The sequence below is a fragment of the Alkalimonas delamerensis genome (assembly GCF_030717955.1).
GTDB classification, from domain to species: domain Bacteria; phylum Pseudomonadota; class Gammaproteobacteria; order Enterobacterales; family Alteromonadaceae; genus Alkalimonas; species Alkalimonas delamerensis.
In genome coordinates, this window is the sequence record NZ_JAUZVY010000003.1 from 1 (window position 1) to 224,694 (window position 224,694).

At 54.8% G+C, this 224,694-nt stretch carries 223 protein-coding genes, 1 other RNA gene and 2 pseudogenes (1 of these 226 only partly in view); 137 read left to right on the forward strand and 89 right to left on the reverse strand.

Annotated features, from left to right (window positions below; translation table 11 throughout):
• Positions 1 to 41 precede the first annotated feature (41 nt).
• Positions 42 to 971 carry a 1-aminocyclopropane-1-carboxylate deaminase/D-cysteine desulfhydrase gene (locus tag Q3O59_RS08245; RefSeq protein WP_305945130.1) on the reverse strand — a complete coding sequence of 310 codons (930 nt, stop codon included), beginning with the start codon at positions 969 to 971 and terminating at the stop codon, positions 42 to 44.
• A gap of 86 nt (positions 972 to 1,057) precedes the next feature.
• Here Q3O59_RS08245 and Q3O59_RS08250 point away from each other — a divergent pair, with 86 nt between their 5' ends.
• The 27 genes from Q3O59_RS08250 to Q3O59_RS08380 all read left to right on the forward strand — a co-directional run bounded on the left by Q3O59_RS08250 (position 1,058) and on the right by Q3O59_RS08380 (position 29,625).
• Positions 1,058 to 2,008 (forward strand): hypothetical protein, encoded by a 951-nt coding sequence (locus Q3O59_RS08250; RefSeq protein WP_305945131.1) that lies wholly within the window; start codon positions 1,058 to 1,060, stop codon positions 2,006 to 2,008.
• The gene (locus tag Q3O59_RS08255) at positions 1,995 to 2,591 is read left to right on the forward strand and encodes a PilN domain-containing protein (protein WP_305945132.1); all 597 of its coding nucleotides are present in this window, start codon (positions 1,995 to 1,997) and stop codon (positions 2,589 to 2,591) included. The genes Q3O59_RS08250 and Q3O59_RS08255 overlap by 14 nt, the downstream gene beginning before the upstream one ends.
• Entirely contained in the window at positions 2,588 to 3,226 is a 639-nt protein-coding gene (locus Q3O59_RS08260; RefSeq protein ID WP_305945133.1) for a hypothetical protein, read from the forward strand. The genes Q3O59_RS08255 and Q3O59_RS08260 overlap by 4 nt, the downstream gene beginning before the upstream one ends.
• Positions 3,204 to 3,515: an MSHA biogenesis protein MshK gene (locus Q3O59_RS08265; RefSeq protein ID WP_305945134.1), complete on the forward strand. Its 312-nt coding sequence runs from the start codon at positions 3,204 to 3,206 to the stop codon at positions 3,513 to 3,515. The genes Q3O59_RS08260 and Q3O59_RS08265 overlap by 23 nt, the downstream gene beginning before the upstream one ends.
• The gene (gene mshL, locus Q3O59_RS08270; RefSeq protein ID WP_305945135.1) at positions 3,505 to 5,172 is read left to right on the forward strand and encodes a pilus (MSHA type) biogenesis protein MshL; all 1,668 of its coding nucleotides are present in this window, start codon (positions 3,505 to 3,507) and stop codon (positions 5,170 to 5,172) included. Before Q3O59_RS08265 ends, mshL begins: the two co-directional genes overlap by 11 nt.
• 8 nt (positions 5,173 to 5,180) lie before the next feature.
• The gene (locus Q3O59_RS08275) at positions 5,181 to 6,071 is read left to right on the forward strand and encodes an ExeA family protein (RefSeq protein ID WP_305945136.1); all 891 of its coding nucleotides are present in this window, start codon (positions 5,181 to 5,183) and stop codon (positions 6,069 to 6,071) included.
• The gene (locus Q3O59_RS08280; protein WP_305945137.1) at positions 6,071 to 7,171 is read left to right on the forward strand and encodes a tetratricopeptide repeat protein; all 1,101 of its coding nucleotides are present in this window, start codon (positions 6,071 to 6,073) and stop codon (positions 7,169 to 7,171) included. The genes Q3O59_RS08275 and Q3O59_RS08280 overlap by 1 nt, the downstream gene beginning before the upstream one ends.
• Positions 7,172 to 7,174: 3 nt before the next feature.
• A complete protein-coding gene (locus Q3O59_RS08285; protein ID WP_305945138.1) occupies positions 7,175 to 8,908 on the forward strand; it encodes a GspE/PulE family protein in 1,734 nt (577 codons plus the stop codon).
• Positions 8,901 to 10,124 (forward strand): type II secretion system F family protein, encoded by a 1,224-nt coding sequence (locus Q3O59_RS08290; RefSeq protein ID WP_305945139.1) that lies wholly within the window; start codon positions 8,901 to 8,903, stop codon positions 10,122 to 10,124. The genes Q3O59_RS08285 and Q3O59_RS08290 overlap by 8 nt, the downstream gene beginning before the upstream one ends.
• A gap of 70 nt (positions 10,125 to 10,194) precedes the next feature.
• The gene (locus Q3O59_RS08295) at positions 10,195 to 10,722 is read left to right on the forward strand and encodes a type II secretion system protein (RefSeq protein WP_305945140.1); all 528 of its coding nucleotides are present in this window, start codon (positions 10,195 to 10,197) and stop codon (positions 10,720 to 10,722) included.
• A 16-nt stretch (positions 10,723 to 10,738) separates the two neighbouring features.
• The gene (locus tag Q3O59_RS08300; RefSeq protein ID WP_305945141.1) at positions 10,739 to 11,227 is read left to right on the forward strand and encodes a prepilin-type N-terminal cleavage/methylation domain-containing protein; all 489 of its coding nucleotides are present in this window, start codon (positions 10,739 to 10,741) and stop codon (positions 11,225 to 11,227) included.
• Between the two features lie 13 nt (positions 11,228 to 11,240).
• Positions 11,241 to 11,699, forward strand: coding sequence for a prepilin-type N-terminal cleavage/methylation domain-containing protein (locus tag Q3O59_RS08305; RefSeq protein WP_305945142.1), 459 nt, complete (start codon positions 11,241 to 11,243; stop codon positions 11,697 to 11,699).
• Complete coding sequence (locus tag Q3O59_RS08310) at positions 11,693 to 12,235, forward strand: type IV pilus modification PilV family protein (protein WP_305945143.1); 543 nt, start codon at positions 11,693 to 11,695, stop codon at positions 12,233 to 12,235. Before Q3O59_RS08305 ends, Q3O59_RS08310 begins: the two co-directional genes overlap by 7 nt.
• Positions 12,235 to 13,008, forward strand: a complete 774-nt coding sequence (locus tag Q3O59_RS08315; RefSeq protein WP_305945144.1) for a PulJ/GspJ family protein — start codon at positions 12,235 to 12,237, stop codon at positions 13,006 to 13,008. Before Q3O59_RS08310 ends, Q3O59_RS08315 begins: the two co-directional genes overlap by 1 nt.
• A complete protein-coding gene (locus Q3O59_RS08320) occupies positions 12,998 to 13,447 on the forward strand; it encodes a type II secretory pathway component (RefSeq protein WP_305945145.1) in 450 nt (149 codons plus the stop codon). The genes Q3O59_RS08315 and Q3O59_RS08320 overlap by 11 nt, the downstream gene beginning before the upstream one ends.
• A 2-nt stretch (positions 13,448 to 13,449) precedes the next feature.
• Complete coding sequence (locus Q3O59_RS08325; protein WP_440132270.1) at positions 13,450 to 16,770, forward strand: DUF6701 domain-containing protein; 3,321 nt, start codon at positions 13,450 to 13,452, stop codon at positions 16,768 to 16,770.
• A 206-nt stretch (positions 16,771 to 16,976) separates the two neighbouring features.
• On the forward strand, positions 16,977 to 18,020 hold the full coding sequence (locus tag Q3O59_RS08330; protein WP_091345165.1) for a rod shape-determining protein: 1,044 nt from the start codon (positions 16,977 to 16,979) through the stop codon (positions 18,018 to 18,020).
• A 42-nt stretch (positions 18,021 to 18,062) separates the two neighbouring features.
• A complete protein-coding gene (gene mreC, locus Q3O59_RS08335) occupies positions 18,063 to 18,911 on the forward strand; it encodes a rod shape-determining protein MreC (RefSeq protein WP_305945147.1) in 849 nt (282 codons plus the stop codon).
• Entirely contained in the window at positions 18,911 to 19,393 is a 483-nt protein-coding gene (mreD, locus tag Q3O59_RS08340; RefSeq protein ID WP_228589496.1) for a rod shape-determining protein MreD, read from the forward strand. The genes mreC and mreD overlap by 1 nt, the downstream gene beginning before the upstream one ends.
• 7 nt (positions 19,394 to 19,400) lie before the next feature.
• Complete coding sequence (locus tag Q3O59_RS08345; protein ID WP_305945148.1) at positions 19,401 to 19,973, forward strand: Maf family protein; 573 nt, start codon at positions 19,401 to 19,403, stop codon at positions 19,971 to 19,973.
• Entirely contained in the window at positions 19,970 to 21,433 is a 1,464-nt protein-coding gene (gene rng, locus Q3O59_RS08350) for a ribonuclease G (protein WP_305945149.1), read from the forward strand. Before Q3O59_RS08345 ends, rng begins: the two co-directional genes overlap by 4 nt.
• A gap of 32 nt (positions 21,434 to 21,465) precedes the next feature.
• On the forward strand, positions 21,466 to 25,284 hold the full coding sequence (locus Q3O59_RS08355) for a YhdP family protein (RefSeq protein ID WP_305945150.1): 3,819 nt from the start codon (positions 21,466 to 21,468) through the stop codon (positions 25,282 to 25,284).
• The gene (locus tag Q3O59_RS08360; RefSeq protein WP_305945151.1) at positions 25,262 to 26,110 is read left to right on the forward strand and encodes a carbon-nitrogen hydrolase family protein; all 849 of its coding nucleotides are present in this window, start codon (positions 25,262 to 25,264) and stop codon (positions 26,108 to 26,110) included. Before Q3O59_RS08355 ends, Q3O59_RS08360 begins: the two co-directional genes overlap by 23 nt.
• Positions 26,107 to 27,546, forward strand: coding sequence for a metalloprotease TldD (gene tldD / locus Q3O59_RS08365; protein ID WP_305945152.1), 1,440 nt, complete (start codon positions 26,107 to 26,109; stop codon positions 27,544 to 27,546). The genes Q3O59_RS08360 and tldD overlap by 4 nt, the downstream gene beginning before the upstream one ends.
• A gap of 384 nt (positions 27,547 to 27,930) precedes the next feature.
• A complete protein-coding gene (locus tag Q3O59_RS08370; RefSeq protein ID WP_305945153.1) occupies positions 27,931 to 28,926 on the forward strand; it encodes a branched-chain amino acid aminotransferase in 996 nt (331 codons plus the stop codon).
• Positions 28,927 to 29,084: 158 nt separating this feature from the next.
• Positions 29,085 to 29,369, forward strand: coding sequence for a type II toxin-antitoxin system RelB/DinJ family antitoxin (locus Q3O59_RS08375; protein WP_305945154.1), 285 nt, complete (start codon positions 29,085 to 29,087; stop codon positions 29,367 to 29,369).
• Positions 29,356 to 29,625 (forward strand): type II toxin-antitoxin system RelE/ParE family toxin, encoded by a 270-nt coding sequence (locus Q3O59_RS08380; protein WP_369812372.1) that lies wholly within the window; start codon positions 29,356 to 29,358, stop codon positions 29,623 to 29,625. The genes Q3O59_RS08375 and Q3O59_RS08380 overlap by 14 nt, the downstream gene beginning before the upstream one ends.
• A gap of 9 nt (positions 29,626 to 29,634) precedes the next feature.
• Here Q3O59_RS08380 and Q3O59_RS08385 read toward each other — a convergent pair whose 3' ends face one another.
• Positions 29,635 to 30,654 carry a hypothetical protein gene (locus tag Q3O59_RS08385; protein WP_305945155.1) on the reverse strand — a complete coding sequence of 340 codons (1,020 nt, stop codon included), beginning with the start codon at positions 30,652 to 30,654 and terminating at the stop codon, positions 29,635 to 29,637.
• Positions 30,654 to 31,499, reverse strand: coding sequence for a hypothetical protein (locus tag Q3O59_RS08390; RefSeq protein ID WP_305945156.1), 846 nt, complete (start codon positions 31,497 to 31,499; stop codon positions 30,654 to 30,656). The genes Q3O59_RS08385 and Q3O59_RS08390 overlap by 1 nt, the downstream gene beginning before the upstream one ends.
• 139 nt (positions 31,500 to 31,638) lie before the next feature.
• Here Q3O59_RS08390 and Q3O59_RS08395 point away from each other — a divergent pair, with 139 nt between their 5' ends.
• The 3 genes from Q3O59_RS08395 (at position 31,639) to Q3O59_RS08405 (ending at position 35,792) form a co-directional block, all read left to right on the forward strand.
• Positions 31,639 to 32,697: a hypothetical protein gene (locus Q3O59_RS08395; RefSeq protein ID WP_305945157.1), complete on the forward strand. Its 1,059-nt coding sequence runs from the start codon at positions 31,639 to 31,641 to the stop codon at positions 32,695 to 32,697.
• A 30-nt stretch (positions 32,698 to 32,727) separates the two neighbouring features.
• Entirely contained in the window at positions 32,728 to 33,744 is a 1,017-nt protein-coding gene (locus Q3O59_RS08400; protein WP_305945158.1) for a hypothetical protein, read from the forward strand.
• 101 nt (positions 33,745 to 33,845) lie between these two features.
• A complete protein-coding gene (locus tag Q3O59_RS08405) occupies positions 33,846 to 35,792 on the forward strand; it encodes a HEAT repeat domain-containing protein (protein ID WP_305945159.1) in 1,947 nt (648 codons plus the stop codon).
• Positions 35,793 to 36,091: 299 nt separating this feature from the next.
• Here the strand turns inward: Q3O59_RS08405 and Q3O59_RS08410 are convergent, their stop codons facing one another.
• The 3 genes from Q3O59_RS08410 to yjgA all read right to left on the reverse strand — a co-directional run bounded on the left by Q3O59_RS08410 (position 36,092) and on the right by yjgA (position 38,985).
• Positions 36,092 to 37,693, reverse strand: a complete 1,602-nt coding sequence (locus tag Q3O59_RS08410) for a PH domain-containing protein (RefSeq protein ID WP_305945160.1) — start codon at positions 37,691 to 37,693, stop codon at positions 36,092 to 36,094.
• Entirely contained in the window at positions 37,686 to 38,243 is a 558-nt protein-coding gene (locus tag Q3O59_RS08415; protein ID WP_305945161.1) for a PH domain-containing protein, read from the reverse strand. The genes Q3O59_RS08410 and Q3O59_RS08415 overlap by 8 nt, the downstream gene beginning before the upstream one ends.
• Positions 38,244 to 38,463: 220 nt before the next feature.
• Positions 38,464 to 38,985 (reverse strand): ribosome biogenesis factor YjgA, encoded by a 522-nt coding sequence (gene yjgA, locus Q3O59_RS08420; RefSeq protein WP_305945162.1) that lies wholly within the window; start codon positions 38,983 to 38,985, stop codon positions 38,464 to 38,466.
• A 106-nt stretch (positions 38,986 to 39,091) separates the two neighbouring features.
• Here yjgA and pmbA point away from each other — a divergent pair, with 106 nt between their 5' ends.
• Entirely contained in the window at positions 39,092 to 40,450 is a 1,359-nt protein-coding gene (gene pmbA, locus Q3O59_RS08425) for a metalloprotease PmbA (protein ID WP_305945163.1), read from the forward strand.
• Between the two features lie 55 nt (positions 40,451 to 40,505).
• Here the strand turns inward: pmbA and Q3O59_RS08430 are convergent, their stop codons facing one another.
• From Q3O59_RS08430 to Q3O59_RS08440, 3 genes are all read right to left on the reverse strand, one after another.
• On the reverse strand, positions 40,506 to 40,646 hold the full coding sequence (locus tag Q3O59_RS08430; RefSeq protein ID WP_305945164.1) for a DUF3149 domain-containing protein: 141 nt from the start codon (positions 40,644 to 40,646) through the stop codon (positions 40,506 to 40,508).
• Between the two features lie 95 nt (positions 40,647 to 40,741).
• Positions 40,742 to 41,194 (reverse strand): TIGR02444 family protein, encoded by a 453-nt coding sequence (locus Q3O59_RS08435; RefSeq protein WP_305945165.1) that lies wholly within the window; start codon positions 41,192 to 41,194, stop codon positions 40,742 to 40,744.
• Positions 41,187 to 43,088 (reverse strand): ATP-binding cassette domain-containing protein, encoded by a 1,902-nt coding sequence (locus tag Q3O59_RS08440; protein ID WP_305945166.1) that lies wholly within the window; start codon positions 43,086 to 43,088, stop codon positions 41,187 to 41,189. The genes Q3O59_RS08435 and Q3O59_RS08440 overlap by 8 nt, the downstream gene beginning before the upstream one ends.
• A gap of 110 nt (positions 43,089 to 43,198) precedes the next feature.
• Between Q3O59_RS08440 and Q3O59_RS08445 the strand changes: the two genes are divergently transcribed.
• Positions 43,199 to 43,405 (forward strand): YheV family putative zinc ribbon protein, encoded by a 207-nt coding sequence (locus Q3O59_RS08445; protein ID WP_305945167.1) that lies wholly within the window; start codon positions 43,199 to 43,201, stop codon positions 43,403 to 43,405.
• An 18-nt stretch (positions 43,406 to 43,423) separates the two neighbouring features.
• Here Q3O59_RS08445 and Q3O59_RS08450 read toward each other — a convergent pair whose 3' ends face one another.
• Together Q3O59_RS08450 and Q3O59_RS08455 are read right to left on the reverse strand one after the other, a co-directional pair.
• Positions 43,424 to 43,651, reverse strand: coding sequence for a SlyX family protein (locus tag Q3O59_RS08450; RefSeq protein WP_305945168.1), 228 nt, complete (start codon positions 43,649 to 43,651; stop codon positions 43,424 to 43,426).
• Between the two features lie 46 nt (positions 43,652 to 43,697).
• Complete coding sequence (locus Q3O59_RS08455) at positions 43,698 to 44,696, reverse strand: WD40 repeat domain-containing protein (RefSeq protein ID WP_305945169.1); 999 nt, start codon at positions 44,694 to 44,696, stop codon at positions 43,698 to 43,700.
• 80 nt (positions 44,697 to 44,776) lie between these two features.
• Between Q3O59_RS08455 and fkpA the strand changes: the two genes are divergently transcribed.
• Positions 44,777 to 45,514: an FKBP-type peptidyl-prolyl cis-trans isomerase gene (gene fkpA, locus Q3O59_RS08460; RefSeq protein WP_305945170.1), complete on the forward strand. Its 738-nt coding sequence runs from the start codon at positions 44,777 to 44,779 to the stop codon at positions 45,512 to 45,514.
• Positions 45,515 to 45,562: 48 nt separating this feature from the next.
• Here the strand turns inward: fkpA and rsd are convergent, their stop codons facing one another.
• Complete coding sequence (gene rsd, locus Q3O59_RS08465) at positions 45,563 to 46,048, reverse strand: sigma D regulator (protein WP_305945171.1); 486 nt, start codon at positions 46,046 to 46,048, stop codon at positions 45,563 to 45,565.
• 188 nt (positions 46,049 to 46,236) lie between these two features.
• Here rsd and nudC point away from each other — a divergent pair, with 188 nt between their 5' ends.
• Positions 46,237 to 47,052, forward strand: a complete 816-nt coding sequence (nudC, locus tag Q3O59_RS08470) for an NAD(+) diphosphatase (RefSeq protein ID WP_305945172.1) — start codon at positions 46,237 to 46,239, stop codon at positions 47,050 to 47,052.
• Between the two features lie 248 nt (positions 47,053 to 47,300).
• On the forward strand, positions 47,301 to 48,374 hold the full coding sequence (hemE, locus tag Q3O59_RS08475; RefSeq protein WP_305945173.1) for a uroporphyrinogen decarboxylase: 1,074 nt from the start codon (positions 47,301 to 47,303) through the stop codon (positions 48,372 to 48,374).
• A gap of 65 nt (positions 48,375 to 48,439) precedes the next feature.
• Here the strand turns inward: hemE and sthA are convergent, their stop codons facing one another.
• Entirely contained in the window at positions 48,440 to 49,873 is a 1,434-nt protein-coding gene (gene sthA / locus Q3O59_RS08480) for a Si-specific NAD(P)(+) transhydrogenase (RefSeq protein WP_305945174.1), read from the reverse strand.
• A 155-nt stretch (positions 49,874 to 50,028) separates the two neighbouring features.
• Here sthA and Q3O59_RS08485 point away from each other — a divergent pair, with 155 nt between their 5' ends.
• Both Q3O59_RS08485 and Q3O59_RS08490 read left to right on the forward strand, forming a co-directional pair.
• Complete coding sequence (locus Q3O59_RS08485; RefSeq protein ID WP_305945175.1) at positions 50,029 to 50,922, forward strand: DUF3667 domain-containing protein; 894 nt, start codon at positions 50,029 to 50,031, stop codon at positions 50,920 to 50,922.
• Between the two features lie 55 nt (positions 50,923 to 50,977).
• Positions 50,978 to 51,379, forward strand: a complete 402-nt coding sequence (locus tag Q3O59_RS08490; protein ID WP_305945176.1) for an ACT domain-containing protein — start codon at positions 50,978 to 50,980, stop codon at positions 51,377 to 51,379.
• A 50-nt stretch (positions 51,380 to 51,429) separates the two neighbouring features.
• On the opposite strand, the gene Q3O59_RS08495 is transcribed toward Q3O59_RS08490, so the two are convergent.
• The 7 genes from Q3O59_RS08495 to leuA form a co-directional block, all read right to left on the reverse strand.
• Positions 51,430 to 51,909: an energy transducer TonB gene (locus tag Q3O59_RS08495; RefSeq protein ID WP_305945177.1), complete on the reverse strand. Its 480-nt coding sequence runs from the start codon at positions 51,907 to 51,909 to the stop codon at positions 51,430 to 51,432.
• Positions 51,909 to 52,184, reverse strand: coding sequence for a hypothetical protein (locus Q3O59_RS08500; protein ID WP_305945178.1), 276 nt, complete (start codon positions 52,182 to 52,184; stop codon positions 51,909 to 51,911). The genes Q3O59_RS08495 and Q3O59_RS08500 overlap by 1 nt, the downstream gene beginning before the upstream one ends.
• 2 nt (positions 52,185 to 52,186) lie before the next feature.
• The gene (locus Q3O59_RS08505) at positions 52,187 to 52,507 is read right to left on the reverse strand and encodes a heavy metal-binding domain-containing protein (RefSeq protein WP_305945179.1); all 321 of its coding nucleotides are present in this window, start codon (positions 52,505 to 52,507) and stop codon (positions 52,187 to 52,189) included.
• A gap of 129 nt (positions 52,508 to 52,636) precedes the next feature.
• Positions 52,637 to 53,251: a 3-isopropylmalate dehydratase small subunit gene (gene leuD / locus Q3O59_RS08510; RefSeq protein ID WP_305945180.1), complete on the reverse strand. Its 615-nt coding sequence runs from the start codon at positions 53,249 to 53,251 to the stop codon at positions 52,637 to 52,639.
• On the reverse strand, positions 53,248 to 54,654 hold the full coding sequence (gene leuC, locus Q3O59_RS08515) for a 3-isopropylmalate dehydratase large subunit (protein WP_305945181.1): 1,407 nt from the start codon (positions 54,652 to 54,654) through the stop codon (positions 53,248 to 53,250). The genes leuD and leuC overlap by 4 nt, the downstream gene beginning before the upstream one ends.
• A gap of 2 nt (positions 54,655 to 54,656) precedes the next feature.
• Entirely contained in the window at positions 54,657 to 55,730 is a 1,074-nt protein-coding gene (leuB, locus tag Q3O59_RS08520; protein ID WP_305945182.1) for a 3-isopropylmalate dehydrogenase, read from the reverse strand.
• Positions 55,727 to 57,301 (reverse strand): 2-isopropylmalate synthase, encoded by a 1,575-nt coding sequence (gene leuA, locus Q3O59_RS08525; protein ID WP_305945183.1) that lies wholly within the window; start codon positions 57,299 to 57,301, stop codon positions 55,727 to 55,729. The genes leuB and leuA overlap by 4 nt, the downstream gene beginning before the upstream one ends.
• Positions 57,302 to 57,870: 569 nt before the next feature.
• On the opposite strand from leuA, the gene Q3O59_RS08530 reads away from it, so the two are divergent.
• From Q3O59_RS08530 to Q3O59_RS08550, 5 genes are all read left to right on the forward strand, one after another.
• On the forward strand, positions 57,871 to 58,053 hold the full coding sequence (locus Q3O59_RS08530; RefSeq protein WP_305945184.1) for a hypothetical protein: 183 nt from the start codon (positions 57,871 to 57,873) through the stop codon (positions 58,051 to 58,053).
• A gap of 137 nt (positions 58,054 to 58,190) precedes the next feature.
• A complete protein-coding gene (locus tag Q3O59_RS08535; RefSeq protein ID WP_305945185.1) occupies positions 58,191 to 59,609 on the forward strand; it encodes a sensor histidine kinase in 1,419 nt (472 codons plus the stop codon).
• The gene (locus Q3O59_RS08540; protein ID WP_305945186.1) at positions 59,606 to 60,190 is read left to right on the forward strand and encodes a hypothetical protein; all 585 of its coding nucleotides are present in this window, start codon (positions 59,606 to 59,608) and stop codon (positions 60,188 to 60,190) included. The genes Q3O59_RS08535 and Q3O59_RS08540 overlap by 4 nt, the downstream gene beginning before the upstream one ends.
• A complete protein-coding gene (locus tag Q3O59_RS08545) occupies positions 60,171 to 61,532 on the forward strand; it encodes a sigma 54-interacting transcriptional regulator (protein WP_369812373.1) in 1,362 nt (453 codons plus the stop codon). Before Q3O59_RS08540 ends, Q3O59_RS08545 begins: the two co-directional genes overlap by 20 nt.
• A gap of 84 nt (positions 61,533 to 61,616) precedes the next feature.
• On the forward strand, positions 61,617 to 61,955 hold the full coding sequence (locus Q3O59_RS08550) for a DUF2288 domain-containing protein (protein ID WP_305945188.1): 339 nt from the start codon (positions 61,617 to 61,619) through the stop codon (positions 61,953 to 61,955).
• Positions 61,956 to 62,048: 93 nt separating this feature from the next.
• Here Q3O59_RS08550 and Q3O59_RS08555 read toward each other — a convergent pair whose 3' ends face one another.
• The gene (locus Q3O59_RS08555; protein ID WP_305945189.1) at positions 62,049 to 62,294 is read right to left on the reverse strand and encodes a type II toxin-antitoxin system CcdA family antitoxin; all 246 of its coding nucleotides are present in this window, start codon (positions 62,292 to 62,294) and stop codon (positions 62,049 to 62,051) included.
• Positions 62,295 to 62,423: 129 nt separating this feature from the next.
• Between Q3O59_RS08555 and Q3O59_RS08560 the strand changes: the two genes are divergently transcribed.
• Both Q3O59_RS08560 and Q3O59_RS08565 read left to right on the forward strand, forming a co-directional pair.
• Positions 62,424 to 62,990: an acyl-CoA thioesterase gene (locus Q3O59_RS08560; RefSeq protein WP_305945470.1), complete on the forward strand. Its 567-nt coding sequence runs from the start codon at positions 62,424 to 62,426 to the stop codon at positions 62,988 to 62,990.
• A gap of 237 nt (positions 62,991 to 63,227) precedes the next feature.
• Positions 63,228 to 64,559 carry a PIN-like domain-containing protein gene (locus tag Q3O59_RS08565; RefSeq protein WP_305945190.1) on the forward strand — a complete coding sequence of 444 codons (1,332 nt, stop codon included), beginning with the start codon at positions 63,228 to 63,230 and terminating at the stop codon, positions 64,557 to 64,559.
• Positions 64,560 to 64,684: 125 nt separating this feature from the next.
• On the opposite strand, the gene Q3O59_RS08570 is transcribed toward Q3O59_RS08565, so the two are convergent.
• The 3 genes from Q3O59_RS08570 to Q3O59_RS08580 form a co-directional block, all read right to left on the reverse strand.
• Entirely contained in the window at positions 64,685 to 64,924 is a 240-nt protein-coding gene (locus Q3O59_RS08570; protein ID WP_305945191.1) for a type II toxin-antitoxin system ParD family antitoxin, read from the reverse strand.
• A 250-nt stretch (positions 64,925 to 65,174) separates the two neighbouring features.
• Positions 65,175 to 65,474, reverse strand: coding sequence for a type II toxin-antitoxin system RelE/ParE family toxin (locus Q3O59_RS08575; protein WP_305945192.1), 300 nt, complete (start codon positions 65,472 to 65,474; stop codon positions 65,175 to 65,177).
• Positions 65,474 to 65,713: a type II toxin-antitoxin system ParD family antitoxin gene (locus Q3O59_RS08580; protein WP_305945193.1), complete on the reverse strand. Its 240-nt coding sequence runs from the start codon at positions 65,711 to 65,713 to the stop codon at positions 65,474 to 65,476. Before Q3O59_RS08580 ends, Q3O59_RS08575 begins: the two co-directional genes overlap by 1 nt.
• Before the next feature lie 291 nt (positions 65,714 to 66,004).
• Between Q3O59_RS08580 and Q3O59_RS08585 the strand changes: the two genes are divergently transcribed.
• Together Q3O59_RS08585 and Q3O59_RS08590 are read left to right on the forward strand one after the other, a co-directional pair.
• On the forward strand, positions 66,005 to 66,286 hold the full coding sequence (locus Q3O59_RS08585) for a type II toxin-antitoxin system Phd/YefM family antitoxin (RefSeq protein WP_305945194.1): 282 nt from the start codon (positions 66,005 to 66,007) through the stop codon (positions 66,284 to 66,286).
• The gene (locus Q3O59_RS08590; protein ID WP_305945195.1) at positions 66,283 to 66,582 is read left to right on the forward strand and encodes a type II toxin-antitoxin system RelE/ParE family toxin; all 300 of its coding nucleotides are present in this window, start codon (positions 66,283 to 66,285) and stop codon (positions 66,580 to 66,582) included. Before Q3O59_RS08585 ends, Q3O59_RS08590 begins: the two co-directional genes overlap by 4 nt.
• A gap of 255 nt (positions 66,583 to 66,837) precedes the next feature.
• Here the strand turns inward: Q3O59_RS08590 and Q3O59_RS08600 are convergent, their stop codons facing one another.
• Complete coding sequence (locus tag Q3O59_RS08600; protein ID WP_305945196.1) at positions 66,838 to 67,875, reverse strand: histone deacetylase family protein; 1,038 nt, start codon at positions 67,873 to 67,875, stop codon at positions 66,838 to 66,840.
• A gap of 185 nt (positions 67,876 to 68,060) precedes the next feature.
• Here Q3O59_RS08600 and Q3O59_RS08605 point away from each other — a divergent pair, with 185 nt between their 5' ends.
• The 4 genes and pseudogenes from Q3O59_RS08605 to Q3O59_RS08620 all read left to right on the forward strand — a co-directional run.
• Complete coding sequence (locus Q3O59_RS08605; protein WP_305945197.1) at positions 68,061 to 68,852, forward strand: class I SAM-dependent methyltransferase; 792 nt, start codon at positions 68,061 to 68,063, stop codon at positions 68,850 to 68,852.
• Between the two features lie 176 nt (positions 68,853 to 69,028).
• A complete protein-coding gene (locus tag Q3O59_RS08610; RefSeq protein WP_305945198.1) occupies positions 69,029 to 69,412 on the forward strand; it encodes a hypothetical protein in 384 nt (127 codons plus the stop codon).
• A gap of 642 nt (positions 69,413 to 70,054) precedes the next feature.
• Positions 70,055 to 70,747 (forward strand): PA4824 family protein, encoded by a 693-nt coding sequence (locus tag Q3O59_RS08615; RefSeq protein ID WP_305945199.1) that lies wholly within the window; start codon positions 70,055 to 70,057, stop codon positions 70,745 to 70,747.
• Between the two features lie 284 nt (positions 70,748 to 71,031).
• Positions 71,032 to 71,949: pseudogene (locus tag Q3O59_RS08620) on the forward strand (magnesium transporter); the annotation flags it as partial.
• A gap of 44 nt (positions 71,950 to 71,993) precedes the next feature.
• Here Q3O59_RS08620 and Q3O59_RS08625 read toward each other — a convergent pair.
• On the reverse strand, positions 71,994 to 72,392 hold the full coding sequence (locus Q3O59_RS08625) for an acyl-CoA thioesterase (protein WP_305945201.1): 399 nt from the start codon (positions 72,390 to 72,392) through the stop codon (positions 71,994 to 71,996).
• Between the two features lie 14 nt (positions 72,393 to 72,406).
• On the opposite strand from Q3O59_RS08625, the gene Q3O59_RS08630 reads away from it, so the two are divergent.
• Positions 72,407 to 73,108 carry a 2OG-Fe(II) oxygenase gene (locus Q3O59_RS08630; protein ID WP_305945202.1) on the forward strand — a complete coding sequence of 234 codons (702 nt, stop codon included), beginning with the start codon at positions 72,407 to 72,409 and terminating at the stop codon, positions 73,106 to 73,108.
• Positions 73,109 to 73,292: 184 nt separating this feature from the next.
• Positions 73,293 to 75,386 carry a TonB-dependent receptor family protein gene (locus Q3O59_RS08635; RefSeq protein WP_305945203.1) on the forward strand — a complete coding sequence of 698 codons (2,094 nt, stop codon included), beginning with the start codon at positions 73,293 to 73,295 and terminating at the stop codon, positions 75,384 to 75,386.
• Positions 75,387 to 75,444: 58 nt separating this feature from the next.
• Here the strand turns inward: Q3O59_RS08635 and Q3O59_RS08640 are convergent, their stop codons facing one another.
• The 5 genes and pseudogenes from Q3O59_RS08640 to Q3O59_RS08660 form a co-directional block, all read right to left on the reverse strand.
• Positions 75,445 to 75,915 carry a GNAT family N-acetyltransferase gene (locus tag Q3O59_RS08640; protein ID WP_305945204.1) on the reverse strand — a complete coding sequence of 157 codons (471 nt, stop codon included), beginning with the start codon at positions 75,913 to 75,915 and terminating at the stop codon, positions 75,445 to 75,447.
• 90 nt (positions 75,916 to 76,005) lie between these two features.
• Positions 76,006 to 76,752, reverse strand: a complete 747-nt coding sequence (locus Q3O59_RS08645; protein ID WP_305945205.1) for a 3'-5' exonuclease — start codon at positions 76,750 to 76,752, stop codon at positions 76,006 to 76,008.
• A 1-nt stretch (position 76,753) separates the two neighbouring features.
• Positions 76,754 to 78,607, reverse strand: a pseudogene (locus Q3O59_RS08650) (DUF294 nucleotidyltransferase-like domain-containing protein).
• A 78-nt stretch (positions 78,608 to 78,685) separates the two neighbouring features.
• Positions 78,686 to 80,323 carry a BCCT family transporter gene (locus Q3O59_RS08655; RefSeq protein ID WP_305945206.1) on the reverse strand — a complete coding sequence of 546 codons (1,638 nt, stop codon included), beginning with the start codon at positions 80,321 to 80,323 and terminating at the stop codon, positions 78,686 to 78,688.
• Positions 80,324 to 80,398: 75 nt separating this feature from the next.
• The gene (locus tag Q3O59_RS08660; RefSeq protein WP_305945207.1) at positions 80,399 to 81,712 is read right to left on the reverse strand and encodes a porin; all 1,314 of its coding nucleotides are present in this window, start codon (positions 81,710 to 81,712) and stop codon (positions 80,399 to 80,401) included.
• 112 nt (positions 81,713 to 81,824) lie between these two features.
• Between Q3O59_RS08660 and Q3O59_RS08665 the strand changes: the two genes are divergently transcribed.
• A complete protein-coding gene (locus Q3O59_RS08665) occupies positions 81,825 to 83,948 on the forward strand; it encodes a methyl-accepting chemotaxis protein (RefSeq protein ID WP_305945208.1) in 2,124 nt (707 codons plus the stop codon).
• A 37-nt stretch (positions 83,949 to 83,985) separates the two neighbouring features.
• Here the strand turns inward: Q3O59_RS08665 and cysM are convergent, their stop codons facing one another.
• Complete coding sequence (gene cysM, locus Q3O59_RS08670) at positions 83,986 to 84,873, reverse strand: cysteine synthase CysM (protein ID WP_305945471.1); 888 nt, start codon at positions 84,871 to 84,873, stop codon at positions 83,986 to 83,988.
• A gap of 34 nt (positions 84,874 to 84,907) precedes the next feature.
• A complete protein-coding gene (locus tag Q3O59_RS08675) occupies positions 84,908 to 85,666 on the reverse strand; it encodes a TrmH family RNA methyltransferase (RefSeq protein ID WP_305945209.1) in 759 nt (252 codons plus the stop codon).
• 204 nt (positions 85,667 to 85,870) lie between these two features.
• Here Q3O59_RS08675 and Q3O59_RS08680 point away from each other — a divergent pair, with 204 nt between their 5' ends.
• Positions 85,871 to 86,248, forward strand: a complete 378-nt coding sequence (locus tag Q3O59_RS08680; RefSeq protein WP_305945210.1) for an HPF/RaiA family ribosome-associated protein — start codon at positions 85,871 to 85,873, stop codon at positions 86,246 to 86,248.
• Positions 86,249 to 86,300: 52 nt separating this feature from the next.
• On the opposite strand, the gene Q3O59_RS08685 is transcribed toward Q3O59_RS08680, so the two are convergent.
• The 3 genes from Q3O59_RS08685 to Q3O59_RS08695 form a co-directional block, all read right to left on the reverse strand.
• Positions 86,301 to 87,953 (reverse strand): amidohydrolase, encoded by a 1,653-nt coding sequence (locus Q3O59_RS08685; RefSeq protein ID WP_305945211.1) that lies wholly within the window; start codon positions 87,951 to 87,953, stop codon positions 86,301 to 86,303.
• An 83-nt stretch (positions 87,954 to 88,036) separates the two neighbouring features.
• Positions 88,037 to 89,218 carry a PA0049 C-terminal domain-containing protein gene (locus tag Q3O59_RS08690; protein ID WP_305945212.1) on the reverse strand — a complete coding sequence of 394 codons (1,182 nt, stop codon included), beginning with the start codon at positions 89,216 to 89,218 and terminating at the stop codon, positions 88,037 to 88,039.
• A 92-nt stretch (positions 89,219 to 89,310) separates the two neighbouring features.
• On the reverse strand, positions 89,311 to 90,702 hold the full coding sequence (locus tag Q3O59_RS08695) for a class II fumarate hydratase (RefSeq protein ID WP_305945213.1): 1,392 nt from the start codon (positions 90,700 to 90,702) through the stop codon (positions 89,311 to 89,313).
• A gap of 209 nt (positions 90,703 to 90,911) precedes the next feature.
• Between Q3O59_RS08695 and Q3O59_RS08700 the strand changes: the two genes are divergently transcribed.
• Both Q3O59_RS08700 and Q3O59_RS08705 read left to right on the forward strand, forming a co-directional pair.
• Positions 90,912 to 92,246 carry a peptidoglycan DD-metalloendopeptidase family protein gene (locus Q3O59_RS08700; RefSeq protein WP_305945214.1) on the forward strand — a complete coding sequence of 445 codons (1,335 nt, stop codon included), beginning with the start codon at positions 90,912 to 90,914 and terminating at the stop codon, positions 92,244 to 92,246.
• 42 nt (positions 92,247 to 92,288) lie between these two features.
• On the forward strand, positions 92,289 to 92,711 hold the full coding sequence (locus Q3O59_RS08705) for a YqaA family protein (RefSeq protein WP_305945472.1): 423 nt from the start codon (positions 92,289 to 92,291) through the stop codon (positions 92,709 to 92,711).
• On the opposite strand, the gene Q3O59_RS08710 is transcribed toward Q3O59_RS08705, so the two are convergent.
• The 4 genes from Q3O59_RS08710 to Q3O59_RS08725 all read right to left on the reverse strand — a co-directional run bounded on the left by Q3O59_RS08710 (position 92,708) and on the right by Q3O59_RS08725 (position 96,541).
• The gene (locus Q3O59_RS08710) at positions 92,708 to 93,391 is read right to left on the reverse strand and encodes a hypothetical protein (protein ID WP_305945215.1); all 684 of its coding nucleotides are present in this window, start codon (positions 93,389 to 93,391) and stop codon (positions 92,708 to 92,710) included. The genes Q3O59_RS08705 and Q3O59_RS08710 overlap by 4 nt on opposite strands.
• 106 nt (positions 93,392 to 93,497) lie before the next feature.
• On the reverse strand, positions 93,498 to 94,088 hold the full coding sequence (locus tag Q3O59_RS08715) for a carboxymuconolactone decarboxylase family protein (RefSeq protein WP_305945216.1): 591 nt from the start codon (positions 94,086 to 94,088) through the stop codon (positions 93,498 to 93,500).
• Positions 94,089 to 94,243: 155 nt separating this feature from the next.
• Positions 94,244 to 95,020: a hypothetical protein gene (locus Q3O59_RS08720; RefSeq protein WP_305945217.1), complete on the reverse strand. Its 777-nt coding sequence runs from the start codon at positions 95,018 to 95,020 to the stop codon at positions 94,244 to 94,246.
• Positions 95,021 to 95,032: 12 nt separating this feature from the next.
• Positions 95,033 to 96,541 carry a S10 family peptidase gene (locus Q3O59_RS08725; protein WP_305945218.1) on the reverse strand — a complete coding sequence of 503 codons (1,509 nt, stop codon included), beginning with the start codon at positions 96,539 to 96,541 and terminating at the stop codon, positions 95,033 to 95,035.
• Positions 96,542 to 96,771: 230 nt separating this feature from the next.
• On the opposite strand from Q3O59_RS08725, the gene bfr (Q3O59_RS08730) reads away from it, so the two are divergent.
• The 3 genes from bfr (Q3O59_RS08730) to Q3O59_RS08740 all read left to right on the forward strand — a co-directional run bounded on the left by bfr (Q3O59_RS08730) (position 96,772) and on the right by Q3O59_RS08740 (position 98,785).
• Entirely contained in the window at positions 96,772 to 97,245 is a 474-nt protein-coding gene (gene bfr, locus Q3O59_RS08730; protein WP_305945219.1) for a bacterioferritin, read from the forward strand.
• A complete protein-coding gene (bfr, locus tag Q3O59_RS08735) occupies positions 97,245 to 97,712 on the forward strand; it encodes a bacterioferritin (protein ID WP_305945220.1) in 468 nt (155 codons plus the stop codon). The genes bfr (Q3O59_RS08730) and bfr (Q3O59_RS08735) overlap by 1 nt, the downstream gene beginning before the upstream one ends.
• Before the next feature lie 185 nt (positions 97,713 to 97,897).
• Entirely contained in the window at positions 97,898 to 98,785 is an 888-nt protein-coding gene (locus tag Q3O59_RS08740) for a ZIP family metal transporter (RefSeq protein ID WP_305945221.1), read from the forward strand.
• Between the two features lie 2 nt (positions 98,786 to 98,787).
• Here Q3O59_RS08740 and Q3O59_RS08745 read toward each other — a convergent pair whose 3' ends face one another.
• Entirely contained in the window at positions 98,788 to 101,145 is a 2,358-nt protein-coding gene (locus tag Q3O59_RS08745) for an ATP-binding protein (protein ID WP_305945222.1), read from the reverse strand.
• 94 nt (positions 101,146 to 101,239) lie between these two features.
• Positions 101,240 to 102,301: a linear amide C-N hydrolase gene (locus Q3O59_RS08750; protein WP_305945223.1), complete on the reverse strand. Its 1,062-nt coding sequence runs from the start codon at positions 102,299 to 102,301 to the stop codon at positions 101,240 to 101,242.
• 206 nt (positions 102,302 to 102,507) lie between these two features.
• Here Q3O59_RS08750 and Q3O59_RS08755 point away from each other — a divergent pair, with 206 nt between their 5' ends.
• The 7 genes from Q3O59_RS08755 to Q3O59_RS08785 all read left to right on the forward strand — a co-directional run bounded on the left by Q3O59_RS08755 (position 102,508) and on the right by Q3O59_RS08785 (position 109,501).
• Positions 102,508 to 104,592, forward strand: coding sequence for a TonB-dependent receptor (locus Q3O59_RS08755; RefSeq protein ID WP_305945224.1), 2,085 nt, complete (start codon positions 102,508 to 102,510; stop codon positions 104,590 to 104,592).
• 24 nt (positions 104,593 to 104,616) lie between these two features.
• Positions 104,617 to 106,053, forward strand: a complete 1,437-nt coding sequence (locus Q3O59_RS08760) for a PepSY domain-containing protein (RefSeq protein WP_305945225.1) — start codon at positions 104,617 to 104,619, stop codon at positions 106,051 to 106,053.
• Between the two features lie 74 nt (positions 106,054 to 106,127).
• Positions 106,128 to 106,382, forward strand: coding sequence for a type II toxin-antitoxin system Phd/YefM family antitoxin (locus Q3O59_RS08765; RefSeq protein WP_305945226.1), 255 nt, complete (start codon positions 106,128 to 106,130; stop codon positions 106,380 to 106,382).
• The gene (locus Q3O59_RS08770) at positions 106,379 to 106,726 is read left to right on the forward strand and encodes a type II toxin-antitoxin system RelE/ParE family toxin (RefSeq protein ID WP_305945227.1); all 348 of its coding nucleotides are present in this window, start codon (positions 106,379 to 106,381) and stop codon (positions 106,724 to 106,726) included. The genes Q3O59_RS08765 and Q3O59_RS08770 overlap by 4 nt, the downstream gene beginning before the upstream one ends.
• A gap of 216 nt (positions 106,727 to 106,942) precedes the next feature.
• Positions 106,943 to 108,247 (forward strand): sensor histidine kinase, encoded by a 1,305-nt coding sequence (locus Q3O59_RS08775; protein ID WP_305945228.1) that lies wholly within the window; start codon positions 106,943 to 106,945, stop codon positions 108,245 to 108,247.
• A complete protein-coding gene (locus Q3O59_RS08780) occupies positions 108,240 to 108,800 on the forward strand; it encodes a response regulator transcription factor (protein WP_305945229.1) in 561 nt (186 codons plus the stop codon). The genes Q3O59_RS08775 and Q3O59_RS08780 overlap by 8 nt, the downstream gene beginning before the upstream one ends.
• A gap of 140 nt (positions 108,801 to 108,940) precedes the next feature.
• Entirely contained in the window at positions 108,941 to 109,501 is a 561-nt protein-coding gene (locus Q3O59_RS08785; RefSeq protein WP_305945230.1) for a metal-independent carbonic anhydrase family protein, read from the forward strand.
• 128 nt (positions 109,502 to 109,629) lie between these two features.
• On the opposite strand, the gene Q3O59_RS08790 is transcribed toward Q3O59_RS08785, so the two are convergent.
• Positions 109,630 to 110,304 (reverse strand): response regulator transcription factor, encoded by a 675-nt coding sequence (locus Q3O59_RS08790; protein WP_305945231.1) that lies wholly within the window; start codon positions 110,302 to 110,304, stop codon positions 109,630 to 109,632.
• Complete coding sequence (locus tag Q3O59_RS08795) at positions 110,285 to 111,892, reverse strand: sensor histidine kinase (RefSeq protein ID WP_305945232.1); 1,608 nt, start codon at positions 111,890 to 111,892, stop codon at positions 110,285 to 110,287. Before Q3O59_RS08795 ends, Q3O59_RS08790 begins: the two co-directional genes overlap by 20 nt.
• 174 nt (positions 111,893 to 112,066) lie before the next feature.
• Here Q3O59_RS08795 and Q3O59_RS08800 point away from each other — a divergent pair, with 174 nt between their 5' ends.
• Positions 112,067 to 112,750 (forward strand): substrate-binding periplasmic protein, encoded by a 684-nt coding sequence (locus Q3O59_RS08800; protein ID WP_305945233.1) that lies wholly within the window; start codon positions 112,067 to 112,069, stop codon positions 112,748 to 112,750.
• Between the two features lie 29 nt (positions 112,751 to 112,779).
• Here Q3O59_RS08800 and Q3O59_RS08805 read toward each other — a convergent pair whose 3' ends face one another.
• Entirely contained in the window at positions 112,780 to 114,330 is a 1,551-nt protein-coding gene (locus tag Q3O59_RS08805; protein ID WP_305945234.1) for an AbgT family transporter, read from the reverse strand.
• A gap of 174 nt (positions 114,331 to 114,504) precedes the next feature.
• Positions 114,505 to 115,410, reverse strand: a complete 906-nt coding sequence (folE2, locus tag Q3O59_RS08810) for a GTP cyclohydrolase FolE2 (protein ID WP_305945235.1) — start codon at positions 115,408 to 115,410, stop codon at positions 114,505 to 114,507.
• 182 nt (positions 115,411 to 115,592) lie between these two features.
• Here folE2 and Q3O59_RS08815 point away from each other — a divergent pair, with 182 nt between their 5' ends.
• Both Q3O59_RS08815 and Q3O59_RS08820 read left to right on the forward strand, forming a co-directional pair.
• The gene (locus Q3O59_RS08815) at positions 115,593 to 117,614 is read left to right on the forward strand and encodes a TonB-dependent receptor (protein ID WP_305945236.1); all 2,022 of its coding nucleotides are present in this window, start codon (positions 115,593 to 115,595) and stop codon (positions 117,612 to 117,614) included.
• A 61-nt stretch (positions 117,615 to 117,675) separates the two neighbouring features.
• A complete protein-coding gene (locus tag Q3O59_RS08820; protein WP_305945237.1) occupies positions 117,676 to 118,353 on the forward strand; it encodes a DUF599 domain-containing protein in 678 nt (225 codons plus the stop codon).
• Between the two features lie 40 nt (positions 118,354 to 118,393).
• Here Q3O59_RS08820 and dolP read toward each other — a convergent pair whose 3' ends face one another.
• Genes dolP through Q3O59_RS08840 form a run of 4 tightly spaced genes read right to left on the reverse strand, consistent with a single transcriptional unit; the run spans position 118,394 to position 121,773 of the window.
• A complete protein-coding gene (gene dolP / locus Q3O59_RS08825) occupies positions 118,394 to 118,960 on the reverse strand; it encodes a division/outer membrane stress-associated lipid-binding lipoprotein (RefSeq protein ID WP_305945238.1) in 567 nt (188 codons plus the stop codon).
• Entirely contained in the window at positions 118,957 to 119,544 is a 588-nt protein-coding gene (locus tag Q3O59_RS08830) for an SIS domain-containing protein (RefSeq protein WP_305945239.1), read from the reverse strand. Before Q3O59_RS08830 ends, dolP begins: the two co-directional genes overlap by 4 nt.
• A 38-nt stretch (positions 119,545 to 119,582) precedes the next feature.
• Positions 119,583 to 119,933: a YraN family protein gene (locus Q3O59_RS08835; RefSeq protein ID WP_305945240.1), complete on the reverse strand. Its 351-nt coding sequence runs from the start codon at positions 119,931 to 119,933 to the stop codon at positions 119,583 to 119,585.
• Between the two features lies 1 nt (position 119,934).
• Positions 119,935 to 121,773, reverse strand: a complete 1,839-nt coding sequence (locus Q3O59_RS08840; protein ID WP_305945241.1) for a penicillin-binding protein activator — start codon at positions 121,771 to 121,773, stop codon at positions 119,935 to 119,937.
• Positions 121,774 to 121,852: 79 nt separating this feature from the next.
• Here Q3O59_RS08840 and rsmI point away from each other — a divergent pair, with 79 nt between their 5' ends.
• From rsmI to lpxC, 21 genes are all read left to right on the forward strand, one after another.
• On the forward strand, positions 121,853 to 122,698 hold the full coding sequence (gene rsmI / locus Q3O59_RS08845) for a 16S rRNA (cytidine(1402)-2'-O)-methyltransferase (protein ID WP_305945242.1): 846 nt from the start codon (positions 121,853 to 121,855) through the stop codon (positions 122,696 to 122,698).
• A gap of 134 nt (positions 122,699 to 122,832) precedes the next feature.
• Positions 122,833 to 123,102 (forward strand): type II toxin-antitoxin system Phd/YefM family antitoxin, encoded by a 270-nt coding sequence (locus Q3O59_RS08850; RefSeq protein ID WP_305945243.1) that lies wholly within the window; start codon positions 122,833 to 122,835, stop codon positions 123,100 to 123,102.
• The gene (locus tag Q3O59_RS08855) at positions 123,103 to 123,402 is read left to right on the forward strand and encodes a type II toxin-antitoxin system RelE/ParE family toxin (protein WP_305945244.1); all 300 of its coding nucleotides are present in this window, start codon (positions 123,103 to 123,105) and stop codon (positions 123,400 to 123,402) included.
• A 181-nt stretch (positions 123,403 to 123,583) separates the two neighbouring features.
• Positions 123,584 to 123,841: a type II toxin-antitoxin system ParD family antitoxin gene (locus Q3O59_RS08860; protein ID WP_305945245.1), complete on the forward strand. Its 258-nt coding sequence runs from the start codon at positions 123,584 to 123,586 to the stop codon at positions 123,839 to 123,841.
• Positions 123,842 to 123,913: 72 nt separating this feature from the next.
• An RNA gene (gene rnpB, locus Q3O59_RS08865) (RNase P RNA component class A) lies at positions 123,914 to 124,280 on the forward strand.
• 231 nt (positions 124,281 to 124,511) lie between these two features.
• Positions 124,512 to 124,976: a division/cell wall cluster transcriptional repressor MraZ gene (gene mraZ, locus Q3O59_RS08870; RefSeq protein WP_305945246.1), complete on the forward strand. Its 465-nt coding sequence runs from the start codon at positions 124,512 to 124,514 to the stop codon at positions 124,974 to 124,976.
• On the forward strand, positions 124,977 to 125,924 hold the full coding sequence (rsmH, locus tag Q3O59_RS08875) for a 16S rRNA (cytosine(1402)-N(4))-methyltransferase RsmH (RefSeq protein WP_305945247.1): 948 nt from the start codon (positions 124,977 to 124,979) through the stop codon (positions 125,922 to 125,924).
• Positions 125,921 to 126,229, forward strand: coding sequence for a cell division protein FtsL (ftsL, locus tag Q3O59_RS08880; RefSeq protein WP_305945248.1), 309 nt, complete (start codon positions 125,921 to 125,923; stop codon positions 126,227 to 126,229). Before rsmH ends, ftsL begins: the two co-directional genes overlap by 4 nt.
• Entirely contained in the window at positions 126,226 to 127,977 is a 1,752-nt protein-coding gene (locus Q3O59_RS08885) for a penicillin-binding transpeptidase domain-containing protein (RefSeq protein WP_305945249.1), read from the forward strand. Before ftsL ends, Q3O59_RS08885 begins: the two co-directional genes overlap by 4 nt.
• Entirely contained in the window at positions 127,967 to 129,433 is a 1,467-nt protein-coding gene (locus Q3O59_RS08890) for a UDP-N-acetylmuramoyl-L-alanyl-D-glutamate--2,6-diaminopimelate ligase (protein WP_305945250.1), read from the forward strand. The genes Q3O59_RS08885 and Q3O59_RS08890 overlap by 11 nt, the downstream gene beginning before the upstream one ends.
• On the forward strand, positions 129,430 to 130,803 hold the full coding sequence (locus Q3O59_RS08895; protein ID WP_305945251.1) for a UDP-N-acetylmuramoyl-tripeptide--D-alanyl-D-alanine ligase: 1,374 nt from the start codon (positions 129,430 to 129,432) through the stop codon (positions 130,801 to 130,803). The genes Q3O59_RS08890 and Q3O59_RS08895 overlap by 4 nt, the downstream gene beginning before the upstream one ends.
• Complete coding sequence (gene mraY, locus Q3O59_RS08900) at positions 130,797 to 131,879, forward strand: phospho-N-acetylmuramoyl-pentapeptide-transferase (RefSeq protein WP_228591831.1); 1,083 nt, start codon at positions 130,797 to 130,799, stop codon at positions 131,877 to 131,879. The genes Q3O59_RS08895 and mraY overlap by 7 nt, the downstream gene beginning before the upstream one ends.
• A gap of 6 nt (positions 131,880 to 131,885) precedes the next feature.
• Positions 131,886 to 133,226, forward strand: a complete 1,341-nt coding sequence (gene murD / locus Q3O59_RS08905; RefSeq protein WP_305945252.1) for a UDP-N-acetylmuramoyl-L-alanine--D-glutamate ligase — start codon at positions 131,886 to 131,888, stop codon at positions 133,224 to 133,226.
• Entirely contained in the window at positions 133,223 to 134,416 is a 1,194-nt protein-coding gene (gene ftsW, locus Q3O59_RS08910; protein WP_369812374.1) for a cell division protein FtsW, read from the forward strand. Before murD ends, ftsW begins: the two co-directional genes overlap by 4 nt.
• Positions 134,413 to 135,510, forward strand: a complete 1,098-nt coding sequence (gene murG / locus Q3O59_RS08915; protein ID WP_305945253.1) for an undecaprenyldiphospho-muramoylpentapeptide beta-N-acetylglucosaminyltransferase — start codon at positions 134,413 to 134,415, stop codon at positions 135,508 to 135,510. Before ftsW ends, murG begins: the two co-directional genes overlap by 4 nt.
• Positions 135,507 to 136,961, forward strand: a complete 1,455-nt coding sequence (gene murC / locus Q3O59_RS08920) for a UDP-N-acetylmuramate--L-alanine ligase (protein ID WP_305945254.1) — start codon at positions 135,507 to 135,509, stop codon at positions 136,959 to 136,961. The genes murG and murC overlap by 4 nt, the downstream gene beginning before the upstream one ends.
• Positions 136,958 to 137,878: a D-alanine--D-alanine ligase gene (locus Q3O59_RS08925; protein ID WP_305945255.1), complete on the forward strand. Its 921-nt coding sequence runs from the start codon at positions 136,958 to 136,960 to the stop codon at positions 137,876 to 137,878. The genes murC and Q3O59_RS08925 overlap by 4 nt, the downstream gene beginning before the upstream one ends.
• Positions 137,875 to 138,624 (forward strand): cell division protein FtsQ/DivIB, encoded by a 750-nt coding sequence (locus Q3O59_RS08930; protein WP_305945256.1) that lies wholly within the window; start codon positions 137,875 to 137,877, stop codon positions 138,622 to 138,624. The genes Q3O59_RS08925 and Q3O59_RS08930 overlap by 4 nt, the downstream gene beginning before the upstream one ends.
• Positions 138,621 to 139,856: a cell division protein FtsA gene (gene ftsA, locus Q3O59_RS08935; RefSeq protein ID WP_228591202.1), complete on the forward strand. Its 1,236-nt coding sequence runs from the start codon at positions 138,621 to 138,623 to the stop codon at positions 139,854 to 139,856. The genes Q3O59_RS08930 and ftsA overlap by 4 nt, the downstream gene beginning before the upstream one ends.
• A gap of 114 nt (positions 139,857 to 139,970) precedes the next feature.
• Positions 139,971 to 141,131 carry a cell division protein FtsZ gene (gene ftsZ / locus Q3O59_RS08940; protein WP_305945257.1) on the forward strand — a complete coding sequence of 387 codons (1,161 nt, stop codon included), beginning with the start codon at positions 139,971 to 139,973 and terminating at the stop codon, positions 141,129 to 141,131.
• 141 nt (positions 141,132 to 141,272) lie between these two features.
• Positions 141,273 to 142,184 carry a UDP-3-O-acyl-N-acetylglucosamine deacetylase gene (gene lpxC, locus Q3O59_RS08945; protein WP_305945258.1) on the forward strand — a complete coding sequence of 304 codons (912 nt, stop codon included), beginning with the start codon at positions 141,273 to 141,275 and terminating at the stop codon, positions 142,182 to 142,184.
• A 42-nt stretch (positions 142,185 to 142,226) separates the two neighbouring features.
• Here lpxC and Q3O59_RS08950 read toward each other — a convergent pair whose 3' ends face one another.
• On the reverse strand, positions 142,227 to 142,676 hold the full coding sequence (locus tag Q3O59_RS08950; RefSeq protein WP_305945259.1) for a DciA family protein: 450 nt from the start codon (positions 142,674 to 142,676) through the stop codon (positions 142,227 to 142,229).
• 238 nt (positions 142,677 to 142,914) lie between these two features.
• Between Q3O59_RS08950 and secA the strand changes: the two genes are divergently transcribed.
• Positions 142,915 to 145,626 (forward strand): preprotein translocase subunit SecA, encoded by a 2,712-nt coding sequence (secA, locus tag Q3O59_RS08955; RefSeq protein WP_305945260.1) that lies wholly within the window; start codon positions 142,915 to 142,917, stop codon positions 145,624 to 145,626.
• Positions 145,626 to 146,051 carry an 8-oxo-dGTP diphosphatase MutT gene (mutT, locus tag Q3O59_RS08960; RefSeq protein ID WP_305945261.1) on the forward strand — a complete coding sequence of 142 codons (426 nt, stop codon included), beginning with the start codon at positions 145,626 to 145,628 and terminating at the stop codon, positions 146,049 to 146,051. Before secA ends, mutT begins: the two co-directional genes overlap by 1 nt.
• Here the strand turns inward: mutT and yacG are convergent.
• The 7 genes from yacG to Q3O59_RS08995 all read right to left on the reverse strand — a co-directional run bounded on the left by yacG (position 146,041) and on the right by Q3O59_RS08995 (position 153,189).
• Positions 146,041 to 146,277 (reverse strand): DNA gyrase inhibitor YacG, encoded by a 237-nt coding sequence (gene yacG, locus Q3O59_RS08965; RefSeq protein ID WP_305945262.1) that lies wholly within the window; start codon positions 146,275 to 146,277, stop codon positions 146,041 to 146,043. The two genes, mutT and yacG, sit on opposite strands and share 11 nt — an antisense overlap.
• Before the next feature lie 34 nt (positions 146,278 to 146,311).
• Positions 146,312 to 147,070 (reverse strand): cell division protein ZapD, encoded by a 759-nt coding sequence (gene zapD / locus Q3O59_RS08970; protein WP_305945263.1) that lies wholly within the window; start codon positions 147,068 to 147,070, stop codon positions 146,312 to 146,314.
• Positions 147,063 to 147,716: a dephospho-CoA kinase gene (coaE, locus tag Q3O59_RS08975; RefSeq protein ID WP_305945264.1), complete on the reverse strand. Its 654-nt coding sequence runs from the start codon at positions 147,714 to 147,716 to the stop codon at positions 147,063 to 147,065. The genes zapD and coaE overlap by 8 nt, the downstream gene beginning before the upstream one ends.
• A complete protein-coding gene (locus Q3O59_RS08980; protein WP_305945265.1) occupies positions 147,716 to 148,591 on the reverse strand; it encodes a prepilin peptidase in 876 nt (291 codons plus the stop codon). The genes coaE and Q3O59_RS08980 overlap by 1 nt, the downstream gene beginning before the upstream one ends.
• Positions 148,592 to 148,593: 2 nt before the next feature.
• Complete coding sequence (locus Q3O59_RS08985) at positions 148,594 to 149,826, reverse strand: type II secretion system F family protein (protein WP_305945266.1); 1,233 nt, start codon at positions 149,824 to 149,826, stop codon at positions 148,594 to 148,596.
• A 128-nt stretch (positions 149,827 to 149,954) separates the two neighbouring features.
• A complete protein-coding gene (pilB, locus tag Q3O59_RS08990; RefSeq protein WP_305945267.1) occupies positions 149,955 to 151,649 on the reverse strand; it encodes a type IV-A pilus assembly ATPase PilB in 1,695 nt (564 codons plus the stop codon).
• 268 nt (positions 151,650 to 151,917) lie between these two features.
• Positions 151,918 to 153,189 carry an O-acetylhomoserine aminocarboxypropyltransferase/cysteine synthase family protein gene (locus Q3O59_RS08995; protein ID WP_305945268.1) on the reverse strand — a complete coding sequence of 424 codons (1,272 nt, stop codon included), beginning with the start codon at positions 153,187 to 153,189 and terminating at the stop codon, positions 151,918 to 151,920.
• A 285-nt stretch (positions 153,190 to 153,474) separates the two neighbouring features.
• Here Q3O59_RS08995 and Q3O59_RS09000 point away from each other — a divergent pair, with 285 nt between their 5' ends.
• Entirely contained in the window at positions 153,475 to 154,278 is an 804-nt protein-coding gene (locus tag Q3O59_RS09000; protein ID WP_305945269.1) for a hypothetical protein, read from the forward strand.
• Between the two features lie 67 nt (positions 154,279 to 154,345).
• Here Q3O59_RS09000 and Q3O59_RS09005 read toward each other — a convergent pair whose 3' ends face one another.
• Together Q3O59_RS09005 and Q3O59_RS09010 are read right to left on the reverse strand one after the other, a co-directional pair.
• Complete coding sequence (locus Q3O59_RS09005; protein ID WP_305945270.1) at positions 154,346 to 154,735, reverse strand: pilin; 390 nt, start codon at positions 154,733 to 154,735, stop codon at positions 154,346 to 154,348.
• Between the two features lie 410 nt (positions 154,736 to 155,145).
• Positions 155,146 to 155,322 (reverse strand): hypothetical protein, encoded by a 177-nt coding sequence (locus Q3O59_RS09010; protein WP_305945271.1) that lies wholly within the window; start codon positions 155,320 to 155,322, stop codon positions 155,146 to 155,148.
• Between the two features lie 50 nt (positions 155,323 to 155,372).
• Here Q3O59_RS09010 and Q3O59_RS09015 point away from each other — a divergent pair, with 50 nt between their 5' ends.
• The 3 genes from Q3O59_RS09015 (at position 155,373) to Q3O59_RS09030 (ending at position 156,732) form a co-directional block, all read left to right on the forward strand.
• Entirely contained in the window at positions 155,373 to 155,630 is a 258-nt protein-coding gene (locus Q3O59_RS09015; protein WP_305945474.1) for an AbrB/MazE/SpoVT family DNA-binding domain-containing protein, read from the forward strand.
• The gene (locus Q3O59_RS09020; protein ID WP_305945272.1) at positions 155,627 to 155,953 is read left to right on the forward strand and encodes a type II toxin-antitoxin system PemK/MazF family toxin; all 327 of its coding nucleotides are present in this window, start codon (positions 155,627 to 155,629) and stop codon (positions 155,951 to 155,953) included. The genes Q3O59_RS09015 and Q3O59_RS09020 overlap by 4 nt, the downstream gene beginning before the upstream one ends.
• A 539-nt stretch (positions 155,954 to 156,492) precedes the next feature.
• On the forward strand, positions 156,493 to 156,732 hold the full coding sequence (locus tag Q3O59_RS09030) for a YlcI/YnfO family protein (RefSeq protein ID WP_305945274.1): 240 nt from the start codon (positions 156,493 to 156,495) through the stop codon (positions 156,730 to 156,732).
• Between the two features lie 129 nt (positions 156,733 to 156,861).
• Here the strand turns inward: Q3O59_RS09030 and Q3O59_RS09035 are convergent, their stop codons facing one another.
• From Q3O59_RS09035 to Q3O59_RS09075, 9 genes are all read right to left on the reverse strand, one after another.
• A complete protein-coding gene (locus Q3O59_RS09035; protein WP_305945275.1) occupies positions 156,862 to 158,133 on the reverse strand; it encodes a HipA domain-containing protein in 1,272 nt (423 codons plus the stop codon).
• A complete protein-coding gene (locus Q3O59_RS09040) occupies positions 158,133 to 158,414 on the reverse strand; it encodes a helix-turn-helix domain-containing protein (RefSeq protein WP_305945276.1) in 282 nt (93 codons plus the stop codon). Before Q3O59_RS09040 ends, Q3O59_RS09035 begins: the two co-directional genes overlap by 1 nt.
• A gap of 350 nt (positions 158,415 to 158,764) precedes the next feature.
• Positions 158,765 to 159,187 (reverse strand): type VII toxin-antitoxin system HepT family RNase toxin, encoded by a 423-nt coding sequence (gene hepT / locus Q3O59_RS09045; protein ID WP_305945277.1) that lies wholly within the window; start codon positions 159,185 to 159,187, stop codon positions 158,765 to 158,767.
• Complete coding sequence (mntA, locus tag Q3O59_RS09050) at positions 159,180 to 159,581, reverse strand: type VII toxin-antitoxin system MntA family adenylyltransferase antitoxin (RefSeq protein ID WP_305945278.1); 402 nt, start codon at positions 159,579 to 159,581, stop codon at positions 159,180 to 159,182. The genes hepT and mntA overlap by 8 nt, the downstream gene beginning before the upstream one ends.
• Before the next feature lie 70 nt (positions 159,582 to 159,651).
• Positions 159,652 to 160,314: a DUF1294 domain-containing protein gene (locus tag Q3O59_RS09055; RefSeq protein ID WP_305945279.1), complete on the reverse strand. Its 663-nt coding sequence runs from the start codon at positions 160,312 to 160,314 to the stop codon at positions 159,652 to 159,654.
• Positions 160,315 to 160,374: 60 nt separating this feature from the next.
• Positions 160,375 to 160,692, reverse strand: coding sequence for a type II toxin-antitoxin system RelE/ParE family toxin (locus tag Q3O59_RS09060; protein ID WP_305945280.1), 318 nt, complete (start codon positions 160,690 to 160,692; stop codon positions 160,375 to 160,377).
• Positions 160,689 to 160,937, reverse strand: a complete 249-nt coding sequence (locus Q3O59_RS09065; RefSeq protein WP_305945281.1) for a type II toxin-antitoxin system Phd/YefM family antitoxin — start codon at positions 160,935 to 160,937, stop codon at positions 160,689 to 160,691. The genes Q3O59_RS09060 and Q3O59_RS09065 overlap by 4 nt, the downstream gene beginning before the upstream one ends.
• A gap of 26 nt (positions 160,938 to 160,963) precedes the next feature.
• Positions 160,964 to 161,848, reverse strand: a complete 885-nt coding sequence (gene nadC, locus Q3O59_RS09070) for a carboxylating nicotinate-nucleotide diphosphorylase (protein WP_305945475.1) — start codon at positions 161,846 to 161,848, stop codon at positions 160,964 to 160,966.
• Between the two features lie 10 nt (positions 161,849 to 161,858).
• Positions 161,859 to 162,386, reverse strand: coding sequence for a retropepsin-like aspartic protease family protein (locus Q3O59_RS09075; protein ID WP_305945282.1), 528 nt, complete (start codon positions 162,384 to 162,386; stop codon positions 161,859 to 161,861).
• A 68-nt stretch (positions 162,387 to 162,454) separates the two neighbouring features.
• Between Q3O59_RS09075 and ampD the strand changes: the two genes are divergently transcribed.
• The 6 genes from ampD to lpdA all read left to right on the forward strand — a co-directional run bounded on the left by ampD (position 162,455) and on the right by lpdA (position 171,183).
• Positions 162,455 to 163,012, forward strand: coding sequence for a 1,6-anhydro-N-acetylmuramyl-L-alanine amidase AmpD (ampD, locus tag Q3O59_RS09080; RefSeq protein WP_305945283.1), 558 nt, complete (start codon positions 162,455 to 162,457; stop codon positions 163,010 to 163,012).
• Entirely contained in the window at positions 163,009 to 163,881 is an 873-nt protein-coding gene (gene ampE, locus Q3O59_RS09085; protein WP_305945284.1) for a regulatory signaling modulator protein AmpE, read from the forward strand. Before ampD ends, ampE begins: the two co-directional genes overlap by 4 nt.
• A gap of 330 nt (positions 163,882 to 164,211) precedes the next feature.
• The gene (gene pdhR / locus Q3O59_RS09090) at positions 164,212 to 164,916 is read left to right on the forward strand and encodes a pyruvate dehydrogenase complex transcriptional repressor PdhR (protein WP_369812382.1); all 705 of its coding nucleotides are present in this window, start codon (positions 164,212 to 164,214) and stop codon (positions 164,914 to 164,916) included.
• A gap of 43 nt (positions 164,917 to 164,959) precedes the next feature.
• Positions 164,960 to 167,626 carry a pyruvate dehydrogenase (acetyl-transferring), homodimeric type gene (gene aceE / locus Q3O59_RS09095; RefSeq protein WP_305945286.1) on the forward strand — a complete coding sequence of 889 codons (2,667 nt, stop codon included), beginning with the start codon at positions 164,960 to 164,962 and terminating at the stop codon, positions 167,624 to 167,626.
• Between the two features lie 11 nt (positions 167,627 to 167,637).
• Positions 167,638 to 169,275, forward strand: a complete 1,638-nt coding sequence (gene aceF / locus Q3O59_RS09100) for a pyruvate dehydrogenase complex dihydrolipoyllysine-residue acetyltransferase (protein WP_305945287.1) — start codon at positions 167,638 to 167,640, stop codon at positions 169,273 to 169,275.
• A gap of 495 nt (positions 169,276 to 169,770) precedes the next feature.
• Positions 169,771 to 171,183, forward strand: coding sequence for a dihydrolipoyl dehydrogenase (gene lpdA / locus Q3O59_RS09105; protein ID WP_305945288.1), 1,413 nt, complete (start codon positions 169,771 to 169,773; stop codon positions 171,181 to 171,183).
• A 167-nt stretch (positions 171,184 to 171,350) separates the two neighbouring features.
• Here the strand turns inward: lpdA and Q3O59_RS09110 are convergent, their stop codons facing one another.
• On the reverse strand, positions 171,351 to 171,662 hold the full coding sequence (locus tag Q3O59_RS09110) for a nucleotidyltransferase family protein (RefSeq protein WP_305945289.1): 312 nt from the start codon (positions 171,660 to 171,662) through the stop codon (positions 171,351 to 171,353).
• Positions 171,655 to 172,065 carry a nucleotidyltransferase substrate binding protein gene (locus Q3O59_RS09115; RefSeq protein WP_305945290.1) on the reverse strand — a complete coding sequence of 137 codons (411 nt, stop codon included), beginning with the start codon at positions 172,063 to 172,065 and terminating at the stop codon, positions 171,655 to 171,657. Before Q3O59_RS09115 ends, Q3O59_RS09110 begins: the two co-directional genes overlap by 8 nt.
• Positions 172,066 to 172,260: 195 nt before the next feature.
• On the opposite strand from Q3O59_RS09115, the gene Q3O59_RS09120 reads away from it, so the two are divergent.
• Entirely contained in the window at positions 172,261 to 172,650 is a 390-nt protein-coding gene (locus Q3O59_RS09120) for an acyl-CoA thioesterase (RefSeq protein ID WP_305945291.1), read from the forward strand.
• Between the two features lie 35 nt (positions 172,651 to 172,685).
• Here the strand turns inward: Q3O59_RS09120 and Q3O59_RS09125 are convergent, their stop codons facing one another.
• Entirely contained in the window at positions 172,686 to 173,177 is a 492-nt protein-coding gene (locus tag Q3O59_RS09125) for an aldolase/citrate lyase/malate synthase family protein (RefSeq protein WP_305945292.1), read from the reverse strand.
• Between the two features lie 159 nt (positions 173,178 to 173,336).
• Between Q3O59_RS09125 and Q3O59_RS09130 the strand changes: the two genes are divergently transcribed.
• From Q3O59_RS09130 to Q3O59_RS09150, 5 genes are all read left to right on the forward strand, one after another.
• A complete protein-coding gene (locus Q3O59_RS09130) occupies positions 173,337 to 174,851 on the forward strand; it encodes a DUF3612 domain-containing protein (RefSeq protein WP_305945293.1) in 1,515 nt (504 codons plus the stop codon).
• Positions 174,852 to 174,894: 43 nt separating this feature from the next.
• Entirely contained in the window at positions 174,895 to 175,305 is a 411-nt protein-coding gene (locus Q3O59_RS09135; protein WP_305945294.1) for a YacL family protein, read from the forward strand.
• A 263-nt stretch (positions 175,306 to 175,568) separates the two neighbouring features.
• Complete coding sequence (gene glnK, locus Q3O59_RS09140) at positions 175,569 to 175,907, forward strand: P-II family nitrogen regulator (protein WP_228589876.1); 339 nt, start codon at positions 175,569 to 175,571, stop codon at positions 175,905 to 175,907.
• Between the two features lie 11 nt (positions 175,908 to 175,918).
• On the forward strand, positions 175,919 to 177,190 hold the full coding sequence (locus Q3O59_RS09145; protein ID WP_228589874.1) for an ammonium transporter: 1,272 nt from the start codon (positions 175,919 to 175,921) through the stop codon (positions 177,188 to 177,190).
• Positions 177,191 to 178,109: 919 nt separating this feature from the next.
• Positions 178,110 to 179,042 (forward strand): Dyp-type peroxidase, encoded by a 933-nt coding sequence (locus tag Q3O59_RS09150; RefSeq protein ID WP_305945295.1) that lies wholly within the window; start codon positions 178,110 to 178,112, stop codon positions 179,040 to 179,042.
• 12 nt (positions 179,043 to 179,054) lie between these two features.
• Here the strand turns inward: Q3O59_RS09150 and argR are convergent, their stop codons facing one another.
• Positions 179,055 to 179,522, reverse strand: a complete 468-nt coding sequence (gene argR / locus Q3O59_RS09155; protein WP_091343761.1) for a transcriptional regulator ArgR — start codon at positions 179,520 to 179,522, stop codon at positions 179,055 to 179,057.
• Between the two features lie 144 nt (positions 179,523 to 179,666).
• Between argR and mdh the strand changes: the two genes are divergently transcribed.
• Positions 179,667 to 180,605, forward strand: coding sequence for a malate dehydrogenase (gene mdh, locus Q3O59_RS09160; protein ID WP_305945296.1), 939 nt, complete (start codon positions 179,667 to 179,669; stop codon positions 180,603 to 180,605).
• Positions 180,606 to 180,658: 53 nt separating this feature from the next.
• Here the strand turns inward: mdh and Q3O59_RS09165 are convergent, their stop codons facing one another.
• The 4 genes from Q3O59_RS09165 to ygfZ all read right to left on the reverse strand — a co-directional run bounded on the left by Q3O59_RS09165 (position 180,659) and on the right by ygfZ (position 183,595).
• Positions 180,659 to 181,048, reverse strand: coding sequence for a bactofilin family protein (locus tag Q3O59_RS09165; RefSeq protein ID WP_369812383.1), 390 nt, complete (start codon positions 181,046 to 181,048; stop codon positions 180,659 to 180,661).
• Positions 181,009 to 181,959, reverse strand: coding sequence for a M23 family metallopeptidase (locus tag Q3O59_RS09170; RefSeq protein WP_228589866.1), 951 nt, complete (start codon positions 181,957 to 181,959; stop codon positions 181,009 to 181,011). Before Q3O59_RS09170 ends, Q3O59_RS09165 begins: the two co-directional genes overlap by 40 nt.
• A 140-nt stretch (positions 181,960 to 182,099) precedes the next feature.
• Complete coding sequence (locus tag Q3O59_RS09175) at positions 182,100 to 182,585, reverse strand: FKBP-type peptidyl-prolyl cis-trans isomerase (RefSeq protein WP_305945297.1); 486 nt, start codon at positions 182,583 to 182,585, stop codon at positions 182,100 to 182,102.
• Positions 182,586 to 182,596: 11 nt separating this feature from the next.
• Positions 182,597 to 183,595, reverse strand: a complete 999-nt coding sequence (gene ygfZ, locus Q3O59_RS09180; protein WP_305945298.1) for a tRNA-modifying protein YgfZ — start codon at positions 183,593 to 183,595, stop codon at positions 182,597 to 182,599.
• A gap of 312 nt (positions 183,596 to 183,907) precedes the next feature.
• Here ygfZ and Q3O59_RS09185 point away from each other — a divergent pair, with 312 nt between their 5' ends.
• Both Q3O59_RS09185 and Q3O59_RS09190 read left to right on the forward strand, forming a co-directional pair.
• Entirely contained in the window at positions 183,908 to 184,159 is a 252-nt protein-coding gene (locus Q3O59_RS09185; protein WP_305945299.1) for an FAD assembly factor SdhE, read from the forward strand.
• Complete coding sequence (locus tag Q3O59_RS09190; RefSeq protein WP_305945300.1) at positions 184,146 to 184,592, forward strand: protein YgfX; 447 nt, start codon at positions 184,146 to 184,148, stop codon at positions 184,590 to 184,592. Before Q3O59_RS09185 ends, Q3O59_RS09190 begins: the two co-directional genes overlap by 14 nt.
• Here the strand turns inward: Q3O59_RS09190 and nadB are convergent, their stop codons facing one another.
• Entirely contained in the window at positions 184,593 to 186,194 is a 1,602-nt protein-coding gene (gene nadB / locus Q3O59_RS09195; RefSeq protein WP_305945301.1) for an L-aspartate oxidase, read from the reverse strand.
• A 180-nt stretch (positions 186,195 to 186,374) separates the two neighbouring features.
• Here nadB and rpoE point away from each other — a divergent pair, with 180 nt between their 5' ends.
• From rpoE to acpS, 11 genes are all read left to right on the forward strand, one after another.
• A complete protein-coding gene (gene rpoE / locus Q3O59_RS09200; RefSeq protein ID WP_305945302.1) occupies positions 186,375 to 186,950 on the forward strand; it encodes an RNA polymerase sigma factor RpoE in 576 nt (191 codons plus the stop codon).
• A gap of 25 nt (positions 186,951 to 186,975) precedes the next feature.
• Complete coding sequence (locus tag Q3O59_RS09205; RefSeq protein WP_305945303.1) at positions 186,976 to 187,671, forward strand: sigma-E factor negative regulatory protein; 696 nt, start codon at positions 186,976 to 186,978, stop codon at positions 187,669 to 187,671.
• Entirely contained in the window at positions 187,671 to 188,615 is a 945-nt protein-coding gene (locus tag Q3O59_RS09210; RefSeq protein WP_305945304.1) for a MucB/RseB C-terminal domain-containing protein, read from the forward strand. Before Q3O59_RS09205 ends, Q3O59_RS09210 begins: the two co-directional genes overlap by 1 nt.
• Positions 188,608 to 189,084: a SoxR reducing system RseC family protein gene (locus tag Q3O59_RS09215; RefSeq protein WP_305945305.1), complete on the forward strand. Its 477-nt coding sequence runs from the start codon at positions 188,608 to 188,610 to the stop codon at positions 189,082 to 189,084. The genes Q3O59_RS09210 and Q3O59_RS09215 overlap by 8 nt, the downstream gene beginning before the upstream one ends.
• A 137-nt stretch (positions 189,085 to 189,221) precedes the next feature.
• Positions 189,222 to 191,021 (forward strand): translation elongation factor 4, encoded by a 1,800-nt coding sequence (gene lepA, locus Q3O59_RS09220; protein ID WP_228589845.1) that lies wholly within the window; start codon positions 189,222 to 189,224, stop codon positions 191,019 to 191,021.
• Between the two features lie 11 nt (positions 191,022 to 191,032).
• On the forward strand, positions 191,033 to 191,956 hold the full coding sequence (gene lepB, locus Q3O59_RS09225; RefSeq protein WP_305945306.1) for a signal peptidase I: 924 nt from the start codon (positions 191,033 to 191,035) through the stop codon (positions 191,954 to 191,956).
• On the forward strand, positions 191,957 to 192,640 hold the full coding sequence (gene rnc, locus Q3O59_RS09230) for a ribonuclease III (protein WP_305945307.1): 684 nt from the start codon (positions 191,957 to 191,959) through the stop codon (positions 192,638 to 192,640).
• Positions 192,630 to 193,541, forward strand: coding sequence for a GTPase Era (gene era, locus Q3O59_RS09235; protein ID WP_305945308.1), 912 nt, complete (start codon positions 192,630 to 192,632; stop codon positions 193,539 to 193,541). Before rnc ends, era begins: the two co-directional genes overlap by 11 nt.
• Positions 193,528 to 194,268 (forward strand): DNA repair protein RecO, encoded by a 741-nt coding sequence (gene recO, locus Q3O59_RS09240; RefSeq protein WP_305945309.1) that lies wholly within the window; start codon positions 193,528 to 193,530, stop codon positions 194,266 to 194,268. The genes era and recO overlap by 14 nt, the downstream gene beginning before the upstream one ends.
• 11 nt (positions 194,269 to 194,279) lie before the next feature.
• Positions 194,280 to 195,008 carry a pyridoxine 5'-phosphate synthase gene (gene pdxJ / locus Q3O59_RS09245; protein WP_228589835.1) on the forward strand — a complete coding sequence of 243 codons (729 nt, stop codon included), beginning with the start codon at positions 194,280 to 194,282 and terminating at the stop codon, positions 195,006 to 195,008.
• On the forward strand, positions 195,008 to 195,385 hold the full coding sequence (gene acpS, locus Q3O59_RS09250; RefSeq protein ID WP_305945310.1) for a holo-ACP synthase: 378 nt from the start codon (positions 195,008 to 195,010) through the stop codon (positions 195,383 to 195,385). Before pdxJ ends, acpS begins: the two co-directional genes overlap by 1 nt.
• Here acpS and barA read toward each other — a convergent pair.
• Entirely contained in the window at positions 195,382 to 198,156 is a 2,775-nt protein-coding gene (gene barA, locus Q3O59_RS09255) for a two-component sensor histidine kinase BarA (protein WP_305945311.1), read from the reverse strand. The genes acpS and barA overlap by 4 nt on opposite strands.
• An 82-nt stretch (positions 198,157 to 198,238) precedes the next feature.
• Here barA and rlmD point away from each other — a divergent pair, with 82 nt between their 5' ends.
• The 6 genes from rlmD (at position 198,239) to Q3O59_RS09285 (ending at position 206,890) form a co-directional block, all read left to right on the forward strand.
• Entirely contained in the window at positions 198,239 to 199,564 is a 1,326-nt protein-coding gene (gene rlmD / locus Q3O59_RS09260; RefSeq protein WP_305945312.1) for a 23S rRNA (uracil(1939)-C(5))-methyltransferase RlmD, read from the forward strand.
• Between the two features lie 183 nt (positions 199,565 to 199,747).
• The gene (gene relA / locus Q3O59_RS09265; protein ID WP_305945313.1) at positions 199,748 to 201,943 is read left to right on the forward strand and encodes a GTP diphosphokinase; all 2,196 of its coding nucleotides are present in this window, start codon (positions 199,748 to 199,750) and stop codon (positions 201,941 to 201,943) included.
• Between the two features lie 8 nt (positions 201,944 to 201,951).
• A complete protein-coding gene (mazG, locus tag Q3O59_RS09270) occupies positions 201,952 to 202,743 on the forward strand; it encodes a nucleoside triphosphate pyrophosphohydrolase (RefSeq protein ID WP_305945314.1) in 792 nt (263 codons plus the stop codon).
• Positions 202,744 to 202,972: 229 nt separating this feature from the next.
• Complete coding sequence (gene pyrG, locus Q3O59_RS09275; protein WP_305945315.1) at positions 202,973 to 204,610, forward strand: CTP synthase; 1,638 nt, start codon at positions 202,973 to 202,975, stop codon at positions 204,608 to 204,610.
• 59 nt (positions 204,611 to 204,669) lie between these two features.
• Positions 204,670 to 205,962 carry a phosphopyruvate hydratase gene (gene eno / locus Q3O59_RS09280; protein ID WP_305945316.1) on the forward strand — a complete coding sequence of 431 codons (1,293 nt, stop codon included), beginning with the start codon at positions 204,670 to 204,672 and terminating at the stop codon, positions 205,960 to 205,962.
• Between the two features lie 121 nt (positions 205,963 to 206,083).
• Complete coding sequence (locus tag Q3O59_RS09285) at positions 206,084 to 206,890, forward strand: CPBP family intramembrane glutamic endopeptidase (protein ID WP_305945317.1); 807 nt, start codon at positions 206,084 to 206,086, stop codon at positions 206,888 to 206,890.
• Positions 206,891 to 206,941: 51 nt separating this feature from the next.
• Here Q3O59_RS09285 and Q3O59_RS09290 read toward each other — a convergent pair whose 3' ends face one another.
• Positions 206,942 to 208,402 (reverse strand): protein adenylyltransferase SelO, encoded by a 1,461-nt coding sequence (locus tag Q3O59_RS09290; RefSeq protein WP_369812375.1) that lies wholly within the window; start codon positions 208,400 to 208,402, stop codon positions 206,942 to 206,944.
• A 188-nt stretch (positions 208,403 to 208,590) separates the two neighbouring features.
• On the opposite strand from Q3O59_RS09290, the gene Q3O59_RS09295 reads away from it, so the two are divergent.
• The 3 genes from Q3O59_RS09295 to Q3O59_RS09305 all read left to right on the forward strand — a co-directional run bounded on the left by Q3O59_RS09295 (position 208,591) and on the right by Q3O59_RS09305 (position 211,859).
• Positions 208,591 to 208,884 carry a high-potential iron-sulfur protein gene (locus tag Q3O59_RS09295; protein ID WP_305945318.1) on the forward strand — a complete coding sequence of 98 codons (294 nt, stop codon included), beginning with the start codon at positions 208,591 to 208,593 and terminating at the stop codon, positions 208,882 to 208,884.
• Between the two features lie 109 nt (positions 208,885 to 208,993).
• Complete coding sequence (locus tag Q3O59_RS09300) at positions 208,994 to 210,223, forward strand: adenosine deaminase family protein (RefSeq protein ID WP_305945319.1); 1,230 nt, start codon at positions 208,994 to 208,996, stop codon at positions 210,221 to 210,223.
• Positions 210,224 to 210,233: 10 nt separating this feature from the next.
• Entirely contained in the window at positions 210,234 to 211,859 is a 1,626-nt protein-coding gene (locus tag Q3O59_RS09305; RefSeq protein ID WP_305945320.1) for an L-lactate permease, read from the forward strand.
• A 13-nt stretch (positions 211,860 to 211,872) separates the two neighbouring features.
• Here the strand turns inward: Q3O59_RS09305 and Q3O59_RS09310 are convergent, their stop codons facing one another.
• The 5 genes from Q3O59_RS09310 to Q3O59_RS09330 form a co-directional block, all read right to left on the reverse strand.
• The gene (locus Q3O59_RS09310) at positions 211,873 to 212,355 is read right to left on the reverse strand and encodes a DUF6436 domain-containing protein (protein WP_305945321.1); all 483 of its coding nucleotides are present in this window, start codon (positions 212,353 to 212,355) and stop codon (positions 211,873 to 211,875) included.
• Positions 212,356 to 212,380: 25 nt separating this feature from the next.
• Positions 212,381 to 213,862 carry a methyl-accepting chemotaxis protein gene (locus Q3O59_RS09315; protein WP_305945322.1) on the reverse strand — a complete coding sequence of 494 codons (1,482 nt, stop codon included), beginning with the start codon at positions 213,860 to 213,862 and terminating at the stop codon, positions 212,381 to 212,383.
• A gap of 85 nt (positions 213,863 to 213,947) precedes the next feature.
• The gene (gene umuC, locus Q3O59_RS09320; RefSeq protein WP_305945323.1) at positions 213,948 to 215,234 is read right to left on the reverse strand and encodes a translesion error-prone DNA polymerase V subunit UmuC; all 1,287 of its coding nucleotides are present in this window, start codon (positions 215,232 to 215,234) and stop codon (positions 213,948 to 213,950) included.
• Positions 215,235 to 215,237: 3 nt separating this feature from the next.
• Entirely contained in the window at positions 215,238 to 215,693 is a 456-nt protein-coding gene (gene umuD, locus Q3O59_RS09325; RefSeq protein ID WP_305945324.1) for a translesion error-prone DNA polymerase V autoproteolytic subunit, read from the reverse strand.
• Positions 215,694 to 215,850: 157 nt separating this feature from the next.
• The gene (locus Q3O59_RS09330; protein ID WP_305945325.1) at positions 215,851 to 216,960 is read right to left on the reverse strand and encodes an OprO/OprP family phosphate-selective porin; all 1,110 of its coding nucleotides are present in this window, start codon (positions 216,958 to 216,960) and stop codon (positions 215,851 to 215,853) included.
• A gap of 254 nt (positions 216,961 to 217,214) precedes the next feature.
• Between Q3O59_RS09330 and phnD the strand changes: the two genes are divergently transcribed.
• From phnD to Q3O59_RS09355, 5 genes are all read left to right on the forward strand, one after another.
• The gene (phnD, locus tag Q3O59_RS09335) at positions 217,215 to 218,081 is read left to right on the forward strand and encodes a phosphate/phosphite/phosphonate ABC transporter substrate-binding protein (RefSeq protein ID WP_305945326.1); all 867 of its coding nucleotides are present in this window, start codon (positions 217,215 to 217,217) and stop codon (positions 218,079 to 218,081) included.
• 64 nt (positions 218,082 to 218,145) lie between these two features.
• Positions 218,146 to 218,955, forward strand: a complete 810-nt coding sequence (gene phnC / locus Q3O59_RS09340) for a phosphonate ABC transporter ATP-binding protein (RefSeq protein WP_305945327.1) — start codon at positions 218,146 to 218,148, stop codon at positions 218,953 to 218,955.
• Positions 218,956 to 218,986: 31 nt separating this feature from the next.
• Positions 218,987 to 219,793 (forward strand): phosphonate ABC transporter, permease protein PhnE, encoded by an 807-nt coding sequence (gene phnE / locus Q3O59_RS09345; RefSeq protein WP_305945328.1) that lies wholly within the window; start codon positions 218,987 to 218,989, stop codon positions 219,791 to 219,793.
• 468 nt (positions 219,794 to 220,261) lie between these two features.
• Entirely contained in the window at positions 220,262 to 220,555 is a 294-nt protein-coding gene (locus tag Q3O59_RS09350; protein ID WP_305945329.1) for a hypothetical protein, read from the forward strand.
• A gap of 1 nt (position 220,556) precedes the next feature.
• Positions 220,557 to 220,880: a type II toxin-antitoxin system RelE/ParE family toxin gene (locus tag Q3O59_RS09355; RefSeq protein ID WP_305945330.1), complete on the forward strand. Its 324-nt coding sequence runs from the start codon at positions 220,557 to 220,559 to the stop codon at positions 220,878 to 220,880.
• Here Q3O59_RS09355 and arsJ read toward each other — a convergent pair.
• Genes arsJ through Q3O59_RS09375 form a run of 4 tightly spaced genes read right to left on the reverse strand, consistent with a single transcriptional unit; the run spans position 220,877 to position 223,930 of the window.
• Complete coding sequence (arsJ, locus tag Q3O59_RS09360; RefSeq protein ID WP_305945331.1) at positions 220,877 to 222,100, reverse strand: organoarsenical effux MFS transporter ArsJ; 1,224 nt, start codon at positions 222,098 to 222,100, stop codon at positions 220,877 to 220,879. The two genes, Q3O59_RS09355 and arsJ, sit on opposite strands and share 4 nt — an antisense overlap.
• Positions 222,101 to 222,104: 4 nt before the next feature.
• Entirely contained in the window at positions 222,105 to 223,133 is a 1,029-nt protein-coding gene (locus Q3O59_RS09365) for an ArsJ-associated glyceraldehyde-3-phosphate dehydrogenase (protein ID WP_305945332.1), read from the reverse strand.
• 19 nt (positions 223,134 to 223,152) lie between these two features.
• Positions 223,153 to 223,509, reverse strand: coding sequence for a metalloregulator ArsR/SmtB family transcription factor (locus Q3O59_RS09370; RefSeq protein WP_305945333.1), 357 nt, complete (start codon positions 223,507 to 223,509; stop codon positions 223,153 to 223,155).
• 10 nt (positions 223,510 to 223,519) lie between these two features.
• Positions 223,520 to 223,930 carry an arsenate reductase ArsC gene (locus Q3O59_RS09375; RefSeq protein ID WP_305945334.1) on the reverse strand — a complete coding sequence of 137 codons (411 nt, stop codon included), beginning with the start codon at positions 223,928 to 223,930 and terminating at the stop codon, positions 223,520 to 223,522.
• Positions 223,931 to 224,082: 152 nt separating this feature from the next.
• Here Q3O59_RS09375 and Q3O59_RS09380 point away from each other — a divergent pair, with 152 nt between their 5' ends.
• Positions 224,083 to 224,694, forward strand: the beginning of a protein-coding gene (locus Q3O59_RS09380) for a methyl-accepting chemotaxis protein (protein WP_305945335.1). It continues 1,017 nt past the right edge of the window; 612 of the gene's 1,629 nt are visible here — the first part of the coding sequence; its start codon is at positions 224,083 to 224,085; its stop codon lies beyond the right edge, outside the window.

Below are 224,694 nucleotides of genomic sequence, written 5' to 3' on the forward strand. Positions count from 1 at the left end.
TACCGGTAGGCCTTTTTGCGTTGCAGCGCCTGGCGAAGGTTTCAGCCTGGAGTCACAAGGACTTGATAGTCAGCTTCAGAGAGTAACCCTCTATAGCGTAACCCTGCCAATCCTTGCAAGCCACCGGTATGGAAAAAACTAATGTTACTGCCTTTCGGAAATACGCCCTGAGCGATCAACTGGTACAAAGCTGACATGGCTTTGCCGGTGTAAATCGGTTCAAGTGTGATCTGGTGCCGTTGTTTGAATTCCAGACAAAATTGCAGCAGTTCGGCATCAAAGCGACCATACCCTTTGCCGGTATAACCTGTGATCAGTTGCCAGTTGCTTGCCTGTGGGCACCACTGTCTTATCTTATCCGGCAAGCTTAAGTCGTTCACGACGTCGATACCCAGCACCTGAGTATCGGGGTTGCCAACAGCGAGCCCTGCCAGGGTGCCGCCACTGCCGGTCGCTGCCACAATATACTGGCTATTGCCGTGCGGGGTTTTGGTTAAATCCAGCTCAGCAACACCTTGCACGCCCAATTTTGAGCTACCACCTTCCGGCACTATCAAAAAGTCAGGGTAGTGCTGCTGTAACTGTTTCAACCAGTCAGATTCGTTACGCATGCGATATTCAGCGCGACTGATGGGCACAAGTTGCATGCCTGAAGCTTGGCAGTGTTGCAGGGTTGGGTTGTGGGTATCCAACCGATCAGTTCGAACGAGGCCGATGGATGCGATGCCTTGTTGCTGGCAGGCTATGGCAGTCGCGGCCAGGTGATTGGAAAAAGCTCCGCCAAAGGTCAGCAGCCCTGCTTTTTTGCAATGCAAGGCCTGTGCGATGTGATACTTTAACTTCAGTGCTTTGTTACCCGACAGTGCCGCCGAGCTTTGGCCTGGTTGGAATAACCATAGTTGCAGTTGATGCTGATCAAGTAAAGCATCTTGAATTTGTTGCCAATTATTTGCTGGCTTTTTCGTTATCATGCTAAGCTGAACCAAAGCGTTCCTTACTATTACAACAACAAATAAGTTGCTCAGTATAGCGACTAAACAATCAGGTAAGAGCATTTATGTGGGCATCGCTACAACAAGCTTTTAAAAAGCAGCCAGTGCAGCGGGCGGTAGCTGCTCTGCATTGGCAGCCTGACAAGTGTCGGGCGCTGGTGTTGACCAATGCAAAGGGTAGCCTTGAGTGCACTTTCCAGGTCACTGTGCCTGTCAGCGAAAACTTCACTTCAGTGGTACAGCAACTGGTGGCCCAAATGCCAGCTGCTCAGGATGTTGTTCTGGTGCTCTCTCCGGAGTACTACCAGTTGGTGCAAGTCGATAAACCTCAGATCCCAGAAGCAGAGCTTAAAGCCGCATTACGTTGGCAGCTTAAAGAGTTGGTCAGCATTGAGCCGGATGACATGCAGCTGGACTACATGGACTTGCCCAACGCTCATCAACAACAAGCGCCGCGAATACAGGCTATTGCCTGCAGCAAAGGTTTTTTACAGCAGTTGATGGCTGCTTTGCACCGGGCAAAGCTTCCTGTGAGGACGATAGTACCAGAGGAGTGGGCGTTACGCAGTCTGCTGCCCCCTCAGGCACCATCTACCCTGATATTATCGCATCGAGCTGGTCAGGAGCTGGCCATGATGATTGTGCGAGGCAGCCAGGTTTGTTTCTCGCGCCGTATTCGCGGCTTGGCGCAATTGGAGCAGCTTAGCCTGGATGTTTTGCAGCAAGGTTATCTGGATACACTGGGCCTGGAGGTACAACGCTCGGTGGATTATTTTGAGGGCCAGCTGAAGCAAGCACCGGTAAAGCAGTTGTTGTTGGCGTTGGATACGGAGCTGCAGGACGAGATTGCCAGCTTCTTTCGTCAGTTGGGCTTTGCCCAGGTTGAGACTTTGGATTTAACCAGCTGGCTGACTGATGGCAACCCGACACAGCAAGCCGAGTTTGCGCTTCCTTTGGCGGCAGCGATGGAGCAGCTTTCGGCAACGCAACAGCAGGAGGCCGGTGTTGAAAACTAGCATCAACCTGTTTGACCCGACGCTACTGCCTTTGCCAGAGCAATGGAGTTTACGCTTATTGCTGCAGTGGCTGTTGTTGTTTGCTGTGGCTTTCTTGCTGATCTTTGGCGTGCTTAGTTACCAACAGCAGCAGGTCCAAACACAACTGGGGCAGCAGCAACAAAAGCTGCAACAGCAGCTGCAACAACAAGAGCAGTTTCAACAGTTATTGCAGCAGCGAGCCCCGGATCCAGATTTGCTAAAACAGCAAGAGCGCTTGCAAGCCCGCATTCAGCGGGCACAGCGACTGAATGAGCTGGTGCAGCAGCATCAGCAGCCACAGGTCCTGTTCTCTGATGTTTTGACGCATTTGCAAGGCATTGATGCGCCCGAGTTGTGGCTCAAAGAGTTTCGCCTGCAGCAAGGACAGAGCAGTTTCCATGGTTACTCGACCCGCTCGGCCGAGGTGCCTGCCTGGTTAGCCAGGTTATCGGCTCTTCCTTATTTTCAGGGGCAGCGCTTTCAGGGACTGCAAATAAAGCAGCACCCGGACGTGGATGTGTTGCAGTTTCAGGTTGAGGCAAAGCCAGGGAGTATGCCATGAAGTGGGAGCTTTGGCAGAGCAAGTTTCAACAGCTGCAATTGCGCGAGCGCCGGTTGGTGTTCTTTGCCAGCCTGGGACTGTTTGGATGGCTTTGTGTAGTCCTGGTGTTGGAACCAGCCTGGATAAAGCATCAGCAACAACGCCAGCAGCTTGCCAGTGTCTCGACTCAGTTGCAGCAAACTGAGCAGGGGATTGTGCAGTTGCAAGATGAATTGTCGCGCAATATCAATCAGGAAGTGCAACAGCGATTAACACGGCTGGAAGGAAGAGCGCTGGAGCTGGAACAACAACTGGCTGCCCGCACGGCGCATTTTGTCGGTGCGGATCGGGTATTGCCCATGCTGCAGTCGCTTTTAATGGGCGATGCCAGAGTCCGTTTGTTGTCACTGCAAAGTATGCCACCCTCTGTTGTTGCCTACGATGCAGATCAGCAGCCTTTGTTGTACCAGCACAAAATCCGTTTAGTGATGCAGGGCGATTACAGTGCCTTACGTCAATTACTCACGACGCTGGAACAGCTGCCCTGGCAGCTGGGTTGGCATAGTCTGCAGTATCGGGTCACTGAGCACCCGTTGGCAGAACTTGCTTTGGATATTGTCACGGTAGGTGATCATGCAGATTTTATTCAGTTGTAGCCTGGCGTTGCTGCTGAGCGTTGCCGCACAGGCCGATCCAACCCGGCCGGCAGTAGTGGTAGGCGATGTGGCTTCGGTGCGGCAGGAAACGGGCCAGCCAGTGTTGCAGCTGATTCGGTGGCGGGACGAAGGAGCCGTCAGCATGATCAATGGCAGCCTGCTGAAGGTTGGCGACAGCATTGATGGCTATCGGGTGCATCACATTGCCAGGGACCACGTGGTGCTTGAACGGGCAGGCGAGCAACTTCACTTATTTTTATTCCAAAAGATGACGAACAATGACGACTAAACTCCATCTATCCCGTGTTACCTTCAGTTGCGCTCTGGCCTTGATGTTAGCCGGTTGTCAGGGCATGCAGGCGGGGCACCAGGCGCAACAAGCCAAAGCCGAGCTGGAGCGTGCAGCCGCCGAGCCGCTGCCGGCGACTACGGAAGTCCGCCCCGAGGTGCCTGCTTCTGTCACACAGGACTTGTTCAGTCTGGGCAGTCGGGAGCCTACCGCCCCTGTCGAGGTGGAGCCGCGCTTTAATGTTGCGGCCAGTCAGGTGGAGCTGGCGGAGTTTTTTGCCTCTTTGGTGGTCGATACCGATTACAGCATTGCAGTGCATCCTGATGTGCAAGGCCGAATCAGCCTGAATTTGCGGCAGGTCACCCTGGCTGAGACGCTGGCTGTGGTTGAAGATCTGTATGGCTTTGATATTCGTCGCCATGGCCGGGTCTATCAGGTGATGCCCGCTGGCCTTCGAACGGAAACCATCCCTGTGAATTACCTGATGCTTAAGCGCAGCGGTTTTTCGGCCATCTCGGTCAACTCGGGCGGGGTCTCTCAGGATATGCGCAGCGGCAATCAGCAATCCGGACGGATGGGGCAGCAGCGGGGCGCCCAACTGCAGGACCCGATGCTGGGCGGCCAGTTTGGTATGCAGCAGCAATTTAGCGGCAGCAACATTCACAGTGAAAGTGAAACCGATTTCTGGAAAGACCTGCAAGGCGCTCTGCAACAAATGCTGGGCTCTGGTCCTGAGCGCATGGTGGTGGTGAGTCCTCAGGCGGGCTTGGTGACGGTGCGTGGCATGCCCGATGAAATTGCCGCTATACGGACCTTTTTGGGCACCGCCGAACAGCATCTGCAGCGACAGGTGATTCTGGAAGCGCGCATCATCGAAGTCACCTTAAGTGATGAATACCAGCAGGGGATCAACTGGAGCAATGCGCTGGCGTCGGTGCGCTCAACCGACTTTAACTTTACCACCTCGGGCGTGACACCCGGCAACTCAACCAGCGCTGCTTTAGGGGGCGTGACGGCCATTTCATTTAGCAATGCCGATTTTTCCGGGGTGATTAACCTGCTGGAAACCCAGGGCAGTGCTCAGGTGCTGTCGAGTCCCCGGGTGACCGCCATCAACAACCAGAAAGCGGTGATTAAGGTGGGGCAGGACGAATACTACGTCACCAATATCAGCAGCGATACCACTGCCACTGTGGGCGGCACCATCAGTACGCCTTCGATTGAGTTGCAGCCGTTCTTTTCCGGTATTGCGCTGGATGTCACGCCGCAGATTGATCAACATGGTCAGGTGATTTTGCATGTGCATCCCTCGGTGACGGAGACGGCCGAGCAAATCAAAACCATTCGACTTAGCAATGAAGATGTGGTGCTGCCACTGGCACGCAGCAATATTCGCGAGTCGGATACCATTATCCGGGCGCGCAGTGGTGAAATCGTGGTGATAGGCGGACTGATGCAGTCGGTCAGTACCGACATGGTCTCAAGAACGCCAGTGCTGGGGTCGATTCCTTTGTTGGGGCAGCTCTTTACCAGCAAAAATACCCTGGAACAGAAAAAGGAGCTGGTGATCCTACTGCGGCCGGTGGTGGTAGAGCCAGAGCAGTGGCAGCCCCATATCCGGCAATCGTCTGACAGTCTGAATCGCTGGTACCCATAGGGGGAGCCGTGTACCTGCATCATTTTGGCTTGCAGCAACCGCCATTCAGCCTGACGCCGAATACACTGTTCTACGTTGGGTTGACACCGCACCAGCAGGCTTTTGACGTGTTGCAGACGGCTTTGTCTGCTGGTGAAGGCTTTATTAAAATTATTGGCGAGGTTGGGACCGGCAAAACCCTACTCTGTCGTAAGCTGTTGCAAAGCGCACCAGCCCAGTGGTGCCTCGCCTATGTACCAGACCCGTCACTGACACCTCAGGAGTTGCGTTGGGCATTGGCGTCAGAGCTGGGGTTGCAGTATTCGGGGAATATTGACCAACAGCAGCTGCATCAGCTGCTGCAACGCCATTTGATGCTGATTGCCGCCCGCGGTCAGCAAGTGATTCTGGTGATTGATGAGGCCCAGGCCTTGCCAGATGACACCCTGGAGGCGCTGCGCTTGTTGACCAATCTTGAAACTGAGCAGCGGAAGTTGCTGCAAGTGGTGCTGTTTGCTCAGCCTGAGTTGGATGCCAAGCTGGCAAAACCACAGTTTCGCCAGTTGCGGCAACGCATTGGTTTTTCCTATCGGTTGCGTCCGATGACTCCGGCAGAGGTGACCGCTTATCTGCAGCAACGGTTGCGGGTTGCCGGCAATCCAGAGCTGTCCTTTAGCCCGATGGCCCGGTACCAACTGGCACGCAGCAGCCGGGGTATTCCGCGTTTGGTGAATATGCTGGCCCATAAAGCCCTGATGCTGTGTTATGGCCAGGGCAAGCAACGCGTCAGCTGGTGGCATGTTGGGGCCGCTGCCAGGGATACCGATGATGTGCAGTTCAGCAGAGCACATAGCTGGTGGCCAGCTGCACTGGCACTCTTGCTGCTCTCCGTCGCTTTGTTCTGGCAGTGGGGGCAGTGATGAGCGTTATCAATCAAATGCTGAGGGATCTTGACCAACGGCAAAAAGGTGCCGAGGCCCAGCCTCAGGCGTCGCCCGCTGTCGTGGCGCCGCAGCGCTCTGTTGGTATCTGGCTGCTGCTAAGCTTGCTGGTGGGTGGCTTGCTGCTCTGGTGGTGGCTTGCCAGCATAACGGAGCATTCTTTGTCTGACCGGTCTGCCAGCTCAGAAACCAGCCAAAGCGTCGAGCTGGTAAAGCCCGTTGCTGCGCTGACCACCGTTGAAATGGATACTGCAATTAGCGTTCTGGATGCTGAGGCCTTGTTGCCCAGTGGGGCGACCGAGCTTGAACATCCAGAGTCTGTCGTCAGCGTGCAGATGGAAGCGTCAGCAGCAGAAGCAGTGACAACCGCAAGCCTCAATTCAGAGCCCGCAAGCACCGAGCCCGAAAGTACAGAGCCAGCTAAAGCAGCAGAGAGCGCAGCGTCTCAAAAACAAACACCGCCAACCGAGCCGGTCGCTCAGCTGAGCGTCGAGCGGGTTGAGTTGAGTGAGGCTGCGCAGCAACAACAGCTGCGTCAGCAGGCGATCCGGGCACAGAATGCCGGGCAATGGCAGGAAGCACGCCGGCACTGGCAGCAGCTGCAGCTGGTGGCCCCTCAGCAGCCAGAGGCCTATCTGGCGTTGGCACGAATGGCGCAGCAAAGCGGGCATGAGGCCGGGGTGCAGTATTGGTTGCAGCTTGGGCTGGAGCAAGGCGCGTCGCAGCAAGCGCTGATACCAGAGTTGGCTGCCAGCTTTGCTCGCCAGCAACTTTGGCCTCAAGTGTTGCAAAGTCTGGCGGTGCTGTCTGCCTCTGAGTTGCAGCGCTCGGAGCTGGCATTGCGAGCCGCAGCCTGGCAGCAACTGGGTGAGCACCCGGCTGCTTTGGCGGCATTTGAGCAACTGGCGGCCGCGGAGCCAGAGCAGGGCCGTTGGTGGCTGGGGATGGCCATCAGTTCCGATGCACTCGGCCGACGGCCTCAAGCTTTGGCACAATTTCAACGCAGCCTGCAGTTGGCCGATGATCTCACGCCAGCCAGCAGGGACTACATCCGGCAACGGTTACAGGAGCTGAATTAGCCGATGGCAAAACCTAAACTGAAAATGCGGCTTGGTGATTTGTTGGTGCATGAAAACATGATCACCAGTGAACAGCTGGATAAAGCGCTGGCCGAGCAGCGTTTAACCGGGCGTAAGCTTGGCGCAACCTTGATTGACCTGAACTTGTTGCAAGAAGATGAGTTGCTGCACTTTCTGGCGCAGCAATTGGATTTGCCATTTTTAGACTTAAGTCAGCAGCGGCTGGATCCGAAAGTGGCCCAACTGCTGCCGGAGGTGCATGCCCGTCGCAGCAGAGCTTTGGTACTGGAAGCGGATGAGCAGCAGGTACTGCTAGGTATGAGTGATCCGGCCGATCTGTCGATGCTGGATCACCTGGCCCCAATGTTGGCTCCACGACAAATTCGCATCGCCGTGGTGCGGGAAAGTCAGTTGATGGAAGCTTTCAACAACCTGTACCGTCGAACCAAAGAAATTGAGAGCTTTGCCACCCAGCTGAAAGAAGAATACGCCGAAACCGGTGATTTTGATCTGAATGCACTGAATTTGGATACCGAGTCCGATACCACCATCGTGAAGCTGCTGCAGTCGGTGTTTGAGGATGCTGTTCAGGTGCGAGCTTCGGACATTCACATTGAGCCGGATGAAAAACTGATCCGTATCCGGCAACGGGTCGATGGCGTGTTGCAAGAAAGCACGCTGAACGAGGTTAGTATCGCCTCGGCCCTGGTGTTGCGCCTGAAGCTGATGGCGAATCTGGATATTTCGGAAAAGCGCTTACCGCAGGATGGTCGTTTTCAGATCCAGGTCAAAGGCCACAAAATCGATGTGCGCTTGTCCACCATGCCGGTGCAGTACGGTGAGTCGGTGGTGATGCGTTTGCTGGACCAAACCGCAGGCTTGCTAACGCTCGAGCAAACCGGCATGCCGCCGGACTTTATCCGCAAGCTGCGGCAGTTGATCAAAAGCCCCCATGGCATGATTCTGGTCACAGGGCCGACCGGCTCGGGTAAAACCACCACCTTGTATGGGCTGCTGAGTGAATTGAACCAGGAAGGCAGCAAAATTATCACGGTGGAAGATCCGGTCGAGTACCGCATTCCCCGCATCAATCAGGTGCAGGTCAATTACAAGATTGGGCTGGGATTTAGTGAGGTACTGCGCACCACCCTGCGGCAAGATCCGGATATCATCATGGTGGGGGAGATGCGTGATCAGGAAACGGCTGAAATGGGGTTACGTGGCGCCCTGACAGGTCACCTGGTGCTGTCGACCCTGCATACCAACGACGCCGTCACCAGTACCTTGCGCTTGGTGGATATGGGCGCAGCCCCTTATCTGGTGGCAAGCTCCTTGCGCGCTATTTTGGCGCAGCGGCTGGTGCGGCGAATTTGTGACAACTGCAAAGAGCCTTATCAGCCGGATGAACTGGAACAAAACTGGCTACGTCACAGCAAAGCCGACCCAGCCGCGCACTACTGGCATGGCAAAGGTTGTCAGTCCTGTCACCATACCGGCTTTAAAGGGCGAATCGGCGTCTTTGAGCTTCTTATTCTGACCAAGCCATTGGCCGATGCGCTGCGCCGGGGCGACAACGAAGCCTTTGTTTCTTTGGCTTACCACAGCGAGCATTTCCGCAGTTTGGGGCAAATGGCCCTGGGCTATGCCCAACAAGGCATGACGACCCTGGATGAAGTCATCCGGGTCTCGGAGTATTTAGAGACGGAGCCATCGGTACGGAGCTTGGAGCATGGCTGAGTTTCGTTTTCAGGCCCGGGACCAGCAAGGCCAGGCGGTGGCCGGCAAGCTGGAAGCCAGCAGTGAGGCCGGTGTGGCGGATATGCTGCGGCAGCGCCAGCTGATCCCGGTGCTCATTGAAGCTATGCCGGACCAGCCTTCATCCGGGCTGACCCTGCCACAGTGGCAGCGAGGCATCGGCCTGACGGAACAAATCATGTTTTGTCGACAGATGTATGCTTTGATGAAAGCCGGGATCCCGATGATTCGGGCCATCGAAGGGCTGGCGGCCAGCACCAGCTCCAGTCGGTTGCAGCAGGTGCTGCATCAGCTGGCCGATGAGCTGGAAAAAGGCCGGACCCTGTCGGTGGCGATGTCATCGCACCCGAAAGTTTTCAGCCGCCTGGTGGTCAGCATTGTGCACGTTGGCGAAAACACCGGCCGCTTGGATCAGGCTTTTTTGCAGTTGTCAGAGTACCTGGAGCAAGAGCAGGAAACCCGCAAGCAGATTAAGCAGGCCACCCGTTACCCTACGTTTGTGCTGATTGCGCTGGCCGTGGCGCTGGTGATTTTAAATTTGCTGGTGATCCCACAGTTTGCCTCGATGTTCGCACGCTTTAATGCCGAACTGCCCTGGTCGACTCAGGTGTTGCTGGCTACCTCGTCGTTTTTTCAGCGTTTTGGCTGGTTATTGCTGGTACTGCTCATTGGTGGCTTTTTGGGTTTGCGTTACAGCATCGAAACCGAAACCGGCCGGGTGCGATGGGGGCATTTTAAGCTTCGTATTCCGTTGGTGGGCGATATAATCAACCGGGCAACGCTTGGACGTTATGCCCGCAGCTTTGGTCTGATGTTGCAGTCGGGTGTGCCGATGACCACGGCTCTAAGCCTGGTCGCCGAGGCGGTCGATAACGCCTACCTGGGTGATAAAATTCGCGAGATGCGCCGCAAAATTGAGCGCGGTGAGAGTCTTTACCGAGTCAGCGCCCAAAGCCAGATGTTCACACCTTTGGTAATGCAAATGGTGGCCGTGGGGGAAGAAACCGGTCAGGTGGATGAGATGTTGGCCGAGGTCGCCAGTTTCTATGAGCGGGAAGTGGCGTACGATTTGAAAACACTAACGGCCCGCATTGAGCCCATTTTGATCACCATTGTGGCGGTGATGGTGTTGATTTTAGCGCTGGGGATTTTTACGCCGATGTGGGATATGCTCAGCGCCTATCGTGGCAGCAACTAGTGTTGTCGAAAAAGCGTGTATTTTTAATAAGTCGCTCTATACTAAAACAAAGCAACTCAGGAGACTGACGATGAAAAAGCAAGCGGGTTTTACCCTGATCGAACTGGTAATCGTGGTGATTATCCTTGGTTTATTGGCAGCTACTGCTTTGCCTCGGTTTTTGAATATTACCGAGCAAGCAGAAGATGCAGCGATTGATGGTGTCGCCGGCGGTTTTGCTTCCGCTGTTGGCTTGGTGCGGGCGCAATGGGAGGTCGAAGGGCGGCCTGCTGGCTCTGTGTCCTATGATGGCGTACCTGTTTCTGTTGGTTCCAACGGTTACCCAAATGGCGGTGGTGCAGTAACAGCAGCAAATTGTGCGACGATCATTGAGGAGATTTTACAAGCGGCTCCTCTGACAACTATTACTGACACCCAGGCTGCCCGCCGTCAGGCGAGTATTTTTGTACGGACGGATGGAGCCGCGACGGTATGCCGTTATTATCAAACTCAATCCATTCGAGATGTTGCGGATGGCGGTGTTGCTGACTCCACAGCACAAGGCAACCTGTTCCAATATGAACCTGCCACTGGCTTGGTTCGTGTCTTTAAGAACTGATAAAAAAGAGAGCATTATGGTTAATAGTAAAGGTTTTACGCTGGTTGAGCTGATCATTGTGATTGTGATTTTAGGTATTCTAGCCGTGACAGCAGCACCTCGTTTTTTAGATTTTGGTGGTGATGCCAGGGCCTCAACTTTGCAAGGTGTGCGAGGTGCTTTAGAGTCTTCAAGTGCGCTTGTTTATGGCAAGTCAATCATTGCTGGTGTCCAATCTGCTCCTTTAGCTTGCTTTGCCAATGGAAATGTAAGCGCCTTACCTGTAGGGGAGAGTGAATGCCCTGGTAGTGCAACAAATATTGAATTTGGCTACCCTGCTGCCAATGAAGACTCATTGCGAGCGGTCGCTGAACTTAGTACCGAAGAGTGGTCTATAACTGGAGCAAATCCTGCCATCATTAAGGCTGCCAGTTTCACCCCTTCCAGTGGTGAGTGTCGGGTAACCTATCAACCTGCGACAGCGACAACTAAACCTTCAATTGTTGTCAGCAGCGGCGGCTGCTAGCTGGGAGTTTGCAGTGTGTCGGCAGCCCGCCATCCAGCAAGGCTTTACCTTGGTAGAGCTGGTTGTAGTGATGGTGCTGCTGGGGATTCTCAGTGTCACCATCCTGCCCCGCTTTTTTAGCGGGGCAGGCACATCCGAATACCAATACCGTGATCAGGCATTGGCCGTGCTGCGACGGGTGCAGATTGAAGCCATGCAGTGCACCGATGTCAGCTTCTGTGGCAACAGCAGCCTGCAACTTGGCAGCACTTCTTTAGGTACCAGCGCCGATTGCCGCAACGATGCCAGTCACCTCTGCATTGCCAGCCGGGATGCGGTGACCCTGGCAGCAAACTTCAGTCAACTTAAGTTTGATGCGCTGGGACGGCCGCTGGGCTGTGATGGCGCAACACCTGCTTGCACTTTGCAGATTAACGGCTCTAGCCAGCTGCAAATCTGCATCGAGCACGAGGGGTATATCCGGCCATGTTAGTGACGAAGCAGCGAGGCGTGACCCTGCTGGAGCTGGTGATTGGTATTACTGTGCTGGCGGTGGCCCTGACACTCATTACTGCCGTGTTGTCACCGCTATTTGTTCGTAGCACCGATCCCTGGCATCAGGTGCGGGCTGCGGAACTGGGACACAGTTTGATGAATGAAATTCTGGCCCGGTCTTTTGATGAACAGAGCGACCGAAGTGGTGGTTTTTTGCGCTGCGATGAAATCGCACTGGGTGCAGCGCCTTGTACTGCCGAGGCCAACTTTGGCCCCGATGCCGGGGAGACACGGCTAAGTTTTAATGACGTGGATGATTTTCATGGCTTTGGCGCCGAAGGGGCCGATATTCTGACCAACATTCTGGACGATGCGCTAAGCGAAGCCTACCGCAACTACAGTGCTGCGGTGACGGTGCGCTATGCCGGAGCTGATTTTGGCTTGGCGCAGCGTCAGCTGAAACGCATCGAACTGGTGATTACCACGCCGACCAACAGCAGCATCGCTTTTAGCGCTTACAAGGGAAACTGGTGATGGCAAGCCGAGGTTTTACCCTGATTGAACTGGTCACCAGCCTGGTGTTGCTGAGCATTCTGGCCATTTCGGTGACCAGCTACATTGGCTTTGCCGCCCGGATGGTGGTGGATGTCAGCGAGCGTGAGCAGCTGCTGGGTCAAAGCCGTTTTGCCATTGAGCGATTAAGCCGTGAGTTGCGAGGCGCGGTTCCCAACAGCATCCGCATTGACGCCAGTGGCCAATGCCTGGAATTTACCCCTTTTATCGCCAGTGGTCGCTATCTGGAAGCGCCGGTAAGCCCGGACAGCGCCGCTGCGATGCAACTGGCCACTGCAGTCGGTTTTGCTGCGGCGAGCGGTAATGAGCGCTTGGTGATCTACCCGCGGGTGCCGGACGATCTGTACGATGCCAGCCGGCCACACAATGTGACCCTTGATGGCCTGGACGTGAGTGGGGCTGTGGCGACGGCCAGTTTTGGCAGTGCCCACAGCTTTACCCAGCACTCGCCAGAGCGACGATTTTATCTGTTGGCTCCACCGGTTAGCTATTGCGTGCAAGGCGGGCAGCTCAGGCGTTACAGCGACTATGGCTTTTTCCTTCAGCAGCCAACCACGGAGCTGATCGGTGGCGCCTTGATGGCCGAAGGGTTAAATCCTGTTGGGGCAAGCTTTACCTACGATGCGCCCGTGCTCAGTCGCAATGCTGTGGTGCATATTGTGCTGAACTTTGGCGCTGCCATCAGCGAGGACCTGTTTTTTAACCATGAGGTGCATCTGCCCAATGTCCCTTAAAACCAAGCAACAGCAAGGCAGCGCCCTGGTGGTGGCTATTTTTGTCATCGTGGTCCTGTTGGGCCTGATGCTGGCGTTAAGCCGGGTATTGCTAAGCAGCAGTGAGGCTGTGGTGTATGAGGTACTGGGAACCCGGGCGATGTTGGCCGCGCATAGTGGCTTGGAACTGGCCGCCACCGAGCTGTTTCCGCTGGAGCAGTCCGCGGCCAGCTGTGCGGCGGTCACTGCTACAATCCCCTTTAGTGGCGCTGGTTTAAGTGGCTGTCGGGCCAGGATCAGCTGCAATGCCAGCAGCGCAGAGGACTCCGAGGTTGGCACCATCCAACTGTTCCTGCTGCAAAGCACCGGCGAGTGCCGCAGTCAGGCCGACTGGTCACAACCTTGCTTGCCCGGTGAGCTTTGCGCCAGCCGCACTGTGCAAATGGAGGTTGGGCTGTGAAGATGCTGCGATGGGAATTCTGTATCGGTTGGTTATTCCTGTGTATTCTGAGCTTGCCTTTAGAGGCAGTGCAATGCGATCAAATATGGACACAAGCAATCCGAAGTAACAGCGCTACGCCATCAGTTATCAACTATCCTGCTCCAAACCCCAACTTTCCGGAGCCATTGCAGGCAGTAGATTATTACTATTCAAACAGCGCCAACTGGCTCATTAGCGCCGATACTGTTCGAACCACTACAACCCCAACAACACGATTATTTCTCAATGGCAACCTGACAATAGGTAGTAATTCACGATTGAACGAAGAAGGCCCAGCAGAGAACTTTATCCTGGTGGTTAGTGGTAGCCTTACAATACAAGCCGGAACTCGTATCAACGGTTTTATTTTGGCTGGCGGAGCCATCACTTTGAGTGAAGATGTGCAAATTCGTGGTGCTGTAACTGCAAAAGGAGCCACTGCAAATTTCGGTGCAAATGTGGAATTTGATGCAGAGGCATTGAGCCGGGTTCGAGGTGGAGGCTTGTGTGCGGCTACTTTAGGCTGTTTCAATGATAATTTTTCAGGTGGCGTTTTATCTGATGACTGGGTCACCTCACGCAGCAGTGGCAGTTTTACCCCTTCTATCGTGAATGGACGCTTACGGATGACTCAAGCCGTAGGCAACCAATCAACGGCAGCAACTTATCAACGGTTATTTCCTGCTGAAGATAATTTAGTGGTGATTGAGTTTGACTACCTGGCTTATGGTGGTACCGGTGCGGATGGGCTGGCGATTGTGTTATCGGATGCCAATGTGACACCGCAACCAGGCAGCTTTGGTGGCCCACTGGGCTATGGCAGTCGGGCCAATCAGAATATACCCGGCTTTGCCGGAGGCTGGTTGGGAATAGGGCTGGATGAGTTTGGTAACTTCTCAACCGAGGGGGGCCCCGGTGGGCCAGGCCGGCGTCAACAGTCGGTTGTCATTAGGGGGTCTGGTTCTGGTACGTCCGGTTATCGTTATTTACGAGGCACCTGCAATAATGGTGCGACCAACCCTGCTGGCGGCTGCCTGAACCCAAGAGTAGATGGCAATCAGTCAAACCCGCACCGCTATCGCATCACCATAGATTCGCGAGCCATCGGCCGGGCCATGGTCTCGGTAGAGCGGGATCATGGCACTGGTTTTCTTAGCCTGATCGCTCCATTTGATGCGCTGGCTCAGCCTGGTCAGGCCAACGTGCCTGAAAACTTCTTACTATCACTCACTGGTTCTACTGGTGGCTCAACCAACATCCATGAGCTGGATAATGTCAGCATCTGTGCCTTGCGCTCAATGCCGGTAGGTGTGCAAATCGATCATTTTGAGTTTGATCACAGCGGCCAGGCGTTGACCTGTCAGCCGGAGACTTTGACGGTAAGAGCCTGCTTAAATGCCGATTGCAGTGAGCTTTTTACCGATCCGGTGACCGCCACGCTAAGCCCTCAGCCAGTGCCCGGTGGCGAGTGGCTTGGAGGCAATGTGATCAATTTTAGTGGTGGCAGCACTACGGTCGAGTTGCGCCGCAGTACCGTGGGATCCGTCACGGTCGGCGTCAGTGGCTCTGTGCCAGGAACCCGTCCGCTGAGCACCACTTTGTGCCGGGCGGGCGCGGGTCCAAAAAATACCGCCAGCTGTACCTTGAATTTTGCCCGCAGTGGTTTTGTGCTTGAGGTACCGGATGGTATCGCCAATCAGCCGGAGACAGGCGTACGGCTGCGCGCGGTGCGTGAAAGTGACCCGGGACAGGCCTGTGTGCCAGCTTTTGCCAATGTGAGTCGGTCGGTACGGTTTTGGTCGGACTACATTACGCCGGATGCGGTGGAAAGGCCGGTCTCCTGGCCAGTTGAAGTCAATGAGCAGCCGATCAGCCTGAACAGTGCCGCACCATCCATTCAGGCCTTGGATTTTGATGGCAATGGCGAAGCGGTACTCAGCGTCAATTACGCCGATGCGGGGCGGGTGCAATTGAATGCCCGCTATCAGGGCTCAGCAGCAACTGGCGATGCAGGCCTGATGCTGCAAGGCGCAACCCAGTTTAGTAAGCGCCCCTATGCCTTGTGTCTGCAAACAGCAGCCAACTGCGCTGCTGGCGATGCCAGTTGTCCGGCTTTTGTCCGGGCTGGTGAAGCCTTTGCGCTGAATATCAGTGCCCATGGCTGGCAGGACGGTGTCTCGGACCACTGCAGTTTGCCATTGACCCCCAACTTTGCATTAAGCAGCATTGTGTTGGAGCATCAGTTGCTGGCGCCCGCAGCAGGCGAGCCTGGGCTGCTGCAACCCTTGAGCTATTCGCATCAGCAGGCTGCCAATGCCAGCGCTTCAGTCGACACCCGACTTTCCGAAGTGGGTGTCTTCCTGCTGACGGCCCGGCCGATGCCGCTTTCTTATCTTGGCATGACGGTTCCAGCCGCATCCAGCTCACCGGTCGGCCGGGTGACACCGGATCATTTTGCGCTGGGCTATGCCGATATTGAGCCGGGGTGCTCAGGCTTTAGTTACATGGGGCAGCCAATGCGCTGGTCGCTGGCGCTTCAGGCACGGGCAGAGTCCGGCCAGATCACCCAGAATTATCGGGATGCTTTTGTCCAGCTGCCTGACTGGCAGCTGGTGGCCGAAAATGCTAACGATGGGCAGGCGCTGTCGTCTAGGATAAGCGCTACCGGCGGCAGCTGGAGTTGGTCAGCGGGGGTTGCAGAATGGCTGGAGCAACCAGTAACTTTTCAACGTGCTACTGAGCCCGATGGTCCCTTTGAGCAGTTGCAGTTTGGTTTGCGCTATCAGGATGCCGATGGCATTGGCCTGACAGGACTCGATATGAACCCGACAGCCACAGGGGATTGCAATCAGGATGGAAGCTGTACTGCGATTCAGCTGGCCGGGCTGCAGCGGCAGCGTTACGGTCGCCTGGTGCTGGAGAATGCTTTTGGCCCGGAAGATAGCCCTTTGCCCCTGACCGCGCGAACCCAATATTGGGATGGGCAGCGCTTCCGGCAATCGGCGCAGGATCAGTGCACCTGGCTTGAGGTGGCTACGGCCTCTGTCGAAACTGGCAGCGGTTTGCCGGAGCTGGTGCTCGAAGGGCCGGGGGGCCTTATGCAAAATGGCCGCAATCAAGTCGATAGCCTTTGGTTGCCAGCCCCGTTGGAGCCGGGGTTCTGGCAATGGCAACTGGCAACGGACGACTGGCTGCAATTCAACTGGCAAGGGCAAGGGGACCAAGACCCACAAGCTGAAGCTGTCTTCGGTCGCTATCGCGGCAATCCGCGGCGAATTTTCTGGCGTGAACCTTTGCCTTAAGTGGCAGTCCAAGCCCCGATTGAGCTGAATTCTGCCTTTCTCACAGGAATTCAGCAAAAATGCTGGATAAAGCTGTTTTCTTGCGGCATTGTTACATAGAATAACCACAGAATTTTTGTCTATCTGAACCCCGGTTGCTGTCCAGGTCTGTACCGACGTTATGGCTGCAATCCGGGCTCGACTGAGCATAAGGATCAATCAGTTCCATGTTTAATAAACTGCGCGGTATTTTCTCCAACGACCTCTCCATCGATCTGGGTACAGCCAACACACTGATTTACGTTAAAGATCAGGGCATCGTGCTGAATGAGCCCTCGGTTGTGGCTATCCGGCAAGAGCGGGCGGGTGGCCCGAAAAGTGTGGCCGCGGTGGGTCATGCCGCCAAGCGGATGCTGGGCCGGACCCCGGGCAACATCAAAGCCATTCGGCCGATGAAAGACGGCGTGATTGCCGACTTTTATGTCACCGAAAAAATGCTGCAGCATTTTATCAAGCAAGCGCACAGCAACAGCTTCCTGCGGCCGAGTCCGCGGGTCTTGGTTTGTGTCCCTTGTGGCTCCACCCAGGTCGAGCGTCGCGCCATTCGTGAGTCGGCACAGGGGGCTGGTGCCCGTGAAGTCTATTTGATCGATGAGCCGATGGCCGCTGCCATTGGCGCTGGCATGCCGGTTTCGGAAGCAACCGGCTCCATGGTGGTGGATATTGGTGGTGGTACTACCGAAGTAGCCATTATTTCATTGAATGGCGTGGTTTACTCATCGTCGGTGCGCATTGGCGGTGATAAATTTGACGATGCCATCATCAATTACATTCGTCGCAACTACGGTATTTTGATTGGTGAAGCCACGGCCGAGCGTATCAAAACTGAAATTGGTTCTGCCTACCCAAGTGACGATGTGCTTGAAATCGAAGTGCGCGGTCGCAACCTGGCCGAAGGGGTACCGCGCAGCTTTACCATGACCAGCAATGAGATCTTAGAAGCGCTGCAAGAGCCGTTGGCGGGCATCGTCAGCTCGGTGATGGTGGCGCTGGAGCAATCACCGCCCGAGCTGGCGTCCGATATTTCCGAGCGTGGCATGGTCCTGACCGGTGGTGGTGCTTTGCTACGCGACTTAGACCGCTTGTTGATGGAAGAAACCGGCATCCCAGTGGTGGTTGCAGATGAGCCCCTGACCTGCGTAGCACGTGGCGGCGGTAAAGCGCTGGAGATGATTGATATGCATGGTGGTGATGTATTCAGCTATGAGTAAACCACAGCAGCCCCGGCTGCATTGTGGTCACAAGGCTGCCTGATGAACCCTATTTTTGAACGCGGCCCATCGCTGAGGCTGCGGTTGTTTATTGTCACGCTGTTAAGCCTTGGCTTAATGGTGGTCGATCGCTACACCGACAGTTCAACGCAATTGCGCAGTTACCTGACCACGGCAGTCAGTCCGCTGATATATATTGCCAGCTTACCGCAGGTGGTGCTCACCGGCGCCTCGGAACAGTTCATGTCGCATCAGCGGCTGTTGGCCGAAAATGAACAGCTGCGCGAGCGTTTGCTCAGACAAAGTGGCACCTTGCAGCGGCTTGAGTTTTTGCAGCAGGAAAACAACAAGCTACGCGAATTGCTTGGCTCGGCACCAGTGACTGAAGGACAGCGCCTGGTGGCGGAGGTAATGGCGGTGTACAGCCATCCGTTCAGTCACCAAATCGTGTTGAACCGGGGCAGCAACGATGGTGTCACCGAGTTTCAACCGCTGATCGACGATCTGGGCGTGCTGGGACAGGTGGTCAGCGTCGGCCCCACCAGCAGTCGGGCCTTGTTGATTACCGATACCACCCATGCCATGTCGCTGCGGATTGAGCGCACTGGGGTCAGTGTCATTGCCGAAGGCTTAGGCCAGTGGGATCGCATTCGTCTGGTGCATCTGCCACACAGCATCGATATTCAGCAAGGCGATCGCCTGGTGACTTCGGGGCTGGATGGCCGCTTTCCTGAAGGCTACCCGGTGGCCCGGGTCAGTCGCATTCAACGGGATTTAAGTCAGCCTTTCTTGCAAGTTCAGGCAGAACCTTTTGCCCAGCTTGATCGGATCCGCTACGTGCTGTTGCTGTGGCCGCAGCAAGACGCTTCAAACGAAGGAGGCAGCGACTGATGCAACAAACAAAAGGCATCGGTGTGATTTACCTTTCTTTGGTGCTGGCTTTGGTGCTGATGGTGATGCCGATGCCTGCCATGGTCAAACTATTCCGGCCCGATTGGGCCTTGCTGGTGCTGTTGTATTGGGTTCTGGCCCTGCCTTTCCGTGCCAATATCGGCACCGCCTTTGTGATTGGTTTTCTGGTCGATGTGCTGGTCGGGACCGTGCTGGGGGTGAATGCACTGGCTTATTCGGTGGTTGCTTTTGTGATGGCAGCCAATCACCAAAAGATCCGCAACTTTTCCGTATTGCAGCAATCCTTACTAATAGGCTTGCTGTTGGCTTTTTATCACCTGATGATCTTCTGGCTCAGCCATTTTTTGACCGGGGTGTATTTTTTACCAGACTATCTTTGGCCTGTGCTGACAGGTACTTTGGTTTGGCCCTGGTTGTTTTGGTTGCTGCGCCGGGTGCGACGACAATTTAAAGTACGGTAACACCAGCATGAAAACAACGATAGGTCTGGCCTCCGCCTCGCCACGACGCAAAGAACTGCTCACAGTGCTGCAACAGCCTTTCGAATTGGTCAAAGTGGACGTGGATGAAAGCTTGCTGCCGGCAGAATCGCCACTTGTTTACGTCGCGCGGCTGGCAAAGTGCAAAGCCGAGGCTGGTTTTGCCGCGGTGAGCGGGCGGATGCCTGTGCTTGGTGCCGACACCATCGTCGTGGTCGACCATGAGGTGCTGGGCAAGCCCCGGGATGAAGCAGACTTTGGCTGGATGATGCGACAACTGTCAGGCCGGGTGCATCAGGTCCATACCGCGGTTGCCATTGCTAGTGCGGGTTCTGTGTTGCAGCAGCTGGTCAGCAGCAAGGTGCACTTTGCCGATTTGACTGAGGCGATGATAGCGGCCTACTGGCAAACAGGCGAGCCGGCCGATAAAGCCGGTGGCTACGGCATTCAGGGCATCGGTGGCCGTTATGTCCGTTACCTTGAAGGCAGCTACAGTGCCGTGGTCGGTTTGCCCTTGTACGAAACCGATCAACTGCTGCAGCAATTGGAGGCCAGCTTATGAGTTCAGAGCTGCTGATCAATGTCACCCCCAGTGAAACCCGGGTCGCTTTGATTGAAAATGGTGTGCTGCAGGAAGTTCATATTGAGCGCCAGGCCAAGCGCGGCATTGTTGGCAATATCTATGTGGGCAAAGTCAGTCGGGTGTTGCCCGGCATGCAAGCCGCTTTTGTCGACATCGGCCTCGACAAAGCGGCTTTTTTGCATGCCTCCGATATTGTCCAGCCACAGGTGGCTGATGATACCGGTCAGGCGGCAATGCCGCGCGATATTCGTGGCCTGGTGCGGGAGGGGCAGCTGTTGCTGGTGCAGGTGGTGAAAGATCCACTCGGCACCAAGGGGGCCCGCCTGACCACCGATATCACCTTGCCTTCGCGTTATCTGGTCTTTATGCCCGATGCCAATCATGTGGGGGTATCGCAGCGCATTGAAAGTGAGACCGAGCGCAGCCGCCTCAAAGCCGTAGTTGCCGAGTTTGTTGACGAGCAAAGCGGTTACATCATTCGAACGGCGGCCGAAGGGGCTGGTGAAGAAGAATTAAAACAAGATGCCCGTTTTTTGAAAAAGCTCTGGGCCAAGATCAGCAAACGCAAACAAAAAACCCGCAAAGAAGGCCGGGTGTATGAAGACTTGAATTTGTCGTACCGGATTTTGCGGGATTTTATCGGCACTGATTTAGAGCGTATTCGCATTGATTCGAAACTCACCTATCAGGAGCTGCTGGCCTTTACCGATGAGTTTATTCCGCAGATGACATCGCTGCTGGAATACTATCCCGGCGAGCGGCCGATTTTTGACATGTTTGATGTGGAAAATGAAATCCAGCGGGCATTAGAGCGCAAAGTGATGCTGAAAAGCGGTGGCTACCTGATCATCGACCAAACCGAAGCCATGACCACCGTGGATGTAAATACCGGCGCCTTTGTGGGTCACCGCAATCTGGAAGACACCATTTTTAACACCAACATTGAAGCCACCCAGGCCATTGCCCGTCAGCTGCGGCTGCGCAACCTGGGGGGCATTATTATCCTCGACTTTATCGACATGCAGAATGAGGAACATCAGCGTCGGGTGCTGCACAGTCTGGAGCTGGCGCTCAGCCGGGATCGGGCCAAAACCAACATCCATGGCTTCTCTGCTCTGGGGTTGGTTGAGATGACCCGCAAAAGAACACGCGAAAGTCTGGAACATATCCTCTGTTCTGATTGTCCAGTATGTAAGGGGCGTGGCAGTTTAAAGACGGTAGAAACCGTTTGCTTTGAAGTGCTGCGTGAAATCGTGCGGGTGAACAGGGCCTATGATGCCGATGAGTTTGTGGTGTATGCCTCGCCGGAAGTGAAGGATGCTCTGACCAACGATGAGTTTCATAACCTGGCTGAAGTGCAGGTCTTTATTGGTAAGCAAATTAGCGTGCAGCTAGAGCCTTTATACAACCAGGAACAATTTGATGTGGTGATGATTTAGTGCAGAAATTCGGCAGGCTGTGTTTATTTTGTTTGCACAAGCTCTGGCTGTTGTTTGCCATCAGTCTGGTCTTGCTGGCGGTGCTGGTTTCTTTCCTGCGCTACAGCTTGCCTTATGCCGATCAATACCGCAACCAGATAGAGCGCCTGCTCTCCAGTCAATATGGCACCGAAGTGCAGATTGGCGAGCTCAGTGCCAGCTGGCAGGGGGGAGGCCCTGCCCTGCTGCTGCATGATCTGGCCTTTGCCAGTGAGCAAGACGATTTGGGTTTTTCCGTCGCCAAAGCCAGCATTCATCTGCATTTTTGGCGCAGCTTGCGCAGCCTGCAGTTACGCTCCAGCCATGTCGAGTTATCCGGCGTCGAGTTGCACCTGGCCGCTGAGCGACTGGTCGGTACCGCTGGCAATGGTCAGCAGGAGCCGCTGACCGATGCGCTGGAGCAATTGTTTTTCCGCCAGTTGCAACAATTTACCATCCGGGACAGCCGGGTTCGGTTGGAGCTGGCACACAGCGACCCTCTGGTGCTGGCCATACGGCAGCTGAACTGGCGTAACCGGGATCAGCGTCACCAGGGGCAGGGCATGATGGCCGTCGAAGGGGTGACCGGCAACAGCCTGTCTTTTGCATTGGACCTGTACGGTGGTCGGCTGGACGGACTTTTTGGTCAACTCTATTTGCAAAGCGCGCAACTGGATATTCAGCCCTGGCTGCGGCAGTTTTTGCCAGAATTGGCCGAGCTCGACTACGCCCATGTCAACTTGCAAGCCTGGGGCCGCGTTGATCGGGGGGCCATTCAGCGCATTCAGGTCGATTTGGCCGACAACACCCTGGGGTGGCAGCTGGGCAGCCAGCAGCACTGGTTAAAGCTCAGCAAAGGGCAGCTGATGTGGCAACCGACGGCGCAGGGCTGGTACCTGCAATCCTCGGATATCGCATTGAGTGGCCCGGAGGCCGACTTTGCCGGCATTCAGCTGCAACTCAGCCGTCGTGATGAAAGCCTGTATGGTCAACTGCAAGCCCTGGAGCTGGCCGCCTTGCAGCCGCTGATGCAGTTGATTGCGCAGCAGCGGTCAGAGCTGAGTATGCTGGCCAAATTGCAGCCCAGTGGTCGGGTCGAGCAGCTGGCCTGGGCGATCCAGCCGGATGACTGGCAGTTGCAGTTGGACGTGCAGCAGCTTAGCAACCAACCTTATGGCGATATACCCGGTGTTCAGCAGTTGCAGGGGCAGCTGCAGGCGGCTGCGGGCTTTGCCGAACTTAGCCTGCAAGGTGCGGACAATGCCGTGCTGTGGCAAGGGGCTTTCAGTCAGCCGATGGCCTACCAAAGGTTGCAGGCCGAATTGCAGCTTCGTTATCTTGATCATTTCTGGCAATTGCAGCTGCCGCGTTTTCAACTGCATGGGGAGGCCGTTCAGGCCGATGCGCAGCTGGTACTGAATTTTCACGATGAACCCGAACTGATGCTGCTGGCTACCGCCGATGGCGTTGCCGTCCGTGATGCGATGCATTTCTACCCCCGTCATTACATGCCTGAGGGCATCATTCAGTACTTGTCGCAGTCGCTGCTCGGTGGTGAGTTGCAGCAGGCGGCGACCTTGTGGCATGGCCCGCTCAGCCGCTTTCCATTTCGCGATGGCGATGGGATCTTTCAATCAAGCGGGCTGGTGACACAAGGTCGGATGCGTTTTCAGCCGGACTGGCCTGAACTCACCGGCATTGAAGCGCAGCTTTGGTTTGAAAACAGCAGGATGTCGATTGACAGTCAGCAGGGCCAGCTGCTTGGGCTTAGCATCGACGATCAGGTACGGGTCTGGATAGAGGATTTATTTGTCGCCGAGACCCTGTGGATTGACATTGCCACCAGCGCCGAGGCGGAAGCTGTGCAGGCGTTGATGGCGCAGTCCCCTTTGGCTGGCTCTGTCGGTGAGGCGCTGGCCTATGTTGGATTAACAGGGCAGGTCAAAGGCGAAGTGCAGCTGGCGGTCAGTCTGACTGAGCCCGAGGTCCACGCCAGTGGGGATGTCTGGTTTCACAACAATCAGGCCCGGCTGCAGGCGCCCAGCCTTGGCATTGAGCAAATTCAGGGGCAGTTGCGCTTTGACAACGACAAGATTGAAGCCAGCAACCTAAGCGGACAATGGCAGCAATTGCCTTTTGAGTTGCAGTTGCAAGGCCAGCAGCAGGAAGCAGCATACCAGCTGGCTCTGCAACTGGCCGGAAAGCAGCAGGCCAGCCGCTTGCTGTCGCAGCTGCCGTTAACCCTGCCAGAACTCGCAACGGGCGAGCTGGATTGGCAGCTTAGCCTGGATGTGCAGTTGCCGGGACAAGGCTTTGCTTATCAGGCACAGTTGCAGGCTGACCTGTCCGATACCGCCTTGCAATTGCCGGCACCCTACTTCAAAACGGCTGGTGAGGAAGCGGCGTTGGAAGTCTGGGTTCAGGGGCAGCCTGAATACAGCATTATCCGCGCGGCTTATTCCGAACCCCTGTTTGCTCAGGCGCGCTTGCAACACGACAGCGGGACCCTGGACCAGGTGTTGCTGCGCTTAGGTGCCGGGCACTATGGCGTCCTTGAGCCCGGCCTGGTGGTGGAAGTCGAGTTGGCACAAACCGAGCTCGCGCCCTGGTTCGAATTGTTGCTGCCGCCGCTGACCGCAGCGCAGCAGCAAAGTAGCGGTTTTTGGCCGGAGTTAAGCCGGGTCCGTGGCCGGGTGGGTGCTTTGCAGCTGACGGAGCAACTGGCACTGCATCAAACCTTGTTCGAGTTGTCACCGGCTGATGATCACTGGGCCTTGCAGTTGAATGGCAGTGAGGTTGCCAGCCAGTGGCGTTTTTACCATGACTGGCAGCAGCAAGGCATTGCTATCGATATGGATTACCTGCGGCTGGCGGCACAGCCGTCGCAACAGAGCGACAAGCCCACGCCAGCAGCAACGCCTGAGCCGATGAATTGGCTGCGCTCCTTGCCGCCCATTCGGCTGCAGTGCAAGGACTGCCGCTACGACAGCTATGCTTTTGGTCAGGTCCAGGCCGAGCTGGCCAATACCGAGCAAGGTTTGGAACTCAAACAGTTGCAGGCCGAATACAAGCGCAACCGGTTAACATTAAGCGGCCTGTGGCAACCGGATGCAGGTCTGGGCCGCAGTCAGTTTCAGGGGCAATTGACCAGCCCCAATATCGGCGCCCTGCTGACCGAGTATGAACTCAGCTCAGCCATCAGTGGCAGCCGGGCAGACCTTGCCTTTGACCTGCACTGGCAAGGCAGCCCGCTGCAATTTGAGCTGGCAAGCCTGGGCGGTACAGCCAGCTGGCAACTGGGAGAAGGCTCCCTGGCGGAAGTCAGTGACAAGGGCGCGCGCTTGTTCTCGATATTCAGCCTGAACTCGCTGGTACGCAAATTGCGGCTGGATTTTCGCGATGTGTTTGCCAAAGGCTTTTTTTACAACCGGATGCAAGGGGACATCAGCTTGCATCAGGGGGTGGCGCAAACCAGCAACAGCACCATCGACGGAGTGGCCGGCAACCTCAGCATGCAGGGCTACGCCGATTTGGTGAATCGCAAGCTGGACTATCAGATGACGCTGGTGCCTAAAGTCACCTCCAGTCTGCCGGTGATCATTGCCTGGATGGTGAATCCGGTCTCGGGGCTGGCGGCATTGGCGCTGGATGAAATGTTTACCTCGGCCGAAGTCATCTCACGGGTCAACTTTACCGTGACCGGCAGTTTTGATGAGCCGGTGGTGACGGAAGTGAACCGTCACAGCACCGAGGTGCCGGTGCCGGTTCGGGTGGCGCAGCCCGGCACAGAAGATGAGCCCGAGTCACTGAATGGTCAACCGCATGGTGGCTGACTGGCAGCTGTCTGCGCTGCAGTGGTGCAGCACCCCGGATCCTGCTGACAACCTGGCCAGGCTGCGGACGCTGCTGGGGACCTTGCCGCAGCATTCTCAGCATTTGGTGGTGTTGCCGGAGTGCGCTTTGATCTTTGGCGGCCCGGAAGGCTGGCAACAGCGCTTTAGCGAGCCGCTGGGGCAGGGACCCTTGCAAGCGGAGCTGGCCGCGCTGGCCCGGCAATTTCAGCTGTACCTATTGCTGGGATCCTTTCCAACCCAAAGTGCCGATCCTTCCCGCTTTGCTGCCAGCAGCTTGTTGTTTGCGCCTGATGGCCGCTTGCTGGCCGATTATCAGAAACTGCACCTGTTTGATGTTGAGGTGGCCGACCGCACCGGCAGCTACCGCGAATCGGATAGCACCCAGGCCGGTGAAAAAGTAGTGCTGGCCGATTGTGGGGGGCTGAAGCTCGGGCTGAGCATATGCTATGATGTGCGCTTTCCAGCCATGATGCAGCAGCTGGCTGCTCTGGGCATGCAGGTGCTGGCGGTGCCGTCGGCCTTCACCCGGGTTACCGGCGCGGCGCACTGGCACGCTTTACTTAAAGCCAGGGCCATTGAGACCCAATGCTTTGTGGTGGCCCCCAATCAAACCGGGGTTCATGCCAATGGCCGGGAAACCTATGGCCACAGCCTGATTCTCGATCCTTACGGCCGGGTGCTGGCCGATGCTGGCACGGAACCGGGGCTGATATCGGCCCGTATAGATTTAAAGCTGCTGACAGAGGTGCGCCAAGCCATGCCGCTGCAGCAACACAACCGTTTTAACTGTGAGTTGATACCATGAACCGAGTCGAACAAAACCTGCTGGCAGCTCACGAGCTAAGTGAGCAGCAACTGCAACAGAATTTAGGCTACTTGCTGCAGCATCAGTTGGACTATGCCGATCTGTATTTTCAATCCAGTGTGCACGAGTCCTGGGTGCTGGAAGATGGCTTGGTCAAAGATGGCTCTTTCAACATTGAGCAAGGCGTTGGCGTGCGGGCCATCAGCGGTGAAAAAACCGGTTTTGCTTATGCCGATACCATCAGTCAGGAAGCGCTGCAGCGCACCGCCGCGGCGGCTCGTGGCATTGCCGCCCAAGGCCAGCAAGGCAGCGTTAAAGCCTTCAGTCGGCGCGAACAGAGCGCCATTTACCTGCCATGCGAACCCTTGCAAAGTTTAACCAATACCGAAAAAGTGGCGCTGTTGCATCAGATCGAAGCCTTTATCCGCACGCTGGACAATCGGGTGAAACAGGTGATGGTTAGCTTAACCGGGGTCTATGAAGAAGTGTTGGTCGCTGCCAGTGATGGCACTTTCGCCACCGATATCCGGCCGTTGATCCGGTTGAATTGCTCGGTGTTGCTGCAGCAGGGAGAGCGGCGCGAACGCGGCAGTGCCGGTGGTGGTGGCCGCAGCAATTACGATTACTTCACCGCCGAGCTGGATGGCAGCCCACGCTGGCAGCAGTATGCCCGCGAAGCGGTGCGGATGGCTCAAGTGAATTTAACCGCCATCGATGCCCCGGCTGGCACCATGCCGGTGGTGCTGGGCGCTGGTTGGCCTGGCGTGCTGCTGCACGAAGCGGTTGGCCATGGCCTGGAGGGGGATTTTAACCGCAAGGGTTCCTCGACCTTCAGTGGCCGCATAGGGGAGCAGGTGGCGTCCAAACACTGCACCATCGTTGATGACGGCACCCTGGCGCATCGCCGTGGCTCGCTCAACGTAGACGACGAAGGCACACCGTCGCAGTACAATGTGCTGATTGAAAACGGTATTCTCAAAGGCTACATGCAGGACAAGCACAATGCCATGCTAATGAACACAGCACCAACAGGCAATGGCCGGCGTGAGACTTTTGCCCATCTGCCGATGCCACGGATGACCAACACCTACATGCTGGCTGGTGAACACGCACCGGAAGACATTATCGCCAGCGTGAAAAAAGGTATCTATGCGCCGAATTTTGGTGGTGGTCAGGTCGACATTACCTCCGGCAAGTTTGTGTTTTCGGCATCGGAAGCTTATCTGATTGAAAATGGCAAGATCACCGCGCCGATTAAAGGCGCAACCCTGATTGGCAATGGCCCGGCAGCGATGCAGCAGGTGTCGATGGTGGGCAACGATCTGGCGCTGGATACCGGTGTTGGCGTCTGCGGCAAGCAGGGCCAAAGCGTGCCAGTCGGCGTGGGCCAGCCCACCCTGAAGCTGGATGCGATGACGGTCGGTGGCACCCAGTAAAGTCAATGCGTGCAAGTGCTCTTTCCAGTTAATTATGACCGGTTCAGCGAGTGCCAGGGCTTTCAAGGCAAGACAGCTCGTTGAAGGCATAGTGGTGCTCTGTCGAAACGAGCTAACGCCGCATTGGAAGTCCTGGCGCTCGCCCGTAGGGTCGGTTTAAAACACCCTCAGACGTTGTTGCTTGTTTTTGATTTAGCACCACTAAACCTGCAAACAAACGCCTAGCCTGAGGGTGTTTTAATTCCGACTGAATCCGTCATAATTAACTGGAAAGAGCACTAGTGCGATTAGTTTGCCAGAAACCCCGTGACTGAGTAAACTTTACCCCTTGTTTAAGCCCGCCAGCAGAGCGGGCCTTGACCCGAACCCTGACAGGAAGTAGTTATGGCAGCATTTGGTACCCTTTTTATGCCAGAAATGGCAGTGGCCCGTTTCAGCGATGGCGGCTGGAGCCAGCCGGAAGTTGTTTCATCCAACAGCATCAGCCTGCATCCGGGCGCGCATGTGCTGCACTACGCCAGCACTTGCTTTGAAGGTTTAAAAGCCTTCCGCCATGACGATGGTTCCATTCATTTATTCCGGATGGACCGCAATGTGGCCCGTATGCAGCAAAGCAGCGAGCTGTTGTCCTTGCCGGCCTTTGAAGCGCCGATGCTGGAGCAGATGATCACCGACATCGTTCAGCGTTTTGCTGCCGAAGTGCCGGCCCCGCCGGGGTCCATGTACATCCGCCCTACCCACATCGGCACCGAAGCTGCCATCGGCAAAGCGGCGGCGCCAACCGCATCCTCGCTGTTGTATGTGTTGCTGTCGCCGGTCGGTGATTACTTCGCCGGTGGTGCCAAGCCACTGCGCTTGTTGCTGGAAGAAAATGGCGCCCGCTGTGCGGCCCATATGGGCATGGTCAAAAGCGGGGGCAACTACGCCAGTGCGCTGCAACCGATTTTAAAAGCCCGCGCCAGCGTGCAGGCCGATCAGGTGCTGTTCTGCCCGGGCGGCGATGTGCAGGAAACCGGCGCGGCCAACTTCCTGCTGATTGACGGCAATGAAATCATTACTAAGGCGCTGGATACCAGCTTCCTGCACGGCGTCACCCGCGACTCCATCTTAACACTGGCACGCGATCTGGGCATGACAGTATCGGAGCGTGAGTTGACGGTAGAAGAGCTGCTGGAGCGCGCTGCCAAGCCAGGCGCCGAAGCCGCACTGTCGGGCACCGCAGCGGTGTTGACGCCGGTAGGCACCTTAATCCGCGGCAATAAAGAGCATGCGGTCGGCAACGGCGAAGCAGGCCCGGTCACCATGAAGCTGCGCCAGGCACTGAATGCCATTCAGTGGGGCAAAGCCGAAGACAAACACGGCTGGCTACGCAAAGTCTAAGCCATGCTGCAATACTCCCCAAAGGCCCTTGAATGGGCCTTTGTTGTTTCCGCGCATTCAGCGGCCCAAAAACAAAGGCACTAAAGAGTACTTTTGTGCATTATTCACGCAGCGTGTTACAATGTTAGACATTGCAACACATTATGGGGTGGGGTCGTATGAAAAGCGAAATGCTCAGTACGCGCATTGATCATGACACCAAAGTCGCGTTTACTACAATTTGTGATGAAGTTGGTTTAAGCCCATCGCAAGCACTTAAGCTCTTTGCGCGTGCCGTTATTAACCACGGAGGCATCCCCTTTGAGCTGAAGGTGCCTCAGCCGAATGCAACGACTGCTGCTGCTATTCATGAACTTGCAGAAGGGAAAGGCAACCGCAGTCAATCCATTGAGCAGATGCTCAATGAGTTGACCGAGGGCAAAGTTCGCAATGCTCAGTCTTGAATACTCTACTCAATTCAAAAAAGACTTTAAAAAAATTGCCAAAATGCCTATCCCTGACATAGTGGAAGTGGGCAACATCATCTCAAAACTGCAACGGGGTGAAACTCTAGCTGCCAAAAATGTCGATCATCCACTCACGGGCAATTGGCTGGGGTTTCGTGATTGCCACATTAAACCCGATCTGGTGTTAATCTACAGAATAACCAATGAGACTTTGCAACTTGCACGCATTGGTTCCCACAGCGACCTTTTCTAGCTGCTATTGCTAAGTGCCTTCATGCTGCTCCTGTCGCTGCAGACCGAAAGCATGCAGCACCTGTAGCAGCGCCGGCAGCCAGCTGTGCTGCAGCTGTGCTAGCTCCTCTTCAGACAACAGCAGGGAAGTGGAGCTCCAGCGTAGGGTAAAGGGGCTGATTTTGGCTTGCTGCACCCTTCCTGCGGTATCCAGTAACAGAGCCTGCAGCACAAAATCGTGTTGGTAATCTCCATTGGCATCGGCTTTCAGCCAGTGATCAAAATCGGCGACACTTAACTGCAGCATCAGCCAATGGCTGACGCCCAGTTCATCCGAAAGTGCACCCAGTAAACGGCGTGTGGGTTTGATATCAAGGTTAAAACGATCTTCGCGCTCGTACAGGGAGGTCTCAGGGTTCCAGTTCATGACCAATAGGTAGCGGTCTTCCGCTGCCGACTGATTGGTCAGATAGCCATCCAGTTGCCAGTTAGCATCGCTTTTTTTTGCTGGCTGCGGTAGCAAAGAGCAGGGAGCGGAAATTGGAAAAGCACAATCCAGATAATTGTACCTGAACGCACCATTTACAAAGCGAAACTGGCTGGGTTTTCCCCAGAATACATCGGGTTTGTGTTGGGTATCCCAGGGTAAGCGATTATCAAGTCCCGGTGCTGTAGCCAACAGGTGGTGAAGCTGTGCCGACATCTCTGGTTGTAACTGAGCTAACAAGATCGTACGACCAGTGGACGAATAAGACAGCGATGGCTGGTAAAAAACAGTGTTTTTTTGTTTAAGGCGGGTACCGGGATAACTGTCGGTCAGGCGTGGATCCAGTGATAGCGGTAGCAGGCCAATTTGCTGTATTTCTTCCTCTGTTATCACCCAGTGCAGCGCACTATCATTGCTGTCTTGAGCATGGTAAACCCGGTATTTGTTTAACCAGCCTCTTGGATCCTCAGCCCAGTTGTAGCTGCTAAAATCGATGCTACTGCAGGCGGCAAGGCATACAGCCAATGCCAGCAACAGCAGTTGACGCCATGTCGTACGAACCATTAGTGTGCTCCTTGGATGGCTATTTGCAGGTTGGCAAATAGCTGGGTCAACGCCTGATAGGCCGGGCAGCTAGCATCCTGCTCGCATGCGGTGATGCTGTCGCGAATATCGCGCTGGTTAAGCTGATACCAGCTACGCAGGTATTTGTCTGGTCCTATGGTCAAGAATATCAGTGGATCGGTATAGATACTGCTGCCCGCCCGGAAGCCTTCCGTAGCAGCGGCAATGACTTCACCCTGATGGTTAATCAGCACCGCCTGGTAAGCCAGTGATTCAAAAAACTCAGTCCCCAGCCTGGCTTTCTCTCCCCGCTCCTGCCAACTGCCTTGAGTTAGGTAGGGCGGAATGCTGCCATGTGGCAGCAGGGTGTTGCGGCTAATGAAAAGTAGCAACAAGCTATCTGTTGCCTGGTACTGGGATGGCTGCGTCATTGCCTTAGTAAAAGCTGTGCTGGCACTCCAGGCTACTAAATGAGTGCGTTGCGTGGCGAGGTCGTGCGACAGTTTCATACCAGGATAATGCTGATTAGATACTGGTGGTGGAGGCAGCACAGCAAGGTCGGTGTGCTGGGCCAGCCAGCGTTCAGTCATGAGCTGTAATGGCACCAGGGTTTCCGGGGTAAAGGCAACGTCGACTATCTGCTCATCGGAGAAGGTGTTTAACAGGACCGGCAATCGGCTTGGTTGGATACCATCAGGCATCGGCAGGTTGCGCAGCACAAATGGCGGCCTGGCGTTTTCCACCGAGCAGAGGGTGCTTTTGCCGCAACGGATCCGTTCATCGGCCAGTGCAGAAGCTGTAAAAAAAATAAGCAGGGTAAGGGCAATAAGCAGGGTGTCTTTCATGGAAATAAACTCAGATTACGGCAGGCGCGCGATTATAGCACAGAGAAAATTGATGCGGAGTATTTTGCAATTCATTTTCATCTGTTATGATGCGCGGCGAAAAAAAACAGTTGTTAATATTTTGTTTTGGGAGGCTGGGTTGAAACATCAAATCAATAAGGGAATGATTGCCACAGCGCTGATTGCAGCATCGGCAGCGAGCTACGGCCAGGTTACAGTACAGAGTATTGATGCCGCTGCTGGCTGGTACACGGGGATGTCGCAGCAGGTGGAATTTGTTTTAGTAAATGATGATCAGCCTCGGGATCTGATCGCGCGGTTTGGGCTGAAGTTCTATGACCCGGGTTTTCCATTGATTGAATACCAGGCTGAACTTGAGTCGGCTGGTATTGAAGAGTGGCTGGGAACTGTGGAGGTCGGGGGGCTGCAACCGCATGAACATCGTCAGCTTAGTTCCCGTTTTCAGTTGCCGCTGGCGCTGCGGCCCGATCATTACTTCCTGGTGGTTAGTGTGCTGGATCGCGCAGAGTACGAGCAGGAGCCGGTCGCTGAAGTGATAGAGGATGAGTTGCCTGATGTTGCTGTTAGCAGTGAGCGTACCTTTTTTGCCGACTGGTCATTGCAGCTGATTAAGCCAGATTTACCGAATATTAAGCTCGATGAAGCCCGCTTGTTTGGTGCCAATGGCTACAATTTTAGCCTGGAAAGTTCTTCCTTTATCGAGCTTGGGGATGAGGCTTATCCAACCTTGCGCTTGAACTTCTCTGTAAGCACGGAAGCTGAACTGGTAGTCGAGCCCCTGGATGTTGCCTTTCAGTTAACTATTCCCAATTACGGCAGTTTCCCGCTGCGCTATGTGTTTGCCGACAGTGAACAGATCCAGAGTGAGTTCTGGATTGAACCTGAATGCAGCCAGGTTGAGGTGCTGGTAAGCAATGAAAGCGCTGGTATGGAGTGGGAAGAGATTGAAGACGAAACGCAACTGGTTACCCAGTGCTATGCATTGCAACCCGGTCAGGTGAAAACCTACGATCTGAACTTGCTGGTAGATGCCGCGGCCATGCAGGCCCTGCAGCAAATGCCAGAAACAGCTATAGCCCAGCTGGAGGTCACGGTAAACCCGGAGGGGCGGATTGAAGAGTGGCAAGGACAACTGTCTGATAATCAGGCCAGCCTGCCTTTGCTTTATATTCGCTAACACTATTTTAGTTTAAAAAGGAATGATTAAATGCGTACAACAATCGCACTGCTTTCTTTGTTACTGGGGGTTGCTTTTTGTGGCCAGACTGCTGCATCCATTAACCATGGTTTAGGGCCTTATACCGACCGGGTGAAAGTGGATGGCAACCGGGAAGGCCTGATGAAAGATCGTTTTGGCAACAGTTTCTTTGGCTCTTCCTACGAACAAAAAAATAATGTGAGTTTTGCCCAGCATCAAGGGCGAACTTATGCTGCCCATTATTCAACGAATAATCGAATTAATACCACTGTTTTAAGTAGGAATTTTAATTTGTTTCGATTTGACACCCGGCTGGCTGTAAATGAATACAATATTGCAGATAGTGGGTTGAAAATTGATTTCAGAGTGGTTAAAAAAATACTTGATAAGAACTTTACTGTTTCCCAGATGAATGGGCGGGAACTTTTTACTACATTGGAAGGGACTGGGAGAGATGCAAAAGAGAAGTTTATTGTTCACCATGAAAACCGTGTTTCAACCACCTTTCCGTTAGGCCCGATTCCGGTGACTGTCAGAGTTGGTGTTGATAGCAGGCTTGGCCCAAAGGGACGTGTTTCATTTTATTACCTACCAAACCCCTCTCAGCGGCACTTGATGCTTCAACTTCGAAACGAGTTAGGTTATGTAGCTGCCTTAGAGGGAGCTGCGAGTGCGGGAACAAATATGGTTTTGGCAAAAGCTGATGTTACTGGAAGAGTGACCTTGCTTGGGATTGATCAGAAATTGGTTCTGGATTTGTTTGCAAACCCTTCCCGAAATAATAGGTTAGTAGCTAGGTTTCAAGCACCTGTAACACTACACTCGTTAGATGGAAATATTACGGCTACCGGTAAAATCAGAGGTGTGAAAACCTGCAAGAGAAGAGTCTTTGGTAAAAGAATCAAATACCCATGTGGGCTTGAATGGAAGACAGTCGCCAGGAAAGTGCTCATAAAGTGGAAAGGGGTGCGTAAAACCTGGACCTGGCTCGATAGAACAACCGAGTTGGAAGTCAATGCCGGTTAGTACCTGTATTCTCTATTAAATGATAAAGCTATCTCCGGGAGCCTCTCCCGGAGATTTTTTTAGAGTTGTTGTTAGCTGATAGCAAAAACCTGAGTAATGATATGACCATCTTTTCCCGTTTTAAAACTGTGCTGTTATTGGCATTTGTGTTGCTTTGCCTGGTGCTGGGGTATCTGGTGATTGAGGTCGAGGATGATACGGCCCCTTTGCCGCCACAAGCACAAGCTAGTGTTCAGCTTAAGCATCAGGCCCTGAGCGAGGCCGCTACCCTTGAGCAGCCGCTGAACTTTTATTTGAGCTTTGCGCCGGCAGAGCCCATCAGTTTTACTTTTGCTGTGCATTCAACCGGTCTGGTCAATACCGCAGCCATCCAGGCGGCGGCTTTTCAGCAAAGCGCGGCTACCACGGCAGCCACCATGGAGCCCCTTGGCATGGATTTCAGCGGCACTCTGTTCATGGCGCTGTACCCTGCTGAAAACTCGGGTTGGCAGGTGGCGGGCCGGATTAAGCCGGATTTGCTGTTGCTTAATCAATTGGCACCAATTTTTATGCCTCATATGGAAACCCCGTTTGCATTCCGCCTTTCGGCCCAGGGGGTGATCAGCCATTTTGTTTTTCCTGAAAATCTGCACAACGATGCAGAGCATGTGATAAGGCAACTGGTGCATTATTTGCAATTGCCGCTGCCTCGTTCGGCACGTAGCGAATGGACTACCACTGAGTTTGATACCATGGGGAAATATCAGGGGGCTTACCGCCTGGTGCAACTTACCCTGGAGCAGTTGGCCGTGGTGCAAAAAACCAAAACAGGCTATGCCGAACTGCACAGCCCTTATCTGTTTGAGCAGGGCGGGCGCACCGATGCCTGGCTGGGGGATAATCAGGCCTTTTATGAGCTCTCTGCGAAGGGAGCCTGGATCCAGCGCGTCGAGGGGCAGGAGCAGTTAAGCAGCACTCTCGGTGCTTTGCCGCTCAGTGAGATGCATAGCTACTACCGTTTAATCCGAGGTCATGACCAGCCGGCCATACCTTTTCCGGCACACTTTGCCGATTTTTTACAGCTTATTGCAAAAACCGTACTTAGCACATTGCAGGAGGCGATTTCTGCCGAGTTGTTGTTGATGGTGGATGGTTTAAGCGCAGATGACTTTCTGCTGTTGTATCAGAGTGTCTTTGCTGAAAACCCGCAGGTAGCACGAGAGCTGTTAATTGCTTTTTTAACGCATCACCCGGAAGCCTCCGCCGACCTGGTCGAAGTGCTGGATAGCATTTCAGGGATGACGGAACAACAAGAGCTTATGGTTTGGCATGCGTTGGCCTATGTTGGAGGACGTGCCCATCAAATGGCCTTGCTGAAGGCGGCTGCTTCTGGCCGGATGGAGTCTACCAGGACCAGGGCGCTGGCTCATTCGCACGGTGTACAGGCCCCGGTGCAGGATTTTGTCGATGGTTTGCTGGGAATTTACCATGGGCGGGATAGCTATATTGCCGATATGGCGTTACTCACCGTTGGCAGTTTAGGTGACCAAAGTCGCGATACCTCGGACATGACGACCAATATCGGTGATTATCTGGTCAGTATGCTGTACAGCGCAAACAGCCATGATGATCAGGCCTTGATCCTGAGCGCTTTGTATAATACAGCAGATGCCGGGGCACTGACGGCCGTTGAAGGTTTTTTGCAGCATGAGGCCGAATCCGTCCGGGCAGCTGCTTTTGAAACCATCGCTGCTATGGATACGTCTGATAGTTTTGCCAGCTTCGCGCGGGCATTTCAGGGAGAAGCTTCCGATGAAGTGCGGCAAGTGGCACTGCAGTCTGTGCAGGATATGCAGCAAGCGGAGCAGCGCAATGCCTGGTTATTATCACAGCTGCAACAAGCTGAGCTTGCGGATCCGCAACAGTTGTCGGTGAATATGGCTTTGATTCGAGCGATTGGTAACTCAGCTGCCGATTTGTCCGCTGCAGAGGAGGCACTAAGGCAACGCCTGTTCTGGGATATTCCGGCAGAGCTAAAGCAGGAGATTTTGCGGCATGTATCTCCTTAAATAGCGCCCATCCTGAAAGGCGGGCGCTAGCGAGTCAGGACAAATTTGTCTGGTGCAAGTTTTCGCGGGTGCCCCGAAAGGGGGAAGCGCATGGAGGCGTTGAACAGAACTGCGAGTTTTCCTGGTGACTCCGCGAAACGGCAAGGTTGCTGTTTCAGAATGGAAACTAAATAGATTCCACCTGAACTCCGACAGGTTGAAAATACCACCCCGTAGTAGTAGAACTTTTCAGCCTACCGTTTACCCTTCATAAGGCCTGTTTACGGGGCTTTTTTTGGGCTTGCTATCGCTTGGCATCGTTACATCCAGCCCTTGCCACTGCTTTGAGTGTGGTATAGAAGAGTATTTGCGATGGTATCGGCGTCCCGGGCGGGCATGTAGGGCACGGTCAGGCTGCCAGAGGCAAACACCAGTTGCAGGTGCATCAAACCGGCGCGGCGCATCAGCCAGTGCTGCTGGCGGCTGAGTTGCTGCAGCTTGTACAGCGGTAGGCAGTAATAATCCACCCCGATCACACCACGGCGCAGGTAAAAATACTGCTCATCCATCGCATAGCCAAAGCGGCGCCAGCGCAGCAGCAATAGCCCGAGCAACAGCGCAAAGACTGGCAGCAGCAGATTGGCCAGCAGGGCATCGTCTGGCCGAAGTGCCCATTGGCTGAGCACCAGTGCCGGCAGCCAGAACAGCAGCACCGAAGGCAGTAAAAAACGCCAATTTACCCCTGAAAAGGCGATCCCAGCGCTATTTTGGCCGGGCATGGCTTCGGTCATCAAGGCCGCTGCCTGGGTTGGCGGCAGGGATGGCACCATGATTTTGCCCTGACTGGCATGCCCCTGCGCTGCGGCCATCGGGCTGGACTGCACCTGCTCGTAATGCAGATTGCAGCGGCCAAAGACTTTATCCAGCCAGTCTTGTTGCAGTTGCAGCCATTGCAAACGAGAGGGCCGCATGCTGATCTCATGACGGGTAAAAAGACCACTGCGCCGGATGTAACGTTTTTCGCTGCGGGTCAGCCGAAAGCCGTAGTAGCTCAGGACCGAAGCGGCAATGGAAAACAAGGTGATCAACAGCATGATCATCAGGGTAAGCGCCAGGACCGCCAGTCCCAGCCAAAACCAGGACTGCTGCTCCGGGTTAAACCAGTGGGCGATATCCAGCCCAAGCCGCCGCAGCAGCTCGCTGACCAGCTCGGTAATGCGGTTGTAAAAAGGCGCCGCCAGGCCCAGGGCCAGCAGCAGCCGGTTGTTGCTGATGCCGTACAGCACCAGATCGCCAACCGAGCGCTGACAAAGCAGCTGCTCCTCCGGCTGAGCGGTTGCGGCTGAATGCTCGGCTGCAGTATCGGGTTCGCTGGCCAGCACCTCGGTGGATGGCAACTCTGTGCTGGCCCCTTGCTGGCGCTGGGTGGCATAAATGGCTTGTTGCAACTCGGTGGCCAGGGTGTTCGGCAGGGCAGCCAGCCGGGCTTCTTGCTGCCGCGAACCGGCGGTGTCGAGCTGCAGACAAAGATGGCCGCTTGGCCGGTAGTACAGCGGCTGCAGCAGACGCACATTCTGAATGCGGCTAAACGGCAGGTTCAACTGGGTTTTTCTGAGCACGCCGGAGCGGATTTCCACCGTATCGCCATGGACCCGGAAGCGAAACGCCAGGTAGCGCAGCAAGGCAATCAGCAGCAAGGTTGTCATCAGCAGCAAGAGTCCCAATGCAAAATAGCCCGGCTCACGCTTAATGCCCTGATAAAACACCAGCAAGGCTGGTGCCAGATAGGCCAGGTTGCCAAAGACGCCCTTGAACAGGCGAAATGCAAAATACAGCAGCGCAATCGGCGAAACCCGTTGCCAATGGGTCAGCGATTGCAATTGTGCTTCTGGCCTGACTGGGTTGGCACTCGGTTCAGTCATGCTGGCGGTTGTCCTTGTGCTGCAGAATAAACTGACGAATTTTCTTCGCCTCCATCAGCGGCAAGCCAGGAATTTCAAAGGTGTGCAGGGCACCTCCGGCGCTGAATACCTGCAAGGTGGCCAGGCCGGCTTTGCGCTCAATGGGACCACGTTTGAGCTCAATGTGCTGAATGCGCAAAATCGGCTGGGTGACACTTTTTTCAAACAGCAAGCCGCTGCGAAAGCTCAGATCATGCTCGCGCAGTGCATAACGCTTACGCGGGAATGCCAGCCGGCAGTACAGGGTAACCCAAAGGCTGCCGGCAATCAGTAAGCCGGCCAGACCCAACAGCAGTTGGTGGTTGGCCTCACTTGGCTGCCAGAAAGGCTGCAGCCAGTAAGCCAGAGTCACCAGCAGCAACAGCAAGGTGGTGGCGTTATTCAGCCAGAAAGCCAGCTGGCTGTAGCGCGGCGATAAGGGCTGCCATTCCAGCTGCTGCAAGTCGGGAAGCAGGCTGGGGTGCAGCGGCTCATTGTGAAAAGCGGTTGGGTCGGATGCGCCGGTATCCATGCTGCGATCTTTTGTTGACCATGGGTAAGCAGAATACTAACTGATTTTTTTGCAGCCGACTATGTCAACAGCTTTCGAAAACAGCTGACGGCAAACGGTTGTGCATCGGATCAGGCCTGGGGGCTCGGCATCCACTGCCAGATGACTACCTGGCAGCTTCAGCTGCCTCAACAGCCATGGCGAAGCGGCCGGTGCTCACCCTTTGCTCAGTGACGGGCACTTACTCCGCTTCGGTGACGAAGGGGCGCAGCAGCTGAAACAGCTCTCGGTAGGCTTTGGGGGGCTGCTGTTTTTGCTGTTCCTTTTGCGCCTGCCGGATCAGTTGGCGCAGTTGTTGGACGTCCACTTCCGGGTACTCGGCGACAAAGGCGGTGACGGCGTCTTTTTCGGTCAGCAAGCGATCCCGCCACTGCTCAACCAAATGAAACTTGCGGGTAGCCGCCTGGTTGGTGTTGCGGATCAGCGCCAGAGCCTGCTCAATCGGCTCGATATCACGGCTGCGCATTAAGCGGCCAATAAACTGGATGTGTCGGCGCAGTGCCTCGCGTTTTTTCGCCAGCTTATCCGCCAGCAGCAGAGCATCCCGCAGCTCCTCGTCCAGCGGCACTTTGGCACGCGATGCCGGTGGCAGGGCGACCAGCTCTTCGCCGAGCTGTTGCAGCGCATCCATTTCGCGTTTGACCTGGGTTTTGCTTTTCAGGACTTCGTCTTCATCCCAGTCACCGTGGAGAAATTCTGTCATCTTGTCACTTATCTGAGTACACTATATGCCATCATTATAACGTATCGCGGTGGGAAAGAGCAGCGCCTTGCAACGAGCGAGCTCTTTATTGCAATAACGAGGGGCTATGCAAGCATCACAGCAGCACATACAGCAAGATATCCAGCAGGAAATTGCGGAAGTCAAAGAAGCGGTCAGCCAGGTGCTGGCGCATGCGAAACAGCTGGGGGCCAGCAGCGCTGAGGCGTCGATGAGTCGTACCCGTGGCCTGAGCGTGGAAACCCGTCATGGTGAGGTGGAAACCCTGGAGTTTAACCAGGATGGTGGCCTTGGCATCAGTTTGTATTTTGGTCAGCGCAAAGGCTCGGCATCCACAGCCGATCTGAGCCCGCAGGCATTGAAACGCACGGTAGAAGCTGCGGTCGATATTGCCCGCTACACCTCGGAAGACCCATGCGCCGGTGTGGCGGAAGCCGGTTGGCTGGAGTTTAACCCGCCAGAACTGGATTTGTTTCACCCGCACCAGGTGGATACCAGCGACGCCATTGCCAGCTGTGCCCGCGCCGAGCAAGCAGCATTTGATTACGACAGCCGCATTGTCAATTCCGAAGGGGCGTCGTTCTCGTCGCATCAGGGCATCAAAGTCTATGGCAACAGCCATGGTCAACTGGTGGGCTACCCCAGCAGCCGGCACAGCATCAGCTGCGTGATGATCGGCAAATCCGAGCAGGACATGCAGCGCGATTACAGCTACAGCGTGCAGCGCGACTTTGCCAAACTACTGAGCCCGGAGCAGATCGGGCGTGAGGCGGCCGAGGAAACGGTCGCCCGCCTGGATGCACGTCAGGTACCGACTCAGAAAGTACCGGTGATTTTCCGGGCCGATATTGCCAGCAGCTTATTCGGCCATCTGGTCAGCGCCATCAGCGGTGGCAGCATTTACCGTCAGTCCAGCTTTTTGCTCGATAAGCTCGGTCAGCGTATTTTCCCGGAGCATCTGACCATTGTGGAGCGACCGCATTTGTTGCAAGGGCTGGCGTCCAGTCCCTTTGATGCCGAAGGGGTGAAAACCCGCGACTTAGCCGTGATTGAACAAGGGGTGCTGACCAGCTGGCTGTTGACCAGCTACTCAGCCCGTAAGCTGGGTCTGGCCAGTACCGGCCATGCCGGTGGCATCCACAACTGGCAGGTGCAGCATGGCGAGCAGGATCTGGCGGCGCTCTGCCAGCAGATGGGGCGCGGCCTGTTGGTCACCGAGCTGATGGGGCAGGGGGTTAATACCGTGACCGGGGATTATTCCCGTGGCGCGGCTGGCTTTTGGGTGGAAAACGGCGAGATCCAGTTTCCGGTCGCCGAAGTCACCATAGCCGGCAACCTGAACGAGCTGTTTCAGCGCCTTGTTGCTGTTGGCAAGGATGTCGATATCCGGGGCGCGGTGCAGACCGGCTCGGTGCTGATTGAATCAATGCAAGTGGCCGGGCATTAGCGCCGCACTTGCAAGTGAAGTTACCGAAGCAGGCCCGCACTAACGGGCCTGCTGCTTATTTAGCCTGCTGTTCGTCGTGGTCAATCTTGTAGAGAAAGTACACCGCATAAAAGATGCAGAGGCCAATCACAATGGCGAGGCCAGAAAAGGAAATAAAGATCACCGGATCCGATATAAATTCTTGCCACAGGTTCATGGGATGCTCCTCCTGTCTGATAACTGCACTCAGTGTAGAAGCAAGTGGTTGGATAAAAACTGACCTGGATCAAGCTTTGCGGTCAGCTTGCTGGCTTAGCTGGAGAGGCTTTGACGCAGATCAAACAACAGGGGATGCCAATGGGCGCTGGATGGGGTCAGCTGTGTTAAATAAGCAGCAATCAAATCGGCATCTTGACCGGTTGTAAGCTCTGGCAAGGCAGCAAGCAAGGCTTGCTGCTCCAGCTGCTCGGCAACCAGCTCGGCCTGCAACAAGGCCGCTTTGATGGCCGGCTGAGTGCTCAGGCGGCGGCGCAAGTGACGAATTGGCTGGGTGTAGCTGCGATTGGGCCCGGCGACCGCCTGGTGCAGCTGGTCAATCTGCTGTGGCGTTAAGATCCAGTGCTGCTGCTCGGCATAGAGCAACAGCAGCAGCAGATTGACATTGGCACCCAGTTCATCCTGCAAGCGCAACAAGGGCTGCTGAATGCCTGGGTAGCTGGCAAGACAGAATTGCCAGAATTGCTCTGTGCTGGGCCCTTTAACCATGCTGCTGCCAGAAACTTTGCTCGGTTTGTTCCAGCTCGTCCTGCAGCAAGAACCAGTCTTCTTCCACCTGTGCCAAGGTTTTGCTGGCGCTGGCTTGCTCGGCCAGCCGTTCGGTCAGCTCGGCTTTACGCGCCGCTTCGTACAGTTCTGGCTCTGCCAGTAGTTGCTCCAGCTCAGTCAGTCGGGCCGTTAACTGCTCTTGTTGGGCCTCGGCCTGCTCCAGCTTCTTCTTTAGTGGCCGCAGCAAATTACGCAGCTCGGCTTCGAGGCGCTTTTGATCTTTGCGTTGGCTGGCACTGTCTGGCTTTGCCTCGGATGGCGTGCTTTGTTTGCGGCTGTCTTGCTGCAACCACTGGTAGTAATCCTGCAAATCACCGGCAAAAGGGGCTACCTTGCCATCGGCCACCAGATAAAACTCATCGGTGGTGCTGGTCAGCAGGTGACGATCGTGCGACACCACCACAATGGCACCCTCAAAATCCTGCAATGCCATCACGATGGCTTCGCGCATATCCAGATCCAGGTGGTTGGTCGGTTCATCCAGCAGCAGCAAGTTGGGGCGTTGATACACCAGCAGGGCCAGTACCAGCCGGGCTTTTTCGCCACCGGAAAAAGGTGCGCAGGGCTCCAGCGCTTTATCGCCATGAAAGCCAAAGCCACCTAGAAAATCACGCAGGCTTTGCTCGCTGGCGGCCGGATCCAGCCGTTGCAATTGCAGCAGGGCTGAGTCGCTTGGGCGCAGCGTTTCCAGCTGGTGCTGGGCAAAATAGCCCAGACTGATGCCGCTGGCGGTCCATAGTTCACCGGCCTGGGCCGGAAGGTTGCCGGCAAGGTGCTTGATCAGCGTCGACTTACCGGCGCCGTTACGGCCCAACAAGCCAATGCGGCTGCCCGGCAGCAGCTGAAAATTGATGTTGTGCAAAATGGTGTGATCGCCATAGCCTAACTGCACCTTTTCCAGCTTCAGCAGCGGGTTTGGTAAGGCTTTGGGGGGGCGAAAGGCAAAGCTGAAAGGCGAGTCGACATGAGCCGGCGCCAGTAGGGTCATGCGCTCTAAGGCTTTCACCCGGCTTTGCGCTTGCTTGGCCTTCGAGGCTTTGGCTTTAAAACGGTCGATAAACTGCTGCAAGTGCGCCACTTGCTGCTGCTGTTTCTCGAACATGGATTGCTGCTGCGCCAGCCGCTCTGCCCGTTGGCGCTCAAACTGGCTGTAGTTGCCCTTGTACAGCTGCACCTGCTGGCGCTCGATGTGGATAATGCTGTCGGTGACGGCATCGAGAAAGTCGCGGTCGTGGCTGATTAGCAGCAAGGTGCCATCGTAGCTTTGCAGGTATTTTTCCAACCAGAGTACGGCATCCAGATCGAGGTGGTTGGTGGGCTCATCCAACAGCAACAGCTGGGAGGGCTTCATCAGCGCCCGCGCCAGATTCAGCCGCATGCGCCAGCCACCCGAGAAGGATTTCACCGGCTGTTGCTGCATGGCACCATCAAAGCCCAGCCCTGCCAGCAGAATGCCGGCTTTGGCCTCGGCGCTGTAGCCACCCAGTTGTTCAATCTGCTGGTGCGCCTGCGCTAACTGCTCACCGTCACCGCCTTGCTTCAGTAACTGCAGTAAAGGATACAGGGTTTCATCGCCCTGCAACACATAGTCCATCGCCGGGCAATCCAGCGCAGGTGTTTCCTGCGCTACCGTCGAGATGGCCCAACTGGCCGGAATGCTGAGCTCACCGGCATCGGGCGCCAGCTGGCCCAAAAAGCAGGCAAATAAAGACGACTTGCCGCAGCCATTGGCGCCAATAATACCGATTTTCTGGCCGGGAAAGATGGTCAGGTTGGCATCGCTGAACAGGGCTTTGCTGCCACGGCGTAATTCAAGGTGTTGCAGTTGGATCATGAAAGCATCTCGGTTGCGGGATGGCACAAAGCAATGAGTATACCTGAAGTGCACTGATCACAGCGAGCCTGGCTGGTGTATAATGCACGAAACCGGAGGAACTAAGCTGCATGACAACCCGTAAGAAAAAACGCTTTATCGCTGGCGCAACCTGCCCCAAATGCCATGCCATGGACAGCATGATGTTGTTTTTAGAGCACAATGTGGAAAAGGTGGAGTGTGTGCAGTGCGGCTACCAGATGACGCAGCCAGATGCGAAGGTGAGCAAGGCCGCAGGCAGCAGCGAGCAATTGATTGGGGTCTTCAAGCCTGAGTAATTGCCTGCTACAGCCGCATCAATAATGCGGCGGCGGCGGTTCTTGCTCTTGCGGCATCAGTTCATCCTGATCCTGCCGCTGTAACTGCTTCGCCAACAGCAGCACCTGCTGCTGCAACAACTTAATTTGCTTTTGGTGCTGCAGCAACTCTTTGCTCAGATGCTGCATGGCATCGTCCTGAAAAGCAATTTTACTTTCCAGCTCGATAATGTGAAGTTCTAACTCATCCGGCTTGGTGTCACTCATGGGGCTACTCATCGTTGGCTGCGGCAGGCAAGTCTACGCAATGCCATTAAGGGCTGTCCAGTTGGATCTGCCAAACCTCTGCCAGACCGCTGGAGCTTTCACTGATTAATTGATCCGGGCCGAAAAAGGCCACGGCATGCACGGCTGCACTGGGTGGGCGACTGCCGACTCGCGGTGACACCCGCCAGCGCTGCAGCTCCCGACCCGTTTGCACATCCCACAAGGCTAAATTGCGGCTGGGTGCCCCGGTAGCCAGCCAGCGGCCATCGTCGCTAAAACGCACCGCACTGAAAATTTGCTGGCGGGCGATAAATTGCAGCTGGCTGATCAACTGACCGGTCTGAATATCCCAAATCTGCGCTGTGCTTTGGCTGTCGGCGGTAAAGGCAAAACGGCCTTGTGGGTCTAAAGCGACTTTGGTAACCCGGCTTGGGTGTGGGAAGCTGTGAATGATTTGCGCGCTCTCGGTATCCCACAGGTAGGCCATGTAATCGTTGCCGCCGGTCAGGGCAAAACGGCCATTGGGCGAGATAGCCACGCTGTTGATACGCTCGCTGTGGCCTAAGAACAACAAACGGCGCCCGCTTTCAAAGGTAATGTGCAGCACATTGCCATTGCTTTTGCCTATGAGAAGCTGACGACCACGGTGAGAAATCGCCACATCGCGCACCGAGGACTCATCCAGCTGCCAGTAGCCAACATTTTCGCCATCGGCTATGCGCCATAGCGCAAAGTTGGTGCGGTCGGCACTGACCACATGGCTGTTGTCCGGGCTGATGGCCAGCGCAAACACAATGTTTTCATCGGCGTCGCGGTGGTTCCACTGATACATCAGTCCCTGGCGCTCGGTATCCCAGATGGTGATGCCGTGCTGAACGGAGGATTGCACCGCATAGCGGCCATCGCTGGATAGGGCGGCGGCATAGGTTGCCTGAGCGGCATGTTTCCATTGCTGCACCGGGGTGGTTTCAACCCGGCTGCAATTGGCTAACAGCAGTGGCAACAGGAAAATTGCCAGATATTTGCTGCGATGGCTTAACCTCATCTGCACAAACCGTTAGTATAGGTGGATGATTAAAATCATAACACAATGAGCAGTTTCGGCTGCCCGAATTGGAGAAAATAATGCGCGTAACAACCAAACTCAGCCTGGTGGCTGCTTCTGTGCTGGCTCTGGCCGCTTGTCAACCAGCTTCTGTATCCGACGAAGGCCCGGTCACGCTGGACTCTGAAACCCAAAAACAATCCTACAGCTTTGGTGTATCGGCTGGTTATTACATTGAAAATGCAGTGGCCGAGCACAAGGCGATGGGCATTGAATTGGATGCCGAGCTGATTGTCCGTGGTATGAAAGACGCCATTGCGGGGCAAGCCTTGGTGAATGAAGACGAGATCCAACAGCACCTGATGGCGCTGGATCAAAGCTTCCGGGAAAAGCAAGAGCAGCAAGCCGAAGCGGCTGCGGCAGAAGCGCAAGCGGTAGGCCAGCGTTTTCTGGCTGACAATGCCAGCAAAGAAGGGGTGCAAGTCACGGATTCAGGCTTGCAGTTCGAAGTACTTGAGCAAGGCGATGGTGCCAAGCCTGCTGCTGAAGACACCGTCAAAGTGCATTACCAAGGCACTCTGATTGATGGCACTGTGTTTGACAGCTCCTACGAGCGTGGCGAGCCAATTGAATTCCCATTGAACCGGGTGATCCCAGGCTGGACCGAAGGGGTGCAGCTGATGAATGTGGGCTCCAAGTTCCGCTTTACCATCCCATCGGAACTGGCGTACGGTTCCCGTGATATGGGTGTGATCCCACCGAACAGCGTGCTGGTGTTTGAAGTGGAACTGCTGGACATCAAAAAAGCTGGCGAATAAGTCGCGTAGTCACAACAAAAAGGGCAGCTCATTGGCTGCCCTTTTTGATTAAGCCATGCTGGCTTGATCGCTGTGCTTATCGTGCAAGGTGTTGATCAATTCATCTTCCAGCTCAAAGCGCTCTTCCAGCGCTTGCCCCAAATCGGATAACTCCAGATCGAAGGCGCCGCTTTGACGGGTGCTGAAGTGCTCGGCGTACTTGTCGTTAAAATCCAGCGCCAAATCTGTCGAGGTCGCAATCTTTGGGTAGAGGCGGTTGGCCAATTGCCGGCTGTCGGTGCCGTTGACAGCGCACTCGGAAACAATTTGCTCGTAGACTTCAAAATGGCCGGCAGACAGGTAATCCATCAGGATCTGACAAAACTCCTGCACCGCTTCCTGACTGGGCTTGGACCTTTGTTTGTCATCAAAGGGGGGCAAACCAGCCAGCTTGCAATAGCTGATAATGAGTTGTTGCCGCTCTTCCAGCCAATGGTCGATTGCGGTTAAAGCGCCGCCCCACTTTTGTTGTGCTGCCTGAACCCGCCTGTACATGACCTGCTCCTTACCTGTCTCTACTGTCCATCCGAAAACATCGTTCCGGCTTAGCAACCAGTTAATAAAATTCTGCTGCTAAAATCAATTGTTTTTCATTGGTCAGAACACCATGAACATTTATCATACTCCCTTGAGTGCGGCAGGCCAACTGTTGTTGCCAAATGTTCCCAAAACAAGGATTCAGCATGATCAGTCACAGCTTACCCATGCAGCCGGATACCTGCGGCTATTGGTTTATTGTTAATCATCAGCAGCTTTACTGGCCGCCAGAGCAGCAAAGCTTAGCGCTGATGAGCATGGGTGAGCTGGTGGCCTTGTTTGGCGAACCGGAGCAAAGTGGCTCGCTGGGAGAGTTGAATGGTCAGGCTGCGTATTATTGGGTGCTGAATGACCAACGCGATGACGAAGACAATTGGCTGAGCCCGCGCCAGTTGCTGGCCCAGGGTGACGGTGTTTTTGAACTGGCCGCCCGGGCAGTGCAGGTGGCGCTGTTTTTGCAAACCCACCGTTACTGCGGTCAATGCGGCTCGGCCATGCATCTGGTCAGTTGGGAGCTGGCGGCTTTATGCCATCGCTGCGGTCACCGCTGTTACCCGCGCATTGCTCCTTGCGTGTTGGTGGCGGTGGTGAAAGACGATCAGCTGTTACTGGCCCGCTCCAGCCGTTACAAAGCCGGTTTTTTCTCCATTCTGGCTGGCTTTGTCGAGTCGGCCGAGACCTTAGAGCAGGCCGCGGTGCGTGAAGTCAAAGAAGAGGTTGGGGTCGACATCGATCAGTTGGAGTACGTCGGCAGCCAGCCCTGGCCCTTTCCGCATTCCTTGATGACCGGCTTTATTGCCCGTTATGTGGGCGGGGCGATTCGTTGTCAGCCGAATGAGATTGAAGAGGCGCATTGGTTTGAGCTGGATGCCTTGCCGGAGGTGCCGCCGGTGCAAACCTTGTCTGGCCAAATGATTGCCCGGGTTCAGCAGCGAATTTTAGGCAATAAAAAAGCCACTTAACGTGGCTTAAATCACTAAGTGCTTGAAACACAAGGTGATTAACAGGTCCCGTGAACGGGCTTCTTACTTCTTATTCTTCACTAGCGCATCCATTTTATAGCAGATGTATTTTCTGCTTACAAGCACCTTTGTGAACTTTTTTTGATTTATTCAGTCTGCGGTCAGTTTGATGCGGATCAGCATTCAAGCTAGAGCCGTTGCGCCAGCAATGCTAAGATAAGCCTATTCTCATTTGGACCAATCTCATCATGCAATTAAAAAATGATCGTTACCTGCGCGCCCTGTGCAAAGAACCTGTTGACCGGACCCCGATTTGGATGATGCGTCAGGCCGGGCGCTACTTGCCAGAGTACCGTGCAACCCGGGCCCAGGCCGGTGACTTTATGTCGCTGTGCAAAAACCCGGAGCTGGCGTGCGAAGTGACTTTGCAGCCGCTGCGCCGCTACCCGATGGATGCCGCCATTTTATTCAGCGATATTCTGACCATTCCGGATGCGATGGGCTTGGGCCTCTATTTTGGCGCTGGCGAAGGGCCTAAGTTTGAGCGGCCTATTCGTGATTTTATGGATGTGGTGAATTTACCTATCCCGGATCCAGAGCAGGAGCTGCGCTACGTGATGGACGCGGTGCGGACCATTCGCCGCGAGCTGAACGGCGACGTACCGCTGATTGGTTTCTCCGGCAGCCCCTGGACTTTAGCGACCTACATGGTGGAAGGTGGCAGCAGCAAGACCTTCAGCATCATCAAAAAAATGATGTACAGCGAGCCGGAAGTGCTGCACATGCTGCTGGATAAGCTGGCGCAGAGCGTCACCTCCTACCTGAATGCGCAAATTGCCGCTGGTGCTCAGTCCATCATGATCTTTGATACCTGGGGTGGGGTGCTCACACCGCGCGATTACAAAGAGTACTCGCTCAGTTACATGCAGCAGATTGTCGATGGTTTAACCCGTGAAGCCGATGGCCGTAAGGTGCCGGTGACCCTGTTCACCAAGAATGGCGGTCTCTGGTTGGAACAAATCGCCGCCACCGGCTGCGATGGTGTTGGCCTGGATTGGACCATCGACATCGGTCAGGCGCGTCAGCGCATTGGCGATAAAGTGGCACTGCAAGGCAACATGGACCCGAATATTTTATTGGGCACGCCAGAGCGCATTCGCCAGGAAGTGCAGACCATTCTGGACGGTTACGGCCAGGGCACAGGCCATGTCTTTAACCTCGGCCATGGCATCACGCCAGATGTCGATCCAGAGCGGGTCAGCGTCTTTGTTGATGCGGTGCAGTCGTTCAGCCCGACTTACCATATGAATACCGACGATTAAGCTCGGTAAAAAAGCACAAAGCCTGGCAACTGCCAGGCTTTGTGCTTTTAAGGCAGTGCAAAGCTTTAAAACAAGCGGTTTAAGCCATTCAACGCCGCCACCCGGTAAGCTTCGGCCATGGTCGGGTAGTTGAAGGTGGTGTGCACAAAGTACTCGATGGTATTGCCGCCATTTTTTTGCATCATAATGGCCTGACCGATATGGACGATTTCTGCCGCCCGCTCGCCAAAGCAGTGAATGCCTAAAATTTCTTTGGTGTCGCGGTGAAACAGCAGTTTCAGGCTGCCGGCATTGGTGTTGGCAATCTGCGCTCTGGCCAGGTGTTTGAATTGGGCCCGGCCCACTTCATAGGGAATACGGGCTGCGGTCAGCTCCTGCTCGGTTTTACCAACCGAGCTGATTTCCGGAATGGTGTAAATGCCCACTGGAATGTCGGTAATCAGCTGGCTTTCGCACTGGCCCTTGACAATGGCGGTACCGACAATGCGGCCTTGATCGTAAGCAGCGCTTGCCAGGCTGGGGTAGCCAATCACATCGCCCACCGCATAAATATGCGGCACTTCGGTCTGGTAGTTGTCGTCGACCTTCAACTGGCCACGGCCATCGGCTTTCAGCCCCACCGCCGCCAGATTCAGGCTGTCGGTGTTGCCGGTGCGGCCATTGGCAAACAGAATGCAGTCGGCTTTCATTTTCTTGCCAGATTTTAAATGCAGCACCACACCATCATCGCGGCCTTCGATGCTGTCGAATTCCTCACCATGGCGAATGTTGATGCCGGAATTCCAGAAGTGGTAGCTGAGCGAGTCCGAAATCTCGCTGTCCATAAAGGCCAGCAGGCGATCCCGATTGTTGACCAGATCGACCCGTACCCCAAGGCCACGGAAAATCGAGGCGTACTCGCAGCCAATCACACCAGCACCATAAATAATGACATGACGCGGATCGTCACGCAGCGACAAGATGGTATCGCTGTCGTAAATGCGTGGGTGATTAAAGTCGACAGAGGCTGGCCGGTAAGGGCGAGAGCCGCTGGCAATCACAATATTGGCGGCGCTTAGCACCTGCTTGGAGCCATCCGCTTCGGTGATCTCCAGTTGGTGCGGGCCAACAAAGGTGGCATCGCCATGAAAAATCGTCACCCGGTTGCGATCGTAAAAGCTGCTTCTAAGTCGTACTTGTTTGCGGATAACGCCGGCGGCGTGTTTTAAAATTTCATCAAAGGTCAGGTGAGTTTTGTTTTCATCCAGCTGAAACAGCGGGTTTTCTTTGTATTCAATGTAGCGGCTAACGGAGTGGCGCAGCGCTTTGGAGGGGATGGTGCCCCAATGGGTGCAGCCGCCACCGACCGACTGATAGCGCTCAATCACGGCGACCCGTTGGCCACTTTTGGCCAGGCTCATCGCCGCCCCTTCACCGCCCGGGCCGGTGCCGATAATAATGCTGTCAAAGTCGTAGGCAGGGGTTTTTTGCTTGGTTTTTGTCGCCACAGGCGGCTCCATCTTGGCCAGTTTCAAAATTAGTATAACAATAGCCTGATTTCACACTGAAAAAAAGCCGACTAAGGTCGGTAAAACGGCTTTGCTGATGGCTATTGCCAAAGGCTTCCAGTCAAGTAGAATCAACACAGGACTTTTACATAACAAGAATAACCAGTATGGAAACCTTGCCTCAACACTGCGATAACTGCGGCACTGCGCTGCAAGGCGCCTTCTGCCATCACTGCGGTCAGGAAAAAAAGAGCTACATTCGAAATTTGACTGGGGTGCTGAGTGAGTTTTTTGGCGAGTTTAGCAACTGGGACAGCCGTTTATGGCGAACCTTGTGGCCACTGTGGTTTCGGCCCGGCTTGCTGACTCGCCGTTATGTGCAGGGGCACCGAGTGCCTTATGTACCACCGCTGCGGTTGTATATTTTTACCTCGGTGCTGGCTTTTTTGATTATGGCGCAGCTGTTTAGCTTCCACACTTTGAATGCTTTGGAAGAAGAAGTGGCCAGTCAGCCGGTTCAGCTCAGCATTTCTGAGCAATCTGCCAGCGACAGCGCTTACTTTCATGTTGATATGTCGATCCCTTTTCTCTCGGACAGAGCGCAGCAGCGTTTTAATCGACAAGTTAACTTGTTCCAAGATGAACCGGGGCGGCTGGTCAGCAAGCTGTTTTCATTGGCGCCGCAAATGATGGTGTTGCTGCTCCCTCTGTTTGCTCTGTTGTTGAAGCTACTATACATCCGTTCCAACCGCTTTTACATGGAGCATCTGATCCTGGCGCTGCACAGCCACAGCTTTATTCTGCAAATGGGTGTGTTTGTGCTGCTGCTTGATATGCTGCAAAGCAGCATTCCCTGGCTTTGGCTGGCTAACCCGGTGGAGTGGTTGAAAACGGCTCTTTTCTGGTGGATCCCACTCTATCTATTGCTGTGCCAGAAGTTTTATTACCAACAAGGCTGGGGCAAAACCCTGCTGAAATTCTGGTTCACCAGTTCCATCTACAGCCTGGTTTTTCTGTTTGCTTCGGTCGCACTGATGATTCTTAGTGTGTTGTGGATGTAAGACTATGCTGTGCTATCTTTGAGTAGAACTATAGCCCTCAAACCATTGCGAATGAATGTCTGGTACCACCGAGCTTGATGTCCTGCTGGCATCATTAAACCCAGAGCTGCAGCCTGCTGAGTATGTATTTTGCTCCGTGCCGGGGCCTGTTAGCTCCTTTCTGGCACTGCAGCCGTTGGCAAGCTTTACTGAGCCGGAAGGGCTAACCCTGGTGCTGGAAAAATCCCGGGCCGAGGCGGCGGGCTTGTCGTGTAGCGGCTGCTTTCGCCAGATCACCCTGACGGTGCACTCCAGTCTTGAGGCCGTTGGCCTAACGGCTGCAGTCTCATCCGCCCTGGCCGCTGCCGGTATCAGCGCCAATGTGATGGCTGCCTACTACCACGATCATATTTTTGTGCCTGCCGATAAAGCACAGGCTGCCATGGCGGTTTTAGGCGCTATCAGGGCTAGCGAATAAAATACCCTACCGTTTACTACAAACCCTGATGCTGCTTCAATTTCAGGGTTCTATCGATTGTTGCTTGTGCTCACACTCGCAACACTCCGCTCGTTGCCCGAAATAAAACAAAATGTCCCGGCTTCATCATAGTTGCTGCCTCCGCCTTCCAGGGTAAAATCCAACTGGAAAGGGATCCTGGCTGGCTGAGCTTCCGGGTTTTTCTCTCCAGGCTGCCACTGAAACTTTGCCAGGGCTCGTCGTGCTGACTGATCAAACACCCCAGCCGGAAAAGACTCAATCAGCTCAATCTGCTGCGGGCGGCCATGGCTATCAATGGTCAGTTGAAAACGAACACAGCCATTGAGCTCTCGTTGCGCCGCTTGTCTTGGATACTCAGGTACTGCGGTCCGACTGACTTGCCAGTAGTGAGATACCCAATGCTGTTCGGCGGTTAAGTCCAATGTGGTTTGGGACTCAGGTGTTGGTGCAATACTGCAAGCTGTCAGAGCAATCAGAATCGATGGGATTGATAAAGTGCGGATGATCATTATTCTTCCTTGATAGTGGGGCGTAACCATAGTTTCAACAGTGCCGCTACCGCCAGGATTGCCAGCAGAGCCGACACTATTGGCGCTGTCTTTATCAGACCCAATGCAAAGCCAGCAGCCATGCATGGCAAAGCCCATGCCATGCGCTTTCGTTGCGCCATGGCTTTCTGCCGCGCTTTTTCCTGACGTTGCCTTTGAGCATCGATTTTTGCCTGCTGCGGACTCAGCAGTGCATCGGCAACAGTTTTAGCTTGCTGTTCATTCAGCTTATTCATACTCAAGCTCGCTGCAGTTTCACCGCGGTGCCATAGGCCAGCAGTTCGCAGGAACCAGCCAGAATGGAGCTGGTGCTAAAACGAATACCCACCACGGCATCAGCGCCCAGCTTGCTGGCTTCATCCACCAGCCGTTGAATGGCTTTGTTGCGAGCTTCGCTCATCATCTCGGTATAGCCTTTCAGCTCGCCGCCAACAATGCCTTTTAGCCCAGCCATAATATCGCGGCCAACATGCTTGGATTGCACCACATTGCCGGTGACAACGCCCAAAACTGAGCGCACAACATAACCGGGAAGTGCATCGGTGGTGGTAAATAACATAGCCAGACTCCTTTCAGCAGTAAGAGTCCCAAGGTAGCGAAGCCAGCGGCAAAAGAAAAGTGGCAGGGCGGTGTGAATTTGTAACGAAATATAGCATCAGCCCCGAAAGCGGGGCTGATGGAGTGGAGGCTAACCCAGCCAGGGCTGGCTGGTTTTGCGGCTTTGTTCAAAATCGCTGATTTGCGGCGCAAACTGCTCGCTGCTGCCGATAAAATCCAGCCCGCTTAACAGACGCTGCTTGATGTCCGGATCAATCTCAAAGCCAAGCGCGGCATTGTTGCCAAAGCGGATTTCCTGATTTTTCAAATCGATTTGCCACTGCTGCGGTCCTTCGTTGCAGCGGGTGAACAGGCTGTCGATGTTGCCTTTGCTCAGCGCAATCAGCAGCATGCCGTTGTTGGCGCAGTTGTTGTAGAAAATATCGGCGAAGCTCTCGGCAATAATCACCTGAAAACCATACTGCTGCAGGGCCCAGGGGGCATGCTCCCGGCTGGAGCCGCAGCCGAAGTTGGCGCGGCTAAGCAGGATGGTGGCACCCTGATACTGTGGGAAGTTCAGCACAAAATCCGGGTTTGGGCTGCCATCGGCCAGATAGCGCCAGTCGTAAAACAGCGCTTCGGCAAACCCATCGCGGCTGACCGAGGTCAAGAACTGCTTTGGAATGATCTGATCGGTATCGACGTTGTTTTTATCCAGCGGGCCAACCAGGCCGCTGGCAAATACCGGGTGGATGCTTGGATTCATGCCCAGTCTCCTGTGGTGATGTCTACAAAACGGCCGGCAATGGCAGCGGCGGCGGCCATGGTCGGGCTGACCAGATGGGTACGGCTGCCCCGGCCCTGACGGCCTTCAAAGTTGCGGTTGCTGGTCGAGGCGCAGCGCTGACCGGCATCAACCCGATCGTCGTTCATGCCCAGGCACATCGAGCAGCCCGGTTCACGCCATTCAAAACCGGCGTCTTTGAAAATGGTGGCCAGGCCTTCGCTTTCGGCCTGACGCTTCACCTGGCCAGAGCCAGGCACAATCAGGGCGCGCACGCCGGCAGCCACCTTTTTATCTTTCACCAGGCTGGCAGCCGCGCGCAAATCTTCAATCCGGCTGTTGGTGCACGAGCCGATAAAGACCACATCCACCGCTAAGTCGGTCAGCTTCTGACCAGGCTGCAGCCCCATGTACTCGTAAGCACGGCGGGCGGCATCCTGCTTGCTGCTTTCGCTAAAGGACTCGGCAGATGGAATGGGCTGATCGACCGCGATCACCTGCTCCGGGCTGGTGCCCCAGCTGACCTGCGGTTTGATCTGGCTGGCATCCAGCGTCACCACTTGATCAAACACAGCATCCGCGTCCGAATACAGGCTTTGCCAGTAGCTGACCGCTGCCTCCCAGTGCTCGGCTTTGGGGGCGTGCTCTTTGCCTTGTAAATAAGCGATGGTGGTGTCGTCCGGCGCAATCAAACCGGCTTTGGCACCCATTTCAATGCTCATATTGCACAGCGTCATCCGGCCTTCCATGCTCATGGCGCGGATGGCACTGCCGCAAAACTCGGCGACATAGCCATTGCCCCCGGCGGTGCCCAGCTGGCCAATCACCGCCAGGATCACGTCTTTTGGCGTCACATGCGCCGACAGCTTGCCGTTAATTTCAATCTTCAGCGTTTTGGCGCGCTGCTGCGGCAGGGTTTGGGTGGCCAGCACATGCTCGACTTCGGAGGTACCGATGCCAAAGGCCAGGGCACCAAAAGCGCCATGCGTCGAAGTGTGTGAGTCGCCACAGACAATGATCATGCCAGGCTGGGTTAAGCCCAGCTCCGGGCCAATGACATGCACAATGCCCTGATCCGGGTGGGTTAAATCCAGCAGTGGAATCCGGTGCTCATCGCAGTTTTCTGCCAGGGCTTCCAGTTGCTTACGCGAGGTTTCGCCAGCGGCGTCCATACTGCGACGCTGGGTCGACACATTGTGATCCATGGTGGCAAAGGTCAGATCCGGCCGGCGCACCGGCCGCCCGGCTTGCTTTAAACCGGCAAAGGCTTGCGGTGAGGTCACTTCGTGGATCAGGTGGCGGTCGACGTACAGCAAATCGGTGCTGGCATTTAACTGACCGACAACATGGCTTTGGTAAATTTTCTGGTATAAGGTCTGGCCCATGCTCAGGCTCCTGCAATGGCGTTGGCGATGGCACTGCCGACATCGGCGGTACCATAGGACGAATCGGGTTGAATATCGCGGGTGACAATGCCCTGCTGCAGGCATTGCTGCACCGCCTGCTCAATGGCTTTGGCGGCCTCTTCCAGCCCAAAGCTGTAACGCAGCATCAGGGCGGCACTTAAAATTTGGGCGATGGGGTTGGCAATGCCCTGGCCGGCGATATCCGGCGCGCTGCCACCGGCTGGCTCGTACAGGCCAAAGCCACTGCCGTTCAGGCTGGCCGAAGGCAATAAGCCCATCGAGCCGGCAATGGCGGCCAGTTCATCGGATAAAATATCGCCAAACAGGTTGTCGCACAGCAGCACATCAAATTGTTGTGGGCTGCGGATCAGTTGCATGGCGGCGTTGTCGATGTACATATGCTCCAGCGCAACATCCGGGAAATCTTTCGCCACTTCGGTCACCACCTCGCGCCACAAAATACTGGTTTGCAGCACATTGGCTTTGTCAATGGAAGTCACCTTGTGGCTGCGTTTTTGCGCCGCTTCAAAAGCCACCCGGGCAATGCGGCTGATTTCTGCTGTGCTGTAGGTCTGGGTATCGAAGGCGCTGTTCTCACCGCGGCCTTTTTCACCAAAGTAAATACCTCCGGTTAGCTCGCGCACGCACAGCACATCCATGCCCTGACTGCTGACCCGTGGGTGCAGCGGCGACAAGTCGGCAAAGGCCGGGTAAATTTGGCCGGGACGCAGGTTGCAGAATAAATCGAAGGTTTTACGCAGCGGCAGCAAAGAGCCGCGCTCGGGCTGCTGATCCGGTGCCAGCCCGGTCCACTTTGGGCCACCGACCGAGCCAAACAAAATGGCATCGCTTTGCTGGCAGATGGATAAGGTCTGCGGCGGCAGTGGCTGACCAACGGCATCAATGGCGGCGCCGCCAACCAGGGCGTCGGTGCGCTCAAAGGTCAGGCCAAAACGCGCTTCCACCGCATTCAGTACCTTGTGGGCTTCGGCCATCACTTCCGGCCCGATGCCATCGCCTGCCAGGACGGCAACCTTAAAACGTGTCTGACTCATTCTGTTTCTGCTCCTGCGGTTCGTTGACGCGCTTGCTTGCAGGCATCGACCTGCTGGGCGCGTTGGATCATATTCAACACATGGACATAGGCCAGCACCGAGGCGCGGACAATGTCTGTGGCAAGGCCGGCACCATGAAAACGGCGGCCTTCAAATTCGGCAATAATATCGACCTGGCCCAGCGCATCTTCGCCGCTGCCCTTGGCGGATAAGTTAAAATCCACCATCCGGATGGGCAGCTTGCTGATGCGCTGAATGGCTTGAAAAGCAGCTTCGACCGGACCATTGCCGGTGGCGGCTTCGGTCAGCAGGTCGTCGCCGCAGCGCAGGCCAACGGTAGCGCTGGCCACATGGCCGGTATGGGTGGAGGAGCTTAAGAACTCCAGTTGGTAAAACTCGTCCTGCTCCTGCAGGTTCTGGAAAAACACCAGGGCTTCCAAATCGTAATCAAACACCCGGCCTTTCTGATCGGCCAGTGCCAGAAAGCTCTGGTACAGCTCGTCCAGGTTGTAGTCGTTTTGGCTGTAGCCCAGATCACTTAAGCGGTGCTGGATCACATGACGGCCAGAGCGTGAGGTCAGGTTCAGTTCGTTCTGACGAATGCCGACTTGCTCCGGGGCCATAATTTCGTAGGTATTCTGTGCTTTTAACACCCCGTCCTGATGAATGCCGGATGAGTGGGCAAAGGCATTTTCGCCAACCACCGCCTTGTTCGGCTGAATGGGCATGTTGCAGATCTGGCTGACCAGATGCGAGCTGCGGTAAATCTCGGTGGTTTTAATGTCGGTGTACAGCGGCGCAAACACATCCTGGCGGGTTCGTACGATCATCGCCACTTCTTCCAGCGAGCAGTTGCCGGCACGCTCGCCAATGCCATTGACGGTACACTCAATCTGACGGGCCCCGGCCTGCACCGCGCTGATGCTGTTGGCCACGGCCAGCCCTAAGTCGTTGTGGCAATGCACGCTCAACCGGGCTTTGTCGATGTTCGGTACCTTGTTTTTTAGCGCATGAATAATGGCAGCAAACTCAGTCGGAATGGTGTAGCCCACGGTGTCCGGAATATTGATGGTGGTGGCACCGGCGGCAATGGCACGTTCAATGATGTAACACAGATCGTCTATCGGGGTGCGGCCGGCATCTTCGCAGGAGAACTCGATATCGTCGGTGTAACGGCTGGCCTGACGGATGGCCGCCACCGCTTGCTCGGTCGCCTGCTGCAGAGTCTTGCGCAGCTTGTACTCCAGGTGCAGCGGTGAGGTGGCGATAAAGGTATGGATCCGCTTACGCTCGGCGTCTTTTAACGCTTCGCCGCAGGCTTCAATATCGCCGGCCACGGCCCGGGCCAGGCCACAGATTACCGGGCCTTTGACTTCGCGGGCTATGCGCTGCACCGAGTCAAAATCACCGGGGGACGACACCGGGAAGCCGACCTCCATCACATCGACATTCAGCCGGGCGATGGCATGGGCCAGTTGGATCTTTTGCTTCTGGCTTAAACTGGCCCGAAGTGCCTGTTCGCCGTCACGCAGGGTGGTGTCGAAGATCCAGATTTTATTGTCCGCACTCATGCTGCTTTCCTTACTTGTTTGTTGCCTGGCTGGGAGCTTGCTGCCTAAAAGCAAAAAACCCCGGCCTGTGGCACGGGGTTTTTTTCAGAATTTGGCTGCGTTACTTGCGCACAGCACCAACTGCCCCGTGTGGTATACGACGGAGGAGGAGGTTGATAATAATGCTGTTGTGGCAAGCATTCAGTGGCATTGTGGTTCGCCTTATTTTTGTACTGGCTCTATTAGTACCACCATTTTTTTGGGGTTGCAACAGTATAGATGGCTAAACGTCGATCTTTTTCAGTGGTCGGCGCAGCCGGTTGCCAGGGGCAAGCTGCCGTCAGCACTGGGTTTTAGCGCCTTGTCGCAAAATTGTGACAGTGTAAGCTCATGATTTAATTGTATTTTGCCAATTGCTGCGCTTTATTGTCGCCAATCAGCGACAGTATTTGGGGTGCAGCACATCGATTGTTAGATAAAGTGTTGATTCATAGGCAAAAATAAAGTTGGCACAACAGTTGTATTCATCACCTCAGAACGCGCTGGAATTTCACCATGAATTTTGTATCACAGCGCCTGAGGAGGCTACGATGGACCCTGTTATTGCTGCATTGGTCACTTTTTTGATTCTGAATCTGATGCTGGTTACCGCCATGCTGCGTCGTATCGATCTGAACAATGAAAGCGTTATTGCCTGGGAGCGTGAGCAGGCATCGACAGCCGCTGCTGCAACAGCCCTGTCGCCAGAGGTTGAGCCTGCCACGGGCAATTGATTCCCCTTGATGGTCTGTGGCCTGAACAGCCGGTTCATTCCGGTGAATTGGGTCACTCCGGTTCGCTGGGCCACAGACTGTCGCTTCTTCTCTAAACACGGTATGCTTGCATTAAATCGGACGACCGTATCCAATCGATGAAACTTCAACTGCTGCAAACCGCTTCGCTGCGACAACTGGTGTTGTCCAGCTTTGTGCTGGCGCTGATCCCGGTGGCGGTGTTGATGTGGCAAAGTCACCGTGCCTTAACTGGCATCAGCCAGCAAGCGGTAGAGCAGGCCAGCACCTCGGCTGCCAGCGTGCGGCGGATGGAACAAATGCAAAACCAGGTGGTGGATATTGAGCGCGCCATCCGCCAGTTTGCCGTGCTGAAAACCGAAGCACTGGCCCGGCTGGCGCAAAACCATCTGGCCAGTTACCAGCAACTGTTGCCTCAGGTTTGTCAGTCACTCAGCGAAAGCAGCTTGTGCCAGCAACAAGAGCTGACCCTGCAGCAACTCCATCAATCCTTTACCCAGCAAAGTGCCGACCAGTTAGAACCTTTACTGCAGCAACTGCGTCAGCAGCAAAGCCGCTTGTCGCAGCAGATCTGGCAACAACTGGAGCTGCAACTGGCAACGCAGCAGCGCGACGTCGCCTCGGCCCAGCAGCAACTGACCTGGCAAACCATACTGTTGGTATTTTTAACCTTATTGCTGGTGATTTGGGGTTCGCGCCGTATTACCAGCCCGGTTACCATGCTGGAGCGGATGATCCGTGCCATTGGCCGGCAGCAGCCTTTCCCGGAAGCCCGAGTGCAGGGGCCGAAAGAGCTGACCGAGCTGGGTGAGCAGCTGCGGGTGCTGGCCGGTCGTTTGCATCAGCTGGAGTCTTTGCGGCTGATTTTACTGCGTCATGCCTCGCATGAACTGAAAACGCCGTTATCCAGTATTCGTGAAGGCTGTTCTTTACTGACCGAAGAGTTGGTCGGGCCTTTAACGCCGCAGCAGCAGGAAGTGGTGGCTTTGCTAAACGGCAGTGCCGATCGGCTGAGTCAGCTGACCGAGCAGTTGCTGGATTACAACCGCTTGCTGCAACAAGCCAAACCTGAGTTAAAATGGCACCCGGCCCGCGCCATGATAGAAGCCTGTGTGCAGGACCATACCCTGGCGCTGCAGCAGCGGGGACAGGCGGTGCAGCTGCGCTGTGAACCCGACAAGCTGTTTACCGACGCGGTCTTGTTCCGGCGGATTTTGGACAACCTGATCAACAATGTGCAGGCCTACGGTGCCGAGAACAGCGAGGTGCATATCCGGCTGTACGCCCGGGACCACTGCTGGTGGCTGGAGGTGGCCAATCAGGGGCAGCCCATCGCGCCCGAGCAGCGCGAACGGCTGTTCGAGCCCTTTCAGCGCGGTCAGACGCAGCGCCATGATCAGGTGCAGGGCTCAGGCTTAGGTTTATCAATTGTCGCCGATTGTGCCCGTTTGTTGGGGGGCAAGGCCGACATCGTGGATGCTCCGCCGGCGGATTTTTGTGTACGTATCCGTCTGCCGATGCCCGGGGAGGGTGAATGAAAACTTTCGTGATACTGTTGTTGCTGCTTGGTCTGACCGGCTGCCAACTGCTGGCGACCCAGCCCGCAGCGCCAGAGGTGGTGGTGCCGGAGTTGCCTGAGCCCGAATCTGAAGCAGCAGCCGAACCGGAGGAAGCACATCAGCTGGCGCTGAGTGACGATGACAGCAGTGTACTGGCCTGGCTGCAGTTTCGGCAGCAGGTTCTAAACAGCAGCTCCTTGCAACGGGAGCAGTGGGAACTGGATAGCTCCGAAGACGTGGCGGCCATTCAACAGAGCCTGATGCAGCTGCATCCGGAGAACAATTACTTAACCCGCTTCCGGGCTCAGATGCAGTTGGGCGAACACCTGATGCAGGCAGCGCCGGATCTGGCGGCATTGTTTGGTTGGGATTTGGCTTTTAATCAAAAGCTGCTGGAAGCCGAGTCGGCCATCAGCGCCCTGAGTCGCAGCCTGGCCGATGTGCAGCAAGAGCAGGAAGTACTGCAAGCCCGCAATCGGGAGCTGGAGCAGCAAATCGAAGCCCTGACCCAAATCGAAGCCCGTCTGAATCAGCCGGATAATGGAGTGGATCATGAGTAACACCATGAGTCGCGTGTTGTTGGTGGATGATGATCCCAGTTTGCTGCGCCTGCTAACGCTGCGTCTGGAAGGCGAAGGCATGGTGGTGCAAACCGCCGATTGCGCCGAAGCGGCGCTGGAGGTGCTGGCCAAACAGGATGTCGAGGTGGTGCTGAGCGATCTGCGGATGCCGGGGCTGGATGGCATGGCCTTGTTCGATGAAATCGCCCGCCGCAATCCCGGCTTGCCGGTGATTTTAATGACCGCCCATGGTTCCATCCCCGAAGCGGTCGCGGCGACTCAACGCGGCGTCTTTGGCTTTTTAACCAAGCCGCTCGATCACAGCGAGCTGCGCGATAGTCTGCAGCAGGCGCTGCACCAAAGCCTGCCGGAGCAGTCGGATTGGCGCGCGGCCATTATCAGCCGCTCCGAGCAGATGGAAACCGTATTGCAGCAAGCGCAGCGGGTGGCGCAGCGCGATGTCAGTGTGCTGATCACCGGCGCCAGTGGCACCGGTAAGGAGCTGCTGGCGCGGGCCATTCATTGTGCCAGCCCACGGGCAGAAAAGCCTTTTGTGGCGATTAACTGCGGCGCCTTGCCCGAGCACCTGCTGGAGTCCGAGCTGTTTGGTCACACCAAAGGCGCTTTTACCGGCGCGGTGAATGAGCACAATGGCCTGTTCCGCGAAGCCGATGGCGGCACCTTGTTCCTGGATGAAATCGGCGATATGCCGTTGCCGCTGCAGGTCAAATTATTGCGCGCCTTGCAGGAGCGGCAAATCCGGCCGGTTGGCAGCAGCAAAACCATCCCGATCAATGTGCGGGTGCTGTCGGCCACCCATCAGGATTTGCAGCAGGCGATGGGCGAGGGCAGCTTCCGCGAAGATTTGTACTACCGGTTGAATGTGGTCAATTTGCAGTTGCCAGCGCTGGAGCAGCGGCCGGAAGATATTCCATTGCTGGCGCGCCATGCGCTGCAGCAAAGCGCCGAGCGTCATCAGGTCAATGCCACCCGTTTTACCGACGATGCGATGCAGCTGCTGACCACGGCCAAATGGCCGGGCAATGTCCGTCAGCTGGTCAATGTGGTGGAGCAGTGTGTGGCCTTAACCCATGGCCCGGTGATCAGTGCCAGTTTGGTCGAGCAGGCGCTGGCGCAGGACAGCAGCTACTGGCCTACCTTAACCGAAGCGCGCGATCAGTTTGAGCGCCAGTACCTGGTGCGGGTGCTGCAAATGACCGATGGCCATGTCACCCGGGCGGCGGAGCTGGCCGGGCGCAACCGCACCGATTTTTACAAGCTGCTGAAAAAGCATGATCTGAGCGCCCAGCAGGTGACGGAAGACAAAGAAGCCAGCGAGTAAAGCCCCCGGCCAGTTCTGTGTGGGTTAAAACCCAGCGCTGGGCCATGGTATACTGCAGGCAGTAACTGCTTTTAAGGAAACCCCATGACTGCCATCACCCCACCGGAGATTGAAACCCCGGAACTGATCAAAGCCAAAATCACCAGCGAAACCGCCCGCATCAACTGGCTGGAACTGCAAAAATTCTACGCCGCCGGCTCAGTGGTGGCGGTGGATCTCAGCCTGGATTTGGTGGATGTGGCCTATGCCTTTAGTCAGGATCACAGCCAGCAGGTGCAAAGCTGGCTAACGCAGGGGTTGGTGAAGCGGGTGGAGGAAGCGCAAGCCAAACAGTGGTTTGATGCCGAGCAAGAGCTTTGGGCTGTGGTGATCGCGCCCTGGGTGCTGGTGCAGGACAAACCCACCGCCAGCCAGCTGAACTAAGCTGTTCGCCACTGGTTAGTGGCGGACGTTATATCCCAGTAACTTCAAGATACGAGTTTTAGCGTCGCTGGGCGAAAAGTGCGTTATGCGCCATCAGAACTTCCTTACACTGTCACTGAAGGTGCCGTTGGCTGCAACAAATTGATTGTAGGCCTGAATGGCATCGGCGTTTTCGCGCAACCATTGTGCCCGTTGCTCGTTTCGCACCTGTTCGGCTAACGCCTGCTCCAGTGTCGCGGACAGATTGATGTTCAGCTCCCGGGCTTTTTCGAGTAAATCACAGTTAATGCTGACATTGGTCGGCTTTTTAGCGGCTCGGGTGTCGTAGGCATGGTTCATAGCTGCTGCTCGATAGAGGGCATGTGCATAGGGTATGCGTATACAGGACGGAAGGCAAGGTGGTAACCTGTGCGCTTTACCATCCTGCAGGCTTCGGCTAGAGTGTTTAAAACACCAGCCGGAGCTTTTATGGGCGCAGACTACAAAACCGTTGCCAGTTCCAAAGTCACCTTATCGCAGCTGATGCTGCCATCGCATTCCAATTTCAGCGGTAAAATCCACGGCGGTTACCTGTTGTCCTTAATGGATCAGGTGGCGTTTGCCTGCGGCTCCAAGTTCAGCGGCCGCTATTGCGTCACCGCTTCGGTCGACCGGGTAGATTTTCTGAACCCGATCGAAGTCGGCGAGCTGGTTACCTTAAAAGCCTCGGTCAACTTTGTCGGCAGCAGCTCCATGGTGATCGGCATCCGGGTCGATGCGCAAAACATCCAGACCGATGCCATCAAGCACTGCAATTCCTCTTACTTCACCATGATTGCCAAAGACGAGCAGGGCCAGAGCGTGCCGGTACCCCGGCTTATTTTAACCAGCGAGCTGGAAGTGATGCGCTACCTGCAAAGCGCCGAGCGCATCCGCCAACGCAAAGCCCGCCAGGCGATGACACTACCCTGCGGCGGCGCCCTGCAAGCAGCTCTAACAGAGATCCGCCAGCACTTTGATGCGAAAATCGAACTGGCTGATTCTGAGCTTAGTTAGGGCAGCAAGCACTTAGACGGACGCATCTGTGTTTGCTGCTGGCACTCCATGTCTGTTTCTGTAAGTGATTGTCACAAAGCAAAAAAGCGGGTAGGGTTGGGTACATAAAGTTTACAAAGGCGGACAGATCTTTGTTTAAAAACGGATTTTTCGGCCGAATAAATGATAGGCTTACATGAATAATTAATAGAAACCATCATCATATTTATTTCAGAATAGCATTATTTAGGAATATTAATGAAAGACGTATTTAAAGGATTTTACAGTGTTGATGACGCAGTGCTGAAAGATTTATGGAAGGATGAAGATACTATTTTTGTTTTTGATACCAACGTTCTACTTAATTTATATGGATATGCTAAACAAACTAGGGATGACTTCTTCGGCATTCTTGATGCTGTTAATGATAAATTATGGATCCCGTACCACGTGGGCTTAGAATATCAAAGACGTAGATTAATAGTTATTAAGAATGAAAAAGTAGTTTTTAATGAAATCTCAAATAATTTGGATAAGATTCAGAAAGTTTTTAAAGGGGATTTTGAGAGACTGGCACTCAAGCGCCGTTTTCCTAAATTGTTTGAAAGTACTGAGAAACTTGAGAAAGAGATTAACAGAAGTATTTCAAATTATAAAAAGTCAGTTCAGTACTGGGATAGTGAACAGCCATGTGTAAGATCTCATGATGAAATAAGAGACAAACTCGATTATTTTTTTCATGAGAAGGTTGGTGAAAAACCAGAAAGCCAAAACTGGTTAGACGAACTTTACATTGAAGGAAAGGAGCGATTTAAAAATAGAATACCACCGGGTTTTAAGGATGCAGGAAAAAGCAATGGTGATGATGAAGCGCACTTTTACAACGATGGCTTAAGCTATGAGAGTCAATATGGAGATCTTATTATTTGGAAGCAAATAATTAAGAAGTCACAGAGTGATAACGTTAAGAATGTGATTTTCATCACCGACGATTCCAAAGAAGACTGGTGGTGCAAAATAAATTCAAATGGTAATAAAACCATTGGCCCCCTTGCTGAGCTGCAATCTGAAATATATAGAGAGTCAAATATAGAAAACTTTCACATGTATAGTACATCAATGTTTCTAGAGCACGGTAAAGCAAATCTATCTGTTGATGTAAGTCAAAGCTCTATCGAAGATGCGGAGGTTCAGCATCTGAAGCCAGCTGCTATCGAGCAATTACAAAAAGCCCTAATATCTTATCAAGAACCATTTTCGGGTAACGAGCAATTACATAAAGCCCTTAAGTCTTATAGAGACGCATTTTCGGATAACGAGCAATTACAAAAAGCCCTTAAGTCTTATAGAGACGCATTTTCGGATAACGAGCAATTACAAAAAGCCCTAAAGTCTTATCAAGACAAATTTTCGGGTAACGAGCAATTACAAAAAGCCTTAAAATCTTATCAAGACCCATTTTCGGGTAATGAGAAACTACAAAAAATCCTAAACTCTTACCAAGACTCTTTTTCAGGTAGGGAAAATTTAATCAAAATCCTTAATTATTACGAAGACAAAAATAAAAGTGCTGAATCAGATGATGAATAAAGTGGCTTCATCGCGCCTGATCACTATCAAAATTTCGGGGTCAGATAAAAATTTCCGAACTTAACCTAAAACAAAAGTCGGTCATGAGAAGGTTATTGTTAGCTTTGTAAGCACAAATGGCTTTATCAAGCCTGTTCACTATCGAGTTCACTTATTAAGCTATTGAGATCATAATCGGCATCACCACTTTGCTCCCCTTCGAGCAGGAGTTGTCGCAGTGACTGCAGTTTGGCTTCCTGGTTTTCGAGTAAGCGCAGCGCCGAGCGAATCACTTCGCTGGCGGAGCCGTAACGCCCACTGTCTATCTGGCTGGCAATAAAGCTTTCGAAGTGATCGCCAAGCGTGATGCTGGTGTTTTTAGCCATCAATAGCCCCAAATACCAAAAAGTACCTAATTATGGTATCTGAAGACTTTAAGCGCAAGGCGCATAACCACTAAAATCTTGAAATGGATGGCTTACCTATCTAAGTGCTGCGGCAGTCTCTCGAGTATTTTTCGAATTTCGGGGACAGATCAACGAATTTGAAATTTCGGGTCAGAACAAAATTTACGAGCTTAATGGTCTGTTTTTGCATCAGCAAGATAGCCTATGCTTGGGTGCTGTTGTCGCAGTGTTATGTGCCAAATATCGGGTGAACATCCATGCTCTTATGAAGAATGCGGATGATCCTTATTTGTTGGCTGCCTGTTTGCTGATAAAAAATCAGGTGACTACCCTGAGGAAATTTTCGGTATCCTGGTAGGATTTCATCGCATGACTTACCAATGTCGGGGTTTTCAGCTAAGAGCCAAAATGAATCATCGAATTGTTTTAAATAAACATTTCGCTGATCTTTGCCCCAACGGCGCTGAGTAAATACAGCGATATCCTGTAAATCGGTTTTCGCTGCAGCAGTGAGCACAAATGGCTTCATCAAGCGTGTTCACTATCGAGTTCACTGATCAAGCTATTGAGATCATAATCGGCATCACCACTTTGTTCCCCTTCGATCAGCAGTTGTCGCAGTGACTGCAGTTTGGCTTCCTGGTTTTCGAGTAAGCGCAGTGCTGAGCGAATCACTTCACTGGCGGAGCCGTAACGCCCACTGTCAATCTGGCTGGCAATAAATTTTTCGAAGTGATCGCCAAGCGTGATGCTGGTGTTTTTAGCCATCAATAGCCCCAAATACCAAAAAGTACCTAATTATGGTATCTGATGACTTTAAGCGCAAGGCGCATAACCACTAAAATCTTGAAATGGATGGCTTACCTATCTAAGTGCTGCGGCAGTCTCTCGAGTATTTTTCGATTTTCGGGGACAGATTAACGAATTTCGTGGTCCCCGCCAGAGCAAATCACTCAGCACATCAACAGTAACCAGCTCTTTTATCGGTAATGGTCAATTGCGCTTTCTAGTCTCATGAAGTACATTTAGAAGTACGTCCAACAGTACGTTTGGTTTGCCATGACAAAACTCAGAGTTGATGAAGATATTCGCCCGTTATCTGACTTCAGGGCTGGAATAGCATCCTTCGTAAAGCAGATTAACGAGACACATCGTCCGATGGTGCTAACTCAGCGTGGCCGTGGCGTTGCCGTGCTGGTTGGCGTGCATGAATATCAACGCATGCAGGAGCGGTTAGAGCTGCTGGAGGATATTTACAGTGCAGAAGCACAAATAGAGGCAGGGGATGGGGTGCCTCATGCCGAGGCGAAGGACATGATTTTGAGGCAGTTGCGTACGTGAAGCTGGAATGGTCCCCGCTCGCGTTAGAGCGCGTTAGAGACATTGCCAGCTACATTGCGTTAGACAAGCCTTTGGCTGCCGAGGACTGGGTAGAGGGGCTGTTCGAGTCGGTTGAGCGCTTAGAGACACACCCCATGAGCGGAAGAAAAGTGCCTGAGGTTGGTGTCGAGCGAATACGGGAAATCATCTACGGAGCGTACCGGGTCATATACGGCATTGATGCGCCTGCCCAAAGAATATCTGTACTAACGGTACGGCGTGGCAGTGAAATGCTTAGAGTTGAAGAACTTGAATAAAGTCAGCTGGTTTAGCTTTAGCAACAATAGTAAACACAAATGGCTTTATCAAAAGTCTTCAACTATCGAGTTCACTGAGCAAGCTAGTAAGATCATAATCGCCATCCGCTTACCTTGTGGATGTGCAGGCTCGGTTTATCGGGAGCTGGTAGTTCCACCCTGTCGCATTTTTTATCGTGATGATGGACCCCTGGTGTATATCCTCTGTGTGATGCGAGAAGAGCAGCAGCTTCGTGCTTACATGCTGTCAAACAGCTAAAGCGCTGCCGCCTGCTCAAACCCCTGCAGCACCGCCGCCACATTTTCTCCCACTTCAGCCACCGCATAACCGCCTTCCTGAATAAAGACCGTGGGTAACCCCAGACTGGCGATATGCGTGCCCAGCAATGGGTAATGCTCGCTTTTCAGCTTGAAAGCACTGATCGGGTCATCCTCAAAGGTATCGACCCCCAGGGAAACCACCATGGCATCGGGACGAAAGTCCTTAATCAGCTGCAGCGCTTTCAGTAGCACCTGCTGATAGGTCGGCCAATCGGTGCCGGCGGGCAGCGGGAAGTTATGGCAATACCCAAGGCCGGCCCCTTCGCCTTGCTCATCGGCATAGCCTAAGAAAAACGGGTACTCGGTGGCTGGATCGCCGTGAATCGAGATGGTCAGCACATCATCGCGCTGCCAGAAAATATCCTGGGTGCCATTGCCGTGATGGTAGTCCACATCCAGCACCACCACTTTGCGCTTGCCCTGATCGCGCAGGTACTGCGACGCCAAGGCTGCATTGTTCAAAAAACAATAGCCGCCAAAGGTCGCGTAACCGGCATGATGGCCCGGCGGCCGGCATAAGGCATAGGCGCTGTGCTCACCTTCGGCCACCAAGGCGGCAGCCGTTAAGGCGCAATGGGCACCGGCTTCCACCGCCTGCCAGGTGCCTGCCACCATCGGGGTGCTGGCATCGTAGCTGTAATACCCCAGTTTGGCATGAATCCCGGTTGGGATCTTATCCTGGCGCTGACCCCGGGCCGGGAAGGCGCTTGGCAGCATAAAGCCGCTTTTGCCGGCGGCTTGCCACTGGCTGTAGGCGGTGCGCAGAAACTGCAGGTAATCGGCGCTGTGCACCCGAGACAGATGCTCTGGCGTAAAATCACGCGGTGGCAGGATGGGAAAGTCCGCCTGACGCAGCGCATCCAGCATAAACTGAGCCCGTGATGGCATTTCATAGCAGGGCACCAGCTCACCGCGGTGCAGCTCCATGCCGCCCTGATGCGCCTGATGTTTGTCGGAGTAAATTACCTTCATGGCAAAGCTTCTTTTCTCAATAGGTATGGCTAGAAGCTAACCCAGTCTGCTGACCATTTCCAAGGCAGAGTCGACCAATGGCGGCAGCCTGACGTTAAAGCGGCCAGGGCGCAGGGCAGGAGGCACTGCAGTTGTGCCGGGCAATGTGATAATATAACTTTTTGATCAGCCATCATGAGGCCTGTATGACAGCAGTCAAGCCAGCAGCGGTTAAAGTTTCTGCATTATTTCGTCACATCGAACAACTGCAAGGCGATGCGCCCTGGGGCCATCTGCTGGATGCTGGTACCGGCGTCAATTCGCTGCAATGGATCAGCACCTTAAATACCGAGCGCTGGACCGCCATTACCGCCTCCGAAGCCATGGCCCGGCAAAGTGTGCAAAACTACCCAGCCGCCATGCGGGCAGACGATCGGCTGGTGGTTGGCAACTGGATGGACGAACAGCTGCTGGCCGGTGAGCAGTTCGATACCATTTTGCTGGATTACTTTATCGGCGCCATCGATGGCTTTGCGCCTTATTGGCAGGATCAGGTGCTGCCTCGTATTCGTCAGCACTTAAAACCAGGCGGGCGCTTGTACATCACCGCGCTGGAGCCTTATGTGCCACTTTACCGCAACAACGACGTCGATCAGTTTGTCACCGAACTTGGCCGGCTGCGCGATGCCTGCCTGCTGCTGGCGCAGGAGCGCCCTTATCGCGAATACCCGGCCGACTGGACCTTGCGCCAGCTCGAGCGCAGCGGCTATCAGGTGCAGAGCTGCAAGCATTTTGGCATCCGCTACGGTGAGCGTTTTCTGCAAAGCCAGCTGGGCATGTGCCGCCAGCGCGCCCAGCGTTTTGGCAACCAGGCGCTGACCGATGCCATGCTGCAGCACGCCAATGCCATGCAACAGCGCGGCGAAGCCCTACTGGCAAAGCACGGCGTACTGGCCAGCGGCCATGATTATGTGATTGCTGCCACTGTGCCGGCTTAGTTTGAACGTCGGCATGTAATTGAATGTACAGTCGATGAGTAGTCCTAAAATGCCTGAGTGCCGGGCAGGTGGTCGTGCTGGCTTTCAAGCTCCTTTGTCTCAACACTGCCCCCTTGTGCTATGGTTAGAGGGGCAAACCTGACAGGAAGTACCAACACTCACTACAAGGAGGTTTTATGTTTTTTACCGCGATGGCCTTATTACTAAGCACTTCTGCCATGTCAGCCGGTACCGGCACACTGTGGCTGGACGGTGAAGCCTACCCGGTGGAAGTGACCAGCTGTGCTGGGGATCCGGAAACAGCTGGTGCACGGGGCACGCTGGCAGATGGGCAAAGCGTCACGCTGATGTTGCAACGCTGGCCGGGTATGCACGCATTGTCGGTCACTTACGACAACGCCCAGTGGGTGCATCGCGGCCCTGAAGACAGCGCTGAGGCCCCGGAGCTCAAACGCTGGGTGGAAGATGGAATGCTGAAAGCCTCCGGCACGGTCTCGGTGTTTCCACCAATCCGCCAGGCTAGCATGACGGTGCGCTTTGAGGGGCGCTGCCCAGCTTAAAGACAGCCAAAACTGAAGAATGATGGCAAAGAGTTCATCAGCTGCGCTGGTAAATTGGTTGTTTTTTGCTCACCCCCATTCTCTTAACGATGATTCTCCAAACTTTAACTTGACTTCGAATCTTACCTAAGTATTATTTGCCGCGCCTGCACATGCAGGTAACAACATGAGAGAACAATGAACGAACACAGTAGCCACGCGGAACCTCCGAGTTGCCGCCTAGCTAAATATGAAAATTTGAATGTGCAACGCTTCGCCGTTGTGTCTGTCTCTCTGCCTGCCTAATTCTTTAGTCTCGCAGCTTTTCAGCACACCGACGACGTGAGCTGAGGACTGCAAAATCTACAAACCGTCTGACTGGTATCGCCGCTGTGTGATGCTGCACCTTGGGTGCAACTGACCCGGTCGTAAGACGTTTTGTACATTCTGTCTTGCACTGAAAACCATCCGGAATGGATCGTGCTGCCTGTTGCACGGTTCAGGGGGAACGCTTTTGCATGCCTGTCTGGCCGCTGCAGCTGTGCGTGCCCTGCTGAGCTTGCGCCTGCAATCGTGCAGTTGCGATCCCGACCCATGATGGCGCTCAGTGCTGCGCCCTTACGCCTGCACGGACATTTTTTCGACACTTTAAGAGGAAATGTTATGCAGTACAAAGTATCTACCCTGACTCTGGCTACACTGGCTACCACCGCTGTTCTGACGCTGGGCATCCAGCAGGCACATGCCAATGGTGCTCACTTTTTGGTCGACGATGCCGACATCACACCACCTGGTGAGTGTGCGGTGGAAACTTGGTTTCAACGTGCATCCGTTGGTGGTGCTTCTTTCCATGGCTTGGAAGTTCAACCCATGTGCAGCACCCGGAATGGCTGGGAAATCGCCTTGCCACTGGCCTACAACACCAGCGACAGCGAGCTGGCAGGCTATGGCCTGGAGCTGAAAACCATGCTGTCGACCGACTTCTATGGCGGTGCTTTAGCGCTTTCTTTCGGTGTAATGCGTGATCATCAGGAAAGTGAATTTGAAGGGGGCTTTATCAATGTGCCCTACAGCGCTGAAATCAGCGATGCGGTGATGCTGCATGTCAATCTGGGCGTTGAGTACGACAAGTTCGAGTCCGACTGGAACCCAACCTGGGGCCTAGCCAGCACTTTCACTGTCCATGAGCGCCTTGACTTGATTGTTGAAACCGCTGGCGTTGGCAGCGACAGCCCAGCTGCTGCTGTGGGCTTTCGTTCAGCGCTCAACGATCGTATCGAGCTGGATGCCAGCTACGCCCGCGATTTTGAAGACAAAGTCAATGTGCTGACCATTGGCCTGAATATCGCGTTTTAACGGCTTAGCGCAGATCCAGCCGGGAGCCCTGGACAGATGCCACAGACTTGAATGTGCGGCCTGATCATGTCTTCGGCTGGAGCAATGGAAACGAATTTTTAGGGGAAACGAACATGAACACTCGTCATACCAACACTGCTGCGATCAATGCAGGCCATCTTGGCAAGCATGCTAAAAAAATCACCGAAGGCGACTTAAGTGAGTCCATTGGTCGTCACCGCCGTACCGACTTTATTGCTGTGGTCAGCAGTGCCACCGTCAAAACGGCATTAAACAAAGTGCGCGAATCCAAGCTGCCCGATGAGGTGAGCAACAAAGTTTATATTACGGAAACAAATGGCAAGTACCTGGGCTTTGTCCGGTTGTCGCGTTTGCTGCGTAGTCAGGAAGATGCCTCCGTACTGGATTTGATTGAAGGCAAAGGCATTGCGGTGCCAGAGTCCGAGCATCGGGAAACCGCCGCACGCAAGTTGCAGCGGCTGGATATTTCCACCTTGCCCATTACCGACAGTCAGAACCGCTTGACAGGCATTCTGCGTTTTGACGATGCGATGGACATTCTGGATGAAGAGGTATCCGATGACATCTACATGAAAGCCGGACTCAGTGCCATTCATGCCAAAGACCACATTCGTTCCGAGCTGCTGACGGCCGGACCTTTGCGTTACCCGATTGGGGTTCGTTTGATGTTCTTGATGGTCACTCTGGCTGGCGGTTTGCTGGTCGGGGGTTTGGTCGATTTCTTTGAAGATACGCTGGCCGCAGTGATTGCTCTGGCCGTCTTTGTGCCTTTGGTGATGGACATGGGGGGCAATGTCGGTACTCAATCCACCACCATTTTCGCCCGTGGTCTGGCACTTGGCCACATCAGCCTGGATAAATTCTGGCGTAAGCACATGATTCGGGAGACCGTGGTGGGCCTGGCGATGGCGGCCATTATCTCCGTAGTTGCTGGTACCATTGCCTACTTCTGGCAAGGGGCTCCAAACGACATGCCGCTGTTGGGGGTTGTGGTTGGCGGAGCTCTGTTCTTCTCGGTGCTGACGGCGGCCATTCTAGGCTTCCTGTTGCCCTACATCATGCTGAAGATTGGTGTCGATCACGCGCCTGGCGCCGATCCATTCATCACCACCATCAAAGACTTCACCGGCCTTGCCGTGTACTTCTTGTTGGCAGGATCGCTTCTGGGCATTGCAGCTTAAGCCATAAGCTTACGGAGCCAGCAATAATAGCTGGCTTCTTTGTTTCAGCTTGGTTGCAACGCATGCGCTTCCAATGCCGCTTTCAGCGCCGGGCTAAGCGCTTTGGCTTTTTGCAGTTGGTAGTCAAAATGCACCAAAGCGGCTTTGCCTTCGGCGCAGCACTGACCCTGCTGCCAGGCTTGTTGGGTCACTTCAAAAGAGCTGTTGCCAATCCGGCTGATCCAGCTGCGTACTTCGACCTCACTGCCATAATGCAGCTGGGCTTTAAAATCCACCGCGATGCTGGCGACGATCAACGGCCAGCGTTGTAAATCCAATTCCGGCGTGAAAATCTTAAAAATAGGCGTGCGGCAGGCTTCAAACCAGACCGCGACCACGGTATTGTTAATGTGACCTAAGGCATCCGTTTCTGAAAAGCGCGGTTGTATAACTTCTGTGAACATACCAAGAGAGACCCATGACTGATTTTATCGAGGTGTACGATGATGCGCTAAGCCCGGCTTTTTGCCAACAGCTGATTGCCGACTTTGAGCAAAGCAGCCACCGCCAGCCCGGCCGTACCGGCGGCGGGGTAGATACCAGCAAAAAAATCAGCACCGATCTGTATTTAAACGATCACGCCGCTTACCAGCAGCAGCTGGCAACCATTGTGGAAGCCACCGCCCGGTGCGCCGAGCAGTACTTTCGCAAGCATCACTTTGCGCTGATTGGCCCTATTGCGCTAACGATAAAGCATCCGCAAACCGGTCAGCCGGTGGCATTGACCCACGACAACTTTATGGAGTTTGGCAGCGACAAGGTGGCCGATTACATGCGCGCCTTGTTTCGCATTGGCGCCGTGCAAATGCAAAAGTACGATGCCGGCAAAGGCAACTACAGCTACTGGCACTCGGAAGTGTACCCGCAACCGCCGCACAACGAAGCCTTGCACCGGGCGCTGCTGTTTATGTTCTACCTGAACGATGTTGATGAAGGCGGCCAGACTGAGTTTTACTACCAGAACAAAGCCATTCAGCCTAAAACTGGCCGCATGGTCATTGCGCCGGCTTACTTTACCCATACCCACCGGGGCTGCATTCCGGTATCCAACGACAAATACATTCTGACCAGCTGGATTTTGTTTCAACGGGCCGAGCAATTGTACGGCTCCGCGGGGTAAACGCTTTAGCAAGTCCGCAGTCAAAGTAGCAGCCAGCCAAGCGCTGGCTTTTTTATATAATCGCAGCACAAAAAAACATGCAAAGCTAATTGACAACTATTATCATTTGCAATTAAGATCCGCCCCAACAAATACAAGGGCAGTGCCGCTGCACTGCGCGCTATGATGATGTTAGGGGAATCGGATGTCGTTACGCAATCGTTTTACATTGAATCAAGTGGCCATGGCTTTGGTGGTGGCTAGCATGCCTTTGAGCAGTATCGCTGGTGAATTGGCGGTTGCCGGCGATGGTGATGATGGCGCCCAACACGGCTTGAGCCCTCGGATTGAAGTGATCCGGGTGCGGGGTGATCAGCTCAGCCATGCCCATGTTGAAACCGGTACGGTTCATTTAATTAATTTTGAACAAATTGAAGCCATTCAGCCTTTGTCGACCGAGGATGTATTGCGCCGGGTACCGGGTGTCAACATCAAGGGGGAGGAAGAAACCTCCATTGTCGCCAACTTGGGTTTGCGCGGTTTGTCGGCCAGTGAAGCCAAATCATTGGTGTTGGAAGATGGTGTGCCGGTAGCTCCCGGCCTCTTTATCGGCAACGATCGCTACTTCAACCCGCGTATTCAGCGGATGGACGGCATTGAAATCTTAAAAGGCTCCGCCTCACTGCGCTATGGCCCTTCCACCATCGGTGGCGTGGTCAACTACATCACTAAAACACCGGATGACGGGGTGCAGCTCTCTGGCCGGCTGGGCTCTTTCAACCTGCGTGAAGTAGGGATTGAAGCCGGTGGTAAAAACAACAGCGGCGATGCCTACGCCGGTGTGGTCGCCAGCCATGCTCAAAGCGACGGCTTTATGGACAAAGGCTACGAGATGAGCGATGTGATGGTGAAAGCCGGCACAGCCATTGGCGATAACCAGCGCATTGGCATGAAGTTCTCATACCATGAAAACGAAGCCAATATTTCCTACCGCGGCCTGCTGCTGAACGATTACCTGGCCGGAGAACGCTACAACCCGGCACCGGATGACTGGTACCTGACCGATCGCAAAGCCTTTGATGTCAACCACCAGTGGACCATCAATGACATCGCTACTTTAAAGACGCTGGTCTATTGGAGCGATGTTACCCGGGATTACTGGCGCTATGGCGTCGATACGGCGGCCTCGAATGAAGCGGGGCGCTGGGTGTATACCGATGATTTAACCGGTAATAACCGCAGCTGGGAGCGTTTTGGCGTTGAAACACGTTTGAGCCTGGCACACACCCTGGGCGATAGGAATGCCGATACCGAGTTTGGCTTGCGACTGATGCAGGAAGAGTCCAACGATACCCGTGTGCGTGCGACACGTGAGCAAGACCGGACGGGTATCAATGATCGTCATATTGTGGACTCTGCAACCAGCGTGGCGGGCTACCTGCAAAGCCGGATCGAACTGAGCGACAACCTGGCGGTGACGCCGGGTATTCGGGTTGAGTCCTATACCCAGGAGCGTGAGGTGCTGACCAACAACAATGCGTCGGCGAAAACCAGCAACACCGAGTTGTTGCCGGGGGTGGGGGCAACCTATGAACTGACCTCGTCGGTGCAGCTGTACGGTGGTGTCTATCGCGCTTTCTCGCCAGCTTCCAATGGGGTTGCACTGGATGGCTTGAAAGATCAAAACCTGGACGGTGAGCGCTCCACCAACTATGAAGTAGGTATTCGGGGCAGCCAGGGATCGCTGGCGTTTGAAGTTGCGGCTTTTGCTATGGACTTCAGCAATCAGGTGGTGACAGGCAATACCGATCCGAACCTGTCGCAGTCCAATGCGGGGAAAACCGAGCACAAAGGCATGGAGTTCGCACTGGCTTATGATTTCGGGGCAGGTTTTAGCCTGGACACCAATGCCACCTGGATCCCAACCTCCAAGTTTAAGACCGGGGATCACCAGGGCAATCGTCTGCCGTATGCCCCGAAGTTGATGGCCAATCTCGGCCTGAACTACAGTGCAGATCAGCTGAAAGTGGCTTTGACAGCACACCACCGCGGTGAGCAATACGGCGACCCGAGCAATCAGGCTGAGTTGCCGACCGATGCTGCCGGCGGCATCTGGGGCGGCTTGCTGCCAGCCTATACCGTGTTGGATCTGACGGCGCAGTACAGTGTCTCCAGCGAGTTTACCCTGTTTGGTGCGGTGAAAAACCTGACCGACAAGCAGTACATTGCTGGCTTGCGTCAGGGCATCTATGTAGGGCCGGAGCGCTCCTTCGAACTGGGTTTCCGCTACCGCTTCTAACCCCTGAAAGCCTGACGGATGGCGGAGGCCAGGCCGTCAGGCTCATGCGTTATGCCGGTTAGGTTTTGCTGCCTGAACGGTAAGGCAGAATCATTTTCAAATGCGGAATGTCGTCTTCGAGGTAAGGCTCGCTGGCGGCCTGAAAGCCATGCTGTTCGTAAAATTGTTGCAAATAACACTGGGCAGAAATATGCAGGTCCATCCGGGGCCAGTGCTCTTGGGCCACGGCAATGGTTTTATCCACCAACACCTGGCCAAGTCCTAAACGGCGGGCCGTTTGCGACACACAGACCCGGCCAATGCCCGGGTAGTGATCAAAGGCCACTCCGGGTGCCAATACCCGGGCGTAGGCCAACACCTTATCGTGCTTTTTCAGTAGCACATGGCGGGTTTGCGGGTGCAGATCCCGGTCATCCAGCTCCGGGTAGGGACAGTTTTGTTCGACCACAAACACATCGACACGCAGTTGCAGCAACGCATAAAGGGTGTGGGTATCCAGTTGCTCAAAAGTCAGCACCTGCCATTGCATGCAGTTTGGCTCCTTGCAGATTATCAAAACAACACCACTATACCAGAACTGCTTCAGCGGGCGCGAGCAAAACGCTTATTGGTGTTGCGGTTAACGCCATAATTCTGAAAGCGGTGTTTCCGGGCTGAAGCGATCGGCGATTTGGGCTTGCAGCAGCTCGGCGCAGGCCAGTGCATCGGTGACGGCATCGTGGGGGCGGTAATCCGGCAAGCCATAACGCCGCCTGCTGTCGGCCAACCGGATGGATACCGGTTGACGCCCAAGCAGCTTGTCCAGCAGGCTGGGCGGTCGGGCCCGGTGCAGGCGTGCTTCTAAGTCCATGGTGTCGAGCAGTGGAAACTGGATGCCTTCGCCCAGTCGATCATGCAGGGTCGCATCCAAAAAAGGTCGCTCAATGCCCCGAAAATGCACCACCACCAGCTTGCCGGCCATCTGCTGCAGCAGTTCCGGCAGAATCTCAGTGATATCCGGGGCTTGCTCGATGGCGCTGTGGGTAATGCCATGCAGCAGCACCGATTCAGCGGTGAGCTGAAACTTGGGTTTAAGCAACCAGTGCCGGGCCTGACTGCTGTAGATGCGATCCAGCTGCATCGGCACGGTGCCAATGCTTAAAATGCCATCGCGCCTGGCATCCAGCCCGGTGGTTTCAAAGTCCATCGCCAGCAGCGGCACCTGGCCAATGGGCGTCTCGCCCGCGGGAATACCGGCCTGGTAATACTGCTGCAACGCTGGGTTGCGCGCTTGGCGGGCCAGTTGCTGGTACTGCTGAGGCCAGTCGGCGACTTTGGGATCATCTGGCCGCTGATGTCTGGGCTTGGCCGGTCCAAGGTACAGCATCTTAGCCCCGGGCCCCCTGATACCGAAACTTCAGAAATTTCTGGGCATTGCTCAGCACCTGAAAGGCTTCTTTTAAATGCCGCCGCTCAAAGTCGGAGAGCTGCTCGGGTGCCACCTGATTGTCTGGCTCTTCGCCGGCTTCCAGCGCCCGGGCCTGATGGCGGACCCGGGTCATGGCAATCACCTCCAGCGCATCGCGCAGGTCTTCACCTCGCCCCCGAGGCAGCAAGCCGGCCTGCATGATGGCTTTTAAGCGATCGAAGGAGTTGTTGTCGCTGTTGCCAATGGCCAGCGCATGCACCCGAATCAAATCGGCCATCGGGGCGGTACCGCGGCGCTTGATGTTCAGCGAGTTGTTGTGCCGGCCGTCGTTTTCCATCACAAAGTCTTTAAAAAAACCCAGTGGTGGCGTACGTTGCAGTGCATTGCGCGCCATGGAGGCCAGAAACAGCGGTTGTTTGGCTGCCAGTTGACGAATTTGGCGTTGCAGTTGCTCAGCCCATTCGATCTTGCCCCAGACGCCGGCCAGGTCAAAGAAAATCGAGCTGTGCAGCAAGCGTTCGGCGCTGGGGGCTTTGATCCAGTCGGCAAAATACTGCTGCCAGACCTTCAGCGGTTGCCGCCACTTCGGGTTGGTGGCCATAATGTCGCCACTGCACAGCGGGTAGCCACAGGCCGCCAGGCCCTGACAGACAAAGTCGGCCAACTGGCGGAAGTAGTCATCGTGTTTGTCGGCATCAAAATCATTGTGCAAAATCAGTGCATTGTCCTGATCGGTGACAATCAGTTGCTCTTCGCGCGCCATCGAGCCAAGGGCTAAAAAGCAGTAAGGCACCGGCGGCGGGCCCAGCTCGGCTTCTGCCAGCTCCAGCAAGCGCTGCTTAAAACTGCGGCCAATCACCGCCATGGCGCTGCCTATCATCTGGGAGTTGGCATCTTCATTCACCATCCGGACAAAGCAGGCCCGGACATCCGGCACCAGACTCGCCAACTAAGCCACACTTTGCTGGCGAAAAATGCTGCTGACCACAAAGAGGCTGTTTTTCGACTCGTAGCGAATGATGTCGGAAATGGCAATGACGCCGAGTGGCTCGCCATCCTTCAGCACCGGCAGGTGGTGCACATTGTGACGCAGCATCAGCAACATGGCTTCAAACACAAAGCGCTGATGGGAAATGCTGACCAGCTCAGTGGTCATGATGTCCTGTACCGGGGTTTGGTAAGGCAGGCCTTCGGCCAGCAGGCGATTGCGCAAGTCGCGGTCGGTCAGAATGCCGGCAACACCGTTCTCACCCAATACCAGCAAAGAGGATACCCCGGCTTGCTGCATGGCGATGGCAGCCTCGCGGGCGTTGGCTGTATGCGGCAAGGTCACCGGCTCCCGGCTGAGCAAGGTACTGACTTTGGAGGTCATCAGCTCATTGGCATCGGCCCGGCGGTTGGGGTTGTGTTTGCGGCGCTCTTCGTCGCTGATTTCCACGTAATCGGCAAAAAAGTCACTTTGCTCGCAAAGCGCATCAAAGCGATCGGCGGGGATCAGGTAAATCAGGGTATCTTCCAGCGCTGTGGCCGGAAAGCGCACCTTGCGGTTAATCAGCAGGCCTTGCTCGGCAAAGATGCCTCCTTCACTAAGCCGGTTGTACAGCTCGCCGGTGCGGCGAAAGGTTTCCACCGCGCCACTGCGGATCAGGTAGAGCGCATCCAGTGGCTGGCCAAATTGCAAAATGCTGCTGCCGGCTTTGAAGTAGCGGACATCGGTTTCGCTGGCAACTTGCTCCAGCATGGCTTCGGGCAATTGCTCAAAGGGCGTATGCCGCTTTAAAAACTCCAGAATTTCGATTTGCTCAATGTGCATGGTTGGCAGCACCCGGCTCGGTGGTCAGGTCAGAGCACCATGATACGCCGGTGCACCTGACCATGACCAGTGGGGTTGTTAAACTTTGCCGGGTCTGGGCTCAGACATCAGCCCCTTCACTACGGCGATGCAGGCCACCAGCAAGACGAGGGTGAAGGGGAAGCCAGTCGAAACCGCCATGGCTTGCAGTGCGACCAGGCCGCCACCCAAAATCAAGGCTATCGCCACCAGGCCTTCGAAGGTACACCAGAACACCCGCTGCGGGGTCGGCGCATTGACTTTGCCGCCGGCGGCGATGGTGTCGATCACCAGGGAGCCGGAGTCGGATGAGGTGATAAAAAATACCACCACCAGAATAATGGCAATAAAGGAGGTGACCTGTGCCCAAGGCATAAAGTCCAGCATGCTGAACAATTGCAGCGGCAAATCGGCCGAGGCGGCGGCTTCATAGCCCTTGTCCACCACTTGACGAATGGCGGTGCCACCAAAGACCGACATCCAAAGCACGCAGGCCAACGATGGGATCAGCAGCACGGATACCAGGAATTCCCGTACTGAGCGGCCACGGGAAACCCGGGCGATAAACATGCCGACAAACGGCGACCAGGAAATCCACCAGGCCCAGTAAAAGGCGGTCCAGCCCTGGGCAAAGTTGGCGTCTTCCCGCCCTATGGGGTTGGCAAGGGCCGGCAGATGCTGCAGGTAAGCCGCCAGATTGGCGACAAAGCCGGTCAGAATAGCGATGGTGGGCCCGACAATAATGACGAACAGCATCAGCAAGGCGGCCAGTGTCATATTGATTTCGGACAGGCGTTTTACCCCAGCCTCCAGTCCCGCCAAGACGGAAACTAAAGCAATCAGGGTAATGCCAATCACCAGCAGCACCTGCATGGCGGTATCTTGCGGCAGGCCAAACAGGTAATTCAGGCCGGCACTGGCCTGAGAAGCCCCCAAGCCAAGCGAGGTGGCCAGGCCAAATAAAGTGGCAAAGACCGCCAATATATCAATGATGTGGCCAGGCCAGCCCCAAACCCGTTCACCCAGCAGTGGGTAAAACACCGAACGTATGGTCAGCGGCAAGCCCTTATTAAAGGAGAACAGTGCCAGACCAAGGGCCAGCACCGCATAAATAGCCCAGGGGTGCAGCGCCCAATGGTAAATGGTGGCAGCCATGCCCAGCCGCTCGGCGGCGGCGGCATCACCGGCAGCGCCGGCTAAGGGGGCCCAGTCGGTGCGGACGCCATCTTCAAAGCTGGTGCCGCCATAGGCACTGCTAAAATGCGCCAAAGGTTCGGACACACCAAAAAACATCAGGCCGATGCCCATGCCCGCGGCAAACAGCATCGAGAACCAGCCAAGGTAACTAAAATCCGGCGTGGCCTCGGTGCCTCCCAATCGCACTTTGCCAAGTGGCGAGACTATCAGGATTAGACAGAGCAGCACAAAAATATTGGCGGCACTGATAAAGAACCAGTCCAAATTGGAGGTCAGCCAGCCACGCATGCTGGCGAAAAAAGGCTCTGCCTGGCTATGAAACAAAATGGTGAGCAGCACAAAGACAATCACCGACAGGCCTGAGATTAAAAATACCCGGTTGTGAATGTCCAGACCAAAGGGGCCTACTTTGACCACAATATTGTCCTGACCAATCTGGTAGTCGGTATCAATGGGGTTGACCTCGCCATCCGGCTTCATCGGGTCATTTGGATCTGCCATCTGTGCTTCTCCTGGTTGTCGTTGTTCTTGGGGGATCAAAGCATGAAGGCCTGAAACAGGCCTTCACTGAGCAGGCTAGAAGTAATAGCCAATGTTGATGTTAAAGCGTCGCTCGGTGTCGTTGCTGTCGCCAGCGATTGAGCCTCCAACAAAGGGTTGATTGCGGGCATGCACCAAATCGAAGTAGCTAAAGAAGCCGCCGGCGGCCACCGAGAAGCCGGTGACATTCATCCAGGTGTCTGCCGTGTTGTCGGACTTGTCGTGCACCAGGCCATAGTTGTTGTAAAACTGCAGCCCGGTCACTGGTCCCCACTCCACTGGCAGGCTGTAAGCCAGGTTGAATGTGCTGGTTTTGGCTTTGGCGGCAATGCTGTCATAAAAGGCGTAAGCCCCGACCGCCATCCGGTCGATGCCATCGACATTGTAGCGGTATTCGCCGTGCTGCAGCTGCAGGTTCCAGCGATCAAAGAGGCTGTTCAGGTGGACGGCCCAGGCGTTGTAATCGCCAGCCCGGTTTAAACCATCGTGCAAGCCGCCACTTAGGGCAGACACGCCCACTTCGGTGGTAAAGCCTTCACGGTGGTCAAAGTGGTAGGCAAAACGGCCGGATAAGGTGTTGTATTCTCCCAGTGGCTGGTTTGGGTCATCAAAAATGCCATCGCCGGGTAAGCGGAAGCCGACCACATCGTAAGAGTAACGATCGGCCCGGCTGCTGACATAGCCATCGACACCGCCCAGTTCATCGTTTTTGAAAAAGGCCAGATCCAGCTGCCAATTGTCTTTGATACGGCGCTTGAACAAGATGCCTAAATCATGGTCATCTTCCAGCCCGATGTAGTAATTGGTGCTAAAAAACCAGTTGTGCGAGTTGTAGGGCCAGTTACCAAAGGGCACCTGGGTAATGCCCGCTTGCACCTGCCAGTCTTCGTTTAGCTGATAACCGACATAGGCATACTTGACCGCCGTCATGTAATCAAAGAAGCGGATTTCTGCATTCAGCAACACATCGCCAATACTGCCATGCAAATTGAGCCGGAAAATATCAAAGGCAAAATCGCCGCCGCGGTTTTTATTGCCGTCGCTGTAGGAGGTGTGGCTGTAAGTGGTACGAATAGCACCGCCCAAAGAAATGCCATCACTGCTGGCTTCGGCTGGCTCCAGGCTTTCCAGGGTAGAGGCTAGTTCCGTGCTGCTGTGCTCTACCTTGTCAATGCTTTGCTGCTGCGCTGTCAGCTGCTTTTCCTGTTGCTCAATTTTTTGCTCGAGCAGCTGCAGTTGATGCTTAAGCAGTTCCAGTTGCTGGCGCAGTTCATCCACATCGGAGGCCTGCAGGGTGAGGGGGCTAAAAACGAGGGCGAGGCAAAGCGCCAGGCGACTTTTACAGTGCATGGTGGGTACCTGTTTGAAATAGCGAAGGATTATGTAAAGGATCATAGCCCAATTCTGGCAAGAACCCAAATTTGCAGCATAATTAGAGTAATGCCCCTTTCCGGAGTTGGTTATGTCCATCTTTACTTTTAACACCATGCGCAGTCAGATTGCGACCATAGCAGGTGCATGCCTGATACTGGCGGTTGCAGCCAGCATTGGTTTGGGGGTGCTGTTATCGCACCAGTTGTTCCAGTTTAACCGCAGCAACAGCACCGAGCTGTTTCAGCGCGAGGTCGAGCGCTCTTTGGGCAACCAGTTGCAGGTGCGGGCCGATGAAATTGAGCAGGTGATTATGCAGTCGCTCGGGGTGGCCAAAGGCATGGCCGATACCATGCAATCCTTGTTGGATTCAGGGGCCATGGCGCAACTTAACCGGGAGCATATCAGCCACCTGGTGCAAACCGCGATGGAAAACAATCCGCAGGCACTGGGTGCTTACATTGTCTGGGAACCCAATGAAGTGGATGGGCAGGATGCAAATTACCGGGGCGAAGGGCGTCACTCGACCGATGATGGTCAGTTTGGACCTTACTGGACCCGCGATCAGCGCAACCAACTGGATTTACGGCCAGTTACTACCGTTGACCTGTACAGCGAAACCCGCGATGCTCAGGGCATGCGCCTGAATGAATGGTATCTGTGTTCGCGCGATCAGCGTGGCTCTTGTGTGATAGACCCGGCAGTTTGGGAGGTGCAGGGGGTGCCCACCCTGATGAGCTCCATCGTCCATCCGGTGTTGGTGAATGGCCGCTTTGTCGGCATGAGTGGTGTCGATATCTCGATGGCCTTTTTGCAGCAATTGCTGCAGGAGTTGGACAACAATTTGTACCAGGGCAATGGCGAGCTGCGGATTGTGTCGTACCGTGGCTTCCTGGCCGGGAGCAGTGGCAGTCAGCGTGGGGTGGGTGAGCCGCTGAGCAGCGCTGAGTGGCAGCAATTGCAACCTTTGGTGCGCTCAGGAACCGCCAGTTTCCGGCAGCAGGCCGATGATTTTGTGGTGACGGTCCCCATTCAGTTAACGGCTTTTGAGACGCCCTGGTTATTGGAGTACCGGGTGCCAACCAATATTGCGCTGGCAGAGCTGGTGCAACTGAACGATACCCTGAGCAGCCGTTTTAATCAGAGTTTGTTTTGGCAAATATTGTTGGGCATTGCCGTAGCTCTGGCGGGCGGTGCAGTGCTCTTTGTGGTGGCGGGCCGCTTGGCTAAGCCGTTGCAGCAGCTGACCCTGATGGTGGACAACCTGGCGCAATCCGAAGGCGATTTAACCCAGCGTTTGGGGTTAAAGCGGCGCGATGAAATCGGCCAGCTGGCGGCGGCATTGGACTTGTTTTTGGATAAAACCCACCAGATCGTGCGCGATACTGCCAAGCTGGTGCATCAACTGCAAGGTTCATCTGGTGCCAGTGCCGACATTTCTCAGCGCACCCATCAGGAGGTGGCGCAGCAGCAACGCTCGATTGAACAGGTCGCGACCGCGGTAACCCAAATGTCCAGCACTGCATCCGAAGTTGCCAGCCAGGCTTCGCTGACGGCGGAATCGGCGCAAGAAGCGGCCGGCTCGGTGCAGCAAGGCGATCAGGCGGTGGTCAGTACCACGGCTGTGATTGAACAACTGGCCGACAGCATGCAGCAAGCCGGTGGCATGATGAATGAGCTGGAACAGGCCAGCAGCAGCATCAATAGCATTGTGGAGGTGATCCGCAATATCTCAGAGCAAACCAATTTGCTTGCGCTGAATGCGGCCATTGAGGCTGCCCGTGCCGGTGAGCAGGGCCGTGGTTTTGCGGTGGTAGCCGATGAGGTGCGCAGCCTGGCATCACGCACCCAGGATTCAACCGGTGAGATCCAGCAGCTGATTACCGAGCTGACCAGTAAAACCCAGGCGGTGGTGCAAGCGATGCAGCAAAATCAGCAAATGACCAGCCAAAGCCAGCAACAGGCGAAAGAAGCCCAGCAAAAACTGGAGCTGGCCATTGCCGCCACCCACCGCATCAGCGATGCGGCGACCCAGATTGCCAGTGCTGCTGAAGAGCAAAGTGTGGTCAGTGAGGACATCAGCAAAAATGTGGTGGAAATCAGCTCGGCGGTAGCCAGCTTAAGCCAGGCGGCAACCGATGCCGCTGAGCAAAGCCAGCTGATTGCCACCATTGCGCAGGATATTGATGCCCAGATGAGCCGCTTTAAGTATTAAGCGGCTTGGCGCTGAAGCCTGTTTACAGCTGCTAAGGCTAGTATATGCCCGATGATAAATAGCGATCGCCGCGATCGCAGATGATGGCAACGATCACCGCATTGTCCAGCTGTTCGGCCAGTTGCAATGCAGCATGGACGGCACCGCCAGAGCTGACACCGGCAAAAATGCCTTCTTCGCGGGCCAGGCGGCGCATGGCGTTCAGCGCATCCTGCTGGTCGATATCGATAACCCGGTCGACCCGGCTCTTGTCGAAAATACCGGGCAAATAGGCCTCGGGCCAGCGACGAATGCCGGGGATTTGGCTGCCTTCCGAGGGTTGCAGGCCAACAATCTCAATGGCCGGGTTTTGTTCTTTCAAATAGCGTGACACCCCCATAATGGTGCCGGTGGTGCCCATGCTGGAGACGAAGTGGGTGATTTTGCCCTGACTTTGCTGCCAGATTTCCGGGCCGGTACCGGCGTAATGAGCGGCCGGATTGTCCAGGTTGTTGAACTGATCCAGCACGATGCCTTTGCCTTCAGTCTGCATGCTAAGTGCCAGATCACGTGCCCTTTCCATACCGTCTTCTTTGCTTACCTCAATCAATTCAGCGCCATAAGCGCGCATGCCGGCTTTGCGCTCTTCGGTGGCATTGGCTGGCATGATCAAGGTCATGCGGTAGCCTTTAATGGCCGCGGCCATCGCAAGCGCAATGCCGGTGTTGCCACTGGTAGCTTCGATGATGCGATCGCCGGGCTTGATGCGGCCACTGGCCTCGGCTTGCAGAATCATATTCAGCGCCGGTCTGTCCTTGACGGACCCAGCCGGGTTGTTGCCTTCAAGCTTCACCAACACAGTGCTGTTGGTATGGCTGGCCAGCCGCTGCAAGCGGACCAGCGGGGTTTGGCCGACATAGGATTCGATGGTTGGGAACATGCAGATCACCTGTTGGTCACTTTGCTTCAGTATACCTGAGTTAGCAGTGCGCTGTCAGGCGCTTCAGATTGTCGCAAATGACAGCCGCTGCAATGCCAACATTCAGCGATTCGGCGCTGCCAAAGGCCGGAATGGTGATTTTTCGGCTGATAAACTGGCCCACAGCCTGGCTGATGCCATTGGCCTCGTTGCCAAGCACGATGTAACCGCCCGGCTCATTAAGCTGCAGTTGGTGGACATTCTCACCCCCCAAATAAGCACCAAAGACCGGCAAGCGGGTAGCGGCCAGCCGCTCGGTCAGATCAGCATAGTGCAGTTGTACCCGCAAAAAGGAGCCTTTGGCGGCAGCGACCACCTTGGGGTTGTAGCAATCGGTCGTATCTGGTGAGCAAAGGATATGCTCAATACCATACCAGTCGGCAATGCGAATAATAGTGCCCAGATTGCCCGGATCGTTGATGCTATCGAGCACCAGAGTCCATTGCTGGCTTTGTTCCCGAAATGCCGGCCACTGCGGTATGGCCACCACAGCCAGGGCTGCATCGTTGCTGCTAAAGGTGCCCACTTTGAACAGCGCATCGCTGCTGCATGCTTGCACCATTTGTGCCTTGCTGGCAGCTTCCGGGTGTTGTTGCAAAAAGCTTTCGGTGGCAAACAGCGCAGTCACCGACCAGTTGGAGGCCAGCACTTCCAGCACCGCTTTTTCGCCTTCGACGATAAACTGCTGCTCAGCCTTGCGGTACTTTTTCAGGTGCAGGGATTTGATCTGTTTGGCCCATTTCGTGCTGATGCTGGTCATGCGCTTGGCTGAAGTCGATGAAGAATAGCGCTATTTTAACCAGAGATGGTGCTGCTGTCTGATTTTATCGTCGATAAATTTGCAGCGCCCCCTTGCTTGTGGCGACTGTCGCCTCCAAATCAAACAGTAAGGGAAACATTTCAACACCCGGATGGTCGATATCAGGTGTTTCCCACTTTTAAATGATGATCAAAGGAGTTGTCTATGCAGATCCAAATCAACAGTGATCGTAATATCCAGGCCGATGAGCGTTTGGCCGAATTTGTCCGTGATACCTTAAAAAACAAGCTTGAGCGTTTTTCTGATCACATCACCCGGATTGAAGTGCACTTAAGCGATGAAAACAGCCATACCAAACAAGATGGCAACGACAAGCGCTGCCTGTTGGAGGCGCGTTTGCAAGGCATGGAGCCGATGGCGGTGACCGAGCATGCTGCTGAAGTGGGGCAGGCGGTGACCGGCGCTGCTGATAAAATGCAGCGCAAGTTAAGTTCGGTGATTGGCAAGCTGCGTGATAAGCAAAGCCGCTCGGTCAGCCCAGACTTTTCTGAGCCAGAGGCAGCAGAGCCAGAACAGGGCTAAATTTCAGCAGGATTGTTATCTAACGAAACGGCGCCATTGGCGCCGTTGTTGGTTATTCGCGGTGAAACACTTTGTTGCCAGCCAACCAGGTTTGCAGCACTTCCAACTGCCACAGTTGCTCTGGCTCCATGGCAAAAGGATCCTGCTTCAGCACAATAAAATCTGCCCACATACCAGGGGCCAGCGAGCCTAAACGCTCCTCCTGAAAGGCTCCATAGGCGGCATCCCGGGTAAAGCTGCGCAGCGCTTCGGTTAACGTCAACCGCTGCTCAGGCAGCCAGCCTCCGACCGGTTGGTTTTGCTGATCTTGTCGGGTGACGGAGGCGTGCAAGCCATGAAACGGATTGGCCAGTTCGACCGGAAAGTCCGAGCCGCCAACAATGGGGCTGCCTTGATCGACAAAAGTACGCCAGGCATAGGCACCCCGCAGCCGTGCGGCCCCCAGCCGGTCGCCGGCCATGTTCATATCCGAGGTGGCATGCACTGCCTGCATCGACGGCAACACATGCAGAGTTTTAAAGCGCGGAATATCCTGCGGCGAGACGATTTGAGCATGCTCCATCCGGTGGCGGCCCTGCGCTAATTGCTCCTGGGTCGCTAATTGCTCAAATCTGTCCAGCACCATGCGGTTGGCTCTATCGCCAATGGCGTGCACATTGGCTTGAAAGCCTGCTTCTATGGTGGCTTGCATCTGGGCAGTCAGTCTATCCGGCTCGGTGACTAACAGGCCACGGTGTTCCGGCTGGTCCTTGTAATCGGCTAACAGGGCAGCGCCCCGACTGCCCAAGGCACCGTCACCGTACAGCTTTACCGCCCGGATCAGCAGCCGATCCTGTTCGTCCTCAATGATGCCCTGATCCAGCCAGTCCTGCAGATCTGGGTTACGGGCCGACAGCATGGCATAAATCCGCAGGGGGATGGCATTCTCATCACGGAGTCGCTGATACAGCCGCGCCAAAGCGCTGTCGATGCCAGCATCGTGCACACTGGTAATGCCCAGCGATAACAGCTCGGCAAAAGCGGCCTCCAGCGCTTGAATCACCTCAGCTTCGTTCGATTCGGGTAAGATGTTACTGATGTACTGGCGGGCGTTGTTCAGCAGCACTCCGGTCGGGTTGCCTTGCTCATCGCGCAGAATGCGGCCACCGGGTGGGTCCAGCGTGTCTTTGGTTATGCCTGCCAGCTCCAGTGCCTTGCTGTTGGCCCAACCGGCATGGCCATCAATGCGGCTTAGCCAGACGGGTCGGTCCGAGACGGCTTCATCCAGCAAAGCTGTGCTTGGGAATTCGTTGTTTTCCCACAGCACCTGATTCCAGCCGCGGCCCTGGATCCATTGCTGCTCCGGGTGACGGGCGGCAAATTCAGCTACCCGCTCCACTGCCTCTAGCTCACTCTGGGTGCCACGCAGTTCTACCTGCATCAGGTTTTGGCCCAGCCCCAGAATATGGCCGTGGCCGTCAATCAGGCCGGGCAGAATGGCTTTGCCACCGCCATCTTGCCAATGGGCATCCGGATAATCGGCTTGAATGGCATCGCCACGGGCCAGCACTTTGCCGCTGTCGGTATCGATAATCAGTTGCTGAAATTGTACCAGCTGGCCATCGGTATCAAAGCCATAGCCCTTGATATTGGTCCAGCCGAGTTGCTGGGCGAAAGCGGTGCTGCAAAACAGCAGCACCGTGCTGAGTACTAACATGGATCGCATACTTGGTTCCTGGAGTTGTGTTGGTTGTCGTTTTTATTGTGTGAACGGCGAGTCTTTGCTCGCCGGATCTACTATAGCAGCTGTTATTTGCCGCTGTCAGGCTCTGCGATGGCTGGGGTGCTGGCAACGGCCAGGCGGATCATGGCTTTAATTTGCCCGACAATAGCAGCCGTAGTGTCGGGTTCGAAAGCGGCGATGCGTGGGGTGTGGATATGGCCGACCGGTAGTGCTGGGGCATAGCGGTCGCGCAGCAAAATACTGCGGTAGGAAATCTCATTCGACAGATAACCGCCGCCGCCTTGCACTGCGGTTTGGTCTGCCAGTTCGGCTAGGGACTGGGCGGCGAACTCGCCGCGTTCTAGCGTGGTGACGCTGCGGTTGTCGTTGATGTTAAAGCGGCCTTCAGCCTGCATCATGGCCGTGTAGGGCAGACTGTAGGCAACAAACTCCGGCCCTGCCAAAGGTTTACCATCCAGCAGTGGTAGTACCGGGTTGTCGGCGTTACCACCGGTATAGACATTCAGGTTATCCGGTGCCTCAGCGCTGCGTCGACGGCCTGGAAAGTGTTCCAAATCAAAGTGTTCGCGGCCCATGCTGACGGTGAGCAGCAGATCCACGCTTTGCTCCTGCAGCAGTGGGCGAAGCAACTGCTCAATCATGCCCTGATCAAAATCGGCAAAACGCACTGGGATCATGGCCGTTTGCACTTCAATTTGCCGGCCATCTTGCTGGAATACCCAGCCATCCAGCATCAGCGCCGTGACGCCGGACGGGTTGGATTGATTTAGATTGCGGTCCAGCAAGAAAGGATCAAAGCCGGTCAGCAAGATGCGGACATCGCTGTCTTTTGCAAAGCGAATGCTGAGCTGGCCACGGCTGCTTAGCTCCAGGGCCTCCAGCAAGATGGCAAGCTGGCTGCACGACTGGCTGGCACACCATTGCCGCACACTTTGCGTCATCATCAGCCGGGCCCAGTACAGCGCTCTGTCATCGTAGTTGGGGTTCGTTCTGGCTTGATAAGTTGCTTGATACCACAGTTGTTCACCATGCTGGCGCAAACGGGGTGCCAGATCATGGCTGGTTTCGGTGTGTTGCAGTTCCAGCCGCAGGTTGTTAACCAAAGGCTCGAAGCGACTGAGCACCTGCGGCATCAGCTGCCAGGCGGCTTCCAGTCGCTGTTCCTCGACTGTGTCAGGAAGTGCAGCATTGGCCTTGGCTGTTAGCAGAAAACAACAGCAAGTAAGGGCGAGCATAGTTCGCATCATGTGCTCCTGATTAAAGCGGATAACTCACTGTAGCATGAAATCATGCTGCCGACAGCAGGGCTGCCCCCTTGTCCTTTTCAACCGAGCCAGTATCAGGACAGGCCTCCGCGACACAGCTTAGCGGGATCCAGCAAGGCTTTCAGTTCTTTTTCCGTCAAGTCCGTTTCTTCCAGCGCCACATCCAGCACTGGCCGCTGTTGCTGATAGGCTTTTTTCGCAATCTCAGCGGCTTTTAAGTAGCCAATCACCGGGTTTAGGGCGGTCACCAGAATGGGATTGCGATGCAGCGCCTGCTCAATATGGGCTTTATTGACGGTAAAGCCCTCAATGGCTTGATCGGCAAGAGCTCTGCAGCCATTGGCCAGCAGCTCAATGCTTTGCAGCAGATTGTGGGCGATGACCGGCAGCATCACATTGAGCTCAAAATTACCGGACTGGCCGGCCACCGTGATGGTGCTGTCGTTGCCGATGACCTGAGCACAGAGCATGGCGACGGCTTCGGGCACCACCGGGTTGACCTTGCCGGGCATAATGGACGAGCCCGGTTGCAACGCCGGTAGTTCGATTTCGGCCAACCCAGCCAATGGACCAGAGTTCATCCAGCGCAAGTCGTTGCTGATTTTCAGCAGTGAAACCGCCAGTGTTTTCAGTTGCCCTGACAAGCTGACGCTAAGATCCTGGCTGCTGATACCAAAGAAGAAATCCGTGGCCGGGCTGAAGGAGGACTCAAGCTCACTGCTCAGTTGCTGACAAAAGCTGCTGGCAAAGGCGGGATGGGCATTGATGCCGGTACCCACAGCTGTGCCACCTTGCGGCAACTGGCGCAGGCTGTGCAGCAAGTGTTGTAGTTGTTCTCGGCTGTGCAACAACTGGCTTTGCCAGCCAGAAAGCACCTGACCAAAGGTCACCGGCATGGCATCCATCAAGTGGGTGCGACCGGTTTTTACCAGTTGGCCAATGCTGTCTTCCTTGCGTTGCAGGCTGTCAACCAGGTGCTGCAAGGCAGGTAGCAATTGCTGCTCCAGCGCCAGTACCGAGCTGAGCTGAATGGCGGTTGGGATCACATCGTTGCTGCTTTGCCCCAGATTGACATCGTCATTCGGGCTGACCGGCTCACCCAGGCTTTGACTGGCCAGGCTGGCCAACACCTCATTGACGTTCATATTGCTGCTGGTGCCAGAGCCGGTTTGAAACACATCAACCGGGTAGTGCGTTAAGTCGGTTTGCTGCAGCTGGGATTTGGCGGCGGCAATAATGGCTTCGGCTTTGGCCGTTGGCAGCAAACCTAACTGCTGATTGGCGCCGGCCGCTGCTGCCTTGATCTGCAGCAAGGCCTGAATAAAACGCAGTGGCATGCTGAGGCCACTCAATTGGAAATTCTGCACCGCTCTTTGAGTTTGAGCCTGATAGAGCGCATCGGCCGGAACTTCCAGTTCGCCCATGCTGTCGCGTTCGGTTCGGGTTGCTTTCAAAATGAGCTCCATGATTTGGCGGATTTACCTCAGAGTTTAGCAAAGGAGCCGCTGCATTCCTGAGGGCTTAGACCAGTGGCTGATTTTGTCGGATACGTTGAGGAACCATTTTGGTACTTGGCTATCGAAGCGGATTTGGTTATTTTGTGATAGGCTAACAAAATAAAGCAGTGACAGAGGGGAACCCTGTCCGTTGTCTGACTGAATATAAGCGCTAAACCATGCCACAACCACTACTTACGTTGACAAACCGCCTGCCCGGAACGCACCGGCGACTGCTTGGCACCTTATTGCTGATCAGTCTGTTGATAGTGTTTTGGCCTAGCAGCCCTAAACAGCAAAGCCCTTTGCTCAGCCTGATGCCGGTACTGGTAAGCTCCAGTCTATCGCAGCTGGAACCACAGTTGGGGTGGCAAGCGCAATGGCAGCAGCTTAACCAAACTCTCTTTCCTGAGCCAGAACCCGAGGTGGATGAGTCCATTGTTCATTACGCCATTCAGTCTGGCGATAGCCTCAGCCGTATTTTCTCCCGCCTTGGTTTTAGTCAGCAACTGATGCATCGAATTATGGCGGCCGATCAGTCGCTGCTGGCGCTGGATGTGTTGCGCCCGGGCCATAGCCTGACCTTTCAGCTGGACGACAACAAGGAGCTGCTTTCGATGGAGCTTTTTGTTCACGCCGGCAACCGGGTACTGTATCAACGCGAAGCCGATGGCGACTTTAGCTATCAAGAGCTGCTGGATGAAGGCGAATGGTACAGCCAGACCCTGGTGGGTGAAATCCATGGCAGTTTTTACTTGTCGGCACAGCGTGCAGGCTTGAACGATGCCGAGATCGCCACCGTCAGCCAATTGTTTCGCGATCGCATTAACTTTTCCCGTGACATTCAGGCCGGTGCCCGTTTTCAAGTGATCCGCAGCGACAACTATGTGGGCGAAGAAGCCACCGGTCAAAGCCGCATTGAAGGCATTCGACTTTTTAACCGTCGTCAGCAGCTGACGGCTTTTTTGCACGAAAACGGTCAGTACTACGATGCCGAAGGCAATAGTTTGCAGCGTGCCTTTATGCGCATTCCGCTGCAGCGAGAGTTCCGTATCAGCTCGCCGTTCAACCCGCGTCGCTTGCATCCGGTCACGCGGCGGGTGTCTCCGCACAACGGTACCGACTTCGCCACCCCGACCGGCACCCCGGTGCTGGCGGCTGCCGATGGTGTGGTGATCCGGGTCGAGAATCACCCTTTTGCCGGTCGCTACATTGAAATTCAGCACCATGGCCAGTACAAAACCCGTTACCTGCATTTGGACAGGGCTCTGGTGCGCAATGGCCAACGGGTTGAGCGTGGTCAGCGTATTGCGTTATCCGGTGCTACCGGTCGGGTCACCGGGCCGCATTTGCACTACGAGCTGCACGTCAACAACCGACCGGTCAATCCGATGACGGCCAATATTCCGCTGGCACAACCCATTCCGGATGAAGGCCGTGAAGCCTTCTTTGAGAAGGTTGCTTTTATGATCCAGCAAATGGACGAAGAAACCCTGCTGGCGCAAAAGCGCTAACACAACCCTTCATTTGATGGCATCGCTTCGGCCCGGTCCATGCTGGCTTATCTAACGCTGTTTTTCAGCGCCTTCACAGCTGCCACCCTCCTGCCAGGCTCGTCCGAGGTGGTGCTGTTGGCGCTGCAGCAGCAAGGCTATGGGGTATTCTGGCTTTGGCTGTCAGCCACCACCGGCAATACCCTGGGCTCTTGCGTCAACTGGTACCTTGGCAAAGAACTCAACCGTTTTCAGCACAAGCGTTGGTTTCCTTTTACCCCAGAGCAAATGAACAAAGCCAGTGTGCGTTTTCAACGTTATGGCAGTTGGGGTCTATTGCTCAGTTGGCTGCCTGTGGTGGGTGATCCTTTTACCTTGGTGGCAGGCGTGATGCGGGTTCGGTTTTCGCTGTTTCTGTTGCTGGTTGCTGTGGGCAAGGGCCTGCGCTACGCGCTGTTGCTGCTGGTTGGACTGCAAGTGTTCTAGTTACCACCTGAGTTTTCGGTGAATGCTTGTATCCGTAATCGTACAGCCGCTTCCAGTTCAGGTAGCAGTGTCTGATGGTGACTGTGGAGGACATGATAGACATCAAACTGCCGCAAGCTGCCGGTTGCCCGCTGCAGGTTGGGATCATTGAGTGGACTGAGTAGTTGACCTTCCACCCACAGCAGGTAATCCACCCGGCCCGACAACAGCATTTTTTCCGCGGTGGCAAAGCCCGAGACAAAATAAGGCCGAGCATTCATCTCCAGCTGAAACTGCTGGTAGGTGGATTCCTGCGCAGGGATGACGATGAACACTCTCGGGTCTTGCAAGATTTCGGCATTGCAGGGTATTTCTTGTCGGCAATAGAGGGAAAGTTGCAAGGTGTCCAGCCAAATGACGGGTAACTCAGCGTCATACTCGGCAAGCCAATAGGAAGTGCGCCCTGAATCGGCATCAACCAACTGGCGCTGAAACAGGGTATGGGCACGGGCCCCATCGGCCTGGACAAACTCGACCTGATAGCCCAGCTCCTTGTAGGCGGCCTGCAGCAGAGGATTGAGAATGTGCATCACATAGGGGTGATCGCTGTAGCTGATCACCAGGTTTTTAACGGGCATTGGTTCCGCGGCCAGCCGGGTGGCACTGCACAGCAGCAGGGCTGTCCATACCCATTTGCACATAGCAATTCACCTGATAGATAAGACCGTACTAAACTATAGCCAGTACGGCCCCAGGACGCAACGAAGGCAATGGCTTTTGGTTGAGCCGTATTTTGGCTGTTCAGGCTTAGCGATGCTTACCGACCTGCCACTCACTGTGCTGCAAATGCTGCTCACCAGCAGCGATGGCGCCTGGCTCCAGCGTGGTTGCCATCGAGTCGTTCCAGCGGTTCAGGTAGCCAAAGAGCGCAATCACACCGAGAATTTCGACAATTTCGCCCTCATCCCAGTGTTGGTGCATGGCATCCTGAATGCTTTGGTCGACGGCATTTGGCACGCTGGATGCGGCTAAGGCAAATTCAAAGGCTGCTTTTTCGGCAGCGCTGAACAGCGGGCTGTCGCGAAATTGCCAGATCGCAGCCAGACGCTGTTGACTGCCACCATAACGCTCGGCCGCTAAAATTGTGTGCGCCTGGCAATAGTTGCAGCCGGTATTGGCAGAAGTCAGGTAGCCAATCAGTCGTTTTTGCTCGGCGGTCACCCGGCCTTCATTGGCCATCACGGCTTTATTCAGCTGGATAAAGGCCTTGGCAATCGCAGGGCGGCGCTGCATGGTGAGGACACTGTTAGGGCAAAAACCCAGGGTTTCATTGAAAAATGTCGCCAGTTCGTGAACTTCGTCATCGTGATCTTGTGCTAAAGGGGGGATCAAAGGCATGGCACTCTCCTTGATTGTGGCTCTTTTTGATACCAGTAGCACAATCTAAGGGGTATGGCTGGTGATCGCCAGTGCTTTTGGCTCGGTGTGGCTGTTGACTGGCCGACTCAGGGCTTATCCAGAATCGAACGTTAATGAGCATGCGTTGCAGAATTTTAAAGCTTGGCGAGTTCTTGCGCAAGAAGCGGCTGGACTTTTTCAAGCAAGGCCCGGTGTTGCTCCTGCAGAATATGGAAGTTCGGGAACTTGCCCAAGATGACCTCTGATTGCTGCAAGCCCTCTTGATTAGGTGGAGCTAGCAATGCGCCTTCCCCCCATAAAAGGTAGTGTGTTCTTTGCTGGTATAGCATTTGCGTAGCGGCTGAAAACCCAGACACAAAATACAACTGCGCTTTGATCTCCAGCGGATAAATGCTGAAATTGGCTTGCTGCATCGGAACCACAACAAGTGCTCGTGGATCTTGCAGCACAGTGGTCGTGCATGGCACACCCTGACTACAGTACAAGCGTATTTGGATCACATCCAGTTGGATTTTTGGCAGCTCAGCATTGTACTGCTGCAGCCAAAACTGAGTGCGACTGGAGTCACCATCGACCAAGCCTTGTTCAAACAAAGACAGTGCTCGAATGCCGTCCGCTTTAATAAACTCGATCTCGTAACCAAGACTATGGTAGATACGCTGCAAAATAGGGTTCAGGGTTTGGATAACAAAAGGGTGGCCGCCATGGCTGAACACGAGAGTTTGTTCAGCCTTGGGAGGAGCCGCTGTTGCAGCGTTTGTGAGCAACAGCGCAAGCCAGGCAAAAAGGTGCTTCTTCCTGCTAATGTGGTGAAACGGCATGGACGTTGTTTTAGGTTGAAGACGGCTTGCTGTTTTCCGCATAGCGAGTCCGGGTGAGGTGCCATACCTGAGTATAGCACCCTCCTTCACACGGGATCTGACTCAGTCAGCTAAGTGGTACTTTGCTGACTGGTCATTGGCCGGTAAGGCCGCACGGATAAAGTTGCGCAAGTCGTCGTTGGACTTTTTCAAGTCCTCGTAGCGCAGGTACATCATATGGCCGCTGCGATAGCCGGCAAAGTGCAACCGGTCGCGCATCTTGCTGCTGGGATCCAGCTGCCACATGCTGTACTTGGCATCAAAGTAGTTGGTGGCGCCATCGTAGTAACCTGCCTGAAACAACACTTGCAAATAGGGGTTTTGCGCCATCGCCTGGCGCAGGTTATCGCCGGTGTTGTCGTTGCTTCTGTCCCAGGGGTGCACCGGGCCGAACATGTTGTACTTGATGTCGGTGACGTAGTTCAGATCATTGCGAATGTAGTGGTTGATGGCTGGGGTAAAGGAATGCAGCCAGGACGTTAATTCTGCCCAGTAATCCGGCCGATCACCGACTTCTTTCTTATCAATGCCTAAGTAGCGGGAGTCCAGCCGACCAAGGGTTTTGCCCTGATCGCGCAGCAGGTCCTTCCAGAAAAAGGCGGTGTCGATATCCAGGTTGCTGCCCAGCACCGACTGCAAGGACAAGCCAGAGTAACGGGCTACCTGCTCGGCAATGCGTTGCTTTTCAGCCTCGTCAATAAAGGCACCTTTGGCCAGCGCTGGCAGGTACTGATTCAGGGTAAAGTCTTCGACTTCTGGCAACAACTCATACAGATCGCGTTGCTGCAAATCGTCCGGTAGCACGCCATGGTACCAGGCGGTAGCGGCAAAGTAAGGCAGGCGGTTGGCTGCTTTCACCGGTCCCTGGCGGTCGATGCCCATGTCGGTTGGCGACACCAGAATCACCCCATTTAAGTACATCCATTGACGGTTTTGCAGCTCCAGCGCCAGGCCGGCCACCCGGGTGGTGCCATAGCTTTCGCCAATCAGGAACTTTGGTGACGTCCAGCGATTGTGACGGGTGACAAAGGTGTTGATCCATTCAGCCAGGTAGCTGACATCGGCGTTGACACCAAAGAATAGCTCGCGCTGTTGCTCGCGGGATAACAACTCGCCCTGGCTATTGGGCACCACCCGCGAATAGCCGGTGTTGACCGGGTTCACAAAGACAATATCGGCCACATCCAGTACCGAGTAAGGGTTGGTTTTTACGCCATAAGGCTGCACCGGGTAGCCTTCGGCATCAATGTTTAACACTTTAGGGCCGGTGTAGGCGACATGCATCCACACTGAGGCGGAGCCCGGACCGCCATTAAAAGAAATCATCAAAGGCCGTCTGCCAACATCGGTCACATCGGTGCGGCGGTAATAAGTATAAAACAAGGTAGCCACCGGCTCGCCCTGTTCATCCCAGACTGGCTGAGTCCCGGTTAAGGCACTGTACTGCACGCGCTGGCCATTAATACGGGTTTGGTGTTTGGTTTCCACCGCCTGATCAATCTCAATTTGGCGGGTGGTGGCGTAACTAATGCTGCTGACCAGCAGAGCAAGCAGGATAAGCGAACGAAGCATAATGTTAAGTCGAGTCGGGATAGGTTTCTGCATTTAAGCGGAAAAAAGAGCTCAGTGCCAGCGACCTGCGGTTAATAACGGCTGGTCGCGATAAAGCCCACTTCTTAAACTGAAAAGCAGCATAAAAGCGAATCATTATCAATATTATATTGTTGATATAAAAGCACTTTTTGTAATCTGTTTTATCTTGAACTATGCTTAGTACCCATTTTTCATTTTCGGAGTTTGCTATGCAAGGCCAGCCACAGGTACTGGCGCAACTGAATCAGTTGCTGACCACGGAACTGACATCCATCAATCAGTTTTTTTTGCATGCCCGCATGTTTAAAAACTGGGGCTTAAAAAGCCTGAACGATGCCTGCTATAAAAAATCCATTCTGGATATGAAACAGGCCGATGCGTTAATCGAACGGATCCTGTTTTTGGAAGGCTTGCCCAATCTGCAAGCGCTTGGCAAGCTCAACATTGGCGAAGCCCCCGAAGAAATGCTGCAATGCGACATGGACTTCCAGCTGCAACAACTGCCGCAACTCAAGCAAGCCATAGCGTTGTGCGAGCAGCATCAGGACTTTGTCAGCCGTGACCTGCTGACCGAGATGCTGGAAGACGAAGAAGAATACGTTGACTGGCTGGAAACACAGCAACAACTGATTGGCAGCATGGGTCTGGCCAACTATCTGCAACTGCAAGCCGGAGGTGCCTGATGCAAGGCAAGCAACGCATTATCGATACCTTAAACACCATTTTGGCCAATGAGCTGGCCGCGATGGACCAGTACTTCATCCATTCACGGATGTATCAGGACTGGGGTCTGCAAAAGCTTTTTGAGCGCATTGATCATGAGTTCGACGATGAAAAAGGCCATGCCGCTGCGCTGATCGAACGGATCCTTTTTCTGGAGGGAACACCGGATTTAACCAAGCGCGATGGCATTAAAGTGGGTAAGGATGTGCCGGAAATGCTGCAAAATGATCTGGATGTGGAATACAAAGTCCAGCGTTTGCTGAAAGATGCGATGGCACTGTGCGAGCAGGAGCAGGATTACGTCACCCGCAGCATCCTGCAACAACTGCTCAATGACACGGAAAACGACCACGCCTACTGGCTGGAGCAGCAGCTGCGCCTGATCAAACTGCTGGGCCTGCCCAATTACCTGCAATCGCAGAGTTAATTCTGCTCCCCCTGCAGGGCTGGGGGAGTAGCCTACAAAATGCTCTATTTCTGATTGAAATTTTGCTTATCAATCAATTTTTCAGAATGACCCCATCGATTTAAATTGAGAATAATTCTCATTTAATTCAAGTTCTGTTCGGTTTTTCATTCTATAATGGAAAAAACCATCTTGCGGAGTAGGCTATGAATACAGTCAGCCTGAGCAAATTCAGCAAACTAACCCCACGCAAACTGCTGGGCTGGAGTATTTTACTGCTCGGGGCTGGTTATGGCATTCAGCAGCTGGTAGTGCTGATGGAGCAGCAAGAGCATGTGCGCTTTGCGTTTTACGCCGGCATGGTGGCCGCTGTGGCGACAGCCGCAGGCGCAGTGCCCGCTTTGTTCTCTCGCAAGCTCTCGGCCCGGTTGCACGCAGCCATGCTGGGCTTTGGTGGTGGTGTCATGCTGGCAGCCAGCATTTTTTCGCTGATCGTGCCTGCATTGGACTTGTTTGAGGGCAGTGCCCTGAGCAGCTGGCAAGGGCCAACACAAGTGGCTACTGCCATTTTGCTGGGTGCTTTGTTGATGCTGGCGCTGGAACGCAGTGTGCCACACGAGCATTTCATTAAAGGGACTGAAGGCCACCAGGCACTGGCCTTGAAGCGGAGTTGGTTGTTCGTGATTGCCATTATTTTGCACAATATCCCGGAAGGCTTGGCCATTGGTGTGGCCTATGCCAGTGGCGATGCGGTCGGGGCTTCGGCGCTGGCGACCGGTATTTCGTTGCAGAATGTGCCGGAAGGCTTTGTGGTGGCGATGGCCTTGTTAGCTGTTGGATACAGCCGTTTGCTGGCACTTAGTGTCGGCATGTTATCCGGTTTGGTTGAGCCTGTGATGGCGGTGATCGGTGCCATTTTGATGACCAATCCGATGCTGCTGCCCTGGGGCCTGGCGATGGCGGCAGGTGCCATGTTGTTTGTGATAAGCCATGAAATGATCCCAGAGTCGCACCGGCAGGGCCATGAAATGGCAGCTACCAATGGTCTGATGCTGGGCTTTGTGTTGATGCTGGTGCTGGATACGGCTCTTTGAGGCTAGCTTTCTGGCTTATGAAGTGGAAACTCCACATAAAACTCAGTGCCCACACCCTGCTCTGAGCGAAAACCAATACTGCCATGCATTTGCTCGGTCAGTTGTTTGCAAATGGCCAGGCCAAGACCAGTGCCCTGATGCTGACGGGTATTGATGGCCTCAGCCTGTGAAAACTTTTCAAACAGCTTGGCCTGAAATTCAGTGGGGATGCCGCACCCCTGATCGATGACCCGAATTACTGCAGCACCTGCTTTCGAATCCACCTGAATTTCAACGTCGCTGCCTGGATGAGAAAACTTGATCGCATTGGAAAGTAGATTGGACATCACCTGCTGAAAGCGAAGCTCATCAACCAAAATACAGTGCTCAGCTTGCGGTAGTTTTAGAATGAGCCTGATCTGATGCTGGGAGGCATAAGCGGAGTTTTGCGCAACAGCGTCTTGCACCAACTGCGCGATGGGCCAAACTTGCATCTGGTAATTCATTTTACCAGCCAGTAATTTGTCCATATCCAGCAAATCATTAATCAACTGCTGCAAGCGCAGGCAATTTTGTTCAGCGATGCTGGTTAAGCGCTGCTGAGGCTCAGTCAAAGCGCCCATTGCACCGGCATTCAGCAGTTTCATGGCAGCCGAAATGGAAGTCAGTGGGGTGCGGAGTTCGTGGCTGACGATGGAGACAAAGTCACTTTTTAATTTAGTCAGTTTTTGCTGCTCGGTTTTATCTTGAGCAATAAATAAATAGCCAGTCAGGTTGTCAGATTTATCAAGAATAGGAGTGACAAGCAGTGATACTGGGCACTCCAGCCCCGACTTGTGCCGGTAATGCATCAGTGGCGCCGTAGCTTGCTGTTCTAGCAGGTGGTTGATAAAGCGGCAGGCATCCATGTTGTCTTGTACCTGAGCATGCAAAAAAAGCAGATTATCCTCTGTTTTTGCTTCGTTGGCACTGTATCCGGTTAACAGCTCTGCACCTTTATTGAATAAGATAATTTTCCCGCTGGAATTGGTCACCACAATACTGAGTCCGGCGGCAGATCGCAGAATGTGTTGCAGCAACACCAAGGTGCGCTGCAGTTCTTCAGTTCGGTGCTCTACTTGTTGCGCCAATTGCTCGGTTTGGTTTTGCAATTGTGTTGCCATCTGTTTCAAATCAGCATTGACCACCTGCAGCTCTTTGATGCCGCCAGATGAAGGCTGTGGTGCTTGCCAGTTTTGCTTTGACAATTGCTCGGCCCAACGGCTTAATGCCGTTAAAGGCCGGGTGACCCGGCGCGCCACCAATAGCATCACCAGAATGCTGACTACGGTGATGAAAAAGAAGGCGGTCATTAAGGTTGTTGCCAATTGATTGAGTGGTCCCGTAAACATTTCCTGAGGGTGTGCCATGGCAATCAATAACTCAGGCCCATTGGTCAATGGCAGCGACTGCAGATGAATGACAAACTCGTTGCCATTGTGCTTTGCCATCACTTGGCCAGACTTTCCACTTTGGTGGTGTTGCCACATTAATGAAATGACAGGATCTGTGGCATTTATCGCATCAATCCGCTGGTAGCCTACTTCAAGTACCTGAAAGGTTGGTGATGCATCCGAGACGGCCAGCAAGGCGCCATCTGGCTCGGCCACGAAATAGAGCCCATGCTTGCTTTTAGCTGTGATTTGCAAAAAGTGGCTTAGTTGGTTTAGGGCGATATCGGCCGTGGCTACACCCAAAAACTGCCCATGGCTGTCCAGTACCGGGGCGGAAATGCCAACGCCTAAAGAATCGTAAGCTCGGTAACGTCCAACCGGGTACCAGCTGGGTTTTCCTTGTTCTATGGCTTGAAGAAACCATGAGCGTTCCCGGCTATCGTAATGCGCGTTTGATCTTGGCTTTTTTTGGAGCTGAATGGTTAAATCATCATCAATATCAACAAAGGTTAAGTGACGATCATGCTCAAGCAACGACAAAATCCCTTCCAGATTGCTGTTGGGCTCTGGCGGGCGTGCACTGGAGACATACTGCCCATCGGCAAAACCGAAAGACAAGAAGGTTAAGTTCGGTGCCTGTTGTTGCAACACAGCCAGCTGCTTGACCAATAGGTAGGGGTCATCCAGCTGCAACAAGTCTGCTTGACCCAGCGCTATGACGGCTTGAAGTTGTCGCTCAGGCTGCATTAAAAATCGCTGTGTTTCAGTTTGAATATGCTCGGCAACCTGATTGGCAAACTCAAGCGCATAACGTTCGGTGGACTGGTAGGCTTGTTGATAGGCATACCAGGCGCTAAAGCCAATAAAGGGCAGTATAGTGCAAAGCAGCCACCGAAACAGGAAGCGGCTAAAGCTGATGGTCTTGGTGCCTTGGGTACTGCGCTGCATAAGCCTCCGAAAGCAGGACTGCCTGGATGGGGCAGGCTGTGCTTTTAGCTGTCTATTGAGCTTAGCACAGGCACCACCAGGCCATGAGTTTTGCTTAAAGTCCTAAAAACTGAAAAGCTTGTGCCTCAGTGAACTTGGCCGAGGTTTCACCGGCATACACCTGGTTGGTATCGGCGCGTAGCACTTTGACCGAAGCATTTTCGCTAAAATCCAGTTTCGTCAGATCGACCCAAAAGGTATTGGGCGTCAGCGCGGTTTCAAAGAAATAACGCAAATGCTTGTGATCGGCCACCACCCGCCATTGGGTGGTGGATAAATTCGGGTAGCCTTCAATCTGATAGCCATAGGGCACCGAGGTGTTGCGGATCACGCTAAAGACACTGGCAGTAGCAAGCTGTGGATCGCTGGTTTGGGGAATGCTGTGGATGTAGTAGTGCGCCCGTACAAATCGATCCGGGGCTTTCACCGTACCCGGTAAAAACACATTGCCCGGAATGCTGTCCCAGTACTTTTGAATGGCCAGTTGCTGCTGGTACGGCGGATCATTGGTCATCACCACGTAGGATGGGTCATGGTGGATCACCAGCTGGCCTTCGATGTACTCGAAAATGGCGTTATCGCCGGTTGGATCCGACAACGATAAATGGATAGTGGTCATTCTATCGGTGCCTGGGATCACATCGGTCACCACCACAAAGTCTTCCCGGCTAAGGGCTGCTACTGCTTCGGCAACGGTCGCGAAGTTATCCAACGCATACTGCGCCCACAGCGAAATGGACAAACCTGGCCTGCCGCTATCGGGGTTAAACTCGGGGTATTCGGATTCAACCAGCCACAGCATATTGGCTACCAGGCCTTTTTCATTCATGCCATCCGAAGTGGCAATGTCCCAGGAGCTGACCGCCAAGCTGCCGTATTGGGCAGTCCAGCGTACCGAGTTAGCACCCACTTCACCCTGACGCTCGATGCCGCGTGGAAATACCCAGAGATTGGCAGGTATTGGCATGGCAAAGTCCATGCTACGCCCGGTCAGAATGGTCTGCTCTGGGCCCTTGTACATCACCCGGGTGCAAGCCTCTGCCTGCTGGCTGGTAATAGCGAAGGTCAGGCTGGCGGCCAGCAGCAGGCTAGTTATTTTATTCAGCGAACATCGCATCGGTTCCATCTCCATGGTTACATTGGGAAAAGCATCCTGCTTAGTCTAGTCAGGCCACACTGTTTTGACCAGATTTAGCGTTAAGCAACCTGTGCTGCCCTGCGACATTATGTCGCATCCCCGCAGCAGCTTGCCTCTGGTAGAGTAAATCAAATCAATTCAAAGGTTTATTCATGATTTCTAATGTTTGCCTGGCACTTATGGCCATGAGTACAGCTGCCTCAGACACGCCTGCCAAGGTAGCGGCTGCACCGGATGGCGTTGAAGTCATGGTAGTGACCAGCAGCCGTCAGGCGCAGGCACTGACCAATCTGGCGGAATCGGTCGCTGTATTGGGCGAAGACAGTATCCAGAATGTCAGTCCTGGTCATCCGGCTGAGCTGTTAAACCGGGTCTCAGGGGTGCATGTCAATGACTTGGGTGGGGAAGGCCATATGACCGCTATTCGCCAGCCTATCACCACCGGCGGGGTTTACCTTTTTTTGGAAGATGGCCTGCCAACCCGGCCAACCGGCTTTTTTAACCACAATGGGTTGTATGAAATTGATATGCCAAATTCCGGCCGGGTGGAAGTGACCAAGGGGCCGGGCTCTGCGCTCTATGGCAGCGATGCCATTGGCGGTATTTTTAATATTCTGACCCCAGAGCCAACCGATCAGCTCAGTGGCCGGCTGCAAGCCGAGCTTGGCAGCGATGGCTGGCAACGTGGCCTGGTGGCCGTGAGCGGTGCCTTGAATGCCCAGCACCGGGCCCGGCTGCAACTGAATCGCACCCAAAGCGATGGCTTTCGGGAAGAAGCCGATTATCAGCGTTTTTCCAGCAGCCTGCGCTTAGACAGTGACCTAACACCGCAGCTGCAACTTAAAACCCTGGCCAGTTTTGGCAGCATTGACCAAAGCGGCACTTCCGGTTTAAACCAGGCCGACTTTACCAGCAATCCGCGCAAAAACCGCTTTCATGGCGATATGGGCGCGCGCGATGTGCAGGCGTTTCGGTTATCGACGGAACTGCGTTATCAGCTATCCGATAGCAGCGAATGGATGCTGACGCCGTTTTACCGCAACAACCGCTCAGAACTGATGCCCAGCTGGATGCTGACCTATGATCCGGTGCTGCAGTCCACCCGTTTTTCCTCCTATGGGCTACTGACGCAATTCTCGCAGCAGGCTTCAGCAGACTTCAACTGGACAGCCGGGTTGGATCTGGACCTGACACCTGCCACCTTCCGCGAGCAGCAAATCAGCGTGCTGATGCAAGAAGATATTTTTGTCGATTACCAGCAAACCGGTCGCAGCAATTACCATTATGACGCCGATCAAACCAGCATCTCGCCCTATGCGCAGTTGCAATGGTTTGCCTCCGAGCAATGGATCCTGAGCCTCGGCGCCCGGTACGACTGGTTTGAAGTCGATTACACCGATCGTCTGGATCCGTCGGTGCCGCAGCAAGTAGACCGGACTTCCTGGCTCAGGCCCGAGTCGCAGCGCATTCGCTATCAGCAACTTAGTCCCAAGTTCGGCGTGGTTTACAAGTTGGCCTCGAATCAGCAGCTGTATGCCAATCGCCGCCATGCCTTTCGGGTGCCTTCGGTCGGTCAGGTGTTCCGGCCAGGTTCCAGCGAGGACACCACCGAGCTGAAACCGGTCACCGCCATCAACCATGAGCTGGGCTGGCGGGCGCAGCTGGATGGACTGCGACTGGATGCCAGTGTCTACGACTTGCAAATCAAAGACGATGTGGTCAGTTACATTGATGGCAACACCCGCAAGGTCACCAATGCGGGTGAAACTTCGCATCGGGGGCTGGAGCTGATGGCCAGCTGGCAACTCAGCGACGCCTGGACGTGGAACCTCAGTGGCACCTTTACCCGGCAAAAGTACCGCGATTTTCAGTATCTGTTCAGCTGCTTTCCACCGGTTTGCGTTCCGCCTATCAGTGAAACCCGAAACTTCGAAGGTTTTGATGTGGGTCGGGCACCACGCCAGCTTTGGCAAAGCAGCCTGAGTTACCAGCCACTCAGTATAGAGGGGCTCTGGCTGGAGCTGGAATGGCAGCAGGTTGGCCGTTACTACACCGATGAGACCAACACCAATACTTACCCAAGGCATGATCTGTTCCATCTGCGGGCGCGCTATCAAATGGGCGAGCACTGGCAGCTGGCGATTCGGTTAATGAACCTGACCGATAAGACCTATTCTACCCTGACCAGCAATCAGGTGGGCTCGACCGACATCGACTACCGGCCGGGCATGCCGCGCAGTGTCTTTGTGTCGGCGACCTGGCAATTTTAAGGCAGAAGGTAGGAGGATGCAGCCATGACCACATCAAACGCAATTCGCACCAGTCAGTTGGTGCGCTGGCACCGTGGGTTGCTCTGGTTGGGTGGCATCACTTTGATGCTGTTTGCGCTGACTGGCGTCACGCACCCCATCATGAGTTGGACCGGACCGCAGGCCGTCACCATGCGACCGCCGACACTGAGCTTGAGCGAAGCCGAGCTGAACCAGGCCATGCAGCGGTTGCAGCAAGCCAATCTGCCTGCCCAGTCGCTGGTGAAGCTGGTGCCTTACCAGCGGCAAGTGCTGCTGCAGCTGACCTCGGATTTGCAGAGCCCACGCCAGTACCTGACCTTGCATGAAGAAGGAGCTGCTATCAGCGATCAGCAAATGGCTATTTGGCTGGCCAGTCATTACAGCGGTTTGGAGGAGACCCAGGTTCGCAGCAGCCGTTTGCAAACCGAATTCGACAGCGCCTACCCGTCGGTCAATCGCTTATTGCCGGTGTGGCAGGTCGATTTTGATTCCGGGCTTAGTCTGTATGTGCATACCGAAACCCTGAGCATGGCAGGCATCACCAACAGCTATAAAACCAGTTTGCAGGCGCTGTTTCGCCAGTTTCACAGCTGGCAGTGGCTGGATGGGGTGCCGATTATCAAAGCTCTGGTGATGACAGTGCTGTTGGGCAGTGCCTTGTTGCTGGTGCTAACCGGTGGCTGGCTGTTGCTGCGCCTGCCGTTTAAGGCAAAACGTCGCGGCCTGCGCCGCTGGCACTATCTATTGTCCTGGGGGTTATTGCTGCCCGTAACCTTGTATTTGCTGACTGGCATCTACCACTTTGCCTACAAGTACGTCAAGCCCGATACACTGGGCTTAACGGCCAGTAGCGCCCAGCCATTGCCAGAGCATTGGCAGCTGCCGGCAGGCGCTTTGCCGACAGATGCGGTGCTAAACAGTGCCAGCCTGGTGCAAGGGCCCGCTTCGCACTGGTACTGGCGTTTGTCGCTGCACAATGCCGCCCAGCAGGCCGACCGCCACAGCCGCTTTGCTGGTCAGGCATCCGAGCGTGGGGCGCTCTTTATCCCTCTGCTGCCAAATGCGCCGGCGCTGGACGATGCTTCGTATGCGCAGCTGTTGGCGGAGCGCTTTATTGGCCTGACACCCGAAGCGATATCCGGACAACAGCTGGTGCAGCGTTTTGGGCCGGATTACGATTTTCGCAACAAGCGCCTGCCGGTCTGGCAGCTCGATTATGCCAAGGGACGTATTTTTGTCGACAGTGCCAGTGGTCAGTTGGTGGAGCAACAAAGCCGCAGCAGCCGCTTTGAACGTTACAGCTTTTCCTTTGTGCACAAATGGAACATTTTGCAGCCCTGGTTGGGGCGCGATGGCCGCGATAGGTTGGTGGTTGGCATGATGGCACTGGTTTTGCTGCTGGCCGGCATGGGCTTCGCGATGCGGCTTAGACGGCGTTAATCTTGCTCAGAGTCAGGTGATAGGCTATAAATAGTCTATTAAAAGACTACTTAGAGCCTGTGGCCGGATTTGCAATGCGTATTGAAACCATCAGTTACATCAAACAGCATGCTGCCAAGCTGGAACTTGAAGAACCGATTGTGGTGACGCAAGGTGGTAAAGCGGTGTATCGGATAGAGTCTGAAGCCAGCGCCCGCCTGCGGGATGAAGGCATTGCCTTGCTAAAGTTGATGAACCTGGCTGAGCGCGATATCCGTGATGGTCATACCTTAACGCTGGATGAAAGCCTACAGCAGTTGCGCCAAACGCTTCGCGGAGCGTCAGAATGACGCAACTGGTGGTGACCCAACTGGCGCACCAGACCCTGCTAATGCTAACCCGCTATATGACCGAATTTCTGGGTGCCGAGCAAGCGTTATCATTGGCGGAGCAATTGCTTGGGTACTGTAAAGAGCGGTTAGACGTAGGGCAAATGAGCCCTGGGCCGTTGCAGTTTCCACTTTGCTATGAGCTGGAGCGGTTGGGGGTGACCGACTACCGACAAATCACGGTCGATAAATACAAAATCCTCTATCGCTACGATGCCGATAAGGATACCGCTTTTGTGATGGCTTTTTTACGGCAAAAACAAAGCGCTCAGCAACTGCTGATTGCATACAGTTTGTTGCCCTGACGTCCTGTTACTAATGCTGGCTGCGATACGACTCATGGCATTCCCTTAACAGCGAACTCTTAATTGCGATGCGATCAGCTGCGACACTATGTCGCATGGTGCTTTTGGCTGGCAGCCGCTATCCTTGTTGCAGACTTTTCCACTGCTGTGCGATAGTCTGTAATGACATTTTGCAACGGCTGCCTGGCAGCCGTCTTTTTGTGGAACCTGTGTGTCATGCTTTCCCTGACCGTTCTAGAACCGCAGCATCAATTGCGCCAGTTGGCCCGCTTTCGTTGGGGGGTGATTGGCTTTATTGCGCTGGCGATGCTGGCCGCCTGGTTGCTGCATTACCCGGTCAGTTCCTGGCCTTTGCTTGGGCTCTTGCTGGTGCTTTTTGCTGCCTCCAATGTGTTACTGCCATTATTGCCCAATGCAAGCCAGTACAGCATGCGTTTGTATGCGCTCTATGCGTTGGCGGATATTGTGTTGCTCTGCTGCATGCTGGTGTTAAGCGGTGGGGTCAGCAATGGTTTGGTCGCGCTGCTGCTGCTGCCGGTGGCGATGGCCTCGGTGCTACTGCCGGGCCGCTTGTGTTATTTGGTGGCGCTGATCGCGGTGCTGGCATACAGCTTGCTGATGCAATTAGGGGATATCAGCGCACTGCCGATTGCTGGCGGTTGGCTTGAGTTGCAGCCGGAGCACGCGGCTGGCGCAGCGCATGCGCATCATGGTGCTGGCCATGGCAGTTTCGATCAGCATCTGCTGCAAATGTGGTGGGCCTTTGCGCTTTCTGCGGCCTTGATCAGTTGGTTTATCAGTGCTCAGGCCCGGCAAATTCGCAAGCAAGCCCGAGTGCTGAATCAGTTGCAGCAACAACAGCTGCGCCAGGAGCAAATGCTGGCGCTGGCCACCTTTGCCGCCAATGCCGCACATGATTTAGCCACGCCCATTCAGACCATGGCATTGATTGCCGACGAGCTTGAGGTCGACGCCGCCCAAAGTGACCAGTTGCAGGACTTGCAACAGCAATTGCAACGCTGCCAGCACCTGGTGCAGCAGCTGCGTCAGGATGCTGGCAGTCTGCGCCAGCCGCAGCAAGCCGAGCCGGTACTCAAGCTGACCGAGCAAACGGTGCAGCGCTGGTTGGCCAGCCGGCCTGATATTGAAGCCGACTGTCAGTTTGACAGCCAGGCCGCTGATTTTTTATTGTCAGAGCCGCAAAGCCTGGCCGCGGCCTTGCTGAATATCCTGGATAACGCTGCCGATGCCGGCTTGGCTCGGCAACAGCCAAAGCTCTCCATTAGCTGTCAGCTCAACGCACAAGATTGCAGCATCCGCATTCGTGATTATGGTGAGGGTTTTTCCGAGCAGCGCTTGCAGGAGCTGGGGCATTTGCCACAGCTTAGTAGCCAAGGGCTTGGTATCGGTCAGTTTCTGGCCAATGCCAGCATCGAACGATTGGGCGGCAAGGTCGTGCGCAGCAATCTGGCCGATGGCGCCCTTACCTGCATTGAGCTGCCAAGGCCCCGGCATGACTGAACAACCCATCAAGCTGGTGCTGGTCGATGACGATGTGGTGCTGTTGCGCACCCTGACGCGTCGTTTTGAACAAGCTGGCGCCAGCGTGGTGGCCTTTGCTGAGCCTTGTACCAGCGACCAGTTGATCGCCGAACAGGCCGATGCCTACTTGCTGGACTTGCGGTTTGCCAGCCAGTCTGGTCTGAGCTTTGTTGAACCGCTACGCGCGGCGCTGCCCAACTGCCGTATTGTGCTGTTAACTGGCTATGGCAGCATCGCCAATGCCGTGCAGGCGGTAAAATCCGGTGCCGACGATTACCTGACCAAACCGGTCGATTTTCAGCAGTTGCGCCAGGTGCTGTGTGGTCCGCTCTTGTCTACAGAGCCAGGCTCCCCGGCAAGTGAACAGCCAGAGTCTGCTTCGGCGCCCAGTTTGCTAAGCCCGGAGCAACTGGAGTGGGAGCATATCCAGCGGGTGCTGGCCGAGCAGGGGGGCAATATCTCGCAAACAGCCCGGGTTCTGGGCATGCATCGTCGTACTTTGCAGCGCAAGCTATTGAAGCGTCGACCTTAACTGCTGTGTTGGTGCTGTTCATCTTGTTTTAATCTGTTCGCTGTGTTGTGTTCATCCCTTTGTCGGTTTTCCCTTCATACCCGGGTAGTAGAGTAGTCCTTGTCCGGTGTGAGAGCACCTTTCACTGAAAAGGAAAACCTATGTCGACTCGAATTGTATCCATTATTTCTGGCACTGTGCTCAGCCTGGCTGCGCTGCAAGTGGTTGCGGCGCCGGTGGTCAACAACAACATCACCGAAGCTGAGGTCAAAGCCGCCCAGCAGGCCTGGGGGCAAGCGCTGATTGCCATCAGCTCAGCCTACAAGGACGGTGGTCGTGATCAGGCGGAGCAAAAAGCACGCTCAGTACTGGATGCGGCTTATGGTTATGGCCACGGTGCTGTCTTGTTCAAGCCTACGTTGGCCAGTGGTGAGCAAACCTTCCGTACCAGTTACGAGGGCGCTTTGGCTTATTTTGTCGGTGGTAACAGTGCTTACCCGGCCGACAGCGGTTTTGCCTTGAAAGGCTGGGCCGGTTACGAATTTCGTAACGCCGCCGTCTACATCAATGGTGATTTAGCCTTGACCATGGGGCATGTGATGTTGACCGACGCCAATGGCGCTGTGACTACGGTTGACAAAACCTGGGGCTTCAAAAAAGACGATCAGGGTGCCCTGCGCATCGTACTGCACCATTCGTCACTGCCCTTTAGTGCCAACTAAAGGGGGCCACGGCAAGGAAGCCGTTGCTTATTGGCAAGTGTTTACTGAGTAACCTGGTAATTTTTCTGGAAAGTTGTTCATCCCAACCCAGTTTGGCTGGCCATCCCTCCTCTGCGGCCAGCCCTTTTTTATTCCGGTTGCAAGCAATAGCCGAGCCCACGCCGGGTATGCAGCAATTTAACGACATGCGACTCATCAACTTTCTTTCGCAGCCGTGCCATATACACATCCACGATGTTGGTCAATGGATCTTCGTTCAAGCCCCACACATTGGTCAGGATCCGTTCCCGGCTAAAGACCTTGCCGCTGTTGCTCATCAGCAACTCCAGAATGCCCAACTCTTTGGCGGTCAGGTTGAGCGGTACACCCGCGCGTTGCGCCTGCATGCTGTCCAAATCAAGTTGCAAGTCCGCAACCTGCAATTGCCGTGACTGGGTCTGACCCAGGTCCCGTTTAAACAGTGCCTCAATGCGCGCCAGCAGCTCTTCAAAGTGAAAAGGTTTTCCCAGGTAGTCATCGGCGCCGGCTCGAAGGCCTTTTACCCGCTCATCCACCTCCGACAAGGCCGATAAAATCAAGATTCTGGCGGGGATCGCCTGACTGCGAATTTGCTGGCACAACTGCAAACCATCCTGGTGTGGCAGCATCCGATCCAGCACAATCACATCGGGTTCAAACTGACGGCAGACATCCATCAGGGCGCGGCCATCCTGCAGCAGCAAGGTCAGGTACCCCTCCGCTTTCAGGCCACGCGATAAAAAGCTGCCCACTTTATCGTCATCTTCAATAATCAGTACTTTCATGATCCTGTCCAGTAAAAAGAGGCAGCCACAGGCGAGCCCGTGTTCCCTTGGGTGAGTTGGGCAGCAGGGCAATGCCGCCATCCTGCGCTTCCATAATGGCTTTGGCAATGCACAAACCAATGCCCAAGCCATCCGGCCTGGCCTGGCGGGCAGCTGCAGAGCGGTAATGCCGTTGAAACAGCCTGGAGGTGTCTTCCGGGCAGAGGCCAATGCCCTGGTCGGCCAGCTCCAGCACCAGTTCGCTGCCATGAGTGGTGATGCTTAGGGTCAGGCAGGGCCTTTCCTCAGAGTACTGTTGGGCATTGTCGGTCAGGATGCGAAGAACGCTGGCGAATTTATCCAGATCCAGCAGCAGCCAGGCTGAAGCGGGCAGATCCGGTAGGGGCTCCAGCGTAAAACGGGTATCGCTGCGTAAATGCTGCCGGATGCTTTGCTGACAGTGTTGCAGAAAATCCTGCCACGGAACGTGGGTGAGATGCACTTGCAGCAGACGCTCTTCCCCTCGCGCTAACAGCAACAAATCATCGATGCGGCGGCTCAGTTGCTGGCTGGCCGCGAGAATGCGACCAAAGGCTTCTTTGTACTCGCTGCTGTCTTTGTCTTTGCCGCGCAGGCTAATCTCGGCTTCACCCTGAATGCTGGTCGCCGGGGTGCGCAGCTCATGGCTGATATCGGCCAGCAGTTGCTTTTGCCGTTGCTCGGCATGGTGCAACTGGGCCAATGCGTGTTGCAGCTCGGCTGTCCGATCTTTCACCTGTTGCTCTGTGGCATGCTGACTTTGCTTTTCCTGCCGGGCAAAGGCTTCGATGTAGCCTGACATCAGGTTAAATTGCCGGGCCAACTCGGCAAACTCTTTTGGGCCTTGTTCCTCAATGCGGTGCGAAAAATGTCCTTGTTGCAGTTGCTGGGTACCCGCCAACAAGTGTTGCAGCGGCCGGCTAAGAGAGCGGGATAAATGCCAGCCAATGACAATGGCAAACAGCAAGCCTGCCAGACTGATCAACAGCATAATCAGCTGTACCCGCTGCAAGGCATGCAGTGCATCGGTTTCTGTGGTTTCAGCCCGCTGCTTTTGCTCAGCAATGGCTTGCTGCAGCAGTTCGGATAAGTCGGTATCCTGGAACTTATCAAACAGCGCAATCAGGGTGCGCCAGCGCTCAATGTCGTCTTGATAAGCTGCAATTTCACGGGTTTTCAGCGCATTTTCCAAGGTGATCAGGTTGGATTGCAGCAAAGAGATTACTTTCACCTGCTGCATAATGTGCTGCAAATCAGCTTCGCTGGTGCTGTAAAACTGGTCGCGAATGGCCAGTTGGTCGAGCGCTTCCAATTGCAGCTGCATCCGTTGGAACAAGGTATCGCGAAAACCGGTGTTGGCATCCTCTGTCAGCAGGTACTCGGCCAGCCAGACTTTTAAGCGCTGCTTATCCGCCCGCAATGAAATAAACTCGGTCAGCATTTGATTGGCAATGCGATTGCGCTTGGTATGAAACTCTGAATTTTGTTGTGCCCAAAAGCCAATACCCGACAGCAGCAGGCTGATGCCCACCAGAATGCAGAGCGATACGATCAGTTTGCGCAGATACATAGCCGGGTCTCGCAGAGAGTCTTGTCGCCAGTATAGAGATTTTGCGGCTGCTGTTCATGAAAAAAGGGTTAACTTATGGCAATTGCCTCGCTGCGCTTCTACACTTAAAGCCGACCTAATTCAATCGGCGATGCTGTGCTTCAACGCTTTGTTTCTTTTATAGGAATTCTGTTTTTGGCTGCCCATCCAGTGCTGGCAGATGAGCCGTTTCGTCTCAATCTATACACGGAGGATTATCCCCCCTGGAGTTACCCCGCTAAAGATGGTGTCAGCGGGATTAATGTGCGCTTGCTGCAGTTGGTTTTGCACAATACGGGGTATGACGGGCGTTTTTCGATTGTGCCTTGGGGGAGGGCACAGCGCTTTACCCAGACCGAGTTGGATAGCTGCTTTTTTTCTGCGGTGCGCAGTGAGGAGCGGGAAAATATCTATCAGTGGGTTGGGCCCTTGAGCCAGGAGTCGGTGCAGCTTTTTAGTCTGGATCCTGCAGCAAGCCGTTTTACTGATTTTGCATCGGTATCAGGGTTTCGTATTGGCGGCCAGACGGAGGACGCGTTTACCGACTATGCCGAGAGCCTGGGCCTTCGCGTAGAACGGGTGACAGAGATTCCGGTCAATTTAGCCATGCTGCAATCCGGCCGTATTGATTTATGGCTGGCAGGCTCGGTTGGTGGGCCTTTTATAGCCCGCCGTGAAGGCGTTCAGGTATTTCCGGTCGCTACCACGGAGCGGGTGTTCGAACTGTGGCTGGCTTGCAATCCAGCCATGCCATCGGAGGTCATTCAGAGTTTAAACAAGGCACTGGAGGCGCTAAAGCAGGATGGCAGTCTGGAAGCAATTTTGGCGGATTACCGTTAAAGCAATCCGCCTGTTCGCATTACGGCTGATTAAAAGCCCAACGGAATGCCAAAGCTGAAGAAACCCACCAACAGCAGGATCCAAACTCCCAAAAATGCCAGCGAGTAAGGCAGCATCATCGCAATCATTTCACCAAAACGCAGCTCAGGATTGTACTTGCGCATAAAGGCCAGAATAATGCCGGCGTAAGTCATCATTGGGGTAATGATGTTGGTGGCCGAATCGGCGACCCGAAAGGCTGCTGCCACCAAATCCGGTGTCATCGCCGGGTTCACCATGTACAGCATTGGAATAAAAATCGGCCCCAGCAGCATCCACTTCGAGGTAAGCCCGCCGACAAAGAGGTTGATAAGCGCAGTCACCAGCACAAAGCCAATTAACAGCAGCACCGGGTAGCTTTGCAAGCCAAGTAAAATCAGCGCATTGGCGCCCAGATAGGTGATGTAAGCCCCCAGGCCGCTGTAACTGAGCACGCCCAGAAAGTTGTAGCAGAAGAAGGTCAGCACCAGAATGTAGCCCATGGTGTCCATTTGTTTCACCATGGCTTTCACCACATCCATCATGCTGCCAAATTTGCCGCTGGCAACGCCAAAGGCAATGCCGATGGCCGCAAACACAAAGGTGATCACCAGGATGATGTTGTTCAAAAAGGGCGTCACTTCCTGGCCAGCTTCATTGGTGTAGGGTGCTAAGGGACCCAGCGCCAGGGCTGCGACTGCGGCCAGTGCCAGCAGCAAGGCGATGCCAGAGGCGCGCAGACCGCGCTGCTCTTGTGGCGTGACATCAAAGTCGGAAATCTTTAGATCTTCAGGAACGGTGTACGGTTTGTGCTCCAGCCGTGGGCCGACAAACTTAATTGTGACCCAGGCGCCAACGGCAGCCAGCACAAAGGTCGACACCAAGATAAAGTAGTAGTGCATGGTGGCTGGCGTTAAGGCGTCGCCTGCGGCATTGACGAAAGGGATGCCCTGCGCTTCGGCAAAAACCTGGGCATTGACGCCAATGATCACATCAATCGGCGTCGCTGGGATCAAGTTGGCGCTAAAACCGGCCGAGACGCCGGCAAAAGCGGCCGCCATCCCAATCAAAGGGTTCTTACCCAAGCCGGCATAGAGCAAACCGGCCAGTGGGATCAAAATCAAATAACCGGCATCGGTGGCAATGGAGCTCATAATGCCCAAAAACACCAGCAGCAGTGGCAGCCATTTGACCGGCAAGGCGCGGCTGATTTTTTTCAGCACAGCGCCAAACAAGCCAGAGTGCTCGGCAATGCCCACGCCCAGCATCACAATCAGAATAACCCCAAGCACGCCGCCGCCAAAGCCCAGCCAGTTGGCCAGCAAGGCGTTATCAAACAGCCAGACCACATTTTGCCGTGCCAGCATGTTTTGAATTTCATGCACCACAGGCACGCCACCCGCGCCATGGGTTTCAAAGGTGATACCACCCATCAGGGCGGTCAGCAGCAGAGCGCCAACCAGAAAATAGATAAAGATGATTACCGGATCCGGGATCCGCCTGCCGACACGCTCCACAAAAGCAATAAAGCCGGTTTGACTGTCTGAGACCGGGGTTGTCATGGAAACCTCGTGTTGTTGTCTGTTAAAAAAATCACTGCAGCCTAAAAGAAAAACGGCTTAGGGACAAGGTTTGTCATCCTGAAGCCAAGCATCAGCAAATATAATTGGGCTTGCTTCCGTACTCATCCTCGACTTCGTCGTTTTACACGAAGTAACCAGTCGGTTGTGTTGATATCAAGGCTCCCTGGACGCATGAATTCGGGCATAAGCATCGTGCGGATGCAGGCTCTCCAAATGCTGCACCTCAATGCAAACATCGGGGTACTGTGGTCTTAAGCTGGCAGCAAGGCGGCGCGCGGCATCTTCAACAAACATCAGATTGGCGCCATTTAACCGGGCAAATTCCTGCTCATCGGCACGTTTGACCGCCGTTTGCACCGGGGTGGCTAAAGCCGTTTCGGCCTGCTCAATGACGGCACTGATCGGAAAGCCGGAGGCAGTCGCTGCCAGCGATAGTTCAATGCTGGCGACACTGCGCTGACTGTGCGGTGTGGCATAGCTGCCGTGTTGCAGCAGCCAGTCGGCTACGTTGGCTTTGGGCAGGCTTTCATCGCTAAAGTCGGCCAGAAACTTTTGCTGCAGCAATTGCCGGCTTAAGGCGGCCGAGCAGGGGCAAGTCGACGAATACTGCACCGCCACGGTAAATTTCAGTTGAAAGCCTATGGGGCTCAGGCTGGCTTTCAGCTTTATGGGATAACGGCGCCAGCCGGCAAGATCAGGCGTCAGCAGCGCCGGGCGCTTGCACAGGCGATCAAAGGACAGCTCAAGCAGCACCTGATCGCTGTGACAATCCTGGTGACTGTGCAGCAATTGCTGCAGCAGTTGTTTAAGATTCGCTGGAGTGCACAGCTGCTGTTCGGCAAAGTCATTGAGTAAACGGTACAGGCGGGACATATGGATGCCGCGCGCATCGGTTTTTGGCAGATTAATGCCAATGCTGGCTTTGACCGGTTGCACCATGGCATCCCCGCCATCGGATACTTGCAGCAGCAAATCCAGCTGCTGCATGCCTACTTCATCCAGCCTGCTGCTGGTTTGCTGCACGGTTTCGCGGGTAATATCCGGCAACTCTGTTTGCATTCTGGTGTACTCCTGCTCCAACGACAAAATGTGATACTATCACATTTTGTCGTTATCACACCCCTGCTGGTCGCAGCTTTGTTGCGATAGGGCTCTGCTTGCTTTAGCATGCCGGCGGATTTTAAAAGTTTGTTATGGAGTTGCTGATGTTAAAACTATCCCCACTGGCCTGAGCTGTCGCTGTGGCATTGCCTGCTGTCTTGAATGCAGGTGAAGTCACCTTTGATAACGTTCAGGACGACGGTGCGCAGCTGGAACGCATTGAAGTGCGAGCTTCCGGCTTACGGCGCGATGTGGTGGAGATGGCGGGGCCAGTCTCGGTATTAAGCGGTGATGAGCTGGTACGGCGCACCGAAGCCAGCATTGGCGAAACCTTAAAATTTGAACCCGGCGTGCATGGCAACTACTTTGGCCCTGTGGCCTCCAGCCCTGTGATCCGTGGTTTGGATGGCCCGCGGGTGCAGGTGATCCACAATGGCATGGGCACCGGCGATGTGTCGCGCGAAGGGCCGGATCACAGCATTACTGCCGATGCCATTACCGCCCAGCAAATTGAAGTGCTGCGCGGCCCAGCTACTTTATTGTATGGCAGTGGCGCCATTGGTGGCGTCATTAATGTGGTGGATAACCGCATTCCCCGCACGGCCCTGGTACAGCCAGAAACCGTGTTGCAGGGGCGCTTTAACAGTGCTGCAGCTGAGCGCTCGCTGGCTTTTGCCCATGACAGCGCAGCCGAGAGCCTGGCGTTTCATGCCGATGGTTATTACCGCAAAGGCAACGACTACCGGGTGCCGGAGTATCAGAGCGATGAGGGCTTTCGTAGCAAGCGGCTGGACAATTCCTGGTCAGAGCATAAGGTGCTGAATCTGGGCTCCAGCCATGTCGCCGACTGGGGCTTTGTCGGCATCAGTTACGGCTACATCAGCAGCGAATACGGCTTGCCGGAAGGGCCGCAGGACCCGCTGGATGACGACGATGGTGAGCTAATTAAACTGAATCAACAACGCCTTGCCTTAGCGGCCGAGTACCGGCCACAGCATGCCAATTGGGAACTGCTGACCGCCGATCTGGCCTTTACCGATTACGATCATGCCGAATACGACGAGGGCGAAGCCGAAACCGAGTTTACCAGCAAGCAGTGGGAGCTGCGACTGACCGGCACTTATTTACTGGATTCAGGCTGGCGCGGCATTGTCGGTTACCACGGCACCGTGCGGGACTATGAAGCGGTGGGTGAAGAGGCCTTTACGCCCAACACCGACACCGACAGTCACGCTGTCTTTCTGTTGCAAGAGCGCAGTTTTGGTGACTTAAAGTTTGAGTTTGGCAGCCGTTATGAACGTTTAACGCAAAACGCCTCCGAGGTCGAGGATGCGCTGGGCGTGCGCGATATCCGCGATCCCTTCAACCTCTTTAGCTGGTCGGTCGGTGCTGTCTATCAGCTGGCCGACGGTCATCAGCTGACTGCAGCCTTCAGCCAGGCCCAGCGGGCACCAGCGGCCAACGAACTCTATGCCAATGGCATCCATGTCGGCACTCGCTCGTTTGAGATCGGCACCGCCTATCGAGTGACGCACAGCGATGGCCAGACGGAAATCCTCAGCGATGCCAGCTTATCCAAAGCGGAAAAAGCCAACAACGTCGATTTCGGTGTGCGTGGTCAGTTGGAGAAGGTGCAGTACCAGCTGAATTTGTTCTACAACCAGATTGATGATTTTGCCTATTTAAGCAATCTGGGCTTTGAAATTGCCGGCTTTGATGCCTATCAGTACCGGCAGGACGATGCTCGTTTGCATGGCGCAGAGGCCAGTGTGCGCTGGCAGCTGGCGCCGGATCATCAGCTCAGCCTGATGGGCGATCTGGTGCGGGCCCGGCTGAGTGATGGTGGCAATTTGCCGCGCATTCCGCCGTTTCGACTGGGCGCCGAGTATCAGTTTACTGCCGATGCCTGGACGGCTCAGCTGGGAGTCATGCACCATGGCCGCCAGAACAAGGTAGCAGCCAATGAAACGCCGACCGACAGCTACACCCTGGTCGAAGCTGCAGTGAACTACCATTTCCACTGGCAGCAATGGGAGCTAATGGCCTTTGCCAAGGCGCAAAACCTGACCAATCAGCTGGCCTTTGTCCACAGCTCTTTTATCAAAGAAGACGCGCCTCTGGCTGGCCGTAATCTGACGGTAGGGATGCAGCTGCGTTTCTGAGCTTTCGGCCAAAGCGCTGCCTGTGGTATAACAGCCACAGGCAGCAAACGAAGGAGTCGCTATGGCCGGTTGGTTGGATCTTATCGCAATCCTGTGGTTTTTAACCATCTGGGTGGGTTACACCCTCTACGCCAAACGCCGGGCCAAAACCGTCAGCTGCTTGTCGTTTGAGTTGCGTCGCAAGCGCAACGACTGGATGAAACAGATGCTCAGCCGCGACAACAAAATGGCCGATGTCGGGCTGATTTCCACGCTGGAGCGCAATGTCAGTTTTTTTGCCTCCAGCACTCTGCTGGTGCTGGCGGGTTTGCTTACGGCGCTGGCGTCTGCCGATAAAATCAGTCTGGTGCTGCGCAACATTCTGCCCTGGAGTTCGCAGGCCGAAGTCTCCTTGCAACTGAAGCTGCTGTGCATCGCCCTGATTTACGTGTTTGCCTTTTTCCAGTTTACCTGGTCGCTGCGCCAATACGGCTTTGGTGGTGTTTTGATCGGGGCTGCGCCGGATGGCCGCAGCATGGAAGAGGCCGACCGTCAGGCTTATGCACTGCGCACCGCCAAAGTGATTGACCAGGCCGGCCACTCCTTTAACTATGGCCTGCGCGCCATGTATCTGTCACTGGCCGCTTTGGCCTGGTTTATCGATCCGGTATTTTTTATGATGGCGACCGTGGTGGTGGTGCTGATCATGAAGCAGCGGGAGTTTCATTCCAAGGTGCTGCATGCGCTGCGGGAGTGCTAACGGCTGAAACGCGGTTGCTGCCGTTTCAGCCAAAAAGCCTTCACTGGATCTCGAAAGCCCGAACGACGCGGTTGACGCCATCGACATGGCGGGCAATTTCGACCGCTTTGTCGGCTTCAGCCGGTGTCACCAGCCCCATTAAAAACACCTCACCATCTTCGGTCGTCACCTTGATATTGAGGCCGCTGATGTCGCTGTCGGATAAAAGCAGGGTTTTCACCCGGGTGCTGATCCAGCTGTCGCGACTGCGGGTGGACAAGGAGATGGTATTGCCGACCCGCAGTTGATTGTGCACATCGCGCACACTCTGCAAATCGCGGGCGATTTGGCCAGCCCGTTGCCGGACCTGTTCGGATTCCACCTGGCCGGTCAAAAGCACCACGCCGTTGTGGCTGGTGACATTGATGCGACCTTGCTTGTTTAAATCTTCCTGTGAAAATAGCTGACGGGCTCGCATCGCGATACCGGTGTCGTCAATCTGACTGCCCAGAGTGCGTCTGTCCTGCGCCGAGACCACGGCAGCGCCGCCACCAGCCAGCACAGCAGCGGCGCAACCTTGCAGCAGACCCAAGGTGACGAGCAAAGCCAAAATACGGTAGTGCTTCATAACTCCCCCTGTTGTGGGAAAAGGTTTAGTTCAATCAGTTCGCACAAGCAATGCAGTAAAAAGGCATAGCATTCATACACCCGGGCATGGCGGTGCGCCGGTACCCGCAGCTCGGTATCCTGTGCATTGAGCAGGCCTGATAGCTCATCGGCTCCGTCGACGGTCAGAGCAATCACGCTCATGTCGCAGGTCAGTGCTGCTTCGACCGCTTTAATCAGGCTTTGTTCGTTACCGCGCAGAGAAATGACCAGCAAAATATCGCCTTTCTGACCCAGGGCTTTCACCTGGCGTGCCAGATAGTCGCTGTTCTGGCCTGCGCCGGCATGCAGGGCACCGTGATCCGCTTGCAGTGCCAGTGCTGGCAGGCAGGGCCGCTCGGTTTCAAACTGATCCAGCAACAACTGAGCAAAGTGCTGCGCCAAAGCGGCACTGGCTCCATCACCACAGCACATGACCTTGCCCCCTTCAATCAGGCTGCTGACAATCCGAAAAGCCGCCTGTTCAATGGGCTCGGCCAGCACTTCGCTGGTGGCTATCATGGTTTGAATGGTTTCGCTAAAAAGCTGGCGAATTTTATCCTGCATTGCTGGTCCTGTTTGGGTGAGTATGAGGCTGCATGAATTTACCCTGCCTGAATGGCGCTTTGCATCCAATTGTACTGATAGGGTTCGGCACCGCTGATGGTCAGCACATCAAAGCGACAGGGGCCTTGGTGACGGCTGCGCTGCAAGTAAAGTTGAGCGGTGCGGAGTAGTTTTTGCTGCTGTCGGTGACTGATGGCGGCACTGGCCCCACCGTAGGCGTCGGAAGCCCGGTACTTCACTTCGACAAAAATCAGCTGATTGCCCTGACGCATCACCAGATCCAACTCCCCCAGTTTGCAGCTGAAGTTGCGCTCCACCGTATTCAGCCCTTGCTGTTGCAAGTACTGTTCGGCCAGTTGCTCGTAGACTGCCCCCAGGGTATTGGCCATATTAAGGTGCCTGCAAGCGTTGCAGTGCCCGCTGGCTGTAACGGGCCCAGTCCAGTTGGCGGCGAATTTGCCGCTGCGAATTCAGGCTGAGCTCGCCGGTCAGCCCCGGATGGCGCAATGCGGGCAGATGCTGTTGCTGTTTGAGCAGCCCAATCAACTGCAGGGCATCATAGCCCATGGCAAACAAGCGTTGCAGGCTTTCATCCTGGTCCGGAAACAGCTGATCAAAGTCAGTGCGCAGTGCCTGATGCTGCTGCGCGGTCAGCATCCAGGGCATTTCGGTGAAGGTCAGGCCGGCCAGATCGCGGTGATCGGTACGGTCGGCCTGAATGCTGTGGCTGCGTGAGCTGGCATAGACCGGCAGGCTGGGCGCGGTGGAGCTGACCGACACATCCAGAAATGGCTTTAATAAGCGGGTCTGGGTGGGATCGGCAATCAAGTAAACGGCATCAATGTCACGGCGGCTGTGCGGCTCCGACTCCACTTCACCTGGGATCAACTGGCTGATTTGCCGCACCCGCTGCCGGCTGGCGTCGAGCTCCAGCAGCGTTGCGATCATCGGCTCCAGCTCGTCCCGGCCGGCAAAGCTGTACAGCTCTGGCGCTGGATGACCGTACGCCTGCCACTGACGGCTGAAGTGTTGCGCCAAACGCTCGCTGCCACCGTGCTGGGCGTGGATCACCACCGGGCGACGGTAATCCCGTTGCTGGAACAGCTCCGCCAATTGGCTGGCTTCATCTTCCAGGCTGAGGCTAAAAAAGAACTGCTCACGGCTTGGATCCGTCTGCTGGCTGCTGTGATTCAAAAAGAGGGTCGGCCATGGCCAGTCGTCGGCCTGACGAACCCGGTCGACCTGAGGGCGTTGCAAGGGGCCAATGACAAAATCGATGTTCAGCGCCTTGAGCTCTTGCTGCAGGCTGCTGTTTTCTTGCTGACTGTCGATAAAAAACAGCTCGGTATCGGGGTGGTAGCGGGCTGCTGCCAGGATGCCATTTTGGATGGCTTGCGCATGAGGCCGAAGTTGGCCTTGCGAGGGCAGCAAGACGGCAACACGCTCTGGCTGGTAGGGCGTTAGCGCTGTCAAAGCCTGAATGGCCTCTGGCAGCTCCGATAAAGCCGGCATATGCGGCTGCTGTTGCTGCCAGCGGGTCAGCGCTTGTTGCAGGGCTTCTGGCTGACCGATGCTCTGGCGCACCTGCTGGCTCAGCTGGACCCAGGCCAGGGTGCGGGCGCCGGCATTGTGTCGAAGCTGCTCCAATTGTTGGCTATCCAGCTGAATCAATTGCTGCCACAGCTGATCCCAGTAGTCGGCTTCTGGTTGCTGCAGGTTGGCTTGTTGATCCCACTGCAACCACCAGTAAGCCGCTCGGGCCGGTTGCTGCAGCTGCTGGTACAGCTGTGCTGCCGCCAGGCTGTAGCTGAGCCGGGCTTCCGGCGCCAGTTGAGCGGCTTGCTGGCGCTCCACTTTTTGCAAAGCCGCCGGGTAGTGGGCTTGCTGAACCAGCGCCTGCAGCTCAATGGCGGGCAGGCGGGCATCCAGCCAGGGATCCTGTTGTTCAGCCAATTCTTTGGCGATGGCGCGCGCCAGCCTTGGGTTGGATTCTGCCAATGCCGCTTTTGCCGCTTGCAACAGCAAGTTGTGCTGCTCTGAACCCTGGCTGGCGGCGGCTTGCTGCAGCCACTGCTGCGCGCTGTAGCTTGGTTGCTCAGGTTCGGACAGCTCTGAGACTTCAGTGATCTGTTCCGGGGCCGGGGTGACCGGCGATGGCTGCTGTGCGCAGCCAACGCACACCAGACTGAACAAGCCAGCCATCAGCCATGGTTTTTGTTTGCTGCTCATCAAAATGCCCAGTACCATAGTGGAAAACTGGCACTATCTTACTGAGTCCCACTCAGAAGCTCAAACGAAAAGCGACCTTATGACCACCCAAAGCGGACAGCTCTACATTGTAGCAACCCCGATTGGCAACCTGGCCGACATCAGCCAGCGTGCCCTGGATATTCTGGCAACGGTGGATTGGATTGCGGCCGAAGATACTCGTCATTCATCCCGTTTGCTGCAGCACCACGGCATTCAAAGCAAATTAATGGCGCTGCACGATCACAACGAGCAGCAGCGTGCGGCCTCGTTGTTGGCGCTGCTGCAGCAGGGGCAGAGCATTGCCCTGATTTCCGATGCCGGCACCCCCCTGATCAGCGATCCCGGCTACAAGCTGGTGCGGCATTGTCAGCAGGCTGGCATTCAGGTGGTGCCGGTGCCAGGCCCTTGTGCGCTGATTGCCGCGCTGTCAGCGGCGGGCCTGCCGACCGACCAATTCCTGTTTATTGGTTTTTTGGCGGCGAAACAACAGCAGCGGCTGAATCAGCTGCAGGCCATTCCTGCCGGGGTTGGCACTGTGGCCTGCTATGAAACGGCGCGCCGCATTCAGGATACCTTGCTGGATGTGCAGCAAGTGTTCGGCGCAGAGCGCGAACTGGTGCTGGCCAAAGAGCTGACCAAAGCCTTCGAGCACTTTGCCCGCGGCAGCGCCGATGACATTTTGCAATGGTTGCAAGAAGACGCCAAGCGCTGCCAGGGCGAAATGGTGTTGATGATAGCGCCGACGGCCAAAGCCGACAGTGAGATCAGCGAAGCGGCTCAGCACACCCTTCAGCTTTTAATGGCAGAACTGCCCCTGAAAAAAGCCGCCGCCCTGACCGCCGAGATCCACGGCCTGAAGAAAAATGCGTTGTACCAGCATGGTTTGAGTTTGCAGCCAAAGTAGGGTGTTTGCTTGTTTTCATTCAGCATCGGGCCCTTGGCCTGATTTTGGCCCGGCAAATCAAAACGGTTACTTTCTTGACCGCACCTGTTAACTGGTGCTATTAATGGTGCCAGTTCATTGGTTGGATAATCACTATGCACGTGAAATTTTCCGAGGATGTTATTCCTCTATCAGACCTTAAAATCAATCCCGGAAAGGTGGTTGGTCGAGCGCAGGATACGCATCGGCCAATTCTGCTCACCAGTCGTGGCCGTGGTGTCGCTGTGGTGCAGGGGCTCGAGGATTATGAGAGAACTGCCGAGGAATTGCGGTTTGTAAAAGCAGTGGCGCAGGGGCTTGTGGACGTTCGCGAGGGCAACACTGTATCGTTGGAGGACGCCAAGCAAAAATTAGGCATCAAGTAAATGGAATTACGCATCGCACAGTCTGCTCTTGAAGACTTACAGACGATTCAGGAATATTACAAAGAGCAGGATGTGCGACAAATCGGTGATGATTACGTGGCTGCAATCCTCGAGCATTGCGAAATGCTCCAACTCCACCCTGATGCTGGCCGGGTTGTTCCTGAATTCAACCTGGATCATATTCGCGAATTGATTCACGCGCCATTTCGAGTTGTCTATCTCAGGCAAGCAAATGAGGTTGTGATCATACGCGTCTGGCGAAGTGAGAGGGAGCTTGAATTACCAGCCAAAGAAACATAACCGGTGATGGTGGGGGTAAAACTGGTAATTTGCTTGCTCTGTTGCAACGTGAGTTAACAATGTAAGTTCAGTTTACTTGGTTATGAAAAAGCGACCCTGAGGTGAAGCAGCGTCGACCTTGATTTGGTGCGCTGAAGGAGCATGATAATATCATACTCTTCGTGTGTCAGGAGTAGCAGCCATGAGCATGCACCGGAAAACCATCACGCTAACTGAACAGCAAGACAACTGGGTGAAAAGCCAAATTGAAAGCGGTCAATTTGGCAATGATAGCGAATACATTCGCGATCTCATTCGGAGAGATCAACAGGCGCAACAGCGTCTTTCGATGCTGAGGCAGGCCCTTGCTGAAGGTGAGTCCAGCGGGACACCCAAGCCACTTGATCTTGCTGCCATAAAAGCCGCTGGCCGTCAGCGAATGCAAACGGAAAATTCGTGATCACCTTAATTCGCGAAACCCCGCCCAAAAATAATACCTGCGCTTTGGCTGCATTTAACGTATACTGCGCGCCGAGTTGGCCAGGGCAATCGCTGCTTGCATTTGCAAGGGGAGGAAAGTCCGGGCTCCACAGGGCAGAGTGCCAGGTAACGCCTGGGCGGCGTGAGCCGACGACCAGTGCAACAGAGAGCAAACCGCCGATGGCCCGCTTGCGGGATCAGGTAAGGGTGAAAGGGTGCGGTAAGAGCGCACCGCGCGACTGGCAACAGTTCGTGGCACGGTAAACTCCACTCGGAGCAAGACCAAATAGGCCCCCTATGGCGTGGCCCGCGTTGGGGGCGGGTAGGTTGCTTGAGGTGCATGGTGACATGCATCCTAGAGGAATGGTTGCCACCCTGGAAACAGGGAACAGAACCCGGCTTATTGGCCAACTCACTTTTCCCTCCTTTGTCATGCTTTTAATCCCACTTCGTTTGGGCTCCTTACCCACTTTCCCCCACAGAATCAGTGGTTTTGCCACAGGCTGCATTTTTACTGGATCTTTCCGGCCTAATTGGCTGGGTTTTTACCTTGACAAGGGTCAGAACCGCGCCCTAAACTGTAGCATTGTGGGGATTTGTGGGTAATTGTGGATCGCGATGGATCAGATCGCGGATCTCAGGACACAACTATGCTTCGTGGCTCGTTTACACTAACAATGGACACCAAAGGCCGGATCGCGCTGCCTGCGCGCTACCGTGACTTTTTGCTGTCTGAGTGTTCCGGCCAGCTGATTTGCACCATCGATCACAAAGACCCCTGCCTGATGCTGTACCCACTGGCGGAGTGGGAAGACATTGAAGAAAAATTGAAGCGTTTGTCCAGCTTTAATGCGCAGGAATTGCGGTTAAAGCGTTTGCTGCTGGGGCATGCCTCCGAATGCGACATGGACAAAGCCGGCCGTATTTTGCTGCCTGCGCCCTTGCGCAGCCATGCCGGGCTCGAAAAAAACATCCGCCTGGTAGGCCAACTGAATAAATTTGAAATCTGGGATGAAAACCGCTGGCTGGAGCGTGTCGAAGAAGACATGGCTTTAGAGCGTGACATGCCCGCAGATACTGAACTCTCTGAACGATTACAGGACTTTGCACTGTAAATGACTGCCAGCCCTCATCTGTCCGTGTTGCTGCAGGAAGCCATCGACGGACTCGCCATAAAACCGGCCGGGATCTACCTGGACGGGACTTTTGGTCGGGGCGGACACAGTCGCCAAATTCTTGCCAGGCTCGCATCCGAGGGCCGTTTATTTGCGATCGATCGCGATCCCGCCGCCATTGCAGCTGCAGCCCCACTGCAAGCTGATCCCCGTTTTCACATTAGCCGCAGCCCTTTTGCGGCGCTGGAACTGATCTGCCAGCAACAGCACATTCACGGCCAGCTGGACGGGATTCTGCTGGATTTAGGTGTCTCCTCCCCACAATTGGATGACGCCGAACGAGGCTTTAGTTTTTTACGCGATGGCCCGCTCGACATGCGCATGGACCCCGAGAGTGGCCAGTCGGCAGCCGAGTGGCTGGCGCAGGCGGATGTTGAGGACATCAGCTTTGTGCTTAAAGCCTATGGCGAAGAAAAGTTTGCCTGGAAAATTGCCAACGCCATCGTCCGGGCCCGGGAGGAAGCTGCCATTACCCGCACCGGTCAGCTGGCCGAGCTGATAGCCAGCGTGGTGCCAAAAAGCCCGAAAGAGAAAAAACACCCGGCCACCCGCAGCTTTCAGGGCATTCGTATTTACATCAACAGCGAGCTGGAACAGGTGAAGCAGGCATTGGATGCGGCTTTGCGTGTGCTGAAACCCGGTGGTCGTTTGGTGGTGATCAGCTTTCATTCACTGGAAGACCGGCTGGTGAAGCAGTTTATGCGTCAGCACAGCAAGGCAGCCCCCATTCCACGCGGCTTGCCGCTGACCGACGACCAGCTTAAGCAGCACTTGCCACTGAAACTGATTGGCAAAGCCATTATGGCGTCGGATGACGAATTGGCCAGCAATCCGCGTGCCCGCAGTGCGGTGTTACGGATTGCAGAAAAAACCGGGGAGGGCACATGAGTCAAATTCGCCTGACCCAGGTTATTTTAGCCGACTGGCGCCGACTGCGCTGGCCGATACTGCTGCTGTGCCTCTGCGTGCTTTCGGCTTTGGCGGTGGTGCAGCTGTCGCACAGCAACCGCTTGCTGGTCAATGCGCACAACCAACTGTACCAGCAGCGGGATACGCTGGATGTTGAATGGCGCAACCTGCTGCTGGAGCAACGGGCCTTGTCCGAACACAGCCGGGTTGAAGACATTGCCAGCTCCAGGCTGAATATGCGTCGGCCAAGCGGCGAACGTGAAGTGGTGGTGACCTTGCCATGACCAGAGCCCAAACCCGACAGCACGCCAAACGCAACCAGGCCCCGGGCATCGTGGGCTGGCGTTTTATTTTTGTGATGCTGGCTTTGGCCATGGTGTTTGTGGTGCTGGTTGCCAGAGCCGCCTATCTGCAAGTGCTGGAGCCCGAGATGCTGGTGACCCAGGGGGATCTGCGCAGCTTGCGGGTGACCTCCAATACCGTGCTGCGCGGCATGATCACCGATCGTCATGGTGAAGAGCTGGCGGTCAGTGTGCCGGTGCAAGCAGTCTGGGCCGATCCCAAGGTAGTGCTGGAGCGTGGTTCCCAACAGGACGAGCGTCGTTGGCAGGCGTTGGCCGAAGGCCTGAACATGAGCACAGAGCAGCTGAACCAACGCATCGGTACTGACGAGCGGCGCCGCTTTGTCTATTTGCAGCGTCAGGTCAGCCCGGCGGCGGTCGATTATGTCCGGCGCTTAAATGTGCCCGGTATTTATTTCCGCCAGGAATCCCGGCGTTTTTATCCGGCCGGGGAAATTACCGCGCACCTGATCGGCTTTACCGACATTGACGATGTTGGGGTCGAAGGCATTGAGCGTCGTTACAACACCCTGCTGACCGGCACCGCCGGCCGCACCCTGGTCCGGCGCGATGCCAAAGGCCGCGATATTGAAGTGCTGGAGCGCGAAGATGCTCAGCCACCGCGCAATCTGCAATTAAGCATCGACCAGCGCATTCAAAGCATTGCCTACCGCGAGCTGAAGCAAGCGGTGCTGACCTATGGCGCCACATCCGGCTCGGTGGTGATTGTCGATGTGGACACCGGCGAAGTGCTGGCAATGGCCAATAGTCCATCTTTTAATCCCAACAACAGACGCAATACCCCGGTGCATCATTTTCGCAACCGGGCGGTGACCGATATGTTTGAGCCTGGCTCGACCATCAAGCCGTTGCCGATTTTAGCGGCGCTGGAGTTTGGCAGTGCCGATTTATCCACCGTCATTGATACCCGCCCTGGCATGCTGCGGGTTGGTGGCAGCTGGGTGCGGGATGTCAGCACCCGGCATGGTGAGCTGGATTTAACCGGCATTATGGCGCGCTCCAGCAACATCGGAGTGACCAAGCTGGCGTTGTCGATGCCGCATCAACATTTATTGGATCTGTACTTTTCGATGGGACTGGGCAGCGACACTGGCCTGAACCTGAGCGGGGAAAGTTCGGGCATGCTCAGTCACCGCAATCGCTGGTCCGAACACGAGCTGGCCAGCTTGTCTTTTGGTTATAACCTGTCGGTGACGGCCGTGCAGCTGGCTCGGGTGTACGCTGCTATTGGCAATGGCGGCATCTTACGGCCACTGACCATTTTAAAATCTGAGCAGGGCTTGCCCGGTGAGCGGGTGCTGTCGCCGGAGTATGCAAAGGCGATGCTGGCGATGATGGAAGCGGTGATCGAGCCGGGTGGTACTGCCACCCGTGGCCGGGTCGATGGCTACCGGGTCGGTGGCAAAACCGGCACCACCCGTAAAGCCGTGGCCGGTGGCTATGGCGATGATTATGTTGCCTCTTTTGCCGGTGTTGCGCCGATTTCCAACCCGCGCTTTGCCACCGTGGTGGTGTTAAATGAACCCGCCAGTGATTATTACCACGGCGGAGAAATTGCGGCCCCGGTCTTCGCCAACATCATGAGCGCCGTGTTGCGGCTGAAAAACATAGCCCCGGATGCCGAGCGGGTACGAATCTCACAGCGCCAGGGAGGTCGGGATGCCAGCTAATACCGCCGCCAACTGGTTGGGAGCCATCGCAGCTCATCTGGATAGCACCCCTTTGCAGCAGCTGCAAATTGACAGCCGCCAGGTCGGGCCGGGCGATGTCTTTCTGGCGCTGCCGGGCCATCAGCAGCACGGTCAGATCTTTATTGCCGATGCGTTAGAGCGCGGCGCGGCTTTGGTGCTGACCGATGCGCTCCCCGAGAACTGCAGCGACGACCGGGTGCTGTTGGTGCCGGATTTAGTCAATCAGATGCAAGCGCTGGCCAGCCAGTTCTACCGCCAGCCGGCACAAGGCATGCAGTTGATTGGCGTCACCGGCACCAATGGCAAATCCAGTACAGCCTGCTTCATTCAGCAGCTGGCGCAGCAGCTGCAGCAATCGGCGGCGCTGATTGGCACTCTGGGCTATGGCCGGCCCGGCAAGCTGACGCCTTTGCCCAACACCACGCCGCATCAGGTGGAGCTGCAAAAAATTTTCGCCCATTTTAAACAGCAGGACACCCGTTTGGTGGCGATGGAAGTGTCGTCCCATGCCATGGCGCAGGGGCGGGTCGCCGGTTTGAAGTTTGATGTGGCTGTTTTTAGCAACTTAAGCCGCGATCATCTGGACTACCATGGCACCATGGCGGCTTATGGCGCAGCCAAAGCCCGCTTGCTGACGCCCGATTACTGCCGTCAGGCGGTGGTCAACGTCTCCGATGCCTATGGCGCTGAGCTGGCTGCCAAGCTGTCGGTGCCTTACTGTGCCGTTGGCGCTCTGGACGATTGCCAGGGTCACGAGCGATATCTGGGGTACAGCCAGGTTGAAACCACGGCCACTGGCTTTCGTTGCCAGCTGCAAAGTGCCGACGGCAACTGGACGCTGAAGCTGCCCCTGATGGGCGCTTTTAACATCGACAATGCGGTGGCGGCCATGGCGGCACTCTGGCTGCAAGGCGCGGATCTGGATGCTTTGGTGGCGGCGGCTGACCGGCTCGAGGCCATTGCCGGCCGGATGGAACAATTTCATTTTCCGCATCCATTGCTGCTGGTGGTGGACTATGCCCATACCCCGGATGCCCTGGAGCTGGCGTTAACCGCGCTGCGCTCGCACTGTCAGGGGCATCTGTGGTGCGTGTTCGGCTGTGGTGGCGACCGCGACCAGGGCAAAAGGCCCATTATGGGGCAGATCGCACAGCGTTATGCCGACCGGGTGGTGATTACCTCCGACAACCCTCGGCATGAGCCGATGCTGCAAATTTGCCAGCAAATCGCCGCTGGCATGACCGATGCCGCCTGTTACCAAATTGAACCTGACCGCGAGCTGGCCATTAAGCTGGCGCTTGCAGAAGCGCAGCCGGGAGACTTGATTTTAGTGGCTGGCAAAGGCCACGAAACCTACCAACAGATTGGCGCAAGCTTCCGTGATTACGACGAGCGGGCTTACATTCGCCAATTGCAGCGGGAGATGCGCTTATGATCGCGCTGGATACAACGCAATTAGCCGCCATTACCGGCGGAGTTTTGCTCGGGGACCAGGTTGCGGTGACTTCGGTCAGCACCGACAGCCGGCGTATTGAGCCGGGCGATCTCTTTGTCGCCCTGAAAGGGGCGAGCTTTGATGGCCAGGCCTTTGTCGCCGATGTTGCCAGCAAAGGCGCCGTTGCCGCTCTGGTTCACAGTCCGCAATCCGTTGAACTGCCACAGGTGGTGGTGCCCGATACCACCATGGCGCTGGGGCAGTTGGGGGCCTGGGTCAAACAACAACTGAATCTTCCTTCGGTTGCCGTGACCGGCAGTGCCGGTAAAACCACGGTCAAAGAAATGATGGCGGCCATTTTGTCACGCCGCGGCAAGGTATTGGCCACGGCCGGTAACTTCAACAATGCCATCGGTGTGCCTTTGACACTGCTGCGCCTTGAAGCCGGGCATCAGTACGGCGTCTTTGAACTGGGTGCCAACCATCAGGGCGAAATTGCCTACACCAGTGGGCTGGTGCAGCCCGATGTGGCCATCATCACCAATGTGGCAGAGGCTCACCTGGAAGGCTTTGGCGATTTGCAGGGCGTGGCCCGGGCCAAAGGCGAGATCTTTTCAGCACTGAAACCCGGTCAGGTGGCCATTATCCCGGCTGACAGCGAGTTTACCTCCTACTGGCAAAGCCGTCTGACCCAGCAGCAGGTGATCACCTTTAGTCTGTCGGCAGAAGCCGATTACCAGGCGGTCAATGTGCAGCTGGACAGCCATGGCAATGCTGGTTTTGAGCTGGTGTGCCCGGCAGGGCGCCGCTTTATGCAGTTGACGTTGCCGGGCATGCACCACGTGGCCAATGCGCTGGCTGCTGCTGCCGGTGCCATGGCGCTGGGAGCCAGCTTGCAGGATGTGCAACTGGGACTGGCGCAAATGAGTGCGGTGCAAGGCCGTACCCAGGTGATCGAGGTGCGGCCGGACTTGCGCATCATTGATGACAGCTACAACGCCAGCGTGGGGGCGGTAAAAGCGGCCATCGACTTGCTGGTCAGCTACCCCGGGCAACGCATTCTGGTGCTGGGGGATATGGCCGAACTGGGTAGTGATGCCCGTTTGTACCACGAACAGGTGGGAAAATACGCAAAGGAGCAAGGGGTTAATCTGTTGTTCACGCTGGGCGTGCTATCACAGAGCGCCAGTGACTGTTTTAACGGTCAGGGACATCATTTCAGCGCCCGCCAGAACCTGGTGGAGCGGCTGATGCCTTTGTTAGCCCAGCAAGCCACCACTGTCCTGGTAAAGGGATCGCGCAGTGCCAATATGGAGCTGGTGGTGCAGGACTTGCTAGAACGTAGTCAGCAGGAGAAAACCCCATGCTAGTGTGGCTCGCCGAGTACCTCACACAGTACATTTCTTTTTTTAACGTCTTTAGTTATCTGACGTTTCGTTCCATTTTAGGGATCCTGACCGCTTTGCTGTTAAGCGTCTATCTCGGGCCCAAGCTGATTGCCCGGTTGCAGCGCATGCAAATTGGCCAAATGGTGCGCAACGATGGGCCTGAAAGCCATTTCTCCAAGCAAGGCACGCCCACCATGGGTGGGTTGTTGATCTTAGGCTCGGTGCTGGTCAGTACCCTGCTGTGGGCCAACCTGGCCAACAAGTATGTCTGGGTGGTGCTCTTTGTGCTGGTCAGTTTCGGCACCATTGGCTTTATCGACGATTACCGCAAAGTGATCCGTAAAGATCCGCAAGGCTTGATTGCCCGCTGGAAGTACTTCTGGCAGTCGGTATTTGCCATTATCACCGCCTTGTTTTTGTACATGACCGCCGAACAGCCCGCTGAAACGGCCTTGCTGGTCCCCTTTTTCAAGGACGTAATGCCGCAACTGGGGCTGATGTTTTTGCTGCTCAGTTATTTTGTCATTGTTGGCACCAGCAACGCCGTCAATTTGACCGATGGTCTGGATGGTCTGGCCATCGTGCCGGTGATTATGGTGGCGGCAGCATTTGCGGTCATTGCCTACGCCAGCGGCAATGTGGTGTTTTCCGAGTACCTCAATATTCCGCATTTGCCCCATACCAGTGAGCTGGTGGTGCTCTGCTCGGCCCTGATAGGGGCCGGAATGGGTTTTCTCTGGTTCAATACCTATCCGGCGCAGGTGTTTATGGGCGATGTCGGCTCGCTGGCGCTGGGAGCGGTGTTGGGGGTGATTGCCATTTTGGTGCGGCAGGAGTTGATTCTGTTCATTATGGGTGGGGTCTTCGTGATGGAAACTCTGTCGGTGATTTTGCAGGTGGGGTCCTTTAAGTTGCGGGGGCAGCGGATTTTCCGGATGGCACCCATTCATCATCATTACGAATTAAAGGGCTGGCCAGAGCCGCGGGTGATTGTGCGGTTTTGGATTTTATCGGTAATTTTTGTGCTGGTGGGTCTCGCCACCCTGAAGCTTAGGTAACAACGCATGCTGACGACTTGGCAACAGAAACGCATCGCAGTCTTGGGGCTTGGCCTGTCGGGTCAGGCCACGGTGCGTTTTTTGCTGCAGCATGGCATCCGACCGGTGTTGATGGACAGTCGGCGCAAGCTGACAGGACTCGACAGCTTGCCATTGGATAAAACCGATGGTGTCTACCTGGGCGAGTTTGATGCCAATCGTCTGGCACAGATGGACGTGCTGCTGGTGAGTCCCGGATTGGACTTGCGCCACCCGGCCATTCGCTTTGCGATGGCGCAGGGGGTTGAAGTCATCGGTGATGTCGAACTATTTGCCCGTTGCAATCAAAAGCCGGTGCTGGCCATTACCGGCTCCAATGGCAAGTCCACCGTCACCAAAATGGTTGAAGCCATTTTGCAGTACAGTGGCATCAAGGCGCTGGCGGCCGGCAACATTGGTTTGCCGGTGCTCGACGCCTTGCAGCAAACGGATGCCGAGGTCTTTGTGCTGGAGTTGTCCAGTTTTCAGCTCGATAGCACCCACAGCTTGCAAACTCTCGCCAGCACGGTGCTGAATGTTTCCGCCGATCATCTGGATCGCTACCCGTCGATGCAGGCCTATTGCCAGTCCAAGCAAAGCATTTACCGGCATTGCCGGTTTGCTTTTTACAACCGAGCCGACCAGAACACCCAGCCGCAGCAGCGGGTCGATGCCGCCCACAGTCTGGGGCTGGATGCCCCGGAAGAGGCCGATGGCTATGGCATTGCTGAGCGGGCGGGTCAGGATTATCTGATGTTGGCCGGCAGTGAGCTGATGCCGGTCAGCCAGTTGTCCCTGCTTGGGCGGCACAATCAATACAATGCGCTGGCCGCTGCGGCGCTGAGCCTGACGGCGGGTGCTGATTTTGCCAGCATTCGGCATGTTCTCAGTCAGTTTGAAGGTCTGGCGCACCGCTGTCAGTTGGTGCATCAGCACAATGGCATCCGCTGGGTCAATGATTCCAAAGCCACCAACATCGGTGCCACCTTAGCGGCGCTGGATGGGGTACGAGCCATGGTGCCGGGTCAGTTAATTTTGCTGGCCGGTGGCGATGGCAAAGGCCAGCAGATGGCGGAGTTGACCGAGGCACTGCAGCAGCAGGTCGACCAGCTGATTACCTTTGGTCAGGATGGGCCGGCCATTGCGGCTCTGAAAGCCGGCAGCTATCAGGTGGCGAACTTAGCCGCTGCGGTGCATCAGGCGGCGGCTCTAGCCAGACCTGGCGATCTGGTGCTGTTGTCGCCAGCCTGCGCCAGTCTGGACATGTTCAGCAACTACCAGCAACGGGGTGAGTTGTTCGCCAAAATAGCCAGGGAGGTAGGCCGATGAATCTGCAGGCACTGCCCTGGATGCCCAGGTTACAGCAATTGCTGGCTCGTCCCGACGAGCCTCGTGATTACGACAGTTTCCTGTTGCTGCTGCTGTTGTCCTTGCTGGCGATTGGGGTGGTGATGGTTAACAGCGCCTCGGTGCCGGTGGCTGAGCGCTTGTTCGGCAACCCACTGCACTTTACCATCCGCCATTTGATTTATCTGGGCCTGGGCGGCACTTTGGCGGTGCTGGTGCTGAATGTACCGGTGCAGCGCTGGCACCAGGGCAATCTGCTGTTGCTGGCATTGGCAGTTGCCGGTTTGCTGGCGGTGCTTATTTTTGGCCGTACTGTCAATGGTGCCACCCGCTGGTTGGCTTTGGGGCCCATCAGCATCCAGCCGGCCGAGCCGGCCAAGTTATTCTTCTTTGTTTATCTGGCCAGCTATCTGGTGCGGCGTCACGAAGAGGTGCGGGAAAATATCAAAGGCTTTGCCAAGCCGATGCTGGTGTTGCTGGTGCTGTCGGTGTTGCTGTTGTTGCAGCCCGATATGGGCACGGTGATTGTGATGTTCGCCACCGCTCTGGTGTTGCTGTTTTTGGCGGGCGCCAAATTGTGGCAGTTTATCGTGCTGTCGCTGACGGGCGTGAGTGCGGTGCTGTTTTTGATTGTCTACAGCGAGTACCGCTGGCGCCGGGTCACCGCTTTTCTGGACCCCTGGGCCGATCCTTTTGGCAGTGGCTACCAGTTAACCCAGTCGTTGATGGCCTTTGGCCGCGGTGGTTTCAGTGGTCAGGGGCTGGGCAACAGCATTCAGAAGCTGGAGTACCTGCCAGAAGCGCACAACGACTTTATTTTTGCCATCATCGCCGAAGAAACCGGCTTCATCGGTGTTTTTGCTGTGCTGGCATTGCTGTTTTTGCTGGTGGCCAGATTGCTCTGGATTGGTCGTCAGGCCATGCTGAAGCAGATGCATTTTCATGGCTTTCTGGCACTGGCCATGGCCATTTGGTTTGGCTTTCAGACTGCCGTCAATATTGGCGTGGCCAGTGGCGTGTTGCCAACCAAAGGCCTGACCTTGCCCTTTGTCAGCTCGGGTGGCAGCAGTTTGATTATTATGTTGATGGCAGCAGCTTTAGTGCTGCGGATTGATTTTGAAGTTCGGATGGAAGGCAAGCATGCCATCAACCGTGGAGGGCGCAGCACATGACTGCAACAGCGCCCACTGTGTTGTTGATGGCCGGCGGTACTGGTGGTCATATTTTCCCGGCGCAGGCACTGGCCGAAGAGCTGGCCGGTCGCGGTTGGCAGATCCACTGGCTGGGGACGGCCGATCGAATGGAAGCAACACTGGTGCCGGAACTGGGCTGGCCTTTTCACAGCATTCGGGTGCGGGGACTTCGTGGCAAAGGCATTGGTTCATTGCTGACGGCACCCTGGATGTTGTTTAGCGCGCTCTGGCAAGCCGGGCGACTGCTGCGTCAGTTGCAGCCTGATTTGGTGGTGGGCTTTGGCGGTTATGCCAGTGGTCCGGGTGGTCTGGCGGCCTGGTTGGCGCGCACCCCATTGCTGATTCATGAACAAAATGCGGTGGCAGGCACCACCAACCGCTGGCTGGCCCGGCTGGCACGCCAGGTGTTGGTCGCTTTTCCGCAAGCCTTTGCCGGACACCGCAAGCAGCGGTTGGTTGGCAATCCGGTCCGCCGGGCTTTGGTCGGGGTGAAAGCGGACCAGGCCTTGGCAGCGCATCCGGAGCTACGGGTGCTGGTGGTGGGCGGCAGTCTGGGCGCCAAAGTATTGAATCAGCAACTGCCCGCTCAGTTGGCCACCTTAAGCCAGAGTTGGGCGGTGCAGGTACGGCATCAAACTGGTCCTGCTATGCAGGCCGAGGTGCAGCAGCAGTATCAACAGCTTCAGAGCAGTCAGTTCGCTGGTGATGCTGTGGCCTTTATCGAGGATATGGCTGAGGCCTATCGCTGGGCCGATGTGGTGATTTGCCGGGCAGGCGCCCTGACGGTCAGTGAAGTGGCCGCTGTCGGCATTGCTGCTATTTTTGTGCCCTTGCCACATGCCATTGATGACCATCAGACGGCCAATGCCAACTGGCTGGTACAGCAAGATGCTGCCTTGCTGTTGCCTCAGCAGCAACTGGAGGACGGTGGTTTGGTTGCCTTGCTGCAACCTTTACTGGCCGATAAAAACAGCTTAGCGCAACTGGCGGCCAAGGCCCGTCAGTGTGCAACCGACCATGCAGCCAGCCACTTGGCGGATCTGTGTGCGCAACAACTGGGAGCTCGGGTATGAATAAAGCAGTATTACCAAAGCACAGTCAGGCCATGCGTCGCATTGGCCGAATTCATTTTGTCGGCATCGGTGGGGCTGGCATGGGCGGTATTGCCGAAGTCTTGCTCAATGAAGGCTACAGCGTCAGTGGCTCCGACATTGCGCCCAGTACTGTGGTCGAGCGGTTGATTTCACTGGGCGCCGATGTTCGTTTTGGCCACGATGCCGATCACATTCAGGGTGTCAGTGTCGTGGTGGTGTCCAGCGCCATCGCCAAAGACAACCCGGAAGTGGTCGCGGCATTAAGCCAGCGAATTCCGGTGATCCGCCGGGCCGAAATGCTGGCCGAGCTGATGCGTTTTCGCCATGGCATTGCCATTGCCGGCACCCATGGCAAAACCACCACCACCAGCTTACTGGCGTCAATTTTTGCCGAGGCCGGTACCGATCCGACCTTTGTGATTGGTGGTTTGTTGAATTCCGCTGGCAGCAATGCCCGGCTTGGCACAGGCCCCTACCTGATTGCCGAGGCCGATGAGAGCGATGCCTCTTTTTTGCATTTGCAACCGATGGCGGCGGTGATCACCAACATTGAGCCGGATCACATGGACACCTATGGCGGCGACTTCGAGAAGCTTAAAGCCACCTACGTCGAATTTTGCCACAATCAGCCGTTTTACGGCGTGGTGGTGGCCTGTTTGGATGATGACGTCATCCGCGAGCTGATACCGGCCATCGGCCGTCCGATTTTGACCTATGGCTTTAGCGACGATGCTGATTACCGCATCAGCCAGTTTCAGCAACAAGGTGCCCGCAGTCAGTTTGTGGTGACAGACCCCCAACAGCAAAGCTGGCACATCGAGCTGAACTTGCCGGGCCGTCACAATGTGCTCAATGCCACCGCCGCCTTTGCGCTGGCGCAGGATGAAGGCATCGACGAGCAAGCCATTTTAACGGCACTGCACAATTTTGAAGGCATTGGCCGGCGTTTTCAGCAGTACGGTGAATTTGAGACCGGTCAGGGCCGGGTGCTGATGATTGATGATTACGGCCATCATCCGACCGAAGTGGCGGCCACTATTGCCGCGGCCCGCAACGCCTGGCCCGATCGCCGGTTGGTGATGGCTTATCAGCCGCACCGGTACAGCCGTACCCGCGATCTGTACGAAGATTTTACCCAGGTGCTGTCCGGGGTTGATCAGCTGCTGTTGCTGGATGTCTATGCCGCCGGGGAGCAGCCCATTCCGGGTGCGGACAGCAAAAGCCTTTGCCGGTCCATCCGGGCCCGTGGTCAGGTGGACCCGATTTATGTTGCCCCGCCGCAGCAGTTGGGGCCGGTGCTGGCCGATGTGCTGCAAGATGGCGATGTGCTGTTAACTCAGGGCGCCGGTAACATTGGCGCATTGGCGCGGGATTTGGCCGCCAAAAAACTGGATTGCGAGCGATTAAAGCAGGCGGAGGAGACACTATGAGCCGTTTTGGTCGGGTCGCGGTTCTGTTTGGTGGGAGCTCTGCCGAGCGCGAAGTTTCGCTGCGCTCCGGGCAGGCGGTGCTGCAGGCACTGCTGCAAAGCGGCGTTGATGCTTATGGCTTCGACCCCAAAACCCAGCCCTTAGCGGAGCTGGCCGCAGAGAAACCGGATCGGGTCTTTATTGTGCTGCATGGCCGAGGTGGTGAAGATGGCAGCATGCAGGGCGCTTTGCAGTTGCTTGGCTTGCCTTACACCGGCAGCAAGGTTTTAGGCTCGGCACTGGCGATGGACAAAGTGCGCTGCAAATGGTTGTTCCGGGCGCAGGGCATTGCCACCGCAGATTTTCGGGTGCTGCACACTGCCAGCCAGGCCACCCCAGCCTTGTTGGCTGAGCTTGGCGGCAAAGTCATGGTGAAGCCTTCCTGTGAAGGCTCGAGCATTGGCATGAGTGTCGCTGACAGCGACGCCAGCTTGCAAGCGGCGGTGACCGAAGCACTGCGCTACGACAGCAATGTGCTGGTTGAGCGCTGGATCCAGGGGCGGGAGCTGACGGTGGCCGTGTTGGGTGAGCAGGTGTTGCCGGTGATTGAGATGCGCACCCCGCACAGCTTTTACGATTACAACGCCAAGTACCAGGCCTCGACCACCCAATACTTGTGTCCGGCACCCATTGATGCAGCCTTAACCGAGCAAGTGCAGCAGCTGGCCTGGCAAGCCTTTGATGCGGTCGGTGCCAGTGGCTGGGGCCGGGTCGATTTTATGTTGGATCAGCAGGGAAATCCTTATGTGCTGGAGGTCAATACCGTGCCGGGCATGACAGAAAAATCCCTGGTGCCGATGGCTGCTAAAGCGGCCGGACTGAGTTTTCAACAGCTGGTACTTGAGGTACTGGCGCAAACGGAGCAGGCAAACGCATGACACAGCGGTCCAGCCCAACACAAAACCACCGTACCTGGCTTGCCGGGCTGGTGTTTTTTGTGCTGTCGTTGCTGGCGCTGGCCTGGGGCGGCTGGCAGTTGAAGCTCTACGTTGAGCGGCAACAAACCACCCCCATCGCCCAGGTTCGTTTGTTTGGGGATTTTCAGCATATTGAGCCAAACAGGCTGCAGCAACGGCTGCACCAGCAGTATGTTGGCAATATTTTTCGGGTGGATGTAGCAGAGGTGCAGCAGTTCCTGCTGCAGCAGCCGTGGGTGTATCAGGTCGCCGTGCGCAAACAATGGCCGGACACCCTGGTGGTGGTAGTGACAGAGCAGCAACCGGTGGCCATTTGGAATGACAATCAATTACTCAACCGGCAGGGCGAGCTGTTTAGCGCACCGCTGGACCAGTTGATGGCCGAACTCCCGGAGCTGACAGGCCCCACCGGCAGCGAGCAGGATGCCCTTGCTATGTTCCGTCACATTGAGCAGTTGCTGAATTTGCATCAGCTCAGCGCCGAACGATTGGAGCTAAGCGAACGCTTCGCCTGGCAAATCGAGCTGAGCAATGACATCCGGCTGCGGCTTGGACGGCAGCAGACGGTGCCACGGGTGCAGCGCTTTTTAGAATTGTACCCGGTGTTGCAGCAGCACAGCGATGCGACCATCGCCGAGGTGGATTTGCGGTACGACACCGGGGTTGCTGTACGTTTCAGCCCATTAGAACAGAAGAGTAAAGCATGACGAAGTCGTTGGATCGGGAAATGATAGTGGCACTGGATATCGGCACGGCACAATGCAAAGCCGTGGTGGGCGAAGTGACGCCGGATCAAAAGCTCAGCATTGTTGGGGTTGGCACTCACACCACCCGCGGTATGGACAGAGGCGGTGTCAACGATTTGAATCTGGTGATGCAGTCGGTGCAGCGTGCCATCAACGAAGCTGAGCTGATGGCAGATTGTCAGGTCTCCTCGGTCTACCTGGGGATCAGCGGCAAACACATTCGCTGCCAGAACGAAAGCGGTATGGTGCCGATAGGCGATACCGAAGTGACAGCCGACGACGTCGCCAGCGTGATCCATGCCGCCAAATCGGTGCCGATTTCTGCCGAGCGGCGGATGCTGCACGTGCTGCCGCAGGAGTTTTCGGTCGACATGCAAGAAGGCATCAAGAGCCCGGTCGGCATGTCGGGCGTGCGGATGGAAGCCCGCGCTCACATTATTACCTGCGCCAACGACATGGCGAAAAACATTGAAAAGTGTGCCGAGCGTTGTGGGCTGAAAGTCGATCAGCTGATCTTCTCGGCCCTGGCGTCGAGCTACGCGGTGCTGACTGAAGATGAAAAAGAGCTGGGAGTCTGTGTGGTGGATATGGGCGGTGGCACCATTGATATTTCGGTCTACACCAATGGCGCTGTGCGCCATACCGCCGTGGTGCCGGTCGCCGGCAATCAGGTCACCAGCGATATTGCCAAAATCTTCCGCACCCCCATCAGCCATGCCGAAGACATCAAAGTGCAGTACGGTTGTGCGCTGCGCAGCATGGTCGGCAAAGAAGAAAGCATTGAAGTACCCAGTGTCGGCGGACGCCCGGCGCGCAGTATGTCGCGCCATACCCTGGCCGAAGTGATTGAACCGCGCTACCAGGAGTTGTTCGAGCTGGTGCTGGAAGAAATTCGCAGCAGTGGCCTGGAAGAGCAAATTGCCGCAGGCGTAGTGCTGACCGGTGGCGCCGCCAAGATTGAAGGTGCGGTCGAGTTTGCCGAAGATGTGTTCCAAATGCCGGTTCGGTTGGGGCACCCGATGCAGGTCACCGGCTTAAAAGATTACGTGCAGGACCCGGCTTACGCCAGCGTGGTCGGCCTGTTGTTGTACGGGCTGGAAAATCAGCAGCAAAGCAAAGCTGCAGCCAGCCCGAAAGATACCGTCAGTGGCCTGGTGAAAAAGCTGGCCAGCTGGTTTAAAGGTGAGTTTTAACGGCAGCTTCGGCTGCCAGCGGGTTGTTGTCACAAAGCCCACTATGGATCCGCCGGTCGTTGGCTGAACTCAACACAACGACTGAACGAAAAAGCAAAAAACGGAGAGAGAGCAATGTTTGAATTAATGGATAGCCACAGCGAAGAAGCTGTCATCAAAGTGATTGGTGTTGGTGGTGGCGGCGGCAACGCCGTCGAGTACATGGTCGCCAGCAACATCGAAGGGGTGGAGTTTATTGCCGCCAATACCGATGCCCAGGCGCTGCGTAATTCCTCGGCCAATGTCACACTGCAACTGGGGGCTGCGGTCACCAAGGGGCTGGGTGCAGGGGCCAACCCGGATATCGGTCGGCGCTCGGCAGAAGAAGACCGCGAAACCATCAAAAAGACCATTCAAGGTGCCGATATGGTGTTTATCGCCGCCGGCATGGGCGGGGGTACCGGGACTGGCGCTGCGCCTGTGGTGGCCGAAGTTGCCCGCGAATTGGGGATTCTAACCGTCGCCGTGGTGACCAAGCCGTTTCCTTTTGAAGGCAAAAAACGCACCGCCTTTGCCGATGACGGCATTCTGGAGCTGAGCAAGCACGTCGACTCCCTGATCACCATTCCAAACGACAAGCTGTTAAAAGTGCTGGGCAAAGGCACCAGTTTGCTGGATGCTTTTAAAGCGGCCAACAACGTGCTGTTGGGGGCGGTGCAGGGCATTGCCGAGCTGATTACCCGTCCGGGTCTTATCAACGTCGACTTTGCCGACGTCCGTACCGTGATGTCTGAGATGGGCACCGCCATGATGGGCACCGGCACTGCGTCAGGCTCAGACCGGGCTGAAGAAGCCGCCGAGCAAGCCATTTCCAGCCCCTTGCTGGAAGACATCGATTTGTCAGGTGCCAAAGGCATCCTGGTCAACATTACGGCTGGCCTGGATATCAGCATTGAAGAGTTCGAAACCGTCGGTAATGCGGTTAAGGCCTTTGCGTCTGAAAATGCCACTGTGGTGGTGGGCGCGGTGATCGACCCGGAAATGTCCGAAGAGCTGCGGGTGACTGTGGTCGCGACCGGTATCGGCGCTGCACGTCGGCCAGATATCAGCCTGGTAGCCAATCCGCGTGCCGAAGTGGCTGCGCCTGTGTACCGGACTGCCGGTGGCAATACCGCCCAGCAAATGCAAACCGAGGCGGTGGCACAGCCAAAAGTTCAGGCTGAGCAGCGCACGGAGCAGAAGCCTGCGCAGGATATCTTTGATATTCCAGCTTTTTTGCGCAAGCAGGCTGATTAAAAAAAGCGATTCATTTGCGGCGTGCTATTAGGATTCTGCGATTTGAGTTCATCGCAGGTTCAGTTAAGCTTGGCATAATTGTTAACATATGCTATGCTGCGCGGCCGCGTAAGTTGTTCAAATTTTGAACTGGAAACGACTATGATCAGACAACGTACTATCGCACAAACCGTCCAGTCGGTTGGGGTTGGCCTGCACAAGGGTGAAAAGGTCACGCTCACTCTCCGGCCTGCGCCTGATCACACCGGGATTATTTTCCGGCGGGTTGACCTGGATCCGATTGTCGACTTTAAACTCAACCCTGAAATGGTTGGGGATACTGTGCTCTGTACTTGTCTGATCAATGACGAAGGCGTTCGTCTGTCCACCACCGAGCACTTGATGGCGGCCATTGCCGGTCTTGGCATTGACAACCTGATTGTGGAAGTGGATGCGGCCGAAGTACCGATTATGGATGGCAGCGCCAACCCTTTTATTTATCTGCTGTTGGAAGCCGGTGTCAGCGAGCAAAAACAAGCGAAGAAGTTTATTCGCATTAAGCGCGCAGTGCGGGTAGAAGACGGTGATAAATGGGCCGAGTTTAAGCCACACAACGGTTTTAAACTGGATGTGGCCATCGACTTTGATCATCCGGTAATCGCCGGTACCCAGCAGCGTCTGAAAATGGACTTCTCTGCTGCCAGTTTTATCAAAGACATCAGCCGGGCCCGGACCTTTGGTTTTATGCAGGATATTGAGTACCTGCGTGCCAACAATCTGGCGCTGGGCGGCAGCTTTGACAACGCCGTGGTGCTGGATGAATACCGGGTGCTGAATCAGGATGGCTTGCGTTACGACGATGAATTCATCAAGCACAAGGTGTTGGATGCTATCGGCGATTTGTACATGGCCGGCTACAGCATTCTGGGTGAATTTAAAGCCTACAAAACCGGTCATGCGCTGAACAACAAATTGTTGTGTGCCATGCTGGCCGATCAAAGCAGCTGGGAGTTCGTCACCTTTGAAGACGACGCCAAGATGCCAATTTCCTTTTTGGCACCCCAACTGGCGTAACAGCGCTGCAACTTTTAAAAAACCAGCTTCGGCTGGTTTTTTTTAGCGCTGGCGACGCTGAATTAAGCCTTCGATTTTGTCTTTCAGTGGGCCAGAGCAGGCGTCGGCCAGTTGCTGCAAGCGTTGACTGGCTTGCTGGCTGTTGGCGGCCACCTCGTGTTTGGCAGCTGGTTGCGGCGGTCGGATACTGGCTTTGGGGGTGATGTCGATATCGAGCCCGGCTAAATCAGGCAAGATTTTTTGGCGGAAATTGTCTAAAATGGCGTCGCGCTGCATTTTGACCCGGGTTGCCCAGGCGGCTGACTGGCACAGGATTACGGCCCGGCCTTGATGGATGCGTGCTACCTGGCAGCCATGCTGTTGTTGTCCCAGCAGCTGATGCAGCAGCTGGTTTAATTGCTGCAGCTGAGTGAAGTTCTGCTGGCGCTGCAACAACGGCAATTCAGCCATCAGCTGGTTGAGTTGGGCGGGTTTTTGTGAGTAACGGGCCATCAGAGTATCGTTAAAACGAGCTTGTCTTAGTCTAGCATGAATGGTCCGGCATGCATGGCTTTTTGCTGCCAACGGTTGAAACGAGCGCAGGCTGACTCCATATCCTCAACCATGCTTCATGCTGGCCCGTTCACGCTTAGGCCCAAGGCTGTTGAATCGGCTATAGACATCTGCGGCATAGATGGGTAATGTCAGCCGCGGATGAAAAAATAAAATCGAATTGAATGGTAACCACAACATGTTTGGAAAATTATTCACCAAATTGATCGGCAGTCGCAATGACCGTTTCCTGAAAAAACTGCAAAAAAAAGTCGACGACATCAATGCGCTGGAAGCTCAGTTTGAAGCCTTATCCGATGCTGATCTCAAAGCCAAAACTGCTGAATTGAAGCAATTGGTGGCAGATGGTGCCAGTCTGGATGATGTGCTGGTTGCAGCCTTTGCCACTGTGCGTGAGGCCAGCAAGCGGGTCTTTAAAATGCGCCACTTTGATGTGCAGCTGATCGGGGGCATGGTGTTGCATCAGGGCCGGATTGCCGAGATGCGTACCGGTGAAGGGAAAACCCTGACCGCGACCTTGCCGGCCTACCTCAATGCTTTAAGCGGCGACGCTGTTCATGTCATTACCGTCAATGACTACCTGGCACGACGCGATGCAGCAACCAATGCTCCTTTGTTTGAGTTTCTGGGACTGACGGTCGGCGTCAATGTGCCTGGCATGCACCCACAGGAAAAGCAGCAGGCCTATCAGGCCGACATCACCTACGGTACCAACAACGAATTTGGCTTTGATTACCTGCGGGACAACATGGCCTTCTCGGCCAAAGAGCGGGTCCAGCGCAAGCTGGCTTTTGCCATTATTGATGAAGTCGACTCCATTTTGATCGACGAAGCCCGGACGCCGTTGATCATTTCTGGCCCGGCCGAAGACAGTTCCGAGCTGTACAAGCAGATCAACTTGCTGGTGCCTAAGCTGGAGAAGCAGGAAAAAGAAGACGAGGAAGGGGTCGAAGGCGATGGCCACTTCACCATCGACGAAAAAGCCCGTCAGGTCTATCTGACTGAGTTGGGTCAAATCCGGGTCGAAGAAATGCTGAAAGAGCATGGCCTGATCCAACCGGATGACCACCTGTTCTCCGCCGCCAACATTACTTTATTGCACCATGTGTATGCGGCGCTGCGGGCGCACAACCTGTTCAAAAAAGATGTCGATTACGTGGTGAAAAACGGTGAGATTGTCATTGTTGACGAACACACCGGTCGTACCATGGAAGGCCGACGCTGGTCGGAAGGTTTGCACCAAGCGGTGGAAGCCAAAGAAGGCGTGAAGATCCAGAATGAAAACCAGACGCTGGCGTCCATTACCTTCCAGAATTATTTCCGTTTGTACGACAAGCTGGCCGGCATGACCGGTACTGCCGATACCGAGGCCTTTGAGTTCCAGCAAATTTATGGTCTGGAAACCATCGTCATCCCCACCAACAAGCCGATGGTGCGTCAGGATTTGCCTGATTTGGTGTATCTGACTGCGACCGATAAATACCAGGCGATCATTGAAGACATCAAACAAAGCCGTGATGCCGGTCGTCCGGTTTTGGTGGGTACCGCCTCCATCGAAAGCTCCGAGTACCTTTCCGGTCTACTGAACAAAGGCAAAATCAAGCACCAGGTTCTGAATGCCAAGTTCCACGCCAACGAAGCGCAAATCATTGCACAGGCCGGTCAGCCGGGCACCGTGACCATTGCCACCAACATGGCGGGTCGGGGTACCGATATTGTGTTGGGCGGCAACCTGCAGGCCGAAATTGCTGCGCTGGAGAACCCAACCGAAGAGCAGCTTGCCAAACTGACCGCCGAGTGGCAACAGCGTCACGATGCGGTGATTGAAGCCGGTGGTTTGCACATCATTGCAACCGAACGTCATGAGTCACGCCGCATCGACAACCAGCTGCGTGGTCGTTCCGGCCGTCAGGGCGATCCGGGCTCATCGCGCTTTTACCTGTCGCTGGAAGATCCACTGATGCGCATTTTCGCCTCGGATCGGATGGCCGGCATGATGCGCAAACTGGGGATGGAAGAAGGCGAGGCCATCGAACACCCCTGGGTCAGCCGCGCCATTGAAAATGCCCAGCGCAAAGTGGAAGCCCGCAACTTCGATATTCGTAAGCAACTGCTCGAATTTGACGATGTCGCCAATGATCAGCGTAAAGTGGTTTACGAGCAGCGCAACGAGCTGATGGACAGCGAGGACATTGCGGAAACCATCCAGGTGATCCGCAGCGATGTGATGGACTCAGTCATCAGCCAGTACATTCCGCCGCAGTCGCTGGATGAGTTGTGGGATATTCCAGGGCTGGAGCAGCGGTTAAAAGCCGACTTCTCGCTGGAGCTGCCCATTGCGCAGTGGCTGGCCGATGACAACAAGCTGTACGAAGAAAAGCTGCGTGAGCGCATTCAACAAGAGGTAGAAACGGCCTATCAAGCCAAAGAGCAGCAGGTGGGGCCACAGGTGCTGCGCCAGTTCGAAAAAGCCATCATGCTGCAGAGCCTGGATACGCACTGGAAAGAGCATCTGGCTGCCATGGACCATTTGCGTCAGGCCATTAATTTGCGTGGCTATGCCCAGAAGAACCCGAAGCAAGAGTACAAGCGCGAGTCGTTCGAGCTGTTCTCCCAGATGCTGGATAACCTGAAGCTGGATGTGGTCAGCGTGTTGTGCCGGGTGCAGGTACGGGCAGCCGAAGATGTCGATGCGGTGGAAGAACAACGTCGCAAGGCCGACTCGGTGCCGCATCAGTACCAGCACGATGAAGCCGAGCAGGTGGGTGGCAGTGCGCCTGCTCAGCCGCAAGGCCCGGTGGTGCGCGATGGTGTCAAAGTCGGCCGCAACGATCCTTGCCCTTGTGGCTCGGGCAAAAAATACAAGCAGTGCCACGGCAAGCTGAGCTAATGACAGCTGCTGTGGTCAATCAGGGGCCTGGTGCCCCTGTGCTGCATGTGGCTGTGGGCGTGATTGTACGGCAGCAGCAAGTGCTGCTGAGCTTGCGCGCCAAACATCAGCATCAGGGCGACAAGTGGGAGTTCCCGGGTGGCAAGGTGGAAGCTGGAGAAAGTGTCCAGCAGGCGCTGCACCGTGAACTGGCCGAAGAATTGGCCATTGCGGTGCAAAGTGCCCGTCCGCTGATGGAGGTACGGCATGCCTATCCGGAGCGGACGGTGCTGCTTGATATCTGGCTGGTGGATGGGTTTTCAGGCGAGCCGGCAGGACAGGAGGGGCAGCCGGTGCGCTGGTTTGCCATTGATTCCTTGCATCAACTGACCTTCCCCGATGCCAATCAAGCCATTGTCGAACGGCTGCAGCAACTTAGTCTTTAAAGAAAGCGTTGTCCTGCTCCATCATCTCTGCTTCAAGCTCTGCTAAGTACGCCTCCCCAAGCTCGGGGTTGACCGGTGATTTATCCGGGATCCGGTGGTTTTCCGCCGCCCAGTCGCCCAAATCAATCAACTTGCAGCGCTCGCTGCAAAAGGGACGAAAAGGGGACTCGGGACTAAAGACCACCTTGCTTTGGCATACCGGGCAATCGACAGTGGGCTGCTTCATTGGAAAGACTCTGCTGCTAAAATCTACCGCAATTTTAACAGCAAGCTAGGGCGAATGGGATGGTTTTCTCGCTGGCCAGCCGGCCATTGGCATCGCTTAATTGCATAAAGCGAATAGCAAAACGGTATTTGTTGCCACTGACGGTGGGGTAAACCCCAAGCGCACTGTCGTACTTCAAGCGCAACAACTCATACTGATCGGTGGTATTCTGGTAGAAACCATTCACGGCTTCCAGCTGTTGAAACTGACCCCGCTCACGGGCAAAGGTCAGCACAAAATCGATGCTTTGCCGGCTAAGCTCGATTTGATCGAGCCATTTCTGCTGACTGAGTGACTGCTCTGCCTGCGGCTGGTGACACCAATAATGCAGCTGCGGCACATCAAAGGCACAGGCCCCACCTGGCATGGCAAAGCGCTGCCGAATGGGGGCTAAAAAGGCATCGTCTTTGAAGGGGCTGCCCAGTTTGCCACTGCGGTTCAGCTCACTTTGCAGCCGCACTGCTTTTTGCAGCATCTGCTGCAGGGCATCGTTGGATACCGAGGGGTGCTTGGACCAGGTTACCAAAGCCTGCTCACAGCGCTCAATGTCTTTCAGCAAGTCTGGTCGCACATCACTGCGTTCCAGCACATCCAGCAAGGCAAAAAAACTGGTAAAGAAAGCCTGTTGCCGGGCACTCTGGTCGGCTGCTTCCGATGCCTGGGCGTGGTACTGCACCTGACGCAGTAAATGCTCAAGCCGCAAATAGGTGCGAACTTTTTCGTTTAAAGGATGTTCATACAATACATCAGTCATGGTGCTTGGTGGTACCCTTGGCTTTGTCTGCTGCCAGCGCCAGATAGCGCTGATGCAGTTGTGCGACCTGTGCTTCAATCTGCGCCGGCTCTGCACTGTTATCGATCACGTCGTCGGCTGCCGCCAAGCGCTCTTCGCGGCTGACTTGAGCTGTCATAATGGCGGCTACTTGTTGTTCAGACCCGCCATCGCGCAGTAAAGTTCGTTGCAGTTGCAGCCTTTGTGGAACATCCACCACCAGCAGCCGGTCAACCCGGCTTTGCAGTTGGTTTTCCAGCAGCAAGGGCGCCACCATCAAGACATAAGGCGAGCGCGCTCTGGCCAGCTGCTGCTGCATTTGCTGGCGGATGATTGGGTGCAGCAACTGATTCAACCAGGCTTTGTCGTCGGGTTGGCTAAAGACCCGTTGCCGCAGCGCGGCGCGGTCCAGTTGGCGGTCGGGTTGCAAGATGCCGGTGCCAAAGTGGGCGACAATCTGTTGCCAGGCAGGACTATCGGGTTGAACGACCTGGCGGGCCACGACATCGGCATCAACCTGTTCAATGCCCAGGGCCGCAAAAGCTTCGGCCACGGTGCTTTTACCTGAGCCAATACCGCCGGTCAGGCCCACAACCAAAGCTGGGATGGTGCTGGCCGTGTTCGCCATCACAGAGCCAGAACACCCAAGTACCACTGCGTCAGGGCATTGCCCCACAGCATGGCAATCAGGCCGGCAATGGCAATGTAGGGGCCGAAGGGAATGGGCGTGCTTTTGCCTTTGCCTTGCAGCAGCAGCAACAGTGAGCCCAGTACGGCACCCACAGCGGATGAGAGCAAAATAATCAGCGGCAACTGCTGCCAACCCAGCAGAGCACCAAAGACGGCCAGCAGCTTAAAGTCGCCATAGCCCATGCCTTCCTTGCCGGTCAGCAGTTTAAAGGCCCAGTACACCGACCAGAGGCTGAGATAGCCAGCAGCTGCACCCAGTATGGCATCGGCCGGGCTCGGCCCTGCCGGCGTTAAGCTAAACAGCAGAGCCAGCCACAGCAGCGGCAGGGTAATTTGATCCGGCAGCAACATGGTATCCAGATCAATAAAACTCAAAGCAATGATGGCCCAAAGCACCAGCAAATAAACCAGGGTGGTTAAACCTGGCCCAAAACGCCAGGCCAGCAGCACAGACAGCAAAGCGGTCAGTGTTTCGACCAAGGGGTAGCGGGCGCTGATGCTGGTGCCACAGTGGCGGCAACGGCCTTTCAGCCAAAGCCAGCTTAGCACCGGGATGTTGTCCCAGGCAGCAATGGGGGTTTGGCAACTGGGGCAAGCCGAGCGGGGCACCGCCAGGTTAAAACGTGGCTGGGCAGCCGCTGCCTGGTCGGGTTGAAAATAGGCCTGATAATCCTGCTGCCAGCTTAGCTCCATCATTTTTGGCAGCCGGTAAATCACCACATTTAAAAAGCTGCCAACAAAAAGGCCCAGCAGCAGCACCAGACTGTAAAAAAACCAGGGCGCTTGTTCCAGCACTAAAATAAGGTTGCTCATCATTAACCTACGATATCCCCAAGCTGGAAGATAGGCAGGTACATGGCAATGATTAAACCGCCAATGACGACCCCAAGCACCGCCATGATCATCGGTTCCAGCAAGGCGGTCAGGCCATCGACCGCATCGTCGACCTCCTGCTCATAGATGTTGGCGACCTTGGTCAGCATGCCATCGAGCGCGCCGGACTCTTCGCCAATGGCGACCATTTGCACCACCATTTCCGGAAATTGCTTGGTGTTTTTCATCGCATGCTGCATCTGGTTACCGGCGGTGACTTCATCGCGGATTTCCAAAATGGCGTTGCGGTAAATTTCATTGCCGGAGGCACCGGCAGCCGATTCCAGCGCATCAATCAGCGGCACACCGGCGGCAAAGGTGGTGGACAAAGTGCGGGCGAAGCGGGCCACGGCGGCTTTGTTTAAAATGCCACCAAAGACCGGCGCTTTCAGCAGCATGGCATCCATGGCGGTACGGGCTTTCAAATTTTTGGTGTAAGCCTGTTTGGTGAGGTAGCCGGCGACCAACAGCACACCCAGCACCACCCACCAGTAAGCCTGCATCAACTCGGAGATGCCCAGCACAAACAAGGTGAAGGCCGGTAGCTCAGCGCCAAAGCCGGCAAAGATTTCGGCAAATTGCGGTACCACAAAGATCAGCAAAATCGAGGTGACAATGGCGGCAACCACCAGCACGGCAATGGGGTAGAACATGGCCTTTTTAATTTTCGATTTCAGTGCTTCGGCTTTTTCTTTGTAGATGGCAATGCGGTCAAAGATGGCATCGAGGGCACCGGACTGCTCACCGGACTTGACCAAATCGCAGTACAGCTCGTCAAAGTGTTTCGGGTGTTCGCGCAGCACTTCCGATAAGGGCAAACCGGCCTGCACCTTGACCGAAATTTTTTGCATCAGGGTACGCAAGTTGGCTTTATCGGCGCCACTGGCAATTAAGTCAATGGTTTGCACCAGCGGGACGCCTGCACCCAACATGGTGGCAATTTGTCGGGTGACCACAGCAATATCGGCAGCAGTAACCTTTTTTTCCATGTTAATCAGTGGCTTTGGCTTGCGCTTAACCTGGGATGGGGTAATGCCTTGCTGGCGTAACAAAGCTTTGACCTCCTGGATGGAGCCACCTTTGAGCTCGCCATCGGCTTTTTTGCCGCGGCGATTCAAACCTTTCCAGCTGTAGGTTTCAAGCTCTTTGATTTTGTATTTTTGGGCCTGAGCCATGGTCTGTATCCTATGTGAGTTGCACAGCACCGGTAGTGTGCATGCAACGTAATCTTAGCTTTTTAACCGTGTCATTCAGCATTCAGTATTAAACACTCAACACTCAACATTCAACATTCAACATTCAACTACCCTTTGGTCACCCGATTGATCTCGGCCAGGCTGGTAAGGCCAGCCGCGGCTTTAATCAGACCAGATTGCCGCAAATTGTTCACCCCTTCGCGCTGTGCTTGCTGCGCGATATCCAGCGAGGTGCCACCTTCCATAATGGTTTCAGCCATGCTGGGGCTGACCGGCATCACCTCGTACACCCCGACCCGGCCTTTGTAGCCATTGGTGCAGTGATCGCAACCAACGGGTTTGAACAAAGTGATCCCGGCACTGATTTGCTCTTCGCTAAAGCCCTGTTGCAGCAACTCGGCCTGTGGCAGCTTTTCCTCGACTTTGCAGTGACCACAAAGACGACGGGCCAGCCGCTGCGCGATGATCAGACTGACCGAGCTGGCGACGTTGTAGGCGGGCACGCCCATATTGAGCAAGCGGGTCAGGGTTTCCGGCGCCGAGTTGGTGTGCAGAGTCGACAACACCAGGTGGCCGGTTTGCGCCGCCTTGATGGCGATTTCGGCGGTTTCCAGATCACGAATCTCCCCCACCATGATCACATCGGGGTCTTGCCGCAAAAAAGCTTTCAGAGCAGAAGGGAAGGTCAGGCCAGCTCTGGGGTTGACCTGCACCTGGTTGATGCCCGGCAGGTTGATTTCGACCGGATCTTCCGCGGTGGAAATATTGCACCCCTCGGTATTGAGGATATTCAGGCCGGTGTACAAGGACACGGTTTTACCGCTGCCGGTTGGGCCTGTCACCAGAATCATGCCCTGAGGCTGCGCCAGTGCATCCATGTAGAGCTTTTTCTGCGCTTCTTCGTAGCCCAGAATATCAATGCCCAGCATGGCGCTGTCAGAGTCTAAGATCCGCATCACCACTTTTTCGCCCCAAATGGTGGGCAGGGTACTGACTCGGAAGTCGATGGACTTTTTGCCGGATATCTTCAGCTTAATACGGCCATCTTGCGGTACCCGCTTTTCAGCAATATCGAGTCGCGACATGACTTTCAAGCGGGCTGATAAGCGATTGGCCAGTGCAATGGGCGGGGAAGCCACTTCGTGCAAGATGCCGTCAATCCGAAAGCGGATGCGGTACATTTTTTCATAGGGTTCAAAGTGCAAGTCGGAGGCGCCTTTGCGAATGGCATCCAGCAGCATTTTGTTGATAAAAGCAATAATCGGCTGATCGTCTTTATCGGGTTGGACGGCTGCATCATCCTCGTCGTCGTCTTCTTCGGTGCTGAGTGCGCTGAGATCCCAGTCGCCATCACCCGTATCCATGCCGCTGTCAAACACCTTGTCAATCAACTGCTTGAGCTGATCATATTCCACTACCACCAGCTCGGCATGCAGGCCGGTGTTGAACTCGAAATCCTCGATGGGAGCGATGTTGGTTGGATCGGCCACCGCCAGGTGCAAACTGCGACCGGCCCGTGACAATGGCATGATCTGATGCTTGCGCACCAATTTTTCGTTGCGAAGCTCTTTCGGAATGCTGTTCAGATCAAAGAAACTCAAATCAAAGCGGGCGTGGTGAGTTAAGGTAGCGGCCTGCTCAGACAGCTCGCGCGAGGAAATCAGTTTTTCCTGCACCAGAAACTCGGGCAGGCTTTTGTACTGCCCACCGCGGCGGCCCAGCAATTCAGTGGCTGCAGTGGCGTTAATCAGCCCTTGCTGAACTAAGCGTTTAAAAAGTGAAGAGTTTGCGTTAACCGCCATAATTTAGATAACCAGGATGAACCCGCCGTTGATAGTTTTGATTATGCCAATATTCGTTGTTTATTCAAGTTTTTAGTGTCACAAGCTCCCATGTGCAAACAAACTGAACTTTGCAGCAAGCATAGCCATCGGTAGCAAGGTGCGCTTTGTTAAGCGTAGTCGAATTTGTTAATAGATCGAGGCTGGGCTCTGCCCGCGATCCAGAGGGGCAGGTCAGCAAAGTAGGCAGGGTGAGCCAGAGCGGCTTTAAACGCTCTGGCGGATGAACTTAACGGGCCGCAGCCAGGGCCTGGGTTAAATCGGCAATCAAGTCATCGATGTGCTCAATGCCAATCGACAGCCGCACCATGTCCGGGCTAACACCGGCGGATTTGAGCTCAGCATCGTTGAGCTGACGGTGCGTGGTAGCAGCCGGAATGGCCGAGCAGCTTTTGGCATCGCCAATATTAACCAGCCGTAAAATCAACTGCAGCGCATCGTAAAAGCGGGCTGCCGCTTCCCGGCCACCGTCAATGCCAAAGCTTAAAATACCGGACGCCTGGCCCTGCATGTACTTTTGCGCCAGGCCATGATCCTTGTGTTCAGGCAAACCGGCATACTTGACCCAGCGCACTTGCGGCTGTTGCTGCAACCAATGCGCAACGGCTTGCGTATTCTGGTTGATGCGCTCGATGCGCAGGGCCAGGGTTTCCAGGCCTTGCAGCAGGTTCCAGGCGGCCTGAGCACTGAGCGCAGCGCCCATATTGCGCAGCGGTACCACCCGGGCACGGGCAATAAAGGCCGCTTCGCCAACATCCCGGGTGTAACTGACCCCATGGTAGGACACATCCGGTTCATTCAGCAGCGGGAAGCGCTTGGCATGCTGGGCCCAGGGGAATTTGCCGGAATCAACAATCAGGCCGCCAATGGTGGTGCCGTGGCCACCGATGTACTTGGTGGCCGAGTGCACCACAATGTCGGCGCCTTGTTCAATCGGCCGCCACAGGAAGGGCGTGGCCACGGTGTTGTCCACAATCAGCGGCAGCCCATGGCGATGGGCCAGCTCGGCCAGTGCTTCAATATCGACAATGCTGCCGGATGGGTTGCCAATGCTCTCGCAGTACACCGCTTTGGTGCGCGCATCAATCAGCTGCTCAATGGCTGCGAAGTCGTCTTTATCGGCAAAGCGCACTTCAATGCCCTGGCGTGGCAGGGTATGGGCAAAGAGGTTGTAGGTGCCGCCATAGAGCTCATTGATGGAAATGATGTTATCGCCGGTTTCGGCAATGGTTTGAATGGCGTAGGTAATGGCCGCCATGCCGGAGGCGACTGCCAAAGCACCGATGCCACCTTCCAGCGCCGCAATGCGCTGCTCCAGCACCGCGCAGGTCGGGTTCATAATGCGCGAGTAAATATTACCGGTTTCTTTTAAATCAAACAGATCAGCGGCATGCTGGGCGCTGTCAAAGCTAAAGGAACTGGTTTGGTGAATGGGGACCGCCACCGAGTGTTGGTTGTCTGGCTGGTAGCCGTGGTGCAGGGCAATGGTTTCGCGTTTCATTCGAAGTCTCCTCCAAAATTAGGGATAGGTCATCAAAGCACGCTGCGATAAAGCTGTCAATCTAAATGTCTGGATGGCTAATCTATCTTGGTGTGTTAGGTAGCTAGTCCTACAGGTTGGGTTTGCGAAGCATGTTGTATCGGCCAACAGAGATGCAATAAATTTTTCTCTGACCTCGATATTTCGTCGGTTGTTCCCGAGCTGGAGCGTCAAGGAGCTGCCCCCGAATCTATAAAGGTCTGCTATGATGCATTAAATCCCTTCTTGTACTTAAGGCGATCTAAATTGGAACAAAGAATCACGCATCGTTGGCAATGGGTGGGGTACGCTTACCCGCTGGCTATTTTGGGGTATTTACTGCTGGCTTGGTACACCTGCTACAAGGTTGATTTTTTGCAGCAGCCCAGTGCCCTGTTCCCTTGGTCACAAGCGTTAATGGATGAAGGCCATACCCCGATGCTTTGGTTGGTCTTGTTTGGCGAAGCGTCCCTTACTGAAAACCTGCAATGGTTTTCTTTGCTGCTGGCAGCATTTTTTTCCGGCTTGGTGGCTGTGCAGTCAAAGCAAGCCCGCTTGGCAGCCGTTATTTTATGTTTTGGTTTGCTCTGGATGTACGCCGAAGATTGTTACAATGTGCGGCATTTGACATCAGCCTGGCTTGGGGAAGCTTGGCTTGGTTATGACACTGCTAGTTTGGAATGGCGTCGTTCGAGAGCACGAACAATGATCGAACTAGCCATTTATGCTGGCATGGCGGCTGCAATGGCTGTTGCTTATTGGTTGGTGTGGTCTCGCAAGCTGTTAAGCCGGCCGGCATTCATAATTTTCACCAGTGGCTATGTGTTGTATGGCATTGCTGCATTTGGTTCTGCTAGCCGAAATGTTGGTGATTGGTATGCCAACCTTGGTAGTAAGCTGTTTGATACTTTGGCGTTGAAGCATGATATACCATGGCGAGGCCATGATATCGTTCACTTCCAAGATCCACTCGGTTTTTGGTGGATGGATTATATTTTGGAAGAGTCGCTGGAGTTAATGGCGGCAAGTTTACTATTGACAGGTATATTTTTTTGTATAAAACGAAATTAACAGTATGATTTTATATAAAAAAACCTCAACAATGTAGTTGAGGTTTTCAAAATGAAATGTACTGGAGTTACGATCCCGCTGGGGCACCGGCCAATTCACATGTACCTGTACCTGCGTTACATGATACGGTTCTTAACTCGGCAGAGTTACCGCGAGTTCGTGGTGTGAAAACAATGTCTGTTCCACCAGTATGTTGTGCCCATGTTGGTGTTGGGCTGGTTGCACAAGCAACATTTGGAGCTGGTGCAACTGTTGCAGTTTCACCGCCAAGTGCAAGATCAGCAACGGCACTTCCCATGTAAGAACGGGCTTCACCCAAACAAGCACCATTGGCACTACGCTGGGTGTAGTTTTGATAAGCAGGCAATGCTACAGCTGCCAAAATACCAATGATCGCAACCACGATCATCAGTTCGATTAAGGTGAAACCCTGTTGGGTTTTTTGGATAGATTTCATGGTAAAACTCCTGAGTTGTTAACAGCCAATGGGAGGCTACCTCTTATTTTGCGGTAAATTACCAAATGCGCAAGTTGAAATTCGCATTTTTTTTGAATTTTTTTTAGTTGTTTGATTTTAAATACAAATAACCTGTTTTTGTTGCTAAAATCGCCAAAAAAATATAGTAAAAAAGTACTAGTGTTTGGGGTGGTTTTAGCGACAAACCCTACCTTAATGGGTTAGTTTCTGCTGATTTTTTTCTGTTGAAGGGACAATTTAGGGGCTGGCAGACTATCTAGAATCGGGGTCAGATTCACATTTCGCTAAGAGTACTGAAAACGGTCAGATGCGCTTTTTTTCATGGTTCGAAATTTTTTGTGGAAATTCGGGGTCAGATTCACATTTTTTCAGATTCACATTTTTTCTAATCAGTTTGAGCGTTGAGTCTGCTGGATAAAATCAACCACCTGTTGATAGTGGCGCAGGATCACTACCCGTTGCAACACGTCACGGCTAAAGTTCAGGTAATCATGCACTAAGGCACTGCGCAGGCCAATAATGGTGTTACGCCACTGGCTTTCATTTTCCGTCTGCTTGCGTGGCATGTGATAGGATGTTATATTTATATATAACTTTATTTTATTGGAGAGCTATGATGCACACCACTAAACTTCGCAAAGTCGGTGGCTCTGTCATGTTAGCCGTTCCACCAGCTTTTTTAGAGCAGTTACACCTTCAGGCTGGTACCACTGTTGGGTTGGCAGTTGATCATGGTTGTTTGGTCGTTAATCCCAATCCCCGGCCTCGATATACCCTTGAAGAGCTGCTTGCCGCTTCCGATTATTCGCAACCGTTGTCACCGGAGGAGCGCGAATGGGTTGACGCACCTGCGGTTGGCAAGGAGCTTTTATGAACAGGGGAGATATTTACCTGGTTTCTCTTGATCCGACTGCTGGCCATGAACAAAGCGGCCAGCGTCCGGTGCTGATTGTGTCAGCCACGGCCTTCAATCATGCTACCAAGCTGCCGGTCATCTGCCCAATTACCACAGGCGGGGCCTTTGCCAAGCGGTTAGGTTTTGCCGTACCCGTTGAAGGTGGTAATACGACTGGCGTAGTGCGTTGTGATCAGCCCCGTGTCATTGATCTTTCAGCACGGCATGCCCGGAAGGTAGATACCCTGCCAGCATCCATTATGGATGAAGTGCTGGCCAAAGTGACTACACTATTTGAATAGAAGTCAGGGGCAGATTCCAACCTTCGGGGTCCGGGGGCAGAAATTCGGGGTCAGATTCACATTTTTTCTAAGCGCCGCTTTTCTCGCAGCTTAGCAAACTGAAATTCGGGGTCAGATTCACATTTTTTCTAAGCGCCGCTTTCCTCGCAGCTTAGCAAACTTATTTCGTGAGTATGGGCCCATGGTTGATTATTGCCAATGTTACATGAATGCCGATGAAGAGCCAGAGCTGGTTTTTGAACAGCGGGGTTCCAGCATTACAGTGCACCATCCGATGATGTATCAGCTTTTAAAAGAGAGAATTACCCATGACTGAGTCACCCACAAAAAGCCCTAAAGCGCAGGAAACACATGAATCCTTACGCAAAGCAGTACAAGATGCCCTTGCACGAAAGCGAATGCTAGGCCAGTACAGTGTACAGTGGCGGGCAAATCGAGTGGTTCTGGAGGGCGGGGACGCGCCTGCGACTATGTCCAATGAGGTCGGGGCAGTCTAGCAGCGCTCAGTTGAACCACAATTGATTCAGTGCGAGGCCAAAATGAGTACCCTTAGTTTACGACTACCAGACTCCCTGCACCAACAGGTCAAGGCACTGGCAAAAAAGGATGGCGTTTCAATCAATCAGTTTGTGTCCTCTGCCGTGGCAGAAAAAATGACCGCCTTACTGACGGAAGAGTATCTGCAAGCTCGGCAACAACAAGGCAATGAGCAAGCTTTTCTTGCCAGTATCAGCAAGGTAGCAGATGCAGAGCCTGCAGATTACGACAAGCTGAAGTAGCTGCACAAATAGAATCGTTGCAAGAGTCAGGGGCAGGAATTTCGGAATTTCGGGGTCAGAGCAAAATTTCCAGAACGATTCTCGTGCATTGCTCTGTGAGCATCCATTACACCTTCGCACCGAACCGGTTTAAGCGGGCGCGCTCAACCGCTGTACCATTTCACCAATCGCCAAGGTGCAAATTTGTCTTAGCATTCTTAATTCACCCGCCATACCATGATGCCATGGCAGGCTTTGCACTAAATGAAACAATTTGTCTGCCTGGACTGGTACCTTAGCCAGCAACTGCTGCAGCTCACGCTTGGCCAGGTTATCGGGGATGTTTAATGCATTCGCAAAGGCCATCACGTCGGTTTGGGTTAACTCGCCAAAAGTGGTGGCATTGCCCATGGGTTGTGATAGCTTTTCATGCATATGGTTGCCCATCCGGGCGTAAATAATGGTCGACAACAAATCATAGTGTGGCGTGAGCACTGCATCACCGGAAGTGATAAAGAACGACAGGTTCTTCAGATGCGCATCCCCATTGCCTACCAGCGCATTAAAAACTGCCCATTTAAATAGAGTAAGCCGGGTAACACCGATCATTCTGGCATTTTCGGCCAATGCCTGAAGGGTCGTGGCATTGCTGTTGCTGTATTTCATGGTATGCGCCAAGTTCAGCAGCTGGCAGCCATCAAGTACGTGCAAACGCTGCTGGTTGGGGTACTGGCCTTTGCGGTCGAAACGTTCAATCAGGTACACCGGTTCAGGCAGGTACTGAATATCCACCTGTGGCACCTTGAGGCCACAGGCAGCGGCTAACTTCATCACAAACCACTCATTTCTTGGCGTATGAAAATAGAGCTCTGACGATGGATGCTCCGGTTTCAGAATGTGTGTGGATGGAAAAAAACCTGAGGGCTCATACAGCTGCTGGTTATGATAGATAATCAGCATTTTGTGCTGAGCTCCAGCCAGTGACATCCTTTTGTGCTCAGCTCGATTCAGTGGCGTTTTGGGTAATGCCCGAATACGGGCACTTAATTCATCGGTAGTCAGTAGTTCAACACCACCAGCACCTGGTGACTGCCCCTGCGGCAACAAGGTTATCGCACCCGCAGACTCTGCACCCGCGGCTTCAAGCAACCCAAATGCATCACTAACCGGCAATTGGGTATCTTTGGCCAACAAGGTCCTGGCCGCTTCCTCTGGCAACAGGTTGTCGAAAAACCACTGCACGGGCCGGATAGAGGCACCATCGATCAGTTTTGCAGTTGATAAGGGTATAGCCGGAGATAATGCATAACTCTCTTCGCTGGCAAGCCAGTCCGTATGATACTGAAAAGCCCAGAGGTTATTGTCTTCTGTGAGCTGACCAACCAGAATTGTATCAACAAATACATTAAGCTTTCGACTCATCAACGAGCATCCTGAAGCAGAGTAGCCAGTTGCTGCTGCTGAGTTTTCGTTAAGTGGAGATTCTCCACCGGCAAATCGATGTGAAGGCGAATACCCAGTATGTCCAGCACCCGCAATACCCGCCCCAGCTCAACAGTAGCCTTGCCATTCTCAAAATCACTCAGAAAGGTTGTGCCATTGGCTGACAAACCGGCAGCAGCTACCTGATCCAACCCCTGAGCCTTTCTGATCACACGTGCCAATTGCCCTAGTTGCTTGCTATCTTTCACGGCCACTTGCATATCAACCTCAAATAAATGCTATCGCGGTTATATTATAGATGCAGCCGATAAATTCAACAAAATTGATGCGAACGCAGTTATTTACTCCAAAACCAGCAACTATAGCGCAAATTATATGCTTTCGCGGTTAAATGAGTGTTGGAGTTCGGGGGCACATTTCTCTAAGGGTACTGAAAACGGTCAGATGCGCTTTTTTTCATGGTTCGAATTTTTTGTGCACCTGACCCGCTGGATCCATGCGTTGATGCAATATCCGAATAATGGTGATGCCATCGGCTTGTTTGATGAAATACAAACTATGGCTGTTGAAGGGAAAGCTTCATAGAATCAGGGTCAGATTCACATTTCTCTTAGGGTTCTGAACGCAAAGCCTGCGCCGCCTGCCCAATAAAATCAAACACCTGTTGGTAATGGCGTTGGGTCAGTACTCGTTGCAATACGTCACGGCTAAAGTTCAGGTAGTCATGCACCAGGGCATTGCGCAGGCCTATGATTTTACGCCATTGGCTGAGTTCTTCCGCTGTCAACAAGCCAAGCTGGCTGAGTTTTTCAAAGCTGCTGTAAGCATCGGCTGGTACGCTGCCTTGCTGCTGCTTCACCCAGTGCTTGGCAATGCCAATCGCGGCTTCGGTGAGCACCTGCAATTGCCGTTCGGCTGCGCTTTGCTCGATTTTGGTGAGGACTCCCTTGCTTGCCAACAGCGAAATCTCATCCAGCAACTGCAAGCATTCGAGGCTGTGCTCGATCAGGTTGTCTAAATACGCATCAAGCATAGTGGGCCTTGTGGTACAGATGATCCAGTTCCCATTTGGACATCAGTCGGCGCTCCAATTCGAGCCGGGCGAAGTCGTTGCGGCAAAACAACAGGGTGTTGTCCTGGATGACGGTATAGGCCAGAGGCAGCGCCACCTGTTGGATATCAATTACCGATAGTTTTATACCCGGCAGCTGTTGTTGCCAATCCAGCGCCAGCAGCTCCGGGGTCAGGCGACGCTCCAGGGGATCCGGCTCATAGTAAGAAAAAAGCACGGCCAAGTCGTAATCGCTCTGTGCAGTGACTTGACCCCTGGCGCGGGAACCATACAACCAAAGTGCATCCAGCTGACGGTTTGTGCGGGCCAGAGCCACCAATTGTTGGTGCACGGTGTCATCGATAGGCGGTGGCATGACTTGCTCAGATCAATGGTCTAATAAATTGAGTATACGTGACTTAGTTCCGCAAGGGTAGGGTTGCTGCTTAGCTGCCAAACAACGCCAATCGGCCCATAAACTCCTGGCCATGCTGGCTGAGCAGCCAGGCAATCAGCATGGCATTGCCAAACACCACCAGCCAGAACTCCCGCTGAAAACGAAATTTGCTCCGTTTGTGCGCCAGTTGTTTTTGTGCCAGCAAAGCGCCGGGCCAGCCGCCGATAAAGCTGTACAGTTGCAGGCTTTCTTCAGGCAGGCGCTGCACCTGACCACTAATGGCTGCGGCTTTGTCTTGTTGGTACAGCCAATAGGTAAAGAGGCTGGCTTCGATGTACAAAATGGGCAGCACGTAAGGCAGGCTGCCAAACAGCAAGGCAATGATCAGCAGCATTAAGAAACCACTGCGAAAATACAGCGATACATCTTCGGCGTAGTCCAAATTAATGCTTTGGCTGGCATTGTTGGCGGGCGTTTGTTGTTTGTGGGGTTCTATAAACTGCAGCGAGGTGGCGATGGGGCGGCCACGTTTGTCTTTTCCGGGCACAAAGCGAAGCTCGTCGCCAAGCTCAGGGCGAGCGGACTTACTGACGAAGTCGCGGATGTGAAAAAAAAGCTTTTGCTGGCTCTGTTGGCAGACCAGGAAACCAAAGCCTTTCACATCCTGCCAGAACACGACCCGCCCGGTGCGCGCTTGTTCTGATTGCTGCATGGCTTGTGCATCCTCACTGAGCATTCTGCTTTGAGTGTATCAGAAACCGACAGTTTTGTGTCAGTTTTTTGAGAGTGTATCGCGTTCGGTTAGATGCTGCTCGGGGATCATGTGTTTGTGTAAAACTGCAAATACAATAACTTTTTCAGTTTTACAGATGTAGTAAATAACATGACTTTGGCAGGGAAAACTATATGCCTCCTGCCTGACATCTGGCCGATGGGTGCCGAGCCTTGGGTGCTCTGCAAGCATTGAAAAACTATTAGTAAGCTTAGTGAGGTAAAGGTTTGTTTGTAACTCACCCCAATGTGACAAACTAAACCTTCTTATTTGATGGATGTCAGCTTTTGCTTCCGGGGTAAGCTCATATCCACTCAATCAAGGTCTCCTGCCAGCAGCTGCTCCATAAACTTAGCTCCATCCGAGGTCTGGGTTTCATCGATACTGGCAGCTCGAAGTTTTAAAAGCTCAAGCTTTAGTGCATTGATGCTTTCAAACTCTTCAGCTGAAATCATAACCGCAATAGCTTTGCCATTTTTATTGATGCCTACCGGGTTGGCTTGAGCTTTGAGCAGCAGGGAACCAAAGTGTGTTTTGGCCTCATTTGCAGTAAGAGTTTCCATAGTTTAAACCTGTAGAGGAATTTGCATCAATTATGGTCGAAACGTTCGATTTGGTCAATTTGCAACCGCATTGATAAATCAATGGCCTGCACATGCTTGGTTAGGGCGCCGGAGGAAATGTAATCGACGCCGGTGGCGGCCAGTTCGCGCAGGCGCTCGCTGGTGATGTTGCCGGAGACTTCCAGTTTGGCTTGCTGCCGGTTGATGGCAACGGCCTGCTGAATATCGGCCAGGCTGAAGTTATCCAGCATAATGATATCGGCACCGGCGGTCAGTGCCTGTTGCAGCTCAGCCAGGTTTTCGACTTCCACTTCAACCGGCTTGCCAGGGAAGTTTTGCCGGGCCTGCGCCACAGCCAGGTCGATGCCACCGGCGGCGGCGATGTGGTTTTCTTTAATCAAAAAAGCATCGAACAAGCCGATGCGGTGGTTTTGGCCACCACCACAGAGCACTGCGTATTTTTGTGCCAGTCGCAGCCCGGGAATGGTTTTGCGGGTATCCAGCAGTTGGGTATGGCTGCCAGCCAGTTGCTGCACATAGTGGTCGGTGGTGCTGGCGGTGCCACTTAAGCTTTGCAAAAAGTTCAGTGCGGTGCGCTCACCGGTCAGCAAGCTGCGGGCTTTGCCCTGCAAGCGGCACAGCAGTTGATTGGGGGCGATGCTGTCGCCATCTTGCACCTGCCAGTCCAGTTGCACGGCAGGGTCCAGCTGGGCAAAGACTTCATTGACCCAGGCGATGCCACAGACAATGGCGGCTTCGCGGCTGATGATGGTGGCGCTGGCTTGCTGGCTGGCCGGGATCAGGCTGGCGGTAATATCGCCCTGCTCAACCGGCAGGTTGCCCAAATCTTCGGCCAGGGCTGCCGCAACGGAGGCGCGGATATGATGGTGCAGTTCTGCAGAAATGGTCATCGACATAGGGTTAGCGCTGTATCAGAGTCAGTTGGTTGGCTTGTTGGTTGAATTCTAACTGGTTCAGGGCGCTCATGCCTAATAAAATCTCGGTACCGGACAGATTGGGCACGATGCTGGCTTCGACCTGATAGAGCCGGATATCGCCCAGTTGCAGTTCGTCGATGCGGCTGCGCCAGGCGTCGGCGATGCCATTGGCGGTCATCACCTGAATGCGCTGGCCGCGTGGCAGGCCCAGCCGGCGTGCTGCCAGTTCGGAAACCGCGACGGTGGTGGCGCCGGTATCCAACATAAAATCTGCTGCCTGGCCGTTAATCAGAGCGGTGCCGACATAATGGCCCGAACGGTTGCGTAGCAAGGTGGTGCGCACTTCTCCCTGGCTGCCATGCACACTGTGCAGCTGCTGATTCGGGTTCTGTTGGCCTTGCAGGTAGCCGTGAAACCACCACACCAGCAGCCCCAACAGGCAGAGCCAGGCCAGGATGGTAAAGCCTCTGCTTAGATGTTCTGTGGATTCAACAGGTTGCTTTTCTGTCATGCCAATTCTCTTCTGCACTCGACCAGTGCTATGATACGGGTAAATGCGTCAATGCCAACGGAATTTCTATGCTGCCATGCCCGGTTGATAAGGTACGCCACTCGCCGCATTGCGATCAACGCCCTGCTGGCACCGAGATTAATTTGCTGGTGATTCATAATATTAGTTTACCGGCGGGCGACTTTGTTCCGGACAATGCCGAACAGCGTGCGGTGGATGATTTATTCCTGGGCCGGTTGGACCCCAAAGCACACCCAAGCTTTGCCAGCATTGCTGCGCTTCGGGTGTCGGCCCATTGCGTGATTTGGCGTAACGGTGCGATTTGGCAGTACGTGCCTTTTGCACAGCGTGCCTGGCATGCCGGCGTCAGCAGTTATGCCGGCCGGGAGCGCTGCAATGATTTTTCCATTGGCATTGAGTTAGAAGGCACCGATAATTTGCCGTATACTGAAGCGCAGTACCAGCGTTTAACCGAACTTACTCGGTGGCTGATGCAGCAGTATCCGGCGATCACCCCTGAGCGCATTGTCGGACACCAGCACATTGCACCAACCCGAAAAACGGACCCAGGCCCGGCCTTTGATTGGCCGAGATACCGGCTGGCATTACAGGAGAGCACGCTATGACCTTAGTAAGTATGTTACTGGCGCTGATTGTGGAGCGGCTGGCCGCCCGCAGTGAGTGGTGGCAGGGCAGCCGCTATGCCGGCAGTTGGTTTCGCCTGACCGGCGACAGCAAGCTGTCGGAGCTGGCCCGGCATCCGGTGGGGCAGTATGGCTGGATCCTGCTGCCCGGTGCTGTGGTGTGGGGGCTGCTCTGTTTGATCGATCACTGGCTGGTGACAACCCTGGTCAATGCGCTCTTGCTGCTGTTGGCGATAGGCTGTTGGAAGTACCGCCAGTTGTACAAGCAGTTTTTGAATGCTCAGGACCGAAACGATGACGAAGCGGCATTTTTAGCCATGCAGCAAATCCGTCATCAGAGCGGGTTGGAGCAAGAGGATGCCAGCTATGGCCAAAGCCTGGTCTGGCTGAACTTCCGTTATTACGCCGCTGTGCTGTTCTGGTTTTTGTTGTTGGGCGCCTTTGGCGTCATCAGTTACGTCATTTTGCGGCAGCTGAATCAGCCGGCAGAGCCAGAAGACAGCAGCATGCAACAACTGCAGGCCCTGCTGGTGCAAGACCATGAAGGCACCCCGGCTTACCAGCGGCTGATGCATCTGGCCGACTGGCTGCCGGCCCGTTTGTTTGGCATTGGTTTTGCGTTGGTCGGCTATTTTTCACGGGCATCCAGCACCTTGCTGGGCTATTTCCTGGATTTTACCAGCCCGAATGAGCAAGTGGTGATTGAGGTTGCCACAGCGGCAGAGCCGATTGACGAGTCGGTGCTCAATACCGCCGAAGAAACGGCCATTATGGTGCAGCTGGCCAAACGCAATATCCTGTTCTTCCTTGCTTTTACCGCTATCCTCACCCTGGCCGGCTGGTTGGGTTAGCCTTCTCACCGGCTTAAAAAAAAACCGCTGCCAGTCAGCGGTTTTTTGTTGAATGAGTAATCTGGTCAGACCAATTTAGCCTGTCCCGTTTTGCGTTGCCACTTCTAGAGCCTTAACTCTAACTTTTTCTTTGGTTTGCACCTGCAACCTTCTTCTGCTTTATTTACTTGTTAGGCAGAAACTGCTACCTTAACCACCTTAACGGATAATTGGTCTTACCAATTTACACGGCTTGTACCATTGACAGCTTGTACCATTGAGACAACGGATGGCATTTTGATTATTAAACCAGCCAAATTATCGGATCGCATTGTCGAGCAGCTGGAAAACATGCTGCTGGAGGGCTGCTTTGCTCCAGGGCAAAAGCTGCCACCAGAGCGTGAATTGGCCCAGCAGTTTGAGGTGTCGCGTCCATCGCTGCGCGAGGCGATCCAAAAGCTGGAGGCCAAGGGGCTGCTGAAGCGGCGTCAGGGCGGTGGTACCTATGTCTGCGACAATCTGGCGGCCGGCCTGACCGATCCATTGTTTGAGCTGATTGCCCGCCATCCGGAGTCGCAGTTTGATTTGCTGGAGTTTCGTCATGCCTTGGAGGGCATTTGCGCCTATTACGCGGCGCTACGCGGTACAGCCGCCGACTTTGCCCAAATAGAACAGCGTTACCAGAGCATTTGTCAGGCCCAGGCCAATGCCGATTTACCGGCCGAGTCGCATGCGGTGGGTGCCTTTCACCAGGCCGTGGCCGAAGCCTCGCACAATGTGGTGCTGCTGCACCTGGTGCGTGGCATGACGCCCTTGGTCGAGCAGAATATTTACGCCAACCTGGCGACCATACAGCAAAAACCAGAAATCAAGGCGCAACTGAACGCCCATCGGGAACACCTGATGGAAGCCATTGTTCAGGGCGAACCAGAAAAAGCGCGTCAGGCAAGCCACCGGCACCTGGCCTACATCGAAGAAGCCCTGTTGGAAGTGGGCAAGGAGCGATCCCGGTTGGAACGCTCTTTACGCCGCTCGCAGCAGAGCGATGCAACCTGACACCCCGATGCGTCGTGGTGTGAACAACCTAAGGAATCCCGATATGTCTGAAGTCAGTCAAGTGGACATCGATGCACTCGAAACCAAAGAGTGGCTGCAAGCGCTGGAGTCAGTGGTCCGTGAAGAAGGGGTCGAGCGTGCCCAGTTCTTGCTGGAGCAGGTGCTGGAACAAGCCCGGCTGGATGGCGTGGACATGCCAACCGGCGTTACCACCAACTACATCAACACCATTCCACCGCAAGACGAGCCGGCTTACCCGGGCGATGTCAATCTGGAGCGTCGTATTCGCTCGGTGATCCGCTGGAATGCCATTATGATTGTCCTTCGGGCTTCGAAAAAAGAACTGGAGCTGGGTGGCCATATGGCATCGTTCCAGTCCTCGGCGGCCTTTTACGAGACCTGCTTCAATCACTTCTTCCGCGCACCGAACGACAAAGACGGTGGCGATTTGGTGTTTTATCAGGGCCACATTTCGCCCGGTATTTATGCCCGCGCCTTTGTTGAAGGCCGTTTAACCGCCGAGCAGCTGGATAACTTCCGGCAGGAAGTCGATGGCAAGGGCCTCTCCAGCTACCCGCATCCCAAGCTGATGCCTGAGTTCTGGCAGTTCCCGACCGTGTCGATGGGGCTGGGTCCGATTGCCGCCATTTATCAGGCGCGCTTCTTGAAGTATTTGAATGGCCGCGGCTTAAAAGATACCAGTCAGCAGCGCGTTTACGCTTTCCTTGGTGATGGCGAGATGGATGAGCCGGAATCGCGCGGTGCCATTTCCTTTGCCGCCCGTGAAGGCCTGGACAATTTATGCTTCCTGATTAACTGCAACCTGCAGCGGCTGGATGGCCCGGTGATGGGCAACGGCAAAATTATTCAGGAGTTGGAAGGCCTGTTCCGTGGTGCCGGCTGGAACGTGATCAAAGTGGTCTGGGGCAGTGGCTGGGACAAGTTGCTGGCCAAAGACACCACCGGCAAGTTGCTAGAGCTGATGAACGAAACCGTTGACGGCGATTACCAGACCTACAAATCCAAAGATGGTGCCTATGTGCGCAAGCATTTCTTTGGTCGTTACCCGGAAACGGCGGCCCTGGTTGCCGACATGACCGACGAAGAAATCTTTGCCTTAAAACGCGGCGGCCATGAGCCATCCAAGTTGTATGCGGCCTTTAAAGCGGCCCAGGAATGCAGCGACAAGCCAACCGTCATTTTGGCGAAAACCGTCAAAGGTTACGGCATGGGCGAAGCGGCAGAGGGCAAGAACATTGCCCACCAGGTGAAGAAAATGGACATGACGCATGTGAAGCAAATTCGCAAGCGTCTGGGCCTGGAAGACTTTATCAGCGAAGATCAGGTCGATGAACTGCCGTACATCACTCTGGAGGAAGGTTCGCCAGAGCACAGCTACCTGCATGAGCGACGCAAAGCGCTGCATGGTTACACGCCGGTGCGGTTGCCGCGCTTCAGTGGCGAGCTGACCCTGCCAGAGCTCAGTGCATTTGAGCCGCTGCTGGACGAGCAAAAACGCGATATCTCCACCACCATGGGCTTTGTACGGGCGCTGAATATCCTGTTAAAAGACAAGCATATCGGCAAGCAGATTGTGCCCATTATCGCCGATGAAGCCCGGACCTTCGGCATGGAAGGCCTGTTCCGTCAAATCGGTATTTACAACCCGCGCGGGCAGGGCTACACGCCGGAAGACCGCTCTGTGGTGTCTTACTACAAAGAAGACGTATCGGGCCAGGTGTTGCAAGAGGGCATCAACGAGCTGGGCGCCATGTCGTCCTGGGTGGCGGCGGCAACCTCATACAGCACCAACGATTTGCCGATGATCCCGTTCTACATTTACTACTCAATGTTTGGTTTCCAGCGGGTCGGCGATATGGCCTGGCTGGCCGGCGATCAGCAAGCGCGTGGCTTCCTGCTGGGCGCTACCGCCGGTCGTACCACGCTGAATGGCGAAGGCTTGCAGCATGAAGACGGCCACAGCCATATTCAGGCCGGTACCGTACCGAACTGCATTTCCTACGATCCAACCTACGCTTACGAGCTGGCGGTGATCATTCAGGACGGCATTCGCCGGATGTACGGCCCTGAGCAGGAGAATGTGTATTACTACATCACGGTAATGAACGAAAACTATCACCATGGAGCCATGCCGGAAGGTGCTGAAGAAGGCATTCGCCGTGGTATTTATAAGCTGGAAAGTCTGACTGGCGACAAGGCGCAGGTGCAACTGCTGGGCTCCGGCACCATCCTGAACGAAGTTCGCAAGGCAGCGCAAATCCTGAGCGAAGAATACAGCATTGGCTCCAATGTTTATTCCGTTACCTCGTTCAACGAGCTGGCGCGCGATGGTCAGGCCTGCGAGCGTTATAATATGTTGCATCCGGAAGCCGATGAGCAAGTGCCTTACATTGCCACCGTCATGAACAATGCGCCGGCCATTGCCGCTACCGATTACATGAAGAGCTACGCCGAGCAGGTGCGCGCCTTTGTGCCGGCAGAGTCTTACAAGGTACTGGGCACCGATGGCTTTGGCCGCTCGGACAGCCGCGAAAATCTGCGTCGTCACTTTGAAGTGAACGCGGAGTACATTGTGGTGGCTGCATTGAACGAGTTGGCCCGCAAAGGCACGCTGAAAAAAGCCGTGGTGGCCGATGCCATCAAAAAGTACGGCATCGACAGCGATAAAACCAACCCACTGTACGCATAAGAGGACGACCAATGAGTATTGAAATTCATGTGCCGGACATTGGCGCCGATGAAGTTGAAGTGACCGAAATTCTGGTCAGCGTTGGCGATACGGTGGAGCCAGAACAATCCCTGTTGACGGTGGAAGGCGACAAAGCCTCGATGGAAGTCCCGGCCAGCGAAGGCGGCGTGGTCAAAGCCATTAAGGTGAATACCGGCGATAAAGTGAAAACCGGCAGCCTGATTATGGTGTTTGAAGCTGCTGAAGCCGATGATGCAACGGATGCGCAAGAAAGCGCAGACGAGACCAAAGCTGAGGACGCTGCCGACAGCGCCGATGCTGCCAGCAGCGAAGATAAAGACGTTGAAGTACCGGATATCGGTGGCGATGAAGTTGAAGTGACTGAAATCATGGTCAGTGTTGGTGACAGCGTCGAGGCCGAGCAATCCTTGCTGACGGTGGAAGGCGACAAAGCCTCGATGGAAGTGCCGGCACCTTTTGCCGGTACCGTCAAAGCCATCAAGGTCGCCACCGGCGATAAAGTGAAAACCGGCAGTTTGATCATGGTGTTTGAAGTGGCAGGCTCTGGCAGCAAGGCCAACAAGCCGGCTTCAAGCGCGCAAAAAGCCGAGAGCAAGGCTGATGTTAAAACAGAGCAACCGACCAAGGCGGACAGCACCGCCAGCTCAGACAGCAAGCCTGCGGCAAGCGACAGCAAAGCAGCCGGCAAGGACGAGTTTGTTGAAAACGATGCCTATGCCCATGCGTCACCGGTGGTGCGGCGCTTAGCGCGCGAGTTTGGCGTCAATTTGGCCAAGGTCAAAGGCACTGGCCGTAAGAACCGGGTGCTGCGTGAAGATGTGCAGAATTACGTCAAGGCGGTGGTGAAGCAGGTGGAGTCTGGCAGTGTTAGCTCCGGCTCTGGCATGGACGTGCTGGCCTGGCCGAAAGTGGATTTTGCCCGCTTTGGTGAGATTGAAGAAAAGCCGCTGAGCCGTATTCAGAAGATCTCCGGTGCCAATTTGCATCGCAACTGGGTGCGTATTCCGCATGTCACTCAGTTCGATGAAGCCGATATCACCGCCCTGGAAGACTTCCGCAAAGCGCAAAATGCCCTGGCCGAGAAGAAAAAGCTGGGCGTGAAGTACACCCCGCTGGTGTTCATTATGAAAGCGGTGGCCAAGGCGCTGGAAGAGTTCCCGACCTTTAATTCGTCGTTGTCGGAAGATGGTCAGAGCCTGATCCTGAAAAAGTACGTCCATCTGGGCATTGCGGTTGATACACCGAATGGCCTGGTGGTGCCGGTGGTGCGGGATGTCAACACCAAGGGTGTGATTGAACTGTCGAAAGAGCTGATGGAGATTTCGGCCAAAGCCCGGGATGGCAAGCTGACCTCGTCCGATATGCAGGGCGGCTGTTTTACCATCTCCAGCCTGGGTGGCATTGGTGGTACTGCCTTTACGCCGATTGTGAATGCACCTGAAGTCGCTATTTTGGGTGTGTCCAAATCGGAAGTGAAACCGAAGTGGAATGGCAAAGAGTTTGAGCCGAAGTTGATGCTGCCATTGTCGGTCTCCTACGACCATCGGGTGATTGACGGTGCGCTGGCGGCACGCTTTACTGCTACTTTGGCGAGTTATCTGGCGGATATTCGTCAGATTATTATGTAATTTCGGGCAAGGATAGTTTTGGTGTAGGTGCTGCTGACTGGGTAGCGCACACAGACACGCCGTGAACCCATCCATGGGGGCTGCGTTTTGCCATCCCTGGCAAAAAGCGTCTGTTTAGCGTACCCAGTCAGCAGCACTGGCCGAGATAGCTTGGGTGTAGGTGCTGCTGATTGGGCAGCGCACACAGACACGCCGTGAACCCATCCGTGGGGCTGCGTTTTGCCATCCCTGGCAAAAAGCGTCTGTTTAGCGTACCCAATCAGCAGCACTGGCAGAGAACTGTGTGGCCGCGTGCGCTACCCGGTCAACTCCCTAAGTCAACTCTAAGGCCGTTATTAGCCAGCAAACTTTTGTTGCTGCGCTGAAAAGTTACAAGACATCATTCAGGCTGGATGATAAAATTCAGCCACATTTTTCGTCGGCAGCCTGCGCGGTTGTTAGCAACCACACAGTACGCGCGCTGCCACTATGGTTCACAAGGTGAAAGGTATAACGATGAGCAAAGAGATCAAAACGCAGGTCGTGGTATTGGGCGCAGGCCCTGGTGGCTACTCCGCAGCATTCCGCGCTGCCGACTTGGGCCTGGACGTAACCCTGGTAGAAGCCCGCGACACCCTGGGCGGTGTTTGTCTGAACGTGGGTTGTATTCCTTCCAAAGCCTTGTTGCACGTTGCCAAAGTGATCGACGACGCCAAAGAGATGGCATCGCACGGCGTGAGCTTTGGTGCGCCAGAAATTGATCTGGATAAAATTCGTGCCTGGAAAGACAAAGTGGTTGGCCAACTGACCAAGGGTCTGGATGGCATGGCCAAGATGCGTAAAGTGAAGGTGGTCAATGGCTACGGCAAGTTTACCGGTGCCAACACCCTGCAAGCGGGCGACACCACCATTACCTTTGAACACGCCATTATTGCGGCTGGCTCAGAGCCGGTAGCGCTGCCCTTTATTCCAAAAGACGACCGGGTGATTGACTCAACAGGCGCACTGGAACTGAAAGACATCCCTGGCGAAATGCTGGTGTTGGGTGGCGGTATCATTGGCCTGGAAATGGGCACTGTGTACCGGGCGCTGGGCTCCAAAGTATCAGTGGTTGAATTTGCCGACCAGCTGGTGCCTGCCGCCGATGCTGATATCGTGAAAGCCTACACCAAATTCAACAGCAAGAACTTCAACATCATGCTGTCGACCAAGGTGGTGGGCGTGGAAGCGAAGAAAGACGGCCTGTACGTGACCTTTGAAGGCAAAAACGCGCCAGAAAAAGCCGTGCGTTATGACAAAATCCTGGTGGCGGTTGGCCGCAAGCCAAACGGCAACCTGATGGATGCAGCCAAAGCCGGTGTTAACGTGGACGAGCGTGGCTTTATCAATGTCGATAAGCAGCTGCGTACCAACGTCAAGCACATCCATGCCATCGGTGACGTGGTTGGCCAGCCGATGCTGGCGCACAAAGCGGTGCACGAAGGTCATGTCGCGGCTGAGGTCATCGCTGGCATGAAGCATTACTTTGACCCGCGCGGCATTCCTTCGGTGGCTTACACCGATCCGGAAATGGCCTGGGTGGGTGTGACCGAAAAAGAAGCCAAAGAACAGGGCCTCAAGTACGAAGCCGCGACCTTCCCATGGGCTGCTTCTGGCCGCGCCATCGCTTCTGCCCGCACCGAAGGCTTTACTAAGCTGATTTTCGACAAAGAAACGCACCGTATTATTGGTGGCGCCATTGTCGGTATCAATGCCGGTGAAATGTTGGGTGAAATTGGCCTGGCCATTGAAATGGGCGCCGATGCTGAAGACATCGCTTTGACCATTCATGCCCACCCAACCCTGAACGAGTCCATCGGCCTGGCCGCCGAAATCTACGAAGGCTCGATCACCGACTTGCCAAACCCTAAGGCAAAGAAGAAAAAGTAATTTTTCTTCGTTAAATCAATAAACAAAGGCCGCATTTGCGGCCTTTGTCGTTGTAACCTGGCCAAATACTTAATCCACTTCGTACAACAGCTCCGCGTCTTGCATGCCAAGCAGGATAAAACTAAGGCGGTGTGAATGGGGCAGGGTAAGCATCACTATCCTTGTCTTTAAGGCTGTATAACGAGCTTTTGCGCTTCAATAATGCGTTTGAAATCGGCAGAGGTACTGGCCCAATCGACCAAGTCTACTTTCCAGGGTAGATCGGATTCGCTGAACGCTTCGGCCACTTCGGCCAGTTGACTCAGGGGAAGCGGTTGTTGACTGATGATGGCCAGATCCAGATCGGAATAGGGTTTGGCCTTGCCCTGTACTCTGGAGCCAAAAGCCCACACCGGATACTGCGACAGATACTGCTGCAAAATAGCAGCAATGTGTTGCCATTCCAGTTCACTGACTTGCAAACGTTCGGGTTTATTCATGAGCTAAGCGTTGCTGCAGTTGCGTGGCTAAAAACCGGGCTTCCGCCAGAAAGTCAGGGATCCCTGCCACCACTTGCAGGGCAATGTCTTCATCGTAAGTATGACTGGTTTTGGCGCGCATATCGCGATAGGTTCGCCAGGTCGGCCAGTCACCTTGCAACAACCCTTGCTCATTGGCGGTGCGGATCAAATCGGCAAAAGGCATTTGATCGAACTGCTCTGGGGACGGCGAGCTAAACTCCAGATAGCGCTTCAGAGTTTTATGGCTGATTTCGTAGGTAAATTCAAAGCGTTGCACCAAGCCATCACGGATCTGGATATCACGAATATCCTGCTGGTAGCGTTGCAAACCTTCGTGCAGACGTTCTATGGCATTCAGCAGTGGCTGGATATCTAAAGGCATGACCATTCTTTTTTTGTAAAGAGATGGCAACAGTGTAGCTTAGCCGTTGTCTGACTCCAAGACTTGCGCCACAAATGCTGTTGCGCAGAGTGTGCTTAATTGCAGTGACCACCTCCAGATAGCCGACCACTTCCTGCGCATTCCTTGCTACACTGCAAGCTCTTTTCCAACCATGGTCCTAAGGAGAATCGTCCGGTGTTTTCTGTTGAGTTCAAAGTGCGGGATTACGAATGCGATATGCAGGGCATTGTGAACAATGGGGTTTACTTTAATTACCTGGAGCATGCCCGCCATGAGTTTTTGCACAGCAAAGGCATTGATTTTGCCGAGCTAGCCCGCCAACAGGTTAATCTGGTGGTGGTGCGCTCGGAAATGGATTACAAAGCGCCGTTGCAAAGTGGCGATCACTTTGTGGTGACGGTTGCTTTTGAGGCCATCTCCAAACTGCGCTTTGGTTTCCGTCAGCAGGTGATCCGCAGTAAGGATGACAAGGTGATGCTGGAAGCTCTGGTCATAGGAACGGCCGTCAATGCCAAAGGTCGCCCTTTTGTGCCGGCTGAGCTCGGGTTGTTGAGCAACAAATAACAACGCAGGGCGCGGCGTGCGCCCTGCTGGATTACTTAACCAATTTGGTAATCCTCACCATCGGGTGCGGTGAACTGCTTGGTACAGGCTGGCAGTTGGCAACCATGCACCAGGCTGAACCAGGCTTGCTGCTCCGGCAGTTCAATCTGAATATCGCTGATGCCGGCGGCGTCGCTGTGCTCACAGTGGCCCAGGCTGATTTCGACATGGCGGCCATCCTGCTTCAGCACCAGCGCATCCGGGGCGCTTTTGCGGCCACACAAGGCGACAAATTGCCCTGGTTGCTGTAAACCGGCTTTGCGGCCATCGGCAAAGAACACCAACAGATGCTGGTAGTAGACTTCGTACTGGCAGACATCGCGGTGCGAGCCTTCGGTCAGTGGAAAGAGTTTATCCAACACCCCTTTGGAATACGCCATGACCTGCTGCACATGATGTTCGTTCAGCTGATGGATCTGGCTGATTTCCTGCTGGATCAGCGGCTGAAGGTCTCTTTGGCTCGTTGCGGCTTGTGTCATCGTATTCATTGTTTGTTCCTCACGCTCTATCCGTATGCTTTGCCCGTGGTTCATGCCACTGGTGCTGTCGGGTACCGGCAGGGAGTTATTGCCCTTGCTCGATTTTTAGTCTAGGCTAATTTGAAGCGTAATTTGACAATAAAAATTTTACAATGTGAATTTTACAAAATGAAAGCCAATAAATCCTTGCTGCGAAAGTCGCATTTTCTCGGCACCAAAATACGTAACTTGCGAAAACGCAACCATTTAACCATGGAAGACTTGTCGACCCGGTGCGTTCGGGTGAACCCGGAATCGGCACCATCGGTGTCTTATCTGTCGATGATTGAACGCGGCAAACGGGTGCCCAGCATCGAGATGCTGGAAGTTATTGCGGAGGTATTCCAAAAACCATTGGACTGGTTTCTGGATGGCGACGAACTGCAAGAAGACATTATTCCGAATAAAGGCAGCCGCGGCGGTATTCATGGCATGCCGCTGGAACCCGGCTTTTTATTTTCAGCCGATATTTTGCAAATTGCTTTGCCGGAGCTGCTGTCCCAAACCGGCACCAGCTCGCGGCAGTTTGCTCAGTTGTTGATCCGCGCGCATCAGGAGCACCATCAAAACCATTTTCCGGAGCTGGAAAGAGCCGCCGAGGACATTGGTTTAAAACGCATGCCGCTCAGTGTCGAGGATTTGCTGCAGTTGGCCAAAGCGCAGGGCTTGCAGATCAGCTGGTTTGATGAAGCGCCGACCGAGCTGTTGGATGAGCTGGGGGTGCGCAGCCGCAATGTGCCGACGTCCTGGTTCGAACCACCCAAGGCATTGAAGCTTAACCGCTTGTTGCAGCAGTACCCAACCCGGTTAAAGTACGAGCTGGCGGTGCATATTGGCCATGCGGTGCTGCACAATAAAGATGGTGTGAAAAGTGCGATGTCGGTCGGCGGCGCCCATACTGCCGGAGCCATGGTCACCGACTCGGTGTCGCCGGAAGATATCCTGCATGCCTGGCGCGATTTTGAATCCAGCTTTTTTGCCGGGGCTTTGCTTTGCCCCAAGGTGCCGTTTCGCCAGTTGTTGGACCGCCATGGCTATGAGATCAACAGTCATCGATTGGCGGAGGTGTCGGCATCCGTTGCCATGCGGCGCATGACGGCTGTTTCCAGCTATCCGCACTGGCACTACTTTGATGCCTACACCCCTGGTAAATTGAAGGCTGTTTATCGGGGCAATGGCATCCCGCTGCCTTGGGGCAACATGCGCGAGGTGGACGATCCCTGCCAGCACTGGGCGGTGTTTCGGATGTTTGATGGCACCGGTGAGGGCAGCTCGGCGCAGCTGTCTTTGCTGGATGTGCATGGCAAACCCCGTATCTATTGCTGTGAGTCGGTACGGGTCAAAGATTTAGCCAGCAATGCTCATGTGCTTTGTGCCGGCATCGACTTAACCCCTGCCATTGCCGCTCAGGGGCTGGATGCCGACAGCCTGGCAGCGGATATGAAAGCCTTGTGCATTGCCGAAGGCGGCGCTGCTAAAATTCCGGCTTCGGTACGCAGTCCACTGATCAGTGTTGCCAATATCTTAAATATAAACTGGATCGGCCGCAGTCTGGACAAGCCGGCTCAGCTGATTTGCTCGCGCGGCACCCGGTGTCCCAGGCAGCCGTCTTGTTATCACTGTCCGGGGTTTTCCACAGGCTGACAGCGGTGATTTCAGCTATACTTCTTTGCAGGAGGAGCGCACCGTGGATTACGAATTTTATTACAATCGGGACACCGGAAATTTTGCCCTGAACTTACCACTGGAGCAGGATGCCATTGCCCGCTTTTTACTGGATGAGTTTGTGCTGGATCAGGCCGGTTACCACCTGTTGCTGCGTGAGTTGCATGGCCTGGGCAACCACAGCAGTTGGCAGTATCAGGGCCGGAACTGGTCCTTGTTTGTCGAAGATGGTGATGTGCTGGTGTGTCATCATTCACTGCTGGAGCTGGAACACGAGCCCTTGCCTGATAAGTTGGCTGGCAGCCAGCTGGCGCTGGATGAAGACAACCTGCAAGGCGAATGTGGCCTGGATGATTTGATTCGACTGGTTGAACAGTGGCAAGTGTTTGTGGCAGGGCAGCGGGGGCGGTTGAATGGCGCCCATTCTCAATAGCGTGCTCTTGCCGTTGTCTCATTGCTTTATGCGTTGCCTTTGTCCGCCATTGTCTTTTCACCTGCTGTTGTCCACTTTGCTGCCACTGCCTGCTGAGGCCTGGCTGCACTTTGGCTGGGAATAAACGCACCGCTCTGGTGCGTTTTTTTTCGCCAACGGGTAGCCTTATTTATTTAATCCTTCCAATTCAATACCTTGAAAAACTGGCACATGATTTCCTTATGCTAATGGGCGAATAACGATAAACCCAGAAGGAAACATCTATGAAGCTTGTATGTGCCATCATCAAGCCCTTTAAGCTGGACGATGTCCGTGAAGCCATTGCGGAAATCGGCGTTGAAGGCTTAACGGTCACCGAAGTCAAAGGCTTCGGCCGGCAAAAAGGGCATACCGAACTCTACCGTGGTGCGGAGTACCAGGTGGACTTTCTGCCAAAGGTCAAACTGGAAATTGCCACTCTGGATGAGCATGTCGATCGCTTGATCGCGGCCATTGAAAAAGCAGCCTGCACCGGACGGATAGGTGACGGCAAGATTTTTGTGTTTGAGCTGGCGCAGGTGGTGCGGATCCGCACCGGTGAAACCGACGCCGATGCGATCTAGGGAGAACGACCATGCAAGAACAAATCTATCACTTACAATTTGCCATGGACACCTTCTATTTTCTGATGTGTGGTGTGCTGGTGATGTGGATGGCTGCCGGCTTTTCGATGCTCGAAGCGGGCATGGTGCGCTCCAAGAACACCACGGAAATCCTCACCAAAAACGTCGCGCTTTACTCGATTGCCTGCATCATGTATTTGATTTGTGGCTATCAGCTGATGTACCAGGGCGGCTTTTTCTTAAGCGGCATTACTGAGCTGGATGTGGATGCTACCCTGGCGGACTTTGCCGGGCGGGAAGATGGCTTTACCGGGGACTCCATTTACGCCGGTGCGTCCGATTTCTTCTTCCAGGTGGTCTTTGTGGCAACAGCGATGTCCATTGTGTCTGGTGCTGTGGCTGAGCGGATGAAGCTGTGGGCCTTCCTGGTCTTTGCTGTGGTATTGACCGGTGTGATTTACCCGATGCAAGGCAGCTGGACCTGGGGTGAAGTACCGGTCTTTGGCTTGTACGACTTAGGCGAACTGGGCTTTTCTGATTTTGCGGGTTCTGGCATTGTCCATATGGCGGGTGCCTCTGCTGCATTGGCTGGTGTGCTATTACTTGGGGCTCGAAAAGGCAAATACACCGCCGATGGCAAAGTGCATGCCATTCCTGGTGCCAACATGCCGCTGGCGACTCTGGGCACCCTGGTGCTGTGGATGGGCTGGTTTGGCTTTAACGGCGGCTCGGTGTTAAAGCTGGGCGACATGGCCAATGCCAACGAAGTAGCGGTGGTTTTTGTTAACACCAATGCGGCAGCAGCTGCCGGTGCCATAGGCGCCTTGATTTTGTCGGTAATTTTATTCCGTAAAGCCGACCTGACCATGGTGCTGAACGGCGCTCTGGCAGGCCTGGTTGCCATCACAGCAGAGCCGTCCACACCGACCCCCCTGCAAGCAACCTTGTTCGGTGCTATCGCCGGTTGCATTGTGGTTGGGGCCATCATTGGCATGGATAAGCTGAAGATTGACGACCCGGTGGGTGCTATTTCAGTGCATGGCGTGGTGGGTTTATTCGGTCTGTTACTGGTACCACTGACCAACAGCGACAGCAGCTTCAGTGGTCAGTTGATCGGTGCGGCTACCATTTTTGTCTGGGTCTTTGTTACCAGCCTGGTGGTGTGGTCGGTGCTGAAGAAAGTGATGGGCATTCGTGTCAGTGAGCAGGCCGAGTATGAAGGGGTGGATCGCAGTGAGTGCGGCATTGAAGCCTACCCTGAGTTTGTCTCTTCGGTAAAGTAATGGAGCCGGGAGCTGTGGATGACGGCTCCCTTCAAACGGCAGCGCCAGTTTTGACTGGGGCGGTGCCTGAAGTGCCAAGCCGTTAATGCTCGAAGTTCATCCAACAGGACCCGTGCTATGCACGGGTTTTTTATCGCAGTTGTTAGGGCACAAAAAGAAAACGGCCGCACTACTAAAAGCGGCCGTCTTGCGTCTAGTGCTCAGCATCCTGCTGTTGCTGTCCTTGCCTTGCGTCCTTCACCTCATCCCGAGGTTCCTTGCGTGGCGTCCTGCCGTGTCCTGTTGTCCGTAGAGGTGCTTCCTGCAACCTCGCACTCATCCTGAGTGATTCCTGCGTCGTCCGTGCCATCCATTTGCGCTAGTCAATCGAAATCCGGTCGATCGTGGCTCCTGCCTGTCCATTGATTCACGTTGTTCCTAACGTGACTTACTGTCCCTAGCGTGTCCGCTGCATCCCGCGCTGGCTAGCCTTTGCCAGCATCACTCATCCTGAGTGGTCCTGTGGTCATCCTGACCTGCATGCTTATTCCTTAGCATGCGGGGTTCGTCCTGAACCTGTCCTGAATCGTCCTTGCACATCCTGTGGATCGCTATTCACTTAAAATGTCATATAATAAGTGGCATCCTGCTGCGCTTCGTTCTTCCTGAACTTGTCATCCGCTGACATGGTTAGTATGCGATGAAGGGAGGGCTGCGAACAGTCAGGGTAAGAAAAAAACTTTGCTGTCATACGATTGTAAAAATAAATTTTTTAATAAAATACCAATAAAAACAGTTGGATGAATAATTATGGTGCTCCTGATAAGGCAGCTTTTGCCGCTTTGGCGCACTAATTTGTGAGATATGTCTCACAAGCGATTGGGGTAATTGCCTTTTGGCTTACAACAGCCCCCACAGGACTGAAAGGAGTATCCACTGGATGGCAAGAGAGCAACTGGGTATTTGTGCAGAAGCCAACTTGCATGGCGATTATCTGCTACTCAATGCACTGGATGGGCAAGAAGCCTTGCTGCGGCAGCAGCTGGCGCAGATCCCCGCACTGTTGAGCCAGTTGGCGGATCATTTTTCGGAAGCCTTGTTGACCGGCGTGGTTGCCATTGGTGCCAATTATTGGGATAGCCTGTACCCACAAGCCCGGCCAGCAGGTCTGTTGCCTTTTCCGGCGCTGGAATCGTCTGAATTGCTGATGCCGGCCGATTCTTTTGATCTATTGCTGCAAATTCGTTCGGATCGGCAAGATGTCAATTACCTGGTGGCGCAGCAAATTTATCAGATGTTGCTGCCGGCTGTGGAGTTGGTGGAGCATATGCGCGGCTTCCGTTACCTGGATGGCCGTGATTTAACCGGCTTTCTGGATGCGCCAGAGGCCGTACGGGGCCGCAAGCGGCGTGAGCTGGCTTTGCTTACCGCTGAGCAAGAGCCGCATTTTTCCGGCGGCAGTTATCTGCATCTGCAGCGCTTTCGTCACGACATAAAGCGGTGGCAGCGCTTAGCGGTTTCTGCTCAGCAAGCCATTATCGGCCGGCATAAATCCGATGGCCAGTGGCTGCCATTGGCGCAGTTGGAGCCGGATTGCCACAGCCTGTGTTTTTATCAGGACAAGGACCGGCAGCAGCCCTTGCCGCTACTGACGCAGAACATGCCTTTTGCCGATTTAAAGCAACAGGGGTTGCTTTGGTTGTCTTACAGTGCGGACAGCACGGCTTTTGAAACTCTGATGCGGCAACGCCTGGGGCTGGCGGAGCTGGCCAGCGACAGTTACGATCGCTTGCTGGATTACAGCCAGGCCGACCTTGGGGCGGCATTTTTTGCGCCCTCGGTCAGCTTTTTAGAGCAATTTGAGCATGGCTGAGCGGGGGGAGTGCTAGACCTTTTCAAACAGCTCGGTGACTTTTTCCAGTGTGAAGTTGATGTTTTTCACACTGATGGGGGCGATAAAGATGGTATCGTCGCCGGCAATGGTGCCCAGCACACCTTCGGCCTTGCCAACGGAGTCCAGTAGACGTGCAATCAACTGTGCAGCGCCCGGGCTGGTACGGATAATAATCATCACGTCGTTGTGCTCAATGTCGAGCACCAGCTGCCGCAGCGGGCTTTTGGTGGTGGGGACGCCGAGCTCAGGTGGCAGGCTGTAGACCATCTCCTGTTTGGCATTGCGGGTGCGAACCGCGCCGTACTTGCTCAGCATGCGCGAGACTTTGGACTGACTGACGTTATCAAAGCCCAGCGCTTTCAGTGCATCGACGATGTCGCCTTGTGAGCCAAAGCGTTCTTCTTTCAGCAAGTTTTTAAATGCCTGTATCAGAGCTTCTTGTTTGGATTGCTTGGTCATAACGGTCACTTTTTTATACGCTTCGGCTGAATATATTACTAAAGTCTGTGCAGTAAATTAACTCATTATGGGGTAAAATACCCGCGATTTTATTCAATGCATGCATATTTATGCCTGCGGACCAGTTGAACAAGGGGATTTCCAATGAAAGTAGCTGTGTTAGGTGCGGCCGGTGGGATTGGCCAGGCGTTATCGTTGTTATTAAAGCTGGATTTGCCAGCCGGAACAGAGCTGGCATTGTACGATCTGGCACCAGTGACCCCTGGTGTTGCTGTGGATTTAAGCCATATCCCAACTGCTGTTGAGGTGAAGGGCTATGGCAAAGACGACCTGGCGCCGGCACTGAAAGATGCCGACGTGGTGATGATCCCTGCCGGGATGCCGCGTAAACCGGGCATGGACCGTTCTGATTTGTTCAATGTCAATGCCAACGTGGTGAAAACCCTGGCTGAGGCCATTGTAGAGCAGTGCCCGAAAGCGCTGGTTGGTGTCATTACCAATCCAGTCAACACCACCGTTGCCATTGCGGCCGAAGTGTTCAAAAAAGCCGGAACCTACGACCCGCGTCGTCTGTTCGGGGTGACTACGCTGGATGTGATCCGTGCTGAGACCTTTGTGGCTGAGTTAAAGGGCAAGAACCCGGCCGATATCACGGTGCCGGTCATTGGTGGTCACAGTGGCACCACCATTCTGCCGTTGCTGTCTCAGGTAGCGGGTGTCAGCTTCAGCGATGATGAAGTCGCCTCGCTCACGCATCGCATTCAGAATGCCGGCACCGAAGTGGTGGAAGCCAAAGCCGGTGGTGGCTCTGCGACTTTGTCCATGGGCCAGGCTGCGGCACGTTTCTGTGTGTCGCTGGTGAAAGGTCTGCAGGGCGAAGAAGTTACCGAGTATGCCTATGTGGAAGGTGAAGGCGAACATGCCCGCTTCTTTGCACAGCCATTGGTGCTGGGCAAAAACGGCCTTGAGCGCTTGTTGCCGATTGGCAACCTGAGTGCCTTCGAGCAAAAAGCCATGGCCGATATGCTGCCAACACTGCAAGGGGATATCACCTTGGGTGAAGAGTTCGTGCAAAAAGCCTAATCAGCTTTCTTGCAACAAAAAAACCGTGCCTTGAACGCACGGTTTTTTTATGGCTAACTGGCCGACTTTTCTTCGGTCTTGCTTTTGTTGTTTGCGTCTTTTAACTCGCCTTTTTTGCCACTTTGCTGCAGTTTCACCACCTGTTCCTCGGTGGTAGGCTGACTTTCACCGATAAAGTGGCCACCGCGCTCAATGCTAAGTTCATCGCTGTGAATGGTGCCCTGGGCTTTGCCATGCGGCAGGATTTCGACATGATTGGCGTAGCACTCGCCTTCGAATAAGCCGTTGATAATGACTTTATCGGCTATGATTTCCCCTTTGACCCGGCCAGAGCGGCTGATAATCAGAGTTTTCTCGGTATTGATTTTTCCTTCCATGTAGCCATCAACATGGATGTCACAGGTTAGTCGGAAACTTCCATGGAAGGAGCTGCCTTGTGCGATGACAGTAGCAGCTGATTGCTTACCTTGGTTTCCAGCATGCTTACTAAAGAATCCCATTGAATACTCCTTTCCTGCGTAAAAACATGATCAAAATTGGTGGCATCCCAATCCATAAAGGCTTGCGGGTTGATAGGCCGGTCAAGAAAGTGTACTTCGTAATGCAAGTGGGGTGCGGTTGATGCGCCGGTATTGCCTACGGTGGCAATCAGCTGGCCTTTTTCGACAAAGCTGCCAGCGGTGACTTTAAATTCATGCAGATGGGCGTAAAGGGTGGCAAAGCCATAGGCATGTTTAATTTTCAACATATTGCCGTAGCCACTGTTGCTGGGGCGGACGCTTTCGACCACGCCATCTGCTGGCGCGTAAATCGGCGTTCCCCGGTTGGCGGCCAAATCAACTCCGCGATGATGCCGAACATTGCCGTGAATGGGATGGGTCCGGTTGCCAAAGCGGGATGAACGGTAACGAAACTCCAGTGGTGAACCGCTGGGGATCATTTGCAGCATGGTGCTGCGCACGGCCGAGTTGATGGTGGCGACATCCAGCCGTTGATCCAGATTATTGCTGTACACCTGATCCAAGCCCAGAGCCTGTTCGATTTCGCCAAGCCGACTGGTGGCCATGTAAATTTCATCGGTACGCTCTGCCAGCTCCTCTTCCAAAGTGCCGCGCTGCTGTTCCAGCCGGGCGATGTCGGCCAATAACTGCTCGCTGTGCTGCTGCAGGCTGAGCTGCTGGCGGTGGTGTTGTTCGACTTGATTGAGCAGGTAATTGACAAAAATGACGGTGGCCAGAGTCAGCACTGCCAACATCGCTGCAATCACAAGCATGTAACGGCGCAGTAGCTTACCAATGCTGTAATGGCGTGAGCCATGAATGCTGGAAATGGATATAAGCAGTTGGTCTTTCATGCGTGCTTTGCATCTCGGTTAGTGTGCGGCGAAAAGAACAGAAAATAAGGTGAAACGAGGATCCTGTCAAGTTTTGTACAGTGCCTGCGACTGATGGGGGTTATTAAAAAGCCGCTGCATTTGGCAGCGGCTTCTGTGTTTTAGTGGCCAGCAGTGCCGTCAAGGCCATGGGCATGGCCGTGGGCAATTTCTTCCTCAGTAGCCTCGCGCACCTGCAAAACTTCAACATCAAAGGTCAAATCAATGCCGGACAGCGGATGGTTGCCATCGACCACCACTTCCTCGTCACCCAGCTCCACGATGATGACGGAATGCTCGCGGCCATCCGGGCCGGAAGCCCGGAAACGCATGCCGACTTCAACCTCCATGCCTTCGAACATCGAGCGTGGCACCGACTGCACCAGTTGATCGTGGCGCTCACCATAAGCTTCTGCAGCTTCGATGGTGGCATTGAAGGTGTCGCCAGGGGCTTTGCCTGCCAAGGCTTTTTCCAGACCAGGAATTAACGAGCCGTGGCCATACAGAAAAATCAGTGGGTCGCCACCAAAGGAAGAATCCAGCTCAGCTCCGTTTGGATCCGTAACTTTGTAGTGCATGGCAACGACTTTGTTTTGAGAAATAGACATGAAGACCTCAGTTATTGAAGAGTGTATGGCAAAGGTTGCATCTGAAGTACCGTCTCCGGGTCCGATGCTAACCTGAGCTGTGTGGCCGCTGTTGTATCATTCGGCAGTACCGCCAGCACCCAGAGCTGCTGATTCACATTCACGGCATTGATGACCTGGCCAGCCCGGCGCCAGTTGCTTTCCAGCTGCATTTCGATATCGGTTCCTGCCACAGGCGTATGCTCGGTGGTTGCTGTGGCAATGAATGCAGCGCGTTTGTTTTTGCCCAGATACTTCATCCGGGCGACCATTTCCTGGCCCATGTAACAGCCTTTATCAAAGCTGATGGCATCCTGTGCCTGTAAGTTTAGCATTTGCGGCACATAGTGTCCGATGTTTTCCTGCTCCAGGTAACAAAGGCCATGCTGAATATGAGCTTGCAACCAGCGGGTGGGTGCTGCCAGCGGCAGGGTGCTGTCCTCCAGCCATTGTCTGGCTTGAGGGTGAGGGCTCAGCAGCAGGTAGTGATTCGGGGCCAGACAAAGCAGATGGCAGCCATTGCTGGATTGGCGCTCACCTGGCTCGGCAGCAACAAAGCCCAGCTGCTGCAGCAAAACGCTGACGGCGGCTTGTTCACCGCTGATGCCAAACACCGCCCAGTCCAATTGACCAGGTTCAAACTGTACTTTGGAGAAAACACCAAACTTCTTCCATTGTGCAAGCGAAGCGGCCAACTCATCCCGGTGCGCTACTACTAAGAGCTCATCCTGATCCGCTTGCAGCAGCTGAAAGACAGACCACATTTTACCTTTGGCATCGCAATGAGCACCACGCAAGACATTGGTGTCATTAAGCCGCCTAAGATCGCAGGTGCTCTGACTTTGCAGATACTTGATGGCGTCGGGCCCATGGGCGCGCAGCACGTCAAAAGCAGGCAAAGGGGCCAGGCACACAGGACTTGCCTGATTGGAGAGTCGAGCCAATTGGTCGGCTTGGATCCAGCTTGATTGCATAATGATAGTGTTTTTCAAAAAAGGACTCTGGTGATCATTGGGGATCAAAGCGCAAAGCTCAAGCTTTCGAACAGAAAATTTTCCCTCTGTCCGGTGTTGTTCTGTTTAACAGCTGTTTTTCCGGTATAATTAGTGCCCGTCCAGAAAGGCGGGCGCTAGCGCAGAGCAGGGATGCGCTGTCAAAATCATTGGTGTAAGCCATTGATTTTGCGAGCCAGGAAAAACCGCATTTTTTCCTGGCGACTCCGCGAAACGGCAGGGATGCCGTTTCAGGATGGAAATTAATTAGATCACCTTGTTGTAAATCTTACCGATGGAGCAGACGAGTCAATGTCGGAATTAATGAGCAAACCACGGCTACGCTGGGCCTGCCGACGCGGCATGTTGGAGCTGGATGTCCTGTTAGCCCCCTTTGTCGAAGAAGGCTACGATGCCCTGACTGACGCCGATAAAGGCCACTTTGAACGCTTGCTGGCCTGCGATGATCCCGATTTGTTTGCCTGGTTTATGGGGCACGCCAAAAGCGACGATGCCGACCTGCAACGCCTGATTGGGGTGATTCTGGATCGTGTTCGCGTCTAGCTTGGTGATTGCGCCTTCACGCTGGCGCCGTTACAGCTTGCTGTGTGTGCTGGTGCTGGCTCTGGTGTCGGCCCTGCTGATACCCCTGTCAGGCTTTTGGCTATTGCTGTATGGATTGGCCGGGGCCGCTTTTGGCTGGTGTTGGTGGGGTTGTTGGCAGCAGCAAGAGGCCGCTTGTACTTTGTTGCTGGGTGAGCAGGGCGAGCTGCGCTGGCTCCCGGCAGGGCGCGCAGCAGGTAGCTTGCAGCAGGACAGTCTGGTGCTGCCCTGGGCGATTTTACTGCGTTGGCGCGGCCTGCCTGAAAAAGGCCACCCCAGGGGGCAGCTGCACCGATACTGGTTGCTGGCCGATCAATGCAGTGACGATGATTTTCGCGCCCTGGCCCGGGCTATCCGGCAATGCCGCTGGCAGCAAGCTGAGCCGGCGGCCTAGCTACCATTGGCCGGGTGTTAAAATGGTGGGGCTGGTTTCGTCATCCTTCAGGCTAAAAGGGTAGTCCAAATTGTAGTGCAAGCCCCGGCTTTCTTTGCGTGCTAAAGCGCTGCGGATAATCAGCTCGGCCACCAGCACCAAATTTCGCAGCTCCAGCAGATTATTGCTGACTTTAAAGTGGCTGTAATAATCCTGAATTTCTTTTTTCAGCAGCTCTGCCCGGTGCAAGGCCCGCTCCAGCCGCTTATCGGTACGGACAATGCCAACATAATCCCACATAAAAAGTCGCAGCTCATGCCAGTTGTGGGTAATGACCACTTCTTCATCGGAGTCGCTGACCCGGCTTTCATCCCACTGCGGCAAGGTATCGGCCATCGGAGCATCAGCCAGCTGGCTACGGATATGACGGGCTGCGGCCTGGGCAAAGACGATGCATTCCAGCAGGGAGTTACTCGCCATCCGGTTGGCGCCATGCAAGCCGGTGCAGGCGACTTCGCCAATGGCATAAAGATTGGCCACATCGGTTTGGCTGTTCAGATTGACTAAAACCCCACCGCAGGTGTAGTGGGCAGCCGGTACCACCGGGATCGGCTCTTTGGTGATGTCCAGACCGACACTCAGGCACTTGGCATAAATGGTGGGGAAGTGCTCCAGAATAAAGTCTGCCGGCTGATGGCTGATGTCCAGGTAGACGCAGTTGGCACCCAAGCGCTTCATTTCATAATCGATGGCTCTGGCCACCACATCGCGGGGGGCCAGTTCTGCGCGTTCATCAAAGTCCGGCATAAAACGACTGCCATCCGGTCGCTTTAAATAAGCACCTTCGCCACGCATGGCCTCGGTAATTAAAAAGTTGGGAGCATCTGGGTGGTACAAGCTGGTGGGGTGGAACTGGTTAAACTCCATATTGGCCACCCGACAGCCCGCCCGCCAAGCCATGGCAATGCCATCACCGCTGGCGACATCCGGGTTGCTGGTGTACAGGTAGACTTTGCTGGCTCCGCCGGTTGCAAGGGCCACAAAGCGGGCCCGGACGACTTCGACTTTTCGAGCCTGCTGGCTCCAGATGTAGGCGCCCAGGCAGCGACTTTTGTCAGCATTGGTGATCAGATCAATGGCGTGGTAATGCTCCAGCAATTGAATGTTCGGGTGCTGACGGACTTGATCCACCAGGGTGATTTGCACCGCTTTGCCGGTTGCATCAGCCGCATGCAGGATACGGCGATGGCTGTGTCCCCCTTCGCGCGTCAGGTGGTATTTCATTTTGCCATCTTCATCGCGGTACTGATCGAAGGGCACCCCCTGGCGGATCAGCCACTGCATGGCTTCCTTGGCATGGCCGGCGGTAAATTGCACGGCCTGCGGGTCGCACAAACCGGCCCCGGCAATCAGCGTATCATTCACATGACTGGCGATGCTGTCGTTCTCATCAAAGACGGCAGCGATGCCTCCTTGCGCGTAGAGGGTGGAGCCCTCGCGCAGCGCGCCTTTGCTCAGCACCAACACCTTTGCATGCTCGGCCAGCTGCAGTGCCAGCGACAAACCGGCGGCACCACTGCCAATAATAAGGACATCAGATAGGTATTCTTTTTGTTGGCTCATACGGTACACTGCGCTCTGAAATGAATTCGCACTTACTAGGGCGATGGCATAAGCTTATTGTAACTTTTTCCTGCAAGGGGCAGAACTATTTATGACACCTTTTGTCCTACTGAGTACGCAAGACATGCGCCAGTTACAAAAAACGAAAGAAGTAGAATGGGTTACAGGGGATAAGCTCGGATGAGCGAGCAAGAATCGGACTGGCAGATTGTCCAGCGTGTGCAGCAGGGCGAGCAGGCTGCCTTTAATTTACTGGTCAAAAAATATCAGCATCGGATCACGAACTTAATCGCCCGATACGTCTCTAACCATGGTGACGTTGCTGATGTGGCACAGGAAGCTTTTTTAAAAGCCTACCGGGCTTTGCCTGGCTTTCGCGGCGACAGTGCTTTTTACACCTGGCTGTACCGCATTGCGGTCAACAGCGCTAAAAATTATTTGGTGGCGTCTTCGCGCAAGCCACCGTCCAGTGATGTCGATGCTGAAGAAGCCGATTACTTCGAGGGCAGCGATGCACTGAAAGAGCAAGATTCACCGGAGAAACTGCTGTTATCCGATGAAATACGCCAGGTGGTTTTTGACACCATCGAAGGCTTGCCAGATGAGTTGCGTACGGCCATAACCCTGCGCGAGCTTGACGGCCTGAGTTACGAAGAAATTGCCGATGTGATGGGGTGTCCCATAGGCACAGTGCGAAGCCGGATTTTCCGGGCTCGTGAAGCCATAGACTTACAGCTTAAACCTTTGCTAAGCTAAGCATGAGTGAATGACAGGAATGACTATGTCGTCAAAACAACAGCATGGGTCCGTTGCCGAACAGGTGGACCAGACCCATTCGACTGAGCCGACCGTTCAATCGTCACAGGAATGGGTGTCTGCCGCTGCAGATGGAGAAGCTATTTCGGAGCAGCAGCTGCATCAGCTGTGCGAAAACGCCTCCTTGCAACAGCACTACGAACGTTATCACTTGATTGGTGCTGCGCTCCGTAACGAGTTAGCCCCCAAGCTGCCAGCGGATTTTAGTGCCAGTTTTGCCGCCCGTTTGCAGCAAGAACCGGTGCATCAGTTGGTCGTGCATCGCTCATTCTTCCATCGTATTCAGCAGGGGATGCGTCAGGCTGCGAACAGCGAATGGTTGAAGCCGACGGCTCAGACCGCTATTGCTGCCAGTGTTGCCTTAATGGCGGTGTTGGGTGTGCAGTACGTGCAGCAGCCCTACGAGCAAGAGTTGATGTCGCCTCTGCCTGTGTTGCATACTCAGCCAGTTTCCGGTTTTGCTACCCCGGTAAGTTTGAGTCAGACTACGGTGGATGACCGTCTGGAACAGCATGCGCACCAAGCCATGCTGGAACAACAACGCCGCTTGCAGGATTTACTGAATGCTCACCATCAACAGGTACGGGTGTTGGAGCAGTCTGCATTGTTGAACGAGCAAGCGCCGGTGGTGACCGAGCCGGAGCCTGACGGAAATTACTAATGCGATGGTCCTTGCTGCTGCTGCTGGTCAGCAGCCTGTTGTTTCCCCCGCTGCTGCTGGCAGATACCAAAGGCTGGCAGCTGTTTCAACAAAGCCAGGATGCTGTTCGAAATCATAATTTTGATGTGTCCTATGTGGTTTTCAAAGGCGAACAGGTCACCAGTTTCCGCTGGTTGCACGGCGTGCATCAAGAGCAACAACTGGAACAACTGGTGCCGATGGATGTCGATGGCATCGATATCTTACGTAAAGGCAAGGTGGTTTATTACCTGACCCCGGAACGTCCCGTTTTAATAACGCTCAGCTCCTACATCAAAGAATTGCCTTCTTTACTTTATCAGCCTGTGGCTGACTTAAAGCAGTTGTACGATCCCGTTTCCGGCAGTGTCAGCCAGATGGGAGGCCGTTCTGCGCAGTTGCTTAGGTTAACCGCTTTTCATCCGGGCCGGTTAAGCTACTGGCTATGGCTGGATGTTGAGACGGGTTTTCCACTAAGGATTGATACCGTGGCTGAGGGGCACCAGTTGCTGGAGCGTTGGCAAGTCACGCACATGCTGCTGTCTCCGCAGTTGCCGGAAGCGCTAAAGGCGTTGTTGGATTTACCTTTGCCTCAACCCGACAAGCAGCACTTGCAACCCGTAGCAACACCGCCTCAGGCCTCGAACATTGAGCTGGCCTGGCTGCCTTCGGGCTTTAAGCAGGTCGAAGACCCATTGGTGGTGCCGTCGCTTGGCGTGCCGTTGTTGCATTATTGGCTGCTCAGCGACGGTTTGCATCAGGTGTCGGTTTTTGTGCAAAAGCCCAACCGTCAGCCAGCCCAGGCCTACCGTGATGGTGCCACTACCATTTATGTGCATTCGACCGAACAGTTTGATGTCACTGTCATTGGGCCTGTCACCCTGGAGATTGCGCGGCAAATTGCCGCAGCTGTGCGTTATGATTGAGCAAATTGCCACAGTGCGAAAGCTTGAGCCGGGTGGTGTTTGGTTGGAGACCACCCCGGTGACCACCTGCCATTCCTGCCACGCCAGTGAGCAATGCGGCACCGGGGTGGTGGCGAAAACCTTTACGCCCAGACGCTCTCAGTTCTTTTTAGTGACCACCACAGCTTTGTTACCCGGGCAAAAGGTGCGCATCGCCACCACGGAGCAGCAGCTGTTGCTGGCTGCTTTTTCATTGTATCTGATGCCGCTGCTGTTGATGATAACCGGTGTGCTGTTGGGATCCTGGTTGCTGCCTGCTGTTGCGGAGTGGATCTGGGTAGGATTGGCCTTGCTGTTGCTGTGGGGCGGCTATCGGTTGGCAGGGCATTTTGCCCATCGGTTAGAGCGCGATGCGGTCCGGTTGCTCGAAGTCTTGCCCGAGCTGGGACTTTGTCAACAGCCCGCTGCCAATACAGCGAAGATCACTTAGCCAGCAGATCACATAGCCAGCCGTCACAGGATCGAGTACAATTCGCCGATATCCCAATCATGCCATCTGCCACCAGACTGCGGTTTGAACGCATCGCAGCAGAGCCAGAATGCAACGCTTTAACAACTTGAGACATTATGCCTAAACTCAACCATATTCGTAACTTCTCGATCATTGCCCACATTGACCACGGCAAATCCACTTTGTCGGATCGTTTGATTCAGCATTGCGGTGGCCTGTCCGATCGTGAAATGCAGCAACAGGTACTTGATTCGATGGATCTGGAGCGCGAACGTGGCATCACCATCAAAGCCCAGAGTGTGACCTTGCACTACAAAGCGCGTGATGGAGAAACCTATCAGCTCAACTTTATCGATACACCGGGCCATGTCGATTTCAGCTACGAAGTCAGCCGCTCTTTAGCGGCCTGTGAAGGGGCCTTGCTGGTGGTGGATGCAGGCCAGGGCGTTGAAGCCCAGACGGTGGCCAATTGCTATACTGCCATTGAAATGGACCTGGAAGTTTTACCCATCCTCAACAAAATTGACTTGCCACAGGCCGATCCTGAGCGGGTCAGTGCCGAGGTTGAAGACATTATTGGCATTGAAGCCATGGATGCGGTGCGTTGCTCTGCCAAAACCGGGCTGGGCATCGAAGAGGTGCTGGAAGCTATCGTGCAAAAGATCCCGGCACCGGAAGGCGAGCCCGAAGCCCCAACTCAGGCGCTGATCATCGATTCCTGGTTTGACCCTTATCAGGGTGTCGTCTCTTTGGTGCGGGTAAAACATGGCCAGATTGCCAAAAAAGACAAAATCAAAGTGATGTCGACCGGTCAGGTTTATGAAGTCGATAAAATTGGTATCTTCAGCCCGAAGGCCACCGAGACTCAGCTGCTGAAAACCGGCGAAGTAGGTTTTGTCATTGCCGGCATCAAAGAAATCAAAGGCGCGCCGGTCGGGGATACCCTGACACTGGCCAAACAAGCCGCCAGCGCGCCCTTGCCAGGTTTTAAGCGGGTTAAGCCCCAGGTTTATGCCGGTGTCTTCCCCATCTCATCCGACGATTACGAAGACTTCCGCGATGCCCTGGCCAAGCTCAGCCTGAACGACTCCTCTTTGTTTTACGAACCGGAAAGCTCGGGCGCTTTGGGCTTTGGTTTCCGTATTGGCTTCCTTGGCATGCTGCACATGGAGATTATCCAGGAGCGGCTGGAGCGGGAATACGATTTGGATTTGATTACCACAGCGCCGACCGTTATCTACGAAGTGGAAACCAAGTCGGGCGATGTGGTGATGGTGGACAACCCCAGCAGCTTGCCGGCGGTCAATGACATTGCCCAGATCCGTGAGCCCATCGTGGAAGCCCACATTCTGGTACCGCAAGAGTATCTTGGTAACGTCATTACCCTCTGTGTCGAGAAGCGGGGTACTCAAATCAACATGACCTACCATGGTCGTCAGGTGGCTGTGGTCTATGAGCTGCCGATGGCCGAAGTGGTGATGGATTTCTTCGACCGTTTAAAATCCACCAGCCGTGGTTATGCCTCGCTGGATTACAGCTTCAAGCACTTCCAGGAGTCGGATATGGTCCGGGTGGATGTGCTGATTAACGGTGAGCGGGTGGATGCATTGGCCATGATTTGCCACCGTGACTTTGCGCAGAATCGTGGCCGCTCACTGGCGGATAAACTCAAAGAGCTGATCCCGCGCCAGATGTTTGATATTGCCATTCAGGCGGCGATTGGCAACCACATTATTGCCCGCACCACGGTGAAGCAATTGCGGAAAAACGTGATTGCCAAGTGTTATGGCGGCGACGTCAGTCGGAAGAAAAAATTGCTGCAAAAGCAAAAAGAAGGCAAGAAACGGATGAAGCAGGTTGGCAACGTGGAAGTGCCGCAGGAAGCCTTCCTTGCTGTGCTGCGAATGGACAAATAACAGGACTTTTTATGGCAGGATACTTTGCAATTTTTTTGGTGCTGCTGACGCTGGCCAGTGGCTTAATCTGGCTGCTGGATGCCCGGTTGTTTGCACCCAAACGCCGTCAGCAGGTGGAAACCGCTCTGGCTGCCGCCGGTGGCAAGTTGCCGCAGGAAACCCTTGACCGTCTGGCTCAAGAGCCCTGGCTGGCAGAGACTGCCCGCTCCATTTTTCCGATCATTGCGGCCATTACCATTTTGCGCTCTTTTTTGTTCGAGCCCTTCCAAATTCCATCGGGCTCGATGATGCCTACCTTGCTGGTGGGCGATTTTATTTTGGTGCAAAAGTTTGCCTACGATGTGAAAGACCCGGTCTTTCGCCGTACCTTGTACCGCAACAATCAGCCGCAACATGGTGATATTGCCGTCTTTAAATACCCGGAAAACCCGCGACTGGATTACATCAAGCGCATTATTGGTTTGCCGGGCGATCGGGTGATTTACCGTGACAAGCAGTTCTACATTCAGCGTGCTTGTACCGAAGCGCATCAGGGCAATTGCCCGGGGCTGGAGCAAGTGCGCTATACCTTTGCAGCCGATGGTGAGTTTACCCAGCAAGGCTTGCCGCAGCGCCGTTACCAGGAAACCCTGGGTGAGGCCAGTTACGATATTTTGCTGACACCGGCCTTGCCTGAACAAAAGCGTGATTACTACCGACAATCCGGCACTGCCATCGATGAGTGGCTGGTACCGGAAGGGCACTACTTTGCGGTCGGTGACAACAGAGACAACAGCCGTGACAGTCGCTTCTTTGGCTTTGTGCATGAAGACCTGATGGTAGGCAAGGCGGTCTTTATCTGGATGAGCTTCGAGTTTAGCGACAATCCCGATCGCGTGTTGCCACGTTGGATCCCGGTGGGCATCCGTTTTGAACGTTTGGGGCGTATCCGCTAAATGACGAAAGAACAACACCCGCTAAGTCGTTTGATGCCGTTGTTAGGCTACCAATTTGAGCAAATTGGCCTGCTGCAGCAGGCTTTGACACATCGCAGCTGCAAAGGACGCCATAACGAGCGGCTGGAGTTTCTGGGCGATGCCATTTTAAGCATGGTGATTGCCGAGGCACTTTACCAGCATTTCCCCAATGCCAAAGAAGGGGAGCTGACCCGGATGCGTGCCAGCCTGGTCAAAGGCGTGACTCTGGCCGAAATTGCCGGCGAACTGTGCATTGCCGATTACCTGCGACTGGGGCCGGGTGAAATGAAAAGTGGCGGTCATCGCCGGGAGTCGATTCTTGCCGATGCCTTTGAAGCCATCCTTGGGGCCATCTACCTGGATGGTGGCCTGGAGGTCTGCAAAGAACGGATTTTATTCTGGTTTGCCGGCCGCTTGCAGCGCATTACGCCGCAGCAACAAAAAGATTCCAAAACCCGACTGCAAGAGTATTTGCAGGGTCGTCGTTTGGCTTTGCCGGTGTATCAGGTGGAGCAAACCCAGGGTGAGGCGCACAACCAGCAATTTACCGTGAGCTGCACCATCGAGGGGCGCGCACCGGTGCTGGCAACCGGCAGTTCACGTCGCAAAGCCGAACAGGATGCAGCACACACCATGTTGGAGCAGATCCAGGATGAACACTGAAACCACAGCGCCTCAAACCCGTGCCGGTTTGGTGGCGATCGTTGGCCGACCCAATGTCGGTAAGTCGACCTTGCTCAATCAGCTGATTGGGCAAAAGGTCAGCATTACCTCGCGTAAACCGCAAACCACCCGCCATCGTATATTGGGGATTGATACCCGGGATGATGTGCAAACCGTCTATGTGGATACGCCTGGCCTGCACATTGAAGAAAAGCGCGCCATCAACCGTCTAATGAACCGTGCTGCAGCCAGCTCGATTCTGGATGTGGAGTTGGTGCTCTTTGTGGTAGAAGGCACCCGCTGGACTGAAGACGATCAAATGGTGCTTAGCCGGTTAAAGGCTGCGGCCAAGCCGGTGGTGCTGGTGGTCAACAAAACCGATCAGGTCGCCGACAAAGAAAAACTGATGCAGCAACTGCAGTGGCTGCATCAACAGCTGGATTGCCTGGCGATCGTGCCGGTGTCGGCAAAGAGCGGTAAAAGTGTCCCGGAGCTGCGCGAATTGGTGCAGCAACAATTGCCACCTTGTGAATTCTTTTTCCCGGAAGACTACGTCACCGATCGCTCGATGCGCTTTATGGCTGCGGAAATTGTCCGGGAAAAGCTGATGCGCTTTTTAGGCGATGAACTGCCGTATTCCGTGACGGTGGAAATAGAACGCTTCAAGTGGGAAGACAAGCTGTACCATATTGCTGCCCTGGTGCTGGTTGAACGTGACAGCCAAAAACGGATGGTCATCGGCAATAAAGGCGAGCGGGTCAAAACCATTGCCACCGAAGCCCGCAAAGATTTGGAGCGTCTGCTGGAGCAGCAAGTGTTTCTGCAAATCTGGGTGAAAGTCAAATCCGGCTGGGCCGACGATGAGCGCGCTCTGCGCAGCCTGGGGTATGGCGAAAACTAGCCTGGCACTGCCCTGGCACTCGGCGTTCATTCTGCATCGCCGACCTCTGGCCGAGCACAAAGTGATCCTGCAATTGCTGCTGCCCGAACTGGGCCGTTTATCGGCGGTGATACGACCGCGCAGCGGCAAGCAGCGTCAACCGCTGCAGCCTTTTCAGCTATTGAGTGTGCAGCTGAGTGGCCGGGCGGATCTCAAAAGCATTGTGAAGCTGGAAGAACAAGCCCCTGGCCTTGCTTTGCAGGGGCAGGCGCTGTTCAGTGCCTTGTATCTGAATGAACTGTTGTGCCGGCTTTGGCCGGACAACCTGGCCAGCGACGAGCTGTTTCCGCTTTACCATCACAGTGTGCAGCAGCTGGCCAGGGTCGAGCCTGTCTTGCCGAGCCTTGAGCCAGTGCTACGACAATTCGAATTTGCCTTGTTGGCTGAACTTGGGATGCCAGTGGACTGGCAGTGCGATGCTGATGGCCAGCCGTTGCAGCCGGAATGCTACTATCAATGGCAGGCTGAACAAGGCTGGTGTGCTGCCGAACGCGGCTGGCTGGGTGCGTTGATACTGCAGCTTGGCCTCGGTTGCTGGGAGCAAGCCGGGTGCCGGCAAGCAGCCAAACAACTCAGCCGGCAATTGCTGCGGCCACTGCTTGGCGATAAGCCGTTGCAAAGTAAAGCTTTATTTCAAACGAAGCAGCCGGACAACCCAGGCGGGATTGCCTCGGCTGACAAACCCTGAAGGAGCCTCTGATGTCGTCAATTTATCTGGGTGTGAATATCGATCATGTGGCGACCTTGCGCCAGGCGCGTGGTACCAACTACCCGGAGCCGGTGCATGCGGCCCTGGTGGCCGAGCAAGCCGGCGCCGATGGCATTACCGTGCATTTGCGTGAGGACCGGCGCCACATCGTGGATCGCGATGTTTATTTGCTGCAGCAAACCATCAGCACCCGGCTCAACTTTGAGATGGCGGTGACCGAAGAAATGCTCGCCATCGCGCTTGAAGTTCAGCCGCACTTCTGTTGTCTGGTCCCGGAAAAGCGCGAGGAGCTAACCACGGAAGGCGGGCTGGATGTCGCCGGCCAACTGGAGAAGGTGCAGTCGGCCTGCGCACGCCTTGCTGAACAAGGCATTCTGGTGTCCTTGTTTATTGATCCGGATCCGGTGCAAATTGATGCGGTGCTGGCTGCAGGAGCCCCTTACATTGAATTGCATACCGGCCGTTACGCCGAAAGCGACGGAGAAGCGCAGCAACAAGAGCTGGCACGCATTCAAGACGCCGCTCGCTACGCCAGCAGCAAAGGGCTGGTGGTGAATGCCGGCCATGGCTTGCATTACCACAATGTGCAGCCCATTGCCGCGATACCGGAAATCTACGAGCTGAACATTGGCCATGCCATCGTCGCGCGCGCTATTTTTAGTGGCTTGCATGCGGCTGTAGCCGATATGAAGCAGCTGATGCTGGATGCGCGTCGCTAATGGCCATCGCCGGTTTGGGCACCGACATCGTGCAGCTCAGCCGCATTGAGCGCAGCCTGACACGAAGCCCGAAGCTGGCAGAGCGGGTGTTGACGCCGACTGAGCTGAGTGACTTTATCGGCCATGCCGAGCCGGCCCGCTTTTTGGCCAAACGCTTTGCCGCCAAAGAAGCGGCAGCCAAAGCGCTGGGTACCGGCATCGGTCGCGGTGTGTCCTGGCAGCAGTTTCAGATTGATCACGATGCGCTTGGAGCACCCTTGCTTCGCTGCAGCGGCTACAGCCTGGAGTTGCTGCAACAGCGGGGTATCCAGCACTGCTGGCTTAGCATCAGCGATGAGCAGGATTACGCCTGCGCCACGGTCATTCTGGAGCGTTAAGACGACTGTGCTGCAGCTGGCGGAGTGCTGACCAGTTGCTGCCACTCTGCGCCTGACAAATCCTGCAACAAGCCCTCCACCACATCGGTCAGCTCCAGCATCTCAGGCTCCAACTGCGACAATGGCTGGCCGCGCTTCAGCTGAGTTTCCAGTTGCTCGGTCAATTGCTTGAGTTGGGGCACGCCGCTGTAACAGGTCGCGCCGTGCAGCTTATGCACATGGTGCAGCAACTGCTCGGCATCGCCGGCTTGCCAGCTTTGTTGGATGTGCTGAAACGACTCGGGTAAGGAGCTGCACAACATTTGCAGCATTTCCAGCGCCAGCTCGGCTTTGCCACCGGCGCGTTGCAAGGATAAAGACCAGTCAATGTAGTGGCTGTGCGGGATCACCAGCTCTTGCCGGGCGTTGCTGCTGCCTGCTGCCAGCACCTTGGTTTGCGGTACATGCTCCTGCAAAGTCAGTTGCAGCATGTGCTCATCCAGCGGCTTGCTGAGAAAATCGGCAAACCCAAGCCCCAGCAAGCGCTCCCGCTCGCCGGCGATGGCGTGGGCGGTCACGGCAATAATGGGGGTTTGCTCATTGAGCGAGCTTTGCTGGATTTTCTGACAGGCTTCAACGCCATCCATCACCGGCATATTGATGTCCATAAAAATAATGTCGTACAGGTGCAAGGTGGCTTTTTGCCAGGCTTCAGCGCCATGGACGGCGGTATCGACATGCAGTACCAATTCAGCCAGCAGGGTGTGGATGAGCTTGAGGTTGGCTTCATTATCATCCACCACCAGCACTTTTAAGTTGGCTTTGGTGGGTTTTAAGGCGATAGCCGGCTGCTGCTCATGGTGTGCGTAGGGTTGGGCCAGTACCATGGCCAGTTTGCGGTGATGCACGGGCTTGGATAGGCAGGCATCGGCGCCGGACAATTGAATGGCTTCGCGTAAGTGCGGCGACAAGGTATTGACCAGCAACACACAGTGATCGGCTTGCGCCCTGACGCGCTGGGCCAGCTCCTGAATTTGCTGCAACTGATGCAAAGAGAGGGTTCGACCCAGCAGCGCCAGATCATAATGTTGCTGGTGAGCCAGAGCTTGACGCAATTGAGCCTGGGTTGCACACAGGGTGACATCAAGCCCCCAACTGAGCAGCAAATTGCTGCAAGCTTCGCGGGAGTATTGCTGAGGCTCAAAATAGAGCAAGCGCTTGCCATCCAACAGCTCCAATGGCAAAGGCTCTGCCACTGTGGTGGGGTGGCGCTTGCATTCCAGGGTAAACCAGAAGGTCGCCCCTTTACCCGGCTGGCTCTCGACCCCAATATGGCCCGCCATCGCAAGCACCAGCTTTTGTGAAATCATCAAACCAAGGCCGGCGCCACTGCCTTTGCCGCTGCTGGTTTTTTGCTGGTTGCTGCCACGCAACACTTGTTGTTGTTGCTCTTCGGTCAGACCGATGCCGGTATCTTGCACCGAAATATGCAGGCCAAGCTGCTGTTCGGATAAAATACTGGCCCGTACCCGGATCACCACGCTGCCACGTTCGGTAAACTTGATGGCATTGCCGGCGATGTTCACCAGTACCTGCGTCAGGCGGGTGGCATCCAGCACCAGATCATCCGGGCAGCTGGGGTCGACGATCAGCGCCAGCTCCAGTTGCTTTTCAAAGGCTTGAGCTGCCAGCAGTTCGGTCGCGTCATCCAGCAGTTCGCGCAACGACACCGGTTGTGGATTCAGCGGCATCCGGCCTTCTTCCAGTCGGGCAAAGTCGAGCACATCATTGACCAGCACCAGCAGGCTATTAGCGGACTTTTGGATGGTTTGCAGGTAGTCGAACTGGCTGGCGCTAAGCTGTGTTTTTAGCAGCTGGCGGGTAAAGCCAAGCACGCCATTTAAAGGCGTTCGCAATTCATGACTCATTTTGGCCAGAAACTCAGTTTTCTGGCGGTTTTCTTCCAGTGCTTTGCGACGGCTGAGTTCCAGCTCAATACTCTGTACCTCCAGTTGCTCCATGCTTTGCTGCAAGTCGGCGGTGGCCTGTTCGACTTGTTGCTGCATGTCTTCCTGCAGCTCCTGACAGCAGCGCAGCAGACCATCAATGCCGGCAGAGAGTTGCTCCAGCTCGTTTCGGCTGGGTTCAACTGAGGTTGGTAGCCGCATCGGCGCCTGCTGCAGGCGTTGCAGCAACTGTTCTATTGGCAGACTGATCCGACGGCTGGTGAGCCAGCCTAACAAGGTGCTTAGGAGCAAAGCCGCAAAAACCGCCAGCAGCGAAGCCAGTAAGGAGGCGTTGCGTGCCAGCCGTAAGCTATCCCGCTGCAGTTGGACTGCCAGGTAACCCAGCAACTGTGGCTGGCTGCTGTAGCCTGTTTCTTGCCAAATGGGGCTACGGATAATCAGCCACTGATCCAAGGATTCCAGTTCGGTGAACTGCATGGCTGGTTGGGTGGAACTGCGGCTTAAACCTTGTATTTGCGGGTGGTAATTGCTGGTGAACAGCAGTTGGTGCTGAGGATCGAAGATGGCCAGACTTTTGACCAGCGGTGAGTTCTTGCGGTGACTGACATCCAGCAGCTGCCGCAGCAAGGCATCGTTGCCTTGTGCCAGTGCATCGCTGCTGGCCAGCGCTAACGGTTCGGCAATGTTGCTGGCTTGTTGTTCCAGAAAGTGTTGCACGTCCTGGGTGCGCACCTGGGTAAAATAACTGCCCAGCAACAGGCTGATCAGCACCGTAGGTGCGACGATCATCAACAAAATTCGATGATGCAGTGCAAGAGTCGTCATGGTGAGGGCAGCTTGCTACAATAGGGTTCGATACAACTATCATGACATAAGCGTCAGCAAATGCCTATAAGGGGCTTCCGTTATGGCCATCATCTACCAGGCTGCCAAAAAAAAAGCACCAAATAAAAGTCTGTCGTTGCACATTGAAAGCCTGGATCATTTGGGTCAGGGGCTGGCCCGGCATCAGGGGAAGGCTGTCTTTGTGCCTGGCGCCTTACCCGGTGAGCGGGTGCAGGTAAAAGTGACCCGTCAAAAGAAAGGCTTTAGCCTGGCCGAACTGCAGCAAGTACTGCAGCCGGCTGAGGCGCGCCAGTCGCCACCTTGCCCGCACTTTCAGCAGTGCGGTGGTTGCCAGTTGCAGCATGCCCGTCCTGAGGCGCAGCTGGCCTGGAAGCAGGCTGCGATTGACAACTTACTCTGTCATCAGCTGGGGCTTGCTGTCTTGCCCTGGCAAACGCCAATTCAAGGCGCTGCTCTGGGCTATCGTCGCAAAGCCCGGCTCGGTGTCTGGTACCAACAGAGCAAAAAAGTGTTTCAGCTTGGTTTTCGCCAGCAAGGTGATTTTCGCATTCAACCACTGACCGAGTGCCAGGTACTGAGCCCGGTGTTGCAGCCGGTGTTCTCGGTGTTGCTGCCGGTGCTCAAGCAATTGCAGCAAGGGCGCAGCATTACCCATTTGGATCTGATTGATGCCGATGGTGAGGCCACTGTGGTGGTACGCCACACCGAAGCCTTGCCGGCCAATGATATTGCGATGCTCTGTGCCAGTTGGCCGGATGCGCGTTGGCTCGGGGAGGCTGAACCGGGTGTCTTTCAGGCCTGGCAAGGGGAGGAGAAGCCACTTTGCTACCCTTTGACCAGCCAGCAGTTGCAATTGGCTTTTGAGCCCGCTGACTTTATCCAGGTCAATGCCAGCGTCAATCAACAAATGATTGAGACAGCACTTGACTGGCTGGCCATAGCGCCGCAGGATCGGGTGCTGGATTTGTACTGCGGCATTGGCAACTTTAGTTTGCCGCTGGCACAGCAGGCGGCGCAAGTGATAGGCGTGGAAGGCTTGGAAAGCATGGTGCAACGGGCGGCAACCAATGCCGCCAACAATGGTCTTAGCAATGTGACTTTTGTTCAGGCCGATTTGCATCTGCCCTGGCCGGACAGCGACTGGTGCCGTCAGCCGTACGATAAAATTTTACTGGACCCGGCCCGGGCCGGCGCCAGTGGCAGCATTGAGCAGTTAGGAAGCCTGGGAGCCAGCAAGGTGCTTTATGTCTCCTGCAACCCGGAGAGCCTGGCACGCGATGCCAGCCACTTGCTGCGGCAGGGCTACCGTTTGAGTAAACTGGCTGCGGTGGAGATGTTTCCGCAAACCCGCCATTTGGAAGTGATGGCGCTGTTTGAACTGATTTAATGAGGTGCATCCTGGTGCTTGGGTGCCAGGCTGCATCGGCTGGGTAGCGCACACAGACACGCCGTAAACCCATCCATGGGGGCTGCGTTTTTCCTTCCATGGAAAAAAGCGTCTGCTTAGCGTACCCAACCGCTACAGCCCATCGGCTTTGGCGTTTTGATCTGACAATACAAGGGGAAAACCATGGTCACCGTTCGCCATGTGCACCGGACCGACAGCACTGAACTGCTAAGCCGTTTAACGGCTCTGAAGCTATCGGAGCAGAAAATCGATGCACTGTTAACGGCTGAATCCTGGCTGCTGCAGCACGAGGTAACGCCAGACGAGCCCAAGCTGCGCGATGGCTGGGAGATGGTCGAGATCCTGTCCGAGTTACGGATGGACAAAGATGCGCTGCTGGCGGCTTTGCTGTTTCCGCTGTTTGATGCCGGTGTCCTTGCAGCCGAAAGCATTGAAGACAGCTTCCCCAAGGCGGTGCTGCCGATGTTGCTGGCCGTCAAACAGATGGAAGCCATTCGCAGCATCCCACTCGGTGCCAATCAAACGCTGCAGCCTCAGCAAGCCGATAACTTGCGCCGCATGTTGCTGGCGATGGTGGAAGATGTCCGGGCTGTGGTTATTAAACTGGCCAGCCAGATTTGCGAACTGCGCAATGTCAAAAATGCCGATGAAGAAACCCGGGTGCTGGCGGCCAAGGAAACCAATGCCATTTTCGCTCCTTTGGCCAACCGGCTGGGTATTGGCCAAATTAAGTGGGAATTGGAAGATTTAGCTTTTCGCTACCTGCATCCGCAGCTGTACAAGCAAATTGCCAGCTTGTTGGAAGAAAAAAGGCTCGACCGCGAACAGTTTATGCAAGACTTTGTCGCTCAGGTTGAGCGCAAAATGGCAGAGGCTGGTGTGAACGCGGAGGTCTATGGCCGGCCGAAGCATATTTTCAGCATCTGGAAAAAAATGCAGAAAAAGCAGCTGGCCTTTGACCAGCTGTACGACATCCGCGCTGTGCGCATTGTCACCGAGAAAGTGCAGGACTGTTACGCCGCCCTTGGTCTGGTGCATACCTCCTGGCGGCATTTGCCGACCGAGTTCGACGATTACATCGCCACCCCGAAACAAAACGGCTATCAATCCATTCATACCGTGGTGATAGGCCCGCAAGGCCGGGCGGTGGAAATTCAGATCCGCACCCGCCAGATGCACGAAGATGCCGAGCTGGGGGTGGCGGCACACTGGAAATACAAAGAAGGCGCCCAGCACGGTCGCGAAGGCTACGATGAGAAAATTGGTTGGCTGCGCAAGCTGTTGCAATGGCAGGAAGAAGTGGTCGACAGCGCCGATTTGGCCGAAGAGCTGCGCAATCAGGTCACTGAAGACCGGGTCTATGTCTTTACCCCGAAAGGCGATATTGTCGATTTGCCACTGGGTTCAACGCCACTGGATTTTGCCTACTATGTGCATTCCAGCGTCGGGCATCGTTGCATCGGTGCCAAAATATCCGGTCGTATTGTGCCTTTTACCTACCAGCTGAAAACCGGCGACCAGGTCGAAATACTGACAGGACGGGAGCAAAACCCCAGCCGGGACTGGTTAAACCCGCATTTAGGCTATCTGAAGTCGAGCCGGGCGCGCTCCAAGGTGCAGTATTGGTTCCGGCAGCAAGACAAAGATAAAAATCTGGCCGCCGGCCGCGATTTACTCGATAGTGAACTGGCCAAGCTGAACTTGCCGATGGAGCATCCGGCCAAAGTGTTGCAGCGCTTTAATGTCAACAGCATGGACGAACTGCTGGTGGGGATCGGCGGCGGCGACATCAAACTGACGCAGGTGGTGCATTACCTGCAGAGCCAGCAGCCAAAAAGCAATGAGCCGGAAATCGACCCACGGCTGAAACAAAAGCCCAGTGCGCCCAGAGTGCAAAGCGATGTGGTGGTGCAAGGCGTGGGCAATCTGCTGACTCATATGGCTGGCTGTTGTCAGCCGCTGCCGGGTGATGCCATCATTGGTTACATTACCCAGGGCAGAGGCATTGCGGTGCACCGGGATGATTGCGAGCAGTTCAAACTGATGGAGTCACAGCATCCGGAGCGGGTGGTCGAAGCGACCTGGGGCGATCAGTACGCCTCGGGCTATGCGGTCGATATCCGTATTCTGGCGCATGATCGCAATGGCTTGCTGCGCGATATCACCAGCATTTTGGCCAATGAAAAAGCCAATGTAACCCAAATGAACAGCCACTCCAACATCAAAGAGCAAAGTGTGGTGATCAACATGACGCTGGAGCTTTACAATCAGGACACCCTGAACAAACTGCTGAGCAAAGTCAGTCAGGTGCCGGATGTGTTGGAAGCCAAACGTTGCCACCAACAGTCAAACCACTAGGATCAGCGATGACGTCGTACCAAATGGATGATTTGCTGGCCATTATGGCCAGATTGCGTGACCCGGAGCAGGGGTGCCCCTGGGACATCAAGCAAACCTTTCGCAGCATCGTGCCCTACACCCTGGAAGAGGCCTACGAGGTGGCCGATGCGATTGAGCGGCAAAGCTATGATGAACTCAAAGACGAGCTCGGTGATTTGCTGTTTCAAACGGTGTTTTACGCCCGGATAGCCGAAGAAGAGGGCCGTTTTCAGTTCAAGGACTGCGTGCAGGCCATCTGTGACAAGCTGGTAAGGCGTCATCCGCATGTGTTTGCCGAGAGTGCGGGCAACCATTCGGTCGAGAATGCCGAGCAGGTGCTGCAAAACTGGGAAGCGCTGAAAAGCGAAGAGCGCAAAGCCAGTGGTAAGCACAGCGTGCTGGATAACATTCCGGCTGCCATGCCGGCATTAAGCCGCGCTTACAAGCTGCAAAAACGCTGCGCCAATGTTGGTTTTGACTGGAGCGATGTGGCTGGTGCCTGGGACAAAGTCAAAGAAGAAGTGGCCGAAGTTGAAGAGCTGCCCGCGGACAGCCCGGCGCTGGCCGAAGAGCTCGGCGATTTATTGTTTGCACTGGTCAATGTGATACGTAAACACAAACTGGAGCCAGAAGGCGTGCTGCGCCAGGCCAACAGCAAGTTTGAACGCCGCTTTCGGGCGGTAGAAGCAGAACTGGCCAAGCTGGGCAAAGCCCCGCAGCAAAGCGATTTAATCGAAATGGATGCGCTGTGGGAGAAGGTGAAACGGCAGGCCAGATAAGCTGCCGGGCTTTTTGTTGCTGCTGGTTGTTGTTGCTGGTCGTTGCTGCTGGCCTGGCGATTTTCGTTGCAACAGCATTGAGCACTTGGCTTTGCTTTGCTATACTTGCCTCCCGTCCTGATACCAAATTTCCATCGTAAGCAACACCCATGCTGTGGGTGATTTTGTCGTTGCTGCTGCATGGGGCCATTGGTTATCTTCGCTTTCATTAACGTCGTCTAGGGGTCTCATGACTACACGGTATATTTTTGTGACGGGCGGGGTGGTTTCCTCCCTGGGTAAAGGCATCGCAGCAGCATCGCTGGCGGCCATTTTGGAAGCGCGCGGTTTAAGCGTCACCATTCTGAAACTGGACCCTTACATCAACCTGGATCCAGGCACCATGAGCCCGATCCAGCACGGTGAAGTCTACGTCACCGAAGACGGTGCCGAGACCGACCTGGATTTAGGCCACTACGAGCGTTTTATCCGCACCAAGATGTCCAAGCGCAACAACTTCACCCAGGGTGCTGTTTACGCCGATGTACTACGCCGCGAGCGCCGGGGTGATTACCTGGGTGCCACCATTCAGGTGATCCCGCACATTACCAACGAAATCAAAGCCCGCATTATTGCCGGTGGCGAAGGCCACGACATTGCCATTGTGGAAATTGGTGGCACTGTCGGCGATATCGAATCCTTGCCGTTTTTGGAAGCCATTCGTCAATTGGCGACCGAAGTGGGCCGCGAGCGCACCTTGTTTATGCATTTGACGCTGGTGCCGTATCTGGGCACTGCCGGTGAAATCAAAACCAAGCCGACCCAGCATTCAGTCAAAGAGCTGCGCTCCATCGGTATTCAGCCGGATATTTTGGTCTGCCGCTCCGATCGACCCATTCCAGCCAATGAGCGGGCGAAAATTGCTCTGTTTACCAATGTGGAAGAAAAGGCGGTCATCAGCCTGAAAGATGTGCCCAGCATTTACCAGATCCCGGCTTTATTGAAGTCACAAGGACTGGATGATTTGATTGTGCGCCGCTTTCACATCGACTGCAAAGTCGCCGATCTGGCCGAGTGGGAACAGGTGCTGTATCAGGAGTCCAACCCGACCGGTGAAGTCACCATTGGCATGGTCGGCAAGTACGTCGAACTGCCGGATGCCTACAAATCGGTCAATGAAGCGCTGGGACATGCCGGTCTGAAGAACCGCTTAACCGTCACCATCAAGTACATTGATTCGCAGGATGTCGAAAGCAAGGGCACCGCTATCTTGGCTGGTCTGGATGGCATTCTGGTGCCCGGCGGTTTTGGTGAGCGCGGGGTGGAAGGCAAAATTAAAGCCGCTCAGTACGCCCGTGAAAACAACGTGCCTTACCTGGGCATTTGCCTGGGCATGCAGGTGGCATTGATTGAATACGCCCGCCACGTCGCCGGCATGGCCGATGCGCACTCCACCGAATTCAACAAAGCCAGCACCCACCCGGTGGTGGGTTTGATCACCGAATGGCTGGATTCTGATGGTGCGGTGGAAACCCGCAGCGAAGACTCCGATTTGGGCGGCACCATGCGGCTGGGTAGCCAGGCCTGCAATCTGGTGAAAGGCACCAAAGCGCGGGCGATTTACGGCAAGGATGTGATTCAGGAGCGTCACCGTCATCGCTACGAAGTGAACAATCATTTTTTACCTCAACTCAAAGAAGCAGGCCTGGTGGTATCCGGGCTATCTGCCGACAACCAACTGGTGGAAATAATAGAAATCCCTACCCACCCATGGTTTGTGGCCAGCCAGTTCCATCCGGAATTTTGCTCCACACCCAGGGATGGACATCCACTGTTTGAAGGCTTTGTGGCGGCCAGCCACCAGCACCAAAAGCAACAACGCGTCTAACAAATCCGGGCCGCGCTCTTTGAGTGCGGCTTTGTTGTTTTATCTACAGGGAAATTACTATGTCTACGATTGCCAACATCATTGCCCGTGAAATCATCGACTCACGTGGCAACCCGACCGTGGAAGCGGATGTGATTTTAACCAGCGGCATTATTGGCCGTGGCTGCGCCCCATCCGGCGCCTCGACCGGCTCGCGTGAAGCGCTGGAGCTGCGCGATGGCGATAAAAGCCGTTATTTAGGTAAAGGCGTGCAGCAGGCTGTCGCCAACATCACAGGTCCTATCAAAGCCGCTTTGGTGGGACAGGATGCGCAGCAGCAGGCTGAGATCGATCGCATCATGATCGAGCTGGATGGGACCGAGAGCAAAAGCAAGCTGGGTGCCAACGCCATTCTGGCCGTATCGCTGGCGGTAGCGCGTGCCGCCGCTGCCGATAAGCAAATCCCGCTGTACCAGCACATTGCCGATTTAAACGGTACCCCAGGCCAGTACTCGATGCCGGTGCCGATGATGAACATCATCAACGGTGGTGAGCATGCCGACAACAACGTCGATATTCAGGAATTCATGATCCAGCCGGTCGGCGCTAAGAGCTTTGGTGAAGGCCTGCGCATGGGCGCTGAAATTTTCCACCAGCTGAAAAAAGAGCTGCAGCAGCGCGGCCTGAACACTGCGGTTGGTGATGAAGGTGGTTTTGCGCCGGATCTGAAATCGAACGAAGAAGCCCTGACGGTGATCGTTGAAGCGGTCAAAGCAGCCGGCTACGAGATGAACAAAGACATCACCCTGGCGCTGGATTGTGCGGCCTCTGAGTTCTACCATGACGGCATGTATGAGCTGTCGGGCGAAGGTAAAAGCTTTGATTCCTTCGGCTTTAATGACTTCCTGGCCGACCTGACCCAGAAGTTCCCGATCGTTTCGATTGAAGACGGGCTGGATGAAAGCGACTGGGACGGTTGGAAAGATTTAACCCAGAAAATCGGTGCCAAGGTGCAGCTGGTCGGTGATGATTTGTTTGTGACCAACACCAAGATCCTGACCCGCGGCATTGAAGAAGGCATCGGCAATTCCATTCTGATCAAGTTCAATCAGATTGGCTCGCTGACCGAAACCCTGCAGGCGATTAAAATGGCCAAAGATGCCGGCTTTACCGTGGTGATTTCACACCGCAGCGGCGAAACCGAAGACGCCTTTATCGCTGATCTGGCGGTAGGTACCGCAGCTGGTCAAATTAAAACCGGCTCGCTGTGCCGCTCGGATCGCGTTGCCAAGTACAACCAGCTGCTGCGTATCGAGCAGGAGCTGGGCGACAAAGCCATTTACAAAGGCCATAGCGAAATCAAAGGCCAGTAAGATCTTAAACCATTAAAAAAACCTGCCAGCGGTGCAAGCCCTGGCAGGTTTTAAGCACTGTGGCGCTTAGTGCAAACTTTCTAATCTAGCCGACAGCAAACAGTGAAAGGAAGTGAGGACTATGGATAGTCTGCAATCGTGTTATGCAAAACGAAGCCTTTGGTGGCTGCCAGGTTCGTTGGTTTTTATGGTGGTGTTTTTACTGCTTTCAGATGCGTTTCACGATGTTGCACTACCCATGCCAGAAGAGCTCTGGTCCCTTAGCTGGAACAGAATTTTTTACCTGATTGTATTTTCATCTTTTATCTACCTTTTATTGAAAAAGTGCGGAAGCTTTAAAGCAGCTTTTGGTGAAGGCCTCTCCGATGGGATGATTTTGCTTAGCATGATGCTAGGCGGTATTTTCATTTTTTCCGCAATAATGGGGTACGATGCCATTTACTACCCTCTAAGAGAGAGCATGCCAGCCTGGTTGGCTAGCTATATTTTTAGCAGTGTCGAGCAAGTCACCTTAGCTTATCCTGGCTGGGTTATCGTGCTCGATGTCCTTGGCATTGTTGTAGTTACTGCTGTGTGGGAAGAGATGCTGTTTCGCGGCATATTGCTGTTTGTTCTGATGAAAAAATTATCGTTTTGGCCTGCGGCCATGATCAGCTCAATTCTGTTTGGTGTGATGCATTCGGATATAGTTGGAGCTACCTTGTTTGGCCTTGCGCTTTGTTACATCACTTGGCAAACGAAGTCGTTACTGCCAGCCATTATTGTGCATAGCGTCAATAATTTTATTGCGATAAGTTTGTCTTATGCATTCCCCGCAATGGAGGATGCGCCCATGTTATCGGCTGGGGCAGCGATACCACTCTTTGTGCTGTCTTTGCTATTGATGGTTTATTTTGTCAGGCAGTTAAGCTGCCATGGTAAGTTTTAACCGGTACCTGCGTGGATGGGCAAAAGCTTTACGGCCTTTTGCGTTAACTCTTTAAGTACCGCAAAAAGTCCGGTGTACCACTTCTTCGGTCTTCGGCGGGGCGATTAAATCCGCGTCGCTGGTGCTGGCAAAAGGTGTCTGCCAGGCTTGTTGCAGGCGCTGGAAAAAGCGCAAGTCGCCTTGGTCCTGCGCCTGATCGATGGCTTTGGCAATTAAGTGATTGCGTGGGATCAATAGTGGATTGACGCCATCCATCTGCGCTGCGATGTCGCTATGACTGAGTGGCTGTTGGGCCAGTCGTGTCAGCCAGCGCTCGCGCCATTCGGTGAAGATAGCGCTGTTGGCGAAAAGCGCTTGGGCTTTGCTATCGGCGGCTGGGCGCAGTTCATCACTCAGGTAGCGAAAGCCGAGGGTAAAGTCGACCTGATGTTGCTCCAGCAAGTGCAGGTAATCATCGAGTAAGACTTTGTCGGCCGGACTGGGCTCGGTGATGCCGACTTTGGTCGCCATCTGCGACAGCCACAGCGCTTCATACTGCGGCTGAAATTGCTGCAAGGCTTTGGTGGCTAACTCCACCGCGGTTTTTTCATCACCCGCGATCAGTGGCAGCAGACACTCGGCCAGCCGGGCCAGATTCCACAGCGCGATCGGGGGCTGATTGCTGTAGGCATAGCGGCCGCGCCGGTCAATCGAACTGAAGACTTTATCGGCCTGGTACTGATCAATAAAAGCACAGGGGCCATAGTCGATGGTTTCGCCAGAGATGCTGGTATTATCGGTATTCATCACACCGTGAATAAAGCCCAGTCGCATCCAGTGGGCGATGAGGCTGGCTTGTTTGGTCACTACTTGCGCGAGGAAGGCAAGGTAAGGATTGTCCTGCTGTTGGCAGTCCGGGTAGTGCCGGTCAATCACATAATCGGCGAACTGGCGCAAATAACCGGGGTTGCCCAAAGCGGCAATGTACTGAAAGGTGCCAATGCGAATATGGCTGCTGGCGACCCGGGTCAGAATGGCGCCTGGTACCGGCTCATCCCGATAGACATTCTGACCTGTAGCAACGGCAGCCAATGCCCGGGTGGTGGGCACGCCCAGCACCTGCATGGCTTCGCTAACCAAATACTCACGGATCACCGGGCCGATGGCGGAGCGGCCATCACCACCGCGGGAGAAAGGGGTTGGGCCAGCGCCTTTGAGTTGCACATCAAAGCGCTTGCCATCCTGTGCAATCACCTCGGCCAACAACAGCGCCCGGCCATCGCCCAGCTGTGGGTTGTACTGACCAAACTGATGACCGGCATAGGCCTGAGCCATGGGTTTGGCCCAGCCTGGTACGCTATTTCCGGCAAACTGCTGCAAGCCAAGCTCAGTGCGCTGCTCGGCTTTTTCCAGCCCAAGGTAGTCTGCCAGTGGCTGATTAAAGGCCAGCCAGTCGGGAGCCTCTACCGGACTGGCTTGCCAAGGCTGATAAAACTGGCTGGGAAGGCGTGCATAACTGTGATCGACTTGCACAAGGAAACTCCTGCGGTGTTTCATGGTCATCTATTGTACCTCAATCCAGGTTTGGTAGCCGGCCAAATAGCAGCTATGCTATGCCAAAGGATTGGTTTTCTTGCGCGGTATCAAAACCAATCGGCTCTTTAGAAAGTACAATAAAAAGATAATAAAAAATATTTTTTACACTATGCAGGAGTTTAACCATGTCAAATACCAATGAAAAACGTCGTCAGTTTCTCAAGCTCTCGGCCGGTGGTCTGATCGGAATGACGCTGGGTGGGATCAGCTTGCGTGCAGTGGCGGCGGAGAAAATTAAACTGGACGATCCGCTGGCAGTGGCGATGCGTTACACCCACGAATCGGAAGTGGAAGGCCAGTACTGCCACAACTGCAACCTGATCCAGGGTGAAGACGCCGATTGGCGTCCTTGCGCCATCTTCCCAGGCAAATTGGTCGCCAACGAAGGTTGGTGTGCTGCTTGGGTTAAGATGCAATAAGTTCTGCCCTGCTTTACTACGGAAGGCCAGCTAGGTGTAGCTGGCCTTTTTGCCTTCTTTCAGGGGGCTTTTGCAGCTAAACTAAAGGGACTTGTTTAAGGAACTTGCTATGCCCCGTTATTCCAGCGACTTTATCCGCGCCATGCCCAAAGCCGATCTGCATCTGCACTTAGATGGCAGTTTACGGCTTGATACGCTGCTGGCTATGGCCAAAACCCTGAAAGTGCCGCTGCCGGCCGATACGGTAGAGGGGATGCAGGCCCAGGTGTTTAAGCCGGCCTATCAGAATTTGGGCGAATACCTGCGCGGTTTCCAATACACCTGTGCCGTGCTGCGGGATGCCGATCATTTAACTCAGGCCGCGTACGAGCTGGCGCTGGATAATCTGGCCGAAGGCGTCAATTACATCGAAGTGCGTTTTGCGCCACAGCTGTTGATGGATTTAAGCAAAGGCTTGGACTTTGATACCGTCATGCGAGCGGTTAATGCGGGCTTACAGCGGGCGGAGCTGGAGTACAACAGCTCGGCCGCGGTGTTGGACCAGGGCAAGCCGCCGTTTCGCTATGGCATCATCAACTGCGCGATGCGAATGGTCGCGGCCAAAGGCTTTTCGCCTTATTACGATCAGCTGTTTCAGCTGATGCGGGACTTTGAGCCGATGCAGGTGATCAAACTGGCGGCAATGGAGTTGGTTCGGGCCAGCGTGCGGCTGCGTGATGATGAAGGCATACCCATTGTCGGCTTGGATTTGGCCGGCCAGGAATCGGGTTATCCGGCCAGCAAGTTTAAAGAAGTGTACGATTACGCCCATCAGCACTTTTTGCTGAAAACCGTACATGCCGGCGAAGCCTATGGCGCCGAGAGTGTGTTTGAAGCCATTACCGAGTGCCATGCCGATCGGATTGGTCATGGCTATTCGTTGTTTTTACCAGAGCGGATTCAGGACCCGGCCATTGCCGATCCGACAGCCTACAGCCAGCGGCTGGCGTCTTTTATGGCGGATAAGCGCATTGCCATTGAAGTCTGCCTGACCAGCAATTTGCAAACCAACCCGGCCATCGCCGATATCCGCCAGCATCCGTTTGGCGAGATGCTGAAAAACCGGATGGCGACGGTGATTTGTACCGACAACCGTCTGGTGTCCAATACCACCCTGAGCCATGAATACCAGCTGGCGCTCGATCACTTTGATATCCCGATCAAGCGGCTAAAAGACATGGTGGCCTACGGCTTTAAGAAGAACTTCTTTCCCGGCAGCTATGTTGAAAAGCGCCAGTACGCCAAAATCTGTCTGCAGTACTTTGATAGGGTGGCGCAGCACTATGGTTTTATTAGTTAAAGGCCGTTAGATGACGACCCTGCAATGGCTGACCGCCCTGATGCCGGTGCTCAGCGTCTTTGTGCTTTTGGTGTTGCTGCGTTTGCCGGCGACCCGTGCTATGCCACTGAGTTTACTGGTGTCGGCGCTGCTGGCTCTTTGGGTCTGGCAGCTGCCGCTAAAGCAGTTGCTGGCTGCCATGCTGGAAGGCAGCGTGATTGCTGTCAGTATTTTATGGATTGTGTTTGGCGCTATCCTGCTGCTGAATGTGTTGCGTTACAGCGGTGGCCTGGATGCCATTCGGGCCGGTTTTGCCAAACTCTCACCAGACCGGCGGGTGCAAACCATTCTCATTGGCTGGCTTTTTGTTAGCTTCTTAGAAGGGGCGGCCGGGTTCGGTACCCCAGCCGCCATTGCTGCGCCCTTGCTGGTGGCGCTGGGCTTTTCGCCGCTGGCTGCGGTGGTTCTGGCGCTGATCGCCGATTCGAGCAGCGTGTCTTTTGGTGCAGTCGGGACCCCGGTGCTGGTGGGCATTGCCCAGGGCATGGAAGGGGCTAGCCCGGAGGCATTGCAAGCCATTGCGCTGACCGCCATTGGCATTGATGTGCTGGTGGCCTCCTTACTACCACTGATCCTTTGCTTGATCCTGACCCGTTTTTTCAGCGAAGAAAAAAGCTGGTGGCCAGCCTTGCAACTGGCACCTTTTGCGCTGCTGGGTGGCTTGGCCTTTACCGTGCCCGCTTATGGCGTAGCCTGGTTGCTTGGGCCTGAGTTTCCATCCATTTTGGGGGCCTTAACCGGCCTTGTGCTGATGAGCACTTTGGCACACTTTGGTATTTTGTTGCCGAAAACGCCCTGGTATTTTTCTGCTGAGGATAAGCAACAAAGCCAGGCTTTGCAGCAGCTGGTGGCTGCATCGGACAGGATCATGCCTCTGTGGCGGGCCTGGCTGCCCTATGGTCTGGTGGCGCTGCTGTTGGTGCTGAGCCGTATACCGCAGCTGCCGTTGCAAGGCTGGTTGCGCAGCCTGGAATGGCGCTGGGCCAATATCCTGGGAACCGACATCAGTGCCAGCCTGGCCCCTTTGTACTTGCCGGGCAGTTTCTTTTTGGCGGTGGCGCTGCTGACACTCTGGTTGCACCAGAACCCAAAGCAGCAAAGCCCCTGGCGCATGGTGCAACAAGCCGGGCGCGACAGCCTGGCCCGGCTGGGGCCGGCCACCATTGCCTTGATGGCCTCGGTGCCGATGGTGCGGATTTTCCTGCAATCCGGTGTCAATGATGCTGGCCTTGCGGCGATGCCGTTTGAGTTGGCGCAGGTCGCTGCGCTGCATCTGGCCGATTATTGGCTCTGGGTTGCGCCTTTAATTGGTGCTTTGGGATCTTTTTTGGCCGGCTCGGCGACCTTTTCCAATATGATGTTTGCGTCTTTCCAGCAAGCGGTCGCCGCCGAAGCGGCCTTGCCAGAGACACTGGTGCTGGGATTGCAACTGCTGGGTGCCAATGCTGGCAATATGATCTGTGTGGTCAATGTGGTGGCCGCCGCCAGCGTGGTCAATTTAAGTGGCCGTGAAGGCGATATTATCCGTTATACCCTGCTGCCGATGCTGTATTACTGCCTGGCCGCCAGCTTGGTGGCGGTATTATTCTGGCTTTGATTCGGACGACGCCTTAGACAGACTGTAAGCAGCGGCAGCTGCTGCTTTCGCCGTTAAGCCAGGTTCCGGCAAACTGGATTTCATCACGCAGCAATCGCTCTATCCAACCATCGCCAGAGCCGCAGATGGGCCCCGCAGTGTATGGGCCTGCGTACACCAGTTCATTTCCATTCAGTAAAATGGCCATTGGCGCTGCTGGTATGCTTAATCCCAGTTGCCTGGCCTCAGCAATACTCAGGGTCTGTTGCGGGATCCCTGCAAAGCTCTGCTGCAGTGTTTGCTGGTGTTGTTGCTGCTGACGATGGCAGCGGCAAGCGGGGTCGATCACATGCAGCAGTTGCATAGAGCTCCCGCTCGGTGCTGCGAGCAAGCTGCTAAGCTCAAGCTCATGCGTGCCTTGCTGCTGCCAGCGCTGCTCCGGGTCAAAAACGCCAACCACACTGCGCTGATCCTGCCACAACAGGTAACCGCTCAGTAGCAGCCAGCCTAGTAGCATCAGCGAACTCAATGCAACTTTCATCTCAATGACTAAAGCGTTTCATTTCAATGGCCAAGGTATCGGAGGCGGATTTTACGCCCTGGGCCACATCGACTACGCGTTGCCCCTGTTGTTGCTGCTCAATCGCCATCGAGCTTAACTCCTGCGCTGACTCGGCAATCTCCTGACTGGCCTGACCTTGCTGGCTTAAGGTGGTGGACATAATTTCGGCCGATTGCAGCACGCTTTGCACTTGCTGCAAAATGGCTCTCAGTTGCTCACCACTGTCACTGGCACTCTCTTTGGTTTGTTCCAGCTGATTCAGGCATTGATCGACGGCTTCGACCGATTGCTGGCTGCTTTGCACCATCCGCTCAATCATGCCTTTAATTTCACCGGCTGAGCTGTTGGTTCTGGATGCCAGGGTGCGCACCTCGTCGGCGACCACGGCAAAACCACGACCTTGTTCGCCGGCACGGGCTGCCTCTATGGCAGCATTGAGCGCTAGCAGGTTGGTTTGCTCGGCAATGCCCTGGATCACATCAAGCACCCCTTTAATCTCCTGGGTGGACTCTGCCATGCCATGCACTTTCTGCCTGGAAGCGGCCAGATTCTCAGCCAGTGCCTGGATGGTTTGAATGGTGGTAGTGATGGAGGCTTGTCCTGAGCCTGCGGCCTGATCGGAGTCGTGTGCCAACGACACCACCTGGTTCGCCAATTCTGCCAACTCCTGAATGCTGGCCGACATTTGTTCGGTGGCAGAAGCTATGCGCTCCACCTCTTTCATTTTTTGTGTCATCCTATCGGCCAGCGAGCTGCCTTGCTCCAGCAGCTCACCAGACTCATGGTTGAGTTGCCGGGCAACGCCATCAATGGTCTGCACCGTTTGCTGGACGGTGGCCATCACCTGGGTAAAGCGATCAATAAGTCTGGAGCGGACAACCGGTTCGGGTGTTTGCAAGCTAATTTTGCCTTGCTCATTTAGCATCTGATGCGAGCTGGTCATAAAGAACTGACCGATTTGTGCTTCTTTGTAGCTGTAGCGGCAAATCAACATGAGTACAACGGCTTCGACCACCACATAGCCTGCGTGGATCATCACGATGGTGAAGGTTGCATCCGAGTCCGGTACCAGGTAAACCGGTTGGCCGCTACTTTGCAGCCACATAAACAGCAGATGATGGACAGCAATCACGCCAGCCGCCACCAGAATGACCAGCCAGTCCCGAAAGGCAATCAACACGGCCAGCAGCACAAAAATGCCAAAGTGCACTTCGGTCATGCCCATGCTTTGCTGAATGTGCAGCGCAGAAAACAGCATAAAGCTGATGCCATAGCTGATGCGTGCCAATGGATGATCGCCCAGGCTCTGTTGCAACCAAAAGGGAATGGCCACGGCGGGCACGCCGATAAGCAAAGCCAGCAACCAGGTGTTGTGCAAAAAGGCCAATAAAAAGGCCAGCACCAGCAAGCCGCAGTTGACGTACAGTGCGATCTGGAAAGCTTGTTGACGAAACTTGGGCATAAAAAGCTCCTGACAGCTTGAAGCAAGAATGGTTTATTGATGTTTAATTAAAGTGTAGCAGCTGCCGGAAAACAACAATAAATGTTTAGCGCACTTCCGGCAGTTGATCCCAGCGGGTGGTGTAGGCCGGTGACAGAAACTTTTGCTGCATCTGCCAGTCACCATCTTTGCCTTGCCGGGCAATAAATACGCTGCCGCGGTGTTTCTGGTTCAGTTGGTCAATGGTGGCCATCAAGCGTTGGCTGCGCTCCGAAGGGGGCGGTGCAAATAGCTGGCTTTGCAGGCCCTGGATGGCGCAAAGATCGCTCAGCACCACGCCGGCCTTGGCATAGGCCGGACCCTGGCGCCAAATCTTGTCCAGCAGCTGCATCACTGCCTGTTGCAGTACCCGACTGTCGTTGCTCGGGGTTGTCAGCTCCAAACAAGCTTGATCACCGAAAAACGGTGTTTTTTGCTCAAAGCGACTGCTGCGAATAAAGAGACTGAGCCGACGCGCCAGGCTCTGTTGGGCCCGCAGCTTTTCGGCGGCCCGGCTGAGGTACAGACTAATCGCTTGCTGCATGGCCCCTTTGTCGGTCACACGCTGGCCAAAGCTGCGGCTGCTGATAATCTGCTGCTTGGGCTCCTGCACCTCATCCAGCGCCAGGCAGGCAAGGCCGTTCAGCTCATTGACAGTGCGGGCCAGCACCACCGAAAACTTCTTGCGGATTTGCTGCGGGCAGGCCCGTGCCAATTGCAGTGCGGTTTCGATCTTCATGGCGTGCAAGTGCTCGGCCAGCTTGCGGCCAACACCCCAGACTTCTTGCACCGGTGTTCTGGCTAGAATATGCAGTCGCTTGTGCGGTTCGCTCAGGTCCAGCACTCCCTCAAACTGCGGGTATTTCTTGGCGGCGTAATTGGCCAGCTTGGCCAGGGTTTTGCTGGGGCCGATGCCGACACAAACCGGCAAGCCCAATTGCTGTTTGATGGTGGTGCGGATGTGCTGGCCGAAGTCACTCAGGTTCTGGCAAAAATCGAGGCCAGATAGCTCCAGAAAAGCCTCATCGATGGAGTAAATCTCCACTTTGGGGGCCAGCTGTTCCAGGGTTTGCATCACCCGGCTCGACAGATCGCCATAAAGCGCGTAGTTGGAGGAAAACACTGCTACCTGCTGCTGTTTTAACAGGGCTTTGAGCTGATGAAAGGGTGCCCCCATCGGGATAGCAAGCTGCTTGGCCAGGGCGCAGCGGGCAATGATGCAGCCATCGTTGTTGGACAGCACCACCAAGGGGCGATGCTTTAAGTCGGGGCGGAACAGCTTTTCGCAAGACGCATAAAAGTTGTTGCAATCGACCAGCGCAAAACGACGCTCAGGAAGCGGCAGCTTTGCCATGGCTTAGCGCCTGAGCTGATGGATCACGCTGCTGACCACGCCGAACACCTCAAAATCGATGCCCTCGTCCAGCCGGATCGGCGGGTACTTCGGGTTGGCCGCTTGCAGCATCGGCTCGGGTTTGAGCAACAGGCGCTTGACGGTCATATCGCCATTGACGCTGGCAATGACAATATCCTGATGCTGCGCCTGCAAAGCGCGGTCTACCAGCAGGATATCGCCATCAAAAATAGCGGCGCCGCGCATTGAATCGCCCCTAGCCCGGACAAAAAAAGTCGCGGTAGGATGGCGAATCAGCAACTCGTGCAAATCCAGGCAGCCTTCCAGATAATCCTGCGCCGGCGAAGGAAAGCCCGCCGCCACCGTATTTAAATACATCGGCAAGGCACGGCTGCTGGCGGCATCGGGTGCGCCCAGCCACTCCAACCCTTGTTCACTGCGAAAGCTTGCCGCTGCCATGGCATTACCCACAAAATGACTGTTTATTTATACAGTATTTTAGCGGGTCCGGACCAGAGATCAAGCAAAAAAGCGCCTGCCAAAGGCTAAAGGAGCGAAATAACCATAAAAAAAGCGGAGGTCATGCCTCCGCTTGTTTCATCCCTTGGAGATGCGATTAGAACGCAAACTGAGCACGCAGTGCCAGGGCTTTTGGCTTCTCGTCACCATTCACACCGTCTTTGATGTCGGCAAAAATCAGGTTGGCCATAAAGCGGACATTGGAGGTTGCGTAGTAGTTCAGACCAAAGGTGATGTTGCTTTGCTCACCGCCAACCACAGCGCCATCGTTCAGGCTGGTTTCACTGTAACGCACAGCCACTTCCCAGGCGCCGCCATCGCCTTTCGGGCTGACACCGCGGAAGTTACCACCACGGTAACCGCGCTTTTCGCCAGTCAGAATGTAGCTCATCTGCACATGGAAACCATCGAAAGTGACGTTGTCGTTGTCGCTGCGGCGAACCGTGTTCGACAGGTACTCAGCTTCAACAGAGAAAGAACCCGCCTGGTAAGCTGCTTCCAGGCCGTATTTGAAGGTGGAGTCAACATCGGTCAGGTTGCCGGTATCGATCAGACGGATATCGGCCGGGCGAATCTCAGGACGGTCACGGTAGCGCAGGCTGTTGTAATCACCGCGATCTTCAGCCGCGACTGAGACACCTAAATGCAGCAGGTTGTCACCGGTCACCGGGGTGAATACCAGACGTCCGGCAACACCCATAGGGGCATCAGAGCTGGAGTCACGACCACTGCCAATACCGCGGGTATAGAGCATGCTCTGGAACAAGACGTTGTCGGCAGCGCGGTCATAACGCACACCAAGGCGACGGCTGTCAGCGGTGATGTTGCTGCTGGAGGCACGCTCCATAAAGGTGATGGCGTTGGAGCTGGTCAGCTCGTTCAGGCCCATAGGGACCTTGACCTGACCAATGGTCAGATTGCCACCGGACAGTGAGCGACGCAGATAGACGTCGTTGGCGCTGGTGCCGTTTTCTGCAAAATCGTACTCAATCTGGAAAGACCAGGTGTCGTTCAGTTTGCCATTCATGCCCAGACGGGTACGACGAACCGCGGTGCTTGAACCCAGTTCAGTGACATCGGAGTCATAAGCTGCAGTATCCAGATGCATCCGGCCACGAACATTGACGTCCTTCGCCAAAGCGAAATCAGCAAAAGTAACACAAGCAACAGCAGCAGCTACGGCAGTGATTTTAAATGGAGTTTTCATACGGATCCCATAAGCAAGTTGAGTGGTTGGTTTTGGTTTTCGCTGCTCACGCTCAGGCAAACCGGAACGGACACTAGCAAACTGGTGCCCATTAAAGCGCAGCACTGTGACAGTTTTACGATAGTTAGATGACAATTAAATGACAGTGAAGAGGCGCCTAAAGCTTTCGTGCAGTTGTCATCTTAATGTCATCTTTGGTCGTTAGGGTGCTTCGTTAACAATTGCTGATTAATTCAACACACGGAGCTACTGCTATGACAATCAAAAAACTGCTGGCAACCCTGGTTGCTGTCTCTTCATTTACGGCGCTGCCGGCCCTTGCTTCGGCACCAGCCAGCTGTCCAGCCACCTTACGTTTTGCCGATACCGGCATCGAAGGCATGGAAGAAATGGTGCGGACTTATGGCGAGTTTCAGCAAAAACTGACGGAAGTGCTGGGACTGGAGGTGCGTTTCTTTCCGGTGAGTGATCGCACTGCTGCCGTCAATGCCTTGCAATTCAATCAGGTGGATATGATCCTGGCCGGCCCATCGGAGTACGCCGTGATGCGTGCGCGTCAGCCCGTCAAAATGATGGTAGGTATTGAGCGCACCAACTACGGCACTGCCTTTGTCGTGCACGAAGACAGCGGCATTTACAGCCTGCAGGACTTAAAAGGCAAGCGGGTTGCACTGAAAGATCCAGGCTCAACCACCGGCCACATTGTGCCCAGCAAAATGCTGCACGAAGCCGGCCTGAACATCAACCGTGACCTGCGTTTGATGCTGCTGGATGGCGCTCGCTTTGAAGCTTTGATCAACCGCGATGTCGACGCCATGGGCAGCGGTGTCCGTGATGTTGAGCGCTTGCAGGAACGCGATCCAAATGGCCGTTACCGGGTGATTGCTGAAAGCGACACCATGCCACGGGATATTTTTGTCGCGCGGGGTGGTATTGACGACAGCTGCGTGGCTTATGTCAGCGACAAGATGATGGAGCACAGCGAAGCTCTGTTAGACGCCATTTTAAATCCGGGGGAGCGCAGAAAGTACCGGGGGGCCCGTTTCGTCAACGACTTGACTGAAGCCGAATACGACCGCATCACCCGCGCTTATGCTCTGGTGGGTTACCCACTAGATTAATGGTTTTTTTGATGATGAACGGGTTGGCCTGATGCCAGCCCGTTTCTGTTCTGAGGTACGAATTATGTCTGTTATAAGTGTCCGCGACGTGCATAAGCGCTTTGCAGAGAATCATGTCTTAAAGGGCATCAACCTGTCGGTGCAGCAAGGCGAAGGGGTCATTCTGCTGGGCGCCAATGGATGTGGCAAGTCCACACTGATGCGCAGCATCTGTGGTCTGACGCCGATTGACTCCGGGGATATCCACATTCAGGGGCAGTCGATGATCAAGGCCAAACGTCATGAAGTGCGGGCCATGCGCAGTCAGGTTGGGGTGGTGTTTCAGCGCTTTAACCTGGTGGGCAATCTGAGTGTGTTTCAAAATGTGCTCTATGGCGCCCTAGGCAAAGAGCGTTTTGGCCTGTTGAGCTGCATGGCTCCTTTTGCCAGCCAAGCCAACCGGGATAAAGCCATGGCCTGTCTGGAGCGGGTCAAACTGGCGCACAAAGCCGGCGAAAAAGCCGATCAGCTGTCCGGAGGCCAGCAGCAACGGGTCGCCATCGCGAGGATGTTAATGCAAGAGCCGCCGATCGTGCTGGCGGATGAACCCATTGCCAGCCTGGATCCGAAGTCGGGCCGTGAAGTGATGGAACTGCTGTGGGAAGTCACCAAAGAGCGGGGGCTGACCGTGGTCTGCACCTTGCACCATCTGGATGTCGCCTTGCAATACGGTGATCGCTTTATTGGCATGATGGATGGCAAAGTCCAGATCGATGCCAACAGGGAGCAGATCAGCAAAGAGCAGCTGGAGTCCTTGTACATCCATGAAAAGACGGATGAACAGCAGCAAGAGGAAGCGGCTCCTGCGCTGACACCGGCCGAAGCTGTCGGCTGATCCCATTCACTTAACAGGTAGAGATTTCGTTATGTCACAGTCCGATGCATCATCCAACCCGGCCATGCCGCCACGTTTTCGTTCACCCGGTGTTTTTGCCTGGGTGGTCTTGATTGGTTTTGCCGCTTTCTTTATTCAGGGCTTTCTTTCGGCTGAAGTCAGCTGGGATCGTCTTGGACAAGGCGTTTCCAATATGGGCACTTTCTTTGCTCAGGCGTTTCCACCGGATTTTTCCCGCATTGAAAACATCCTGTACGCCATGCTGGAAACGCTGAATATGGCCATTGTTGGGGTCTTTTTTGGCGTTATTTTGAGCGTACCTTTTGCGCTGTTGTGCTCTCGCAATACTTGCCCCAATGGCATGATTCGCAATACGGCGCGTTTGATTGTCAGTACCTTACGGACGGTACCCGATTTGATTTGGGCGCTGATCTTCGTAGTGGCGGTGGGTCTAGGCCCTTTGGCCGGTATTCTGGCGATTGTGATGGACACCATCGGCTTTTGCGCGCGCTTTTTCTCTGAGCGGATTGAAGAAATCCGGCCGGGCCCGTCAGAAGCTCTGACCTCAACCGGTGCCGGCAAAACGTCGGTCATCTTTGGCGCCATTATGCCGGAGTCCATGGCGTCCCTGACCGCCACAAGCTTGTACAGTGTGGAAAAAGCCATTCGTTCTGCAGTGGTGCTGGGTCTGGTGGGAGCTGGCGGTATTGGGGTGGAGCTGTCGACCGCGATGCGGATGTTCCGTTTCGACCAGGCGCTGACCATTATTCTGGTGATTCTGGTGGTGGTAATCGCTTGCGAGCAAATCTCCTCGGCGATACGGAAACGTATTATTTAATTGGTTTCCATCCTGAAACGGCCTCCCTGCTGTTTCGCAGAGTCGTCAGGAAAAACACGGTCTTGCTGATTCGTAAAACCTGCCATTAAGGCAGGTTTTTTATTGAGCAATAGGCACTAGAGGGGAAAAATTTGTCCTTAATTTGATCCTTGATTTAGGGTGCATTAAGCTTACAAAAGGCTAGGGCGTGTTGACCTTTGCTGTTTAGATTTTGTTCGCTCTGGCGGCGCTTTGATCGCGAAACGAGGAGCGTAGTTTAGTTATTCTAAATAAGTGACGAGTGACAAAGAGCAGAGCGTCGCCAGACGAACCCTTCGGGCAGCGCTTGGCTGGCATTTCTACTGCGTTAAAGCTTGTTTCATGTAGAATAACTACACCTTACAACCTTTGCCTTGTATAAATACCAGCCAAGCAGCTGCAAAAACAAACAGCAAAGGTCAACACGCCCTAAGGCACGAGAGATCTCAAATGAGTGAGATAACAGCAAAGTACAGCACGAATACCATGTCGCAAAAAAGTGCGCGTGAAGCGTTGGGTGCGCCGGATACTTTTCGTGGTGGCTGCTACGTGACGCGCAATGGTGTGGCGGAGCTGTTTATCCAGACGGCTGCTGAGCGCGCTGAGGAGTTGGCCGCACAGGAACGTGAGCGACAGGCGATGGCGCTGCTGCGCTTAGCGATGATGGCAGAGCAGGATATCCGGCAGGGGGATACCCTTAGCCCGGAGCAAGCTTTGCAACAACTGCGTGCGGCCAGGCGTTAGCTTGGCGCTCTATATTACCCAAACAGCCCTGCGCTGTTTGCAGGATATCGAATCCTGGCAGGCAGAATTTAAAGGCCCTGAGGCGGCTGCCGCCTGGGTGGATGCGTATTTGCAGCAGAATGTAGAGGCCATTTTAGCGGCCCCGGATCGTTATCGCTTTAACCCCCTGCTGGCCGATTATGGCCTGATGCTGCGGGAACGGCTGGATCAGGACCACCGATTGCTGTATCGCCAACAAGGCGAGCACCTTTATGTACTCTTGGTGCTGCACTGCAAGCAGGATCTTGTGCGCGCCTTGTACCGGCATCAATTGATGCGGGGTTAGCCTGAGGGCAATGCGCTGTGGTGCTTCGGCAGCGCCAGTGAAATCAATACTGTCGCGACCAGCATAGCGCTGGACACCCAGAGACAGGCCGCTAGGCCAGCGTGCAGGTAGAGCCAGCCGGATAGCACAGTGCCAATTAAGCGGCCCATGGCATTGGCCATGTAGTAAAAGCCGACATCGAGCGAGACACCATCGCGCCCGGCGTAGCTGACAATTAAATAGCTGTGCAAGGAGGAGTTGATGGCAAAGACAGCGCCAAACAGCAGCAGGCCGCCAACCAGCATCGGGCCGACCTGCCAGCTCAGCTCAATGCTAAGAGCAATGGCAGCCGGCAGGCCGCACAGCAGCAGCGCCCAGAACACCGCTTGCTTGCCATCCGGCGTGCGGTTGTTGGCTTTGCCGGTCAGGCGTGGTGCCTGGCTTTGCACAAAACCATAGCCAATCACCCAAAGTGCTAAAAAGCCACCGACCTGCCAGTGATCCCAGTCAAACTGACTGGCCAAAAACAGCGGCAGCGCCACCACAAACCAGACATCCCGCGCTGCGAACAAACACATCCGGGCAGCCGACAGCAGGTTGATGGCACGGCTTTTCGACAGCATGTCACGAAATTTGGGTTTGGCTTTGCTTTTGCCAAGATCGCGTTTCAGCAACTTGATGCTGAGCAGCCAGATCAGACTCAGTAGGGCGGCCATGGTAAAAATGGCCCACCAAAAGCCAATCAGCGCCAGCAGCAAGCCACCGATAAAAAAGCCGACGCCTTTGAGCGCATTTTTCGAGCCGGTTAAAATGGCCACCCACTTGTACAGAGTGCTTTGCTCGGCATCGGCCACCAGCAGCTTGATGCTGCTTTTGGCGCTCATTTTGTTCAAATCCTTGGCAATACCGGACAGCGCCTGAGCCGCCATTACCCAGGGCACGATTAAATACTCGGCCGGCAGCAGCAGCATCGACAAGGCGAGTACTTGCAGCAGCAAGCCGATGTTCATGGTTTTATTCAAGCCAATGCGGGCGCCCAGCCAGCCGCCGACCAGATTGGTCACCACCCCGAAAAACTCGTAGAACAAAAACAGCATGGCGATGCTGAGAGCATCGTAGCCCAGGCTGTAAAAGTGCAGCACCACCAGCATACGCAGGGCGCCATCGGTCAGGGTAAAAGCCCAGTAATTGCCAGTAACAACTAAATACTGGCGAATGGCCGGGCTCAGCTGGCTTAGCATGGCATCAGGCTCCGGCTTGGTTGTTGGGCTGATCGCTCAGGCCCACCAGTTTGGCCAGCTCAACGGTGCGGTTGGCGTAGCCCCATTCGTTGTCGTACCAGGCATAAATTTTCACCTGGGTGCCATTCACCACCATGGTGGATAGCGCATCAATGATGCTGGAGCGTGGGTCGGTTTTGTAATCAATCGACACCAGCGGCCGCTCTTCGTAGCCCAGAATGTCTTTCAGCTCACCTTCGGCAGCGGTTTTTAGCAATTGGTTCACTTCTTCGGCGCTGGTGGCGCGCTCCACTTCAAACACACAGTCGGTCAGGGAGGCATTGGTCAGCGGCACCCTTACCGCATGGCCATTCAGCCGGCCTTTTAGCTCCGGGAAAATTTCAATGATGGCGGTGGCAGAGCCGGTGGTCGTTGGGATCAGGCTGCTACCACAGGCGCGGGCGCGGCGCAGATCTTTGTGCGGCGTATCCATGATGCTCTGGGTATTGGTTAAATCATGGATGGTGGTGATGGAACCATGCTTGATGCCAAGCGACTCATGGATGACCTTGACCACCGGAGCCAGACAGTTGGTGGTGCAGGAGGCCGCGGTCACAATGCGGTGCTCGGCCGGGTTATAGCGCTGCTGATTAACACCCATCACTACATTGAGCGCTCCGGCTTCTTTGACCGGCGCACTGACCACCACCCGTTTCACGCCTTGCGCCAGATAAGCCTGCAGCGCAGCGACGGTTTTCATCTTGCCGGAAGCTTCAATTACCAGATCGCAGTCCGACCAATCGGTATCGGCGATGGCTTTGTTGGCGGTCACCAAAATGCGCTGACCGTTGATCAGCATGCTTTCTCCGTCGGCCGTGGCATTGTGCCGCCAGATGCCATGCACCGAGTCGAAGTTCAGCAAATGGGCATAGGTGGCAGCATCGGCCGCCGGATCGTTGATACGGACAAATTCAAACTCCGGCCAGTCGAAAGCGGCGCGAAGGGCCAGCCGGCCAATACGGCCAAAGCCGTTGATCCCTACTTTGATGGTCATGATGATTCCTTAGAAAAAATTAACAAGAAGCGATGCAGCATTGGCTGGAGCGTTCGGGGCGATCGCCCATTTGCGCCAGTTGCTGCTGGTTGTGGTTGAGCAAGGCCTGATTGGCGCTGAGGGTTTGTTGCAAGATAGTCAGCGCCCAGTCGTCCAGCTGTGGGTGCAGTTGGTAAAACACCCACTGGCCCTGACGGCGGTCGCTCAAAATGCCCAGCTGGCGCAGCAAGGCCAGATGGCGGGAAATCTTCGGTTGCGACAAGCCAAGTGCACAGGTTAGCTCGCAGACGCAAAGCTCCTGCTCCTGCACAATCAGCAGCAAAATACGCAGCCGGGTGTCGTCGGACAAAGCTTTAAAAAGTGCTAAAGGTTGCATGCTGGTTGGCTCACTTATCCTGAAACAATAAAAAATACTTAATGCGCTCGGATAATTCATTCAGCACCACATCAAAAGGTTTCTGGCCTTTTTTCGGTTTCGGATCTTCAAAGTCCCAGCTTAAAATTTCCGTTGCACTGAGCTGATGCACGCATTCCTGCCTGGCTTTGTCACACAGCAGCACCGCATAATCAAAATGGTGATCTGAAAATTCACTCAAAGACTTGCTGCGCAGGGTGTTGGCTGGAATTTGCCTGGCTTCTAAGGTGCTGAAGACCCGAGGGTCAATCTGACCTGGTGCTGTGCCGGCACTTGCCACCATAAAACGATCACCGGCTTGTTCGCGAAAGTAGGCTTCTGCCAGTTGAGAGCGGGCCGAATTTTCAGTGCAAATAAAAATGATGCTTTTGCTGGCCGTCATGCGTGTCTCCAATTGTTGGATATGCACGAAATCATATATATGAAATTTCGAATGTCAAATGACAGTTTTGTGACGTTTGGGCGCCTTGTCATAAAAATGCCATCTTCAGGCGCTAGCATCGGCTCATCCCCGCCAACCTAGTGAGTTGTCCCATGCTGTCTAACCTGAAGATTCGAACCCGGGTGTTGTTATTGGGAGGGATCCCGCTTGCCTTGATTGTGTTGTTGCTGTTGTCCTCGTTTTGGGTCGCCAGCACCAAAGATCGCTACTTCCACCTATTGTACGATGAACACCTGGCCATTTTAGCCGATGTGATGGGCGCGCAGCAGTTGCTGCAACAAAGTGCGTTGGCCCCCATTCGGCAGTACCGCACCGGTTGGGCCTCTGCAGAAGCCACCGAGCAGCAGGTGCAAAGCTATCTGGCTCAGGCTGAGCAACACTGGCAAGCATTCGAGCGCATGCGGCCCGGTTCTGCCGAGGAAGGCTACGCCGAGCTTGATCAAGCTTTTGCAGCGGCCATCGGCAAATACCGCGAGTGGTTAAGCCCGGCTGGCACCGATGCGCTGTTGGTGCGGATCCTGAACGAGTCGACGGTCAGCAGTGAAATTGAGCAACACATCAATGGCTTTGGTGCCCTGGTCGATGCCTTTGTGCAACAGCAAATTGAAGCCGCTGCTCTGGTAAGAGATGACGCCGATTTATTAACCGCACGACTCAGTCTGGCTTACCTGCTGGGCGGTTTGCTGTTGCTGTTGCTGATGAGC

Bases quoted from the DNA above. Each gene is read 5' to 3' on its own strand.
- Q3O59_RS08635 (WP_305945203.1), top strand. From the start codon at position 73,293: ATGTCGTTACGCAATCGTTTTACATTGAATCAAGTGGCCATGGCTTTG.
- Q3O59_RS08310 (WP_305945143.1), top strand. From the start codon at position 11,693: ATGTTAGTGACGAAGCAGCGAGGCGTGACCCTGCTGGAGCTGGTGATT.
- Q3O59_RS08290 (WP_305945139.1), top strand. From the start codon at position 8,901: ATGGCTGAGTTTCGTTTTCAGGCCCGGGACCAGCAAGGCCAGGCGGTG.
- Q3O59_RS08285 (WP_305945138.1), top strand. From the start codon at position 7,175: ATGGCAAAACCTAAACTGAAAATGCGGCTTGGTGATTTGTTGGTGCAT.
- mraY (WP_228591831.1), top strand. From the start codon at position 130,797: ATGCTAGTGTGGCTCGCCGAGTACCTCACACAGTACATTTCTTTTTTT.
- Q3O59_RS08430 (WP_305945164.1), bottom strand. From the start codon at position 40,646: ATGAACCTGTGGCAAGAATTTATATCGGATCCGGTGATCTTTATTTCC.
- coaE (WP_305945264.1), bottom strand. From the start codon at position 147,716: ATGGCGAACACGGCCAGCACCATCCCAGCTTTGGTTGTGGGCCTGACC.
- rlmD (WP_305945312.1), top strand. From the start codon at position 198,239: ATGGCCATCATCTACCAGGCTGCCAAAAAAAAAGCACCAAATAAAAGT.
- Q3O59_RS08295 (WP_305945140.1), top strand. From the start codon at position 10,195: ATGAAAAAGCAAGCGGGTTTTACCCTGATCGAACTGGTAATCGTGGTG.
- era (WP_305945308.1), top strand. From the start codon at position 192,630: ATGAACACTGAAACCACAGCGCCTCAAACCCGTGCCGGTTTGGTGGCG.
- Q3O59_RS08715 (WP_305945216.1), bottom strand. From the start codon at position 94,088: ATGCCTTTGATCCCCCCTTTAGCACAAGATCACGATGACGAAGTTCAC.
- Q3O59_RS09115 (WP_305945290.1), bottom strand. From the start codon at position 172,065: ATGCCTTTAGATATCCAGCCACTGCTGAATGCCATAGAACGTCTGCAC.
- Q3O59_RS09300 (WP_305945319.1), top strand. From the start codon at position 208,994: ATGCCCCGTTATTCCAGCGACTTTATCCGCGCCATGCCCAAAGCCGAT.
- Q3O59_RS09310 (WP_305945321.1), bottom strand. From the start codon at position 212,355: ATGCTACTAGGCTGGCTGCTACTGAGCGGTTACCTGTTGTGGCAGGAT.
- Q3O59_RS09205 (WP_305945303.1), top strand. From the start codon at position 186,976: ATGTCGTCAAAACAACAGCATGGGTCCGTTGCCGAACAGGTGGACCAG.
- Q3O59_RS08925 (WP_305945255.1), top strand. From the start codon at position 136,958: ATGAGCCGTTTTGGTCGGGTCGCGGTTCTGTTTGGTGGGAGCTCTGCC.
- Q3O59_RS08580 (WP_305945193.1), bottom strand. From the start codon at position 65,713: ATGGCTAAAAACACCAGCATCACGCTTGGCGATCACTTCGAAAAATTT.
- ftsL (WP_305945248.1), top strand. From the start codon at position 125,921: ATGAGTCAAATTCGCCTGACCCAGGTTATTTTAGCCGACTGGCGCCGA.
- Q3O59_RS09110 (WP_305945289.1), bottom strand. From the start codon at position 171,662: ATGAATAAACCCGAACGTTTGCAAGTCAGTGAACTGGAATGGCAACAC.
- recO (WP_305945309.1), top strand. From the start codon at position 193,528: ATGGCGAAAACTAGCCTGGCACTGCCCTGGCACTCGGCGTTCATTCTG.
- rpoE (WP_305945302.1), top strand. From the start codon at position 186,375: ATGAGCGAGCAAGAATCGGACTGGCAGATTGTCCAGCGTGTGCAGCAG.
- Q3O59_RS08760 (WP_305945225.1), top strand. From the start codon at position 104,617: ATGACCACATCAAACGCAATTCGCACCAGTCAGTTGGTGCGCTGGCAC.
- Q3O59_RS08985 (WP_305945266.1), bottom strand. From the start codon at position 149,826: ATGGCTCAGGCCCAAAAATACAAAATCAAAGAGCTTGAAACCTACAGC.
- Q3O59_RS08700 (WP_305945214.1), top strand. From the start codon at position 90,912: ATGCCACAACCACTACTTACGTTGACAAACCGCCTGCCCGGAACGCAC.
- Q3O59_RS08835 (WP_305945240.1), bottom strand. From the start codon at position 119,933: ATGGCCAATACCCTGGGGGCAGTCTACGAGCAACTGGCCGAACAGTAC.
- Q3O59_RS08710 (WP_305945215.1), bottom strand. From the start codon at position 93,391: ATGTGCAAATGGGTATGGACAGCCCTGCTGCTGTGCAGTGCCACCCGG.
- Q3O59_RS08685 (WP_305945211.1), bottom strand. From the start codon at position 87,953: ATGCGATCCATGTTAGTACTCAGCACGGTGCTGCTGTTTTGCAGCACC.
- Q3O59_RS08840 (WP_305945241.1), bottom strand. From the start codon at position 121,773: ATGAGCAGCAAACAAAAACCATGGCTGATGGCTGGCTTGTTCAGTCTG.
- Q3O59_RS08775 (WP_305945228.1), top strand. From the start codon at position 106,943: ATGCTTTCCCTGACCGTTCTAGAACCGCAGCATCAATTGCGCCAGTTG.
- mreC (WP_305945147.1), top strand. From the start codon at position 18,063: ATGAACCCTATTTTTGAACGCGGCCCATCGCTGAGGCTGCGGTTGTTT.
- zapD (WP_305945263.1), bottom strand. From the start codon at position 147,070: ATGACTGATGTATTGTATGAACATCCTTTAAACGAAAAAGTTCGCACC.
- nadB (WP_305945301.1), bottom strand. From the start codon at position 186,194: ATGAGCCAACAAAAAGAATACCTATCTGATGTCCTTATTATTGGCAGT.
- secA (WP_305945260.1), top strand. From the start codon at position 142,915: ATGTTTGGAAAATTATTCACCAAATTGATCGGCAGTCGCAATGACCGT.
- Q3O59_RS09055 (WP_305945279.1), bottom strand. From the start codon at position 160,314: ATGCAGCAATCAGAACAAGCGCGCACCGGGCGGGTCGTGTTCTGGCAG.
- hepT (WP_305945277.1), bottom strand. From the start codon at position 159,187: ATGCTTGATGCGTATTTAGACAACCTGATCGAGCACAGCCTCGAATGC.
- Q3O59_RS09020 (WP_305945272.1), top strand. From the start codon at position 155,627: ATGAACAGGGGAGATATTTACCTGGTTTCTCTTGATCCGACTGCTGGC.
- bfr (WP_305945220.1), top strand. From the start codon at position 97,245: ATGCAAGGCAAGCAACGCATTATCGATACCTTAAACACCATTTTGGCC.
- Q3O59_RS08855 (WP_305945244.1), top strand. From the start codon at position 123,103: ATGGAATTACGCATCGCACAGTCTGCTCTTGAAGACTTACAGACGATT.
- Q3O59_RS08600 (WP_305945196.1), bottom strand. From the start codon at position 67,875: ATGAAGGTAATTTACTCCGACAAACATCAGGCGCATCAGGGCGGCATG.
- Q3O59_RS09210 (WP_305945304.1), top strand. From the start codon at position 187,671: ATGCGATGGTCCTTGCTGCTGCTGCTGGTCAGCAGCCTGTTGTTTCCC.
- Q3O59_RS09365 (WP_305945332.1), bottom strand. From the start codon at position 223,133: ATGACCATCAAAGTAGGGATCAACGGCTTTGGCCGTATTGGCCGGCTG.
- lepA (WP_228589845.1), top strand. From the start codon at position 189,222: ATGCCTAAACTCAACCATATTCGTAACTTCTCGATCATTGCCCACATT.
- Q3O59_RS09185 (WP_305945299.1), top strand. From the start codon at position 183,908: ATGTCGGAATTAATGAGCAAACCACGGCTACGCTGGGCCTGCCGACGC.
- Q3O59_RS08765 (WP_305945226.1), top strand. From the start codon at position 106,128: ATGCGTATTGAAACCATCAGTTACATCAAACAGCATGCTGCCAAGCTG.
- Q3O59_RS08555 (WP_305945189.1), bottom strand. From the start codon at position 62,294: ATGAACCATGCCTACGACACCCGAGCCGCTAAAAAGCCGACCAATGTC.
- pdxJ (WP_228589835.1), top strand. From the start codon at position 194,280: ATGTCGTCAATTTATCTGGGTGTGAATATCGATCATGTGGCGACCTTG.
- Q3O59_RS08605 (WP_305945197.1), top strand. From the start codon at position 68,061: ATGACAGCAGTCAAGCCAGCAGCGGTTAAAGTTTCTGCATTATTTCGT.
- Q3O59_RS08680 (WP_305945210.1), top strand. From the start codon at position 85,871: ATGCAGATCCAAATCAACAGTGATCGTAATATCCAGGCCGATGAGCGT.
- ftsZ (WP_305945257.1), top strand. From the start codon at position 139,971: ATGTTTGAATTAATGGATAGCCACAGCGAAGAAGCTGTCATCAAAGTG.
- umuC (WP_305945323.1), bottom strand. From the start codon at position 215,234: ATGGCAAAGCTGCCGCTTCCTGAGCGTCGTTTTGCGCTGGTCGATTGC.
- leuC (WP_305945181.1), bottom strand. From the start codon at position 54,654: ATGGGCCAGACCTTATACCAGAAAATTTACCAAAGCCATGTTGTCGGT.
- Q3O59_RS09295 (WP_305945318.1), top strand. From the start codon at position 208,591: ATGTCAAATACCAATGAAAAACGTCGTCAGTTTCTCAAGCTCTCGGCC.
- mazG (WP_305945314.1), top strand. From the start codon at position 201,952: ATGACGTCGTACCAAATGGATGATTTGCTGGCCATTATGGCCAGATTG.
- mreD (WP_228589496.1), top strand. From the start codon at position 18,911: ATGCAACAAACAAAAGGCATCGGTGTGATTTACCTTTCTTTGGTGCTG.
- Q3O59_RS08895 (WP_305945251.1), top strand. From the start codon at position 129,430: ATGATCGCGCTGGATACAACGCAATTAGCCGCCATTACCGGCGGAGTT.
- Q3O59_RS08980 (WP_305945265.1), bottom strand. From the start codon at position 148,591: ATGAGCAACCTTATTTTAGTGCTGGAACAAGCGCCCTGGTTTTTTTAC.
- mdh (WP_305945296.1), top strand. From the start codon at position 179,667: ATGAAAGTAGCTGTGTTAGGTGCGGCCGGTGGGATTGGCCAGGCGTTA.
- Q3O59_RS08655 (WP_305945206.1), bottom strand. From the start codon at position 80,323: ATGGCAGATCCAAATGACCCGATGAAGCCGGATGGCGAGGTCAACCCC.
- Q3O59_RS08675 (WP_305945209.1), bottom strand. From the start codon at position 85,666: ATGACCAGCATCAGCACGAAATGGGCCAAACAGATCAAATCCCTGCAC.
- Q3O59_RS08345 (WP_305945148.1), top strand. From the start codon at position 19,401: ATGAAAACAACGATAGGTCTGGCCTCCGCCTCGCCACGACGCAAAGAA.
- ampE (WP_305945284.1), top strand. From the start codon at position 163,009: ATGACCTTAGTAAGTATGTTACTGGCGCTGATTGTGGAGCGGCTGGCC.
- Q3O59_RS09305 (WP_305945320.1), top strand. From the start codon at position 210,234: ATGACGACCCTGCAATGGCTGACCGCCCTGATGCCGGTGCTCAGCGTC.
- pilB (WP_305945267.1), bottom strand. From the start codon at position 151,649: ATGGCGGTTAACGCAAACTCTTCACTTTTTAAACGCTTAGTTCAGCAA.
- Q3O59_RS08485 (WP_305945175.1), top strand. From the start codon at position 50,029: ATGGAAACCTTGCCTCAACACTGCGATAACTGCGGCACTGCGCTGCAA.
- Q3O59_RS08750 (WP_305945223.1), bottom strand. From the start codon at position 102,301: ATGCGATGTTCGCTGAATAAAATAACTAGCCTGCTGCTGGCCGCCAGC.
- Q3O59_RS08490 (WP_305945176.1), top strand. From the start codon at position 50,978: ATGTCTGGTACCACCGAGCTTGATGTCCTGCTGGCATCATTAAACCCA.
- Q3O59_RS08320 (WP_305945145.1), top strand. From the start codon at position 12,998: ATGTCCCTTAAAACCAAGCAACAGCAAGGCAGCGCCCTGGTGGTGGCT.
- pyrG (WP_305945315.1), top strand. From the start codon at position 202,973: ATGACTACACGGTATATTTTTGTGACGGGCGGGGTGGTTTCCTCCCTG.
- nadC (WP_305945475.1), bottom strand. From the start codon at position 161,848: ATGACCATTTCTGCAGAACTGCACCATCATATCCGCGCCTCCGTTGCG.
- Q3O59_RS08390 (WP_305945156.1), bottom strand. From the start codon at position 31,499: ATGAAAGACACCCTGCTTATTGCCCTTACCCTGCTTATTTTTTTTACA.
- Q3O59_RS08780 (WP_305945229.1), top strand. From the start codon at position 108,240: ATGACTGAACAACCCATCAAGCTGGTGCTGGTCGATGACGATGTGGTG.
- Q3O59_RS08850 (WP_305945243.1), top strand. From the start codon at position 122,833: ATGCACGTGAAATTTTCCGAGGATGTTATTCCTCTATCAGACCTTAAA.
- Q3O59_RS08280 (WP_305945137.1), top strand. From the start codon at position 6,071: ATGAGCGTTATCAATCAAATGCTGAGGGATCTTGACCAACGGCAAAAA.
- lepB (WP_305945306.1), top strand. From the start codon at position 191,033: ATGGCAGGATACTTTGCAATTTTTTTGGTGCTGCTGACGCTGGCCAGT.
- Q3O59_RS08930 (WP_305945256.1), top strand. From the start codon at position 137,875: ATGACACAGCGGTCCAGCCCAACACAAAACCACCGTACCTGGCTTGCC.
- Q3O59_RS08495 (WP_305945177.1), bottom strand. From the start codon at position 51,909: ATGATCATCCGCACTTTATCAATCCCATCGATTCTGATTGCTCTGACA.
- pmbA (WP_305945163.1), top strand. From the start codon at position 39,092: ATGCAAGCATCACAGCAGCACATACAGCAAGATATCCAGCAGGAAATT.
- Q3O59_RS08785 (WP_305945230.1), top strand. From the start codon at position 108,941: ATGTCGACTCGAATTGTATCCATTATTTCTGGCACTGTGCTCAGCCTG.
- rnc (WP_305945307.1), top strand. From the start codon at position 191,957: ATGACGAAAGAACAACACCCGCTAAGTCGTTTGATGCCGTTGTTAGGC.
- Q3O59_RS08950 (WP_305945259.1), bottom strand. From the start codon at position 142,676: ATGGCCCGTTACTCACAAAAACCCGCCCAACTCAACCAGCTGATGGCT.
- mutT (WP_305945261.1), top strand. From the start codon at position 145,626: ATGACAGCTGCTGTGGTCAATCAGGGGCCTGGTGCCCCTGTGCTGCAT.
- Q3O59_RS08575 (WP_305945192.1), bottom strand. From the start codon at position 65,474: ATGAAGCCATTTGTGCTCACTGCTGCAGCGAAAACCGATTTACAGGAT.
- fkpA (WP_305945170.1), top strand. From the start codon at position 44,777: ATGCGCGTAACAACCAAACTCAGCCTGGTGGCTGCTTCTGTGCTGGCT.
- Q3O59_RS08640 (WP_305945204.1), bottom strand. From the start codon at position 75,915: ATGCAATGGCAGGTGCTGACTTTTGAGCAACTGGATACCCACACCCTT.
- Q3O59_RS08805 (WP_305945234.1), bottom strand. From the start codon at position 114,330: ATGACAACCCCGGTCTCAGACAGTCAAACCGGCTTTATTGCTTTTGTG.
- Q3O59_RS08250 (WP_305945131.1), top strand. From the start codon at position 1,058: ATGTGGGCATCGCTACAACAAGCTTTTAAAAAGCAGCCAGTGCAGCGG.
- lpxC (WP_305945258.1), top strand. From the start codon at position 141,273: ATGATCAGACAACGTACTATCGCACAAACCGTCCAGTCGGTTGGGGTT.
- rsd (WP_305945171.1), bottom strand. From the start codon at position 46,048: ATGTACAGGCGGGTTCAGGCAGCACAACAAAAGTGGGGCGGCGCTTTA.
- ftsW (WP_369812374.1), top strand. From the start codon at position 133,223: ATGAATCTGCAGGCACTGCCCTGGATGCCCAGGTTACAGCAATTGCTG.
- Q3O59_RS08370 (WP_305945153.1), top strand. From the start codon at position 27,931: ATGGCAGCATTTGGTACCCTTTTTATGCCAGAAATGGCAGTGGCCCGT.
- Q3O59_RS08375 (WP_305945154.1), top strand. From the start codon at position 29,085: ATGAAAAGCGAAATGCTCAGTACGCGCATTGATCATGACACCAAAGTC.
- umuD (WP_305945324.1), bottom strand. From the start codon at position 215,693: ATGGCAGCGGCAAGCTTTCGCAGTGAACAAGGGTTGGAGTGGCTGGGC.
- Q3O59_RS08330 (WP_091345165.1), top strand. From the start codon at position 16,977: ATGTTTAATAAACTGCGCGGTATTTTCTCCAACGACCTCTCCATCGAT.
- Q3O59_RS08265 (WP_305945134.1), top strand. From the start codon at position 3,204: ATGCAGATTTTATTCAGTTGTAGCCTGGCGTTGCTGCTGAGCGTTGCC.
- Q3O59_RS08450 (WP_305945168.1), bottom strand. From the start codon at position 43,651: ATGAGTGACACCAAGCCGGATGAGTTAGAACTTCACATTATCGAGCTG.
- murC (WP_305945254.1), top strand. From the start codon at position 135,507: ATGAATAAAGCAGTATTACCAAAGCACAGTCAGGCCATGCGTCGCATT.
- Q3O59_RS08790 (WP_305945231.1), bottom strand. From the start codon at position 110,304: ATGAAAGTACTGATTATTGAAGATGACGATAAAGTGGGCAGCTTTTTA.
- Q3O59_RS08445 (WP_305945167.1), top strand. From the start codon at position 43,199: ATGACAACCCGTAAGAAAAAACGCTTTATCGCTGGCGCAACCTGCCCC.
- Q3O59_RS08890 (WP_305945250.1), top strand. From the start codon at position 127,967: ATGCCAGCTAATACCGCCGCCAACTGGTTGGGAGCCATCGCAGCTCAT.
- phnC (WP_305945327.1), top strand. From the start codon at position 218,146: ATGTCTGTTATAAGTGTCCGCGACGTGCATAAGCGCTTTGCAGAGAAT.
- Q3O59_RS08665 (WP_305945208.1), top strand. From the start codon at position 81,825: ATGTCCATCTTTACTTTTAACACCATGCGCAGTCAGATTGCGACCATA.
- Q3O59_RS09375 (WP_305945334.1), bottom strand. From the start codon at position 223,930: ATGACGGCCAGCAAAAGCATCATTTTTATTTGCACTGAAAATTCGGCC.
- Q3O59_RS08545 (WP_369812373.1), top strand. From the start codon at position 60,171: ATGGAGTGGATCATGAGTAACACCATGAGTCGCGTGTTGTTGGTGGAT.
- Q3O59_RS09015 (WP_305945474.1), top strand. From the start codon at position 155,373: ATGCACACCACTAAACTTCGCAAAGTCGGTGGCTCTGTCATGTTAGCC.
- leuA (WP_305945183.1), bottom strand. From the start codon at position 57,301: ATGAGTGCGGACAATAAAATCTGGATCTTCGACACCACCCTGCGTGAC.
- Q3O59_RS08755 (WP_305945224.1), top strand. From the start codon at position 102,508: ATGAGTACAGCTGCCTCAGACACGCCTGCCAAGGTAGCGGCTGCACCG.
- Q3O59_RS08410 (WP_305945160.1), bottom strand. From the start codon at position 37,693: ATGACTGAACCGAGTGCCAACCCAGTCAGGCCAGAAGCACAATTGCAA.
- Q3O59_RS08820 (WP_305945237.1), top strand. From the start codon at position 117,676: ATGGCCGGTTGGTTGGATCTTATCGCAATCCTGTGGTTTTTAACCATC.
- yjgA (WP_305945162.1), bottom strand. From the start codon at position 38,985: ATGACAGAATTTCTCCACGGTGACTGGGATGAAGACGAAGTCCTGAAA.
- Q3O59_RS09125 (WP_305945292.1), bottom strand. From the start codon at position 173,177: ATGAATACGATGACACAAGCCGCAACGAGCCAAAGAGACCTTCAGCCG.
- sthA (WP_305945174.1), bottom strand. From the start codon at position 49,873: ATGGAGCCGCCTGTGGCGACAAAAACCAAGCAAAAAACCCCTGCCTAC.
- leuB (WP_305945182.1), bottom strand. From the start codon at position 55,730: ATGAGTCAGACACGTTTTAAGGTTGCCGTCCTGGCAGGCGATGGCATC.
- Q3O59_RS08585 (WP_305945194.1), top strand. From the start codon at position 66,005: ATGACAAAACTCAGAGTTGATGAAGATATTCGCCCGTTATCTGACTTC.
- Q3O59_RS08830 (WP_305945239.1), bottom strand. From the start codon at position 119,544: ATGCAGGATAAAATTCGCCAGCTTTTTAGCGAAACCATTCAAACCATG.
- Q3O59_RS09065 (WP_305945281.1), bottom strand. From the start codon at position 160,937: ATGGAAACTCTTACTGCAAATGAGGCCAAAACACACTTTGGTTCCCTG.
- Q3O59_RS08860 (WP_305945245.1), top strand. From the start codon at position 123,584: ATGAGCATGCACCGGAAAACCATCACGCTAACTGAACAGCAAGACAAC.
- Q3O59_RS08550 (WP_305945188.1), top strand. From the start codon at position 61,617: ATGACTGCCATCACCCCACCGGAGATTGAAACCCCGGAACTGATCAAA.
- Q3O59_RS08385 (WP_305945155.1), bottom strand. From the start codon at position 30,654: ATGGTTCGTACGACATGGCGTCAACTGCTGTTGCTGGCATTGGCTGTA.
- rsmH (WP_305945247.1), top strand. From the start codon at position 124,977: ATGACTGCCAGCCCTCATCTGTCCGTGTTGCTGCAGGAAGCCATCGAC.
- leuD (WP_305945180.1), bottom strand. From the start codon at position 53,251: ATGAATCCAAGCATCCACCCGGTATTTGCCAGCGGCCTGGTTGGCCCG.
- Q3O59_RS09030 (WP_305945274.1), top strand. From the start codon at position 156,493: ATGAGTACCCTTAGTTTACGACTACCAGACTCCCTGCACCAACAGGTC.
- rsmI (WP_305945242.1), top strand. From the start codon at position 121,853: ATGACCACCCAAAGCGGACAGCTCTACATTGTAGCAACCCCGATTGGC.
- hemE (WP_305945173.1), top strand. From the start codon at position 47,301: ATGCAATTAAAAAATGATCGTTACCTGCGCGCCCTGTGCAAAGAACCT.
- Q3O59_RS08690 (WP_305945212.1), bottom strand. From the start codon at position 89,218: ATGATGCGAACTATGCTCGCCCTTACTTGCTGTTGTTTTCTGCTAACA.
- nudC (WP_305945172.1), top strand. From the start codon at position 46,237: ATGATCAGTCACAGCTTACCCATGCAGCCGGATACCTGCGGCTATTGG.
- Q3O59_RS09145 (WP_228589874.1), top strand. From the start codon at position 175,919: ATGCAAGAACAAATCTATCACTTACAATTTGCCATGGACACCTTCTAT.
- Q3O59_RS09175 (WP_305945297.1), bottom strand. From the start codon at position 182,585: ATGTCTATTTCTCAAAACAAAGTCGTTGCCATGCACTACAAAGTTACG.
- aceF (WP_305945287.1), top strand. From the start codon at position 167,638: ATGAGTATTGAAATTCATGTGCCGGACATTGGCGCCGATGAAGTTGAA.
- lpdA (WP_305945288.1), top strand. From the start codon at position 169,771: ATGAGCAAAGAGATCAAAACGCAGGTCGTGGTATTGGGCGCAGGCCCT.
- relA (WP_305945313.1), top strand. From the start codon at position 199,748: ATGGTCACCGTTCGCCATGTGCACCGGACCGACAGCACTGAACTGCTA.
- Q3O59_RS08995 (WP_305945268.1), bottom strand. From the start codon at position 153,189: ATGAAACGCGAAACCATTGCCCTGCACCACGGCTACCAGCCAGACAAC.
- phnE (WP_305945328.1), top strand. From the start codon at position 218,987: ATGTCACAGTCCGATGCATCATCCAACCCGGCCATGCCGCCACGTTTT.
- mshL (WP_305945135.1), top strand. From the start codon at position 3,505: ATGACGACTAAACTCCATCTATCCCGTGTTACCTTCAGTTGCGCTCTG.
- Q3O59_RS09150 (WP_305945295.1), top strand. From the start codon at position 178,110: ATGGCAAGAGAGCAACTGGGTATTTGTGCAGAAGCCAACTTGCATGGC.
- murG (WP_305945253.1), top strand. From the start codon at position 134,413: ATGACTGCAACAGCGCCCACTGTGTTGTTGATGGCCGGCGGTACTGGT.
- Q3O59_RS08400 (WP_305945158.1), top strand. From the start codon at position 32,728: ATGCGTACAACAATCGCACTGCTTTCTTTGTTACTGGGGGTTGCTTTT.
- Q3O59_RS08795 (WP_305945232.1), bottom strand. From the start codon at position 111,892: ATGTATCTGCGCAAACTGATCGTATCGCTCTGCATTCTGGTGGGCATC.
- tldD (WP_305945152.1), top strand. From the start codon at position 26,107: ATGAACCGAGTCGAACAAAACCTGCTGGCAGCTCACGAGCTAAGTGAG.
- Q3O59_RS08725 (WP_305945218.1), bottom strand. From the start codon at position 96,541: ATGCTTCGTTCGCTTATCCTGCTTGCTCTGCTGGTCAGCAGCATTAGT.
- Q3O59_RS08415 (WP_305945161.1), bottom strand. From the start codon at position 38,243: ATGGATACCGGCGCATCCGACCCAACCGCTTTTCACAATGAGCCGCTG.
- Q3O59_RS08610 (WP_305945198.1), top strand. From the start codon at position 69,029: ATGTTTTTTACCGCGATGGCCTTATTACTAAGCACTTCTGCCATGTCA.
- Q3O59_RS09370 (WP_305945333.1), bottom strand. From the start codon at position 223,509: ATGCAACCTTTAGCACTTTTTAAAGCTTTGTCCGACGACACCCGGCTG.
- pdhR (WP_369812382.1), top strand. From the start codon at position 164,212: ATGCTGCTGGAGGGCTGCTTTGCTCCAGGGCAAAAGCTGCCACCAGAG.
- folE2 (WP_305945235.1), bottom strand. From the start codon at position 115,410: ATGCAAACAGAGTTGCCGGATATTACCCGCGAAACCGTGCAGCAAACC.
- bfr (WP_305945219.1), top strand. From the start codon at position 96,772: ATGCAAGGCCAGCCACAGGTACTGGCGCAACTGAATCAGTTGCTGACC.
- Q3O59_RS08740 (WP_305945221.1), top strand. From the start codon at position 97,898: ATGAATACAGTCAGCCTGAGCAAATTCAGCAAACTAACCCCACGCAAA.
- Q3O59_RS08560 (WP_305945470.1), top strand. From the start codon at position 62,424: ATGGGCGCAGACTACAAAACCGTTGCCAGTTCCAAAGTCACCTTATCG.
- ftsA (WP_228591202.1), top strand. From the start codon at position 138,621: ATGACGAAGTCGTTGGATCGGGAAATGATAGTGGCACTGGATATCGGC.
- Q3O59_RS09075 (WP_305945282.1), bottom strand. From the start codon at position 162,386: ATGACAGAAAAGCAACCTGTTGAATCCACAGAACATCTAAGCAGAGGC.
- Q3O59_RS08500 (WP_305945178.1), bottom strand. From the start codon at position 52,184: ATGAATAAGCTGAATGAACAGCAAGCTAAAACTGTTGCCGATGCACTG.
- Q3O59_RS08325 (WP_440132270.1), top strand. From the start codon at position 13,450: ATGCTGCGATGGGAATTCTGTATCGGTTGGTTATTCCTGTGTATTCTG.
- Q3O59_RS08360 (WP_305945151.1), top strand. From the start codon at position 25,262: ATGGTCAACCGCATGGTGGCTGACTGGCAGCTGTCTGCGCTGCAGTGG.
- Q3O59_RS08380 (WP_369812372.1), top strand. From the start codon at position 29,356: ATGCTCAGTCTTGAATACTCTACTCAATTCAAAAAAGACTTTAAAAAA.
- Q3O59_RS09170 (WP_228589866.1), bottom strand. From the start codon at position 181,959: ATGAAAGACCAACTGCTTATATCCATTTCCAGCATTCATGGCTCACGC.
- murD (WP_305945252.1), top strand. From the start codon at position 131,886: ATGCTGACGACTTGGCAACAGAAACGCATCGCAGTCTTGGGGCTTGGC.
- phnD (WP_305945326.1), top strand. From the start codon at position 217,215: ATGACAATCAAAAAACTGCTGGCAACCCTGGTTGCTGTCTCTTCATTT.
- Q3O59_RS09035 (WP_305945275.1), bottom strand. From the start codon at position 158,133: ATGAGTCGAAAGCTTAATGTATTTGTTGATACAATTCTGGTTGGTCAG.
- ampD (WP_305945283.1), top strand. From the start codon at position 162,455: ATGCTGCCATGCCCGGTTGATAAGGTACGCCACTCGCCGCATTGCGAT.
- Q3O59_RS08540 (WP_305945186.1), top strand. From the start codon at position 59,606: ATGAAAACTTTCGTGATACTGTTGTTGCTGCTTGGTCTGACCGGCTGC.
- Q3O59_RS09010 (WP_305945271.1), bottom strand. From the start codon at position 155,322: ATGCCACGCAAGCAGACGGAAAATGAAAGCCAGTGGCGTAACACCATT.
- glnK (WP_228589876.1), top strand. From the start codon at position 175,569: ATGAAGCTTGTATGTGCCATCATCAAGCCCTTTAAGCTGGACGATGTC.
- Q3O59_RS08615 (WP_305945199.1), top strand. From the start codon at position 70,055: ATGCAGTACAAAGTATCTACCCTGACTCTGGCTACACTGGCTACCACC.
- Q3O59_RS08245 (WP_305945130.1), bottom strand. From the start codon at position 971: ATGATAACGAAAAAGCCAGCAAATAATTGGCAACAAATTCAAGATGCT.
- Q3O59_RS08260 (WP_305945133.1), top strand. From the start codon at position 2,588: ATGAAGTGGGAGCTTTGGCAGAGCAAGTTTCAACAGCTGCAATTGCGC.
- Q3O59_RS08405 (WP_305945159.1), top strand. From the start codon at position 33,846: ATGACCATCTTTTCCCGTTTTAAAACTGTGCTGTTATTGGCATTTGTG.
- Q3O59_RS08565 (WP_305945190.1), top strand. From the start codon at position 63,228: ATGAAAGACGTATTTAAAGGATTTTACAGTGTTGATGACGCAGTGCTG.
- Q3O59_RS09315 (WP_305945322.1), bottom strand. From the start codon at position 213,862: ATGCCCAAGTTTCGTCAACAAGCTTTCCAGATCGCACTGTACGTCAAC.
- Q3O59_RS09215 (WP_305945305.1), top strand. From the start codon at position 188,608: ATGATTGAGCAAATTGCCACAGTGCGAAAGCTTGAGCCGGGTGGTGTT.
- Q3O59_RS09330 (WP_305945325.1), bottom strand. From the start codon at position 216,960: ATGAAAACTCCATTTAAAATCACTGCCGTAGCTGCTGCTGTTGCTTGT.
- Q3O59_RS08300 (WP_305945141.1), top strand. From the start codon at position 10,739: ATGGTTAATAGTAAAGGTTTTACGCTGGTTGAGCTGATCATTGTGATT.
- mraZ (WP_305945246.1), top strand. From the start codon at position 124,512: ATGCTTCGTGGCTCGTTTACACTAACAATGGACACCAAAGGCCGGATC.
- Q3O59_RS08885 (WP_305945249.1), top strand. From the start codon at position 126,226: ATGACCAGAGCCCAAACCCGACAGCACGCCAAACGCAACCAGGCCCCG.
- yacG (WP_305945262.1), bottom strand. From the start codon at position 146,277: ATGAAGCAGCCCACTGTCGATTGCCCGGTATGCCAAAGCAAGGTGGTC.
- arsJ (WP_305945331.1), bottom strand. From the start codon at position 222,100: ATGCTAAGCCAGCTGAGCCCGGCCATTCGCCAGTATTTAGTTGTTACT.
- Q3O59_RS09005 (WP_305945270.1), bottom strand. From the start codon at position 154,735: ATGAAATCTATCCAAAAAACCCAACAGGGTTTCACCTTAATCGAACTG.
- Q3O59_RS08440 (WP_305945166.1), bottom strand. From the start codon at position 43,088: ATGATCCAACTGCAACACCTTGAATTACGCCGTGGCAGCAAAGCCCTG.
- Q3O59_RS08745 (WP_305945222.1), bottom strand. From the start codon at position 101,145: ATGCAGCGCAGTACCCAAGGCACCAAGACCATCAGCTTTAGCCGCTTC.
- aceE (WP_305945286.1), top strand. From the start codon at position 164,960: ATGTCTGAAGTCAGTCAAGTGGACATCGATGCACTCGAAACCAAAGAG.
- Q3O59_RS09350 (WP_305945329.1), top strand. From the start codon at position 220,262: ATGAGTGAGATAACAGCAAAGTACAGCACGAATACCATGTCGCAAAAA.
- Q3O59_RS08770 (WP_305945227.1), top strand. From the start codon at position 106,379: ATGACGCAACTGGTGGTGACCCAACTGGCGCACCAGACCCTGCTAATG.
- Q3O59_RS08625 (WP_305945201.1), bottom strand. From the start codon at position 72,392: ATGTTCACAGAAGTTATACAACCGCGCTTTTCAGAAACGGATGCCTTA.
- argR (WP_091343761.1), bottom strand. From the start codon at position 179,522: ATGACCAAGCAATCCAAACAAGAAGCTCTGATACAGGCATTTAAAAAC.
- Q3O59_RS08645 (WP_305945205.1), bottom strand. From the start codon at position 76,752: ATGCTGTACCTTGGACCGGCCAAGCCCAGACATCAGCGGCCAGATGAT.
- Q3O59_RS08660 (WP_305945207.1), bottom strand. From the start codon at position 81,712: ATGCACTGTAAAAGTCGCCTGGCGCTTTGCCTCGCCCTCGTTTTTAGC.
- eno (WP_305945316.1), top strand. From the start codon at position 204,670: ATGTCTACGATTGCCAACATCATTGCCCGTGAAATCATCGACTCACGT.
- Q3O59_RS08535 (WP_305945185.1), top strand. From the start codon at position 58,191: ATGAAACTTCAACTGCTGCAAACCGCTTCGCTGCGACAACTGGTGTTG.
- mntA (WP_305945278.1), bottom strand. From the start codon at position 159,581: ATGCCACCGCCTATCGATGACACCGTGCACCAACAATTGGTGGCTCTG.
- barA (WP_305945311.1), bottom strand. From the start codon at position 198,156: ATGACGACTCTTGCACTGCATCATCGAATTTTGTTGATGATCGTCGCA.
- acpS (WP_305945310.1), top strand. From the start codon at position 195,008: ATGGCCATCGCCGGTTTGGGCACCGACATCGTGCAGCTCAGCCGCATT.
- Q3O59_RS08530 (WP_305945184.1), top strand. From the start codon at position 57,871: ATGGACCCTGTTATTGCTGCATTGGTCACTTTTTTGATTCTGAATCTG.
- dolP (WP_305945238.1), bottom strand. From the start codon at position 118,960: ATGAAGCACTACCGTATTTTGGCTTTGCTCGTCACCTTGGGTCTGCTG.
- Q3O59_RS09285 (WP_305945317.1), top strand. From the start codon at position 206,084: ATGGATAGTCTGCAATCGTGTTATGCAAAACGAAGCCTTTGGTGGCTG.
- Q3O59_RS08435 (WP_305945165.1), bottom strand. From the start codon at position 41,194: ATGGTTAAAGGGCCCAGCACAGAGCAATTCTGGCAATTCTGTCTTGCC.
- Q3O59_RS09040 (WP_305945276.1), bottom strand. From the start codon at position 158,414: ATGCAAGTGGCCGTGAAAGATAGCAAGCAACTAGGGCAATTGGCACGT.
- Q3O59_RS08695 (WP_305945213.1), bottom strand. From the start codon at position 90,702: ATGGAGCTCATTTTGAAAGCAACCCGAACCGAACGCGACAGCATGGGC.
- Q3O59_RS08315 (WP_305945144.1), top strand. From the start codon at position 12,235: ATGGCAAGCCGAGGTTTTACCCTGATTGAACTGGTCACCAGCCTGGTG.
- Q3O59_RS08630 (WP_305945202.1), top strand. From the start codon at position 72,407: ATGACTGATTTTATCGAGGTGTACGATGATGCGCTAAGCCCGGCTTTT.
- Q3O59_RS09130 (WP_305945293.1), top strand. From the start codon at position 173,337: ATGAAAGCCAATAAATCCTTGCTGCGAAAGTCGCATTTTCTCGGCACC.
- Q3O59_RS08455 (WP_305945169.1), bottom strand. From the start codon at position 44,696: ATGAGGTTAAGCCATCGCAGCAAATATCTGGCAATTTTCCTGTTGCCA.
- rng (WP_305945149.1), top strand. From the start codon at position 19,970: ATGAGTTCAGAGCTGCTGATCAATGTCACCCCCAGTGAAACCCGGGTC.
- Q3O59_RS08570 (WP_305945191.1), bottom strand. From the start codon at position 64,924: ATGGCTAAAAACACCAGCATCACGCTTGGCGATCACTTCGAAAGCTTT.
- Q3O59_RS08505 (WP_305945179.1), bottom strand. From the start codon at position 52,507: ATGTTATTTACCACCACCGATGCACTTCCCGGTTATGTTGTGCGCTCA.